The organism is Pedobacter sp. N36a (genome assembly GCF_014472395.1).
Classification (GTDB): Bacteria; Bacteroidota; Bacteroidia; order Sphingobacteriales; family Sphingobacteriaceae; genus Pedobacter.
In genome coordinates this window covers 230,687-461,372 of sequence record NZ_JACSZW010000005.1, presented here as the reverse complement: position 1 = coordinate 461,372, position 230,686 = coordinate 230,687, and the positions used below count along the sequence as shown (strand labels likewise).

Here is a 230,686-nt window from a genome sequence, read left to right as displayed (position 1 = left end):
TTGCCTTGTAAACTTAAAACGGAGGCAACATGCAAATCGAGATTCTCAGCAAGGAAGAGCTGAATAAGTTCAAGACAGAACTTATTCAGGAAATTAAACAAGCCATCAAATCAGATGATTTACAACCCAAAGAATGGCTTAGAAGTTCAGAAGTCAGAAAGCTGTTAAAGATTTCATATGGAACACTTCAAAACTTACGTATTAAAGGATTATTACGGTATGAAAAGGTAGGCGGTATATTCTATTATGCCTATACGGATATTGTTCAATTGTTGGGCGAAATTGGGAACTCATGATGGATACAGGAAAAAAACTCACCAGTTTTTTACAACTAGCAAGTAAAATCAAGCGCTTCCATCAATCACACTTTAGCCTTTATTCCGCCATACTTATGTGCTATACCAACGGATTATGCCAAAATCCATTCCGGGTATCAAGACGGGAACTGATGAAACATTCGGCTATCCAGTCATTTGCTACTTATCACAGGTGCATGAAAGACCTGGTGAATGAGGATTACATTGAATATCAGCCATCATACCATCCGCACTTGGCCAGCCAAATCACTTTGTTAAATAATAATGAGGTAGGTTATGAGGGGTAAACTCCATGAAGGTCAAGTCCTTTTCCTCTTCTGGAAAAGGAGCAAGCGGAAGTTGGGCACAGCCTCACTTTTACCTCCTATTGCTTTGCAAATGGGGTGTTAAGTATACTCCGGGTATACTTTGGTTCTTTTAAATAGTATTTATCCACGAAGATGGTATACCCTAAGGTATGCCCAGTTCTAAAAAGTCATGAAAGAAGAAAAGTTGAAGTCGATACGTTTTACAGTAGGCACTGATGAGAAAATTGAAAAGCTCTGTTTGAAATTAGGCAGGAATAAGCTCCAGTTGTTTAACCAGATGGTGGATTACTTCCTCCGTTCTGGTAAAGATCCCGCAGATACCAGCGATGAGCTATTGAAGAAAGCGCTCTCCAGAAATCATGATACCTATACCAGTTTCATTAAAGCTCAGGAAAAGCTCTTGCTGATTCCCATCAGACAGGATGTGAGCCGGATGATTAACAGTCAAGAGCAGATTGTTAAATACTTCAACGAGCAGGTTTTAAAAGTGAATAAAGAACTATTAGGCAATCAGCAAGAGATCATAAAGCATTTAACCGAAACAGCTGTGCTGATGAAGAATTTAAGGGAAGAGCAGCAAGGCCGAAGCGATCTAAAAATGAAATTCCTCTATATTTTGAACAGTTATATTAAGGCCAGAGATAGTTTCGGCTTTACCACTTCGGCAAAAGAAAAGGAAGAATTGATCCTGGATACCCAAAAACTCATTACTAAACTCTAAACCCATGCACATCAATATCACAGATAGTGAAAAAGGGAACAATAAAGGGAGTAGCGCACAGCTAGTACATTACTTGGATAAGGAGAATAGGGTGAATGAGGATTCGAAGCTTGAGTTCTGGTTTAATGGCAGTAGGGCAGACGTACCATCTTATGAGGTGAAAATGAATCTGGATGGCAATATTGCTAAGTTATGTAGGGATGATGCTAAGTTCTTTTTGATCAACATTAGTCCTAGTCAAAAAGAGATTGCCCATTTGAAAACTTTATATCCTGAACAGCAGCTAGAACGGAAGTTAAAGGCATATGCAATTAAGGTGATGGATGAATACGCCCGGAATTTTAAGCGACCTGGAATTGAAAGCCATCGGGATTTGCTTTGGTATGGGAAATTGGAGCACTACCGTTATTATGGCTTTAAGGATGCTGAGATCATTCAATGCTTAAAGAAAGTAGGTGAAGTAAAACCAGGGGAGCAATTGCACCTGCAGATTATAGTCAGCCGCAAAGATATCAGCAATAAAATTAAACTCAGTCCGATGAATAAATCCAGGGGAAGGAATTTAGAGCATTCTAAAAAGGTTGGGGAGTTCGATCGTTCTGCGTTTAAGAATTCTGGAGAAAGGGTGTTTGATCAGGCTTTTGATTTTAAACGTGGCCTAGCCGATACTTTTGAATATGCAAATGCCCAAAAGAACGGGAGTCTGGAGGTTAGACTAGCGATGGAGGGTAGATTAAGAGCTGCGGATCGGCCGAAAGAGTATGTTCGGGATAGAATTCAACTAGTCAAATCTTTCGAGTCAATACCTAAACAGAACAGTTTTTTGGATATGCTGCTAGCTAAAACAGAATACGATCCGATTTCAATGAAACTGGGAAAGAAAAAAAGAAAACGGAGAAAAGGAGAGCAGCCGGAGCATGGGCAGGGTTTATAATAATAGTTTAAATTTCAAGACATGAATACAGGAGAGGATTTGCAGTCACTACGAAAGGTCATTGATTTTACTAGGCTAATCAGTCTGTTGGTTTTGTCCATTCATTTTTACCTTTGCTGTTATTTAGTATTCCGACATTGGGGGTGGACGGCGGAGATCAGTGATCGCATCATTTCCGCTATCGCTAAAACCGGTTTATTTAGTAGTCTATTAAAGGCAAAACTGGTCAGTTTACTATTACTTGTGGTTTCTTTGTTCGGGATCAAAGGGAAAAAGCAAGAGAAGATCCAGATAGCTGCGATTGTGGTTAATTTATTGGTAGGTGGAGTTCTTTATTTTAGCAGTACACTTTGCTTTTATTTAAATATTGGCGCAGAGCTGGTCACAGTGGCATATATTAGTTTAACCACTGGTGGTTATTTGCTGATCCTTGCTGGTGGAGCCAAACTCAGTAGGGTCATTAAGGATAAGTTGCGGCCAGATATTTTCAACCTGGAGAATGAAACCTTTCCGCAGGAGGAACGGCTTTTGGAAAATGAGTATTCAGTTAACCTTCCAGCAAAATACCGGTTGAGAACTAAAATCAGAGACAGCTGGATTAATGTGATCAATCCTTTTAGGGGACTGCTGGTATCGGGTAGTCCTGGTGCGGGTAAGTCTTACTTTGTAATCCGTCACGTTATCGATCAGCATTTGAAAAAGGCTTTTTCTATGTTTATATACGATTTCAAGTTTGATGATCTCTCCAAGATTGCTTACAACAAGCTATTAAAGTATCAGCATCATTATAAAATAAAACCCAAATTTTATGTGATTAATTTTGATGATTTGAACCGTAGTCATCGTTGCAATCCCTTAGATCCTGAGGCGATGCAAGATATTACGGATGCAACTGAGGCGAGTAGGACCATTATGATGGGGCTAAACCGGGAATGGATTAAAAAACAGGGTGATTTTTTTGTCGAGAGTCCGATCAATTTTTTAACGGCAATCATTTGGTATTTGCGTAAATATGAAAATGGGAAGTATTGTACCTTACCTCATGTGATTGAGCTGATGCAAGTGGATTATGACCGGCTTTTTGCGGTGTTGCAGCAGCAGGAGGAAATCAAAGTACTGGTGAATCCTTTTATTTCTGCGTGGCAGAATAAGGCGATGGCGCAACTGGAGGGGCAAATTGCTTCAGCTAAGATTGGTCTTGCCAGATTGTGTTCACCCCAATTGTATTATGTCCTTAGCGGGAACGATTTTACTTTGGATGTAAATAATCCGGATGAGCCTAAGGTGATTTGTATGGGTAATAATCCGCAAAAGCTGCAGGTATATGGTGCAGTGCTTTCGCTGTATGTTTCCAGAATGATTAAACTAGTAAATCGAAAAGGGCACCTTAAAAGTAGTTTGGTGTTTGATGAGTTTCCGACAATTTATTTCAACAGCATGGATAGTTTGATTGCTACTGCTAGAAGTAATCAAGTGGCGACCACTTTGGCGGTGCAAGATTTTAGTCAGTTGCGGAAGGATTATGGTGCTGAGCAGGCAGATGTGATTGTGGGGATTGTAGGTAATATTATTAGCGGTCAAGTGACTGGTGATACGGCGAAACAACTGAGCGAATCCTTTGGGAAGATCATGCAGGACAGGGAGAGTAGTAGTATCAACAGTGCGGATGTTTCGATCTCCAGGTCTAAGCAATTGGATTTTGCGGTACCGGCAGCGAAGATCTCATCTCTTTCATCAGGTGAGTTTGTGGGAATGGTGGCTGATAATCCAGATCAGAAGATTAAGTTGAAGATGTTTCATGCGGAAATTCAGAATGATCATAGTGGGATTGCTGGCGAGGAGGCATTATATCGCCCAATTCCGATTGTAGAAATGGTTAGCGCTTTGGATATCAAAGAGAATTATGAAAAGATCAAAAGAGATATTGAGGAGCTAGTTGCTGAGCAGTTGATGGGGTTGGAGCCTGGAGGTGATACTCTGGGAGAGCAGGAGCAATCTGTTTCGTTATAAATTATGAACTGGCTTTGTTGGTAGATTCAGTTTTTGATATTCATTGTAAATACAAAGGTTCGCTATCTCTAGCAGGTTTTTTGAAAAAGCCAAAGAATGATCTAGGATAGGTATATGTTTTTGTGAAATAACGAACCCCTTTGTGCAACCTCATAATTTCTATTGGTTAAAAAATCAATTAACGGCACGAAGGTCGCCTGACGGTAGTCATCTGAGGTTGCTTCGCCAAAGTTGTATCCAAAAAATGGGTATCCCCTTGGGAGCCTCCACATTTTTTGGATCTCCACTTTGCCCTTGATGCCTACACCAAACGAATTGGGCACCATAATTATTTTTTTTATTAACAATTAGAAATTATGGAAACCCTGCAAATTCAAAATGACTTACTAAACATTTCCGAAATCAAAATCAGTTACCAGCCAAAATTCAAGGCGAGTGAAAGACCTCAGATCAGTTGTTCTAAACAAGGGTATGAAATCATGAAAGTCCATTGGAATGTTAATACGATTGCTTTTCAAGAAGAATTTAAGATTTTTTTATTAAACCGGAATAACCGCCTGTTAGGAGTTTATCATGTTGGGACAGGAGGGATGTCAGGGGTTTTTGTAGATGCAAAGCTAGTTTTTTGTGCGGCTTTGAAGGCGGTGGCAAGCTCTATTATTTTGTTTCATAACCATCCTTCAGGGAATTTAAAACCAAGTACAGCTGATATTCAGATCACAAATCGGTTAATTCAGATTGGAAAATTTATGGATATGCCCATCCTAGATCATATTATTATAACTCCTGATGATGGTTATTATTCTTTTGCAGATGAGGGATTGATCTAAAGTGATAACTGAGCTCGATTAATAATTTGAGAAAAAAAATGATGGACCATTTCTATGGACTAAAGCCTCATTTAATCGTAAATGATAAGGGGGGAATTCTCAACCTCGTGATTACTCAAGGTAATGTGGGCGTGTTTAATTGTTCAAAAGTTATTGATTTATTATATAAAAGGAAAGCTGTATAAAGATAAAGGTTGCCGTTCTAAAGAATTGACCAAAATCCTGTTTTGTGAAGGGACTGCCACTGATTACCAACATTAGAAACAATATGAAGACCTGTCTGATGGTTATGCTCATAAAAAGATCTGTTATTGAAACCATCAATGATGAGTTGAAGGAATATGCCTGATGGAACATTCAAGAGATCGTTCTTTTGGAAATTTTATTACCAATATCCTTTCCGGTTTAATCGACTATAGCTTCTTCCCAAAAAACAGTAATTGTATACGATACTGATTCGTCAACTTAAATTCAAAAAATTATTTTAAAATATTTTTTCGACATATTTCTTTGTTACTGTAGGAATTGCTTGGTTTTTATATATCCAGTGTTCGATTCACGTCACCAAAGTTACCTCATTTATCCGCCGAGGGAAAATGAGTATTATAGTATAGGGATATGTAATTAAATGACTTTAATCTTCATGTACTATTCCCAGAATTCATGCTAAACTTCAAAGAGAATAGATGGACAATACTTAACTGGGGTATTAAAATGAGATAGTAATCTGAGCCGAACAACTTAACAGTTAAAAAGGTAGATCGGATAAACTTATCATTCGTTTTAACCACTTTTCCTTGTCCGAGAGGAATGAAACTTATCTTTGCCATTAGTTTAAGAGGTGGTTTATTTATTAACTTGTTGAGGAGTGAGGGGGGCTATTTTTAAAGATGATCCGTGGCATTCTGGTTATATGTATATTGAATAGCAATTTTATTTTGGTAATTTTAGGGTAAATTTTTATTTTACAATAACATCATGAAAGGAGAAATCTATAAGGATTTTCAAGGAAATACTATCATCACAGCTTATGAAGATTGTATTTTTGAAAATTCAACCTTTGATTCGACTTTTGATTTTGAACAGATTTCCAAATCAAAATTCATCAATTGCGGATTTAATAAAATTAATTTTGGCAAAGAGGAATTTAAGGAATGCACATTTGAAAATACAGAATTTAGAAATTGTAGATTTATGTTTTCCAATTTGAGCAATTCTAGGTTTGTTAATTGTGTGTTTACCGACGGAAATTTTATCAGTGCAAAGTTTGTCAATTCTATTCTATTTCAAGTTGTATTTAAAAATTGTCAATTAAGGATAAAATCTTTCGAGAACGCAAGTTTGACAAATGTAGATTTTAGTAATCACAAGCTACAATCGGTTTGTTTCAATTTGGCAAGCTTTGTTAGGGTTAACTTTACAAAATCACACATTTATAATTGTCTATTTCAGAACACAAAAAGCTCAGAGTGTATATTTACAAATTCTGCTGTCTCTAACTTGGGAGAGAATTATGAGTTTTTATCTCTAATTAGCGACAATCAGCTAGAAAATGTGCTGTTTAATAAATTGGATTCTTTGCGAATCAGATTTTTCAAATTGTCTGAAAAATTAAAATTACTTAGTTCTGAAAGTAATCCAACTCTTTTGAGTGACTTCCTTTTGCAAATTCAATTGGACAAGCAGAAGAGAATAGTTTTTATGCACTTCAATAAAGACTGTCGAATAAATGAAGACTGGGAACCAGATGAAATGACAAATGCTTATTTAGAGCTAACACATGAGGTTGGAACATTAATATTTGATTTAATTGGAATATCTGATACTAAAATTCTGGAAGCGGGGATACTTAAGATAACTACTAACATTGACACGCTTGAAATCAGGGTAAATAAATTCCTGGAAGAGCGCCTTTTTCGACCATTTGTCGGAGATGATTTCGGAATTGATGAAGAGGAGCAAATAATGAGGGCGCTAAAAAACGGTGAAGGAGATGCTTTTGGTTTCTAAATTTATCTTTAGATAAGCGATAAAAAACACCTTGGTGGAAAATCAGGTGATTTTATTGGGGTTAATAAAAGTAATTTGGATTTCGCTTATTCTGAAATATTTCTTAAACTCCTGAGAATGCTGTGAAGTGTAATTAATCGGTTATGATGCATTAATATGGAATGCAGGGCCGTAAGTGTCTGTTTTCCATTCAGCATCTTCATTGTCTATTTCAATTCTAGACCTTAATATTCCTTTAGTATATCTAAGTTCTGTTAAGCTAGGACGATATTCTTTTATTGCTTTTTCTATACTTCTATCTCTTTTTTTTGTTTTAGAATCGGAATCATTATTTGAGGTCGAATACAAGTTTTGAGTATGGTCAGTATAGACCTTCACCATCTCGGCTCTTGGTAATTTACTTTTGTTGTATGGAGTTAGCTTGCCAACTGCATTTTCTTTTAAGAGTTCATTCCATATTCTTGCATCGTAGCCATTTGATGAACCGTGATGAGAAATTTTTAATAAGGAAGTTTGACGTTTTTTATTTATGACAGTTGAATTGTCAAGTATATTTGTCCATCCCTCATATTTATTTCCTGAAATTTCAAGGTCTGCTCCAAGAATTGCACTATGCTTTCCTAAATTAACTGATAACGCAACTGACTTAGCATTTGGGCCTTCCGCGATTATTTTTCCTAATGGACCAATTGAATTTATTAGTGTTGATATTTCATAATCATATGCTGTCAATGTTGCATCTGAGGGTGAAAGAGAATATATTTTAGACTCTGAATTACCATTATTTAAAGTTAATAAATTTCTGTCAGGACCAGCCCGCATGATTGGGCTTCCTCTTAGTTCATTAATTTCTAGACATTTGGCAAACTCCGTTGTAGATTGATTACTTGTAGCCTTTAATTGTTCGAGGTTAACAAATAAAAGGAATTTTTCAGTATCAGAGCAGGGTGCAAAGCATAATCTTGCACTTTCACAGATTCCAAAAAGGGTTGATAGACCTTTAATGTGATCGTTATGCCAATGTGTACAAACTAAAAGTTTAACTTGCTCTTTGACATTTACACCAATTGACTTTAGATACTCTAATGGTAAACATTGTCCATTTAGGGGATCTTTGCATGAATCAACAACAGCCCAGTTTTGGTTTCCTAAGTGGATAACAATACTTTCCCCATAACCACCGGCTGTTCCAATTAATGTTATCTCACCAATATTGTCACTAGGTAAATCAAAATCTGTTATAACCATTTAATGGACTTATTTTGTAACCTAGACTTATCAATGGCACTATCAATTTCTTCTATGGACCATTCCGGAAGTCTTTGAAATCTAATTATTGATTCCTTCTTAACAGACCCTTTGTCGTTTGCATAGCCTAAGCTCCAATAGAATACTCCTCCATATTTGACCAAGGGCTTATCATCTTTTGATACTTCTGTATTAAAAAAATCTGCATACTCAAATGTTCCACCTGAGTTTAGGTCTTCAAGTTTAGCTATAAAGCCATTTTCATTTAGTTCAATGATAGTCCCAAGCCATCTTTGTGTTAATGTATAATAGCTGTAATGTTCCTTAAAAGAAATATCACCCAGAGCCTCAAGTCGATCTTGAGATACAAATACGTTTTTACTTTGCTCCTCTTTAGCGTCAATATTTGTTGGTGCATATTCATGGTCCTCTTTCTTTAATTCATGAATGTAATAAGAGAATGTTTTGTTTATATCAACTGGCTTTCCACTCTCTGTCACTCGTCGATTTTGTATCGAATTTGATGTTACAACTGTTGGTTGGTTCATGTTAAATATCAAGATTTACTAATAGTTTCGTAACTACTTCTTTCATTCTATTACCTGAATATGAAAAATTTTCTTTAAGTATTGCTAAAATCTCTCTGTCTTGTCCAGATTGATTGACTTCTAAACCAAAATGATCATTAATATTTATTGCAACTCCATAAATAGACGAGGTTTTATCTGTAGGTTCAATTCTAATTCTATAAGAACCGGGTTTATTGTCGGATCTTTTAGCTTCAATGATTTCCAATAAAATCATTCTAGCATCATTTAAGAAATTAAAGTTTGACAAAGGAGTCAATTTATTTCCAAATTCATAATACTTTTCGGCCGATTTGAGATCACAATGCCAAATATGATTTATTCCTAAAGCTTTAATCGGTGTCTCTTTTAATGAGTTAAATATTCCTACACATAAATCCTTTACAATGTCAAAATATGGTTCTTGAGAACAATGTAGGTCAAATCTGTCTTGTCTTACCTCTATTGTAACCCAATCCAAACTAAATCTAGTGAATTCGTTATGGATAAGTTCGATTTTCACATCTTGTGCTTCTGATTCACGAATAAGGCCTTTTTGGGCAAGCCAATAAGGTTGTACAATTGCTGGATTGAAGTTCCCCACAAATGTCAAATGAATTGTTTTAATTTCAACTAAAGCTGTTAAGTCCATTTAAAGTTTAAAATCTTTATATCAAACATACTCAAATTTATTAATCTAATAATACTTGTTATTGTAAATCTTTGATAAACTACTCAATACTTCAAACATTAAACAAATAATGCGCCAACATGATAGCTCAAATCAAATTAGTTTAGAACTATTATTTGGGAGAATAGTGGGATTCGGACTAGAACCAAGTACCAATTTCGGCTGTTGTAAAGAATATTATCATAATAAATCCGTCCCACAGGTAAACTAATATGGGATTTTAAGCGACCTTGGATTTTTTTGAAAAAATTTTAGATATGGATTTCTTGACCAAGCCACCTCTTTAAAAAAATTATTTAATAGTGTACAGAATAATGTGAATTTATCGCAAATTTCACTTCATTGTAAATACCGTGACCGTCACTTTAAAATAATTGTCTGGTTCATTTCCATATTTCAATTCAGCCCGCTCTCCATAAGTATGCAGTAATCGCAACCGTATATTTTCCAGGCCAGAGTTAAATCCTGGTGGCTTCAGTCCGGTATTGATGAAGTTATGGGTATTAATTATCAATGTGTCTTTTTGGAAACTAATTGTAATCTGGGCTGGGGCTAAAGGTTCAGTGAGGTCCCCATGCTTATATATGTTTTCTGTTAAGGTTAATAGCACCAAAGGAATGAATAGCACTGTTTCGCAACTCTCGTCATATTCTAATTTGATGTTTAGTACTTGTTTTTTTCGGATTTGCCATAAATCAATCAGGTGCCTTACCTGCTCGAGCTCTTTTTCTAAAGGGATCATTGCGATACCCTGGTCGGTTTGAATGGCGTAGCGCATAATATTAGTCAGTAATATAATCGCTTTTGCTGCTGCCGGTTGAGTTTTATGCGTCTGACTATAAATAAAATTTAAGGTATTGAATAGGAAATGAGGGTTGATCTGGGCCTGTAAATAAGCATTTTTTGCATTAGAGAGCTCTATGGCAGTTTCTTTCTCTTTTAAAACTTGTTCCATGGCTTGCTTTTCAAGTTGAGTTTTTGCAGTTCGTTCCTTTAAGTAATTGTTCAGGAAATAATAACCAGAGGCAAATCCGATAAAGTAAATACCTCTCCAAAGGCTGCCAAAGACGAACCAGTTGTTGATTTTTAGGTCTTCTATTTCGATTGCGGTTGTGAAATGTGCTAAGAAATAGTCAATTTGGTAGCTTGCGAATATATAAAGTAAGATCTCTATGGTTGTTAAAACTGGGGCTCTCCATATGAATTGCTTCGGTTTTCTAAACGCGAGAGGTAAAATGAATAAGGCATGGATGTAGAAAATCCCAATGTTAAGGGCATAATGGAGCGCGTAACTAAGTACATGTCCTTTTATTCCAGTGGCCAGCCAAACGGCAAATGATTCATAAAAGATAAAAATACTCCAGGCAATTAAATGGACCTTGTAGTTAATTTGAGGACGCTTATTTGAAGTAAGAAGCTGTTTGATGTAAGTCAGGGAACCATTCATGTAATAAATTGTCTAAAATTTTTTAGAGTGGCTAATTTTCGGATATGAAGAAATTAAGCCAAATTAAATCGAAAAGAAAAACCGCATTTGTTTTTAGATCAGCAATCAAGGATGATATCTTGGTTACCGATCCAACAATTAGTAGTTTAACTATTGTATCTGGAGGATCAAGGATCTTTAAAATCTCAGATGGTATGGCAAAGCCATAACCGAATTAAATTCTTTTGGAGATCAGAGTTTTTTGATCAATGTAGCTCAGGAAATCACCTTTATATGGATTGGTCATTAGTACCTGGTACTTACCTAATTCTATGGTGTTGCCCCGAATTTGGCTGATGTAATCTGTATTAATGATATAGGATTTATGCACCCTGAAGAATCGGTCATCATCTTTTAAAACTTCTTCCATTTCCTTCATCGTCATATATATGGTATACCGCTTGTCCTTTGTTTGAAGATCTACATAATTCATCGCAGCCTGGATGTAGATAATCTCATTTTTATCTACTCTGGTTAGTTTACCTCTTTCTCCGGTTCTTAGGTAATAGGATTCATTGTCGCTCATTTTTGATACCCTGGGCTGGAAATCATTGGAAATGATTTCGTTAATGGCTTCCAGGAATTTGGAAAGCTCGATAGGTTTAAGCAAGTAATGTTTGGCCCTAAGGTCAAAAGCTTTTATCGCATAGTCCGAAAAAGCTGTGGTGAAAATGATGTTTTTCACCTTTTTTCGGATATTTTCAGCTAAATCTATTCCGGATAATTTAGGCATATCAACATCTAAAAATAGAATGTCTATAGGCTCCTGCTGTTGCAGTATAGTGGTGAGTGCCAAAATAGGATCGGTAAAAGTGGCTTGAATTTCCAGTTCTGATATTTCCTGAATATGATCTATTAAAATATCGATGGCGAATTGATCATCATCGATGATAACACATTTGATGGTAGATTTCATAAGCAAATAGTTTTCTGTAATTTAATAAAAAAATATTTGCCGTATGATTCAATCACTTGTTCAATAATCGTTTTGGGTTGCTTTATATGAATTTCTTTGAAGGTCTTTGGATAAATAATAATAAAAAACCATCTCTTTCATCCTTTGATTTGTTGAAAATAATCTATTCAGTTGCATATGAATTAGATCGGTCAGTAGTTGCGGTCGATCGATTGCTTTGTAAAGCGTTAAGATTGAAATAAAAGAGCCTTTAAGGATGTTAAATTCATTCAGTTGTAAGCCTGTCAGTTCGGGTATATCGACAGAGAAGTAGGTTTTATAATTTTTATTTAAGGCTCCAAACTCTTTTCCACTTAGGTGATGTTCGGCGGCAAGACTGTTTGAATTGCTCAGAATAAGCATTTTTAAGTCTTGTTCATTGATGAGATTTGATTCTTTGATAGTGTAGATGAACGCTGAACAGAGCCTATACTTCTCGAAAGCAGCTAAATTCAGCTTTAAAATGTAAAGTGCAAATTGACTATCCTTAAAAAAGTGCTCCTCTACGTTTCTAATGTGCTTTTCTCCATATCTATTGGTTTCTTTTTTATAGATTCTTAAACGAATATCAGATACGGTTCGGGTCTTTAGGTCCTCTTTTAATGCAAGTGATAATGCAGAAATTAAGTCATAGGCGTGTTTTTTGTTTTTGAGGTGGAGTCTTAACCTGAGATGATGCCCATTTTCTGTATACCGTATGAAAAACCATTTCTTTATTTTTCTATAATGCTTTTTTAAAAAAGTTGGGATTAGGTACTGAAGAAGGATGTCACTCCGTTGCGGATGGCAATATATTTCAAAATAAATCCATTTTCCTCCGGGAGAAATCAAAGCTGTTTTTTTTGAATGGAAATTGTAATGGGGTTTTAGATTTGGATAGAGTTCCTGGGGATGGGTGAGCGATAATTGAATTTGTCCCTGGAAATTTTTTTGTAGGCTATCCTGGATGTAATTCTTTTTGGGTGCGAATGCTTCTTCGATATATAGGGTTTTGTGTTTCTTGAGCAATTGTTGAAAGATCCTAAGGTCATTTTGTTGCTGAAGATCAAAAAAGAGCGTTTGGTCAGCCTGTGCGTATCTAAAATAGCGAGGTACTGATCTTTCTTTGAAATGGATTAGAAGAATATCAATGGGGAGCATTGGATCTCCAATTTTGTCAAGTTCAATTTTCCATTTGGCGGGACTGAGTACAATGTTCCGGTATTGAACTCTGGGGTAACTGGAACAATCCGGAATGATTCCTTGCAGGTCCAAATTTAGATCTGATTGTACACCCTGATGTTGCAGGTCACATAACAGACGGAAAACAGGAAGGTCTGACCGGTTATAATTATAAGCACTGGATATTCTAGGGATTAATCTTCTGTTAAGTTTTTTGGAACGTAGAATAAGCTCATCTTGATGCACAGACAAATAAAGATCGCTGAGTTCTAATGGGCATTGGGAAGTGTCATAATTTAGAATGCTGAGCTGGTGATGATAGATTCTTTTTCTGCGATTGATATTATCTATGTGTTTTTCAGCTGTATATGCTACATCAAAAAAAAGCACATTGGGATTAGCTTGCCCTTCGATTTTTGCTATTGATTTACAAGTTTTTTTTATTTGTTTATCCAGGAGTGTAAAACGGCCTAGCAAGGCGTTAGCCGTACAGCCGCCTATGGATTCAACATGTAGTAAATCTTCAGATACGGTCATTATCGCACTGAGTGAATTGGGGATGGAAAGTAAATCTTTACTTTCTGGTAATTTGAACTGTTCAAGTTGAATGATAGTTGGCTTATTAGTATTGGAATTGGCATACTGCCATAAGGTTTTCTTTAGGGACTCTTCTGAAGAGATGTTTTTATCCTTTAATACCGATAGCAAGCTTGAATCAGTTTCTTCAAGTGTCTGTTCTAAATTATGGTAGCCAATCCCGATTTCGGGATCTAATGCTTCCATAATTGGAATTTCTGTGTATTCAAATTTATGATAGAATTTATTAATGAAAGCGGCTAAAGCTGGATTTTTGGGATTGTTGACCAAATGTCTTAGATAGTGTATCGCTTTTGGTAATTCTTTAAAAAGCTGAATGTCTGGCCCACCTTGTCGTATCTTTCGCCCAGCTAAAATATATTTTTTTGTGCTTTTTTCTGGATGACTTTGAATACGTTTGAAATAGTCCTGACCAATGATATTGGAATGATTGCTGGTGAAAAGTAAACCAAGAGAGATTAATTCCAGAAGGTTTTCTTTCAGGTGATTGGGTTTGTATCCCTGTGACTTGAGTTTGTAAATTAATGCAGGAAGTTTTATAGGCTGCTTGCATGCACGAAGTAAAACCATTAAAGTAGAATTTCTTTTTACCTCTTTGAGACTATATATCCCATCGTTAAAGCAGAGATATCGGATTTCGCTACCTATAGCATAAGTACTGGAATTACTGACAAAAAGCAATTGATCCCACCCAGTGTCGTTTATTGGTATAGAAACTTGAACTGAATAAGCCCAGTCTGTAAACTCATGAAGTTTTTGCTGCGGCGCTAAAATAATGGGGCCATTTTGGTTTTGCTGGAAATTAAATGTTCCCACACCGGCAAAGCTCCCATATGGTGTTCCTCTGTATTTTGACCTATTGAAATATTTCCAAATGCTGCAATAAAGATTAAATGGAATTTGGTCCAGGTCTATGGCTTGCAAATCTTTTATCTGTTGATAAAAGCTAGGTGAAGCATGTTGAATGGCCGCTTTTAATGGTGCCCAGTGATCCGCTAATTCAGCTTCCAAGGAGAATTTCGGTGTTCTAAAAAGACCTTGGTTATGAATGGTTAGCTTCATTTTCTGTTTTTGTTTAAGGGAAACTAGTAGTAGTTTTTACAGACCAAAAACTAATTACATGAATAGGAGCAGGGTTTACATAAGATGCAACTGGACTTATACTAAGAGAAAGAAGGAACGCTGTTGCTTGCACTGGTGTAAGTCAAAACTGCTTACATCACGGTCTTTATTTATCAGGTGTAATAAAGACCGTGAATCCTGGCACATGGGATATATTGGACTTGAGAAATTATTGATTTATTAACCGATCATTTCAACCCGCGTTCTTTATTCCAATTCTGGATCGATACAAAAAAGGAAGTGATAGAGCTTCCTTTTTTAGTTCTGCTAGAAGAGAAGGCTTGGGATTAAATGGTCCATCAATGGAAAGGAGATTGCTATGATTTCTAATTCAGTTTTTACGTTATTGTTGGAGCGTTTAGCCTCTTTTTATCCACTAAGTGCAGGACTTGTAAATGCATTAAGGCCATTTTTGAAAGAACATGATGGCCATAAAGGGGAAATCTTATTACAGAAGGGAAAAAAAGGAGATCAAGTTTGGTTTATTTGTGAGGGGCATGCACGCGAAATTGGTGTTGATCTGGAAAATGGTAACGAAATGACCAGCTGGTTCTGGTTTAAAGAAGATTTTATTTTCGCATATCCAGGTTTCTTCAGTCAACAGCCCGCTGAATCAGCGGTGGAACTTATAGAAGAGTGTCGGCTAATTGAAATGGATTATGAGGATTTTATCATACTCCGTGATACCTTTCCAGAGGTATGGCCTTTGGTGGAGTCCATTAGGCACTATTATGATCATTTGCGCTTAACACATTTGAAGGATTTGCAATCGCTTTCAGCTAAGGTAAAATACTTGAAGTTTTATCATGAACATAAATCACTGTTTAATATTGCTCGACATAAAGACATTGCAAATTTTCTAGGAATTAAGGATGATGGCTTTAATAGATACAATTCATAATCAGTAGAAATTCATTAGGTCGGTGATCTGCCAACAATTGTGGGGCTTTCTGGTTGGTGTGGTGCTGAAATTAGATGAAGTAAATCATCTGCTATGAAATCAAAAACATTCACCGAAATCTGTGCTGCATTAATAATACTGTTATTTGCTTATACAGCAGTCAGCAAGCTTTTAGAGTATGATAAATTTATATTCCAAATGAAGCTGTCTCCTTTAAGTCTGATGGCGATTCTTGCACCTTTTTTAGCCTGGGTTGTCCCATTGTTCGAGATCATTCTAGTTGGATTCTTACTTTTTCCTAAAGTAAGAAAAGTAGGATTTATAGGATCAATTATTTTACTTACGGTATTTGAAGTATACATTTTAGGCATGCTCGTTTCGGGCCTTCATTTACCATGTACCTGCGGTGGAATTGTCAGTATGTTGAGTTGGAAAGGTCATTTGTTTTTCAATGCATTTTTTATTGCAATAGCCTATTTGGGACTAAGATTAGCACGCAAAAAGAAAATGGAACAACCATCAAAAATCGAATATTCAGCGCGTCCGGAAGCGTGAGTAGATCATAAAAGTCAATTATTCATTAAATATTAAACGTTATGAAAAGTTTAAAGTCAACTTTCCTTGCACTGGCAATAGTTGCTGGTGTTGGAGGAGCCTTCGCTACAAAAGCGGCAAACACTTCAAGCACTCTGGATCCAATGTACAGTTGGACAGGAAGTAATTCGTTTACCGGGACCATCCCGCAGGCTCAACTCCATTATGGCTGTTCAGGCAGTAAGGCTGTTTGTGCTACAGGAACGAATGTGGAAGATCCACTGGACGTTCAAACTATCAGATTTAATTAGTGAAAGGCCCCGGTTTACCAATTCCGGGGCTTTCTTTTAGAGGTCTATGATCTGTATGATGGGGTATTTTGTATTTTTAAGCTTAAACTTTAGTCCGAGGTGTTTACTTAAACAACTTGTAATATGTTGCTGTTGGGTATAAAGGGAGGGATCATCTCCAAGATCAATTTCTGCTGTAATAGGATAATTTATTTTGGTTTTGTTAAGGTATGGCTCTTTCCTTGGAGTTCTAAATGTGGCGCTAACGATCCAGTTCAGGAGATAGTCTAAAGGTACATTTGAAATGAGAAGTTTGTTGTCTATTATACCCATCCGATAGGGAGCATCTTTATCTGCTTTTTTGATTTTGTTGGATTTAACGTCATATGTGACTACCCAGCAATTACGCTTTTTCAACACTTTCCTTGTATGAATACCAAGGTTTAGTTCCAGGTCACTGATTACGTGTTTACTGAAGATTGAATCGGTCAATCGGTTTGCAGTTCTAAGCTCATAAGTATATTGATTGTTCTTTTGCCAATTAACTAAAGATTCCCCCTTATAAGTCTGAATATTCTTTTTTTCTCCCGGCCAAAAGTACCTAGAGGAATCATTGGTTATTATTTCCATTAGATAGTCATTTGATATTAGGCCTGGCATTTGGTAGGCATTATAAATCATGTCTTTAATGAGTGAGTTGAATTCGAAAAAGCGTTTCATATTTGGCCTTCCAAGTTTTCCAGGGCTAATTACCGTTCCACTCATTTCAACACCTTCTAATTTTTTCACAAAGATGGATCTGAATCCAAGTAAGGAGTCTGGAACTTGTAATGGTTTCAACTGATCAAAAGGAATTTCCTTTTTGAAGTCCATTACTTTTATCTTATCATTCAAAAAAGAAATTAGGTTAGCCTCTGTGATACTTTCACCACCTGTTATAGCCTTAACAACGCCCTGTCTATTGATCCATACATTATGAGGTAAGGCTTGATGGAAGAATAGCTGTGAAAATAGCTTATCATCTGTTATGATTTTTAGAGAAGAACCTGCGATATTCTGATGATTATCTAAAAATTTTCGTACAGTTATTTTGTCTTCATAGCTGATGGACAGTATACTAAGGCTATCCTTGTGTTTATTGGCCTGTGTGGCCAAAAATTCTAATTCCTTCACGCAGGGTTTACACCATGTTGCCCAAAAATTTATAATGAGGCCTCCCTTTTTAATTAGCATTGCTGTTGTTAAAGGGCCCTGATCTGGTTGAATCAGGAATTGTATGGGTAAATCTGGAAGGGTATCATTCAATTGGACTTCGGGATGGGATTGTGCTCTTATAGAAAAAGATAAGCTACAAATTGCAGCTAGTAAATAGATCTTTTTCAGGATCATGGTCCTTGAAATAAATTTAGTAGCCATCATTTTGTATGAGATTAGCATTGTAAGTGATTTCTTTAATTGGAATAGGCAATAGAGCAGCGGAGCTTATCCATGTTGGTTTTAGGGATGTCATTATATGCTGTAAATTTCCGGTGCGTTTTAGGTTTAAAAATCGATCTCCGTTTTCAAAGAACATTTCATGTCTGCGTTCTGTATAGATTGCCTGTAGGGTCTCATCTAATCCGATTGGGTTGATTTCTGAAAGTCCGGCTCGTTTCCTTAGGCTGTTTATATCATCTGTAGCACTATTTTGACCACTAATTTTATTTTGCCGGGCCCTTGCTTCTGCACGGATGAGATATTGTTCGGCAATACGGAGAACGATTAGATTTTCTGGATTACTGCTATTTACGGTGTTGTTTTGATATTTAAAAGGATAGCCGTATACGGTGGTCGAGTTGTTATTAATGACTGTATTTGCCTTTGTCCAGTTGATTTTTCTTAAATCTCCAGTTTCAAAAGAATTATAAAAATTATCAGTAAAAAATAGGCCGGGTATTTCGGTTGAAGTAGACGGGATCATCCCCTCAATAGCTGTGACATAACCCTTTTGGGTAGATAGTTGCAATATACTTTCTTTACTATTTGCCTTGAATACATTTACAGGACTTTCAAGCGGGGTGTAAATGTTACTATTAATTAACTCGTTTGCAAGGCTTTCAGCCATCGCCCAATTGCTCTGATATAGATATACCCTGGCAAGAAGTGCTGTGGCACAAGCCTTGTTTGCTCTGAATTTTCCTGTGCCCTGATAGCTTGAAGGAAGTTGTTCTCTGGCTTGAACTAAGTCATTTATAACTTGGGTATAAATGACACCAGAGTCTTGCTGAGGTGCTTTTCTGTTCTCATCTAAAGAAGTTGTTAATAGCAATGGAACTTTCCCGTACAAATTAACCAGAAAAAAGTAAGCATAAGCTCTTAAAAACCGGGCTTCACCTTGTATTTTAGTTTTGAATTCCCAAGTAAGTTGAGAGCTGATTGTGGTTTGTTCCAGAATCATATTGCATTGATAAATGACAGAGTATAAGTATGTCCAGTTGTTCTGATTAAATCCATCGTCTGCCGAAATCCTGCTTTGGTTCCAATTTTGGTTGTTTAGACTTACAGATTCATCAGCATAAATAGACAGGAACTGGTTGCAGACTGGATCTTGAAGATTTTCAAATTTTACATAAATGTTAAATAAAGCGGCCTTTACACCATTCGTGTCAGCAAAGACTTTGTCTGTGGTCAGTTGGTTTTTAGGGGATTCCACATCGGTTAGCTTTGAACAGGAAAAAAAAATCAAAATGGTGATGCCGATTAGGGTTTGATGGATGACAAGTTTAAAGTTCATGATTTTGTAATTTAAAATGTAAGGTTGAAACCGATGACAAGGGATTTTATAGGAGGGATGTTCCTTTGGGTTGCCGATAGGGCTCCGGATTCTGGATCCATCAGGGGATTATTATTGTTCCAGAACGTAATTAGGTTTTGCCCCCTTAAAAATAGGTTGAGCGTTTGTAACTTCATTTTTGATGTCAGCTCGGTCGGCAACCTGTAATTAATGGCTACATTTTTTAATCTTAGGTATGAAGAATCAAAATAATTTGCAGACGAGCTGGCGTAATATGAATCAAAAATGGTACTTGCCTTAGGTACATTGGTGATGTCACCAGGTTGTTGCCACCTTTCTTTTATAAAAGCATAATTATTGATTAAAAGACCAGGAGAGGACCGGAGTCCACCAGATAACATTTGCTTTGCAAACTGGAAAAATAAGTCTATTGAAAAATTGTGGTAAGTTACGGTATTGCCTAAACCACCGTAGAAATCTGGAGTGCGTTTACCTATGGTATTAAAATAATAAGGTGATTGACTAGAGAGACCATTCTGATCACCATAACTGGCGTTGCCTGTTTGATGATTTATACCTAAGAATTGATATCCATAAATTCTGGTAATGTCATAGCCAACAACCAAAGTTTGTGCATAGCCGGAATCCTCAATGTTTTGGAAACTAACTAATTTGTTTTTGGGTATAGTGAGATTAAAGGTGCTACTCCATTTGATGTTGTGGTTTTGGAGATTCACTGTTGTAAGTTCTAGTTCCCATCCTGTATTTTGAACGATTGCTGGAAGATTAGCCTGGTAGGATGCAAAACCAGTGATTACTGGTAGGTTATATTGTACCAATTGGTCTTTACTGCGGTTTCTGTAGTAGTTGAGGTTGAATAAGATTCTATTTTTCAAAAATCCTGTTTCTAAGGCAAATTCTAACTTTCGGGTGGTTTCCCAATGAAAATTTGCATTGTCGATCCGAGATGGATTCAAAGTAGAGATACCTTCATAGGTATAACCTTGGCTGGAATAGGTTGATAAGTATTGGTAGTCTGTAATTTGGTCATTTCCTGTAGTTCCATAACTTGACCTCAATTTTCCGAAACTTAAGAAGCCAAGGTGGTCTTTTAGGAATTGTTCTTCTCCAAACAGCCATGCTGCACCGATAGCACCAAAGTTTCCAAAGCGGTTTCCGTCCCCAAATTTAGATGAGCCATCACGTCTAAAAGTGAGGCTTAAAATATATTTACTGTTGAGGTTATAGGTCGCCCGTCCAAATATAGAGAGGTATTTATAATTGGTATTATTGTTGGATCTAATGTCAACTGTTGCAGCGGATGCAATGTCTTCCATCAACTCTTCATTACTATAATCACTGCTTCTTAAAAACAAATCCCTACCTGATTTTTCCTGATATGTTCCTCCCAAAAGCATACTTAGCTGGCTATTGTTAATTTTCTTTTGATAGTTAATCTGAGGTTCTACAAGGTATGCTTGGTTTGAATTTTGTCCATACTGAGTATAGTTTGTCGATCCAGGAGAAAGAGATCGCATCGGAAAAAGCTGTACCTGATTGGTGTTGATTTTACTATATCCGGTACTCAGTTTAAAGTTCAGACTATTAAACAATTCATAACTAAGGTTAATATTGGTGATGATGTTGTCCGTTTTAGCTGTAGTAGTAGCATTCATTTCTGCTAAGGGATTAGTGCCGCGCCATTGATAATTTCCTGATGTATTTATTAAAGGGAAATTGGGAGGCAATAGTAAGCCAGAACTAGCCCCCTGAAGATTTGGACTTCTATTATTGTCAAGTATAATTGAGTTTGTGAGTTGCAGTTGGAATTTTTGATCAGATGAGCGATGGTTAAGGTTAAAATGCAATCCACCTCGAGTGTATTTTGCTAAATCAGAAAGTACATTACTTTCTTGATGATAATTTACTGAAGTATTAAAAGTAGTACGTCCAGAGCCGCCTGTTAAACTTGCCTGTAAATCTGTATTTTCCGCGTTGTTTCCGAATAAATAATCCGGCCAGTTGATGTCTTGGTTTTGATCCCATAGCAAAAGGTCAGGTGCATTGGTTATCGTAGGAGTTTGATTGGTATTGGTAAAGGCTTCTCTTCTGATTTGAAGATAGTCTTGAAGGTTTAATAGTTTAGCAAGGTTCGTAGACTGGTTTATGCCTCTACTTAGGCTGATATTGGTTTTCGTTATTTCTCCACTACCTTTTTTTGTGGTAATTAAAACTACTCCATTAGTGCCCCTACTTCCATAAATTGCCGTTGCATCAGCATCTTTAAGTACACTAATACTTTCAATATCTGCAGGATTGATACTGTTTAACGGGTTAATTGCTCCTGACATATTTCCGGTTCCAATTAATGAGTTAGGATCAATTATTGAAGATTCAAAAGGAACACCATCTACTATATATAAAGGGTTTGTGCCGGCGGCAATGGAACCAGTTCCTCTAATTTGTATATTGATGTTTCCACCAGGGAGCCCATTGGTGGTTTGGACAAATACGCCAGGCATTCGTCCAGATAATGCGGAAAGAACATTGGTAACAGGCTGTTCCTCTATTTGTTTAGCCGTAATGGTAGAAACACTGCCTGTATTCAATCGTTTGGTGGTTGTACCATAACCAATGACCTGAATTTCATTTAGTGAATTTTGATCTGGTTTTAATTGTATTTCAAGGGAAACAGAGGCCTTTGTAAGTGTTATATCTTTAGGCTGATAACCGAGAAAACTTATTTGTAAGGTTACTTTTGTTGAAGGTGCAGAAATTGTAAATTTTCCATTTTTGTCCGATGATGCCATTATACTAGTTTCCTTAATTTTGATAGTAGCACCAGGAAGGGGTAGGCCATTTTCATCCTTAATTATTCCCGATATGTGATAGATGGTTTGCACTTTTGCACAAAAAAATGTGCAAAGCGTGGCCATTACGATTAATAGTATCGTTTTTTTCATGTTAAATGATTTAGATGGTTATTTAGATTTTAAAAGAATACCAGGGCGGGCAATTTGAGAAATTACTGATATCGTTTAACCGACAGAAGTATTGCCCGCCTGGAATAAGTTAGGTTTATACCGGTGCCTTTATGATCAACATCTGAATGTTGCGATAGGGGAATGGGTTAGTTTTCATATCTCATTTAAATTAGATTTTTTTAAATGAGTCTTAAAAAAGCAATACAACTGCCTTATTAAAAAAAATAAGGTTAGACTTCACTGCTTTTGCACAAGGTACCGCCAGGAACCCCTTTAACCCTGCACGAGGGTCAAAGTTGACCACAAAAGACTTAAGTGAAGCCCAACCTTAAATATATAAGATACCTCAAAGATAAAAAATATACCTTCAGGTTTGGGCAAATTCACTTGTCCTCTCGCGGTCTAAACTGGCGGTTTTTGTGCGAGACTCTTAAATATTTATACAGAAAAACGTATAAACATCTGATAACAAATATAATAAAAAAAACTAAATGATGTATGTTCATACGTCATTTAGTTTTTCTATTAGTCGGAAATTCCGCAATGGAATGGAAAGAAGAGGTGAAAATTAAATTTGGAGAACACCTATTGAGTTTATTAGAAGAGCACGGTCTTAAGAATGATTGTAAACCATCTTTAAGACAATTGGCTATAAGATCTGATCTTGAGTATAGTAATGTCCAAAGAATATCAAAGGGGCAGGTGGATTTGGCACTTACAACTATTTTTTCATTGGCGAAAGGATTAGATATTAAACCAATGATACTTTTAGATTTTTAGTATGGATTTTATTACCGAAGTTATAGGTGGAATAAAGAACTTTCCTGAAAATGATGATAAGAAAAAAGCATTGGCGATTAAAATTCTTCTGTTTTTTATTAGGTTAGATGTAAAAAATTTCAAATTTACTATTAAAGAGCTGGCAGATTTTGCTTCAGTTAATCATAATGTTTTAAATCAACCTTATGATACTTTTAATAATTCTCCTGGATATAATGAAGCCATGATAGTATTAACTAGCTTAAATGCAGATAACATTATTGATGAGAGTAAGATCTTGTCCTTGTTAGAGTCTACATTGATCATGATGATGAAGTATAATTTAATCTTTTCAAGGTCATCTATTCAAAATACAGGTGGTTCAAGCATTAGTATCAAAGCTTATCCTATTGTATCAAGTATAACTCCTTTTATCAAACCAGATGATTTTTTTGCAAGCACTTTTGAGGTAACTTTATCAGATGAGTTTTGGTTAGATTTTAAATCTAAGTCACTTTGATCAATTTTTAAGCATTTTCTGAGTTTTAGTAGTAATCTAAATACTGGTTTGATATTTTAAAAGGAGTTTTTTTGATTTATATCACACCTTAACTTTTTTCCTTTTAGTCTGCAAAGTGTTTCTCTGCTGATGCCAAGGTACGAGGCAATATTGGTCTGAGTGGTTTTTTGTTCTATTCCAGGATAGTGTTCTAACAGAAGTTTGTACCGTTCTGTGGGATTAGAGTCCCTATGTAAAATAAATCTTTCTTCGCTTTGTATTTGGTAACGTTCACTCATGACTCTTCCAATGTGATTGCCTTCCCTGGTATCTGCATAAATCGCTTGAATCTGTAACCAGCTGATAGATTGCAAGATGCAATCTTCCAATATTTCTATGTTTTCGTAAGCGGGTTTCTGGGTATAGAAACTATGTACTGAAATCATGAAATCACCCTCATTAAAAAACCATGTAGTGCATTCTTTCCCTTGTTTGTCGAGGAAATAGCACCTGGCGAAGCCCTCTTTTATAAAATAAATGCGCCTGCAGGTTTCTCCCTGGCGAAGTAAAATGGTTCTTTTTCTTATGGTCTCTTGTTGAATTTGTGCGGTAAAACGTTCTTGCAATTGCTGAGATAATGGGGTAATAAACCCCAAAGTAGTTAGCATGAAATCAATATCCATAGGAGTTACTTTCTGTAGGATCGAGATCAAACAAGCTAAACTTTAAACCAAAATATAGACTGGCGATACAACTTATATAACAGATAAACAATCAATATGTTGTGCCTGTATTCATTTTGTTTTTCTATAACTGACATTTTGTTTCGGGCACTTTTTTGCGATGGATCTTTTTTTGTTGTTTTTGTGATTTGGATCAACGTCTTGGCTTAGCGAAGCTTCTAATATTGATTTAGAAACTTAAATAATATGCTATGGAAAAATTGATCGAAAAAATGTATCAGCAAATGATGGATGATTTGAAGTCCAATGAGCAATCGCAAAGTTCTGGAAGGGAATTGTTTATTTCTAATCTTGATGTGGTGGTAAGACACCTTTCCTGTTTAAAACATTGGAGTCTTTCACAAGAGTTTAGCCCTGCACAGGAGATTTGGTTTTTTAAAACTCAAAAGCCAAGGTTCTACCGCTGGAAAATATTTTATGTGGAGTTGATTGCCATTGATAGTACAAGCCCTGTTGCAGCCAATGAGGAGCTGAAGGAATATTATATGAGCCAACTTCGCTTTATTGAGCGCTTCTTTCGTTTGCATGAATTTCATTACCAGTACTATAAGTTTAAGGCCAAGGAACTGGATCAGTTTTATTTCATTCGTGGGGCAAAGTTGGAGGGCTTGCTTAGTGCTGAACTTCCTGAGGTAGATGCCAGTTTTGGGACCAGTCAGGATTATTTGGTGTCTAAGTTTATGGCCTATGAGCTGCTTCAGCAGCATTTGGTGGAACTGGTACAATCACCTGAGAGCGTCGTTTCTGGGACTGGACTCAAGAGTCGTAAAGGAATCATTACCCGTTGGACCGGGGATAGCTGTAATTTGATTGAGCTGATTTATGGGATTCATGATACCGCCCAGGTGAATAATGGAGAGGTAGATCTCTCAGATTTAATGGATGTGTTTGAGCAATGTTTCCAGGTTAACCTCAGTCGATATTTCAGGCGTTTTACTGAGATTAAACGACGTAAAAGCATGAGTAAAACTCGGTTTTTAGATCAAATGCGTGAGGCGATTCATAAACGAATTGATGACGGGGATGCTTATCATCCCCCGCTAAAAAAACAAGATTCTCAGCAGGATTAAGCCAAGGGGGTTAACAATCGTTAGTGCTTGCTTTGGGGATTGTCAATGAAAAATTTGACGCATTTCAACCTTTGTATCAGTTCCCGGTGCAATACGGTGCCGGGATTAATTAAACTGATATGTTAGAACAATTTTCTTGGCGGGATTTTATTCTTGCGGTGGGGGTACTGGCCATGGTCTGGTACTTAGTGATAATTCTGATTTTTTACCGTGAGCAGTTGTGTGCTTTTTTATTGGGTAAGCGATTTCCAACTGGTGTTGCTCTGGGATCTGTTCTTCAGCAGCAACATAAGGGCTCAGTTGATCATGCAGATGATTTGATGGGAAAATCAAAGCTTCTAGAAGGAGTTCATGAAATGGGGATCGCTGAGCTCAGTTTTGCCGGAGCTGAAAATGATATGCTGGATCAGGTAGGTTTGGTTCCCGATCTATTGGAAGAACTGAAGCAGATTTTTAAGTGGATAGAGACCTCAGATGGAAACAAGCAAGATTTCTTTAAGCGGATGTCTGAGCTAAGGATCAGCTTTCCAAGGATCTCCTCAAATCCAAATCTCGATACCATCAATACTTGGATTACCCAGCACGCGCCTTTTCATCTCTCAAATGATGAATTGGAATCCCTTTGGGATTAAATGTCTTTGCGCTAAAATTTTTCACCTCAATTTATTTCTCATGGATTCATCTAAACTTACTTGCCACAAAAAGGTTTTTGGCAAAGCTTTACTTTTCGCTTTAGTAATTTGCTGTTGCCATCTTTTGTTTTCCTTAAATCTATTCGCTCAGGATGGAGAGGCTGGGATACGGGAAGCGACCAATAAAGTTAAAGGATACTTTGATACAGGTTGTGACTTGATGTATGCCATTGGTGCAGTCATCGGTATCATCGGGGCGGTGAAAGTATTCAATAAGTGGAATGCTGGAGAGCCGGATACCAATAAGGTGGCTGCGGCCTGGTTTGGCAGTTGTATATTTTTGGTAGTGGTAGCTACTGTGTTGAAATCCTTTTTTGGAATTTAGTATGGGCAGCGTATATACAATTAACAGAGGGGTTTCCAAGCCTATTGTCTTTAAAGGGCTAAAGGCGCAGTACATCGCTTATTTAGCGATTGGGCTGGTGCTACTGCTCATTTTATTTGCCATACTGTATATCTGCGGGGTTGGTTTGATGTTGGTTTTGCCCTTAATTCTGGGCCTTGGAGCTGGTTTGTTTTTTATGGTGTTCCGCTTGAGTCATCGGTTTGGGGAACATGGGCTTAAAAAATATTGGGCAAGGCGGAGTGTACCTCGCACTTTGAAGTTTAGAAATAGGGGGATATTTATTCGGTTGAAAGGAGGGGGAAGATGGTAGAGGCTTCCGCTATATTGCCCCTTTCTAAAGTAGAAAAGGGTTGCATCGTTTCTATGCAAGGAGATATCACGATTGGTTATCGGCTAGGACTTCCAGAGATTTTTACACTTTCAGATCAGGAGTATGAGGCTTATCACCAAAGCTGGGTAAAGGCCATTAAGCTACTACCGAAGTATAGTATTTTTCACAAGCAGGATTGGTTTACCAAGGGAAGTTTTAAAGCGGATTTTAACAATGCTGGGACTGGTTTTCTCTCTCGGTCCAGTGAACGCTTTTTTAATGAAAGGGAATGTCTGGACCATAGCTGTTACCTCTTTTTAACCAAGAAACCTCATGGGCGTAAACTTTCTTCTTCGGTGTACAGCAATATGCTGCGTAAATCTATTGTCCCTGCTCAGACCATTAATCCGGTATTGTTAAAGGATTTTTTGGACATTGCCGGCCAGCTGGAACGTATTCTTATTGACAGTGGTTTTGTGTCCTTGATTCGTTTGACTGATGATGAGTTATCTGGTACTTCAAACAAGGCGGGAGTCATCGAAAAGTATTGCTTTTTACTCGGAGATGATCAGCGGAGTATGCTTGCCGATATTCAGTTGAAACAAGGGATTAAGGTCGGTGAAAAAAGCTGCGAGCTGTACACTCTGGCTGAGGCAGCAGCATTGCCACCACTTTGTGGAAGCCGGATGAATTATGAGCAGTATAGTACTGATAGAACCAAATTCAGTATTGGCTTTGCGAGTCCTTTAGGAAGTCTTTTGAACTGTAACCATATCCTGAATCAATATGTATTTATTGAGAATAGTGAGAAGACCATCACTCGTTTGGAAGCAAAAAAACTGCGTTTGCAGTCTTTGTCAGGCTATTCCAGAGAAAATGCGGTGAGTAGGGATGCGGTTAATGACTTTTTAAATGAAGCAGTGATTCATAGCAGATTACCGGTAAAAGCTCATTTCAATGTGTTCGCCTGGTCTGATCGTGAGGCTGAGGTGGCAAATTTGAAAAACAAAGTAGGTTCGGCAATGGCTCAGATGAGCGCGGTTTGTAAGCAGGAGACCGATGGGGCAGCACAAATTTGGTTTGCTGGGCTTCCTGGGAATCAGGCTGACTTTCCGATGAACGACACCTTCGATACGTTTTTGGAACAAGCGACCTGCTTTTTTAATCTGGAAAGCAATTATCGCAGTAGCATCAGTCCTTTTGGGATCCGCCTGGGGGACCGTTTAACGGGGAGGCCGGTACATGTAGACATTTCAGATGAGCCCTGGGAAAAAGGCTGGATTACCAATCGGTCTAAGTTTATCTGTGGGCCCAGTGGGTCAGGAAAATCTTTTTTAACCAATCACCTGATTAGGTCATATTACGAGCAGGGAACTGACGTAGTGATCGTGGATATTGGCCATAGCTATAAAGGCCTTTGTGATTTGGTTGGGGGATATTATTTCACCTATACCGAAAGTGACCCCATTAAATTCAATCCTTTTTCTTTGCCTGATGGGGATGTATTGGATACCGAAAAAAAGGAGAGCATCAAAACCTTGTTGCTGGCGCTTTGGAAAAAGGATGATGAGCCCTATCGCAGGTCTGAATATGTGGCGATTTCTATGGCTTTGACGCTGTATTTTGAGCATTTGGATCAGCACCCGGATATTTTTCCATGTTTCAATAGCTTCTATGATTTTTTGAAGTCGGAATACCTTGTAGTGCTGGAAAATGGCCGGGTGAAGGAGCAAGATTTTGATATCGGGAATTTTCTGTATGTGTTAAATCCTTATTATCGAGGTGGTGAATTTGATTACCTGCTGAATGCGAGGGAGAATTTGGATTTGCTGCACAGGCGGTTCATTGTCTTTGAAATTGACGTACTAAAGGATCACCCGATTTTATTTCCGGTAGTCACTTTGATTATTATGGAATTAGTCATCAGTAAGATGCGCAAGCTAAAGGGGATTCGGAAGATTTTGCTATTAGAGGAAGTCTGGAAGTCCATTGCCAAGCCAGGGATGGCAGAGCATATTAAGTACCTGTTTAAAACCATGCGCAAATTTTTTGGGGAACCCATTGTAGTGACCCAGGAGATTGATGACATTATCAGCTCCCCGATTGTCAAAAATGCGATCATTAATAACAGCGATTGTAAGATTCTGTTGGACCAAAGTAAGTATCAAAACAAGTTTGATCAGCTCCAGGAGCTTTTAGGGCTCACTGAGAAAGATAAGTCATTGATTCTTTCGATGAACAAAGCCAATGAACCCAATCGCAAGTATAAGGAAGTCTTTATTTCTCTTGGCGGTCACAGTAAGGTATACCGTACCGAAGTTTCCCTGGAGGAATACTTAGCCTATACCACTGAGGAAAGGGAGAAGGTTCGGATTCAGGCTTATGCCAATAAATATGGAAGCATACAAAAGGGGATTTCTGTCTTAGCGGAAGAAATCAGAAGTAAGGAACGAAAAACGAGTAGCTCATCATAAATCAGGCTACAGCTAATTTATTTCAAACAAATTTCTAATCAGATGAAATTCTGGAATCCATTTAAAAGTCCATTGGGGCTGATGAAAAGTGTTAAAAATCTAATACATAAGATGATGAAAAAATACATGGTGGTTTTGCCGATCAGTACCTTGATGTTATTTGTCGCTTTGCCTACGGGGGCAAGCGCACAGGTAGCAGTTTTGGAAGTGATCAAGGCGGGGGTAAAAAAGGTTATTAAAGCGGTAGACTTAAAGATCCAACGCTTACAGAATGAAACGATTTGGTTGCAAAATGCCCAAAAGGTATTGGAGAACCAGTTGTCTAAGCTAAAGTTGGGAGAGATTGCAGACTGGACCGCACGACAAAAGGATTTGTACAGCAATTATTATCAGGAATTATGGGAGATCAAATCTGCTATCACTTATTATAAACGGATTAAAGAACTAACGACAAAGCAAATGGCCATTGTGGACGAGTACAAATGGGCTTGGAAGCTGTTCCAGCAGGATCAGCATTTTCCCCCTGAAGAGTTGAGTTATATGGAAAAGGTATATGCAGGGATTTTGGATGAGAGCATTAAAAATTTAGATCAGCTCCTTTTGGTGGTTAATTCTTTTAAGACCCAAATGAGTGACGCGGCAAGACTCGAGATCATTAATACTGCTGCGGATCAAATGGACATTAATTTTTCGGACCTGAAAAAATTCAATACCGGGAATATCCAGATGAGTTTGAGCAGGGCTAAATCCCTGGACGAGGTCGCCACTTTAAAAGAGATTTATGGTATTGCGCAATAAAGGATCCTGGATGCTGGTAGTACTGATGTTCTCTTTTTCGGCGAAGGGGCAAACCTTTGCGGAGTTTTTTAAACAGAAAAAAACGCAAAAGCTTTATCTGCTTCAGCAGATCACTGCTTTACAGGTATACGCGGGCTATGCTAAAAAGGGTTATGAAATTGTGGGATCTGGTCTTGGAGTAGTACAAAGCTTTACAGGTGGCGAATTCAGCTTACATACAGCTCTTATTTCTTCATTAAAGCAGGTAAGCCCTTCAGTTAGGGCTCATGTTAAGATAGAGGAGTTGACGGCTTTGCTACGTTCCATGGATCAGGCTTTTGATGGGATTCCTATGGGTGATTTGTCAGCAGGGAACAGGGTGTATGTCCTTGAGGTAAAGGCTCAGGTAATGGACCAGTGCCGATCGGATTTGGACGAACTAATAACGATTATGACTTCTGGAAAGTTGGAAATGAGTGATGATGAGCGGATTTTTAGAGACCAGAGGATTCGTCAATCTTTGGGAGAGAAATATGCTTTTGTCCTGGATTTCAGTAAACAGGTCTGGTTGGTGATCCAGGGAAATAAGGAGGAACAAGAATCTATTCACCATTTAAGAAAGAGCTATGAACTCAATTAAAATCTTAATTTTTGGTACTACTTTTCAAATACTGTTTTTATTTTCCGGTTTAGTGAAAGCACAGTCTACGGAAGTGCAACAATTGCTGCTGAATGTAGAAAAACTAAGTCAGCTTAAGAATATCCTCACAGATATGAAAAAAGGTTTTTCAGTCATTTCGGGTGGTTACGATGCCATTAAAAATATTTCGAAGGGTAATTTCACTTTGCATGAAGTCTTTATGGATGGTTTGCTGCTGGTCCGCCCTGAGGTTAAAAAGTATAGACGTGTTGCAGATATCATTACCTATCAAAAGAAAATTGTAACGGAGTACAAGTTGGCTTATGACCGATTTCGATCGGCCGGGAATTTTAACCTTTCTGAACTGGATTATTTCGCTAAAGTATACCAGCAGCTCTTTGACCAGAATTTAAATAACCTGGACGCACTGGTCATGGTGACGACTTCTTTGACCTTAAGAATGAGTGATGAGCAGCGGTTGCAAGCTATTGATCGGATCTTTGCGGATACAGAAGACAAACTGATGTTCTTGCGGTCTTTCAATGCACAAGCCAATCTACTCAGCGCTTACCGGGACAAGGAAAAACAGCAGATCCGCGATTCCAGAAGCTTTTACAACATTAATTAATCCTTTAAAATTATGAAATGTAAATTTTTAATGGCCACATTAACGGTGGTTATGGTCATGTTTATGCCCGGTATTTCTCGGGCACAAGGGCTAGCGGGGCAGATTGGAGGTTTGCAGTCGGTGCTGGAAAAGGTATATGCAGAAATGCTGCCCCTTTGTTCTGGGCTGATTGCTGCAGGTCGTGCAATCGCCGGGTTTGGGGCCCTATGGTACATTGCAAGTAGGGTATGGCGTCAGATGGCGTCGGCAGAAGCGATTGATTTTTATCCTTTATTACGGCCCTTTGCTCTTGGGCTGACCATCGTGCTTTTCCCTGTAGTAATAGCAGTTTTTAATGGAGTGCTTGGGTTAAGTGTTTCGGCGACGGCAGGTATGGTTAAAGATTCAGATCAGGCGATCAAAGCGCTCCTGGATCAAAAGGAACTGGAGCTGAAAAAGTCGGTAAAGTATAAGCTGTATGTAGGAGAGGATGGGAGCGGTAACCGAGAGCAGTGGTATAAATATACTCATCCAAAGAATGCGCCCCAGGACGAGGGATGGTTGGATGGGATAGGAAATGACATCAGGTTTTGGGCGGACCGACAGGATTATAAGATGAGACATTCTTTTAAACAGTTTATGTCGGAAGTTTTACAAATAGTCTATCAGTCTGCTGCTTTATGCATCAATACTTTAAGGACATTTTTCTTGATTGTACTGGCTATCCTGGGGCCACTGGTATTGGGATTTTCGGTCTACGATGGTTTACAACATACCCTAACCGTTTGGATTGCCCGGTATATCAATATCTTTTTATGGCTTCCTATTGCCAATATCTTCGGTACGATCCTGGGCAAGATTCAGCAACAAATGATCCGTTTGGATATTTCTGAGGTGGCTCAGCAGGGGGATACTTTTTTCAGCAGCACCGATATCGCTTATTTAATTTTTATGATTATTGGAATAGTGGGTTACTTCTGCGTGCCTACAGTTGCGAATTATGTGGTACATGCTGGCGGAGGGAATTCGATGTTAACCAAGGTCAATACGATGGTCAGTAGTGGTACTGGCGCTATTGGAGGAGTGGCTTCGGGAGCAGGTATAGGGATGATGCAGGATGCTTTGGGGGACGGGAAATCTTCCACTTCTCAGGGGATGGCTACAGCTATGGGTAATGATTATTTCAAAGACAAATTATCTGGTAATTCTAAAACTTAAAGGATGTTTACACAATTTAAAAACATTGATACGGCTTTTAGCCATATCAAAAGGTTCAGCATTTTTTTGATGCTGTTTTGCGCAGGGCTTTCTGGATTTGCGATTTATAAAAGCTATGAAAGGATCAAAGTAGCGGAGAACAGGATTTATATTCTAGCCAATGGAAAAGCAATAGAGGCTTTTGCGGCAGAACGTAAAGACAACATAGGGGTAGAAACCCGGGATCATGTAAAAATGTTCCACCATTATTTTTTCACCCTGGATCCAGATGAAAAGGTGATCCAGCGAAACATTGCTGGGGCTTTGAATCTGGCTGATCAGAGTGCCAAAAAGGCTTATGATAACCTGAAAGAGCAGGGATTTTACAGCAATTTAATAGCCGGCAATATTTCCCAGGAAATCCAGATAGACAGCACACAGTTGGACTTAAACCAGTATCCTTTTTATTTCCGTTGTTATGCCACACAGAAATTGACCCGTTCGAGCTCTACCGTGCTACGAAAGCTCGTCACCCAGGGTTATTTGCGTAATGTATCCCGTTCTGACAATAATCCTCATGGCTTTTTGATCTTGAAATGGGAAACGATTTCAAACCAGGACCTAATTAAACCTTAAGATGAGAAGAGCTTTTAAAAATAGGAATCCTGGCGGTTCAGCTGACCAGTTGGCTCACCGAATCGCCATGTGGGTGCTTCGGAGGCAAAGGTGCTTGGCGGATTGGTTGAATGAAAAAGTGGAAAATTTGCATATAAGAACTAAGCAATTACTGTTGATGCTGTTTTGCGGTGTTTTTGGTAGTTACCTACTGTATTTGCTGTTTTCTGCCTTTCTAAATTAATAGATCGTCGCTTCGCTCTGCTGGGAACAACAATTTAAATGAATAGAATAATGACCTGATAAGATAAAACGATGATGACTAAAAGATCAAAAGATAAACGAAAAGTATTGCTGTTCCTTCCGCTATTGGTACTGCCTTTTTTAGCCTTGGCATTTTATGCGATGGGTGGAGGTAGAAACAATAAGGAGAAAGACCAGCAGCTTGCTGCAAAAGGAATCAATACGAATTTGCCGGATGCAAGCTTTAAAAAAACTGAACCGGTAGATAAAATGGGATATTATGCACAGCTAGATCGGGACAATTCTCTAAGTGATAGCAATGGGTTGGGAGTGATGACTCATCGTTTAGGATTTGGGGAGGTTAAACACGAGGACCCTGCAGAGCAGATTAATTTAAAACTGGAGGCTTTGAATCGGGAACTGGAAAAGCCTGCGAAATTAGCCGCTGAACAGGGTAAGCCTGCTGGTGGAACAAGCCAAGCTACTTCTATCAAAAATGATGTGGACCGCTTGGAAGGGTTGATGAGGACCATGCAGGAAAATAAAGCTGAAGATCCGGAAATGCAGCAGCTCAATGGGATGTTGCAAAGCATTTTGGATATTCAGCACCCTGAACTGGTGCAGCAGCGATATAAAGAAAAGCTTGTTGCCAGTCCTGATAGTTTGTTTAGGGCAATTCCTGCGGAAATCGTAGATCAGCAAAAGGCAGTACAGGGGGCGACGATTAAACTTCGGATTTTAGATTCCATCACCTTAAATCATCAAAAGATTGCCAAAGGCCATTTTATATTTGGCACTTGCCGGATCATCAATCAGCGGCTCCTGCTGGATATCAAAAATATACGTGTAGGAACTTCTATTATTCCAGTGGATTTGTCTGTCTATGCATTGGATGGAATGCCAGGGATGTATGCTCCAGAGGCCATGGTTACCGAGAGCTTGAATGGAGGGATAGATAATGCCGCTCGAGGTATGGGCTTGTCAGGCTTTGATCAGAGTTTACCTAAACAGGTGGCTGGCGCCGGGCTGGATGCCGCAAAATCGCTACTGAGTAAGAAAATCAGACGGATTAAGGTGAAACTGAAGGCAGGGGAGCGGGTGCTACTCAAGAATAATAAGCCAGAAAAATGATTGCCTGGAGCGTATGTGAGTTTTCTTGGGCTTACTCCAAAAGGCCAGACTCATAACAACTCCTAGAGAAGGACATAAATTCAAAAAGATCAACTTTTTAAAACAGGAAAAATGAATTTAAACAATTTAGAAGCCCTTAAACTGGAAATGAAAGCTTTGGGCTTTGGTGATAAAATCACCACGTTGATGGAAGAACAAATGAGGAATAATATTTCAAATTTCACGCTGGATGAGCGGTTCTTGGGGGGGAAGAAACAAGTGGATTTGACTTTGTATTTTAAGCAGTCTAGCAATAGCGAATATTATTATATGAACCGCTTTGAGGCATATCCTCATCAGGGGGTACCCTTGGGACAGGAGCAAAAGTATCTATTGATTACTAAAGATGCAGATGGAAAAAATCAGTTTAAAAAGTTGGAAAATGTAGCGGAGGCCATCACTTTGTTTAAAAATAATACGGGCAATTGTGAACTGGCTATCGGCAAGGATATAGCGCATAAAACATCCCTAGTGATGATGGAAGAGGGGAAGGTGAATTATCTGACTAAAGATTTTCAACAGACTTTTTATGCGCCACCAATCCCTCAGACGTTTTGGGTAGATCATGGAAAGGGTTATACCGCTGAACAGGCAGTGAATTTGATGCAGGGGAGAGCAGTTTACAGGGATGACTTGCTGAGCAGGGATGGTCATCAGTATAAAGCCTGGATGGTATTAGATGTAGATAAACCAAGGGATAGGTACAATAACTTTACGATGCGGCAGTTCATGGACCCGAATTATGGGTTTGATTTGAAGAGATCTTTAAATGAGTTTAAGATTAAAGATTTAGAGGACCCCAAAAAGGCGGAGAATTTAGAGCTGTCGTTAAGGAATGGGAATCGCCCGATTGTTACTGTAGAAAAAGGCGACGAGCAGACCAAGGTATTTGTAGAAACGGCAGTGCGTTATGGCAAAATCAATTTCTTTGATTTGGATGGTAAGTCGGTAAAAAGAGAGCAGCTGCTAAAGGTACCAGCATTAAATCAGGGGTTGGTTAAAGAAAAAAGGATTGGAAAGGGAGTTGAAGAAGGAGTGGGGATCGAGAGGTAAAGAGGTGGTTGGAAGCTAGGACCTACGACATTTAAGAGGTTGTATCATCGGTGAAAAGATGATCAACCTCTTTTGTTTTTACTGAGATTAGTAGGAGCCTTTATATGAAATTTGATAAGCGAAGAGGCTAAACAGCTAATTAGTATTTCTCAGTATTGATGTTTAGATTTAAGCCGTTTAAACACAATTTATGGCAACAAACAAACATGCACAGATTCGTTATATCGCTTTAGATAAATGCTTCAGTAATTTCGGGCGTAAATTTTATATAGAGGATTTGATCATCGCTTGTAATGAAGCTATTTATGATTTTACGGGAAAGCATGAAGGGGTGAAAAAACGCCAGATATATGAGGATATCAAATATATGGAAAGTGCTCAGGGCTGGCATATTGAACTTGAACGGCCTAAAGACGGAAGAAAAACATATCATTGTTACGCAGATAAAAGTTATTCCATTAATAAAAGCCCATTAAGTACAATAGAGGTGAATCAGATTAATGAGGTTTTATTAACGCTGTCACGATTTAAAGGAATGCCACAATTTGAATGGATTGATGACATTGCCAGCCGTTTGGAAAGCATAAGTAAAATTGATGAAAATAAAATTATTGACTTTGAGCAGAACCAGTTTTTAAAAGGTTTAGAATTCATCACCCCACTGTTTAATGCGATTTATTATAAAAGAGTGCTTAGGGTTCAATATCAGTCTTTTAAAGATGAAAAAATAGTTGCTCATATTATCCACCCTTACTATTTAAAACAATATAATTTACGCTGGTTCCTATTTGGTCTCAATTCTGTGAGTAAGTATGTAAACAATTTAGCCCTAGACAGAATAGTTAATTTAACAGAAATTCCTGAAATATTTGAGCAGAACAAGACTATAGATTTTAATGAATATTTTGATGATGTAATTGGTGTAACGATACCCACTGATAAAACGATTGAAACTATTCAGATTTTGGTTCTTCATAATCTTTGGCCTTATATTAAAACAAAACCGATACACGGCTCACAGAAAAAAGTTGGAGAGAATGATCAAGGTGTATGTATTGAGCTCCAGGTGATTCCAAACTATGAACTTATTGCTTCATTATTAGCCTATGGCGAAAACATAATCATTATATCTCCTGAAAGCTTTAGGCTCAACTTTCTTGAAAAAATTCGTGCAATGGAAAAAAATTATGGTTAACTGTGCATAATCACTGCACATTAGTTACCCACATTTGTTAAATCTTACAGTTTTTTGTCGTTATTTAGGGTTGTTTGTATAATTAAAAATGTTTTTGTTCATTAGAGCAGTTTCTTTTGATCAAAAATAGTAAAGCGCTTTCCGTTAAATGATAACATCTAATTTTAATTTTCTCGAAGAAGAGTTTCCATTATTATTCAATTTGGGGCAATCGGCAGAGTATAATCTGCACCCAGATCCAGTTACTTGTTTAATGAAGTTGCGTCAGTTTGCTGAGCAGCTCACAATACTAATCTACGAGGCTGTAGGACTGGAGTTCCCTGACATGAATACTTTTCATCTTCAGGTTAAGAAGTTAACAGCCGAAGGTGTGCTACCGTCAAATATTAGTGATTTCATTGCTACAATCCGAAAAAAAGGAAATGAAGCTGTTCATGATGTAGACGGTACATTTGATGAGGCTAAAGCAGTCTTGTTCTCTTCATTCAAATTGGGAAAGTGGTTTTATGAAGCTTATTCGGTAAAAAATAGAGATTTATCTACTTTAAAATTTCATCTGCCTGGAAATACCGATAGTCGTTTGGCTCTTGCAAAATTAGAACAAGAGCACGCCGCATTACAAGGTAAACTGGATGCACTATTAAAAGAAAGAGAAGTTGGTAACATTAGCCCACAAAGGCAAAAAGAGATCGCTACTAGGACTGCCAAAGCAACTAGTAGGATGGAAATGTCCGAAGCAGAGACCCGAGAATTGATTGATGAGCAACTTCGTCAGGCAGGCTGGGAGGTAGATACCCCAAATCTCAATTTTAAGTTGAAAAGAACCATACCTAAAAAAGGCAAAAACATGGCTATTGCCGAATGGAAATGTGGATCATTATGGGCTGATTATGCACTCTTTATTGATGAACAGCTTGTTGGGTTAATTGAGGCAAAGAAGCATATCAAAAATGTAATGGCCGACTTAGGTCAGGCTATGAAATATAGCAAGGAGGTATTGCCTTTAGACGGTATTAACATGGTTACACATAATAATTGTGAAATATATCGTGTTCCCTTTATGTTTTCTACTAATGGAAGGCCATATCTGGAACAAATGAAGGAGTTGTCCGGAATTTGGTTTTGGGATGCGCGACATAAAAAAAATAGACAAAAACCCCTCGTTGCCTGGTTCAGCCCTCGGAATCTTAGTGACAAACTGGTCTTCGATGAGCTAGAAGGTGCAAAAAAACTTGAACAGACAGGTTATGAATTGCTTTCTGATCCCAAAGGATTAAATCTGCGGGAATACCAAATAGAAGCTATCAAAGCGGTTGAAGATCATATTATAAACCATCCCGAACAACCGAGAGCATTATTGGCAATGGCTACGGGTACAGGTAAAACTCGTACTATGATTGGGATGTGTTATCGACTGATTGACGCCAAACGATTTAAACGTATTCTTTTCCTTGTGGATAGGCGTATGCTCGGCTCCCAAGCCTCCGATGCTTTTAAAGAAGTGAAGATTGAGGGGTTACAGACTTTTGCTCAGATCTATGATCTTAAAGATCTGGAGTCGGCAGTGACCGATCTTGATACCAAAATTCATTTTGCGACGGTTCAAAGCATGGTTAAACGTATTTCGCTTTCAGATAATCCACCTGGAATAGGGGATTATGATTGTATTGTTGTTGATGAAGCACATCGTGGATATATCCTTGATAGAGAGATGGAGGAAGAAGAAATGGTGTTAAGAGATCAGCTCGATTTCCAAAGTAAATATAGAATGGTCTTGGATTATTTTGATGCTTATCGAATTGGGCTGACAGCGACACCAGCTATTCATACTGCGGAGATATTTGGTGATCCAATATATACCTATTCTTATAGAAGAGCAGTTGTTGAGGGGTATCTTGTAGATTTTGAACCACCAAAGGTCTTTAAGACTCGTTTGTCAGAAGGAGGCATAGTATGGGAAGCTGGTGATCCGATTCATATATATGATCCTGAAGAAAATGCAATTGTAGAAGCAGGCATCACACCTGATGAGATCAAAGTGGAAATTCAAGGTTTTAATAAAAGGGTGATCAATGAGAGTTTTAATAGAACGGTATTGAGGGAACTAATTGAAAATCATGGTATTGATCCTGAAGATAGAAAGAAGACCCTAATCTTTGCGGCAACGGACCGTCATGCCGACGAGATCATCCGAATCATGTATGAGGAATATGAAAACCTTGGAGAGACTGTAGACGCAGAAGCCATTTTGAAAATCACTGGTGTGGTTTACGATCGGGATATGTTGTTGAAAAGATTCAAAAATGAGCAATATCCGAGTATTGTTGTTACAGTCGATTTGTTAACTACGGGTATTGATGTGCCAAGTATTTCAAATCTTGTTTTTCTAAGAAGGGTTAATTCCAGGATACTTTATGATCAGATGATTGGGCGCGCTACACGCCGATGTGATGAAATTGACAAAGAAGTATTTAAAATCTACGATTGCGTGGGAGTAACAGAAATCATGGCTAAAGAAGATGTAATGAAGCCCGTTGCTCCCCTAGTGGAGAAGTCTTTTGCCCAATTGTCCGAGGAAGCTGCAATTATTAAAGATGAGTATATGCAACAGCTCAAGCTGGATCGAATTATCGCTAAATTGCAAAGGAAACTACATTCTTTAGATGATGAACAAAAAGCTCATGTTTATGAGTTGGCTGGAAAAGATGATATCCAAGATTTAATTCATCACTTAAAAGGTTTGACCGAAGTAAGTGCTTTAAATTCTGAAATGGAGACTTTAAAGCCTTTGTGGGATTATCTTGATGCACAGAATGCTTCGAAAGGTAAAGGACGAAGCTTACTTTTTAGCGCACACCAGGATGAGCTATCTGATGTTTACCATGCTTACAATAAAAATTTAAAACCTAAGGATTATATAGAATCATTTAATCAATATATCAAATCCAATATCAATGAAATTGCTGCGCTTAAGGTCATCTGCACAAAGCCAGGTAATTTGACCAGGAAAGAGCTAAAATCACTTCAGTTCCTATTAGATGAGAAAGGATATACAGGTACACGATTAAATACAGCCTATAAAGATCTGACGCAACAGGAGATTGTGGCTGATATTATCGCGCACGTGCGTACTGCGGCACTTGGAAGTGAATTGGTAAGCCACTATGATCGCATTGGAAAGGCGATGGATAAAATCCGTTCTACTCATCAATGGAGTAGTATACAATTGAAATGGTTAAAGAATATTGAAGACCAGTTGCTAAAGGAAACTATCATCACAATAGAAGATTTGGAAAAACCACCTTTTAGCAACGAGGGCGGAATTAAGCGACTAGATAGGGTATTTAAAGGTGAAACTTCATCCATTTTAGCAGAAATAAACGGATATTTGTACGCTTAGTACAATCGATTAGCGTTACTGGATCAAGTTCAGTTAGTTTGCGCCAATATAAATTATTTATATAAAAAACAGGAATACCAAATGGCTTTAGGCACACAAGAAATAGTTAATAAACTCTGGAATCTATGTAATGTTTTGCGCGACGATGGAATCACTTATCACCAATACTTAAACGAACTTACCTATATTCTGTTTCTTAAAATGGCAGAAGAAACCGGAACGGAAAGTGATCTACCAGAAGGTTATAGATGGGCAGATCTGAGTGGAAAAGAAGGGATGGAATTAGCCAAGTTCTATCGAGAGCTTCTATTACACTTAGGTACTGAAGGAAAAGGAAAAGTCCTTGAAATATACAACAATGCACAAACCAATATATCTGAACCAGCCAACCTTCGTAAGATTGTCAAATATATTGATGAACTAGACTGGTATGAAGCCCGTGAAGAGGGATTAGGTGAGATGTATGAGGGCCTGTTAGAAAAGAATGCTTCAGAAAAGAAAAGTGGTGCAGGACAGTATTTTACACCCAGGCCATTAATTAATGTAATGGTACGTTTAACGGATCCTAAAGTAGGAGAGCGGTTAAACGATCCAGCCTGCGGTACTTATGGCTTTATGATCGCTGCTCATCACTATGTAACGCAGCATAATCCTCCATTTACATTAACAGAGAAACAAAATGATTTCTTGGTTAATCAGCAATACAGCGGTTGCGAATTGGTAGGTGATACGCATCGTTTAGCCTTAATGAATGCTTTTTTGCATGGTTTAAAAGGTAACATTACACTTGGGGATTCACTAAGTAGCCTTGGCGAAAATGTGAAAAATATGGATGTTGTATTAGCTAATCCACCATTTGGAACAAAAAAAGGTGGGGAACGTCCAACTCGTACAGACTTAGTGTATTCTACCAGTAATAAACAACTTAATTTTTTACAAGGCATATACAGAAGTTTACATACTCGCGGAGGAGCTAGAGCTGCGGTTGTATTGCCCGATAATGTGTTGTTCGAAGATGGTGATGGACAGAAAATCCGTAGAGACTTAATGGATAAATGCAATTTGCATACGGTGTTGAGATTGCCAACAGGTATTTTTTATGCAGCTGGTGTAAAAACCAATGTGTTATTTTTTGAACGTGGTAAAGCAGATAAGGGTAATACCAAAGAAGTTTGGTTTTACGATATGCGTACCAATATGCCTGCTTTTGGCAAGCGAACCCCTTTTACTGAGGCTCATTTTGAAAATTTTGAAATTGCCTATAGAGCTGAAGATCGTAATTTAGTTAAGGACGAGCGTTTTAGTCGGTTGTCGATTGATGATATTCTTAGGAAAAATGCCACATTAGATCTAGGACTCATTGCCAATGATAATGTGAGTAAAAGCGCTGATCTTGGAGAACCTGTTGATATTGCTAGACAGGCTTTAGCTGAACTAAAAAGTATAACAGAGGAATTGAATAAAATAATTGAAGAGCTAGGGTAATGGGAGAGAAGGAATTATCAGAGGGGTGGGCTATAACTGAAATTTATCTTGTTGGTACTGTTGTGACAGGTAACACACCTTCCAAAAATAATTTGGAATTTTACAATGGGGAGTTTCCCTGGGTTAAACCCGGTGATATAAATAAAACTATTTATATCACCGAAACAGAAGAGACATTGTCAATTGAAGGTGCTAAAAAAGCAAGGTTATTGCCAATAGGAGCTGTGATGGTAACCTGTATTGGTAATTTAGGTAATGTTAGTATCGCTGGAAAGGAATTGGCCACGAATCAGCAAATAAATAGTATTATTTTTAATAAGTATGTTAATAGCAAATTTGGATATTATTATATTTTGACATTGAAGAAATGGTTAGTTGAAAATTCTACTTCTACTACTATTTCTATGGTCAATAAATCTAATTTTGAAAAAGCACCATTTATTTTGCCTCCTCGTGCTGAACAAAATCGTATTGTAGAAAAACTAGATTTACTGTTTGAAAATATAGGTAGAATAAAAGCAAAACTTTATGCTATACCCTTACTCCTTAAAAACTTTAGGCAAGCGGTGTTAAGCCAAGCGGTAAAGGGAAATTTAACTGAGAGGTTGAGAAAGGGTAAACAGTTCAAGGAGTGGTGTTTGGTAGATGCTGAAAATGTTTTTGAATATGTTACTAGTGGTTCTAGAGGATGGGCTCCATTTTATGATAATGTTCTAGGAAAACAGTTGTTTGTTAGAATGACTAATATGAGTTATGAATCACTGTCTCTAAATCTAAATAAAGAAAAGCTTCAATTCTTAAACCTTCCATTAGACCTTAATGAAGGTAAAAGGACATTATTAAGAAAAGGTGATATTTTAATATCAATTACTGCAGATATCGGAATGATTTCTTTTATTTCTCATGACTTACCATATGAATCATATATAAATCAACATATATGTTTAGCAAGACCTAAAGAATCGTACAATTCGCAATACATCGCGATGTATTTAATGTCTGAGTCTGGGTTAGGGCAGTTGAGGAATCTAAAAAGAGGAGTTACGAAGGCAGGACTTTCACTAGGCGACATTCGAAGTCTCAAAATTAATTTACCACCTTTGTCTGAGCAACAAGAAATTATTTTGCAGGTAGAGAGCCTTTTTGCAAAAGCCGATTTGATAGAAAAACAATATCAAGTGTTAAAGTCCCAAATAGATAATTTACCACAAGCCATCTTGTCTAAAGCTTTTATTGGTGGTTTAGTCGCTCAAAATCCTAATGATGAGCCTGCAAGTGAATTGCTCGAACGTATAAAAGAAACCCAAACCTTAAGCAAACAAATAACAAAATTAACACAAGTAGTTGCATAACAGCTTGTGTTAATTCAATATTCTCATCTCCGATAATGGTTTTGAGATAATTGATTACTATTAATTGACCTTTGCAGCTATACTGCACAGGTGTGTTTTAATATTGTATCATAAACAATATTAAATATGAAAACATCAAAATTACCTCTTCTATTAATTTTAGTAAGTTTACTCTCAAGCCTAAATGTACTTGCTCAGGATGCTATTACCTGGAGTACTCAACGTAATGGGGCTAAGGTTGCCGATACGGTAGCTCTGGAAGATTATCTTCCTGTAAAAGATAATGCTGTTTATGTAGAAGCAGTTTTAGACTTAGCGGGTACCACAAAGCAGGAGTTATTCTCCAGAGCGAAACTAGCTATACAGAAAACCTTTACCAGTAATAAAATGGGCACCTCAAATTACGATGCCGAATCTGGAATTTGTAGTGTTAATAATTTCTACGATATTTCTGATATGACGGCTTTTAGTGCTTTAGCTACTTCAAATCCGGTTACAGACAAATACTATTTTAATGCATTGCTGTCTGTAATTGTAAAAGATGGCAAATATAAAATTAAAATGGAGATACCTCAATATGCTTATGGAAAGGAAAGTAGGTATAAATCTTATACTGATTTCCAGTCGCAAAGTATTCCCATTTCAAATATTGCAAATAAACGTCAAAATGGCAAACGCCAGCGTATGCGGGTTCTTAAAACCTTAAATGATAAAATGTTATTGACTTTCAATTTTGTGAAAACGGAAATGGAAAAGAAACTGGATAACGATTTTTAGTTTTCATTTAAGCTTTGTTAGTAATACTAATGAATGTTGAAAACTTGCAAATGAATCTAAATAAAAACTAAGTATTATTAGTAATAATAAAAAGCCAAGTCACTTAGTTGAGAAAATGGTGACTTGACTCTAAATCAGAAAGTTAAATTACTTCCCGAATTCGCACTTCAAAAGTAATTATTCCTGCGTGATTTCCAAATTTTCTCGGAGGGTTAATGTGTTCCTGCCCTGTTTCAACCAGGAGAGCTAACTTATATGTATAATATGAGACAACCAATTGGTACAACTGCAAGTACAGGACAATCATGCCCTGAAAGTGGTGTATGGAGGGTTGTAGGTTCACCTACAACTACCGCACCAATTGCCAAAGGAAATACAATGCCCCCTTATGGTGGCAAGGGTGTTACTTGGCGATTAGAAGTTTACGCTTAAATTAACGGGGAGAGGAGCGAGAGCTCGCTCTCCCTTATTAAATGGAACAATTAAAGAAATTGAGATGAAGGATAATTATAGTATGAATGTAAGCTTGCAGTGTGTTACTTGTGGAAACACTGGAGCATTTGATTTTAATGAGGATAAAACGTACGTAAAGTGTACAGCTTGTAATCGTGAATATTTAAATGGTTACGCTGAACTTGTAGAATTAAATCAGGAAAACATTAATAATGTATTGGAGGAAAAGAAGAGTGAGATTGCTCAGGATTTAAAAAATGACATCCTTAAAGTCTTTAAAGGGAGTAAATATATTAAAATCAAATAAAAATGGACTGGAGTTTAATTATTTCTATTGCAGCTTTATGTTTTTCAGCAATTACTTATGTTGTTCATGATCGGAGAATAAAAAAACAGGAAGGTTTAATTAATGCTTATCAATTAGAAAAAATTGATGCTGAAAAGATAGAACAAAAGAAGGCCTTTGTAAAGGCAAATTTGATTAAGGGACATAAAGGGAATAAAATAATCAAGATATTTAATTCAGGTAAATCTGCCGCAAGAAATATTCGTTTTGAAATTCTATCTGAGGATCAGAATTTTTGGTTTTTAAATCAAGATATTTTTCCATTCGAGCTTTTAAACCCTCAAGAAAGTACTGAATTAATAATAAGCACTTCTATTGGGTCGCCTGATAAAGTAAAAATTCAGTTTATTTGGGAGGATGATAGTAGTTTGAGTAATAAATACGAACAAGTACTTACAATGTAGTTTTACTGGAGCTTCATTGAGGAAGATATGAACCGTTCTCTTGATATGAAAAACACCCTTGGTCTGATCCAGATGTTTCAGAGTGCTACACACTAGGTGAATTCGAGTACAACTAGGGTTTCTGTTTTAAGTGACTGATAATGAGTGGTGATTAGCTAAATGAAAAATAATGAAACGTAGAAAGTAGTATGTGTGTTTAAGAATAATTATAGTAAACTACTAAAATAGTGAAGCGGGAAGGATCTCCGACCCTTCCCGCTTCATCTAAATTAACGCTCTCATACATAAAGACGTTAATTAGGGCTAGATATTGTGTTACCCGATAAATTAAGTTGCTTAATACTTCTTTTTAAGGGTAGCCATATCAGTACCAACTTTAATGTCAAGTATTTTGGCGTAATGTTGTGTGGTTTGAATATTGGTGTGTCCTAGCATTTTTGAAACGCTTTCTATAGGAATCCCATTCAATAATGTAATCGTTGTGGCAAATGTATGCCTTGCAATATGGAAAGTGATCAACTTCTGTATGCCACAGAGGTTCGCGATCTCCTTTAAATAAGTGTTCATCTTCTGGTTACTTGATACAGGCATTAGCATTCCTTTATTTAAGCACATCCGATTATTATGATACTGATTTAAGAGGGTAGAGGCCGCAGGTAATAAAGGAATTCGGGAAGGCACATTAGTTTTTTGCCTTTTAATAGAGATCCATTCTTCACCATCAATGCCAGTTACAATATCACCTCTTTTTAAATTCTTAACATCTACATAGGCAAGCCCAGTAAAACAACAAAATATAAATACGTCTCTTACTTGCGTTAATCTTTCGGAAGGCAGTGGTTTATTGGCTATTTGCTTTATTTCTTCTTCATTAAGGTAAACCCGATCAACTTTTTTAATCTTGTTTTTGTAGTTTTTAAATGGATCGGTAGCCAGAAATCCGTTAGAAAGACAAATACGAATAATCTTGCCGAAGTTTTTCAAGTATTTTACTACAGAATTATTGGCGCATTTTCGGACAGATCGTAAGTAAAAATCGTATTCAGTTATGAAACTGTGGTTTACTTTTCTAATGTCTATATCACTGATGTTGTATTTCCATTGTAAAAATGCTATAGTATGATTTAAAGAGGTCCTGTAACGCTCTGCAGTGCCTTTAGAGAACTCGGACCCCACCAAGGCGTCCATCTTGTAGTTATGATCTTTAAATACGTCAATTAGGGTGCGTTGCTTTTCTGCTTTTCCCTGAAATTGATCTCGCAGTTGTTTGGCAGTGATGATATCATTCTTCTCGGTTAATTGTCGATGCGCTTCAAATACTTTGTTTTGCAAGTTGTCCAGATAAGCGTTAAAGGATTTCATTTCTTCCTTTTTGCCATTGCCTCGGCCAGAAATTGCATTCCATTGCGATGGTTCGCAACTACGACCAGTGGTAACTTCTGAACGACTACCATTCACAGTAATGCGAAGATAGATAGGAGCGACGCCATTTTGATAATTTTTTGGTTTCTTCATGTAGAAGAGCAAGCTGAAATTGGTTTTCATAATGTTAAACATTAAAATAAACAACCCGAGCCCGATTTTCGGGCTAGAGCTGCATCGCAGATAAAGTAAATAAGAATCAACGATGCAAATTTAGCCTTGCAGCGATTAGAAATCAAGATGTTTAGTGTAGCAACCTGTTTAATATCAGGTTTTTATATGCTATTCGGTGAGTCATTTGAATTTTCCAAATGACTCACCGAATCACTCACCTATAGGATGTGAATTCGTGCATATTTTGGAATACCAATAAAAACAAAAAAGCCTGCTATCGTATGATTTGCAGGCTTTTTGTTGGTTTTGATACCATTTTGGCGGAGAGTGGGGGATTCGAACCCGCGGACCCTTTGACAAGTCAACAGTTTTCAAGACTGCCGCAATCGACCACTCTGCCAACTCTCCGGCGCAAAAGTACAAATCTTTACTGGTTTTCCAAATTTAGATTCAAATATTTCAATCTTTTTTTAAAAACAGTGTTTTGATGCTTATAAAGGCCCATTCTAAGGTAGTTTTTATTCCTTCAACCTTAAATCTCCATAATATTTTAACTTGACCTACCAGGACAACCTTTCTATTTTGATCGTAATTACTTCAAACCCGACTAAAAACTTCAGTAAATTCCCTAGAAAACGAAGAGAATTACTTGTCTTATTTACCCCCTCATTATGTCATTTTTGCACTAGTACAAATTCAACTTTCCGATATAACTTTGAATTAGTAAATTTAACTTAACCACTAAATCCATGATAAACAAGCTAATTAGTCAGAGGATTACTGTAAACTTATGGTTTGACAAAAATGCAGAAGAAGCAATCAACTTCTACACCTCAATATTTAACAATTCGAGTATCAAAGGAATAACCCATTATACTAAAGAAGGTTTTGAAATACACCACATGCCGGAAGGCACTGTGATGAACATCGTATTTGAACTGGATGGGCAAGAATTCCTAGCCTTAAACGGGGGGCCTGTTTTTCAATTTAATGAAGCCGTTTCTTTTGTGGTCAACTGTTCTGATCAGGATGAAATCGACTATTACTGGAATAAGCTTGCTGCCGGGGGAGACCCGAAAGCGCAAGTCTGTGGCTGGTTAAAGGATCAGTTTGGACTTTCCTGGCAAATTGTGCCAACGATTTTATCCGAACTGCTCAAAGATAAAGATCCAGGTAAAACGAGCAGAGTAATGGCGGCAATGATGCAAATGAAAAAGATCGACCTCATTCTGCTGGAGAAAGCTTTTGCTCACCATAAATGACTTCTTCCATCTATGAATAATAGAAAAGTAATCAACCTAATTATAAACCAATAAACACAATTTTAAACCAATGAAAAGGAACAAAATAATCTTCTGGACGGCCACTAATCCTTATCTTCTTATTTGAAGGAGTAATGCCAGCATTCACTTCTCAAACTGAAATGGCAAAAGAAGGAATCCGACACTTGGGCTATCCCGCGTACTTCGGCATCGCACTTACTGTTTTTAAAGTACTGGGCGCAATTATATTGATAGTCCCTAAAGCCCCTAAGCGCATCAAGGAATGGGCTTATGCAGGCTTTGGTTTTGATTTTATATTCGCCTCAATTAGTCACTGGGCTGTGGATGGCTTCGGAATGGAGGCAATGTTCCCTTGGATCGTTTTCGCTGTTCTGGCGGTATCTTACGTCTATTATCATAAACTTTCCGATTCGAATGCGATAGGATAAAATATAGGAGCTAAAAACACCCCTTAATGAACAATGCCCAGCTTATGGGGTTCAGTCCATTAAGCCGGGCATTGTTTTATATTTTAAGAAGTATTGCGCTTTATCAAAAGCCGTCAATATTATTTCTTATTGTTCTCTAAATAAGTTTCTAAAATGTTTTTTAGATAAATCTCAGGCTTAGGCATGATGATCACAGTACCAGGCTCTTTATCTTGAGAATGCTTGATGTAATTCGCTTTGATCTTTCCCCATTCTTTTGAATAAAGCTGGATAAAAGTGTCTACAAATTGTTTATCAGTATAATCTTTTGGAAGCTTACTTAATACAACTTCAATTTTCTCTTCTTTTCTATGTAATACTGCCATGATAATTTCTTGATATTTTCTGTGGCAAAGCTATGAAACAAATCCGAGTTAAGGCTTATGATTCTTCAGGATAAGTAAAGCAAGTCCTATTTTTAGGATGAAATGGTTTTATTCGGATATAATTTTCCCGCATTGGGTTAAATTTGAACTCCAATTCATGTCATCAATAAATATAAAGGATAGTGTTTGCCAGGCTTTCCGGGCAGCTGTTCTAGCTTGTCTTTGAGTACCTTATATTCTTTTTCCAGGCATTTAAAAGCCTTCGTATTCACTGGCATACCATAGTTCTCTTTTAATTGACCCAAATAACTGCTGGCCACCTGATCAAACCTCGTTTTTACCCGCTGATACTTCTGCTGGGTTTCCTTTTCTTCCATATTTTGACCAACGCCATTCAAATTGCCCAGGTAAACGCTGTCGGATAGCATTGCTCCATCCGGCTGCCCGTTGAGCATATAAAAAACAAGGTTGCCGACTTTTCCATTTAAGTGGCCATGAGGACCGTTTGAAGCGATTGCCAGAGTTGAGAGGTTAATGATTTGTTAAAGATTGAGCGTTGCGTGATTTCATTAAGCGGAAGAGAGATGTAAAATACTGGTTATTAACCATGTTGAGTTTTAATTTTTTTAGGCCTTAAGTTTTATTTAGGAAGTGGTCTTACCTACTATTATAGGGTTATAGCTGCTGTTAAGCCCTATCAACCTCTAATAAAGATCCTCATAAAAGCCTGATAAATAAAACTTCAAAGCTTACAAGGTAAGGGCATAGCCGGTCGGCACCTGAATTGAAGTTTAGGAAGAATAGGCTGAAAGGCCAGTAGGATTTTTAAAAGTGGCTTAAATCTAAAGAACAGGGAAAGCTGATCGCTTCAGAAACGCGGGTCGTAAAAAGAATACCAGGAAATAATGCGAATGAATAGGAAGGAATCTCGAATGAAGAGCGGATACTAAAATGGAAACTGCTTAAATCAGCAGCATGGCATCATTACCTGGTTGTTTTCGTTCCCGGTTTTTCAGGATGCAAAAACTTATCTGTTTCAGCCCTCAATTCGTCTAACCGATGATTGACAAGCTCGGTCTTTTTTTTAAGCTCAGCAGTATGTGCTGCAAGATTTTTGGTGATTTCTGCACTGCTTTGTGCATTATCCTTTTTATTTGATTCATCCATGACGATTGGAATTAATACTTAAATATACTAGAAAAACTAATTCTTAATATTAAAAGCAGATTAAATTTTTCTACTTAAACCAAATAAGAATGTGATCGTTTTTCTTCTTGCATTTTTCAATTTTTCAGGGGTAATTTTTCATGGTTGCTATGCGCTTTTAAGTCGTCTATTTCTTTATTTAGGAAATAAGATAAACCAGTTCTGATCACTACCGTACCCGCTAAGATCCCCAAATCCTGAAAAGAAGGATTAACGATGGTATCTATAATGTCAGAAGCAATTAAAAACTCTAAGCCCAGCAGCAAATAATAGCCGACCTCAATTTTAATCTGAACTGTTCTTTGTAAGGAGAAACCTTTACCCAATCGATTTAATTCATTCTTTATAAAATGGTAAAGCCCAATTGCTGCTCCGTAACAGATAATTCCGATACTGATATAACTGATGATATTTGAGGTAAAGATCAGTATATCATGCATAGCCGATTACAATGAATTAGAAAACGTAATGATTTAACCCCCTGTTTATTACAGGAAGTTACGGAACTTATATCATTTTTTTAAATCCTTTTTAATTTCTTTCCTGAATTTGTAATTCCATGGGAATGTACCCATGATTTTGCCACTCAGAAGGTCAGTCCCCTGCAATTAAAGAAAAGTTTTCCTTTTATAAAGGAAGCTGCATCAGGAGTGCCAGCGGAATTCTCCAGCGCTTTATTGTATGTGAAAACTGGTGATAAAGCTCCGGTAGTGAAACGCAATACCACTTATAAAATGACTGGTGAAGAAGGAATCTGGGAATGGGATGGGAAATCTGCCTGGTATGGGAAAAATCTGGAAATTACCATCAATCCACCTCAAGGTGTGATTAGGGAGCTTTACCTGCATTTCGAAGATTGGAACAACTAATCCAGGTCTGCAAAAATAGGGGTAGATGGCCGGGAATTTATGACGGGTACCTTAGACAAAAAAGGGAAGTGGATCAAGCTTTTTGTGATGTGGGAAGATACCAACGACGGGAAACTAAAGGTGAAAATTGAGTCTATGGCTGGCAGCAACGCCATGATTTCGGAAATTGTGTTTGTAGAGCAGAAATAGTATTGCATCATGAATAGCCATATTCATATTTACATAATAGAGATAACAGGAATAAATTTCCGAAACAAATAGATTGTGGTACAGTAGTTGCTCCTTTAACATTTTAAAAATTAAGTTATACTGTAACTGATATAAGATTATGAGATTACCTATTGTACCATCCTTGTTGATCGCTGTGGCTTTATTAGGCCAGGGTTGTGTGAGTAATAAAAAATTCGCCGACCTGCAGTCTAGTTATAACCAGTTACAGGAGAAAAACCAGGGTGTGAACCAACAGCTTGCCAGTTCTACCACTCGTGTGAAAAGTTTGGAAGAACAAATCACTACGCAGCAGGAAAATGTAAAAGCATTACAAATTGCCTTAAATAAATGTTTGAATTCTAGCAGTCAGGGGAATACCAATATTTCTAAGCTAGTAGATGAGATCAATGTAGCCAATAAATATATCCAACATTTAGTTAATACTAAGAATACCAGCGATTCTCTGAACCTGGTATTGACTACCAATCTAACCCGTTCATTGAGCAGGGAAGAAATGAGTGATGTAGACATTAAGGTACTAAAAGGTGTCGTTTACATATCCCTATCGGATCAAATGTTATACAAATCAGGAAGCTATGAGATTTCTGATCAGGCGGGTGTTACCTTAAGTAAAATTGCTAAAATCATTAAAGATTACCAGAGTTATGATGTATTGATTGAGGGAAATACGGACAATGTGCCTATTTCACAAGTCAACATTCGCAACAATTGGGATTTAAGTACGTTAAGAGCTTCCTCTGTAGTTCAATCTTTGCAGAACAATTACGGTGTAATTCCTAAAAGATTAACCGCTGCAGGTAGAGGGGAATACAATCCAGTTGCCAGTAACGATACCGAAGCTGGAAGAGCTAAAAACAGACGTACAGAAATTATCATCACCCCTAAGCTGGATCAGTTTATGGAGTTGATTGGAAAAGCCCCGGAACAAGCTAAAGAATAGTTTCAGTTTGAACGATTCAACACTGAACGAAATGGTGGGTGTGGCCTGTAGAATTTACACTATACCAATTAACAACAAACGCCCTGAATATCGCATGATGAACAGGGCGCTTGTTGTTTAAAACAATGTTGGTTGTAGACTTATGGCTTCGTTTAACCTTGGTTATAGGCCGCTTCCAAATCTTTAATGATCAGCCTTTTTATGCCCATTACCGCATGCATCACCTTTGGGCCGCGTACCGGATCGCTGATCAGCTTTCCTATCTCTTTAGGAACAACCTGCCAGCTGATTCCAAACTGATCCGTTAACCAACCACAGAATACCTCCTCGCCGCCATTATCCGTTAATTTCAGTCTCTGCTGCATCTTCACACATCACCATAAATGAAATTGATGGATTTGGATCTGAAGCAGGTCCTTCATTGAGCAGCATAAAATGTTGTCCGCTCATTTCAATTTGTACCACATATGGATTGGCCATGCCATTTGTATTTAACTGGTCGCTGGATTGATGGCCAGCTGATATTTTTCTTCATCAAATTCTTTCTCACTCTTCGCTATTACCACCACGGCAATGCCATTGCCGATCAGGTTGGTGATCGATCTGGCTTCCGACATAAACCTATCTACACCCAGCAAAATAGCCACGTTTTCTATGGGCATGATGTTTAGGGAAACCAGGGTCGAACTGAGCACAATGAAACCGCTGCCGGTTACGCCGGCAGCACCTTTGGAGGTCACCATTAAAATCCCCATTGCTGCAATTTGCTCTGCGATACCCAGCTCTATTTTGAAAGCCTGGGTCAGGAAAATCAGCGCAATGGAAAGGTAGATAGAAGTCCCATCCAGGTTAAAGGAATAGCCGGTAGGAATCACCAGTCCGACGACAGATTTAGAACAGCCAAAACGCTCCATCTTTTGGATCATACTTGGCAATACCGACTCCGAAGAGGAGGTACCCAATACCACCAGGATTTCCTGACGGATATATTTCAGGTACTGCCATAGGCTGAATTTATAAAGGTAACAGATGAAATTAAGGACCACAAAAATGAATAGTATACAGGTGATGTACACCACCAGCATCACTTTTCCCATTGGGATCAATGTGGAGAGGCCATAGTTGCCTATGGTAAAAGCCATCCCTCCAAAAGCCCCGATCGGTGCCAGTTTCATCACAAATTTCATCATGTTGAAAATGATCTGAGAGAGGTTTTCAAAAGCGATGATGGTATGTCTGCCGGCCCGGCCCATTTTGCTCAGGGCAAAGCCGAAAAGAATGGCAAAAAATAAGATTTGCAGGATATCGCCTTTGGCAAAAGATTCGAAAATATTGGGCGTAATGATATGGCTTAGGAATTCCATCCAGCTCACATCGGCAGGGGCAACAGCGGCTGCAGCATTGGCAGCAGCAGGACTGCCCGGAGCTATGATTGCGGTGGCAGTGCTAGGGTGTTTAACGACTGGATTTAGTCCATCGCCAGGTCGCATTAAATTGGCGGTGACCAGACCAATAAAAATGGCTACTGTGGTAATCAATTCGAAATAAAGTAATGCTTTTCCTCCAACACGTCCCACCTTTTTCATATCGCCCATTTTGGCAATACCGAGTACAATGGTGAAGAAAATAATTGGGGCGATCAGCATGCTGATCATATTGATGAAAGTTTTACTGATGAGTTTGGCCGTATTCGCAAAGGTGGGGAAGAACATCCCTACCAGGATGCCAAAAATGATTGCAATAATCACCTGAAAAGTCAGGTGTCTGGAGATGTTCTTCATCATGTGGTAGCTGGTTTTTATATTTGGTTAAAAAAAGGCGCCGAATCCTCTAATATAGGATACCGGCACCTTAAATGGAGGTAGAATATTTTATTGACCTAAAGAAATCAGGTTAGTGAACAGGCGATAGGCACCCGGAACACCTGCAGGAAGCTGTCTGAACCAGGAAATTCCAGTGTAAACAAAATTTCCTTTTCCATATTTTGCGACCAAAATACTGCTGTTTTTAGGACTTTCTCCTGGGTCATTGATGGAGATCAATGCTTCATATTCTTTCGCCCAGTCGCTTGGGAAGTATAAACCGCGTTCTTGTACCCAGCCATCAAAATCAGCATTGGTGATTTTATTAGGCTTTTGGAAAGCGGCATGCTCAGGAAGTAATACGCGTACTTCGGCACCTTCCACGGTTACCCTATCTGTAGATAATTTCATTGGGTAGGGGCCAGGATTGGTTTTTAATCCAGCATTGGTATTGTACTGGATCAATACATTGCCTCCGTTTTTCACGTAATCCATCAGTCGGTCATGGTAGAAGTTAATGCGGTCTAAGGTGTTGTAAGCTCTGATTCCTACAATTACTGCGTCAAATTTCTCCAGGTTTTCTGAGTTCACATCTGCATCTTTCAATAAAGTCACATCGTAACCGATCTGCTGCAGGGAGCGCGGTACTTCATCACCTGCGCCAGGCAGGTAACCGATACGTTTGCCTTTCACATTCAGGTCTAGTTTTACCGCTTTTGCGAGCGCAACCGGGAACAATACCTGCTCAGGAATGTGCTGATAATTGATCACGCTGATCCCTTTATTATAGGTTTTGTTGTCCAGATTAACGATGGCCTGGATTTCTGCAATATTGGAATTGGCAGGTGGAGTGACCATAAACTTGGCCGTCTGTTCTGCTTTTTCTTTTTCGATGTCGAAAGGAACTGATGCAGGGCTCACCTTCCATCCTTCAGGAAGTTTCAGTGATACTTCACCTTTGATGTTCGCTTTACCAGCTTTCAGGAAGACATTTACTTGTTTCGCTTCCGGGCCATTGAACATGTATACGTTTTCGGCAATATTGGCGAATACCGGCGGACTCACCGACAGGGGCTGGTACAATTCGCCGTACACCAGGTCGTTGTGTTTATAAACTACAGGAACAGTAAATTTAAAGGGTTGTCCGCCGATAGTAAGGTTGACTGCTACTTCTGCAGCAGGGGTGTTTTCTGGTAAGCCAACATCGGATTGTTTTAAGATGTCAAACATCCCCAGCGTATCTGCTTTCTGCAGCCAGTAAGGCTGAGAAAAAGCCAGATCTGTCGGAACGATGAGCTGCTTTTTATACTGCTGACCTGCGGAATTTACCAGGCTGGCATTGATGGTAGAGTCATTTTTCTGATAAGGGAAATGGATAGACGTTACTTTTACGGCCACCGGAGATCTGTTGATCACTTCCGTTTTTACCTCTAGTTTTCCACCAGGCACCACTGCAAAATTACCGGCAGTGGCTTCGATATATAGTCCGGTGGCGCTGCGGATCAGTTCTTGAAGCTCTTCTAACTTCTGGTTCTTCCAGAAAGAATCCGGTAATTTCTGTAGTTCGGCTCTCGCGGTTAACAGGAGTGGGACTACTGCAGATGGATTTGCGGCGTTATAAGTAGCAATGGCTTTGGTAATGGCTTCCTGTACTTTTGCACTGTTTGGAACCCTGGTCCAGGTGGTGTTGATGTCCTCGAAAAGATCTGCTTTTGCAGCTGGGCCCATGGTGTGTTGGAAATAATCGAAATTGCTGCCACGGGTACCTGTGGAACCAAAGCCCTGGCTTTTATGCATGCTGCGGCTCTCGGCAGAGATCTCGCCATAAGATTTTCCGAGTAATGGGTTGAATACACCTACATCTACTTTTATCAGAGAGGAAGCAATCTTGTCGAATGCAGCAGGATCTTTGAAAGCCCAGGAGCTGATGTTCCATACCAGGCGTTTGGCTTGCCATGGCTGTACATATTTCAATTGTTCCGGAAAGCGTTTCGGATCGGCGGCTGCCACAAAAGCATCTTCTGCTAAAATGGAAGAGGCGCTGTGCTGGCCATGACCTGCGCGGGAATCTTTAGGGAATCTGGTGATGATCACATCCGGTTTAAAATTACGGATCACCCATACCACATCGGCAAGCAGCTTTTCACGGTCCCAGATGCTGAATACTTCTTCCGGATTTTTAGAGAAACCGAAGTCGTTGGCACGGGTAAAAAACTGGTGACCGCCATCTGTTCTTCTGGCTTGCAATAATTCCTGGGTACGGATTATACCGAGGCGTTCGCGGATTTCGGGGCCGATCAGGTTTTGTCCGCCATCTCCACGGGTAAGGGAAAGGTAGCCGGTATGGTATAATTTCTGATTGGCCAGGTAAGCAATCAGGGTGGTGTTTTCATCATCCGGATGCGCGGCAAGGTAGAGCACATTGCCTAATTTGTTGAGCTTTTTCAAGTCCTGCAGGATTTTTCCAGAGGCAGGTTTTGGTGGTTGCTGCTGCGCATTAGCGTTAATGCTCAGGCATACCGATAGCAAAGAAAGGATAAATACGGAGTTCATCTTTTTCATACGTTGTACTTTTTAACAGGTCGCCATTGTAAAGCGGGCGACCTGTGGTTTGCTGGTTATAAACTCTTTAGATTGGATTTTGGGTGTAGGTATTGTTGATGTCCAGTTCACGCTGAGGAATCAGGAAAAGCAATCTTGGTGTTTTGCCTTGTGCTTTCATCACTTCTGCGGCTTTACCAAAACGCAGTAAATCTGGCCACCTGTGGTTTTCAAAAGCGAGTTCTACGCGTCTTTCTTTGAGTAGTTTTTCGGCGAAAGTACCTGGGGTACTGCTGTCAATTCTGTTCAATCCGGCACGGAACCTTACTTCATAGATCAGGTCGTAGGCTTCGGTGCCTTCACCTAAAGCTTCTGCCAGCATTAGCAGGGCGTCCGCATAACGCAGTACCACGAAATTGTAATCCGCATCACCTTCATTATAAGCGGTAGTCGTACCATATTTGAGGATGAAACGGCCTGCATTTAATGGTCCGTTGATGGGGTTCATAGAGATGGCAAAACGCTTGTCGTTCGGCTCATAAGCAGCCTGCATTTCTGCAGTAGGTCTGTTTTTATACGCACCAGTACTTTGGATCATCAATGGAGAAAATGCATTGGTAAAGGCATTTCCGGTATTGGTACCGCCACCTTTATATTGTACTTCAAAGATGGACTCTACATTGTTTTTATTGGCAATTCCCCAAAGCTTGTCGTAGGTAGGAACTAAGGAATAACCGTAAGTTTTAACTCTTCTCAATGGCGCAACGGCAGCAGCTTTATCGCCCATGGTCAGGTAAATTTTACCCATTAATGTAGCTGCAGCTCCTTTAGTTGCTCTGCCCACATTGCTGCCGGTGTATTTTACATCCAGGAAACCTTCGGCGGTGGCCAGGTCGGCAACCAGCTGCTTATAAATCTCGCTGGCTGGCAATTGAGGGTAGGATTTACCTTCTTCAACGGTAATTTCTTTGAGCACCAATGGGATCCTTCCGAAGTTAACGGCCAGGTTATAATAGAACAGGGAGCGTAGGAATAAAGCTTCGCCTTTCACTCTGTTTTTAAGGTTTTGGTCCATCGGTACTTCTTCAATTCTGCTCAATACGATGTTACATCTGCTGATGCCGACATAGGAATCCAGGTAAGAAGAGGTGATCAATTCGGCTGTTGCCGCATTTTCATTGAAATTGTCAATGGCATTCAGGTCTGCACCCAATCCGGTATTATCGGCACCGCCATCGGTATTATCGGAACGCATTTCGTTCAGGATCCAGTAGCTTTGGTTGTATGCACCATTCATCTGCAGGGCTTTATAAGCTGCATTGACGGCAATCACCATATCGTCACTGGTTTTATAGAAGGCATTTACGTTACGCTGAGAAATCGGGTTCAGGTCGGTAAACTCTTTACCACAAGAGCTGAGTATTCCGGCAGAGATCAGGATATATATTAATTTCTTTTTCATTTTTTCTGGTTTTTAGGTTTAAGAACACTACTTAAATGAGGCATTAATACCAAAAGTGAAATTTCTTGATAACGGATAGGCGCCATAATCCTCACCCTGTACACCGCTTGAGGTAGATTGGTTATTTACCTCAGGGTTGTAGCCGATATAATCGGTTTTGGTGAATAGGTTGGTTCCAGAAGTATATACACGGAATGAAGAGAAATATTTTCCTACCCATTTGGCAGGTAGGGTGTAGGCGATGGTTACATTTCTAAGGCGGATGTAAGAGGCATCTTCTACCTGATAAGTGGAAGGTCTGTTGTTAAATCCGTGTAAATCGCCTAGCCTGTCTGCACGTGGTGTTTTACCATCTCCAGGTTGATCTGGGGAAAGCCATCTGTTTTTCAGCACCGAATAAGAGTTGGTATTGGCTTCGCCATTGGCCAGGTGTCTTCTGGTTAAGTTCAATACTTGTGAACCTTCTACACCCTGGATCAGGAAGCTCAATTCTATGCCTTTATAGCCTAGTCTGTTGGTGATACCGTAGGTGTAATCAGGCTGATAGTTGCCGATTACGGTACGGTCGTTGGCATCAATAACGCCATCACCATTCACATCTTTAAACCTGAAATCTCCAGGCGCCGGAGCTGCCGCTAATTTATCTTTAGGGGCATTGTTGATTTCTTGCTGATTTTGGTAGATACCTTCAACCACATAACCGTAATAGCTGCCGATTGGGTCGCCGATACGGGTAATGTGACGGATACCTGCACCACCAGTGCTTAGGATCGGATCGCCGGAAGCGCCTAATTTCAATACCTTATTTTTGTTGGTAGAGAAGTTCATATCTGTGCTCCAGGTGAAGCTGCCTACTAAATTCTGAGTAGAAAGGGATGCTTCAAATCCTTTGTTTTCTACTTCACCGATGTTCATCAATGGGTTAGAATTGCCATAGCCAACTACTGCGGGTACCTGAACATTGAGGAGCAGGTTTGAAGTTTTCTTGTTGTACCAATCCAGTGATGCAAAGATCCTGTTGCTCAGGAAGCTCATGTCCAGACCGATATCTACTTGTGTGTTTTTCTCCCAGGTCAGGTTTGGATTGCTAGGGGTAGAAGGGGCGATACCATTGGTCACTACATTACCAAATACATAGTTGTAAGGGCTCAATAGTCCTACAGCGGCATAGTTAGGGATCAGGAAGTTTCCTGTTTTACCCCAGCTTCCGCGTAGTTTAAAGTCGCTGATCCATTTGATGTCTTTCATAAATACTTCATCAGACATTCTCCATCCAGCAGAGAAGGAAGGGAAATAACCTACTTTATTACCTTCACCAAAACGGGAAGCACGGTCGGAACGGATGGTAGCGGTTAACAGGTAACGGTCCTTAAAGGCATAGTTTACTCTACCCAGGTAAGATACCAGCGACCATTCTTCTTCTGTTGCGGTACCACCGGTTACTTGTCCGCCGCTTACAGTTTGCACCAGGTCGTCAGGGAAGTTTTCTGCTTGTACCTGATTGTTTCTAATCTTGTCTTTCTGTGCGGTATATCCGGCAAGTGCAGAGATGCTGTGTACGCCAAATACCTTGTTGTAAGTCAGGAGGTTTTCTGACAGCCAGTTGGTTTCCAGGGAAGAGTTAGACTGTCCATAAGGCACACCTACAGTTGCTGCACGGTCAATAAATGCCTTTTCTCTGTAATATTTTCTATTGTAGTTGTTGATGTCTGTACCGATCATGAACTTGTATTTCAGGCCGTCAAGAAAGGTATATTCTGCATAGGCGCTGGCAAAGCTTCTGAACTGCGATAGGTCGTCATGAATGTATCTTACTACGGCCAGCGGATTACTGGAGGCCGTCATATTGGTACCCGTTCCATTTTCTGTGTTCAGGTGACTTTGGTTATTGGACTGGTTAATCGTACCATTTGGAAGGTAAGGGCTCACTGTTGGCGAATGTACCAGGGCGGTGTAAACTGCTCCCGGAGGATCAGCGAAATAAGGAGCGCTGGTAGATCCTTTGGCCTGATCCGTAAATGAGGGATTGACAATGGCACCGATACGCAGGTTTTTTACCGGGTCAGATTCGATATTGATGCGGAAGGTATAACGTTTAAAGCCGGTTTTATCGATGATACCACCTTGATTGAAATAGTTGCCAGAGATGTAATAACCTAGTTTTTCTGCACCGCCAGAAAGGGATAGGTTATAGGATTGGATGTTAGAGTTTTTGAACAGTACATCCTGCCAGTCTGTATCTACACCTGTTGGATTGATAAAATCATTAGGCAGGTAATAACTGGTATTGGTACTTCTGGTGTAACGTACCGAGTTCGGGTCGTTGATGCTGGCATTCGGGAAATCCTGGAGGTAGGCATTGTTTTTAGCATTCAGCACATATTCGCTGAGTTCTTTTGAGTTCATCAGGTCTACCTTGTTGGCCAGGGTCTGGATGCCAAAATAAGAGTCGAAATTTACCGAAGTAGTGCCATCTCTTTTTCCTTTTTTAGTGGTGATGATGATGACTCCGTTTGATCCTCTGGAACCATAAATGGCCGCAGCTGCAGCATCTTTTAACACTTCTACGGATTGAATATCTCCCGGGCTGATGGTTCCCAGCGGATTTGCCGGAGCAGGGCGGAAGGCTACCGTTCTTTTAGAAACATCGCCCTGAGTGGCAGATTCTACGTTTTTAGAGATCGGGAAACCATCTACTACATATAATGGTTCGTTACCTGCGGAGATGGAACCGACACCACGCACGCGAATGGTGGTTGCGGCACCAGGCTCACCACTTGGCTCTTGCACTTGTACCCCTGCGATCTGGCCTTGAATGGCATTCTCGAAGCTGGTTACGGGAATATCTTTGATGCTTTTTGCACTGATAGAAGCAATAGAACCGGTTAAGTTTCTTTTTTGCTGTGTACCGTATCCTACACCGACTACTACGATCTCGTCTAGTTTCTGCTGGTCAGGCATTAAATCGACATTGATGACTGTAGAAGAACCTATGGCTACTTCTTTGGTGATGTAACTGATGTAAGAAAATACGAGGATACCTTTTTCAGGAACGCGGATGGTATATTTCCCATTAGCATTGGTGCTGGTACTGATGTTTTTTCCTTTCAATTTAATGGAGACGCCCGGCAGTATCTCCCCATTGCTGCCATCGGCCACTTTACCAGTGATGGTCAACTCTCTATAGACTTCGCTTAGGTTATTGGCGTTTTCTGCTGGCGTCGGTTCGGTACTGCCTTTTTCCTTTGGGCTGGTCTGACGGTGATCTGCTGAAGTTTTTGAGTCTTTGAAATTGATGACATAAAACTGTTCGCTAATCTTTTTATAGTTAATATTTACTGGAGAAAGCATATTGGACAATGCCGTTTCAATGCTTTCATGCTGTGGTTTTTCTTTGGTTTGAACAAGTATATTCTCGGCAAGCTTGCTGTCGAACATAATAGATACTTTGTGTGTTTTTTCGAGTCCTTTCAATGCATCTTTGAGCGGCATCAATTGACGCATGGCCTCTGAAGGTGTGGTGGTGGCGCTCTCCGGCACGAATGCGAAGGACTGCACACGGCTAAATACCATCGATGCGCTGCCGATCACGAGGATCAGCAGCAAGTGTAGAATTTTTACCATGGTTTGGTTGGTTTAGTTGATAAAATTAGTTAGTTGACTCAGGGGGTATTCGTAACAATAAGCGTATCTCCTTTTTTAGTGAAATTGATATTAAATGTTTCTGATAATGCATGAATCAGGGTATTGATGTTGGTAGTTGGGGCAGATCCGGACAAGTTCATGTCCAGCATTTTCGGATCTTCCACCAGGATTTCCAGTCCATAAGTGTTGTGCAGGGTGTTGAGTACTTCTTTCAATGGCGTTTTATCAAACACTAGACGGTCTGTTTTCCATGACGAGTAAATCGTTGGATCCACCATCCGTTTGGTATAAGATTTTTCCTTGCTTTGGTACTCCACAAGGTCCCCAGGCTTCATTTGAATGATATTGGTTTTGTGGTCGTATCCCTCCATACGGAAGTCTATTTTTCCTGAATTCAGCACCACCCGGGTATCATGGTTTCTGGCACTGATGTTAAATTCAGTACCTAATACTTCAACGGATAGCTGATCAGGCATTCTTACAAAAAACTTTTGGTGGGAGCGCGTGTGTTTTACCGAGAAGTACGCTTCTCCATCTACCTTTACTTCCCGATCTCCATTGCCGGACCAGTTTTTACGATAGCTCAGCTGACTATTTCCATTCAAGGTTACGACAGAACTGTCGGGAAGAACGACACGTAAAGTTTGTCCATACTTGGTGAGGTGATGGATTTCTGCGTTTTGTTCTTTTAAAAACCAGACGCCGATGGTGGTTACCAGGATCAGCATTGCTGCAGCAGCGATGATCTGTTTATTGAACCAGGGCTTTAGTTTTCTTACCGGCGTTTCTTGATCGTCCAGCATGGGAGCTAGCTTTTCCCATGCTGCATCGATTCGTTCCAAGTCGTTTTTGAATGTTTTTTTAGTCATTTTGTGTGGAGATGATGTGTTGTTTTACGCTAAGACGCTGTGTTTTTGGTTTTGTACTGTATAATTGTGATTATTTTTTGATTGACTTTTGTGGTTCTTCACTTCTTAACCAGTAAAGCAGGTAAGGAACATTGTAAGCATGTGTCCAGCCGAATACCCGAAGACCGTTTCTGACATCCCATTCTGCATATTCTTTTTCTGGATCCTGAGGGAGGTGGCTCACTTTTAACAAGGTTTCGGCGAGTTGTTTTTGTGTCGCATTATTGTCGAACTTAACCGTAGTCAAATCAGTTTTTAGTACTGCTGCACGTTCCAGGGCTCTGTCCATAAAGCTTTGATCTTTACTGAACTCGTAACCGATCAGTAGGCTGTGTATAGAAGACAGGTAAGACTCCATGAAGTAGGCGATCGGCTCGTTGTCTCTTACCGAACGGGCATGGGTGATGAGTGCCTGTTTTATTTTTTCATCGCGGGTGATCCGGTAATATTTGCTGAGGCCTTGTGAGGCATATACCTGGGAATAACCGTAACGGTCTACCACCAGACTGCTATTTTGCTCAGTTCCGTTTTGCAGGTCTAACATGTGTTTGATGCGGTCTTTCAGATCGGTTAGGTAGGCTTCATCTTTGGTGGCATCGTAGACTTCGGTCATGTTCCATACAGATAGATATAGACGGCGTCCCATCAGGTCATGATCGCCCCAGATGCGTTTCACATAGGTATCTGCGGTTTGACGCGCGATTTCTAAACCTCTGTGGTCTCCGGTCAGGTAGTAATCTGCCAGCCATCCCTGTACCCATACGTGTGCGCTCAGTACTGCCGACCAATGCTGATCGCCATGTCTTTTTCCGATGCCCAGGTAGGGAGTGGTGTTATCTGGTGCTTCTTTGCTTTGCAGGTAATCGAGGACAGGGTTGGTATCTCCATGGTAAACCGGTTTCTTTGGCCAATGGATATTGTCGACATCCATGGTATGTCTGCTCATCGCCTGTGCAGCATTGTAAAACCTCGGATCACCAGTTCTCATGAATTGCATCCATAACATATAGTCCTGTGCAGGTTCGTTGTTTGCCCACATTTCCCATTTGTTATTGATATAGTAATTTTTAAAATCACCATGTTCAAACATGCCATACCATGGCGCCCAGTTTTGGTTGAAGAACATCCAGTCGAACTTATAGTCCATTCCACGCTCAAACTCAGAGAATGTGGTATTGTGAGGGGAGAAGGATCCGAAAACTTTCGACAGGGCATAGGCTTGCGGAGCGGCATGTGCTACCGGTGGATCCAGGAAATAATTCAGTGATTTTTGAATGGCAGAGGTACTCACACTGGCATCATGGAAGTAATAAACCAGTTCGCTGGTTTTAGCCAATCCTTGTGCGAAATTCCCTAATATTCCATCATCTGGTGCGTTGGTGTCCCTTGCAAAGCTCATCGGCCCTGCTTGCGGCGACCATAAATAGGCGGTAGCCAGCTGCTCCTCTGCGATGATGTTCAGTTCTTTAGGGTACTCTTCAAAGAAATGTTTGATGCCGATGGCAATGCCCCATTTTTTATCACTGATGTCCATCCAACCACTGGCTTTGGCGGTTTTTAACTGCTCCTTATTGTCGGTGGTTAAGCTGGCAGAGAAGCCTTCAATTCTTTTGGTATCCGTAGATTCCGGTACCGGAGCTACTTTGTTTGGTTTCGGGCCTGTTTGGAATAGAGAGGTCTTCTGTGTGCCATTTCCGGAGAACTCGTATACTTTTTCCGCTGGATTTTCCCACCATTTACCATCTTTATAACCCACTTTGTAGGAGATGGCACCGTTTAATTTGTAATTGAGGGAGAAGCCTGTTCCTGCAATCCGATCGTTTGGTTTAGACCAGCCTTTATCGCTGCTTTCTTCTTCTGAAAGGATGTCTTTGCTTTGCGTAGCGATCCTGGCATGTTCTCCTTTTTTGATTTCATGCTGATCCGGAACGCCGGTGTAGACAAAGGTATGCAACACTTTAACATAAGATTTTCCAGCATAGACATGGACTCTGAGCACGAATGGCGCAGGGTTGTTGTCTTTTCTGTTGTAGCGGTATTCTCCTTCGAGGCGGATGATGCCATGCAGTGGTCCGGAGCCTTTTTCGATCACGCTTCTGGTGATGATGGCTTTGGATTTATCTATTCCTGCCTGATCGAGCAGGTCGAGGAAGGAACCTCGGTCTTTCGCGCCTTCAGCGATGATGTCTGAGGCGTTAAAACCGTTTTTATCGGTGTCTAGCTGTACGGTTTCAAAGAACCCTCCATTGTCTTTCTTGATTTTGAAGTTCAATGGTCCGGTGCTGACTTCCGTATAGCTGCCCATTGGCTGCACGTTTCTGATCACTACACGATCACCTTTAAAGGATTCTCTTTTGACATCACTGCCGTATTCCAGGGTGTAATTGTCGCTGGCATCGGTAAAGAAGAATACCCAGATCCATTTGATGCTGTTGTTAACGGGCATCCAGTTGTTGACTTCTGTGATTTGGGAAGGGATTTCTTTGCCTTGTTTATTGAGCAGGCGGACATGGTCTGGAGAATACAGGGCGCCGATTGGAATGGGGATTCCCATGGTAATTGGGGCACCTTCCTGGTGTTTTTCAACTTTTAACGGGATTCGTTCTGCTGCAATTGCAGTGAATTGGACCAGGAGGAGCAAGGATAAGGTAAGGAAGGTTTGGCTTAGCTTTTTCATTGGCATATTGGTTTTTATCGGTTTTCAGCTATCCTAAGATTATTCCTTACGTTTTAAGTAATCGACAAGGCTCAGGTTGGTTTTAGCTGTGGATAGGTTTGTTTCTTGATAAGACGGGGCAGTTTTGATTTTGTACTGTATTTATTTGGTTTTTCTTATAGTCCGCGATTTATGCTGGGATTAAATGTTATTATTTATAGTGGTTATTCTATGGTAGGACTTACCTGCAGATGCTTATTGAAAAGGGTGGAAATGATCAAAGCGAAGGAAATTCCCTAAAAAGAACCCTTCGCTTTGGTAGGAATAGAATGTTCTGTTTTCTAATTAAAAAATAATGCGGCAGCTCCGAGAATGGCAATGTTTTCTGTCTCTGAAGGGGTAATCTGGATGTTCTTGATCACTGGCTGATAAGGAAAGTCCTGTAATTCTGCCCATAAGGTAGCGCGGAAAAATGGGAATGCTTTGCTTACTGATCCGCCCATCACGATCATTTCTGGATCTACGGCATAGAGTATGGTTTTTATCAGCCAGCTGAGGTGTTTCCCATATTCCTGGAAAATCTGCAAGGCAGCAAGCTCCCCACTGTCCGCTCTTTTATACATTTCTTCACCAGAACTTTGGTGGAAATGGCTGAAGAAATTGCCGCTGCAGTAGAACTCATAGTTATGCTCGAGATAGGGGATCATTCCGAATTCACCGGCACCGCAGTTACGGCCTTCATAAAGTTTGCCGTCGCAGATGATGCCTGCTGCTACACCAGTACCGAGAATGAGACCGGTCAGGTTGTTTTTTTTCTTGCCCATGCCGTAATGCCACTCTCCGGCAGCAAAGCAATTGGCATCGTTGTTCATGAGGACGGGAACCTGGAACCGATCTTCCAGAATGGCCTTTAATGGCACTGCTTTCCAGGAAGGGATATTTTGGACATCATAAACAATGCCTTCTTTGGTATCCAGAATACCAGGAACACCGATGCCAATGGCTTCTACTTTGGGGTTCATGACCTTACTAATCGAACTGATCACCTGTTTGATGACTGTGGATTCATCACTTTTGGATTGGATCCGGTCAGTGTCTATTTTAGTTATTTCCTGTCCGCTTACCAATCCAGAGCGCACGTTTGTGCCTCCAAGGTCTACGCCAACCAGCATCTTACTGTTCATCAGTTATGATTTTCTTTTTTCTAAGGGAGATCGTTTCATTTTGTACCAGTGGTTTTGCCCAAAAGCCAAGGCTTAATATATAACCGAGCATCACAAATATAAACACCATTCCGGTTTTAAGTGAGGTCATATCTCCAATCCAGCCGATAATTAATGGGAGCACTGCACCACCGCAAATTCCGGTGATGAGGATACCCGATAAAGCACCGTGGTGTTTGTCCATGGAATTGAGTGCCAGTGAAATGATGATCGACCACATCACTGAGGCGAAGAAACCAATCATAGGAAAGGCCCAGACCGCGACATTAGCAGGTCCAAATAATGCGAAAGCCAGACTGATAATGGCTGCTGCGGTAAATAGCAGCAGTACTTTTTTGCTGTCGATAAATTTCAGGAGCAGTAAACCGAGTAAGGTACCAATGGTGAGCATGCCCCAAAACCAGGATACAGCGGTTGCGCCACCGGTTTTAGGATCTATTTGATGGTAAGTGTTTAGAAATTCCGACATCCAGTTGGCCACCCCTTGTTCCAACCCTACGTAGCAGAAGATGGCCAGGAAGTAAAGCCCGACAGTTGGATTTTTGAGGAGCGCGATATTGGTTTCCATTCCGCCCACCTTCTCATCACCTTTCAATTCTACTTTGGGAATTTTTATAAAAGCAATTACAATTACCATTAGAATAGAAACGATACCGAAAATCCAGTATAGAGAGATCCATGGTAGTCCTGCCGGCACGATCGACTCGAAAAAAGTGATGATGGGACTGTAATCTCCTTCAGGCTTTCCAATATTGAGAACTAGGTAGGAATAGACCAGGGGGCTTAGGAAAGAGGCGAGGCCAAAAAAGAATTGGGCCAGGACCGAGTTGAAAGCAAAGTGTTCTTCACCTCCGGCCACACGAAGCAATGGGTTGATGGCTACCTGGAGCATGGCCATACCTGCGCCAATCAGGAAAAGGGAACACATATAGCTGAAATAGCCGGGTGTAAATACGAAAAGCATGGCGCCTAAAAAGGAAATAAAGAAGGCGGCGGACATTACCTTTTTCTCTCCGTATTTTTCAACGAGGACTCCTGAAGGAATAGACATGACGCCGTAAGCGATGAAAAAGGCAAAGGGGAGTAAGGCTACTGTGGTGAGGCTCAAAGAAAAGCTCCTGATGATATCAGGAACCAGGGGTCCAATGATGTTGGTTAGAAATGAGATGACAAAGAATGTCAGTAAAATGAGTCCTAGTACAAAGTAGTTTCTTTTCATTGGTTCATCGGTTTATGAAGATACAGACGGGGCCCAGGGAATTTTGTACTATGTTTTTCTGATAAATTTTATTAAAAGGCTATCCAGACCTGGAGGCGATGTTTTTGCGGAGTACTTTAATCCCTTCATGCACACAATTGCGGATGGCCTGATATTTTAAAGGTAGGATCTCTGCGATTTGTTTATAGGAAAGGCCCTCAAAATAATGAAGCTGCATTACCTGGCGCTGTCTTTTGGTCAGGTGTTTTAATGCCTGATGTAGGTGCAGGTTTGCTGCGGTCTGATTCTGCTGCTGGATGATGCTTTCTTCAATACTACTTTCTTCCTGAGGGTGGTCCAGTTCTGCCAGGTTAATCTCCCGCCTTGATTTTCTGATGGCTTCAAATAACAGACGGATGTACGCACGGTAGAGGTAACTTTTTAGGGAACAGATGTTTCCAAGATTATCCCTGTTTTTCCAAAGTTTTAAGAATAGATCCTGTAAACAATCTTCAGCAAGGTCAGTATCGGCAGAAGTTTTTATGCCATACTTGTAAAGCAGCATGTAGTATTTGTAATAGATCGCTTTGAAGGCGTCCTTATCGCCGGATTTGAAGCTGTCCCAAAGCTCTGATTCAGAAAATTTATCATGCATACCCCTATGTTTACAAGAATTGAACTAAACGAAAGAAATGTTAATGTATTAATAATATTTTGTAAGTTCCTACAAGGTTTTGAAAATTAGGGCAAGGGTTAGCCTTTGATAGCTAGTTATTTAAGTGTTTGTTTTTTAAGGATAATATCGTTTTACTGGTCTAAAACGATTAATTCAATTTATTTTTCATTGCTGTATTTCAGTTGAAAAAATAATTAATTGTCATCTCTATTTTACTCGAAATTGGAGTGGTTGCCATTTGACCTTTCGCGAAAATTAAGGGTATTACTGACCGATCAGAATTTTTCTGGATCGTTTTTCCAAGGGTTTGCGATCCGGATCCTGCTGTTGATTTAGATTTGTTCAGTAGGTTTATTTTGTATATAAAAACCGGAAAATGACTAAACTGACTAACCAAAATATACTGGTAAAACGAGTATTACTGACCATCATACTCAATTGCTTTTTCTTACTTTTTTTCGCCCAATTGTCCTTTGATCATTTATCGGTAACGAACGGATTGTCTCAAAGCACAGTATTGTCGATTTGTAAAGATAGCAGGGGATACCTGTGGTTTGGCACCCGGGATTGCCTGAACCGTTACGATGGGAGAAGGGTTAAAATTTACCGGACCAATCCTGATGATCCTTCCAGTATCAGCTCAGAGGATTATATTTATGCGCTGTTATCTGATAAAAAGCAAAACCTGTGGATCGGCACTCAAAGTGGATTGAACAGGTATATTCCAGAACAAGATGCCTTTGAGCGCATTCCTTTTGATCCTAAAAATCCGAATAGCATTAGCGATAAAATTATACTTTCCATGCTTGCGGACCGTAATGAAATAAGGTTTTAATTATAATGTTTAACCCCCTTAAATCTATTGATTTAAGGGGGTTTTTAGATTTTATGAAGCATGTAAATTCCCCATTAAAGGATCAGTAAAACTCTCTTTCGAATGTTCTACGTGTCCTGCAAACTGTTGGCTATAGGTTTGGTTTCCATCCGTGGTTACGGTAAAATCATACCAGCTATGGCTTGTTTTTAATTCGATTGGAATAAAGATTTCCTCCTGACTTTTATTGAGCACCGCGTTGATCGTCGGTTTTTTATAGCTATTGTCTTTTATGGCTAGTTTAATCGGGTTGCCTTTGGCCAGGCGTCTGATGTGTAACATCACATGACCATTCGGTTTACTGCCCTCTTTTTCTGCCTGATACTTTAGGGAGATGAGGATTTTAGGATCATTGGCATTCCCGATATATCTGCGGTAAAAGCCATTCGCACTATATACTTTCAGGTCGTAAGTTTGCTTGCTGAAATCGGCTAATGGCCAATGGTAATCGATGGTGTCACCTGCATCTACCGTAAAATCCCAGTTTTTATCTCCGGAATAAACGATAAAACCGGCGCCTTTTGCCTTTTCTCCAAAAAACTTAGTTCCAGCAGTAAAGTCGATTTTTAGCTGTTTGCTTGCTGGATCTAAACCTGCATGTGCATATAGCTCATACGGAATAGCATTTGCAGGTTTGATCCCTGGTTCCTGCTTTGGTAAATTAGGATTGCCTATCGGGTTTTTCAGGATTTCATCAATTGCGGCCCTATCCAGGTTTTTGAAGTTGTTGGGTAGTTTCGCAAATTGAGCCTTGTGAATCCCTTCTAAGAAAGGCATTCTTTCTACTGTTTTTGGTAAAGGGATATTTTCGCCATTGTAAGGTCTGAAAACCGAAGTTAAATCACCACAGAGACTTCTTCTCCAGGAGCTGATGTTATCTTCATGGATCTTCTGACCAGTTTTATGGGATAGGAAATGTTCCAGAAACTGAATGGAAGAAGTGTGGTCAAAGGTTTGTGAATTGACATACCCACCTCTTGACCAGGGAGAAATCACCACCATTGGTACACGGAAACCGAGACCTACAGCACTTTCTCTTTTGCTGTTTTCACCTTTGTAAATGTATTCTGCACTGCTGTCCAATGATTTGGATATTTTCCCTTTAGTTTCATCTTTCGGATTTGGCGCTACAAATGGCGGCAAGTGGTCGAAATAGCCATCATTTTCATCGTAGGTAAGGATGAAGATGGTCTTCTTCCAGACCTCCGGGTTTTTGGTCAGGATGTCCATGGCTTCGGATAGGTACCAGGCACCATACCAGGGGGCTCCAGGATGATCGGAGAAATTGCAGGGGGCCACTAGCCAGGATACGGTAGGCAGTTTGCCAGCATCCACATCCGCACGGAATTGATGCAATACATCACCTTTTGGGATTTTAGCGGTTCGTTCGGTACCATTGTCATTATAGGTATGGGTTTCCACTGTATGGAAATCCGGATCATTTCTATTGGTGACAAAGGCTCTATTATGCAGGTCTTGTTGTTCAGGGTTTAGTTTTTCCAATGGATTAAGTTCGAGAAACTCGATTTCTTTGCTGACAAAATCAAGTTTCTTCTGAAGTTTCGGATCTGCTTTTTCCTTTAGTTTACTTTCCAGCTGAGTTTTAGCTTTACGGAGATAAACCAGGTGTTCTGGATGTCTTTTTACATGGTATTGTTTAAAGAATTCCATGTCGTTATCGGTGAAGTTCGCCAGCCAGCTTTCTTCTTCATCTTCCAGGCCTACACCAACACTGAGTTCATTCTGATATATTTTCCAATCTACTTCATGTTTCGACAAGCGTTCTGGAAAAGTACTCCATGAAATGCGTTCTGAACCATCGATATACCCATTGGAATGGTGCGCAGTAGAAGTTGCATTTTGTTCTTCTCTGATTTTTCCTGTCCAGAAGAAACATCTGTTCGGACTTGTTCCGGTTAAAATAGAGCAAAAGTTATGGTCGCAAACGGTAAAAGCATCTGCCAATGAATAGTAAAAGGGAATGTCTTCGCGGTTGTAATAGCCCATGGTTAAAGGCATATCTGCATATTCCTTATTGCCGGATCTTTTCGCTTCCAGCCAGCCATCATAAAGGCCGTTGTTACGGGCATCGACCTGGTTTTCCCAAGAATGGGGCAGGGCGCTCATCCAGGTAGCCTTGGTGTCTTTAATGTTTAAGCGGAAGGGGGCATAAGTTTCTCCTTTTTTATTGCTTTGCAGCCATACCGGATACTGGTTAGGTAGGGTAATGGCTCTGGGGTTATTAAAACCCCGGACTCCTTTTAAGGTACCAAAGGCATGGTCAAAGGATCGGTTTTCCTGCATTAGAAATACCACGTGTTCTGCATCTAAATAACTGCTTCCTACGTTTGGGTTAATGGCCATTGCCTTTTGGATGGAGGCCGGTAACATTCCGGCCATACCTAGTGCGCCGGTTAGTAAGGTGGCTTTTTTAATAAAATCTCTTCTGGTTTCCATTTGGTTGTGTGTTGTAAAAAAAAGATTGATCAGTCGAAACTAATCAATCCTTTTAAAAATTCACATGTGGCAACGTTTATTTTACCCAGTACAGCAACTTGGAGCTATCTGTTCAAGTTACAATAATTGTCATTCCATTCTGTTAATACTTGAATCACTGGAAGCAGAGTAATTCCAATTTCGGTCAGTTTATATTCTACTCTAGGTGGAGATTCCGCAAAGGCTTTCCTGCAAATAATTCCATCGCGTTCCAGCTCTCGCAGCTGTATAGTCAATGTGGTTTGCGCAATGTCATCCATTCTTCTTTTCAACTCTCCAAATCTGGAAACGGAATCTTCAGCGATGATTTTTATCAGCAACATTTTCCATTTACCGCCCATGATTTTTAATGCATTTGTCACGGCACAGTTATTTGTTGAAAATTCGTCTTTTTCTTGTTTTGTAACCTCCTGGTTATGAATATTGGTATTGTTTTCCATACTAAGTATCGTTTTATTAACTACTTGCAGGTACTTACAAGTAGGCACATCTTTACGGCCAGAACAAGGTTTATTACTTTGTTTAAATGACCTAAATTATGAATAAGCAAATCATCAATGACAAGCGGATATTGTCCATTCTGTCCGCTGCAGCCTTTCTCTCCGTGCTGGACATTTTTATTGTAAATGTAGCACTTCCAACCATTAAAAAAGAGCTCCATTCCACAGATGCGGATATACAGCTGGTGATTGCCGGATATTTATTAGGCTATGCTGTGTTTTTGATTACTGGTGCCAGAGCCGGGGATTACTATGGGAGGAAAAAAGTATATGTGATTTCTATGTGCTGTTTTACCTTGGCTTCATTGCTTTGCGGGATTGCACAGACTCCGTTGCAGCTAAATATTGCCCGTTCGTTACAGGGGATAAGTGCGGCCTTTATGGTACCCCAAAGTTTAGCCTATATTCAAATGCTTTTTCCAGATCAAAGGAACAGGGCTAAGGCATTGGGTTTTTATGGTGGCGTTGCTGGAGTTGCCTCGGTTATTGGTCAATTTCTAGGAGGTTTATTGCCCGATATTCATTTTTCAAATGAACTGTTTAGTCATCTGGATGGCTGGAGATTGATTTTTCTGATCAATATCCCTCTGGGAATTGTGGCTGCTTATAGTGCTAATAGCCATTTAAAAGAGCATAAATTACTGCGAACTGGAAGTTTTGATGTATCCGGAGTTATATTGGGTAGTCTGGCACTTTTAGGTTTAATCTATCCGCTGATCCGGGGAAGGGAATTGGGCTGGCCATTATGGAGCCTGGTACTTTTAGGTAGTTCCTTCCTGCTATTGTATGGGTTTGTGAAAAATCAGCAAGCTAAAATGAAAAGAGGTGTGTGTGTCCTGATTGATTTTAGGCTGTTTCGTTATTCGGATTTTAGGATTGGTCTTTTCATTGCTTTGTTCTATTTTATCGCCCAGGATTCTTACTTTTTGATTACAGGTTTAATGCTGCAGGATGGTTTAAATATTAGTTCTTCAGAAACAGGTTTGCTATTTGTTTTTCAAGGTTTAGGATATGTATTCGGATCAGTCGGTTCGCTGGTATTGATCAGAAAGTATGGCAAAAAAGTAATTCAGCTGGCTGTGTTACTGATGATGGTATCCTTGGTTTTACATGTTTTTCTTTTTAGTGAAGCAAAGGTCGATTGGTATTTGTCTTATCCGTTATTGCTGATGTATGGTGTTGGCTGCGGAGCGGTATTGCCATCGATTATGTCTCTGGCATTGCAGCGTATTCCTGCTGACTTAGCAGGGTCGGCCTCAGGTTTATATTCTACAATTCAGCAAGCCGCCGTTGCTTTGGGTATTGGATTAACGGGTGGGATTTTCTTTTCTTTTTTATCGGAAGGAACGAGTAAGATCGATTATATAAATGCTTATATGGGGGCAACAGGGTTGAATATTTTGGCTTTGATGTGTGTGCTGTTTTTTCTTTATAGGTTTCCTGGGCTAAATGGAAAGGAGAAGATACCTGGGGTAAAATGCAAGTAATGTGGAGGTAATTTAGCTGACAAATAAATATTGTAAATTTGAGCATTAAATGTATCTTAAAAGAAAACTTGCTGTTATGAAGTCTTTCTGTTTAATGCTCTTATGCTTTGTCTTATTATACATCCCATCTTATGGTCAATACCACTATACCATCAAGGCAAAAACCTCCACTTTAAATGGGACTAAGGTTTATTTTTATTTAATGGATAATAAGAATAGGGGGGTGTTGAAGAGGGACTCGGCCATATTCAAAGATCAGCAGTTGGAATTCCGAGGGGAAGCCAGGCAAATCAGTAATTTTGCTGGTATAACGATTAAAGATAAAAGGACAGGTCCATCTAAAACTTTTGTTCTTGATTCCGGGCAGAATATGATGAACATTGAAGTCAATCCTGATCATGTTAAAGAATTGGATTTAGGCTTAAGTTCTAAAAGTAATGAGATGGAAGCCAACATGGCTCAAATGTTTCGTAGAAGCTTTGACGAAGCGATCAATATTACCGGCAAAAGAGAAGATGTGACTCCGGAGACGCAGCTAAAGATCCACATGAAAGTCAATAGGATACTAGAATCTTATCCAAATGAATATTTCAGTTTATTGGCATTGTACTATAACAGTTTTTATGGTAGAAGCATTGATTATTCAAATCACATATTATCAGTATTACGAACGTTTAATGCAGACCTTCAGCAATCTGCTTTAGGTAAACAAATTTATAATGAGCAGACTACATTGGTCAATAACTTAACAGCTGCAAAAGCAGGTCATTCTGTTTATAAGTTTAGTGTGAAAGATGCGGATGGAAAAGTATTTCAGAACAGCTCACTTTTAGGTCAGAATTACCTCATTGTTTTTTCTGCAACCTGGTGCGCCCCATGTCAACTTCAATTGCCAAAATTGAAATATTTATACAATACCTATAAGAATAAAGGTTTAAAAGTAGTTTATTTCAATGTTGATGATGATGTGCTGAGGTGGAGAAAACACATCAGCTCAAATAAACTGACCTGGATAAATGTTTCTGAGCGGTTAAAACCAGGAAAAAGTAAGATTACAAAAGCTTTTGGGGTGGGCGCTTATCCTACTAGTTTGTTAATTGATAAAACGGGTAAAATCATTTATAATTCGGATGAAACCGACCCGGGAATGGGCGAACTAGAGGCAAAGATTAAGGAATTGTAGGTTGAGAAGAATTTGTAAAAAGCTCAGACAATGTGGTCTGAGCTTTTTTTATCGTTATGATTTTGGCTTTTCCAGAATATGAATATAGGCGCCATTTTGATAAAAACTTAATTCAATCCATACTTCCGATTTTGCAGTACGAATCACATAGGTGTTCAGGTGACTCAAGGTATAATCATCTGGACCTATGATGCTGTAGGCATGATTTCCTTCTTCGTCGAGTACTTTAGGCCCAACTCTGTTAACTTCTGCTTGCGGCACTGGCGTACCAGGTAACTTAACACCTCCTAAATCTTTAACGGCTTTGTCGTACGCTCTTTGCACTATAGTCGCATTAAAGGTGCTCTCACTGCCGTTTTCATTGAGCTTGTAAATGTTTGTGCTGAAAGTTTTTCCCTCTACTGGGATCAGTTTTCCATTTACGGCAAAGTGTACGGTCTTGAGGTCACTTTTGGTGATGTCGTTGTATTTATAGTTTTCTGGTGCATTCAGGTAGGGGAAGGTACCCATGTCTTTTGTGGTTACCGGGATTGAATTGATGTCAAAGGCAAGTTTGCTGGTGTCTGCTGCTACGGTTGTGTTTTCCGCTGGTATGGTTGCTACAGTGTCGGTAATAGAGGCTGCTGTGTTTGCCTTTTTATCTCCGCCAGTGCAGGCAATTAATAGTGATGCAGGAAGTAGTATGGAGCATAAGATGCTTTGGAATAGGAGCGTGTTTTTTTTCATCTGATTGATTCGTTGGTTTTTATGGTCTTCTTTTTTGTAAAAGAACACAATTCGCGCCAAAATTTGGCTTAAGAAGAAAATTGTATTAATTATATCTTTCCAATGTTCACTATTAGAGATTTTATTCTCTATTATTTAGGATATGTTAAATTTTAGTCGTTTATTTTCTGTAAATTGTAATAAACTCGGAGGGTGTTTTCGACAAATTACAGACCTTTTAATCTAAATTTTAGCTCATGTTACAATTGTTAATTGCTCTTTTGCTGGGCTTTTCAAGCCCTAAATCTACCACGGATGAACATCGTAATGTTGTTGTTAGTGCATCGGCCTCAAATGATACAATCGGGGAAGGTGGTCAAATTCCACCAAAAAAACCTAATAAACCCGCCAAATAATTTGAATCAAAAGAAAAGGGAAATAATCCTAAGACTATTTCCCTTTATCTAAATTAACGCTCTCATATATAAAGACGCTTAAACGGAACTTATATTGTGTGCGATTGAAATTAAATCAATGGTTGTTTTTAATTCTTCATGAAAGCAACGGCATCGACTTCTACCAGCATATCGTCCAATGCCAGCCTTGGAACAGGGATTAATGTACTCGCTGGAAATTGATTATTCTTCCACGTTTTGTGCATTTCTTCTGTCCATATTGCTAGTTTTTCTTGATTATGGTCCACAATTAACACGGTAATTTTAAGGACGTCATCAGGCTTTAAATCATATTCTTTAAGCACGGTTTCTAAATTTCGCAGTGCGAATTGAACCTGGGTTCTAAAATCTTTAGAGAGGCTATGTTTTAGGTCTTCTCCACCACTTTGTCCGGATATAAATACATAGCTGCCATGATCTGGAGTACTTGTGGCGTGTGCGAATGCAAATGGAGTAGGGTCAAAAATTGTTTTTGGGTTTTTATGAATGATGTTGCTCATGTTTTTTTGAGTTTTAATGTGGTTATCCTCATTCTGTTTACAAGACGAAAATGATAATGTGAAGAGGGATAAGGTTAAGATACATTTTGTCAGGTACAAAGTGCTTTTCGGATTATTCATGATTTTTAAAGAATTGGTTTAATTGAAATAGTTGAGTGATTGCAGCCTGAGACCAGTACGCTGCGTTTTGTGCTCCCGGTCGTTCTTCATAAATATGAGGAACCTTAAATAACATTAGCTGCTCATGTAGTTTTCTGTTTTGTCCAATTAAAACATCTTCCGTTCCACAGCTAATCAGGATTTGCTGCTTAGAATTTTTCAGGTTTTCTATTTGAGAGATCGAGGTGTAGTTTTTCCAATCTTCTGGATGATCTCCTAGTATTTTTGGTACGCCATAATCCTTTCCGAAAGGCCTAAAGTCGATCACCCCACATATACTTCCAATAGCGGTAAATGTAGTTTGATGTCTGGCACCAATGTACAAGGCACCATGCCCACCCATGCTCCAGCCCATGATTGCTGTTTTTGATACGTCTGACTTGTAGTGGTTTTGCACGTAATCAACCAGTTCTTTCGCCACAAATGTTTCATATTTTGAATTTGTATGCTCACTGTCCACATACCAGCTGTCATAATTTCCATCAGGTAAAACAAAGATCATTTTCATTTCTTTGCTCAGTGCTTGTAAAGCAGGAATATCTTGGGTTAATGTTCTTTTTGGATAACCAGTATAGCCATGCAAAATGTAAACTGTAGGGATTGTTTTTCCTGTGGATGATGTTGGGCGGATCACTAATGTTTTGACCTCTTTTTTCATAGAGGGACTGTAAATGTTTAATGAGTCTACCTTCTGGGAAAAGGCTTGGAGACTGATACAAATTACAGATAGGGTAGTTAATAATATTCTCATTGCATTCTTGTTTTAATTCGTTGATGCAAAAGTATTGCTGCCCATTTTTCAAAACGTATACATATGTTGAGCGCTTCAATATATTATAAAAAATGCTGCTTCATAATTTTATGAAGCAGCATTTTGAATAGAAGTAGGATAGTATTAAAGAGAATAACGTAGTGTTAGCCCATAAGTTCTTGGATCACCAAGTACACCTGCATACAAACCAGCATTGCCTGCAGCGGCTTGTAATTGCTCGTAGTAAGTTTTATTCGTGATATTTCTTGCCCAAACAAATAGGGAGAATTTATCAGATTTAAATCCTAATCTAGCATTTAACAATGAATAAGCTTCCACATTTAACACACTGGAAGGTGTTGGGTTTGAAGAATATTCTGAACGGTAGCTGGCATCTGCTGCAATAAAAAACCTACCTGTTACGTTTGCAAAATTGCCTGGATTGCTGAATTCTGCACCTCCTGAGACATTCCATTTAGAGATACCTGGTAATCGACCTCCGGAAGCATCTTTAAAGGCGACTTGTGTAGCTACACCATTCACAAGCTCCGTATGACCGGTTTCTTCTAAGGGTAGTGGTGCATTCTCGAATTTTACATACTTGCCATCAAGATAAGCTAAAGCCGCATTTAAGGTTAGAAACCTTCCTAATTGATAATTTCCATCAACTTCTAAACCTTTTACATTCACTTTTTCAGCATTAGCGAGGTAACCTCTGTTTACACCCAATTGTGGTGATTGTACGTTGGTTTGATAGTCTTTGATATCTGTATTGAAAGCACTCACGTTCACAATTGCACCATTAAATGGCTTGGTTTTAATACCCAATTCATAATGCTGTACATATTCTGGTTTAACTACGGCCAGAGAAAGATCCGCTTCTCCAGTAGGAGTGGTAGGTAAACCACCAACATTTACACCAACTGGTTTGTAAGCAGTTGAGAACGTTCCATATGCATTTAATTTAGTGGAAGGTCGGTAAGACAAAGTGACGTTTCCAGACAAATTGTTGTTGTCTACACTAGTGTTGAACCTTTGGTTGTTATAAACAGCAGTTTTAAGTGCAAGTAATGCTGCATCTGTAGTTTGTAGACCCCCATAAGTTACTCTGTCGTAGTCCACATCTTTTTTATCGTAAGTATATCTTAAACCTGGTAAAATATGAAAGTAGTTTAGGAATTCCCAATCAGCCTGTGCAAATATGGCTGTACTTAATGATTTAATAGTTGAATTGGTTCTGATACCATAACCATCCAGTAAACCAGGAGTGGAGTATAAGGCCTGAGAGCCGGTATTGCTTGTTTGTACAAACCTCCATTGATCTTTACCTACTTCTTCTGTCTGCTCTAGTCCTTTCAAATTCTGACTAAGGGCAAATACACCAATTACACCAGTTACTTTTTCAGAGATAGTACCCGCATATCTCACTTCTTGTGAATATTGATCATGGCGAGAGTTTCCCTGAGATTTAGTTAATGCAGACAATTCAGAGAAATCTCTGTCGTTTGTAGGATTCCAATTCCAGAACCTCCAGGCGGTAGTAGAAGTCAGCGTTCCATTGCCAATCTTATAGTCTAAGTTTACAGATATACCACCAATAGACTGGTCATGCTTCCAAGGTGTATTGGTATTGATTTCTCTGGAGGTAGGATCTGCTACAGGCTGCTGGTAACCTAAATCAGAAAGAATTTTGGCATACTGACGATACGCACTTCTTTCGGTTGTCGTCACACCTGCGATTACCAATGGGTAACCAGCTGGGTGCTGGATACTCGCATCACCACTTAACAATACTTGTAATTTCTCTGAAGGTGTATAATATAACTGACCTTTAAAACCAATGTTATTCTGGCCGCTATATCTGCGTTGTTCTTTTGTATTAAAGATAGTTCCATCTCTTTGAGTTCCTGAGATGGATAATCTTGCTGCCAGATCTTTTGCTACGCCACCCGAAACCGATGCTTTTGCTTGTATAAAATTGTAATTTCCAAAGCTCAATTCAACTTTTCCGCTTGGCGTTTGAGTTGGTTTGGCTGTAGTAATGTTAAACGCTCCTGCAGTTGTATTCTTACCGAACAAGGTTCCCTGTGGGCCACGTAGTATTTCTATCTGGTCAATGTCAAGGAAATCGGTAGAGGTTGCTGCAGGACGAGCCTGATAAACTCCATCTACATAAAAGCCTACCCCTGGATCAATACCGTCATTGGTTAAGCCAAATGTTGAACCTAGTCCACGGATATTCAATGTGGTATTTCTTGCGTTTGAAGCATATAGCTGTACAGAAGGTACGAGTTCTTTTAAGCGGTTAACGTTAAAAGCCCCTGCATTTTCAGCGGCTTGTCCGCCGATTACTGTAATGGCAATTGGGACATCCTGCAGTACCTCCGAACGTCTTCTTGAGGTAACTACGATCTCATCCAATAGTTCGCTTTCGATCAGGATCAATTCAAAAGGAGCTTCCTGAAGCTTTAAAATCTGGAAATCCTGAGATTTGTAACCTATGGAGCTGATTCTAAGGTAGAATGGAAGATCCGTCTGTGCATCAATACTGAACTTACCATCTTTATCGGCAGTTGCAGAAATCTTAGTGCCTCTGATGAGCACTGTGGCATGTGGTACGGGAACGCCGTTACTACTTTTGATGACACCTGCTATTGGGTTTTGGGCGAATACAGCATTCGCCGTCAGTATCATTAAAAAGATAAGGAGTAAATGTTTTTTCATTTTGTGTTTATGTTAAATGGTTTGCTGGTTTTAAATGGCCAGAGTTCTGACGTTATTTTTGGCAGATACCCGCAATAAATAAATTGCAAAGCATGGCCATGTGGATGTTTTTAGCATCCGGTTAGGTTTAAACAATAAGTTATTTGTAAGCTTTTTAGCTTTTCCAGTGATTACTGAAAAAAATCACCATCAACAACAGTAACAGCCTAATAGAAAGTGGGTTCCTTCTTTAGCTGTTTTTCTTTGCATTTTCATAAAATGTAAGCCTGTTTTCATTGGTTTCTAGATTGTTAAGAGTTTTTTTGATAATACGAAGATAGGATTCTATTCTTATAAAAAGAATAAAATCTACAGATTTAGTAGTTTTTATTTAGCCGCGTTACCAAATCTTGATTTTTTATGGATTTGAGCTTGGTTTTGAAGGGGTTGTTGAGATTTATTTGTCGCTTTTAAAGAGTTTTTTTGAATTACTTCCTTAGACTTAACCTCAGGTTCAGTTCAAAACGTCCATTGGTATAGCCGCTAAGCGCAGACGTTTGTGTGGTATAATTGCCGCTGATCAGATATTTTTTCTGAAGTCCATACCCAGGCCAAAAGTTGCATTTTTTGTGCTGTGACACATGCCCGTAATAAGTGCTTGCTAGTTGGCAATTTCTAATTGTGCACCTGCATCCCAGATGTTATCAAAACCCTGAACACCGCGGTAGGCAACCATTGGGTTCCAGATCTATACCTTCTGCACCTTCAGTTAGCTTAAAACGGTAACTGTTGGCCGCATAAAAGGTAGTGACGTCGGTAAGTTTGATGACATCCTTTTTAAGTATGCTTTTCAAGTTAGGAATAGCAGCCTGCAAGCTGAAAGTACCGCACGTATAGGCGATACCAAAATCTCCATCCAGATCAGTTTTTCGTCATTGTATTAGCCAAAAATTGGGTTGACGTCTGACTGTTCAGGAAATCGACAGTGTGCTTTAAAGAGCTGCGGTATCTTTCCATAGTTCCCTTGCTAAATTCAATGCCTAACAATGATTCCATCTTTTTATTGTGCTCTTTGAATACTTCTAGCAAAGTTGGGCGGTCTTTATCTTTTCCAAGAAATCTGTCGCGTAGAATCTGAGCAGTAATCTCCTGGTTTTCTTTGGTGAGTTGGGAATGTGCTTCGTGGATCTTAATCTGTAAATCGTCCAGATAGAAGTTGAATGATTTAACCGATTCCTTGTAGCCTTTGGCTCTTCCTAACCTTGGATTCCATTGTAGTAATGGGTTAATGAAATACATCCTATTCGGTGAGTAGTTTAAATTACCTTCAACTACTCACCGAATGACTCACCAATTATATGTGAATTGATGCTTCATTTGGCTTTGGTCTTAAATGAAAAAACCTGCAAATCGTATGATTTGCAGGTTTTTTCGAAATCTAGTCACCTAGTAGCGGAGAGTGGGGGATTCGAACCCGCGGACCCTTTGACAAGTCAACAGTTTTCAAGACTGCCGCAATCGACCACTCTGCCAACTCTCCGGCACAAAAGTACGAACTCCAATCAATTCTACAAATTGTGATCGCTATTATTTAAAAGGATTTCTCTAATCATCTAATCCTGAGTCTTTTTATTTTTCGTGTTGCGATGATTTAATTCAATTGATCGCGTGTTTGTTCGTTTCGGTAGGCTAAAACAGTGTCTAATCCCTTATTTGGGTGTTTTCTGCTGATTGTTTATTCATGTTTCCTGATGTTGTAATTCGATACGTTTAATTATTTAAGTTGCTCATCGATATAAGTTATCGGTAATGATCTTCTTCTTTATTGTTTATAACTGTCTTTCAGGTATAGTTTTTAGTTATAAAAAAATCTAATTTGTTTTAATTAAGAAATATTTTTTTACTTATAAGGAAGTAATATTTAAACAAACCGTTCTTCTTTGATTTTTTCTGTTTTTTATCTGTATAAATAAAAATTAGTAAGAAAAATATTACATTAGTTCTGGGGGATAATATCATGTCATTGCTTATAACTTATTCTGACCCAGAATTGGTCGCATTATTAAGGTTGGGTAACAGAACCGCATACACTGAGATTTATAAAAGATATTCTGGAATTTTGTACAGTCATGCCTATTCAAAACTTCAGAATCGTGAGGAAGCGAGGGATATAATTCAGGAGTTGTTTACTGTATTTTGGCATAAAAGAGAAAATATTGCTATTGAAAACAACCTGTCTGGGTATTTATACTGTGCTTTGAGAAACCGGATTCTTAATGCCATTTATCATAAACAGGTGGAATCTACCTATTTTCTATCCATCAAAGACAATATGGAAAGATTTGAATCTCCTACTGATCATCGTTTGCGGGAGAATGTGCTGACCGTACTCATAGAAAAAGAAGTCTCTTGTTTGCCGGAAAAGATGAGAGAAGTATTTGAACTCAGTCGGAAGCATAATCTTTCCAGGAAAGAAATCGCTTCTCAACTTAACCTGTCTGAGAAAACTGTTAAAAATCAGATTAATAATGCTTTAAAGGTCCTGAGACTGAAGATGGATGGATTTTTTCTCTTTTTTTAATTTTCATCTGGGCCCTACCTTCAAGTTAAGTGTCTTGTTCTTTAATTAATCGCAATTCCCTACTATGCAGAGTACTCAATTCAAAGAACTGTTAAGAAGATACCTTGCCAATCAGTGCTCATCAGCGGAAAGAGCTTTTGTGGAAAATTGGTATAACCAGCATACCATAGAAAATTCTGCACCATTGACTGCTGCAGAATATGAGGAGGACATTGCATTCATCCATGATCATCTTGAACGATCAGAGCGCGTGCAAAGGAAATGGACGCTATGGCCTCGAATTGCAGTGGCTGCAGTTGTTTTATTTACCCTCGGGGTATCTATATATTATTATTTTCCAGGAAAGCAAAGCTCAACATATACCCATGAAAGCATCCTGGATATAAAAGCCGGTACAGATAAAGCGATGCTGACACTTGCCGATGGATCTAAAATTAGTTTATCAGATGTTAAAGCAGGAGAAATTGCCATGCAATCCGGTCTAAAGATATCTAAATCTATTGACGGTCAGTTGGTTTACTCCTCAGTTCCAGCTGGAAATACGGTAGAAATTCGAAAGTCACCGCAATTCAATACCATAGAAACACCCAGAGGGGGCAAATTTCAAATCTTATTGCCAGATGGAAGCAAGGTATGGTTGGATGCTGCATCTTCCCTAAAATATCCGGTGGAATTTGTTGGTGCTGAAAGAAAAGTAGAATTAACTGGACAGGCTTATTTTGAGGTCGCCAAAAAACATGGTAAATCATTTAAAGTGATTAGCGGAAAACAGGAACTGGAAGTGCTGGGGACTCATTTTAACATTAATGCTTATGCTAATCAACCCAACATTGTAACTACTTTATTAGAAGGAAGTGTGCGCCTGACTGTTAAAGATGCAAATACGTCTGCGCTGCTAAAGCCAGGACAGCAATCTGCATTGGAGGTAAAAGATTTCCAGATTAAACAAGTTGATGTTGAAGATGCAATTGCCTGGAAAACCGGGTTCTTTGCATTCGATAGAGATGATGTCCCTACTGTGCTGCATAAGCTGGAAAGATGGTATGATGTAGACATCAGTATTGAAGGAGAATTTGACCAGATTAAAATCGGAGGGACGATCTCCCGATCTAAAAGCCTTTCGGAAGTACTAAGGGTACTTCAGTTAACTAGAAAAATTAAATTTAAGACAGAAGGAAGGAGGATTATCGCTATGCCTTAAACTCTACTCTGAATGATTTATAAAGAAACCAGGAGCGTTGACGCGCCCCCGGGATCATATTATGGGTCATTGTCGCTAATACATTGTATTAAACAAAGTTATCAACCAAACTGATGATGATGATACCGCGAAGTTGAACTCATCATCAAACCCAAACTTACCAAATGTATGAAATTGTACGATTTTAATTCGTATAGGAATTCCTATGTGAAAAATAAAATTCTTTTAACCATGAAGCTTTCCATAGCTATGCTATTGTTGATTATGTTTCAGGTGAATGCTTCTACTTTAGCACAAAAGAAAGTTACGTTGTCGGAAAGTAACGTAACACTTGAAAAGGTCTTAAAATCAATAACCAAACAAACAGGTTATGACCTTGTATTTATTGCAACAGATATCTCTATTGCAAAACCTGTTACTATTCATGTCCGTGATGCAAGTCTGGAAGAAACATTGGACCTCTGCTTTATCAATCAGCCATTCGAATACTCGCTGGATACAAAAACACTGATTGTTCAGGAGAAACCAAAAACCAATCTGCAGACAAAAAAGAGCGTCGCTTTTTTGAGCATCTCAGGTAAGGTGCTTGATGAAACCGGACAAGGTCTTCCTGGAGCTTCTGTAAAAGAGCTGGGTGGCAGTAATGTGGCGCAGACAGATAGTAAAGGAGAATTTAAATTGAATGTTGGCGGACCAGAATCTTCAATTTCTATATCCTTTGTTGGATATGTAACCAAAACTTTAAAAGTGGGTTCTGAAAAAACCTTCAATATCAGGTTAGTGCCGAATCCAAATTTATTGAAAGATGCAGTGGTGATCGGGTACCAGACCGTTTCCCGCAGAACCTCTACCGCAGCTGTGTCTACAGTGAAGGCGAAGGACATCGAAAACCTTCCTTCACCAAGTTTTGATCAGTTGCTGCAGGGAAGAGTGGCAGGGGTGAATATCCAGAATTATTCTGGTGAACCGGGATCCAGACCAACCTTTACCGTTCGTGGAAATACGGCCATGAGCAGAACTGTAAATGCAGCAAATGCACTCAGTTAGTCCATTGTTTATTATCGATGGCGTTCCAGTCTCTTATAATGACATCTCAGGTTTTAGTGATGTGACCCAAACCAATTTTGTAGCCGGTATTAACCCTAATGATATTGAGAGTATAGATGTTTTGAAGGATGCAGCTTCTGCCTCAATTTACGGTTCAAGAGGTGCAAATGGCGTTGTAGTGATTAAAACGAAAAGGGGAAAAAATGGGGAGAAACCACAGGTAAATGCAAACTTCTATACAGGGTTGTCTACCAGAGCACGAAGTGAAGTTTACTATGTAGGTGCGGAAGAACGGAGGTACAAAATGAATTACCTGACTTCTTTAGGAAATTATCAGCAGCTAAGCACGCTTCCCCTTTTGCTAACAGATAGTTTGAACCCGGCATTTAATAACAATACCGACTGGCAAGGACTTTTCTTCCAGACCGCGAGAATTTATAACGCTGATGCCTCTGCTTTCGGAGGAAGTGAAAATGTGAATTACCGCCTAAGTGGAAATTATTATAATGAAGAGGGAATTGTAAAGTCGACCGGCTTTAAGCGTTATAATCTCGCTGCAAATATGGGGTATAAAATGTCACCAAAGTTGAATATTGACCTTTCCTTCCGCGCTTCCAGAACTGACAGATCCAGAGGAAGAGGGGTAATTCCTGATCCTAATGCCGATTATAGCAATCCGCTGCCGATCAATAGCGGCGCTTTCCCATCTTCCTTGTTTCAGCTTAGCCGAATGGATAGCCTCAATTTCATTGGCCAGTATGATCTTGCAAAAGATAAAAATATCAATGATGACATTTCCACAAGTGTAACGCTTTATTATGACATCACCCCAAAATTAAAACTGACCAGTCAGAGTTCATTGCTACTCACAAACTCAAGTCGTGATTTGTTCAGACCAAGTGCTTTAGATGCAGATGGTGTATTTTATACTTATTCCATGAATTCTAAGTACCAAAACTTTAATATGGATAATTTCTTGAGCTATAATTTGGACATCAAGGATGATCATCACCTGAATTTTCTGGTTGGTAACACCATTAACTACATTAATGTAGGCTATTCAGGAGTTGGTGGCTACGGAACAGGAAACAACTCTATTTCTACTGTCAATGGAATTAAACCCGGCAATTTTGACCTGAACTATACCAAGTCAAATAATGCCGAGGCAGGAATGCTGTCTTTTTTCGGACGTGTGAACTATGATTTTAAATCCAAATACTTACTGTCTGCTTCCATCAGAAGTGACGCTTCTTCTCGTTTCGGTAAAAACAATCGCTGGGCATATTTCCCAGCAGTTTCAGCAGGCTGGATTATCTCTGATGAAGCCTTCATGTCTAAAACGAAATCCTGGATCAATATGCTAAAGATTAGAGGTAGCTTTGGAATTAGCGGTAATCTTCCTGATAATTTCTATGCTCCTTATAACTCCTATCTGGTCGGAAAAGCAGGTTTATACGATGGAAACAATATGTATACCTATAATGGGGTAACTGTAATTAACCATGATCCGGGCACAGTTACTCAGGATAACCTGACCTGGGAAAAGGCAGTGCAAAGCAATATCGGTATTGATGCCGACTTCTTTAATAACAGATTACAAGTGGTTGCAGATGTTTATAACCGTGGTACGAAAGACATCTTCTTTAAGTTGAAAATGCCTTCTACCAGTGGTTACGATGAGGTCTTTACAAATTCAGTAGGGGTACGCAACATTGGTTTTGAATTTAATATTTCAGGTAAAGTCTTCTCTCCAGAGAAAAGTTTCCAGTGGAATCCACGCCTGATCCTATCCATGAACAGAAATCAGATCACTAAACTTCCAGATGGAAACCGTGATATTGTGATTGATTATAATGGTACAACCTATATCCTTTCAAAAGGCCGACCTATTAATGAATTCTATCAGGTGAAATCTAATGGTGTTTATGCTACACAGGGAGACGTTCCTTTTGATCCGAGAACAGGTAATCTGATCACCTACTGGGATGGATCAGTGGTAGCCGGTGCAGGTACTTATCGCTGGATCGATCAAAATGGAGATTATGATGTCTGGGATAGAAATGACCTGGTCAGAACAGGCGATCCAAATCCAAAAGTAACTGGTGGTTTCAGCAATACATTTAGTTATAAAAACTTCTCTCTAGAAGTGTTTACTTCCTTTGCCCTAGGTCGGGATGTATACAATACTTACGTGGCTTCGCTCTTGACGAATTATAAACAAATCGGTAATTTCTATGGGCAGGGCTTAATTGACCTGAGCAAACTTTCCATCTGGCGCAATCCTGGAGATGTAGCTGATTATGCGGATGTCAATCCCTATAACAGTTATTATTATCAGTTCAATACCTTTTCTTCGGCCTATATGGAAGACGGAAGTTATGCCCGTATCAAATACATTAACCTGGGTTATAGATTCAAAAATGAATGGATGAAAAGAGCAAAAATAAGCGCTTTGCAGGTATATGGCATTGTGGACAATGTGTACACGTTCCAGAAATCAAATTTACCAGATGTAGAGGCTGTAGATGCACTAGGTATCTATAACGGAAACGGCTATCCTCTACCGCGCAAGTTTACTTTAGGATTTAGGGCGACATTTTAAACACCATTAGAACCATTTGAAGATGAAAACTAAAAAATCATACGTTGTGATCAGCATGCTGTGTTTGATCGCATCCATAATCATATTACCATCCTGTAAAAAACTCTTGAATTTTTCACCTGAAGATGCGCCCTATGAAGGTTCATTCTGGAAAACTCAGGATGATGCCATCTCTGCATTGGCGGGAGTATATTCTTTGTCCAGAAAGTCGATGTTCAGAGGGGCTAACAGTCATCATATGTCGCATTTTAGCTATGGCGATCTTTCTACCAATGAATTTAACAAAGTGAATTCAGACTTTACCCTGAGCTTCCTGATAGAAGGGGATGGGTACTATGGAACAGGAATCAATATTGGCGACTTTATCGGACCGTATCTCGAAGACCTCGGTGAATGGGATTCCTATTATAAAACCATCAATATGGCCAACACGGTACTGGATAAAGTAAGTCAGATGCCGAATAATGTATTTACCTCAGATCGCAAAAACAGAATCCTTGGAGAAACTTATTTCATGAGGGCATTCAACTATTTTTACATGGTTAGAATCTGGGGCGATGTGCCATTGGTGCTTAAAAATAATGCTGACCCGGTGTCTTCTCAGAACTTAGCGCGTACTTCAGAAAAAGTAGTGCTGGATTCCGCACTTGCAGATCTGGCAAAAGCACAAAAACTGCTGAAATTTACAACCGGTGCTGACCACGCGGTGGCAGCGGATAAAGGTGCGGTCTTTGCACTGAAAGCAAATATCCTTCGCTGGCAGTACTTTCTGGGTAAAAACACGAACAGCGCCTTATTGACACAGGCAGTAGCCTCGATTGATTCCATCACCAATGCAGGTACCTATAGTTTAGTGCCAGCAACTAACTTCGATCGTTTGTTCAAAGGAAGAAGCTCCGAAGCAATTTTTGAAGTGCCGCTTAGCCTGGAGCAAAATGAATATCAGCTGGGAGATGGATTCTACTATACGACCAGTATGCAGCCTTACATTAAGGATAAATCTGATATGCGCGTAGTACTAAATCATAACTTTTTGGAAGGCATGTATTATTACGACAATGATGCGCGCTATAGCTATAATTTCGACAAAGCTAAAGTAGACAATTGGATCCTTACCAAATTTACAGGCCGTAATGGAGAAAATGTAAAGTTCAGAAATCCTGAAAACAGCACCAACCCTCTGGTCGATTGTAACATTCCAATCTTTAGACTGGGAGAACAACTACTGCTCCGTGCAGAATGTAATGATTTACTAGGCAATGCTGCTGCTGCGCTTACCGACTTGAATAAGGTGAAAAATCGTGCCGGTCTGACGGATTATGATGGCAGTAATACCGACCTCAAAACGGAGATTTTCGAAGAAACTTATCGTGAAATCGCTTTCGAAGGTCAATTATGGTATGTGATGGTTCGTAACAATCAACTGGCAGGATATACGGAAGGTCGTTTCCCTCAAAGTCGTTTTGACCAGGATGGCTGGAAATGGCCGATCTCAAGAAATATACTTCAAAAGAATCAGCTATTGGTTCAAAATAAATATTGGAATGGTAGAATTTAAGCACTTGAATATGAAAATAACACACCTGGTGTTACTCGCATTTGCAGTAGCCATGATGGTCACATCATGTAAAAAGGACAAATATATTATTGGGGGTAGCCTGCATGATGCTCATGTGGATATGAGTACTTATGATTACCTGAAAACAAATCGTTTATTTGATACACTGCTGGTACTCATTGATAAAGCAGGAATGAAGGAAGAGATTAATGGAGATGTCACCTTTTTTGCGCCAACAGATTATTCCATCAAAGCTTTATTGGTAAGAAGACAAGAGAAACTTCAGCAGGAAAATAACGATGAAAACTTAAGGTATAACTTAAGTGATCTTCCCATTCCTGAACTTAGAGATTCTCTGCGTTCTCATCTTTTCACAGGGAAAATCACACGTGAAAGCCTCAGTCTGTCCAATAAATTGTTTACCAGTAAATCCAATGAGCCGTTTTCTATCCGATTGATAGAAGGAGTGAGCCCTGGATTGGTGAGTTCTAAACCTCAATATCTGTTTTTAGTTAAGTTAAGAAATGGCCTGGATCCTGAGCCCCTTCCAGAAAATTATGCAGATGAGGACAAGGACATCGCCGATGTTGCGCAAACGTCAAATATTCAAACTACGACAGGCGTGTTACACGTGTTAAACAATACGCATAGGTTTTATTGGTAACCCAAAATTAAACATCTGATGAAGAAATATATATACATAACGATGGCCTTAGTGCTATCGGTAGTCATCTGGACAGGATGTAAAAAGATCACTGTAGGTTTTTTAAGTGATTCTGTTTATTACGTCAATAGCCCGTTCCAGGTGGAGAAGGGTAAAAATGGTTTTATTACCTCCGAACTAAAAGGAGATGGTTCGACTGCACCACTGAAAATTAAATTGCTGCAGATTAAGAAAAAAGGAACAGAACAGGTTGCTGATGAATTGTACCAGGAACAAAAGGTCTATGTCTATAAAACGGCTTTTGATCCGGAAGTGCATACCACGCTCGAATTATTAAATTCTATCAGAGAGCTGAAGTCGAAGCCGCTGTTTGAATTCCTGCCCAGCGGTCAGTTTCTTTTTACTTCTGGAACAAGTATCATCCCTACAGGTGCTGAATATACTTTTGATATAGAAGTGAGCAATGAAAGTGGTGCCAAAACATTCAAAAATATTGGAGAACTGGATTTCGTGGAATCTCAGCCTTTTTCCATCAACAGAAATACAGCAACATATCTGCTGGATGGGGGAACCGTATTTGAATCATTGCCGCCTGTAGAAATTACAGTAACCAGAACCAGTATTAATGGAACCAATGTGATCGTCAGGTATGTGGATGAAGATGGTGTGCCGTTTAGTCCTAAGGATGGGGAGCTTATTGTTCGGGGAGATCGGCCAACACTCGATTCTTATGCCAAATTCAATCCTGTATTAAAAACGAATACAGAAATGAGCTTGAATTTTGAGATCATCCCATTCCCTTACAAGCAGATCACCGGATATGGATCATTTGATATCTTCTACAGGATCCCAAGTGATTATGTAACCGTAACCAACCCTAAATCAAGTTATTCCCCAAATGCCAGATTCAACATCAATCCGGCAATTGGCTTCCAGTTAAAACAGGAAGGAAATTATGTAGTGGAAGTGAAGATCAAAGGAATAAAACACAAATAACCTCCATAATTACAATGAAAAGCCTGTGGTGAATGCCGCAGGCTTTAATTGTTTTCTATCTTTCTGTCCGATCAGGTGCAGTACCGTGTTTTTTGAACAAATTGTAGCTGGGGCGTAGGATTTTTACACTTCTTTTCGACAAGTCTACACTTGCATTCAGCTCAAAACCCACCAGAAGAATTAAGGAATTCAAATAAAGCCAGATCATCAGTACGATTAACGTACTAATAGAGCCGTAGATTTTATTGTAAGAACTAAAATTGTCGATGTAAAAGGAGAATCCCCAAATGGTCAAAAAGGCAAGGATGGTAGCCAGACAAGAACCTGGACTAAAGAACTTCCATTTCTTAACATGAGAAGGACCATATTTATAGAGTATGGAAATGGTTACAAAATAGAGAATGCCTAATAGTGCCCATCTGCTGAGCTGGATCAGGTACACCATAAAGCTCCCATGAATGTTCAGTTTCTTTAAGATGATTACACCGATGGTCATGGCAACGATGCAGATGATCACAGATAAAGCAATGGTAATGGTCAACAATACGGCAATCAAACGCTGCTTTAACCAGCTCCGGTCTTCAATAATTAAGGACGACTTATTAAAGGCCATCATTAAACTGTGCACACCATTTGTGGCAAAAAATAAGGACAGGAAGAATCCAAAAGATAGCAAACCTCCGTTCTGCTTGTTTACAATCTCGTTTAAGGTCACCTCAAAGGCTTTGTAAGCATCGGCTGGTAGAATGAGCACAATCAGTTCCATCAGTTGCTTCTGGAAGCCTATCCGTTTTGGAATAAAGGGAATGAGGGTAAATAAAAAGATGATGGCTGGAAATAGGGCCAGCATAAAGTTATACGCCAGGGAAGAGGCCTTATTGACTAAAGAATCCTTCCCGATTTCGGTGAAGAAAAAACTGGCAACAGTATAGAGAGGCAGCGGACTGAAACCAGGAAGTATACATACTTTGGTCCAATCAATAAACAAAGCGTAAATCCTGATTTTTAGCAGTTGCTTATGTACCCACTCCATCTATCAAATTTAATTAAAAAATACCTTTAACTTCTCCATGAAATCCTCAGGAGGAGAGCAAGGTTTATTCTTTGCCATATCAACAAACACTAAGGTCGTTTTGCCAATATTAATCAGCTCGCCTGCCTCATTAAATAGCTCGTACACAAAGTAAATACGTACACCTGGAAGGTCGTGTATAGTGGTTTTAATAGTGATCTCTTGGTCATAAAGCGCAGGTTTGATGTACTTGCAATTCAGCTCTAAAACAGGCATCATCACACCGCTGCTTTCCATACTGGCGTAATCCATGCCCAGGCTCCTCAGCATTTCCACCCTTGCTACTTCATAATATTCTGCGTAATTGCCGTAATATACGTAGCCCATTTGATCCGTCTCACCGTATCTTACCCTTACTTTCGTGCTGTGCGTAAACATCCTTATTTGTAAATATTACGTTTGTTCAAAGCTTCTCTATATTTTTTCGCATTGATCTCATGTTCCTGAACCGTAACCGCAAAATTATGGTAGCCAGAGAAGTCTTCTTTCGCACACATATAGATGTAATTGTTATCGTCTTTATTCAATACGGCATCAATAGCATTGATACTAGGCATCATGATCGGCCCTGGAGGCAAACCTGCATATTTGTAAGTATTGTATTTAGAAGGAACCTGTAAGAGTTTATTGGTCACCCTTTTTACCGTAAAATCATCGTTTGCAAAGATTACAGTTGGATCTGCCTGAAGCAAAATTCCCTTTTTTAACCTGTTCAAATACAATCCAGCGATGATCGGCATCTCTTTATCATATAAAGCCTCCGCATCTACGATAGAAGCCAATACAGAAACCTGAATAGGGCTTAGGTTTAATGCCGCAGCTTTACGCTTGCGGTCATCATTCCAGAACTTCACATATTCTTTCTGCATTTTTTCGAAAAACTCAATCGGCGCAATGTTCCAGTACATTTCGTAAGTATTCGGAATAAACATCGTGTAAATATTTTCTTTATTAAATCCGTACTTCTCAATTAATGCTGTAGAATCCAGTACATTGATGAAAGCTAATGAGTCAGCTTCCAGGTTTTTTGCCAGATAACCAGCAAAATCTTCTTTCTTCCTGATGTTCTGGAATTTTAATTTCACAGGATCCTGGTTACCAGCTTTCAGCATGTTTACCAAGGTTCTGTTGTTCATTCCCTTGCTCACTTTATAGCGGCCAGGTTTCAAATTCTGTGCAAGATCCATCTTTGCAGCTGCCTGACTGAAAGACCCTATATCTGTCAATATATCTTTCTTACGTATTTCCTCAAATAGGTCGTCTAAATGACTTCCCGTTCTTACATATACATATTTTTCCTTACCAGTGATGTTAGGCGCAAAAAACACTTTGTAGAATTTTAGGCCGAAATAACCACCAACTACCAATGCAACCAGCAAGCCGGCCAATATTACTTTAGTACTTTTCTTAAAGCTTTTCTCGTTTTCGTTTGACATATAATAAGGCTAATAATTATTTTTTATTGGACAAGGTAATGTTTACTGGGGTACCGATTTTAACTTTGGTTACGGAATCCGTTAAGAAAGGGTCCTGTTTTACGATCACTGCATTGGCTGTATCCGTAATTTCTCCTTCATAATACACGTTTCCTAAACTCAGCATTGCGCCATTCTTTAAGGCAAATCTCGCTTCATCCATCGTTAATCCAATTAATGAAGGGATATCAACTTCTTCATTTCCTCTTCCATCACCTAAAACTAAGTCAATCCTGGATCCTTTAGGCATGGATTCTCCAGCTTTAATTGGCTGTCCACCAAATAAAGCTTCCAATACTACGTCTCTGGCCTGATCGGATTTATAAGTCGTATCTCCGAGTTTTAGTCCGAAACTCTCAATCAAAGCTTGTGCCTGTCTCAAAGGTTTGAACTCGATGTCCGGAAATTTAACATTCGGAGCCATAGCCACATTTACAGTTAAATAAATGGTACGGTTGTCTTTTACAAAAGTATTTGCTTCAGGATCCTGGTCGATCACAATGCCCGGAGGCGAATCCATCACAAATACGGAATCTACTTCGTAACGAAGTCCTAATCCCTCTAACTTGCTTACTGCCTGTGTGAAAGATAGTCCTTTTACTGCCGGAACATTTAAGCCCTGACCATGTTTGGTGTAATATCTTAAACTAAAGAAAGCCGCCAGGATAATGATCACTACCGTAACTATCGCAGCAATGATGTTGGTTTTAAAGGATTTAGTCTTTAGGTAAGATATGAATTTGCTCATAGGGATTTTCTCTTCAATATGGTATATCGCCCAAATTTAGGCTAAAAAAATATTTTATTGGAATTAAAATGACATCTGGGCCAACTAATTTATATTTGTGCTTACAATTGACTTATTACTTTGAATAGGTTTTAACACGCTTAAAAATGAAGAAAACATTAGCATTACTAACCGGTGGGACCACAGGTGAATGGGTCATCTCGGTTAAAAGTGCCGCCACGATCGCCCAAAATCTAGATGCCGATAAGTTTGATGTTTATAAAATCATGCTCAGCCAGCAAGGTTGGTTTTATGAACCGGCAGACTCAGTGAAAATTGAAGTAGACAGAAATGACTTCTCCCTAAACATTAAAGGTCGAAAAATTACTTTTGATGGGGTTTTCATTGCCATTCATGGCTCTCCCGGTGAAGATGGTAAATTACAAGGCTATTTCGACATGCTCAACCTTCCTTATACCACTTGCGATGCGCTGACTTCTGCAATCACCATGAATAAAGGATATACCAAAGCAATTGTTCAGGGCATAGAAAATCTACATGTAGCAAAGTCTGCGCAAATTTTCAAGAATGTTGCTTACAATGTTGAGCAAATCAAAAGAGACCTTAAAATTCCTTATTTCGTTAAACCAAATAATGGCGGAAGCAGCATAGGAATGAGCAAAGTAAAACATGGTGCTGATCTGGAGAAAGCAATTGAAAAAGCTTTTAAAGAAGATGATCAGCTGCTGATTGAAGAGTTTATTTCCGGTAGAGAATTTACAGTAGGGGTAGTGAAATTGGATGGCAAACTAGTCGTGCTTCCCGCAACAGAAGTGGAAACCGCAAAAGAGTTTTTTGATTTTGAAGCCAAATACACTCCTGGAGTAGCTAAAGAAACTACGCCGGCTCCAATCAGACCAGAAACGAAAGCCAGAGTAGAGCAAATTGCCAAAGATGTGTATATGAAGTTAAACTGCAGCGGTGTGGTACGTATAGATTTTATCCTAACGGAAGATGAAGGTGATTTTTACTTCATTGAGGTCAATACCATCCCAGGACAAACCGCTACCAGCTTTATTCCTCAGCAAGTAGCTGCTGCGGGGATGAAACTAAATGATTTTTATACTAAACTCGTGAAAGAAACCATAGGTTAATCCCGATACAATAAATACAACTATAATAAAAAGGGGTCTGCGGAATATATTCCGCAGACCCCTTTTTATTATAGTTTACACCAGTCGTGAATGTCTTAGAAGCGGTATCCGATACTCAAGCCTGATCTTACTCCTGCCCAAGGGCCACTAAAATCAATTTTAGCCCCATTACCATCTACCGTAGATTTTGTGTGTACTAAAGGAAGATCATCCAGATCTGTCAAGGCTTCCCTTAATGCTTTTTGTTCATCATCATTCAATGCTTTCTTACCAGAAATACTGCCAGAAGCAGATCCGTAATTAGGACCTAAAATCCACCAATCCAGATAAATTGCTTTGCTCAGTTTCCATTGCGCACCTATAAGCACTCCTGCTGTCAGGGTACTGATACTGCCATCCATGTCAATTCTATCCTTTATTGTAGTACTGTTCGTGCCGTTGCTGAAAGTAGCTTCGTAATTATATGGAACAGCAACATTATACCTTGCATACCTTGCAAATGGTGCCACGTAAAAGCCACGGAAAACACTTTGACTTACATAATACCTAAACTCCGGTGTGATCGCGAAATTCCCGGTTTTGAAATCCTTAATGCTTTCCCAGGTTTTATCGTCATCAATCAGACTTTTGAAAGTAGAACTGAAGGGAACATGAGATTTTGGCATTATCCTGAAACCTAAAGAAACAGACATTTTTTTTCCCACAGCACGTTCATATTGGAAGGAATAAGTTTTTAAAGCTGCAGCCGCCACATTCCATTTTACCAGGTTTTTAGATTCCGTGTTTTGCTCCTCCTGATTTGTATTGGTCTGCTGGGCGAAACTATTGCTCGCTGAAAAGCTAAGCGCCGCCACACCGCAGATGAACATGGTTTTAGTAAAGGTTTCTTTCATATAAATACAATTTGTTTTGAGTGGGCTAAATTATATATTTTATGGAGTTAAACCTGTATAGTTTTCCATCTTCCCTTTTTAAATAGGATATATCCCGCAATGGCGATGCCTACTTCTGCAACAGGAATTGCAATGAATACACCGGTAGGGCCCATCTCAAAGTGTTTTGCCAATAAAAATGCCAATGGAATCTGAAATAACCAGAACCCGAAAAAGTTGACCCAGGTAGGTGTCCAGGTATCTCCAGCCCCGTTAAAAGTGCTGACCAGCACCATTCCGATACCATAAAAGATATAACCCAGGCTCATAATCTGGAGCGCATGAAGCGCAACTTCTTGTACCAATTGATCATTCGTGAAAAAAGAAATGAAATAATAACCGCCAATGAAAGTAAAGGCCATCACCAGTACCATATAGACGACAATGTATTTTGCAGTTTTCATCACCGAATCTATCGCGCGCTGCAAGTGTTTTGCCCCTAGGTTCTGACCTACCAAAGTTGCCGCCGCATTACTCATCCCCCAGGCTGGAAGCATGAAAAACATCATCAGCCTTAAAGCAGTTTGATACCCGGCAGAGCCATGATCACCACCAGTAGTGGCCACCAATTGTGCCAGGAAAATCCAGCTGCATGAAGCAATAATGAATTGGAATATACCAGGCGTAGCAATCTTTAATAAGGCCTTCATCTGCTCAAAGTGTGGCTTTAAGTAGGATAGCTGCACCTTTAAAAGTCCTCTGCCGCTGACCAGATGCCAGATTTGATAGGCAACGCCCATACTTCTTCCTATAGTGGTGGCAATGGCTGCACCAGTTAAACCAAAAGCAGGGATAGGCCCCAATCCGTTAATCAGAATAGGACACAGTATGATATTGGCAATATTCGCGATCCATAAACTTTTCATCGCTATAGCCGCATTTCCTGCACCTCTGAAAATTCCATTGATCAGGAAGAGCAATACAATGATCACACTTCCACCCATCATGATCTGTGTAAAATGCGTTCCATGAGCGGCTGTTTCTGCAGAAGCACCCATCAGCATCAGGATGTCTGCCGCATAAATTACCCCTAAGACGCTAATGATGAGGTTAAAGAAAACAGCGATCAGGATCGCCTGGACACCTGCTTTTGCTGCAGCCTCCGGGTTTTTCTCCCCGATTCTTCTCGCTACCACTGCGGTTGCAGCCATACTCATTCCGATAGCCAGAGAGTAAATAATGGTCAATACTGATTCTGTTAAACCTACAGTCTGTATCGCGTGGCTGCTATTGGGCAGGTGTCCTACAAAATATAAGTCTACCAGTGCAAATACAGATTCCATTGCCATTTCCAACATCATCGGAATGGCCAGTAAAAGCACCCCTTTACGGATACTTCCCTGTGTAAAGTCAAGTTCTTCGCCTTTTAAAGCTTGTTTTAAAAGTGATATAATTCTAGATAGCTTGCTCCTCGAAGCTGCTTGTGGTGCTGACATATAAAAAGAAAAAAAAATTAGGAAATAAACCGTTATCAGCATTGAAATGCGGATGCTTTATCGTTAATAAGGAAGGGAGTCCTTGGTTTTAGAACCTTAAACGGACGTAAAATACTATCATCGTACTACGGTTTTCTAAATTCAAATATAGTTTTTTATTGTTAAATCCTTAAATAGATAAATATTTTATACGCTGTAATCTAATTGGCTTTGGGAAATTTTCATTAATCTTTTATACGAAATCTGCATCCTAAATTCAGGTAATGGTCAGGATGGAGGGGAGCAAAGGGTATAACTATATTTAGCTGCCCGGGAATCGAATCGACTGGAGGTACAGCGAAAAGATATGCCAGTCTGTAGAGGCTTTTTTTTATGTGTTATTGATACTGGTTTCTGTTTTGGTTGAACCAAAGGTTTTGTCAGCTCCTTGAACTCCGGTATTCCTTGGTTTTTAGCCTCATTATGATTCAGGGTTTAAGGGGATTTCTAGCTAGTCTTTGCCTTCATTTCTTCTGGATCCGTTTAGCACATAAGTAGATACATTTTCGTCAGGGAAGTATAACCCATTGTTTAAGCTGCCCATAGTTTCAGTCAATTACTTTGTTTGCATTTGTAATGTACACAATGCTTTCGGGAAATAGGCTGTGTAAATAGCCGATATAAGAGGGTAGAGGCGCTAATATAAAAGGAAAGGTTTGTAAATCAGGAACTAACGAATCTGACTTTTTTTCTTTAAAGCTGTCAATTTTTCCCCAAAAAACTGAAATTTTTTCAGAAAAATCACCTTCAATACACTCATAAACCTTGTTTTTCTAATTTGGCACAGCAGTTGAAATATGCCTGGTGTATTTAATTTTTTAATTGATAGACCAAAATCTAAAAATATAAAGGAGGAAAATATATGTCACTGGTAAAATTTAATAATGGAGCAAAGAACTCTGGATTAATGAACGATTTCAATGATGTTTTCGGGTCAATATTTACCGATGCTTTATTGCCAAATCACCTGATCACTAAAATGCCTGCTGTAAACATCAGTGAGACTAATGATCAGTACCATATTGAAATGGCGGTTCCAGGTTTGAAAAAAGAAGATTTTAAAGTGAACCTGGAAGGAGATGTATTGACCATCTCTGCAGAAGTTAAAAAAGAAGATAAGCAATATAAGAAACAAGAGTTCAGCTATACTTCTTTCTTGCGTTCTTTCACCTTGCCTGATTCAGTAGATGCTGCAAGCGTTAATGCAAGCTATAAAGATGGTGTATTGGTGATTGACGTTGCTAAAAAAGAAGAAGCTAAAAACGCAGTGCGTCAGATTGAAATTAAGTAATTGGTTCTTTTAGAAAAGATTATCTAATAATTATAGCTCATCTGGCTTATTCAATTCAGCCTTCATCCTAAAAGGGGTGAAGGCTTTTTGTTTTATATACTATAAGCCAGAATCATTTCCTCAGTGACCCTACAGCCTTTTCCGGTTTTCGTATCGATCATCACATAATCAAACCAGCCATCAGAAGCGATCTTTTTAGTGCGTTTGTTTTCCATTTCGAACTGCACCCTGCAGCCTTTCTCATTGATCGTTAAAATTCCGGTGCGGATTAAGACCACATCACCTAAAATTAGCGGGCGTTTAAAATCTACATGAGCGGTGCGAACTACCCAGCCGTAGCCACTTTCGAGGAAAGACTCCATTGACATCTTGTAAAACTCCTCCATCTGGTCGTAACGTGCAGAAAGTACATAGTCGAAATACTTGCTATTGTGCACATGCTGGAACATATCTATATCATCTGGGCGTACTTTTAATTCAGTTTGAAAGATGCTGTATTCGTTCTTTTCCATGTTTTCTACGTTCTGCGTCAAAAATAAGGTTTAGATTTTGATATATATTGGTCTCCTGTGCTAAATTGAACCGATATGACAATTGTTTTTTTTGCGATTCACTAAAACTTAAACTATCTTTGCACACAATTAATTAATCCATACACACTTTAGTATCATTCAAGAAATGTATTTAAGTAAAGAAAAGAAAGCCGAAATCTTCAAAACACACGGCGAAGTAGAAACTAACACTGGTTCTGCTGAAGGTCAAGTAGCATTGTTTACTTACCGTATTGCACATTTAACTGAGCATTTAAAGAAAAATCGTAAAGATTTCTCTACTCAGTTATCTCTACAAAAATTAGTAGGTAAACGCCGTGGTATTTTGGCATATCTATTTAAAAAAGATATCAATCGTTACCGTGCTGTTATCAAAGCTTTAGGCTTAAGGGACATTATCAAACCTTTAGGTTCAACTAGAGACAGCAAATAAGCGTTATAATATCAGGAAAAGCCATTCTTAGGGATGGCTTTTTTACTTTGAATAATAAAATTAACATATATAAATCAGGTGTGTAGAAAGAGGAAAACACACCACAACACTCTTTAAATGAATGTAATAAAAAAATCGTTCGACCTGGGCGACGGAAGAATTATCGAAATTGAAACAGGAAAATTAGCAAAACAAGCTGATGGTTCTGTAGTTGTTAAAATGGGAGACACCATGTTATTGGCTACTGTAGTATCTTCAGTAGGCGCTAAAGCAGGTGTAGATTTCTTACCATTATCAGTAGATTATCAAGAGAAATATGCAGCCGCTGGCCGTATTCCTGGAGGTTTCTTACGTCGTGAAGCAAGATTATCAGATTATGAAGTTTTAATTTCTCGTTTGGTTGACCGTGCTTTACGTCCGATGTTCCCTGAAGATTACCACTCTGACACTCAGGTGATGATCTCTTTGATCTCTTCTGACAAAAATATTATGCCAGACTGTTTAGCGGGTCTAGCTGCTTCAGCTGCGCTTGCAGTTTCAGATATCCCTTTCAACGGGCCAATCTCTGAAGTACGTGTAGCTAAAATTGACGGTAAATTTATCATCAACCCTTATGTAAGTGATTTAGAACGCGCAACGATGGAATTCCTTGTTGCCGGTACTGAAAGCGATATCGTAATGGTAGAGGGTGAAGCTGATGAGATCTCAGAAGCTGACATGGTGGAAGCAATTGAGTTCGCTCATAAAGCAATCGTGATTCAGGTTCAAGCTCAAAAAGAATTAGCTGAATTAGTAGGTAAGACAGTTAAACGTACTTATTCTCATGAAAACAGCAATCCTGAATTGAGAGAATCAGTATTCGCGGCTACTTACGATAAAGTATATGCAGTTGCAAAAAGCAATACTAGTAAAGGTGAGCGTACTGACGCTTTCTCTGCTATCCTTGCTGAATTTGTAGCTACTTTAGGTGAAGACATCGATGATGTAACTTCATTCTTAGCTAAAAAATATTTCCATGATGTACAGTATGATGCAATTCGTAATCTGGTATTAGACGAAGGAATTCGTTTAGACGGTCGTGATGTTCGTACCGTACGTCCAATCTGGTCTGAAGTAAGTTACCTTCCTTCTGCTCACGGTTCTGCAGTTTTCACTCGTGGTGAAACTCAAGCATTAACTACAGTTACTTTAGGTTCTAAAGATGATGAGCAAATGATTGATGGTGCATTCATCAATGGTTACAACAAGTTCTTACTGCACTATAACTTCCCTGGATTCTCTACTGGCGAGGTTCGCCCGAACAGAGGTGCTGGTCGTCGTGAAATTGGTCATGGTAACTTGGCAATGCGTTCATTGAAGAAAGTATTACCAGGATTAGAAGAAAATCCATACACTATTCGTATCGTTTCTGATATCTTAGAATCTAACGGTTCTTCCTCTATGGCAACTGTTTGTGCTGGTACATTAGCATTAATGGATGCAGGTATTAAAATCAAAGCACCAGTATCTGGTATTGCTATGGGATTAATTACTGATGAGAAAACTGGTAAATATGCAATCCTTTCAGATATTCTAGGTGATGAAGATCATTTAGGTGATATGGACTTTAAAGTAACTGGTACTGAAAAAGGTATAGTTGCTTGTCAGATGGACTTAAAAATCAATGGTTTGAAATGGGAAGTTTTAACTAACGCCCTTAACCAAGCTAAAGATGCTCGTTTACACATCTTAAACGAAATGAAGAAAACGATTTCTGCACCACGTGAAGACTATAAAGATCACGCGCCACGTATCGTTTCTCTAACAATTGATAAAGAATTTATTGGTGCTGTAATCGGCCCAGGCGGTAAAATTATCCAGGAAATGCAACGCGAAACCGGCGCATCTATCTCTATCGAAGAAGTAGGTAACAAAGGTATCGTTGAAATTTTTGCTGATAATAAAGCGGCTATTGATGCTGCTGTAGGTCGTATCAACGCGATTGCTGCTAAACCAGACATAGGTGCTACTTATGATGGTAAAGTGAAATCTATCATGCCATTTGGTGCATTCGTAGAAATCATGCCAGGAAAAGACGGATTATTACACATCTCTGAGATCGACTGGACTCGTTTAGAAACGATGGACGGTGTGTTCAAAGAAGGTGATAGAATTCAAGTGAAACTTTTGGATATTGACAAACAAGGAAAAATGAAACTTTCTAGAAAAGCTTTATTGCCTCGTCCAGCGAAACCAGAAGGAACTGCAGAAAACACTCCTGCATAGTTTCCTCACTAATATTGAAAAACCCCGCAATCTGCGGGGTTTTTTGGTTTAAAAAGCTTTATTTCTTTATATTTACCTAAGAAATAAAACGATCCTATGAAATACCTCATCGCCCCATCTGTACTTTCTGCTGACTTTGCAAACCTTCAAAGAGATATTGAAATGATCAACTCCAGTGCCGCAGATTGGTTCCATGTGGATGTGATGGATGGCGTTTTTGTGCCCAATATCTCTTTCGGATTTCCCGTCATGGAAGCGATTAAAAAATATGCAACTAAACCATTGGATGTGCATTTGATGATCGTTAATCCTGATCAGTATATTGAGCGTTTCGCAGCAGCAGGCGCCACGGTAATCACTGTGCATTACGAAGCTTGTGTACACCTTCACCGTACCGTACAGGCGATTCATGCGGCAGGATGTAAAGCTGGTGTAGCGCTTAACCCACATACCCCTGTGGCTTTGTTAAAAGATATCCTTGCAGATTTAGACCTGGTACTGGTGATGTCGGTAAACCCTGGTTTTGGCGGTCAAAAATTCATTCCTAATACGCTGAACAAGCTGAGAGAATTGAAAGCAATGGCCTTGCAATTAAACCCTGACCTGATCATCGAAGTAGATGGTGGGGTAGGGATTCATAACCTCGAAGATTTAATAGAAGCAGGTGCTGCGGCATTTGTTGCCGGTAATGCCATCTTTTCTGCCCCTGATCCAATGGAAATGATCGCGAACATGAAAAATCTAATGTAATTTCTACAATTGCATGAAAAGCCCTCTCCCGGGCAATTAACCGTCGTTTCTACACCGGGGATGGCTTTGCTGTATTTGAGTTTTTATAGGAATGAAGAATGTGCTAATGATTTAACTGGCAGGTGTTTTAAAGCTTTAATGTTTATTAAATTTGAAAAATTAGAATCATTAAATCATATAAAATATTACATTTACAACCAATAAAACTAAACATAAAAATGAGACATAATTTCGGCGCTGGACCCTGTATCCTACCACAGGAAGTTTTCAAGCAAGCATCACAAGCAGTACTTGATTTTAAAGACGGCTTGTCTATTCTGGAGATCTCACACCGCACACCTGAATTCGAAGGTGTGGTGGAAGAGGCCGGAAAGTTGGTTAAAGAATTGTTAAATGTTCCTGCCGGTTATTCCGTTCTCTTTTTACAAGGTGGTGCGAGTTTGCAATTTGCAATGGTTCCTATGAACTTATTGCCTGAAGGCCAAACAGCCAGTTACCTGGAGACAGGAGTATGGGCAAACAAAGCGATCAAAGAGGTCGTTAATTTTGGAACTGCAAATATTGTAGCTTCTTCAAAATCATCAAACTATACTTTCGTTCCTAAAGGGTATAGCATTCCTGAAGATAGTGCTTATTTTCATTGTACTTCGAACAATACCATTTATGGAACAGAAATGTTCGAATTGCCGGAAACAAAAGTTCCTGTAGTTTGCGACATGTCTTCTGACATCATGAGCAGAGTGATCGACGTATCTCAATACGACCTGATCTATGCAGGTGCACAGAAAAATATCGGCCCTGCCGGCTTAACTGTAGTGATCGTGAAAGACGAAATCTTAGGTAAATCAGGTAGAAAGATTCCTTCCATGTTAGACTATAAAGTTCATATCGAAGGTGGTTCTATGTACAATACACCTCCAGTATTTTCTATCTACGTAGCGATGTTAAACCTTCGCTGGTTGAAATCTAAAGGCGGTGTTGCGGAAATCGAGAAAGAAAACATTGCTAAAGCAAGAGCATTATATGCAGAGATCGATAGAAACCCATTGTTTAAAGGTACCTGTGCAGTAGAAGACCGCTCAAGAATGAACGTTTGTTTCGTGATGGAGAACCCCGAATTAGAGAAACCATTCTTGAAATTTGCGGAAGAAAACGGTATAGAAGGCATCAAAGGCCATAGAAGCGTAGGTGGTTTCAGAGCATCTATGTATAACGCATTGCCGATTACCAGCGTACATACTTTAATTGAATTAATGCAGATTTTTGCAGAGAAAAACCAATAAAAATATATAATTGATGATCAAGATACTTGCCAACGATGGGATTGATCCTATCGGAAAAGCCTTATTGGAGCAAGCGGGTTTTGTAGTAGATACAGAAACCGTAGCCCAGGATAAATTAGCCGAAGCTTTACAGAGTTACGATGCAATTACGGTACGCAGTGCCACAAAAGTTCGTCAGGAACTGATAGACCAATGTCCTAACCTTAAACTGATTGGTAGAGGTGGAGTTGGTATGGATAATATTGATGTGGATTATGCCAGAAGTAAAGGCCTAGCAGTCATCAATACCCCAGCAGCATCTTCTTTATCAGTTGCAGAATTGGTATTCGCACATTTGTTTACAGGTGTTCGTTTCCTGCAGGATTCCAATAGAAAAATGCCGGTAGAAGGTGATACTAAATTCAATGCCCTTAAAAAAGCATACGCTAAAGGTGTAGAATTGAGAGGTAAAACCATCGGTATTATTGGATTCGGTAGAATTGGAAGAGAAACTGCTACGGTAGCTTTAGGCTTAGGTATGAATGTACTGGCTTATGATCTTTTCCCTTTTGAAGGAAACCTAACCTTGAATCTTCAAGGTGGTATCAAAGTGGATATTCCAGTGAAAACAGTTTCTTTAGCAGAAGTGATCAGCGACAGTGATTTTATTAGTTTGCATACGCCATTCGCAGACAAGCCTATCTTAGGTACAGCGGAGTTTGAGCAAATGAAAACAGGTGTTGGTGTGGTGAACTGCTCAAGAGGCGGTACTATTGATGAGGCCGCTTTAATTGCAGCTTTAGACAGTGGTAAAGTAGCTTTCGCAGGTTTAGATGTGTTCGACAACGAACCAACGCCAGCAGCAGCTATTCTTCAACATGCTAAAATTTCTTTAACGCCACATATTGGTGCGGCGACTAATGAAGCACAAGAACGTATTGGTGTGGAATTAGCCAACCTGATGATTGAGCATTTTAATAAATAGCTTTTAATGAGGTGCCCGATGTGTTGGGCACCTCATTTCCAATTCCTTCTATGCCAAATATAAAGCCTTTTTGCGGATTAAAACCTGCAACACACCTGCAAACCAAGGTGGTCACCCGTCCATTAGAAAACTATGGCTCAGGAGAAGCACGTTTGATCGCTTCTGAGAACAACTGTAGCTTTTTACACTTGATTAATCCCGAACTGGACAATCCTTACCTCAGAGGATCCAGACAAGAGCTGATTTTTAAGAAAATTGCAGAAAACTTCGAAGGATTTTTGGAACACCATTATCTGGAACGAGAAAAAGTGCCGGTAATATATGTGTATCAGGTAATACATGATGGGCTTTGTCAGACGGGAATATGGACGCTTACTCACATCAATGATTATCTGGAAGGCCGTATCAAAAAGCATGAATCTACGGTAGAACGGAGAGAAAACTTGTTGGCGGATTACTTGCAGCAAACTGGTTTGGATGCCAATCCGGTACTGATTACTTACCATCCCGATCCTACCATAAATCGGCTGATTAAAAAGTATACGGCATTAAAACCAGTACTTGATTTTGTGTTTGCAGATCAAACTGAACACCGGATATGGGCGATTGATGATGCTCATGATTTAGTCGAAATAGTGAAGGCTTTTGCCGCAATTCCTGCAGTTTATATTGCCGATGGTCACCATCGTGCGGCCTCAATGGCTAAAATGGGACTGCAAAAACAATCGTTAAACGCAGATAAACATACCGGAAATGAACCCTATAATTATTTTACGACGGTGTATATGAACACCGAAGAAGTAAAGGTTTTGGAATTCAACAGACTGGTCAGAGATATGGGGAAGTTGAGTAAAGGTGATTTTATGAAGACTTTAAAAGAATGTTTTGAGGTGCTTCCCGTAACAGCAGCAGTGAAACCTGCTGATCTGCACCAGATGGGGATGTATTTTGACAAACATTGGTATGTACTCCAGCCAAAACCGGATATTTACGACAGCAATAATCCGGTAGGGGTACTGGATGTCAGTATCTTGCAGGACTTTATTTTAGAGCCGATATTGGGCATTAAAGACCCGAGAACGGATGCGCGGATTACCTTTGAAGGCGGGCGGACTCCCGTTCCTGAATTGCAGGAGAAAGTGGATAATGGTTTATTTGCCATCGCGTTTACCTTATTCCCAACCTCAGTAGCCCAGGTGATTGCAGTGGCAGAAGCAGATGGCGTCATGCCACCGAAATCAACATGGGTAGAGCCGAAATTTTTAGTTGGACTGCTGACTAATTATTTCAACTAGCTGATCTTATGAGTTCAGATCAGCTGCCTAATGCGCAATCTTATTGGTTTTTAGAAATTCGTTAAATAATCTCTTTTTATAACCGAAAAAGACCATTCCCGCAATTAGTAACCCTAAAAATGCAATGACATAATAGTAAAAGGTCTTTCCTTTTTCTATGGTCGAGATTTCCTTTTTTAAATGCTCATTCTGGTCTTGCAATTTCTTGATAGACAGCATGTAATTCTGGATTCTGCTATTGGTAGTATTGGACGTGATGATCACGTTTTTTACCTCCTGGTCTTTATAATCCATCAGCACCTTAAGCTCCTTAAAAATATTGTTGTCGTTCAAGACAATTTGTCTGAGTATCTCGTTTGAATTTTTAATATCTCTCTTGGTTTGAAAGCCAAATATTCCCGTTCTGGCATCCAGACTTTGGTCATATTGTCCGAACCTTGTACTCCGTTCTGACAGCAAGGCATTAATTTTCAGTCTTTGCAGCTGATAAGCGCTCGTATCTACCCGAATGGCCGCCGCGCTGAAACTAAATCCAACAAAAAGCAGCAATAAGAAGTTTTTAATCATTTGTGTGTGTTTCTTTCTATAGTGCAAGCAAACTCCATGCCTCAGGTTTTGCGGCAAAGTGTGGTCTGATGCTGGTCCAGGTTTCCCTGAACAGGATGGAGCGCCTGTAATCCTCCAGATGATCCTCATCTTCCCATAGACTGATGGTAAAGAAGATACCGGACTCGTGCTGGTCTTGCAGCAGCTGAACGCCTTACAGCCTTTAAAAGCAGCGATTTTAGGCTGTACCGCATTAAAAGTCTGCTGAAACTCCGCAAGGAACTCTTCGTTGAATTGCATTTTGACCAGACGGGTAAGCATTTTTCGTAGGGTTAAGGATGAAACTCTATTCGGATGATATCGTTGAGGTGCAAGCCCAATAGTCCACTCGCTTTTCCTTTATTAATGGCAATTTCCAGGTGGTTGCTAATGCCAAAAAGGCATAGTTTCTCACCCTCAGGAACCTCGTTGTAATGCCAGCTGAGCTGGGTAATGGTTTCGCTTTTTCTGAAGTATAAAGTGAAGTCCCGGTTGCGCTGTATTTTGGTAAATAACTCCTTGGTAATATTGGTAATGACGTTAGAAAAAGTGTCAATATAAATGACACTTCCGCGGATGATATCACGTTCAATCACAGGGTTTAGCAGCATGCGTTCTTCTATGCTGTCGGTAGGCATGCCAATGTCTTTTAACCTGCCTCCTTTAGCCAGGTGAATGGCCGCTTTTACAAAGATATCCACTAATGGAAAATGCAGGTATTTGAGGTCCTGCATAATATTCAATTCTACAATTTCCTCCGGAATTTCTTCAAACAACAACGAAAAAATCCCATTGTCTGCACCTACAAAAAAGTGATCTCTGTATTTTAAGGCAATATATCTGGTGTTTTCACTAAAGACAGAGTCGATGCCAATCAAATGCACAGTGCCTTTAGGAAAATAAGGGTATACATTTTTTAAAACGAATGCCGCATAAGAAATATTGAAGGATGGAACTTCATGTGTCACATCAACAATGTTGGCTGTAGGCAAGATACTCAGGATACTGCCTTTCAGTGCAGCCTGATAAAAATCTTTTGAACCTAAATCTGTTGTTAATGTAATTATGGCCATTAAAAATTGAATATTTATTCTTATTCTTGCGTAAGCGGCAAATCGCCTACAAATATTCAATTTTTATATCAAAATATACACCTCTTACTAAAAAACAATATTTTGAACGAACTTAAATTAACATTAGAATCGGTAGATCCGGTACAGTTTTGGGGAACGAATAATGAGCATTACGAGCTGATTAAGAATGCGTTTCCTAAACTTAAAATGGTAGCAAGAGGGATTGAACTGAAAGTATTGGGCGATGAAAAAGAACTTAAAGTTTTTGAGCAGAAGTATATTCTTTTGTTGAACCAGCTGGAAAAACACCTCGCTTTGAGCGCCAATGATGTAGAATCTATCCTGGGCTCCAGTATGAAGAGCAGTACACCTTCGGATAAAGAAACAGAGAAGCCTGCGAACACAGGCGGCGGTGAGGTCATCGTATTTGGGACGAATGGTTTAATGGTGAAAGCCAGAACCGCGAACCAGCGGCGTATGGTAGACAGCATGGCAAAAAACGATGTTTTATTTGCAATAGGCCCCGCAGGAACCGGAAAAACGTATACCGCAGTGGCATTAGCTGTGCGGGCACTGAAAAATAAAGAAATTAAAAGGATCATCTTAACCAGACCTGCTGTTGAAGCAGGGGAGAGCCTGGGCTTCTTGCCCGGCGATCTGAAGGAAAAAGTAGACCCTTACCTTAGACCACTATATGATGCCCTGGATGATATGATTCCAGCAGAAAAACTGAAGCAATATATTGAAAATAGGACCATAGAAATTGCCCCTCTGGCATTCATGCGTGGTAGAACGCTCGATAATTGTTATGTGATTCTGGATGAGGCGCAGAACTCAACTGACCTTCAGCTGAAAATGTTCCTCACCCGGATGGGCCCTTCTGCTAAGTTTATTGTAACAGGAGATGTGACGCAGATCGACTTGCCGAAAAAGCAAATGTCTGGCCTGTTTAACGCCCTGCGTATCTTAGACGATATTCCTGGTATTGAAATTGTTTACCTGACGGGGGAAGATGTAGTGCGGCACAAACTGGTAAAAAGAATTTTACAAGCCTACGGCGATATCCAATAATTAAGAACAAATAACACAACAGCTCTTTGGCAAATACCATGACAGCAATTAAAGAAACCAATTTCAGCTTTCCACAGCAAAGCAATTTTTACAAGGGAAAAGTGCGCGACGTATACACCATCAACAACCAGTTTATGGCCATGGTGGTGACTGATAGAATATCTGCATTCGATGTAGTTTTACCCGAAGCAGTTCCTTTTAAAGGACAGGTACTCAATCAGATTGCCGCTAAATTTTTAAATGCGACCAAAGACATCGTGCAAAACTGGGTAATCGATGTACCAGATGAAATGGTGACCATCGGGCGCATATGTGAGCCCTTCAAAGTAGAAATGGTAGTGCGTGGTTACCTTGCAGGTCATGCCTGGAGAGAGTACAGCGCTGGTAAACGCAGTGTTTGCGGTGTCGCTTTACCAGAAGGACTGAAAGAAAATGATCAACTACCTCAGCCTATTATTACCCCAACTACAAAAGCTGCTGTAGGTCATGATGAAGACATCTCAAGAGAAGATATTCTGGCTAAAGGAATTGTTTCTGTGGAAGATTATACAAAATTAGAAGCTTATACTTTAGCCCTTTATGCGCGTGGTACAGAGATGGCCGCAGAGCGCGGCCTGATCCTGGTAGATACCAAGTATGAATTTGGTAAAGTAGGTACAGAGATCTTTTTGATTGATGAAATCCATACCCCGGATTCTTCCCGTTATTTCTATGCAGAAGGTTATGCGGCACGTCAGGATGCGAATGAGCCTCAAAAACAATTGTCAAAAGAATTTGTGCGTAAATGGTTAATCGAAAATGGTTTCCAGGGCAAGGACGGACAAGCAGTTCCAGTGATGACTCCAGAAATTGTAAGCTCTATTTCAGAGCGTTATATTGAGCTTTATGAACAGATTACAGGCGATACTTTCGTTAAAAACGAAGCCTCAAATGTAATTCAGCGCATTGAAGCGAATGTGACTAAATCCTTGAACCAGTTACTGGGAAATTAATTCCTAAGTATTCAAGGTTTTAAGGTTGAAGACAGCCAGCGGTTATGCCATTTTTTTTGGTGGCGTTGGCTGTCTTTTTTTGTTCAAATCGCCTTATCTGTACTTTTGTGAATGATTTATTAATAGGATTGACAGTAATAACAGATAAAATTAATTACTTTAGCAATAGAAACTAATAAATCAATATCATGAAATTTTCAGTTGATAAGCATGAAAAGTATGTGGTTTTAAAGCTTAGAGAGTCTAAGTTTACAAATGACAATACCCCTAAGTTAAAATCTGAGTTCATTTTATTGAACGCAGAAGGATACCATAACATTGTACTGGATTTATCCGCAGTTAAAGAATGTAATGATTCACAGGATTTAAGCAGCCTGCTGGTTGGCGATCGCTTATGTAAAAAAGCAAATGGATTATTTATCATCACCGGAATAAACCCTGTTCTCGCTAAAATATTAGAAATGTCTAACCTGGACCAGTCCCTGGTGATTGTATCTAAAATAGATGAGGCCACCGACCTGATTTTTATGGAAGAGATTGAGAAGGAATTGTTGGGGAGTGTAGATAAAGGTTAATGAAATTTGAGGTTACCATTTTGGGCAGCAGTTCTGCTACTCCAGTATACAATAGAAATCCCAGTGCGCAGCTTTTAAACTGTAATGAGAAGTTTTACCTGATTGACTGCGGGGAAGGAACCCAGCAGCAATTGATTCGCTTTGGTTTCAAAGCCAGTAAAATCGATGTGGTATTTATCAGCCATTTACATGGAGATCATTATTTCGGGTTAATCGGCTTGCTGTCTACGATGCACCTGAACGGAAGGATTAAGCCGATCCGCATCTATGGACCGCCAGCATTAATGGAAATTCTGGAACTCCAGTTTAAACATTCTGAAACGATCATCAGGTACCCTATAGAATTTGTACCAGTTACAGCAGATGAACCGAAGCTGATTTTCGAAAACTCAGACCTGCTCGTTTCCACCATTGTGCTCAACCATAGAATCCCTTGTACCGGATTTACTTTTACAGAGAAGAAAAGACTACGCAAGGTTGTCCTCGAGAAACTAGAGGCAGAAAACGTTCCGCTGGAATATTATCCTTTGCTAAAAAGAGGGGTAGACCTGACTTTACCTGATGGCAGAGTTCTGCTCAATCAAGATTATACCATAGATTCAGACAAGCCTAGAAAATACGCCTATTGCTCAGATACGCTGTGCGATGGCAGTTACTTTAAAGAGATTCAGGATTGTGATACGCTGTATCATGAAGCAACTTTCTTACATGAGCTGTTGGAAAGGGCCAATCAAACGCACCATACCACTGCATTACAAGCCGCTGAGACGGCAGTAAAGACCCGGGCTACTAAATTACTCATCGGACATTTCTCTTCCAGATACAAGACACTATTGCCTTTGCTGGAAGAAGCCCTGCCTGTTTTTGAAAATACGCAGCTGGCCACAGAAGGCAGTACATTTTCTGTTTAACGAATTCTATTGAATGAAAAAAGCCTTTCAGTTATATAACTGAAAGGCTTTTTTGTATTCTATGATTTATCGGTTATTTATCTTTTTTACCGCCTCCACCGAAAACGGAGAAGTGTACATAACGCTTAGGGTTTTCTTTCAAGTCGATGATCAACTTGTCTAAGTTGCTAGAAGCACTGTTTAAGTTGTCATACATTTTTGTATCATTGATCAATAATCCTAAAGTACCTTTTCCTTCGTTGATCTTTCCTACAATACTTTGTAAGTCGGCCATAGATTTATTGGCGTTGTCAATGGTTTGTTTGAAGTTCGCAGCAGCCACCTGATCAGTCACCGTGCTGATGTTGTTCAGGATCCCGTTGATCTTCTCATTGTTATTTTTAAGGTTGTTAGAAATCGCTTCTACGTTAGCCAGGATGGAGGAGATTCTAGAACCTTCAGAACCTACCAGATGGTCAACTTTCTTAGAAGTTGCTTCCAGTGAAGCAAGGGTCGCAGCAATGCTGTTAAAGCTCTTATCTACGTTTTTCTGAAAGTTAGGATTCAGGATGGAGTTCACACTAGTTAAGATCGAGTCCATTTTAGCAATGATCACTTCCGCTTTCTTTTGAACCGGCTGTACGGTTTCCAGCAGGCCTTTGGCAACATTTGCGTTTAGCGTATCTCCATCTTTAGCAAATACATTTCCTGTTCCTAAAGCCATTACAATCGCTTTACCACCTAAAAGGTCTACGCTTTCCAATCTCGCAATACTGTTGCTAGGAATTTCATATTTTCCTTTAATCTTTAAAGTCGCAATAATGGTTCCGTCTGGCTGAAGAGTCAGCTGATCCACACGACCAATCTGGTAACCATTGATCAATACAGGTTTGGAAATACCCAGACCATCTACATGAGAATATCTGGCATACAATACGGTTTCGCTGGAAAAGATGGCGTTGCCTTTTAAAAAGTTGTAGCCAATGATTAATAAGGCTATTGAAAAGGCTGCTAATATGCCTACTTTGGTTTCGTTTGCTATTTTCACGTATGTGTATTTACTTAATTTACTTCTGTTTGTTGTTTATATTTCTTTACGGCATCAAAAATCGCATTTACAATTTCCGCCTGACCACTTGCGGAGTTCATATAGTTTTCTTCTGCAGGATTAGAGATAAATCCAATCTCTGTCAATACTGCTGGCATTCCAACCCTTTGCAGGATTAAAATTCCCTGCTCTTTTACGCCTCTGTTGACTCTTTTATTTTCGTTGGTATAATTGTCCTGAATCAATCTCGCAAGCTTTAAACTCTTATCCCTAAATGTATTTTTAAACAAAGATAGTATAATAAATGTTTCAGGATCATTGGGATCGTAACCATCATAATTTTGCTTGTAGTTTTTCTCCAGCTTAATGTCGGCATTCTCTCTGATCGCAACATCCTGTTCATTAAGGCGATGCGTTCCCGCAACGAAGGTCTCCGTACCGCTGGTCCCTGTGTTTTTTACATAAGCATATTTAGGGATTTTCCTCCCATTTTTGCCTTTTGTATAACCTGATACCACCCTGCGGTCAGGCATAGAGTTACAGTGAATAGAAATGAAAATATCTGCTTTTGCATCATTTGCAATTTCAGCTCTTTTATAGAAGTCTACATCCACATCTGTTTTTCTGGTGTATAGAATTTTGATTTGTGGAAGCTCATCTTCAAACTTCTTGCCCAGTTTAAGGGCCACCTGAAGGGCTACGTTTTTTTCAACGGAGTAAGATCCTGCAGCACCGGGTTTTCCACCCCCGTGACCAGCATCTATGACTATGGTTTTAACTTTGTATCCTTGGGAAAAAGCAAACTCTGAACTTATAAATAATAAAACGGCAAATAAGAATACACTTCTTTTCAATCTCATCGGGCTTAACTCTTAATTTTTACTTGTAATCTAATTATCCTTCTATCCTGTGCTGATAGCTCTGTATTGCCTTTAACAGGCAGTTTGTAATTTCTAATTGTCCAGCTTCAGAGTTCATATAGTCCTCTTCGTCCGGGTTGCTGATAAATCCTATTTCTGTTAATATTGCGGGCATTCCTGCTCTTGCCAAAACGGCCAGACTTTTCTCCTGAACACCGCGGTTTACTCTGCCTACATTCACATATTCATCCTGTACCAGTTTCGCTAATTTTAAGCTTTGTGTACGGAAGGTGTTCTTCATCAAAGATAGAATAATATAATTCTCCGCATTATTTGGGTCAAATCCCTCATAGTTTTCTTTGTAGTTTTCCTCTAAGAAAATGGCTGCGTTTTCTCTTTTGATCACTTCATCCTGCTCAGAAATCCTACCCATGCCGGATACAAATGTTTCAACTCCACGAGTAGAAGTACTTTTTCTATACACCGTTTCTGTAATCGGAATCCGCTTTCCATTTTTCCCTTTGCGGGAGCCCGTCACCACGCTGGAGCGGATCAATGGCATGTCATTACAATGGATGGAGATAAAAAGATCCGCTTTTGCATTATTAGCAATGGCGATCCGCTCGTAAAGCGGCACAAAAACATCCGTCGAACGGGTGTAAATCACTTTTACATCTTTCATATTCGCTTCAATAGCAGCACCAAGGCGTAAAGCCGTCTTTAAGGCGACATCTTTTTCAGTCGAATAAGCACCCCTGGTAGAGCCGTCTTTTCCCCCGTGACCAGCATCTAATACGATGGTTTTTATTTTATATTCTTGCGTAAATCCTTGATAACTAGTGGTTATAGCTAGTGTCATGGAAATAAATACGATCAAAATTGCATTTGGTCTAAGCAATGGCATATTTTTCATTAATTTTGAACGTTTTGGATTAAACATTAATGCAAAAATAACATTCACACACGAATTTGAAACTTTTAAGCCACATCATTTTTTATATACGTCCTGTTTTATTGACAATTGTCAGTATTCTGGCATTAGTATCTTCTGTTTTTTCCAGTCCTCAGCAAACGATACCGAAGCTGGGTTCAGCCATACAGCCGCCCGCAAATAACAGCCCCGCAGTAAAAAGTACGCAACAAACACACCAGGATTCAGTGAACACGAGCGATAAACTCGAATACTCTGCAAAAGACTCTACCAAGGTGAATAAAAAGGACGGTACTGTTTACCTCTATGGCAGAGCAAGGGTACTTTATCAAGGTCTGGAACTGGATGCAGACTATATTACTTACAACGACAAGACTAAGAACATATTTGCCAGCGGTGTAAAAAATTCGAAAGGAAAGTATGTCGGCAGACCGATCTTTAAGATGCCCGGACAAGGGAATTCTATTGCCGACTCCTTACGCTATAATATTGAAACCGGTGCAGGAAAGATCTTCGGGGTCTTTACTGAACAGGAAGGAGGCTTCTTTTCCGGAGGGCTCGCCAAAAAACAACCAGATGATGAGATCCATAGTAAGGGACAGATTTATAGTACCTGTAATTTACCGCATCCTCACTTTGGGATTCACATTACGAAAGGTATCGTTACCGAAAAACAAATCATTACTGGTCCGGTATACTTAGAAATTGAAGATATTCCTTTACCATTGGGCTTGCCTTTCGCCTTTTTTCCCAAACCGAATAAAAAATCATCAGGTTTTATACTGCCTTCACCTGGAGAGGATTATACCCGTGGTTTTTTCCTGAGAGAGGGTGGGTATTATATTGGCTTAAATGATTATTGGGATGCAAAATTATTAGGTACGATCTATACCAGGGGTTCTTATGAGGCCAACCTGACCTCAAACTATACAAAACGGTATAAATATAATGGTAACCTGTATTTATCTTATGGGAGTAACAGGTATGGAATTGAAGGTACGCCAGGCTATAATCCTGTAAAGGATTATAGCATTAGGTGGACGCATAGTCAAAATGCCAATGCAAATCCAGGAAGTACTTTTAATGCGAATGTGGATATAAAAAGTAGGGGATACAATAAGAATACTGCCGCTGGAGGTTATTATGATGCCGTACAAATCTCTGCCAATAACATATACTCTTCAGTTGGTTATTCTAAAAGGTTGTTTGATGGTTTATTTAACCTTACCCTTGCTGGTCGGGTTGATCAGGACATCTCCAAAGGTACGGTCAATCTGATGTTACCAGATGTCAATCTGGGGATGACCCGAAATATTTATCCTTTTGCATCCAAGTATAGTACCGGTGACCAGAAGTGGTATGAAAAGATTTCTGTAGGTTATACGATGCAGGCTTCCAATTCGGTGACTACACAAGGCGATCAGTTGTTCGACAAACAAATTTTAAGTAAATTCAGAAATGGGGTGCAGCATAACATTCCTATTGCGATGAACTTCAATGTGCTGCAGCACTTTAATTTTGGTACCACTGTCAATTATGTAGAAAGATGGTATTTCCAGTCGATCAGAAAAACATACATGAAACAAACTGCTGGTGTAGATGACTTAGTTAGAATAGATACGATTCCAGGATTTAATCGGGATGGTACTTATAGTGTAGGTGGAAGTGTCACCACTAAAATTTATTCTATGGCGCAATTTAAAAATCTGGGCAAACTGAAAGCCATCAGACATGTGATGACACCTAGTATTGGCTTCAACTATACACCTAATTTTGCCGGTCCGAATTCAGGAAACTATTTGCAGGCATTTTATTCTGATAACCAAACTCCTGTATTAAATAAGGAAGGTACTCCCCTTTACTATCCTAAGCAGGAAGGCGGAATCTATGGATTTCCAACCAATGGACAAAGCGCTAATATTAGTTTTAACTTGCAGAATATCGTTGAAGCAAAAGTCTTGGTTCCTAATGACACAACTGGAAAAGGAGAAAAGAAAGTCCCTATCATCAGTAACTTAAGTCTCTCGACGAATTATAACCTTTTGGCAGATTCATTTAAGTTGTCTCCAATTAGTGTGAGTGGAAGTACGCCGTTTTCGGATAAATTTCAGGTCAACTATTCAGCAACATTAGATCCATATCAGGTTGGCAATGTGGAGCAGGTTGTAGGCGGACAAAAAATTTATAGAAGAGATATTATTAATAGTTATACCTGGGAAAGAGGACGTTTACCACGTGTCACGAGCTTTGGATTCTCCTTTGATTATAGTTTGAACCCAGAAGCATTAAAACGTAAAAATGATACTCAGCAAGACCGCAGGGAAGAAGCGATTCAAAAAGGAATGACGCCTGAACAGGCAGAGGCTTTGGCAAGAGTGAGCAGAGACCCTAATGCTTTTGTAGATTTTAACATTCCATGGAACTTTGCTTTTAGATATAGTTTTAACTACATGACCGATCGAAACGGTTTAAATAGAAGGATTTCCAATAGTTTAACTTTTAATGGTGATGCCAATATCACTCCAAAATGGAAAGTAACTTTCGATTCGGGATGGAACTTTGAAACCAATAGCTTCTCCATCACCAGGTTTGGAATTTACCGCGATTTACATTGCTGGGACATGAGTTTCAGCTGGATTCCTTTCGGAACACAGCAGATGTATTCCGTAGATATTAAAGTAAAAGCTTCGGTATTACAGGATCTGAAACTGAGTAAAAGAAAGAACTACTACACGAGATACTAAAACAATTTTTATGCTGGCAGAAATTATTACCATAGGCGATGAAATCCTTATCGGACAAATTGTGGATACGAATTCCGCCTGGATGGCCAAACAGCTGAATCAGATTGGGATGAAAGTGAAACAGATCACTTCCGTTTCCGATGATGCTGACCACATTATGGAGGCCCTCCGACTGGCAGAAAGCAGGGCTGATGTGATCCTGATGACTGGCGGATTAGGTCCAACCAAAGATGACATCACCAAGGTAACCCTCGCTAAATATTTCAATATGGGCTTCCGAAGAGATGAAGAAACCCTGAACCATGTCACAGAAATTTTTGCACGTTTAAACCGTCCGATGATTGACCTCAACAGAACGCAGGCTGATGTTCCGGAAGGTTGTACCGTGATCAAGAATAAAAACGGGACCGCACCTTGTATGTGGTTTGAACAGCATGGAAAGATCTTTGTGTCGATGCCAGGTGTTCCTTTCGAAATGATGTACCTGATGGACGATGAAATCATCCCAAGGATTAAAGCGGCTTTTAAACTGCCTGTCATTTACCATAAAACCATACTCACTTCCAATATCGGGGAATCCTTCCTCGCCATGGAAATCGAAGACATAGAAAACAGTTTGCCGCCAAATATTAAGCTGGCCTATTTGCCTAAACTCGGACAAGTGCGTTTGCGCCTGAGTACCATAGGTGAAGAAGAAGCACCGCTGAAAGCAGCCGTAGATTTTTATGCCCAGCAGATCATAGCGAGGATAAAGCATCATGTGGTTGCCGAAGAAGACATTGCCCTTGAAAAGGCGATTCTGAACTTTATGGAGCAAAGAAAATTAACCCTTTCTACTGCTGAAAGCTGTACCGGAGGCTATATTGCACACCTGATTACGCAGCATCCCGGATGCTCTTCGGTGTATGAAGGCGGAGCGGTTACCTATTCTTATGACCTCAAAATGTCCCTTCTGGGCGTTAAAGCAGAGACATTGGCTAAATATGGTGCCGTAAGTGAAGAAACTGTAAAAGAGATGGCATTAGGTGCGCTTCAAAATTTTAAAACGGACTATGCCGTAGCGGTAAGCGGGATCGCCGGACCAGATGGCGGAATGCCGGATAAGCCAGTGGGAACTGTCTGGATTGCAGTAGCTCATGCCAAAGGTGTGGTGTCTAAAGTTTTCAGCTTTGGCAACAAAAGAACACAGAATATTGAGCGCTCTGCCGCCGCCGCTTTATCAATGATTTTGAATGAACTCAGGCAACATGAGGATTAAGTGTCCGAAATACTTTACTTTTGTACCTGTTACCAATTAGAAAATAAAAAATGGCTCAATACGAATTATTGTTACCTAAAATGGGGGAGAGCGTTGCGGAAGCAACCATTATCAAATGGCTTAAACAACCAGGAGATATGATAGAATTGGACGATACGATTTTGGAAATAGCTACAGATAAGGTGGATTCTGAAGTTCCATCACCAATCGCCGGTAAGTTAGTTAAGCAGTTATTTAATGAAGATGAGGTAGTTCAGGTAGGTGCAGTCATTGCAATTATCGAAACAGACGCCAATGCAGCCGCTACACCAGCTGCAGAAGCAGTAGAAACTGTAGTGCCGCAGGAACAGGCTGAAGCAGTTTTAGCAGAAATCCCAGGTACCGAGCAGTTGTTGTCCAATGATAACGCTGAAGAGGCCCCTAAGCAAGGTTCAGATCGTTTCTATTCACCATTGGTGAAGAACATCGCCGCTCAGGAAAATATTGAATTGTCGGAGCTGGACAGCATTTCAGGAACTGGAGCAGAAGGACGATTAACAAAAGACGATCTTTTAAACTATATACAGCAAAGAACAGGTGGAGCAGCTAAGACTGAGTCAGTACTTGTAACCACAACTGCAGCTGCAGTGAGTCAGCCGGCAGCAAATACTGCAAAAGCAGCTACGGCAGTTAGTGTGAGTGGTGGTGATGAAATCATTGAGATGGACAGGATGCGCAGGCTGATTGCCGATCACATGGTGATGAGCGTGCAGAATGCACCACACGTGACCTCTTTTGTAGAAGCCGACGTAACCAATATGGTGATGTGGCGTGAAAAAGTGAAACGTAACTTTGAGAAACGTGAAAACGAAAAAATAACTTTTACACCGATCTTTATTGAAGCGGTAACCAAAGCCATCAAAGATTTCCCAATGATCAATGTTTCTGTAAATGGAACACAAATCATTAAGAAAAGAGACATTAATATTGGTATGGCAGCAGCATTGCCGAGCGGCAACCTGATTGTTCCGGTGATCAAAAATGCAGACCAGATGAACCTTTTAGGTTTAACCAAATCTGTAAATGACCTGGCTGTACGTGCACGTAATTCTAAATTGAAACCAGACGAAACTCAAGGCGGTACATTCACCCTGACCAACGTTGGTTCTTTTGGAAACGTGATGGGAACGCCCATCATCAACCAGCCTCAGGTGGCAATTTTAGCAGTGGGTGCCATTAAAAAGAAACCAGCAGTATTGGAAACAGAATATGGTGATGTGATTGCGATCCGTCACATGATGTTCCTTTCTCTTTCTTACGACCATAGGGTAGTAGATGGTTCATTAGGTGGATCATTTGTACGCCGCGTGGCAGATTACCTAGAAAACTGGGATGTCAACAGAGAAATCTAAAACTTTCGTGTAAAGACCTTAAGGAGCTTTACGTGGCTGATTGGAATATTTAATCAACGAAAAGGGCCCCGGAATTTCCGGGGCCCTTTTACGATCAAAACAAAAACTACTTTAGTTAAAAAACACTTCCTCTTCGGTCACAGTTTGAACCTGTTCTTCCGTATAGGTATACCTTCCGGTATGGGCAATAAATACCTCTTTTTGCTCCAGTAAACTACGGTTTTCCAATAATGTTTTCAAGCTGATGCTTCCGATTACATATTTGTAATCCTGACGTGAAAAGCGCTCTACGATATTTTCTACCTGTAACTGTGCTAGCGTATCCTCATTTGAGTAACGCAGATATACTTCAATGTTTACGTGATCAGTATGGATCAAACCATTTTGCTGATGGTACTTTTTATACTCATAACGATAATCATATCTTAAGGCAGCGATGTCGGAAAGTACGGCAGCACCTGTTGGGTGACCACCAGCGCCTTTACCGAAAAAGAACTGCTTGTCAGCGAAAGCTGCCTGAACAGTAACGCCATTGTATTCATTTTCTACATTGAAAAGGAAATCATCAGATTTCACAAACTTAGGGAGTACATAAGTTACCACTTGTTTGCTGCTGATTTTACGTGCGGTAGGAACCAGTTTAATCTTGAAGTTTTTCTCTTTTGCATACCTGATGTCGTCGTCATTCAGGTTTTGAATGCCGATGTTCAAAATGTCAGATGGATCGATAAACAAACCATAAGCATGTGCTGTGGCGATGGCCAGTTTGAATTTCGGATCGTAACCACCCACATCCATAATCGGATCAGTTTCCGCAAAACCAAGGTCTTGCGCTTGCTTTAAGGCCACACCATATTCCATGTTTTCATTGAAAATCTTAGACAAAATATAGTTCGAGGAACCATTAAAGATACCGCTGATACCATGCAGCAGTTCGTTGTTATAGTACTCTTCCAGGTTTCTGATGATTGGAATACTACCGCATACTGCACCTTCATACAATAAAGATACCCCATGTTTTTCCTGCAGTTCTACCAGTTCAGCAAGATGATTGGCAATCATTTTTTTATTGGCGGAAACTACATTTTTACCACTAATCAATGCACGTTTTGTAATGTGATAAGCGGCATCTGCATCATCAATCAATTCTACAATGGTATTGATTTCTTCGTTATTCAGGATTTCGTCGTGATCAGTAGTGAAAAGGTGTGCATCTAAGCTGCGTTTCTTTTCTGGATTTTTGATGGCGATTTTAATAATTTCCAGGTTGAGGTCCTGACCACGAATAATATCGTGTAATCCCTGACCTACAACTCCAAATCCAAATAATCCAATTTTAAGTTTCTTGCTCATCTAAGTACTATGCTGTTTTATGTAATTTAATTATTTTCTTGTTTGTGCTTTCTTTTAGGAAATTCCCGATCACATTGGTCAGGACATCCGTTTCAATCAGGAATCCATCATGACCATACGCAGAGTTTACACTAAAAAATTCTGCATCAGGAATGTGTTTGCTCAGGAACTGCTGTTCCGAAATCGGGAACAGCACGTCGTTTTCTATGCCGATTACTAGGGTATTGGCTTTAATAGTGGACAGCGCATCGATGATACTGCCCCGGTTTCTGCCTACATTATGACTATCCATCGCTTTGCTCAGGTACCAGTAACTATAAGCGTTGAAGCGTTTGCAAAGTTTTTCGCCCTGGTAGTTTTGGTAAGAAGAAGCGCGGAAGGATCCTGTTTTCTCATTCACGCTTTCCAATTGAGTGGCGGTATAGGCATCATAGCTTCTGTAAGATAATAAAGCAATGCTGCGTGCTGTTTTTAAGCCTTTTAATCCACCATCCGGTTTATTGGCGTAGAAAGACCTGTCGGAGCTAATCGCTAAACGCTGACTTTCATTGAAAGCGATTCCCCATGGGGAATGAACAGCGTTTGTGGCTACCAAAATTAGGTTTTGTATAGCTGTATTGTCTTCAATTGCCCATTCTACGGCTTGCTGGCCACCCAATGATCCGCCAATGAGTACTTTAATTTCTTCTATACCCAGGTGTTTGGCCAATAAGCGGTGGGCAGCCACCATATCACGGATTGTTACTTCCGGGAAAGCCAGGTAATAAGGCAATCCTGTAGTAGGATTTACACTTAATGGATTGGTGCTGCCATAATGGGAGCCCAATACATTGGCGCATACGATGAAATGCTCTTCAGGGTTAAACAGGTCATTGTTGCCAAACAATCCTTTCCACCAGTCCAGCACATCTGCATTCGCTGTCAAGGCGTGACAAGCCCAGATTACATTGTCTTTCTTGGCGTTTAATTTTCCATACGTCTGGTAAGCAAGCTCGATCTTGCGCAATTTCTTGCCATTTTCAAGTTTGAAAACTTTGGTGTGAGTATAGGTGGAAGTAGTGCTCATTGTGATGCTTTGGTAGTAAGGTTATTATTTAGCGGAGATAATGGCAAATGCCTGTTCAAAATCCGCTTTGATGTCGTCAATATGTTCGATGCCTACAGAAACGCGCAATAGGTTTGGCGTTACTCCTGCAGAAATCTGCTCTGATTCGCTCAACTGCTGGTGTGTAGTTGCAGATGGTTGGATGATCAGTGTTTTCGCATCACCTACATTCGCTACATGGCTTACTAATTTCAAGGAATCCACTAATGTGGTAGCCTGGCTTTTCTCTCCATGAAGTTCAAAAGAAAGTACGGCACCGAAACCATTCTGCAGGTATTTCTTTGCATTGGCATGGTAAGGGCTGCTTTCCAAACCTGGATAGTTTACTTTTTTCACTGCTTCATGGTTTTCTAACCAGGTGGCTAATGCCAGCGCATTGTCTACATGACGTTGCACACGAAGTGAAAGTGTTTCTAATCCCTGAATTAATTGGAAAGAGTTGAAAGGGGAGAGGGCAGGACCGAAATCTCTAAGGCCTTCTACACGGGCACGGATGGCGAACTGTATGTTGCCAAAGGGACCGCCGATGCCAAACACATCATTAAATACCAATCCATTGTATCCTTCCGAAGGTTCAGTAAATTGCTTGAATTTACCATTGCCCCAGTTGTAATTCCCACCGTCAACGATCACACCGCCAATGCTGGTTCCATGTCCGCCGATCCATTTTGTAGCCGATTGAACTACTATGTGTGCACCATGTTCCAATGGACGAAACAAATAACCTGCTGCACCGAATGTGTTGTCTACAATTAATGGAAGGCCATGTTTGTTGGCAATGGCTGAGATTTTTTCAAAGTCGGCAATACTAAAAGATGGGTTGCCAATGCTTTCTAAATAAAGCGCTTTGGTATTGGCATCAATCTTTGCTTCGAAATCTGAAGCGTCATCGCCATTCGCGAATTTCACTTCAATCCCTAAGCGCTTGAAAGCTACTTTAAACTGGTTATAAGAACCACCATATAAATGAGAAGAAGAAACGAAGTTGTCTCCGGCTTCCAGAATATTGTTTAATGCGATAAATTGTGCGGCCATTCCCGAACCTACAGCCACTGCTGCTACACCGCCTTCTAATGCAGCCACACGTTTCTCAAAAACATCTGTGGTTGGGTTCATGATTCTGGTATAGATGTTACCGAATTCTTTTAAAGCAAACAGATTTGCGCCATGTTCAGAATTCTTAAATCCATAAGAAGTAGTTTGGTAGATAGGTACAGCTCTTGAACCTGTTGTAGGATCAACTTCCTGACCTGCGTGTATCTGAAGAGTTTCGAATTTATGGTGGGTTGACATATTTTATCGTTTAAAAGGTTGAAATTTAGTTTTAGGTTTTCCATTCCTGTGGTTGAATCAGGATTGGATATAGGCGTATAGTGTACCTCAATGGAGGCCTTCCGGATGGATCAAGAATGCAAAAGGAAGATTTTTGAATTTATCGCATGCAACAGCACATACAAATTGTACGCTGTTTACTACAATAATTAAAAGAATCTGATGTAATTTTAACTGTTTTCATTGTCTTAATTTATCTCTCCAGAACGCACCATGCGAACCGGTCAGGAATTGGCACCTTCTCCATTTTGGGAGGGTTGCCAGTGGGTCAAAGAGCCTGTCTCTCGCCACTTCTTTATAAATCAAAACCCAGTTTAAGAGGGTGTTGACTTGAATAGCTTTCGCTAATAATAGTACAAATGTAAAGCTATTCACAAAATAACCAAAATATAATTCTGATTATTTTGCAAATAGTTGATTTATAGCGCTATAAAATTATGACACAAGGTAGTCGTTGCGTGATTTGAAGGATTTTTTAATCTAAAGCTTGTTTAAAATCTTCGATTAGGTCGTCTATATGTTCCAGTCCAACAGAGATCCGAATTAAATTCTGTGGTGTCTTGGTATCCGGGCCTTCCACAGATGCACGGTGTTCAATTAAGCTTTCTACGCCCCCCAGACTGGTTGCCTGAGCAAACAGTTGTACGGTATTGACTACTCGGCGTGCTTCTTCGGCGCCACCATGGACTAGAATGGATAGCATCCCTCCAAAACCACTCATCTGTTGTTTTGCGATTTCATGCTGAGGGTGTGCAGGTAAGCCAGGGTAAAATACGGCTTCCACTTTTGGATGTTTTTCCAGGTAGGTGGCCAATGCCATTCCATTTTCGCAATGACCACGCATGCGGTAAGGAAGGGTTTTTACACTTCTTAATAGTAAAAAGCAATCAAATGGGGAAGGTACTGCACCACCAATCTGCTGTATGTTCCTTACTTTTTCCCAGAATGGTGTCCTTTTGGCCGTGATTAAAGCACCACCCAGTACATCACTATGTCCACCAATATATTTGGTAGAAGAATGCATCACGATATCTGCCCCCAGCTCAATGGGCTTTTGTAAGCATGGCGAAGCAAAGGTGCTGTCGCAAGCCAGTAAAAGGTCATGGGCCTTGGCAATCTTAGAAATAGCCGCTAGGTCTGTTATCTTTAGTAATGGGTTAGAAGGTGTTTCCACCCAGATCATCACCGTGTTTTCTTTAATATAAGCTGAAATCCCTGCAATATTGGTCAGGTCTATGAAATCAATAGTTAAGGTATCTGCAAAGATCGATTGCAATTGCTTTTTGAAGCCCCAGTACATATCGTCAGGAGCGATGATATGGCTTCCTGGAGCTAAGGCCTGAAAAAGAGACATCCCTGCTGTATTTCCTGAAGAAAACGCACAGGCATCTGCACCATTTTCTAAATCTGTCAATACTTTCTCTAAAGCAGAGCGGTTCGGGTTACTGACACGGCTGTACATGTGTCCGCCAGAATAGCCACCATCTTCATCTCTAAAAAACGTTGTGGACAAATTAATAGGCGGTGTAACATCGCCAGTAGCGGATTTATATAAATTTCCGGAATGTATAGCTAAAGTTTCTGGTTTCATTTTCAGGTGGATAAATAGTTAATTGGGGAGCTGAAGCCCACAAAGCTAAAAGTAAAAAATATTCTGCTGAAGTTTTGGCAAGATTTATGTAATTGAAACAGTATTGTGACTTAATATGGTAAAAAGTGCATTTTTGTCAGCAGGTTCACAAACAATGAAAATTAAACAAATAAAAAAACAGATTGATATGAAAAGAATATTCCTGATCGCAGCCATTTTATGCAGTTCATTAATGGTATTGCAAAGTTGTTCTCCAAAAGGTGGAACAGGTACTGAAGTGGTGAAGAGAGGTGATGTTACTGGTACCTGGGTATTGAATGACATTACGTATGAAGGGATTCCTGAAGCTTCTGTTAAATCATTATTTGGTGAAGCAGCTCCAAATTGCTTTGTTGGCGGTACTTGGAGATTAACAAACAGCGGCAACGGTAGTTATAGCTTACCAGGCGGCGGCAATTGCGCAGCGAGAACACAATCTATTTATTGGTCGGCAAGTGTACCGGATCAGACTTTCCAGTTTAAGAAAATATATGAAGGCGATAAAGCTAAAAACGTAACTGAAGGTTACCGTTTAGTAATGTCCACTTCTTCAAAAGAATCATTGGTGATCAAATCACCAGTAGAATATGGCAATGCAACAGCTTATATCGTGTTACATTTCTCGAAAGCAGCAAAATAATTTTTGGTTAAATTTGGTTTAGGTAAAGGGACTCGTGGTTGGGTCCCTTTTTTTGTGCTTAAAAAAGCCTAATTTTGCGGCATTAAGGGAATACTATGATGTCAGACCTGATTATACTTTGTATAGTCTCTTTTTTTGCCGGTTTTATCGATGCGATTGTGGGTGGTGGTGGATTACTCCAAACTCCTGCCATCATGATTGTGTTACCTCAGTATTCGGTGGCTACACTTTTTGGAACCACAAAAATCCCTTCTCTTTCCGGAACTGCTTTTGCCGCCTGGAAGTACTCACAGAACGTAAAGCTAAACTGGCCGCTGCTGATTTACATTGCAATAGCTGCATTTATCGGAGCGGTATTGGGCGCACACAGCATTACGCTGATCGACAATACCATTATAAAGCCGATCGTTTTTGCCATCCTTATTATGGTTGCGGTTTATACTTATTTCAATAAAAAATTTGGTGTCCACCAGGAAAAGGAGCATACGGTGCTTCAGCAGTTGCTGATCGGATTGCTTTTTGGTTTTACCATTGGCTTTTATGATGGCTTAATCGGCCCTGGAACAGGTACATTTTTCATTCTTGCCTTCATTGCCTTAATGGGTTATGATTTCCTGCATGCCAGTGCAAGCGCAAAACTGATCAATATGGCCACCAATATCGCAGCAATCTGCTATTTTGGAAGCACCGGACACATCCTTTATGAGTTTGCCATTCCTATGGCTTTCTGCAATGTGGGCGGTTCATTTCTGGGAACCAAACTTGCCCTGCTGAGAGGCAATAAATTTATACGCATCTTTTTTTTACTAGTGGTTTTCGGGACGATCCTGAGGTTTGCCTATGATATTTTTATCAAAGCATAATTGTTGTTTATGGCGCTGAGGAAGGTTACTTTTTCGTGCCCAATTGATATTTAATGAAGAAGAATAAAGTTTTTGTGTTTGGGATTTTGATTTTCGGTCTGTTGATCGCTGTTTTCGCCTTTGGCTTGTCGACGATTAAAACCGATGTGGCAGTGAGAAGACCGGTTAATTTCCCGGCAATTGTGCAGCAAGGACCTGCGTTGACAGTAGAGGGGGTTACCCTCGGACAAAAGTTATTTGATGATGCATTGCTTTCTAAAAATGGAAAGGTAGCCTGTGCTTCCTGTCACAATCAAACTGACGGCTATGCGAGTAAAGGGATAAAAATCAACCCAGGGGTCAATGAAAATATCCATGGTACAAAGAATACGCCCGCTTTAATGAACCTGCAATGGAAGGCTTCTTTTTTCAGGGATGGAAGAGAATCGCATTTGCGTAACACGGCAATTAATGCCTTAACCAGTCCGGCAGAAATGGGAGAGACCATGCTGAATGTGGTGGCTAAACTGAATGCTTCTCCCCTATATAAGCATTACTTCAAATCGGTTTTAGGCGTAGATACGATACAGGAAAAAGATGTAACCGGAGTGATCGAACAATACCTGCTATCGCTGGTGTCTGCAAATTCACGTTATGATAAACTCGTGGTAAAACAAGAAAATACCTTTAGCCCAGCAGAACTGGGAGGCTTAAAGCTTTTCAAAGAGAAATGTGCTACTTGTCATGCGGGCGATTTGTTTACCGATGAATCTTTGAGAAATATCGGAACAAGTACCGCGAATGATCCGGTGAAAAAGTTTAAAGTTCCTTCTTTAAGAAATATCGAAGTTACTGCACCTTATTTTCATGATGGCCGTTTTGCTACTTTAGAAGAAGTGATGGTACACTATGCGACTGGTGTGCATCAGGAAAAGGATTTAGATCCCTTAATGCAGACGAATGGAAAAGCAGGAGTCCCATTAACAGATCAGGAGCAGAAAAAGGTGGTGGCCTTTTTGAAAACGCTGACTGACGAGGCTTTTATCAACAAAATGACACTTCAGTAAGTATAATCGGTCCCACTATAAAAAAAGCCATTCCTGTTAAAAGGAATGGCTTTTTGCAAAATAACCAGGATAGGAATTTCCGGGAATTAAACTTTAGGGTTCAACATTTTGTAAATGCGATCGGCAAGGTCCTCATAATGACTTTTGATCAATGTATTAGTTGTGCTTGCCTGTAATGCTTTTACATTGGTCTGTAGTTTTTTCAATTCTGAACGTACCATCAGCCTCATGTCCGAAATATTAGGATTGTAAGGAGTAATGCCCATAATTGCATAACCCGATTCTACCACCGGTTTATCTAACTTCAATAACACACCTAAACGATCTGTGTAAGACCTTTGCAATGCTCTTTTGAAAACATCTGGTGTCTCTGAATTGAATATATAACCACGTAAATCAGTCAGCAGGTTGTTCACGGTATAGGCATTCGCTCCGTTTTTCGTCTCATCATCAATCATTCTGGCGAAACCATAAGTTTCCAATAGCGAAGTTAATACCTGATTCTGCATTTCTGTAATCCTGTGGTTCACTACCCCATAATCTACTCTTGCTAAAATGGAAGGGTTTAACAGCCAGTTTGGCGTGCTGAAAACCTGTTTGTTTAAGAAAGCTACAGCTTGCTGCTGCTTCGCTTTTGGCGTATAGCTGTACACTGCACCCGGTTCGTCTACCGTTTTTACATCTTCTTGCAAGCCACTGATGTTAGCCACCACATGGTTGACGTAGCGTCTGTATTGGCGGATCACCTCGTAATATAAATCACTTACATCTTCCAGTTCTTTACCAGGTTCATACGTCCATTTTTCCAGATTCGGAAGAATTCTTTTCAGGTTTTCAATACCGTAAGTACTCGCCTTCATGGCATTGTCGCCCAGGTCTTCACTTTGTGCACGTGGATCTATAGAACCTTGTTTTCCATAAAAATACAAGGGGTCTTTAGCCTTTTTCAAAATCATGGCATCCAGCGTCTTTTTCTCTTCTTTAGAAGATTTGTCGCCAGGGAAATAAGTATAACCGAATTTAATGGCATACTGATCATAAGCACCGATTTTAGGATAAATTTCTGTTACACCATCCGCCGGCTGCGCGATATAGTTGAAACGCGCATAATCCATGATGGAAGGAGCGGTACCATATTTTGCAGTGAAGGTTTTTGAGCGTAGAGAATCTACAGGAAATGCTGCACTGGAGCCAAAGTTATGGAGTAAACCTAAGGTGTGACCTACTTCATGAGAAGACACAAATCTAACTAGCTGTCCCATTTGAGCATCACTGATTTCTGAACCTCTAGCTTGTGGATTGATCGCTGCTGTTTGTACGAAAAACCAGCTTCTCAACAGTGACATCACATTGTGATACCAGCCGATATGACTTTCCATGATCTCTCCGGATCTTGGATCTGCAATCCTCGGACCGTAAGCATTCTCAGTAGAAGAGGCAAAATAACGGATCACAGAATAGCGTGCATCCTCGGTACTAAATTCCGGATCCTGCTGAGGAGTCGGTGCTTCTTTAGCTATAATTGCATTTTTAAAACCTGCGGCTTCAAAAGCAGTATTCCAGTCGTTCACCCCCTGAATTAAGAAAGGAACCCACTTTTTAGGCGTTGCAGGGTCTATATAGTATACGATTTGTTTTTTTGGTTCTACCAGCTCACCACGGCTATAAGCCGCTTCATCTTTTGGTTCTAACTTCCATCTTTGAATGTAAGCAGTAGGGGTAACATGTTTGTCGGAAACACCAAAATCAAGCTGTCTTTCTGTGAAGTAACCCACTCTTTTGTTCTCCAGACGTGCTTTCATTGGTTCTTTAGGCAATAATAACATGGAAGTATTTAAACCAAAGGTCATCGCACCAACAGTTTTATCAGTCGGCAATTCCGGACTTCTATAAGTTTTTACCGTTTTCACTTCTATGTTGGTAGGAAAACTTTTTGCAGTATCAATGAAAGAGCGGGTATTGTCGATGCCAGCAATTTTATAGGTCTTTTTCAGGCCTTCTGGTAAAGACATTCCAGGAATATCACCGTTGTAAAAGTCGGTAACGTCGATTAAAACACCTTTGCCATTTGCACTGAAAGCTTTAATGTCAAAAGCGGCAAGAATAGGCAGTGCATTAGAGTTTTCCAATGCCTGATGTAAATCTGATGATTTATCTGCTACGAATTTAAAGTTAGGAACTCTGATGAATATTTGTTTGTCGTGCTTTTCCCAATTCCAAACTTGGTTGTTCAGCATTTCACCACCATATTGCGCTCTGGATTCTCTTAAAGCCACAGGTGTTTGTGTAAATCTGGTCACGACCAGTAGGTCTCTGCCCAATAGTGAATCCGGGATTTCAAAAAAGTATTTCTGATCTACTTTATATACATTGAACAATCCTTCATCGGCTTTCGTGCCTGCAGGGATAATTTCTGAGAACTTTTTGATGGTGCTTTTTTTTACCGCATTTTTTGAGGTGGTATCCTGTACCGCTTTTCCGGCCATGCTGCCAGGCCATTTTGTTTGCTGTGCAAAGGCGGTTCCGCCGATGAGAACAGGAAATAGGAGGAAGAAAGCAGCCCTTGTCAGGCTGCTATTCTTTTGTTTAAAGGTAGATTCGAAATTCATGAACAGATTAAATTGATATTTATGTTTCTGAGGAGCTGGATTACCAGCCCTCGTTTTGTGGTTTAAGGTTTGGATTGGTCGCGATTTCCGTTAAAGGAATTGGCTGCCAGTAGTTTTTATCGGTAAAGACTCTGCTGCCTGATTTTTTTGCTACAAAGGTTAAGCTGCCATTGGTCGCTTTGGTAATGGTGACGCCATTCACTGATTTATTAAGGATATTTGCTGCTTCCTTCCAGCGACGTAAATCGTTATAACGGGTCTGGTCTTCGAAAGCCAGCTCAATCCTGCGTTCATGGCGGATTTTTGCACGCATTTCCGGCTGAGTTAAGCCTGTTGGCAGTTCTGGCATTTTTGCTCTTTTGCGAATGTCATTGATGGCCTGATAAACAGTAGCGTCTGGTCCAATCGCTTCATTCTGTGCTTCTGCATAGTTTAAAAGTACTTCTGCATAGCGCATGATCACCCAATTGGTGCTGCTAGTTACGTTCACATCTTTGTTGTAATCGAAATCTTCAGCGATGAATTTCCGGATATAAAAGCCGGTAGGTGTAGGGTTGGACGTAGGCATGTCTTTACCTTTAGCGAAGGTTTCTACGGCTCTTCCTTTAAAGCTGGCATTGTTGTACAATACAGATTTTTCGAAACGTGGATCGCGGCCTGCATAAGGGTCGGAAGCCAGGTAACCAGATCCGCTTTCGCCGATCATCTTGCCGTTTTTCATTTCGTACTCATCAACAATTTCCTGAGTAGGGGCATTGGTGCCTTTTCCTCCATATCCTGCCGGACTATTGTTTTTATCGAAACTGTGTTGTTTCTCACCTTTCAATCCATTGTAACGGAATTCCAGGATGTCCTCTGGTTTAACCAGTACGTTTTTTTTCAGGAAAGGATCGTTATAATCTGCTTGTAAGCTATAATAAGCGGTGTTTATCACCTTTTTTGCTGCATCAGCGGCTGCCTGCCATTTGTCTAAACTATTGGCAGGATTGTTCAGCGAACTTGCTGCCCATAGTAAAACGCGGCTTCGAAAGGCCTGTGCAGCGGCACTGGTAATCCTGCCATATTCTGTACCTGGCCAGGATGCTGGTAGTTCTTCGGATGCCTGGGCTAACTCAGCAGCGATAAAGGCCATGCCATCCTGCTGGCTAGTTTTAAAAGGCTTGTCCTGAGCTTCTTCTACTGGCTGTGCTTTTAGCAATAAAGGAACTTCCTTGAAACTGCTGAACAATTGAAAGTAAACGAAGGCTCTGAAAAAACGAGCTTGTCCTAACATATCTTTTCGTTGTGCTGGGTTCAATGCCGGCGCTGTTTCTGCTCTTTCCAGGAAGTAATTGATCTTTCTGATCTGCGCATAGCTGTCTTTCCAGAGGTTCTTTTGAGGAAAAGTAGTGGCATTGAAATCGCCGGTCAGGTAGCCGGAAATCTTGCTTTCTTCGCTTCCAATTACCTGAATATCGTCTGTGATCGCGGCAGGCAGGTAAGTCGCGGTAAAGCCGCTGTTCATGAAGTTGTAAAACTCATTTACAGACAATTTAATCAGTTCCGGATCTTCCCAAAGGCTGGCTTCCGAAATCAGGTTTAAAGGCTTTCTGTCCAGGAAGTCTTTCTTGCAGGAGCTCATGCTAAGCAGGCCTGCAAGGATGATGGTGGTGGTATATTTTGAAGGTATAAAGTTCATAATTGCTGATCTTTTCGATGAATAAATTAAAGGCCTAAACGAAGACCAAAAGAGAAAATCCGTTGTGGAGGGTAAGAGTTGGCAAAGGTGCCGGACGACTCAGGGTCGAACCTCCTGTTGTTGCTGACCGTAAATAGATTCTGTCCTTGAGCAGTAACTGTTAATGAAGAAACCCCAATCTGTCTCAATACCGTTTTCGGAATGCTATAAGACAATTGTGCGGTTCTCAGCTTGATATAGTTTCCGTTTTTAACGTAAAAAGTGGAAGGATATCTGTTGGCTTCATAGTTAGATAATAGTCTTGGGTAAGCCGCATCGGTATGTTCTGGTGTCCATCTGTCCAGGTGTAACTCGTAGAAGTTAGTTAAATCTGCAGCAGGCGCATAATTGATGTACACTCCTGTAGAGGCTTGGAATAAGGCATCAGCAGAGAAGTTTTTCCATTTGAAAGCCAGTGATAAACCGTAAACCGTTGGTGGAACGATATATCTGGTTTCCACATCACGATCGGCACTGCCGCTAAACAATTCTACTACGCCATCACCGTTTAGATCCACATACCTGATGTCTCCAGGTTTACCGCTCACCGGTGTAGCTCCAGGGCTGGTCAGGTATTTTGGCCAGTTGTCTACATCCTGCTGGTCTTTGAAAATACCATCTGCTTTCAGGATTCTTGCAGCACCCACCGGGCGTCCTTCCTGACGTAATCCTGGCAATACACTCTCGTTTTCGCCATAATCTACGACTCTGCTTTTTGTGAAAGTCATGTTTAAGCGTGCAGAGAAATTGACTTGTCCGATGTTGCTTTGGTGAGATAAAGCCAGCTCATACCCGTAGTAATATTCTTTTCCAAAGTTTTCTAATGCCGGGCTCAATCCGAAGGTAGAAGGTACATCATAACCTCTGGAACGTAGGATGTCATATTTAGATTTACTATAATAATCTGCTTCGATACCCAATTTACCAGCCCATAATAAGGCATCTAAACCGATGTCAAAAGCTTTCACTTTTTCCCAAGTAATATTGGTATTTGGAACGGTTGTATTGGTGATCCTGGTCATCGGAGAGATCGCATTTCCAGTACCGAACACATAACCTGCCGGGAAAAGACTGTAGTTGTAAAAGTAAGAATACAAGGAACCGCCATCATTACCTAGTTTACCGTAAGAAGTACGGAGTTTCAACTCGTTGATGAATGGATAATTGTCCTTAATGAAATCTTCTTCGGATAAGATCCATGCTGCTGATAAGGATGGGAATAAGGCTCTTCTTTTTCCTTTTGGATAGTATGGAGAACCATCGTATCTGAAGTTGCTTTCTAAAATATATTTGCTGTTGTAATTGTAGATAAAACGGGCAACGGCACTTTGGCGTGCGTTTTCCTGTGAACTCCCAGAACTTTTCTGCGTGCTTACATCTCCAAGGAATAGCTGGTCCACACTGGCAACAGGGTAGTTACTTCTTTCTGCAATGATGTTTTCTCCTTTGAATTCATTCTGCTCATATAAAGCCAATGCAGTAATGGAATGCTTGCCAAACAGTCTTTTGTAATTCAGGGAAACCTGTACGTTTACGTTGTCATTCAGGGAAACAGTTTCACTCAATGAAGCTTTCTCTGTTGCATTTTGCTGGGTATATTCGTCCTTTAAGGGATCCAATGAATACACTGGATAAGGCACGGTAAATGCTTTGGTTAAGGAGTTGTTCTTGTCCACTGTAACTACTCCATTTGCAGAAAGACCTTTGATAAAAGGCAGCTGCTGTGTGATTCTCAATGAGCTGGTGAAGATGTTTCTGCCTACTTTATTGTAACCGGCACCTTCCAATGCATCCGCTAATGGATTGCCTGAAAATCCTGAGAAAGCATATAAGCCATTGGAAAAACGAGCTGGAGATACTGAACCTAAAACCGACATTCTGCTGAAAATGCTTTCCGCATAAACGGCAGGGTTTTTCGCATTTTCAGTGATATAATTCAAACCCACAGAAAGGCTGGTAGTTGGCGTAACATCCAGGTCAAAATTACTGACTAAACCATAACGCTTCATTCCTGAAGTGCTGATGAGTCCTTGCTGGTCGGTATAGGTTCCACTGATAAAGTACCTGGAATTAGTGCTGCCGCCGTTTAAGCTCAGGTTATGTTTTTGTACAGAGGCATAATCTTTTAGCACAGTTTTGTACCAGTCAGTATTTGGATAACGATCCGGATCTGATCCGTCCTTGAATTTCTGAATTTCTTCTGGGGTATATTTTGTTCTTGGAGAGCTTCCTTTTTCTGCTTTATCATTGTCGAACATCTCATTGTTCAAAATGGCATAGTTGTAAGAATCCAGGAATTTAGGCAATCTTGTAGACTGCTGTATCCCGAAATTACCATTGTAGTTCATGGATACTTTATTGGATTTTCCACGTTTGGTGGTAATCAGGATCACACCGTTGGCGCCTCTGGCACCATAAACAGCTGCCGAAGCATCTTTTAACACACTGATGCTTTCGATGGAATTGGGATCTAGTTTGTCCATTTCCATGCCTATAATCCCCATACCTTCTCTGGCTACTCCATCAATCACAATCAGGGCTTCACCCATTCCACGGATTTTGATGGAAGAGCGGTCGCGGTCTGGTGTACCTGAAGTACTCATGTAAGACACCAATCCGGTTACTCTGCCCATTAAAGTATTGGATACGTTTACGGCGGGTGATTGTGTCAGTTCTTCTCCTTTGATCACTCCGATAGCACCAGTTACGAGTTTCTTTTGCTGTGTACCGTATCCGATGACTACCGCTTCGCTCAATTCACTCATGCTCATCGTCATGGATACATCGATCTGCGTTCTCTTTTGGATAGCAATTTCTTCTCTTTTGAAACCTAAATAAGTGAAGATTAAAGTTTGGTTGTCTTCAGCCTGGATTTTGTAAAATCCATCAGTGTTAGTGATGGCTACCGCTTTTCCTTCTTTCACCAAAATGGTAACTCCAGGCAATGGAATCCCTTTATCATCGGTCACTTTACCCTGGATCGTGATGATATTTGCCGAGGCAACTGGTGTTCTTACAGCCGCTTCTTTCAATTTAACTACGATGATGTTTTTTTCTATCGTGTAGGTCAAGGGTTGATCTTTGAAAATCTCTGTTAACGCAGTGCTCAGAGCCGTGTTTTTCAAATCTACGTTTAATGGTTTCGACTGGCTGATGACTTCGTTATTGTAGATAAAATAATAGCCGGTTTGCTTTCTCAGGTCTTGCAAAACGGATTTTAAGCTGGTATTGCGCTTAGAAATGCTGACGCGCTGCCCGTAGGAAGCCGTACTTACCTGTATACCCAAGGTAATCAGGATAATCAATGATAGTTTCATGATAATGAATACTTTTCTTACGGTTTTTTGGCCATAAGAGGAAATGACTTTAGAATGTAGTCGTTCTTTCATAAATTTGAAATGTTTAGGTTTAAGTTGAAGGCTGTGCAATTCCAGTGAAAACTGGAAAGTTCTTTAGGGTAAGCCTGAGCATTGACCTTCCCGGCCGCGAACCGGGTTGGTTATTTTCTGACTCACCTGCGGTGGTGGTTTAAGTGGCAGGTTTCATGTGTGTATTAATTTGTGGTGGTGGTAGTTTGTTGATTTATTTTATTTTTTGAATGATTACTTTATTTTGTTCAATACCGAATTTGACGCCCCCGGTCCCTTCCAGTACGCTTAAGAATGTAGAAAGGTTACTTTCTCTCGGAATTACCCCCGTGAAATAAAGATCGGGTGCTGTACCTTTATAGACCAGCTCTACATTGTACCAACGTTCCATTTGTTTCATGACTTCATTGGTTGGGGTGTTGTTGAATACGAAAGCATCGTTCTTCCAGGCAAGCACTTCCTCTAAATCCGCTGCGCTGATTTTAGCAGGATTTTCATCAGTAGTTTTCATTTGAGCCTGTTCTCCAGGTTTTAAAACCTGGTAATTGTTGAACTTCAGACGGCCTAATTTTACACTTCCTTCTGCAAGCGTAGTACTGATCTGAGGCGCATCTTTATAAGCACTAATGTTGAATTTTGTCCCTAAGACCTCTAGAATTTGTTTGTCAGCAATCACACGGAATGGCTGATGTTTATTCTTGGCCACTTCAAAATATACTTCTCCACTAATTGTTACTTTTCTTTCTCCGGGAAGGAAATTGGTTGGAAAGCGAATGGAAGAGGCTGCATTGAGCCATACTTTAGTGCCATCAGGAAGAATAATTCGGTATTGTCCGCCTTTAGGGGTAGAAACTGTATTGTAGTTTAAAGCTTCGGCATTGCCAGAAGGGTCGTTCTTTTGTCTGTTGTAGGCCAGCTGACCATCGCTGGTATTGCTGAAGTTGATGTCTTTACGCTGAGCAAGTGCGCCGTTTTTAGCACCATCTAAAACCAGCTCCGTTCCATCAGCTAATTTTAGAATCGCTTTATTGCCACCGGGTTTTACTTCATTTTTGAAAGTAAGCTGTTCGATATGTGGGCTGGCTGGATATTGCTGGTAAAAATAAACAGCGATTCCACTGGTCAGGATCAAGGCTGCAGCAACTGCTATTTTCTGCCAGTTGAAATGGAGTTTTCTCGTTTTTAATTCGCTTGAATCTGGGGTTAATGGAGTTACAGCACTGCGCTTTGAGTCAATTTCCTGCTCGATTTTGGAGAATATGCGTTGGTATACCGCTGTCTCGTCCATGCCGGGAGCATCCGGCCATTCTACGATTTCATGTTTTGGAGAACGGTACCATCTTAGTAATTGCTCCCGTTCTTCTTTAGTACAGGTACCGTTGATGTATTTTTGAATTAATATAGGAGTATCGTCTCTTTTCATTAGTGTAGATCTGTTATTAGCGGTTTCAGGACTATGTCAAGTGTGCATCTCTTTTTAGTAATGCCAATTTTAATCGACCGTGGTTCTGGGCTAATTATAAAGGAGTACGTTGAACCCCGGCCTTACCCTTAGTAGGTAGTAAGAAAAATGATGTTTTATTTTTAAAAGTGTGTTTTTCAAAGATAGGAGCTGTTTTTTTTTAGCTATTTTAGTAGAAAAGCGCAAGCAATCAGGAGTATTCCTGAATTGTTCAGGTCTTTTCTGATGGTTTTTAAAGCTTTACTGAGGTGTGCCTCTACAGTTTTTTCGGCAATGCCCATTTCTTTGGAGATTTCGGGAATCGTTAATCCGTGCTGGCGACTGTATTTAAAGACCAGTCTGCATTTTTCTGGCAGCTGTTCTACAATGCCGTCAATGTATTCCTGCAGGAATTTGGCCTGGATCTTTTCTTCATCTAGTGCAACGAGCTCCGTTTGGTAGTTTAACAAGGCGAGTTCGGCTCTTCTTTTTTGCTGATGAATACTTTTGAATACTGAAAATTTAACGGCAGTGGCTAAGTAGTTTTCAAGAATGTTGATTTCAAGAACGGCTCTTCTGTTCCAAAGTCCGATAAATACTTCCTGAACGATTTCTTCAGACGCAGAATGGTCCTTCGTATAATTGTACGAAACTGCAAGCAGTTTCTTCCAATAACGATTGAAGAGTGCTGTAAACGCAAGGCGATTGCCAAGACGCAGCTCCTCCAGCAGTTCCTGATCAGAAAAATTATGATAACCCCCCATATATCCCGAGGCTAATGTAGCGATAAAACCATTTTATTTTATTAACGATCAGCTTTATAGACATTATTTTTACAAGCATTTGCTCGGGTATCCCGGGGAATTCTGTTTCTGATACGGTGTATATGGGGAATTTGAATGCTGCCTAGGAGAGTTCTAGGGTCGTATTTTTCCAGGGCTCAGCTTTTAAATGGATGTTCTAAAACGTTTAAAAAATAAATTACCTACTATGGCCTGCGTTATTTTTTAGTACTTGTGCTCTTTTACATAAAGCTGACAGCTAAAACCTGTTAAAAAAGCGGGTTTATGGTGATTTTATACTACTTTTGTTCGTGATAAGCGCAGCTTTCGCTGTGTCTTTTCTTATACATTTGTACCATTATCTCATAATACATGGATGCTAATTCAAAGCTGGCTATAGTTATCAACGACAATGATTTGTCTGTCGAACTTAAAGCCATAGCAAATAAAGTTCAGAACCAGGAAAGAATCACTTTCGATGAAGGCGTATATCTTTATGAAAATGCCGAATTGGGCTACCTGGGTGTGTTGGCGAACTACATCAGGGAGCAGAAACACGGTGATAAAACTTATTTTAACCGCAATTTCCATATTGAGCCGACCAATGTTTGTGTTTACGACTGCAAATTTTGTTCTTATTCCCGTTTGATTAAGCAGCGTGAAGAAGGATGGGAAATGAGCGTAGACGGAATGATGGACGTGCTTAAAAAGTACGATAATGAACCCGTAACGGAGGTTCATATTACTGGAGGTGTGGTGCCAAAGCAAAATCTGGAATTCTATAGTGATTTCTTCAGACGGGCAAAAGCACACCGTCCGGATCTGCATGTGAAAGCATTGACTCCGGTAGAGTATTATTACATCTTCAAAAAGGCGAAATTAAGCCACTATGATGGTATGAAATATTTGCAGGAAGCTGGTTTGGATTCTATGCCAGGTGGCGGTGCAGAGATTTTTCACCCGGAAGTAAGGGAAAAGATTGCACACGATAAATGTAATGCAGAGCAGTGGTTGGATATTCATGAGCAAGCACATAAGCTGGGCATGAAGACCAATGCGACCATGCTTTACGGACACATAGAGAAGTTTTGGCATCGGGTAGACCACATGGAACGCCTGCGTCAGCAGCAAGATAAATCGGGAGGTTTCCAGGCCTTCATTCCATTGAAATTCAGAAATCAGAATAACCAGATGGACAACGTGCCAGAGGTGTCAGTGATTGAAGATTTAAGGAACTATGCGATTGCAAGGATTTATCTAGACAATTTTGACCACATCAAAGCTTACTGGGCAATGATTAGCCGTCAAACTGCACAGCTTTCTCTAAACTTTGGCGTAGATGATATTGATGGTACTTTAGACGATACCACCAAAATTTACTCTATGGCAGGTGCGGAAGAACAGCATCCGGCAATGAATACGGAAGAACTGGTGAACCTGATCAAGCAGGTGAACCGTAAGCCAATAGAAAGAGATACCCTTTATAATGTAGTGACCGATTATACGGATGTTGTATTTGAAGGAGAAACGAAACCACAGTATTATAAATTGCCGGTCATCAATTAATGGATAAAGAACTATACATCATCAGACATGGTGAAACCGATTTAAACAAGCAGGGAATTGTGCAGGGAAGAGGGATCAACAGTGACCTGAATGATACCGGAAGGGCACAGGCAGCGTCATTTTATATGCTGTATAAAGATGTTCCTTTTGATAAAGTGTACACTTCTACTTTAAAACGTACGCATCAAACCCTGAAAGGGTTTATCGATGCAGGTAGGCCATGGGAGCAATTGTCCGGTCTGGATGAGCTCGCCTGGGGTGTTTGGGAAGGTAAAGCCAATGATGAACACGCAATTGCGGCTTTTAAAGGCATGATGGAAAAATGGCAGTCTGGAGATTTCGACAGTCATTTTGAAGGTGGTGAAAGCCCGAATCAAGTGAAAGCGCGTCTTCAGGAAGCATTAGATATCATAGTGAATGCGGCAAATGAGAAAACGGTGCTGGTGTGTATGCACGGTCGAGCGATGAGGCTGTTACTATGCCTGATTACCGGTAAATCTTTAAGCGAGATGACGGAATTTCCTCATCAGAATACGACGCTTTACAAAGTCGGACTGAAAGATGGCCAATTTACCATCCTGGAGTTCAATAATACCGATCATTTAAAAACATTTCCAATTGAGTAAGATTAAGATTTCCGCAGTTTCTTATACCAATACCAAGCCATTTATGTACGGTATTGAGCATTCAGAACTGATCGATAAAATAGATTTGAGTTTAGATATTCCTACAGATTGTGCCGCAAAATTGATTAACAATCAAGTGGATATTGGTCTGATTCCTGTGGCAGCCATCCCATTGGTGCCCAATGCGAACATCATTGCCGATTACTGTATTGGATCTGTAGGTGCGGTAAATTCTGTGTTTGTATTCAGTAATGTCCCTTTTCAGGAGATTAAGACTGTAAAATTAGATAGCCATTCCCGCACTTCAAATAACCTGGCGAAGGTATTGCTGAAATTCCACTGGAAACAGGAGGTTAGTTTTACTACTGATCTGGAAGCGACTACAGATGCGATGGTTTTAATTGGCGACCGTACTTTTGGTAAAAAATCCGACTATGCTTATGCCTATGATATGGGAGAGGAGTGGATGAAATTTACAGGTTTGCCTTTTGTATATGCTGCATGGGTGGCCAATAAAACAATTCCAGCATCATTTATCTCAGAATTTAATCAGGCTTTGGCTTTTGGGCTTTCTCATCGTGGAGAGTTATTGAAAGAATTACCTGAAATTGCAAATTTTGACATGGAAGATTACCTGTGTCATAAGTTAGATTTTGAGTTGACCGACAAGAAACGCGAGGCATTAACTTTGTTCTTATCGTATATAGAACAATTATAGAATTTATAGTTTTCAACAAAGCTTAAAGGTTAGCCATTCAGGTGCTATCTTTACAGTTTTGTAAATAAGATACATTTTGGCTAAAGACAAGACTAAAGAGACACCTTTAATGCAACAGTACAATGCGATTAAAGCAAAGTACCCCGGGGCGTTATTATTGTTCAGAGTAGGCGACTTCTATGAAACATTTGGTGAAGATGCTGTAAAGACCTCCCAGATTTTGGGGATTGTATTGACAAGAAGGGGAAATGGACCCGGTGGTCACATTGAACTGGCAGGATTTCCGCATCATTCTTTAGACAATTACTTGTCGAAATTGGTTAGGGCCGGACAAAGGGTTGCGATATGCGATCAGCTGGAAGATCCGAAAATGACCAAAACCATTGTAAAACGTGGGGTAACAGAACTGATTACTCCCGGTGTTGCTTATAGTGACAATATCCTGAGTCAGAAGTCTAACAATTACCTTGCTGCAGTTTATTTTGACAAAACCGGTATGGGCGTATCCTTTCTGGATATTTCTACCGGAGAGTTTTACGTGGCTCAAGGTAATGAAGAATATATTGATAAGCTTTTACAAGGCTTTAAACCCACAGAAGTTATTTTTCAAAAGAGTAAAAGGAAAGAATTCCTCGAACTTTTTGGAGATAAGTTCTATACTTTCACACTAGACGACTGGGCTTTTACCACCGATTATACGAATGAAACTTTACATAAGCATTTTGAAGTCAACTCCTTAAAAGGATTTGGGGTAGATAAGCTGTCTATCGGCACTATCGCCGCTGGGGTTATCCTTCATTATCTGAATGAGACGGAGCACAAAAATCTAAAACACGTCAGTGCGATTTCACGATTAGAGGAAGATAAATACATGTGGCTGGATCGTTTTACGATTCGAAACCTGGAATTGGTCAGCGCTAACAATGAAAATGCAGTGACGCTTTTTCAGATTTTAGATCAGACTGCTACTCCAATGGGTGCCCGATTGTTACACCGTTGGATCATCATGCCGCTTAAAGAACTGAAGCCTATTCAGGAACGTCTAGGGATGGTGGAATACCTGGTGAAAGATGAAGTTTTGGTAGAAAAATTCTTAGACCATATCAAGCAAATCGGAGATCTGGAACGCCTGATTTCTAAGGTGGGCTTATTGAAAGTTGGTCCGAGGGAATTGTGTCAGCTGAAAAAAGCATTGTACCATATTGAATCGGTCAAGGATATTGCAAACGCTTCAGAAAACCCATTTCTAATGGCGTTGGCCGCACAGCTGGATCCTTGTTTATCCATCAGGGAGAAACTGGAAAGAGAATTACAGCAAGATCCTCCAGCTTTATTGATTAAAGGAAATGTGATTGCAGATGGGGTGGATGAAGAATTAGACCGCCTGCGCAAGATCTCCTTTGGTGGAAAAGATTATTTAATAGAAATTCAAAAAAGAGAAGCAGCCATCACTGGCATCCCTTCTTTAAAAGTAGCCTTCAATAACGTTTTTGGTTATTACCTGGAGGTGACACATACGCATAAAGATAAGGTTCCTACCGAGTGGATCAGGAAACAGACACTGGTGAGTGCAGAGCGCTATATTACACCAGAGTTGAAAGAATATGAGGAGCAGATCCTTGGAGCTGAAGAGAAGATCATGCAGATCGAAATCCGCCTTTATGGAGAATTAATGCAGCTCGTAAGTGCTTTTATCAAACAAATCCAGCTGAATGCTTTTTGTATTGCGCAATTGGATGTATTGCTGTGTTTTGCGCAGCTGGCGGTAAAAAACCACTATGCCAAACCAGTCATGAATAAAGGCAAAGGCCTGGACATTAAAGGCGGTAGACATCCGGTGATTGAAAAGAGACTGCCTGTCGGTGAAGAGTACATTACCAATGATGTTTTTCTGGATAATGTCACTCAGCAGATCATCATCATTACGGGACCCAATATGTCGGGTAAATCGGCGATTTTAAGACAAACGGGGTTGATTGTATTGATGGCGCAAATGGGCTGTTTTGTTCCAGCCAAAGAAGCAACAATTGGTTTGGTAGATAAAATATTTACCAGAGTTGGGGCTTCAGACAACCTTTCTTCCGGAGAAAGTACGTTCATGGTGGAGATGAATGAGACGGCAAGTATCCTGAATAATATTTCGGAAAACAGCCTGATCTTATTGGATGAAATCGGCAGGGGCACGAGTACTTATGATGGGATATCCATTGCCTGGGCGATTGCTGAATTCCTGCATACGCATCCAACAGCTAAGCCAAAAACCTTATTTGCGACGCATTATCATGAGCTGAACGAGCTGGCAAATACCATGAGCAGAATCAAAAACTTTAACGTTTCTATAAAGGAAGTGGGTAATAAAGTGATTTTCTTGCGTAAATTGGTGCCTGGAGGCAGTGAGCATAGTTTCGGTATTCATGTAGCTAAGATGGCGGGTATGCCTCCAAAGCTGATCAACAGGGCAAATGAGATCCTGAAAAAACTGGAAATTGACCGTACTGAAGGACAAAGTATAAAAGATAGCATTAAGAAAGTCCAGAATCAGGCTTATCAGCTGCACATGTTCGCAATTGATGATCCGGTATTGGTGAAAATAAGAGATACATTAAATAACCTAGATGTGAATGTGTTAACGCCGGTCGAAGCCTTGCTTAAACTAGACGAAATACAGCGCATCATTAAACAGTAAACGATATGACCATTAATCAGACCGCTCTTAAAGGAAGATTTAAGCTGTTGCTGTTTTTAATGGTGTTGCTCGTTTTTTCTGCCTGTAGAACAAGGAAAAATACCAACGTAAATACGACTGCCGCAAGAGCTGCAGTGGTGATGTCTCAGCTGAAAAGCAAACCTTTATATCGTTTTATCAATGATTGGACGGGGGTAAGGTATCGTTTAGGTGGTTTAGACAAGCGCGGCATCGATTGCTCCGGCTTCGCTTTGCTGCTGCAAAAGAATATCTATGGCAACGAACTGCCTAGAAGATCCAGCGATCAGGCTGCCGTCATCAGGACCAAAAGTATGGGACAGCTGAAGGAAGGTGACCTGATATTTTTCTCTTTCGGCGGCAGAGCTGTAGATCATGTTGGTATTTATCTGAAAGACAATTTCTTTGTTCATGCATCTACCACTCGTGGGGTGATTGTAGATGACCTGAGCATACCCGCTTATCAAAAAGCAATGGTCAAAGCCGGATCGATCAAAAATTAACATTCCTTTGCTGATTTCTTTTCTTTAAAGCACTTAAATACGGTTTTTTTTCTTTTGTGATTGACTGTTCATGTATCGGTTTAACAATAAACAGGAACAAAAACGGAAAACTCCTGTTGTTATATTACATCAATTGTAATCATATATGACAGAGAGACACACTTATCAAACCGGAATCATAGGAAATTGCGCTTACCTCGCCCATGTTAACAAGAACACCAATATAGACTGGCTGTGTTGGCCTAGATTTGACAGCAGCTTTGTTTTTGGTGGTTTATTGGACCAGGAAAAAGGAGGCGAATTTTCGATTCTCCCGGCCGGTGAGTACTTATCAAAACAGTATTATCTGGAAAACACGAATATCATTTGTACGGAAATCAGCAATGAGGAAGGCAGTTATCGTGTAACCGATTTTGCACCGCGTTTTCATCAGTTTGAGCGCTATTTTAAACCGCTGATGCTGATCAGGAAAATAGAACCTTTAACAGGAAATCCAAGAATAAAAGTCACTTGTAAACCGGTTTGTGAATACGGTGGAAGGAAACAAAACGCAAGCAGAGGAAGTAACCATATTGAGTTTACCGGGGATACGGAGGATATGCAACTGAGTACCAATATCTCCCTGAGCTATATTGAAGATGAAAAATATTTTGCTTTGAATGAGACAAAATACCTGATCTTAACCTATGGGAATGAACTGGATGCACCCATTATCAGCACTGCAGAGCGCTTTTTATTGGAAACAAAGAAATATTGGCGCACCTGGATCAAGCACTCTACGATCGTTGGGTTTTATCAGAACTATATTATCCGTTCCGCATTGACTCTAAAAATCCATCAGTATGAAGATACAGGTGCGATTATCGCAGCCAGTACCACCAGTTTGCCAGAATCTCAGGGCAGTGGAAGAAACTGGGATTATCGCTATTGCTGGATGAGGGATACCTATTATGTGATCACCTCATTGAACCATATCGGTCATTTTGAAGAAATGGAAAGGTATTTTAATTATATCACTGACCTCTCATTTAGGGATGAAGAACGTTACCAGCCACTATTCGGTATTGCCGGAGAACGGGTGTTGACAGAACATATCGTTCCTGATTTAAAGGGATATTTAGGCAATACCCCCATCAGAATTGGGAATCAAGCTTTTGAGCACATTCAGAATGACATCTATGGGCAGGTATTGATTTCCATGCTGCCTCTTTATACCGATAGACGTTTTATCTATTCAGAAAGAAAAGATTCAGAAAAATGGCTGGACTCTCTATTGAAAAAGATTGAGCATACTATTGATGAAAAGGATGCTGGAATATGGGAATTTAGAAACCTTCCGAATACCCATTGTTACACTAATTTATTTCAATGGGCAGGGGCAAATGCAGCTTTAAAAATGGCGAAAACCATTGACGATAAGCCTTTGCAAAAGCGTGCACAGTTGTTAATTGATAAAGCAGCCCAGCATATTGAGGATTGTTATGATCCGGAACGTAAAGTATATACGCATGCGGTGGGCAGCCCTTACCTGGATTCCAGTACTTTGCAGTTAATTTTAATGAACTACCTGGATCCGAATTCGCAAAGAGCAAAGGACCATTTGAGTGCTCTAGAAGCAGAACTTAAAGGAGCAAATGGCTTGTTTTACCGATACATCCATACTGATGATTTTGGTAAGCCAAAAACGACCTTCTTAATTTGTGCGTTTTGGTATGTGGAGGCTTTGGCCTGTGTAGGAAGACTGGATGATGCGATCAGGGAATTCGAGTCTATTATTAAATATTCGAATCATTTGCTGTTATTCAGCGAGGATGTGGATGAAGTAGATGGTGGCCAATGGGGCAATTTCCCTCAGGCTTATAGTCACGTTGGCTTGATGAATGCTGCACATCGAATTGCAGTGAAGCTAGACAGACCGTCTTTTTTATAAATAGTTTTTATAAAATAAGCGCTGGCCCAATTAAAGGGCCAGCGCTTATTTTATTGGATCAGTTCTTGTAGCAATGCTCTAACTTCTCTAAAATCTTTCAGATAGTATCTTGCTGCGGAGATATTGCTGCCTACTTTAATGGTATAAGCTTCGGAAGCTAATGCTTTAAAAATATCTTCATCAGTATGGTCGTCTCCAAGGGCCAGGATAAAATCAGGGTTTTGTCCGTAAAGCCAATTTTGAGCAGCTTTTCCTTTATTGACTTCTATGTTCTTGAACTCTATGACCTTATTTCCCGGCATCATCTGCAATCCTTTGTCGGCAATGACCAAACGAAGGTGGTTGATGATTTCGTTAGCTCTGAGGGCTCCTAAGCCTTCTTCTACTTTTCGGTAATGCCAAACAAGAGAGTAACTTTTCTCTTCAATGAATGATCCTGGGGTACGGTCAGTATAGGTGTCCAGGACCAGTTTGATCTCCTGTTTCCATTTATCGGTGAGCAATGGGAGGGGTTTCCAATCGGTATGCTTGTATTTTTGCCATGCGCCATGTTCTGCAATCATATCTACATCTAAATGTCCAAACCACTGTTCTAAGGTTTGGTAATTGCGGCCGCTAATAATAATGACCTGGTTTGCAGGGTCTTTCGCTAGATTTTTTAGGATTTCATATAACTCTTCATCAGGAGAGGCTTTGTTGATATCGGCATTAAAGCCAACCAATGTTCCATCATAATCGAGGAATATATACCTGTCTTTTGCATTTTTATAATCATTACTGATTTGATTTTTAATCGATGCCACCGCGTGTTTGGTATGTAATGATTCCTGCATCGTTTTGACTTCTTTTAATTTATCCATAAAGTTTTTCACCCAAAGGTGTATGTTGAATTTGCTGACAATTGCCCGCATACTTTTCATTCTGCTCTGCTGTTCTTCTAGAGGCATATTAATGGCCTGAACGATGGCTTCTACCAAGTCGCCGATGTTGTTGGGATTTACAATCAGGGCATCGTTGAGTTCTTTTGAGGCGCCAGCCATTTCACTTAAGATTAATACGCCATCTTCATTTAGTCTGGAAGCGACATATTCCTTACTCACCAGGTTCATCCCGTCGCGCATTGGTGTCACCAGACAGATGTCGGCAGCACTATAAATAGCGGAGAGGAATTCAATGGAAAATGAGCGGTAAAAATAATGTACAGGTACCCAGTTAATGGTTCTGAATTTTGCATTGATATTGCCCACCAGCTGATCGATCTGGTCTTTTAACTCTTTATATTTTGGAACAGTATCCCTGGATGGTACTACAATCATATAGAGCGCTAGTTTTCCAATGTATTCTGGATGAGTTTGCAGTAAAAGCTCTAAGGCCTGCAGCCTTTGTAAAATGCCTTTGCTGTAATCCAGCCGATCTATAGTCAGGATGGTTTTTATATTTTTCAGGCTATTTTTTATGGAGACAGTAAATTTGGCCGCTTTAGCATCCCTGGTCAGTTGGTCAAATTTTTCATTGTCAATTCCCATGGGAAATGCTTCAACTACGACTTGTCTATTCTTGTAGTTTAGAATATTATCGGAAGGGTTGCTGGACGACAAACGGGAGGCTGCACTGATAAAGTGTCTGGCATCGTCAAAAGTATGGAAGCCTAGAAGATCTGCCCCGAGCATTCCAGCGATGATTTCTTCTCTCCAGGGAATGAGTCTGAAAATCTCGAAGGAGGGGAATGGGATGTGCTGGAAAAAACCGATAGTGACTGTTGGTAGCTCTTCCCGGATTAAATTAGGGAGTAACAGGAGTTGGTAATCTTGAATCCAGATCTTATCGCCACTAGATAGATGCTGCGTGACTACTTGCTTGAATTTCTCATTTACAATCTGATAGGAATTCCAATAAGATTGCTCGAAATTTGCATAGGTAACCAGGTAATGGAACACCGGCCATAAAATTTCATTGGAGAATCCCTCGTAATATCCATTAATGTCTTCAATGGTTAAGAAGACTGGAATGAGGTTTAATTCTGCCAGTTTCTCAGTTACTTCTGCTTGTCTTTCTTCCGGGACTTCTATGCCTGGCCAGCCAATCCAAATGTTGTTTCCTTCTTTGTAAATGGAGCCGAGGCCGGTAGCGAGGCCGCCTTCGCTGGGACTTAATTGATAAACGCCGTTTTCTTCTGTTATTTTGACCGGTAGCCGGTTGGAGATGATGATGGTTTTACTTTCTCTTATCATTATATTAAATAATAACGATTCTTGTTGCATTTTGTTTTGCTTTTTTCTACTAATGAGTATGTGTAGGCTGTTTCTGTAAGGACAAGCAGTTCTTTTTAGAGATTAAAACATAGATTTTTGAGTATTGTTTTGATAAACATAGTTTCGTTATAAATTATTTTAATTAATTACGTATCATTGTATTCAACAAAATAGAGATCGTATGAAAGAGAGCGTCAGGCCATTAGAAGCGGCAATTCCAGAAATTTTACACGCGATTCAGGAATTACATGTTTTTATTTTTAAAGGTTTTAAGGAGATGAACAGGAATTTGGTACTGGTGCATGAGCGGGTAGATCGGTTGGAACTCCAACTGGAAAAATTGGAAGATCGGGTAGATCAGTTGGAAATTCGTTTAAGTACGAAAATGGAATGTTTAGAAGTTAAGCTAAATGTGATGAAAGGAAATTCCCTCGCCAGTTTGGACACCATAGACCGGAAGATCAATCGGATGCAGGTGAATGTATCAGGGCAGCTGGAAATTATGGAAGAAAAGATGAGGCTGCTGCAAGTCAGTTTAACTGCTGGTGGTTACAGGGTATGAAGAGATTTTTGAGCACACATTAATTATCCCTAAAAAATAGGATTATCACCTATATTTGCTAATTAATCCAGCGAAAACATGATGCCTATACCAAAACAAGAAGAGTCCTTTTGGAAAAAATACAAGAAGTTTGCAACTACTGAAATCCTGATGTACCTGATTATGATCATAGGGATCGGATTAGGAATACTTATGCTCAGCTAGTGTGGTTATAACTTATAGATTACTCTGCTGTGGTCAGCCGCATTTATATCATTTATAAAAGTGCTGAAGTCCTGGTATTGCTCAGCCGGATATGTTCCGTCTTTTAGGATCATTTTCCTTTTGTAAATCAAGGTTCTTCCTTCCAGTAGAATTGTTGCGCTATAACTACCGAATGCAGAGTTGATGTGTTTATTTTTTGGCAAGGCTTCTAATTTAAAGTCCTTAGGGAGGAGATAAGTTAATTCATCTTCATCCGTATACCCTCTATTGATGTACACTTTTAAGGTTCTGTTTTTTACTTCTGGAACAACACTGGATTTATTAAACAGGTTCAGTTCCAGATAAAAAAGCTGTTGGTTTCTTGCAGCATATTTTTGGATATCGAAACTGAAAGCTGCGCTAGTACTTGGTGTATCACTTTTATCCTGGCTGATTTTAAAATCACTGAAACTGATGTGGTCTATATCGTAACTGCTTTTTAATCGTTTCAGCTGATCAGACACGGGCAGGTCAATTAAGTTGTTGTCATGGTCATATTGAGCACCACTATAGATAGTTTTAAGGCTGCCCGTTATATTTCCAAGGGTATCAATGTTAAGGCTTGCCTTTCTACGCTGCAGGTTCATTTCGGTTGTGAGCTTAGGTGTCCGCAGTATTTTACCGCCATCTGGTGTACAAGCAAAGACTGTTCTGTCCTCAGTGAAATCACCGAGAAAGCCAAAGGGGCTTTCTGAACTGGTACATTCTAACCAGACGGTATCTGTTTTTAGTGGAACCGCTAGAATGATATGGTTACCCTGGTCCATACTTGCAAAATCGAGGTCTATATCCTTTCTAGCACTACCAGCATTTACCACACAATACAAAGATGGAATGCCCACACTCTTTAACAATGTTTGCGTATAATTGACTAATGCTTTACAATCTCCATAGGCCAATTGCTGAACTTCTGCTGCGGGCATAGGCTGAAAACCGCCAATCCCTATCTGTACGCTTATGTATCTTGTTTTTTTCTGGACATACTCATAGATTTTTTTAGCTTTTTCGCGATCGTCATTGATACCACTAACCATTGCTTTGACTTCCTGAATAGTTGATTCCGGTAGCTGCTGTCTATTTTTAATCAGGTCATCATAAACCCATTTGCCTAATGCTTCCCAATTTTGGTAGCTGCCTTTGTATCCGTAATAACTGAATTGTTTTGCGGCAATCTTTATTGATGTTTTGTAGTCGTCAGGATCAGGAGCAAAGGGTTCTTTTTTCATCGCCGACTGATTACTGAGCTGCCAGGTATAGCTTTTTGTTTTTTCGGTACGGAGTACTTCCGCCTTACCTGGATAATTATTTTCTTTAATTCGGATTTCGTCTTCAGGCTTTGTTATAAAAACATATTTGTTGCTTTCTACGGATTGGTCAGGATGTGGATTAGGGTACCAATCTGGAAGGATGAGGTTTTGTTTATTTCGTAACTCATATTCATACACAATGGTATAAGGATAGCTGAATACACGGGGAACATAATACTTCAGCCGGTAATCCACATACAGGCTTCCATTGCTTACTGCGCTCTCATCGCTGAAATCACTCTGTGAAAATTTATACGTCAGCACTCCAAAAGCATTGAGCATTTGGCCTTTTATCCGCTGAATTGACGTGCTTTTATCGTAATGTAAAGCCAATTCTGCTCTAGCATCTCCATTTTTATTCCATACCGTAACCACCTTTTTAACACTGATCAGTACCTGGTCTATCCCTTTCATTTCCACAGTCGTTTCCATATCACGGATGACAGAGTTGGCATTTATTTTTAGGCTTGCTGGTATTTTATCAACGGAATAGCTGGATTGGGAAAAACTTGATATCCCTGTCAATAGCATCAAGAGGAGTAGGAGCAGCTTATTCATTATTTTGCTTTTTTAAGGATAATATCCGTTTTTTGATTTTGAATGATCTGACTGTAAAACTCTTTTAAAGAGAAGTATTCCGATGGATCATAAATTGGTTTATTGAGCTGTAAAAACTGACTAAAGCTGATGGTATGGTCTGAAAAATTGGTACTGGTCAGGTAACGTCCACCATTGTCGGGCAAGCCAATGCTCATGTCTTTTGGCTGATCTGACATGGTATAATCTTCAGGAACATTTAATATAATGGTGACACGACGCTCAGAAGCTGTACCTAAATCTACCGGGTAAGTTCTTTCACTGAGGTTGAAAGGGTTTTTGAGGATACGGTCAATGAAGAAGGGGTTGAAGAAAATTTGCGCTAAGCCATCACCATCGTAAGAATCGATCAGTAATTCATATTTTTCTACCAATGGTAAGTTAACGCTATCCACATTGCTGATCTCATGGTTGGTAATGCTAATCTTGGGCATTTTCTCATCTAGTTTCTCTACATATTCAGCAATAGTACCTGCGGATTCTATTCCTTTTCTTTTTTGGAATGCGGAGTAGCCAGTAGAATAAGTGACGAGTTGTCCTTTTATCTTTCCGTCTTTTGCTAGTGTCGCAGTTAAATTATACCGGATGTAATCTTTTTGGCCAGAACTGATGTCGTACCAGTAGGATGGCTTTTTCAAGTTAATTACCCTTCCTTGTCCATTCATACAATGTAAAGGGAGCATGCCGAAGGGCAGCAAAGGAACAGAGGCATCTAATAAATAACTTTTTTCGCCAATATTTAACTTGACGACTACGTAATTGAAATTACTGATGACCGGAAATAATTTGTTCAGCTCCCCATTATTTCGGGTAGATAAAATGAGGGCTTCCGCATCGAGGTCTGCGGCACTGAATGCGGAGATTAAAGCCAGATTAATGTCTCCGGTATTGCCAGAATGGCTTTCCAATGCTTTTTTAACCGCAGTTTCGCTGTAAATGCCTATGTACCCGTTAGATTTTATGTTTTTCGCAATGTAATTGTATATCGCCTGTGCCTTTGAAAGATCATCAGTGGTATTCTTTAGGATCTCAGGCATTAATTCTTTGAAAGCGTCTTTCTTTTTCATCTGTGCGCCAAAAGATCGATCTGAAGTCAACTCATTGTCTACATTCTTCCAGGTCTTCGTTACATTGACTTTTCCTCCTGATAACATCGCATAGTCAGACAGCTCAAAATAAATGGCAGAGATAAAATTAGTAGGGGCTGTCATGTGCTCCTCTTCTATAAATGCAGGAATATTTTCCATGGTATAGGTCATTTTAGAGCAATCGATCTGAGTCCCATTGATTCTCAGACATTCTTTACTGAGCTCAGCTTTCGTGTCTTTGAGTTTTAAAACGCCTCTAAGCACTACATTATAATTGTATAAGGCAGGTATAGAGGCAATATACTGGCTGTGTAATTTTGGAATATCGGCTTGAAAATTCCAACTTTTAAAGTTGAAAATATAAGGAATGTGTAAGGTGTAGCTGTATTCAATGATACTGCCATCCATGATATTGGGCAGCGTGAACTTGGTATTGGCGGTATACTTGCTGACTTTCTCGTTAAATACTTTTTTTGGGTCCAGCTGGCTTTGCTTAAATTGACCTTCGGTATAATTAATGGTGACTGCTTTTAGCTCGGATAACTGATCTGGCACGTCGTTGTAAATGCGCTGCGGGATGCTGATGTTCGCTTGTTCATAGCCTTGTTTATTAAATATTTTCAGGCGTACATGGTAACGGTAAGCGATCACAAGCCTGCCATCTCCAGGGCTTTGTTCCATGGAGGCTGTACCAAATTCCCGCAGGACAATGGCATTCGCATTGGAATCAATAACCGTGTTTTTCAGCTCGATTTCTTCATGCGTAATTCCGGCAAAGGAGAAGTCCTGTGCGTAAATAGGGAGTCCAGCAAGGAGCAGCAAGGCAAAGCATAAAAGGGATTTCATAAGAGCGTATCATTTGAACGACCAAGTTAAGTTACTTTAAGCTAAAAAAGAATTTTTGACGTTAATTAAGGGTAGGGCTCTTCTTTGCTATCTTAGAATCCAATTCATTGCCATGGTATTTAGTGCATTACTAAATAAGTTCAGGTTTAATGGATGATTTTTACGACTTTTGAAGAGCTACCAAAGCGTTAAGAATGGATTCTTTAGGATTCAAACCTTTAAAAATAGCAACATATACGAATGAAATTAAATTTAAACCGCCCTCTTGCTTTTTTTGATCTGGAAACTACAGGTGTTAATGTAGGTGCAGATCGCATTGTTGAAATTGCCATTTTAAAAGCGATGCCCGATGGTACGGAGCAGATCAAAACGATGCGCATTAATCCTGAGATGCCAATTCCTTTAGCTTCTTCCCTGATTCATGGGATTTATGATAAAGATATTGCCAATGAACCCGCCTTTAAAGAGGTAGCCGCTGAATTGGCTGAGTTTATTGGAGATGCGGATCTTGCAGGTTACAATTCCAACAGATTTGACATTCCGGTATTGCTGGAAGAGTTCTTAAGAGCAGGAGTAGATTTTGATATGTCTGACAGGAAATTTGTGGACGTACAGAATGTTTTTCACCAAATGGAACAACGCACCTTGCGTGCTGCATATAAGTTTTATTGCGATAAAGATATCGTGAATGCACACTCTGCTGAAGCAGATATTACCGCTACTTACCATGTATTGCTTGCACAGATTGAGCGCTATAAGGATACCGAGTTTGAAGATAAACAAGGGAATATTTCTAAGCCAGTGAAGAATGACGTAGATGCGCTGCATACTTTCACAAATATGAACAAACCGGTAGATTTTGCGGGCAGAATGGTGTTTAATGAGCAAGGGCAAGAGACTTTTAACTTCGGTAAGCATAAAGGTAAAACTGTGGAACAGGTTTTTGATACTGAGCCAAGTTATTATGCCTGGATGAGGCAAGGAGATTTTCCTTTATATACCAAGAAAAAATTAGAAGAGATCTGGGCCAGATGGAATAAGAAAAAGGAACAGCTGAAGCAGGAAAAACAGCAGCAAACGGTACTGAGTAAGCCTAAGCCAGCTGTAAATTCGGGAGCAAGCAATGTAGTTAAACCTGCAGCTTCAGCACCAGCACCGCAGCAAAAAAAGCCGAAACCAGCAGTTGAAGTTACTAACGATATGCTGGAGCAACTGAAAATGAAATTCGGTAAATAAAGAAAATCAAAAAAAAGAAGAAGAGGCTGCCCGGAAGTTCAAAAACTTTAGGCAACCTCTTTTTTGTTAAAAACAACATTTATATGATGATCAAAAGAATCTCATTTTTTATCCTTTCTTTCGGATGGTCTGTTGTCGTTTCTGCGCAGCAAAGTTTACCGCTTCCTCCGGAAATTCAGACTGCTTACACTAACGGAACCCGGGATGTTTCTGGAAAACCAGGTCCAAAATATTGGCAAAACACCGCCAATTATGATTTGAAAGTGAACTTTAACCCGGAAACCAGAGCGCTGAAAGGAGTGGTGGAAGTTGTTTATTATAACAATAGTCCGGATACTTTGAAGCAATTGTGGTTTAAACTGTACCCAAATCTTTATAAAAAAGGAGTGGAGCGAAATACTAAGTTTAACAACCGCGACTTGAATGATGGGGTGGATATTTTAGCGATCCAGGCAGATGGACATCAGCTGGATAAGAAAACAATTACTATTGATGGTACCAATATGCAGACGAGCATCGCTCCGCTGGCACCGGGAAAATCTATTAAGCTAAAAATCAGCTATCAATATGACCTAAATAAAGGTTCTCACATGCGTACCGGACAAGTAGATGAAGGTTCTCATTTTGTAGCCTATTTCTTCCCGCGTATTGCCGTGTATGATGATGTTGACGGTTGGAATAAATACCCTTATACGGGAGATGTGGAGTTTTACAATGACTTCTGCAATTTCAAGGGCGAGATTACGGTTCCGAAAAACTTTGTAGTTTGGGCAACCGGGGATTTAATGAATTCAAAACAAGTGCTCCGTAAAGAGATTGCAGCGCGTTTAGCAAAAGCGGAGAAAGAAGATGCGGTCATAGATGTGATCAATGACCAAGACTTAGCCAATAAAGCGGTTACTGCGGACCAAGCTTACAATACCTGGAAATTTGACGCAAAAAACGTGACAGATTTTGTATTTGCCACCAGTGATCATTACTTATGGAAATCAACCAGTTTGGTAGTTGATCCTAAAACAGGCAGAAGAACAAGGGTAGATGCCGCTTTTAATCCGATTCATAAAGATTATTATGAAGTCATCGATTTTGCGCGTCAGACGGTACATGCGATGAGTTATACTTTTCCAAAATGGCCTTTCCCGTATGCACACGAAACGATTTTTGATGGTTTAGACCAGATGGAATATCCAATGATGGTGAACGACAATCCGGTGGAAAAAAGACAGGATGCAATCACGCTTACCGTTCATGAAATTTTTCATACCATGTTCCCTTTTTATATGGGTATCAATGAAACCAAGTACGCCTGGATGGATGAAGGATGGGCAACCATCGGAGAATGGCTGATTGGCCCAATGATCGATACCACAATGGTGGATGAATATGGGATTGCACCTACAGGGATGACCTCCGGTACAAAAGATGATTCGCCAATTGTGACTTTAACTACTGAACTGAAAGGCTCGGGAACTTTCACTAATTCTTATCCAAAACCTGGACTGGGTTATTTATTTGTTAAAGATTATCTGGGAGATGAATTGTTTCTCAAAGCCCTGCACCATTATATTAAATTGTGGAACGGAAAGCACCCGATGCCTTATGATTTCTTCAACAGTATGAATGAAGGTTCCGGCAAAGACTTGAATTGGTTCTGGAAACGCTGGTTCTTTGAAGAAGGCGTTACCGATCTGGCTATTGCACGAGCCGATAAAGTAGCGGATGGATATGAGATCACCATTAAGAATAAAAGCAATAAACCGTTGCCAATTGATTTAAAATTCACTTATGGGGATGATACGACTGAAGATCTTCATAAAAGTATTGGCGTATGGGAAAAAGGTGATGCTCAGGTAACGATTAAACTAAAGACCGGTAAAAAGCTTAAAAAAGTAGAGCTGGGTAGTGCTCATGTGCCAGATAAAGATAAATCGGACAATATGTTAAGTCTTTAATCAGCTTAATCATAAACATTCGTCAACAAAAAAGCACCATTGAAAAATGGTGCTTTTTTGTTGAATTCTATTTTTTAGCTAAGCGTACCTTGAATGTCTTCTCTTTTTTTTGAGCATTTTAATTAGTTTTTTTTATAAAATCAATATTCCGGGTTAAGCCTCTAAATTTTGTACGCTTGACCGCAGAATTTTTAAATATCGTTTTGAATACATCCTCAGTGATGTCCATCCAATCTTCTTTTTTCATGTAGAGTAAGCGCTGATTGGCTTGGAACTGAGGTTCCGTATGAGGAGTAGAAAACCTGTTCCAAGGGCATACATCCTGACATATATCACAGCCAAACATCCAGTTTTCCATTTTGTCACTAAATGATTTCGGGATTTCGTCTCTGAGTTCTATAGTCAGGTAGGAAATACATTTTTTCGCATCAATGATAAAAGGAGATAATATGGCATCGGTAGGGCAGGCATCAATACATTTGGTACAGGTACCGCAATGGTCAGTCTGAAAAGGCTGGTCATATTCCAGGTCCAGGTCTATGATCAGTTCTGCTAAGAAAAAGAAAGAGCCACTCTTTTTATTGATCAGATTGCTATTTTTCCCGATCCAGCCGATACCCGCACGTTTTGCCCAGGCCCGATCTAAAACGGGAGCTGAATCTACAAAAGCACGACCAGACACGTCGCCGATTTCCTCCGAGATAAAATTCAGCAATTGAAAGAGCTTGTCTTTGATCACCAAATGGTAATCCATGCCATAAGCATATTTAGAAATTTTTGGTGCTTCCGGATCTTGCTGCTGACTTTCTGGATAATAGTTGAGTGTGAGGGAAATCACAGATTTGGCATCATCCACCAATAACCTTGGATCCAGCCTTTTATCGAAATGATTTTCCATATAATTCATTTCTCCATGGTGCTGTTTTTTGAGCCAATTTTCCAATCTGGGCGCTTCTTCCTCCAGAAAATCGGCTTTAGCAATGCCGCATTGCATGAAGCCAAGTCGGAGGGCTTCCGCTTTAATTAACGCACTATATCTTGCCGCATTGTTCAACATCAGGTACAAAGATAGGATTTAGCAATAAAACCTTTTAAAAGATGTGCTGTTATTAATGTATACCAATCTATGAAGACAATGGAAAATCAAAATGATCAACATGGCCAGGAGCCGCTAAAACCACATAAGCCCATAGAAACAGATTACGCGAAGCATCAGGATGATCCTGGACCTTCCCGAGAGGCAGTACATGAATATGATAAGAATGGGGCAGCAGTTGCGCTAAAATGGATTATTCCCGTATTGGTTATTGCCTTGCTGATTTACTGGCTATTTTTTAAGTAGCACCAAAACCATAATTAGTTATGGTGCTACGCTCAGTGTGATACTATTTAAGTAAACGTACTTCGTAAAGATCTTTACGTCGATCTTTCAGGATTCTTACCGTCCCAAAGTGATGTATTTCATCTAATAAGTGCAGATCCACATCCACTACTAACATCATTTCCGTATTTGGAGTAGTTTCTGCTTTCACTGCATTGGTTGGGAAAGCAAAGTCTGAAGGCGTAAATACCGCGGATTGTGCAAACTGAATGTCCATGTTATTTACTTTAGGTAAATTACCTACACAACCTGCAATAGCCACATAACATTCGTTTTCTATGGCTCTTGCCTGTGCACATCTTCTTACCCTGGTATAACCATTTTGAGTATCTGTAAGGAAAGGGACAAATAGGATCTGCATGCCCTGATCGGCATAAATCCTGCTCAGCTCCGGGAATTCCACATCATAACAGATCAGAATTCCTACTTTACCGCAATCAGTGTCGAAGACCTGAATTTTGTCTCCACCCACCATTCCGTAGTATTTCTGCTCATTTGGCGTGATGTGAATCTTTCTAAATTCATCTGTTTTTCCGCTTCTATGGCACAGATAAGTCACATTGTAGAGCTTATTGTTCTCTAATACGGGCATACTTCCAGATACTATATTTACATTATAGGATACGGCATATTCCTGCATTCGTTCTACAATTTCTTCTGTAAACTCGGCCAGTTTACGCATGGCTTCCATTTCAGGAAGATCATTGTAAGGTTCCAGTAAAGGCGTGTTAAAGAATTCGGGGAACATGATAAAGTCAGACTGGTATCCACTTACAGCATCCACAAAGAATTTCACTTGCTCATAAAATCCTTCAATATCTGGGAATAAGCGCATTTGCCATTGTACCAATCCAATTCTAATTGTCTTCGCTGAACGCGCAGAAGCATCTACACCTCTGTAATAAATATTATTCCATTCTAGAAGCGTCGCATAATCTTTAGATTCATGATCTCCGGGAAGGTAGTTTTTCAATACTTTTCTAACGTGAAAATCATTAGAAAGCTGGAAGGTAAGGGTAGGGTCGAAAATCTCTTTGGCTTTCACTTTATCAATATATTGACGAGGAGTCAAGGTATCCGCATATTGGTGGAAATTCGGAATTCTGCCACCGGCAACAATACTCTTCAGGTTTAAAGTTTCACAAAGCTCTTTTCTGGCTTCATATAGCCTACGTCCTAATCTTAGTCCACGGTATTCAGGATGTACAAAAATTTCTATGCCATATAGTACATCGCCTTCACGGTCATGTGTAGAAAAGGAATAGTCGCCGGTAATGTTTTTGTAAGTATGCTTATCCCCATATTCGTCGTAATCTACAATAATAGATAAGGAACAAGCCACTACTTTATCATCCACAGAGATACAGAGCTGACCTTCAGGGAAGAGTTTAAGCAATCTTTCGATGCTGCTTTTACTCCATATTTGTCCGCCTAATGTATCGTAGGCCTGGCTCATGGATTCCTTTAAATCATTATAGTCTGCTAAAGTTAGTTTTCTTAATTCTATGTTCATATACCTAAGTTTAGGTGATCAACACAGAAATGATGCCTAAAGCAGGTAAGCGCTTAAAATAGTTGTCCTGTATGTCCAGGAAAGTTCTTTTTTAAATGTTTATAAGCAGCTTCGGTGACTTCTCTTCCGCGTGAAGTACGCATCAGGAATCCTTCCTGAATTAAGAAAGGTTCATAAACTTCTTCTATTGTTCCTTCATCTTCACCTACGGCAGTGGCAATGGTTTTTAATCCTACCGGGCCACCTTTAAACTTGTCGATGATGGTCACCAGGATTCTATTGTCCATTTCATCCAGTCCGTGCTCATCTACGTTTAAAGCCTTTAGTGCGTATCTGGAAATGGCGGTATCAATCTGTCCATTGCCCTTGATTTGCGCGAAATCTCGGGTACGTCTGAGTAAAGCATTGGCAATACGAGGTGTTCCTCTGCTGCGGCGTGCAATCTCATACGCGCCTTCTTCTGTGATCGGAGTTTTTAGAATATCTGAAGAGCGCAGTACAATGTTGGTCAGTAGTTTAGCGTCATAATAAGCCAGGCGGGAGTTGATCCCAAACCTTGCCCTTAAAGGCGCGGTAAGTAGTCCGGAACGGGTAGTGGCACCTACTAAAGTGAAGGGGTTGAGACTGATTTGTACCGAGCGGGCATTAGGGCCGCTTTCCAGCATGATGTCGATTTTAAAATCCTCCATTGCAGAATAGAGGTATTCTTCCACCAATGGGCTCAACCTGTGAATCTCATCGATAAAAAGGATATCACCTTCGTCCAGGCCAGTTAGCAAACCGGCAAGGTCGCCAGGTTTGTCCAGTACCGGACCTGAGGTTACTTTAATTCCTACGCCCATTTCATTGGCAATGATATAGGAGAGGGTGGTTTTGCCAAGTCCCGGAGGACCATGTAATAAAACATGGTCTAAGGGTTCTCCGCGTAACTTTGCAGCCTCTACAAAGATCTTTAAGTTCTCCATGATCTTTTCCTGTCCTGTAAAGTCTTCAAATGCCTGCGGGCGCAATACTTTTTCAATATCACGTTCAATAGGGGTTAAGCTTTCAGCGTTCGGGTCCAGATTCTCGTTCATGAGGTAAAGTTAGTATAAAAGGCTTAAAATTGATATTATTTGCTAAATTTATTAGCCACAACGGCATCTTTTAGGCCATTTGAATAGTTGTAGAAGCCTTCTCCGGATTTCACTCCTTTATTCCCTGCAGTCACCATATTGACCAATAGTGGGCATGGTGCGTATTTAGGATTTCCAAAACCATCATGCAGGACGTTCAATATCGCCAGACAAACATCAAGGCCAATAAAATCTGCTAATTGAAGCGGACCCATTGGATGTGCCATTCCTAGTTTCATCACTGTATCAATTTCAGCAACTCCAGCCACACTTTCGTAGAGCGTATAGATCGCTTCATTGATCATTGGCATTAAAATACGGTTGGCTACAAAGCCAGGATAGTCGTTCACTTCCACTGGAGTTTTGGCCAGTTTAGTTGACAATTCCATTACGATCGAAGTGGTTTCATTGCTGGTCGCATATCCTCTGATCACTTCAACCAATTTCATTACTGGAACAGGGTTCATGAAATGCATGCCAATCACTCTATCGCCGCGATTGGTTACTGAAGCTATTTTAGTAATAGAAATAGAAGAAGTATTGCTGGCCAGTATCGCTGCTGGTTTGGCAAAGATGTCCAGGTCTTTAAATATTTTCAGCTTAAGGTCCAGATTTTCTGTGGCGGCTTCCACAATCAGGTCAGCATCGGCAACACCGGCCTTTATATCGGTGAAATTAATGATGTTTTTAAGCGTAGTTGCTTTGTCTGCTTCCGTAATTGTTCCTTTAGCCACCTGACGATCCAGATTCTTAGCAATCGTCGCAATAGCGCGTTCTAAAGCCTCATTATTTACATCAATTAAGTTTACCTGATAACCAAACTGCGCAAAAGTATGCGCGATTCCATTGCCCATTGTTCCTGAGCCAATCACTGCGATGTTCTTCATTTATGTTTCTTTAAGGTAATAAGTTATGGCGCTAATCTATTGATAATCCATGAACCTTCCACTAAATGGTAATTAATCCTATCGTGCAGGCGGCTTGGGCGACCTTGCCAGAATTCAATATGTGTTGGGCTTAATAAATATCCTCCCCAATGAAGCGGACGAGGGATTTCCTGGCCTTCAAACTCTTCGGTTAATTGTTTCACTTTTTCTTCTAATACTTCTCTATTTGGGATCACACTGCTTTGTGGAGAGGCTGTAGCTCCAATCTGACTGCCCTGCGGGCGAGAATGAAAATACGCGGTAGAATCTTCCGCTGCGATTTTGTTCACCAAACCGTCTATGCGTACTTGTCTTTCCAACTCTGGCCAGAAGAATACTAAAGAAGCCTGCGGGTTTTCTGCGAGGTCTTTTCCTTTATCGCTGTTGTAATTGGTAAAGAATACAAAGCCATCTTCATCGAAACCTTTGAGTAGGAGAATTCGTGCAGCAGGTTTTCCGCTGGCATTAGCCGTTGCGAGTGTCATCACATTTGGCTCAAATAATTTTGCGTCTACGGCTTCGGTAAACCATTTCTTGAATTGCAGGATGGGATTGTTTTCCACATCAGTTTCGGCCAGTTCTGCTGAGCGATATTCCTGTCTTAGGTCTTGTAGATTTTGTTTATTCAGCTCCATGTACAAAAATAGGTTTTAGTTTATTTAATATTATCGTTAAATTTCCGAAATGTTAAGTCGATTAGCGCCATCTGCAGGTAAATTATTAATCTCGGAACCATTTTTAATGGATCCTAACTTTAAACGTTCTGTAGTTTTTGTAACGGAACACCAGGAAGAGGGAACAGTTGGTTTTATTTTAAACCATAAAAGTTCTTTGCTGCTAAGTGATCTGGTGCCTGATTTTACGGGGGCTGATTTTCCGGTATACCTGGGTGGACCAGTTGCTGTAGATACGATTCATTTCATTCATCGCTGTGCTGCTCTATTGACGGAGGGGGAGGAAATTGCGAAAGGTATTTATTGGGGTGGTAATTTTGAGGCCCTAAAGGTGCTAGTGAACAGTCGCCATATTAAACCGGAAGACATTAAGTTTTTTATTGGCTATTCTGGATGGTCTGGAGAACAGCTGGAAGAAGAGATGAAAGAGAATACCTGGATGGTGTCCGACCAGTTTGATGCTGATTTGGTATTCTCTAACAATGAAGAGGAACTATGGAAGGAAGTGATCATTAACCTCGGACCTAAATACGCCCATGTCAGTAATTTTCCTCAGAATCCTAATCTGAATTAATTGAAATCGGATCTTGTGGATCCGATCAATAGTTATTAATAATTTTCAAGATCGATTGCGCTTTCCTCAATCTTTTTCTTTAAATCATCTTTATACTGCTGCATTTTTGCAGAAAGTTCTGTGTTTGCGGTCGCTAAGATCTGCACGGCTAATAAACCGGCATTCTTTGCTGCATTTAATGCTACCGTGGCTACAGGAATACCATTTGGCATTTGAAGAATAGAAAGGATAGAATCCCATCCATCAATAGAATTAGATGATTTTACCGGCACACCAATTACAGGCAGGGTCGTGATGGAAGCCACCATTCCAGGTAAATGTGCTGCACCACCTGCACCGGCGATGATTACTTTTAAACCTCTTGATGCTGCATCTTTCGCGTATTCGAACATTTTTTCCGGCGTACGGTGAGCCGACACTACGGTCATTTCAAATTGGATACCGAATTCTTTCATGATATCGGCTGCGTCTTTCATGATATGAAGGTCAGACTTGCTGCCCATTATAATACCTACTTGTATGCTCATTAGGAAATAACTTTTAGTGTTTCTTTGATGTAATTGGCTTTTTCAATTGCTTTCTCGCGGTTCTGGTCTACAATAGTGATGTGTCCCATTTTGCGGAAAGGCTTGGTATATTTTTTACCGTAAAGGTGAACGTAAACGCCTTCAATGGCCATTACTTTTTCTAATCCTTTATATTTGGCTACGCCATTGTGGTTTTTCTCTCCCAAAAGGTTGATCATAACCGCATTATTTGTAGCGCGGGTATCTCCCAGTGGAAGGTTGAAAATTGCACGTAAATGCTGGTTAAACTGAGAAACGTAGTTTCCTTCAATAGTTTGGTGACCGCTGTTGTGTGGACGAGGTGCCAATTCATTGACCAAAATTTCTCCTGATCTGGTAATGAACATTTCTACCGCTAACAAACCAGTGATGTTTAATGAAGTGGCAATGTTTTTTGCAATGATTTCTGCTCTTTCTTGAATAGATTCTGGATAAGTAGAAGGAGAAATCAGGAATTCTACCAGGTTTGCTTCGGCATTGAATTCCATTTCCACCATTGGGAAGGTCTTCATATCACCGTTAGGGTTTCTGGAAACGATGACTGCGATTTCTTTTTCGAAATCTACCAGTTCTTCAATTAAACATGGAGCATCGAAAGCGTTGTCAATGTCTGCCAGGTTGTTTATTTTCATGACTCCTTTGCCATCATAACCATCTTTACGCTGTTTAAGCATGTAAGGGAATGGAAAGTGGCTATTGCGCATGTCTTCTTTGGTATTCACCAATTGGAAAGGCGCAGTAGGGATGTTGTTTTCTTTAAAAAATTGTTTTTGAACACCTTTGTCCTGAATCAGACGGATCACTCTAGATTGTGGGTACACTAGTTTTCCTTCTTTTTCCAGTTGTTCCAGTGCCTCAATATTTACCTTTTCTATTTCAATAGTAATGATGTCTGCTTTCTTGCCGAAGTTATAAACGGTGTCGAAATCAGTGATAGAACCACATTCAAAGTAGTTTGCTAGGTGTTTACATGGAGCGTCTGTATCCGGATCTAAAATTAAAGTGGTTAAATTATAATTGATGGCTTCCTGGATCAACATCCTGCCCAATTGACCGCCACCTAATATGCCTAATTTTAAATCACTTATTTGTTTTGCCATATCGATATGAAAAAGTTATGCTTATTTTGCACAAAAATAACAATATAAACGGATTGATGGAGGCAGATGCTATAATTATTGGTGCTGGAGCATGCGGTTTAATGTGTGCGGTACAAGCTGGCTATTTGGGAAAGCGAGTAATATTGTTGGAAAAAAGCGATAAACCAGGCGCAAAGATTTTGATTTCCGGCGGGGGTAGGTGTAACTATACCAACCTGTTTGCCAGTGATGAACAGTTTATTTCTAACAACAAACATTTCTCAAAATCAGCTTTTACGCAGTGGACAGTCGAGGATACGATTAGCTTTTTTGAGACTTACGGCATCAGCGGAAAAGAGAAAACTTTAGGACAACTTTTTCCTGATGGCAAGAATGCAAAAGATATTGTAGCTGCATTTACAGAGATTTGTACTGATTTTGGTCAGCAGATTATTTGTGATGCACAGGTTACAGATATCGAACAAACGCGGATTGGTTTTTCGGTGAGCTTTGATAAAGGGAATAAGTCGAAAACTTTGAAAGCACCGAAGCTGGTGATTGCTACAGGAGGATTGCCGATTCCAAAAATGGGTGCTACAGATTTCGCCCTGCGATTTGCCAGGAAACATGGGCTAAATATCATAGAAACAGCTCCTGCCTTGGTGCCGTTGACGATTACCGGGAAAGATGAGGACTGGTATGCTGCCTTATCGGGGAACTCTGTATTCTGCGAAGTAAGCAATGACCGCATCTCTTTTGAAGAGAACATTTTGTTTACGCACTGGGGATTAAGCGGACCGGCGATCTTACAGATTTCTTCGTATTGGAGAAGAGGGGAGTCGATCAATATCGACTTGCTGCCTAAACAATCTATCTTAGAATTGATCGAGGAAGAACGGAAGTTTAATGGGAAGCTGTTGCTTTCTACCTTGCTCAACCGCTATTATCCAAAGAAATTCACTGATGCACTGGGGAAATTCCTTCCTTTAGATAAGCAGGTGGCTGCTTTGACGAAAACGGAATTGGAAACGATTCAGCAGACGATTCATCTTTTCAAAGTGAAGCCAGCAGGCGATAAGGGGTATGACAAGGCGGAAGTGATGAGGGGTGGTATTGACACAAATGAATTGTCGTCGAAAACGTTGGAATGTAAAAGTATTCCAGGTTTATATTTTGGTGGGGAATGTGTAGATGTAACCGGATGGCTTGGCGGATATAATTTCCAATGGGCCTGGGCGAATGGTTATGTGATTGCGCAAAATATTTAAAACTTACTGAAAAGGCGCCTGGCTTTAGACCAGTTGGTCGTCAATAAAGGAAATCGCAATTCGAGAATAGTTTAACAAATTTTAAAATTTCATGCCCATTAGTTCACCTAACTTAAAAGCATTTCCAATCGCTGTCGCAGCGCCATAATCTAATATTGCGCGATACTTGTTGTGGTATTTCTTGTACACATATACATCTCTTCTCCAGGCTTTATAATTGGAACTGTTCACCTGATCGATAATAGTTGAAATGTTCTGGCCATGTGCTTTCGTGGTATGCCAGATCCCACTTGGGATATACAATATTTCTCCAGCCTTTAAAGTAATGGTGGTGGGAGTGGCTTCTCTGAACCTTGGGTACTTTTCATAATCAGGATTCGAAATGTCTATTGGAGACCGTGATTCTAATAATCCCCCTTTTCCAGGATACATTAATTCTTCCTGATCCCTCGGGAATATGATCACATCTTTTTCACCATACAGCTGAATCAGCCAGGCATGAACATCATAAGCGTCTTTATGTACAGAATAATGATTTCCTGCACCGCCGATGTGTAAATCCATTCCGTTTCCTAGTTTGTTCTTCAGGATTTTGTGGTTCAGCCAATTCGGTTTTACCAAGTTCATGTCCATGGGATCCATGTATTCCAGGATTTCCGGAAGCTGGGTGAGGATGTTGAATTTAACAGGGTATGGGGCCGGATTTTCTTTGGTACTATTGGCTGTTAAATCCAGCAATTCCGATATCGTGTATTGCTTGTTGGAAAACCAAGTGGTTCGGTCCCCAAAATTTTCTCTGAAAAAGTCGGGTGTAAAAATGAGGTTGGATTTCCATACCCGGGTTGCATTTTCAAGAATAACCGGAATTCCGGGTTTTTGATACTTCTCTATGAACTCTTTGTAAGAGAGTTCTTTCCTTCTTTCAATTGTTGTCATACGTTCCCTATGTTGAGCTATTTTTTGCGCAAATATTGAAGATACCATATGTAAAAAAGGTATAAGAACAGATGCGTTAATCCCGGAGTTTAAGTTAAGTATTTTTTAGCAGAGTTAAAAAACATATTTATATATTTGTGGTCCGCTAAGGAAATGCCCGGATGGCGGAATTGGTAGACGCGCTGGTCTCAAACACCTGTGGGAAACCGTGCCGGTTCGACTCCGGCTCCGGGTACAGCAATCTTTCCCATATGGGAAAGATTATTAAAAAATATATTTATTGGAGCCTCTAGATGATATCTACAGGCTTTTTTAGTTTTTAACTGTCGCATTTTTTGGAACAGTTACCTCTTGCCTCAATTCTTCTTCCTTATATATGTTTTCGGCAGACCTTTCCATATCTAATTATTTTGCTCATTTTATTTATCATATATTCATTATCAAAAACTAAAAATACCGTTTGAATAATGAAATGAGTTCTTGATAATTGCAGAAAATCATGGTCTAAGTCTATTGATCGGAGAGGCTGTTTTATAAGTTGTATAGACTATAGGTGTGTATCTTTTTAGGTGATCAAAAAATGAGGAAATAATGAGAAATTGCGATAAATTAAACTTTGACCAGACCCATTTGGTTTTACTATAAGACATTTGCGTTATACGGGTTTTAGCAATACACCATTGAACAAAGGCCTATCATACTTGTATGCAAGAAAAATATTAATTAAATGATTGCCGATATTCTAATGGTGTCTGATTGGTCTTCATCTTAAACAATTTACTAAACGACTGAGGATATTCAAAACCCAATTGATATGCAATTTCGCTCACTGACATCTGCGTGCTTGTCAGGCGATCCTTCGATAGATCTATGATCTTATCCTGTATTAGTTGCTGGGTCGTATGCCCCGTTAGCTGCTTCAACAGGTCGCTTAAGTATCGTGTAGATATGTTAAGCTGATTAGCCAGGTAACTTGGACTCGGTAAACCTTGATTATTGTTGTTTTGAAAATGACTTTCTAGAATATTTTCAAGTCTTTCCAGAATTCCTCCCCCACTGATCTTTCTGGTAACAAATTGTCGCTTATAATACCTATTGCAGTAGGAAAGCAATACCTCGAGATTTGCAACAATTACATCCTGACTGAAGCTGTCAATTGGTAAATGATACTCCCTTTCCAACTGATGAAATATTATTTCCATTGATTTTTGTTCATCCTCCGATAGGATTAAAGCTTCATTAATCACATAATCAAAAAAACCTAGTTGCTTTATCTTTTGGCTCAATGCATATGACCTTAGAAATTCGGGGTGTATATTTACCAGCCAGCCCGATTTTGCATATTCAAAGTGTGGATCGATGATACTACTTTGCCTTGGTCCAAAACAGGATACAACGCCCTCATTGAAATCAAACAAAGTCTGCCCGTACTGGATCTTGCATGGGGAGGAGGTTTTAATCGTGATCTGATAAAAATCCAGGATTAATTTTGTTCGCTCCGGATTATTTAGCACGGGTAAATCCTCAAACTTGATAATACTAAATAAAGGATGCTTGGGACTTTCAATTCCTAATGTCTTGTGCAAATCACTCAAATTCGTAAAATTTACAGTAAAAATGTCCTTTGTCATTATATTTCTCTTTATGTTCAAAGCTACAACTTTAACCCTTTCGATAAGCGCTGGCAATATTTCGTGCGATCATCGAACTTGGCAATAGTGCCATTAGCTTGGCTCTTATTCTATTTCTGCGCCCGGAGATAGCGAAATTACGCTGCTCGTCAAGCGCTTTTATCAGTTCGACCGCCACTTGTTCAGGTGTCTGACTTGCAGCCTGACTATGATTAGATCTTAATCTTAGAGCTTTTTCACCTTCTATTCCGGCAGAAGCATTAAAGTTAGTTCTAGTAAGCCCGGGAGAGAACAGCAAAACACACACCCCTTTGGGCTTGCATTCTTCAGTAATCGCTTGGGTAAAAGACCGAACAAATGCCTTACTGGCTGCATATACAGCCATGTATGGCACAGGCATAAAGGCTGTCATGGAAGCTATATTTACCAAAGTACCGTTTCTTCTTGACTGCATTTGCGGTAAAAAAAGGTGCGTTAAGGCAACTAGTGAACTGATATTTAGTTGGATAAGATTCAATTCAGATTGCAAAGATATAGCTGTGAAGTCACCCCCCGATCCAATGCCAGCGTTATTAATCAACATTTCTACCTCAAGCCCCCTTAAGGTAACTTCTGTAAATACTCGTAAAGCAGTTTCAGGTGCAGATAAATCAGCAGCAATGTAATGGGCGCTGATGCCATGGCGCTGCATAAGCAGTTTGCACTGTTCCTGCAGTGTTTCCTCATTACGGGCTATTAACAGTAAATCATGTTTCCTTCCAGCAAGTTGATCTGCAATAGCCTTGCCTATTCCTCCGGATGCTCCAGTTATCATTGTCACTTTCATATGCTCATTTTTCATACTCAAAAGTAAAATAGGTACCCAAGGTAAAAGTATCTCAATGTCGGAACATTGTATGCGGAAATCAGATTCAGGTAAAACCAAAATGTGGTTTAATTGATGATTTATATCCCTAAAAGTTTATCAAGAAACGGTGGTTTTCTGAAACGGTGCTAAAGCTCAATCAAAATAACCAAGAATTTCGATAGCTGGAATAAAGATTAGAAAATTGTTTTTCTGATAATGTCAAGTTTTTCGGTTCAATTCAAGACCGTTCAAGGTAATTTGAAGGAAAAAAAACACCCTATTGGTCCTGATATTTATATGTCATTTTACAAAACATTTTCCTTTCAAATCATCAAAAATTGGCTCTATAAGCCCCAAAAAACGATCTAAATGTTCAAAGTAATCCGGAGTAACGGTACAGAAATTTTTCTCATATGGGAAAAATCATTAGAAAATATATTTATTTGAGCCTTTAGATGATATCTAAAGGCGTTTTTAGTTTTTGATATTAATAAGGTTGACAATCACCTTCACCATCATTTCTTTCTCATCAGATTTGCTTTCAGCTATCATTAGCGTTAGCGCAACCAATGCATTGTCTGCAATGCGTTTTGATCCATCTGGTTTATAAAGGATGCTGTTCTTGTCCAGAAACCAAACAAATAGGTAAGCAGCAATCCGTTTATTGCCATCAGAAAAGGAATGGTTTTTTACCACAAAGTATAAAAGACTAGCAGCTTTTTCCTCTACGCTCGGATATAAATCAATACCATCAAATGTTTGATATATTGTAGCAATGGAACTTTTGAAAGATTGATCTTTTTCGTTTCCAAATAACGAACTCCCACCGAATTTATCTTTGAGATCATGTATGGCTTGTTTCGCTTCGTCATAATTTATAGCAAATAATTCTTGGGCAGTTGTTCCTTCAATTGTTAATAGCTGATGATCATATTTGTCAAGGATATCAAGTGCGTATGCATAATCTGTTACTACTCTTAGTAGCCCGGTAGCTTCGTCTGTATTTAATGACTTATTTTCAAGTACATTACTTAAAAGATTTACGGTATTCTTTAAAGAGTTTAATTGATCATTTTGTTCTCGTAATCGTGATTCATTTAAAGAATAGCCTTTTACTAGATATTTTTTTAGAATTTGATTTGCCCAGATGCGGAATTGGGTGCCTTGTTTTGAATTTACTCTATATCCAACTGAAATAATGAGATCTAAATTGTAGTGAGTCACCTCTCGTTTAATATTTCTTGAACCTTCAGTTTGAACTTGTGCAAATTTTGCACAAGTTGATCTCTCATCTAATTCTTCCGTTTTATATATATTTTTAATATGTTTTACCAAAGAGGTACGATCTGTTTTGAACAGTTCAGCTAGTTGATATTGATTTAGCCATATAGTTTCATTTTCAAGCTTAACTTCGATGGAAGTAGTCCCATCTGTGGTTTGATAGATGATTATTTGATCTTTAACTGTCATATTATTAGTGATATATACGAACTTATGTATAATGAGCCAATAAAACACAGGTTTAAGGTTAAAAATAATTTTACGACTAGCTTCTTAAATTCGGCTCAGTCTTCAAGTGCATAAGTCTGCTTTTCAAGCCAAAACCATAATTGTATTAATAGCCAAATTTTTGGTTCAAAATTAGTCCTGTGCAGGTTCATTTTAGAGAATTTATTGATGCAGGCTGATGATATTTACTGTCATTTTATAAAAGCTTTTCTTTTCAAATCTTCAATTATAGGCTCAATAAGCCTTAAAAAACGATCTAAATGTTCAAAGTAATCCGGAGAAACGGTACAGCCCCTTTTTACACAAGTAACGAGGGGTTTTTTTAGTTTGAAACCAGCCTATCGCTTCAAAAAGGGGATTTTGTCGGTTCGATTTCCGGTTAGGGTATATGAAACAACCCAGCCGTACTAAGGTTGAACCAATTTTGGAAAAAAGCCCTTTAAAACAGGTTTTAGATTTTAGAGATAATATTGACAGGAACCTGCACAGAACACATCATCCAGTAGTTATAATTAAACAGGAGTTATAGGTGTATAATTTGCTCTTGCGTCTTTAAATTGACCAATGTTATTGGCAATCCACAACCAAAGTGGGGTAACCTGTTCCAATAAACCAATACCGAGATCGGTTAATGCGTATTCCACTCTTGGAGGTACTTCAGCGTAAACACTTCTGGATACCAAGCCATCCCGCTCCAATTCACGGAGGCATTTAGTTAGCATTTTCTGACTAATACCATTGACGTGGTCTTGGAGCGCAGAGAATCTCATACGTCCATCAATCCCCAAAGCGTGTACAATAAATAATGACCATTTATTTCCAACATGGTTTAGGATGTCGCTCTTCAGCGCATCGTGATCTTTGTTTAAAACCTTACAGATATCATCCCAGGCTTTTACAATCTTCTCATCGGTAATCAGTTTTTCCATGTCGTATTTTTGTTTGTATCAGATATTCAGCAGTATCTATCTCAAATTAATAGGCAAAATGAGAGCAGATTCGTCTATTTTTTTCTATCGGCCAAAAAAATCTAAGCGACAGTTCTTGACTCTATTTCAGTACAATAAAGCTGGTCAAAAATAAATTAAAAAAAATGGTAAGTATTCAGTATGTAAAATAAATATTTCTGGATAAAATTAATAGCTTAATTATCAGTATACTAACCTTTAGGTAACTTACAAACCAAAGGGTGTCTTATCTTTTCAGCGCTTTAACTATTCTAAATTTGTTCCAGCAAAAACACAGTTAGTGCAACATTTATACAGCACGTCATTTAAAAAAAAAATATTTAATAGATATGGAAAATAAAGCGATTTTAATTTTGGGAGCCGGGGAACTGGGCATGCCAGTAATCCGCAGTGTAGCTCAAGCGTCAAAAAAATACAATAATGTCAAAGTCACAGTATTGCTCCGTGGTACAACAATCGAATCCGACGATGAAGAGAAAAAAAGAAATGTAGAGGAAATCAGGTCATTAGGGGCATCTTTACTTGCCGCTGATCTCTCCGTCCCATCTTCAGATTTGATATCTATTTTCAAAAACTTCGATGTTGTCATTTCATGTACTGGATATGGTAGTGGAGCTGGTGGATTTCAATTGAAACTTGCAAATGCAGTACTTGATGCTGGAGTAAAACGTTACTTCCCATGGCAATTTGGTGTAGACTTCGACGTTATTGGTCGTGGTAGCGCACAAGACTTATTCGATGAACAGCTAGATGTACGTGAGCTTCTCAGGTCACAGAACAACACAGAATGGGTCATCATTTCAACAGGTATGTTTACCAGCTATCTTTTCGAAAAGTCTTTTGGGCTGGTAGATTTTGATAAAAAAATCGTAAATGTATTGGGTAGTCCAGATACTGCAGTAACCGTTACCACACCAGAGGATATCGGCAAACTGACCTCAGTAATATTTTTTGCAGAACCCCAGATAACAAACACTATAGTTTATATCGGTGGGGATACCATTACCTATGGACAGTTTGCTGATGTAATAGATTCATTATCTGGAGAAAAATTTGAGCGTACTGTATCCGATATTGACGAGTTGAAAAATGATTTGAAAAATGACCCGACCAATTTCGTAAAAAAATACAGATCTATTTTTGGAGATGGCCGTGGTGTGTCCTGGGAACTTGAGAAAACTTTCAATTTCCAACATTCGATTAAAACTACCTCTGCAAAACAATGGGCGGAAAATAATATTGAATGGAACAATAAAGCCAATTAGTAGAACAGATGCCTTAGATGACTGTTTTATCAGTCAGGTTTTCCACATATTGAATATACCCGAATGGTTTGATTTCCTGGGTAAAATGATAATTTTGATTTATAAATTTCACTATGCTATATTTATTTAATTCTAGCAGACGCTGTCCTGCACTTTCACTATTATTACTCTTGACATTAACGGGATTAGCTACAAGAGCACAATTGTTTAATCAGGACAGCCTGAAATTAATATCCCGGGAGTTTTCCTTTACAGAAGGGCCGGCAGTGGACAAAAAGGGGGATATTTATTTTACTGACCAGCCCAATAACAAAATCTGGAAATATAGCACTGAAGGTCATCTCTCGCTTTTTAAAGATTCAGCAGGCCGTGCAAATGGATTGTACTTTAACCGTCGCGGTCAGCTGCTGGCCTGTGCGGATGAAAAAAACGAAATCTGGTCAATAAGCAATGATGGCAAAGTTACCGTTTTGCTGTCAGATGTGGATAGAAAGAAATTGAACGGGCCCAATGACCTTTGGGCAGATAGAAAGGGTGGCATCTATTTTACAGACCCTTTTTATCCTCGTGATTACTGGACCAGAAAAAAGCCGGAAATAGCAGGGCAGAAAGTTTATTACCTGCCGCGGGGAAAAGGGAAAAAGCCAATAGTAGTGGCTGATGATCTAGCTAAACCAAACGGAATTGTAGGATCGGCCGATGGAAGATACCTGTATGTTGCAGATATTGAGCGAAATAAAACTTACAGGTATACCATTGAACCTAAGGGTAAGCTCAGCGGACAGAAGCTGGTCATCGATCAGGGATCTGATGGGATGACATTAGATAATCAGGGAAATATCTATTTGACCGGAAAAGGCGTATTTATTTATAGTCCGGCAGGTATGTTGATAGGTCATATTGAAGTAAAAGAGCCTTGGACAGCGAATGTTTGTTTTGGCGGTAAAAACCGTACTGATCTGTTTATCACTGCCTCAACTGCAATTTATAAGCTGCCGATGCGTACAAAGGGCGTAGATTGAGGCGCGTTGAAAAAAGCCGTAATACGTAAAAGACTTTAACTATTGCGGTTTCAAAAAATCTTAAATTGCTTTGCAAGCCAGGAAAGTACATTCTGCCTCGTAAGATGACAGGTAAGGGTTGTCTTGCCATGCTGCTACCTCTTCGTTGATATTCTGCATTGTTGAAATATGCCTGTTTAGGCAATGGGTTTTGGGCTCTTTCTTTTTATTGATAGAACTTGTTCAAAAAATATGCTTCAACTAAGGGATCATCCGGTTCTTCAATCAGATGGCATTCACTATGTAGAATATTTTCTTTAGATGTTTAAGGCTTTCGCTTCATCCCAGCATTCAACACACAATATTTTGTAATCACATCCCAAAAACCATTGCTCTTGTTCTGCATCATTGGTCACTTTTGTCAATTTGCCTGCGCATGCATTGCACCAAGCATCTGGTCGACCTAAATCGTCCTCGTTATATTCGTTAAACCCTACTTGAGATTGATCCAATAAGCTATGGGCTAAATGCGTGCAAAGTAATCCGACCTCTTGTTCGCCATGAATGCTACAGGTTGTTTTCTTTTTATTCATAATTTTTTTTATTAGAATTAAATTGTAATCCTCCTTTTTTTTGAATTGGTTTAGGAGATGAGAATTCAAATCTTTATAATATTTTTCATCCCTCATTTGAACCAGTATGAACAAATCGAAAACTAGTCCAAGCGAGATTGGAAAATATTGATATGAAAGGTTTTATATATAGGTGATAAATGCTTCTAGAAGCACCCAATTGGGACCAGACATTTCAGAGAATAGATTTTATTTAATGGTTTTTGTTGTTGCCAAATTTTCACAATATCTTTTCATTCAATTAACGTACATATATGAGATATTGGAAATTAATATTTTTTGGAATAGCAGTGATACTCGTTATCAGTTGGACTATATATTGTGAAATAAAATATCACTACCTAATCTCTTACGATGGGGTTATTATAGAGAGACAACAGATTCCACCTAAAAATATGCCTGATTTAGTTGTTAAAGGTACGAAAGAAATTTTTCCACTCTGGAAATGGAAAGGTATTGATTTTGACTCTGTGAAACTTGGGGATTCAATTTCTAAAAAGAAATATGAATTGAATTCTCATTATTTTAAGAAATTAGATGATGGACGGTATATCAAGATAAAACTCAAGTATTGGACACAATAATATCTTTTGAATATTCCGCACGTAAGTATTGATCTAGAAGTTTCATTTAATCCTATCGAAATACCTATGATAATTACTTGTACAGATTGTAATTTAAATCAGGTAGGAAATGATTCGAGAAGCATCCAGTAGGGGCCCGAGGGGCATATTTATCAAAATTTGAATTCTCGCCAGCAGACCGGTTCGAAATCTGGGAGGGTTACAAACCTATTCTTACATTTAAAAGCTCTACGGTTATCACTTTTATACTTTGCTTATGTTTGTTTATAAAATAACTAAACGGCAAAAATGGGATGCCTTAGCTGTTCCATTAAATCAAACTCTCGATGTATTTGTTGACTTCTGACATATAAATATCACTGTCGTTATCTTTTGTCATTTTGAAAAAGCATTCTAGATGGTTACAATCCCAGGTTACCAATCTTGATTTTCCGTTAAGTTCAATGAATTCTGAATAATCTGTTGATTTTGTAATAATGTCTTTTAAACCAGAAAATAGTAAGATTGGAGTTGATGAAGTTTTTCTGTTAGATTCCATATACCTTTGTGCTGCATCTGGAAGTAATATGTGCTTGTTTTTTATTTCCAAGATTCTGCTAACAACTAAATTAGGGTCAATAACAAAAGAATCCAATATCGCCCCATTGATAGATGCGTCGTTATTCAGAACGCTTTTTGAAATAATCGTGCCCATGGATAATCCGTATAGGACAACCTTCTTAGGTGCATAAACCTTTCTTACAAAGTGTAATACGGAACGCAAGTCTTCCGAAAATTCCTCATAATACATCATGTTTCGATTGATTTCAAAGTCAGTACTTTCCCCAAAACCTCTATAGTCATACAAGATCACATTGAATCCTGCTTTGAAAAATTCACTAGCCTGACCTAAGCAATTTGACATGTTTCCAGCATCAGAATTGGAAACAATTATGAACGGTTTATTTTCATTGTCTTGAAGGAAAATCCATGAATTGAGTTCAACCGTAGAAGTGACATTGATTTTCTTAGCCTGATATTTTAAACCGAGCTGTTCAGGTCTTACCGAATACTCACGCACAGGATTGATAGCTAACGCATGAAATGAAAGAGTTAATAAAACAATTAAAGTAGCAAGTTTTTTCATTTATTTTTTCAATTTGTTTTAGGTATATGTTTATGGTAATTGGGTGAAGTTAATCTTTCCCTAATGGACTTCAGCTTGTTATCTTCAATTATCGATGTGTTTAGCTACAGCGATGACTGTCCCAGGGTTAAAGCCTAAATTATCTTCAGCTTAGGAGATGCTAAACTGGTATTATCAACATACGGTGGATTTCTGAAGTGGTACTGAGGCACTACTAAAATAAAAAAATAATTTTGATAGCTAGAATAGAGATTAGAAAATTATTTTTCTGATAATGTCAAGCTTTTCGGTTTAATTCAAGACAGTTTAAGATAATTTGAAGGAAAAAGTTCTCGATATATCCAGATATTTTTATATCGGTTTATGAACTATTTTCCTTTTCTAAATGTTCAAAGTAATCCGGAGTAACGGTGCTTTTTTTGCTTGTAATCTATTGTTATATTTGAAAGCTTTACACGATTTAACAATTAGCCTATCTACAATAACAATAGATGAAATCAAGCCAAACATTAAAAACGGTTCTTCTTGTTTTGTTAAGTTTTGCAACTTACCATTATCTTTTTTTAAATTTTAAGCCCATAAAAATTGGACTTGATAGGATAACTCAACAAGGGCTGGTTAGTTATATTCTAACCTATTTAATAGTAGGAATTCCAATTTTCGTAGGAACATTACTCATTAACAAAACAACTCTTTTTTTTAGAAATATTGGGCTGTCATCGCATCTTTTACCAGCAGTATGGACAAGTCTGTTATTCACTGCGCCAATGTTTATAGGCGGTTTTTTCTTCTTTAAATTTAATCAACAAATTGACACTGAAAATTTAATTGCAGGAACTATCATTGCAGGCTTTATGGAAGAACTATACTTTAGAGGCTTTCTGTTTGGGCAATTGTTTAGAAAGACAAATTTTGGTTTTATACCATCCATACTTTTGGGTGCATTAATTTTCGCTTCCGGACATCTATACCAAAGTCAAATTATAAGTGAACTAATCGGAATTTTTCTAATTACTTTTTCAGGAGCTATTTTTTTGCCTGGTTGTATGTTGAATGGGATTATAATTTATGGGTTCCAATTTTTACACATACTTTAATGAACCTTTCATGGAATATATTTGAAGTTGACAGTTCGGCATTAGGTGATTTTAAAGCAAATGCTTTTAGGGGGCTAACTATTTTGACAGCAATACTGTTTACAGTGTTATATAAAAGAAAGAAAGGCCTAAAACTAACAGTTAACAGACAAACCTTAATGCTAAAAAAGGAAAACGGTATATAACAAGTTTATATCATTCAGGCTCATATACTAATTTGAATGGACCTGCCACCTTTAGAAGAATTTCCTTTTTTAATCTTTATTTTTTCAAAAAATAGATTTTTAATCCGATCAGAATTTATATAAAATCCTGTAATATTTTTTTGTTTGTCGCGAGCAAACCGAATACCACCCAAATTCCTGGCGCTACTTAAGAACATGTCTTTCTGAATAGGACTGAGACTAATGAGAGGTTGATTTTTATTGCTTGTAAATAAGCCTTTTTCATTTAGGGACAATGTATATGTTGTGTTTAATGCATTATTATAGAAGTTGCCCATAAACCCATTTAAAGCAGCAGGAGAGTGCTTGACCGGTTGGTAGGCTTGGTATACATATTCATCACTTTCACCATAAGTGTAAATCATTTTCATCGTGCTACCTTCTTTACGAAATTTTACTATGATCACATCATCACCATCTACCACCATTTGAAAAATATTTTCTGATACTGGTACTAGGGGGCTCTCGTCATTGCCGTCTAAACTTTGATATCTTAGGGTGTCATTTTTTACATAAAGCTTTCGGGCTGCCGCATTTTCATTGTCCCAATAATGGCCAGTGTAGGTTTCTAATTGCTGGGGTGTTAATTTTATGGTTTTTAGCTGATCGAAATCAATAGTTGCGGGTTCAGGAAATATCGCTCCAAGCACTTCCATAGCCATATTCATGGCAAGCCTGCCGTTGTACCTATTGTTATTGCCGAGAACAAATGAAGTGACCTTTTGATGTGGGAATATGAAAATATTACTGGCATAGCCACCCTCTAAACCATACGTCCAAAATTTTGGAACACCTCGTTCTGCGTGCTGATATTGTTGCCCATATAGCAATCTTCCTGCAGTAGGGTTATAAGTTGTGCGGTCATCATTTAAAGTAACAGGCAGATTTAGTTTTTCAATTAACTTCCTGCTGCCTATTTTTGGGTTCTCAAAATTGAGATACCAACGACTTAAATCTGCAGCTGAAGTGTAAAGATTGGTAGTGCCAACTATAGAATAGTTGATAGGATTATTCTTCAATCCGTTTTTTTCGACTTGATAGGAGGCAGCCACATTAGGTATGATCAGCTCATTGTCATCATAAAATAAGGTGTTTTTCATACCCAAAGGCTGAAAAATATGCTGCTGAGAAAAGGCTGCAAAGGTTTGCCCGGTCAGCTGTTTTATCACTTCAGTCAGTAAAATGAGTCCTGATGCGGTTTGGGAAAATCTTGTACCCGGAATATAATCCAGTTTTTTCTGCTGAAGGATTAGATTTAACGCATCTTGCTGTGTGAAAATATCTTTGCTCCTCCATCCTGCAATTTCTTTTAAGGCTAAAAAGTCAGATAATCCGCTGGACTGGCTTAACAAATGTTTAATGGTGATGGGATGTCCATAATCAGGCAACTGTGGAATATATTTATGAACATCATCAGATAGAGAAAGTTTCCCTTGTTCCTCAAGCAGCAAAATGGCAAAGGCGGTAAATTGCTTTGACATTGTGCCTATTTGAAATTTGGTGTCTACTGTGATGGGCGATTGATGATTCACATCGGCAGTTCCAAATCCTTTTAAGTACACAATTTCATCATCCTTTAACAGCCCTGCGGCCACTCCCGGTGTATGCCGAGCGTTGTCCCATTCCGAGAATACCTGATCTAAGTGCTTGGTTGTTCTTTGCTGTATGTGGGGAACAGTAGCTTCAATAAGTGCGATAATTTCATGGGTCATTTTTGAGGCAGAACTAGGGTCTTGTCCGGTTACAAATCTGCCATCAACAATCGTAAAACTGTCAAAGCCTTGATCAGAGTATACAAAATTGCCACTATTGTTTTTTATGGCCTGGTCAATCGCAAAAGGAAATGTTTTGTAGTAGGCTGCTTTCTGGTTTTCAAACTTATTTGGAAACCCGGTTATTCTTTTGTCTTTGTATAGCGATTTACCAGCATCGTCTCTTAGATAGGCTAATCCTGCCGTTCCATGACAAATGGCGGCAACTACTCCGTTCTTGTTATAAATCTTCCTGGTTATGTTTTGAATCGTTTGATCTTCTGCCACACCAAACATGGCTGCTCCGCCACCAGTATAAAGCACTGCAGCATAATCGTCCGTATGGATGTCTAATGGCTTTGAAGTATGTTTCAATTTGTCCATAAAAAATGCATCGTAAAGATATTTTTTCTGAATACTATCAGATGAATTGATATAGCCAATCGGAATTGGGCCACCCTTGGGACTGATGAAGTCAACTGTATATCCTGCTTTTGCAAATAGATGATAAGGAATCACCATCTCCTCAAAGTGATTAGCAGCAGCAATTTTACTATTGCCGTAAAACTCCTGGTTGGAGGTTACAAATAAGATTTTTTTTTGTGCATAAGCAGATGTCAGTAATGAGCTGAACAAAATGCCTATCATCATCACTTGAGCTAATTTAGTCGTCAATCTATACATAAGTGTTTTTTTTGTAAATGTATAGGGACACCTATGCCTTTTGGGTTTTCGTTCATAAAATAGGAGTATGATATTATAGAATAGAACTCAAAATTGGCAGAATGATTGTTAAATAAACCATTCTGCCATCATCCAGTTTCGCATAAATTTCTACCAAATCGTTAATTTTTTGTGTTTGGCTGAAGGCATGATGACTTATGATAAAAAGGAACAGGTTATTTAAAAAGCGCTTCATTTCTAGGGTTTGTTTAATGAAGAGACACCGGTTAATTTGATAAGTTGCAGGTAACTTAATCCCTCTGCGTTTTATTTCTCTCTCTATAATCCGATGTCTTTCTCTTACCTTTGCAAATATTCAATATTTCATACTGTGATTAATGTAAACAACATCTCCGTTTCATTTGGCGGAACCACTCTTTTTAGCGACGTCACCTTTTCGATCAACGAGAACGATAAAATTGCCCTGATGGGTAAGAATGGCGCGGGCAAGTCTACCATATTAAAGATCATTGCCAATGCGGCAAAACCTACTTCTGGTAACGTAACCGGTCCTAAGGACGCGGTAATCGCGTATTTGCCGCAGCATTTCCTGACTCAGGATCAGGTGACCGTTTTTGAAGAAACGATGAAAGCTTTTGAGGAAGTAAACCAGATGCAAAAAGAGCTTGAGGAGCTGAATGAGCAGCTGACGATTCGTACCGATTACGATAGTGATGACTACATGAAGCTGATCGAACGTGTTTCTGAACTGAGTGAGAAATTTTATTCGATCGAAGAGGTCAATTATGATGCAGAGGTAGAAAAGGTATTAAAAGGCTTGGGTTTCGAGCGTAAAGACTTTACCCGCCAAACTTCTGAGTTTTCCGGGGGATGGAGAATGCGTATTGAGCTGGCTAAAATTCTGTTAAAGAAACCTGATCTGATCTTATTGGATGAGCCTACCAACCACATGGATATCGAGAGTATCCAATGGCTGGAAGATTTTCTGATCAACTCTGCCAAGGCAGTTATGGTGATCTCCCACGACCGTGCCTTTGTAGATAACATTACCAACCGTACCATTGAGGTAACGATGGGCAGAATATACGATTACAAAGCAAAATATAGTCATTATCTACAGTTGCGTGCAGACCGTCGTGTGCACCAATTGAAAGCTTATGAGGAACAGCAGCGTTTTATCGCAGATAACCAGGAGTTTATAGACCGTTTTAGAGGGGTGTACTCGAAAACCTTGTCGGTGCAGTCGCGTGTGAAGATGCTCGAAAAGCTCGAAGTTATTGAGATCGATGAAGTGGATACTTCGGCTTTGCGCCTGAAATTCCCACCATCGCCTCGTTCAGGGCAGTATCCGGTAATCGTAGAAGAGCTCACTAAAACCTATGGCGATCATGTGGTGTTCGAAAAAGCATCGATGGTGATCAAACAGGGAGAAAAAATAGCTTTTGTTGGTAAAAACGGTGAAGGTAAGTCGACCATGATCAAAGCCATCATGGGCGAGATCGATTTTGAAGGGGAATTAAAAGTAGGTCACAATGCAAAGATTGGATACTTTGCACAAAATCAAGCTGCCTTGCTTGATGAAAATTTAACGGTATTCGAAACCATTAACCAGATTCCACTAAGCGATGGTTCGATAAAAATTAAAGACCTTTTAGGCGCCTTTATGTTCAGTGGCGATGATACCACGAAAAAAGTTAAGGTACTTTCTGGAGGAGAGAAAACCCGTTTAGCCATGATCAAGTTACTGTTAGAACCAGTAAATGTATTGATCCTCGATGAGCCAACCAACCATTTGGACATGAAGACCAAAGATATTATCAAGGACGCCCTTAAAGATTTTGATGGCACTATTATTCTGGTATCCCATGATCGGGATTTCCTGGATGGCTTGGCGGAAAAAGTATTCGAGTTTGGTAATAAGCGTGTTCGGGAGCATTTTGAGGACATCAAAGGCTTCCTGGCTTATAAAAAGATGGACAGCTTAAAAGAAATTGAACAAAACTAAAAGAGCATATACCTGCATACAGGTACTCACCGGGGTTGAACTATCAATCCCGGTTTTTTTATGCTCTGCATTTTTCAGCCCTTGTCCCAATTTTCTGGGAAATGGTCCTAAATCATCCTGCAACGACGGCTGATCTGCTTCCAGAAAGCCTCATTCTGGCAGATAACTTGTAATAAACTTTTGTATTTTTATGAGGTAAAAATTATCATGAAAATTGAAAACTTAAAACCGTTTGAGGGGCAGCATTGTGAAACGACTGCAACTGGAACTTTGCTTCGACAGCTTGATGTTGAGCTTTCTGAACCCATGCTCTTTGGTTTAGGAGAGGGACTTGGTTTCATCTTTTGGAAGATGAAATCAATGAGTTTCCCTTTTATTGGCGGGCGGGTAAAACCGGATGTCTTAACTGAGCATATCGCGAGGAATTTAAACCTCGTGCTGACCGTAAAAGAAACCTCATCAACTCAAAAGGCATGGGAAAATGTAAAAGCGCTCCTGGATAAGGGAAAAGTTGTGGGTTTAAAATTAGACTGTTTTCATCTTGAATATTTCACAAGACCATTTCATTTTGCAGGGCATTATGCGGCAATTTATGGTTATGATCATAACCATGCTTTTTTAATAGACACTAAGGCGCAAGGTGGGCAAGTAAAAACATCTTTGAAAAGTTTGGCCTTAGCAAGAGCGGAAAAGGGACCAATGGCCTCTAAAAATTTGTATTATACCTCAGACCTATCCTCAAAAAAGTTTGATCTGAAAAAAGCAATTCCTGCAGCAATCAGAAATAATGCACATCAATACCTAAATCCACCAATTACTAATATAGGCTATAAAGGAGTCTATAAAACAAGCTCCGAAATTATCAAGTGGTTCAATACCAGTAAAACCATAGAAAGTGACTTTAAGACAGTGGCCATGCTGATGGAAAAAGCAGGTACTGGCGGCGCTTTGTTTAGAAACTTATATGGTGATTTCTTAAAAGAAAGTTACGACTTGCTTCAGCTTGACCAGCTCAAGACAGGGCATGAGGCGTTTATAGATATTGCATCGCTTTGGACATTCCTCTCTGAACTGTTTGAAAAGATAGGCCAAACAAAAGATATTAAATATGTTCAAGAAGCATCGGAAATTTTAAAAATAATAGCAGCTAAGGAAAAGAGCGCAATGGAAGTATTGGCCACAATATAGCCTTTAACGCGTATGCTGAGAAATAAAATTTTAGCAGAATCAATCAGATAATTCGAGCTTTCCCAAATTATTTACATATTATTGGATTGAAAATTTAACTCATATTACTCCCGGAAGCTAATTATTAATGGAAAACTACGCTAAGCGCTCCGACTTAGAATTGTTACAGCTCCTCCAGCTTGGTGACCGTTTAGCTTATACGGAAATATTTGAAAGGTATAAGTTTATTCTGCACCATCATGCGATAAAAAAACTTCCAAATAGAGAGGAAGTGAAAGATATAGTACAGGAAGTATTTACCATGCTTTGGACAAAAAAGGAAGGTATAAATATCCATACTAATCTTTCAGGGTACCTATATACTTCTTTGAAGCATAGCATCCTGGATCATTTTTCAAGACAGAAGGTCCGTGACAAGTATGTGGATTCGATGAAGAACTTTGCCGGACAAGGAACAGTTCTGCCTGATTACCGCATCAGGGAAAAGCAATTATCCGCAGCTATAGAAGCAGAAATTAGCCTATTACCTGAAAAAATGAGAATTGTTTTTGAGCTGAGCAGAAAAACTTATCTCAGCCATAACGAGATTGCAGCACAATTAGGGATCTCTGAGAAGACAGTCAACAGGCAGATTTCTAATGCGTTAAAGATTCTTAGGTCAAGATTAGGTCTATTCGCTTACCTTGCTTTTCTGATCAGGTATTAAATAAAATAAAAAAATATTCATTTCATCTGCATGTTCGGCCGGACTTAACCGTCTTGGTATTAGATTGGGGGGAAAAAACAATCTAAAATCCATATGCGTGAAGCAGATTATGAAAAATTATTAGATCAGTATAAAGCAGGTCATTGCACAGAAGAAGAGACCGCTTTTATAGAAAGCTGGTACCTTGTTTATCAGGAGGGTAGTCTGTATGAAGATTTATCTTTAGGGGAAAGAACAGCTGATCTGGATATGGTAAGGGCTGAGCTTGGTCTTGAATATCCAAATGCTCTTGAATATCCTGAGCCAAAAAAGTTTCGCCTTTGGCCTCGACTGGTTTCTGCTGCTGCAATCTTAATCGTAGTTGGAGCAGGCCTATATTTTTACCTAGATAAAAGTAGTCCAGCTGTTCCTGTCTATGCCAATGACATTCCCTCTAAAGGAAAAAAGACCGCTACGCTAACCCTGGCAAGTGGTGAAAAAATCGAATTGTCTGATGCTAAAGTTGGTAAGCTTGCAAATCAGGCAGGGATTGAAATTTCCAAGACTAAAGACGGACAATTAATTTACGAAATAAAAGATCAGACAAATGCTGCGGCTAATAAGTGGAATACACTCTCTACAGCCAAAAGTCAGACCTATGTGATACAACTTCCTGATGGAACGAAAGTCTGGTTAAATGCAGCCTCTATATTGAAGTACCCAGCTTCATTTGCAAAATTGAAAAATAGAGCTGTGGAACTGAATGGGGAAGCCTATTTTGAGGTGGCCAAAGATCCGCTTCACCCATTTGTGGTCAAAACTGCTACACAAGAAGTAGAAGTATTGGGAACTCATTTTAATATCAACAGTTATACTGACGAAAATAGCACCAGAACTACACTCCTGGAAGGAGCGGTGAAGGTAAGTTTGGTGAATGGCATCCTTTCAAAGGTGATCAAGCCGGGTGAAGAAGTACTGAATATACAGCAGCAGCTGCAGGTAAGACCGGCAAATCTCAAAGATGCGGTTGCCTGGAAGACGGGATATTTCAGGTTCAATAATGAAAACCTGGAAAGCATCATGCGTCAGGTATCTAGGTGGTACGACGTAGATGTAGTCTATTCGGGTAACCGCAATGAACTTGCTGCCCTTACTTTCTGGGGTATTGTTTCCAAAGAAAAGAATGTTTCTGAAGTTTTAAAGATGATCGAACGGGCTGAGAAAGTGAAGTTCAGCATTAACGGCCGAACCATAACGGTCATGTCCAATTAAAATCTCCTGCCCCCTTTAATTATATAAACCTAAACCAAACCAACCACATGAAAAAGAGAAACCACCGCGACCCCTAGCCAGATTCAGATAAATCAGAAAACAGGAACGTTCGAACCGTTCCTGTTTAATCCTGATTGGCACAAAATAATGAATTAACAAATTTTATGATTACCGGATTGCCTGTAGCCTCTGAAAGCAGGGCATTTCCGGTACAGACCAACATGTCAAATGTATAAAAATTTTACAAAATATCTTTGTGCCTCTTCAGGCTATAAGGATAATTTCCTACAGTCAACAGTACCAGATTATTATCCGGCAACTGGCTATAGGTTATGGGGGATAAATACAATTCTTGTGATGAAATTAATTACGGCAATATTAATCCTGAGCCTGACTCAGGTGACTGCGGCTACTTTTGCACAGAAAATTACCATCAACAAAACCAACGCCACTATTGAAACCGTCCTTGAAGAAATAGGAAGGCAAAGCGGTTATGATGTTTTTGTTGGGGTGAAGACACTGAATAGCGCAAAATCCGTCAGCATTAATGTAAAAAATGCAGCAGTAGAAGAGGTGCTGAGACTTTGTCTGGAAGGACAGCAGCTTGACTTCTCCATTGAAAATAAGATCATTGTCATTAAGTTGAAGCAACCATCCATTCTTGATAAAGTCGCCGCAGTTTTTTCGGGTAATGAGGTATTTGGGATTGTGTTAGACAATGATAATAACCTGCTGCCGGGAGCTACGGTCACCATTAAGGGGAGTAATCGAAGTACGACCACCAATGGAATGGGACAGTTTAAGTTAAAGGATGTTCCGGAAGGTGCCATTCTGCAGATTTCTTATATGGGCTATACCACCAAAGAACTGAAGATAAATGACAATCTATTGGGGATAAAACTGGAATTGAGCAATTCTAAACTAGATGAAGTGCAGGTCATGGCTTATGGAAAAACCAACCGACGGATCTCTACTGGAAATATTGTGACCATAACCGCTAAAGAACTGGAAAAACAGCCGGTCACGAATCCTTTGCTGGCACTTTCAGGCAGAGTTCCCGGAATGATTGTGACGCAAACCAATGGTTATGCAGCTAGTCCTGTTAAAGTCGAAATCAGGGGAAGGAAAGCCATCGATTCTAGATTCGTATCTGATCCTCTGTACATCATAGACGGTGTTCCATTGAGTAATACGGAACTTAGCCCCGGGTCAAGTTATGGCAATGGTTCAGCCGGTGTTGTTCAGAATGGATTTTCTGTAACTGGTGGTCAAAGTCCGTTGTTTAACTTAAGTACCAGTAACATCGAAAGTATAGAAGTTTTGAAGGATGGTGATGCAACTGCCATATATGGTTCGAGAGGAGCAAATGGGGTAATTCTCATCACCACAAAAAAAGGAAAGCCAGGTGCAACTTCACTGTCCGTAAATGCTTCCCAAGGACTCAGTTATGTGAAACAGCGTTATAACATGCTCAATACTGAGCAATATTTACAACTCAGGAGAGATGCCTTTGCCAACGATAATATTGTGCCAACCATAGCCAATGCACCTGATTTAATGCTTTACGACCCTACACGTTATACCGACTGGCAAAAAAAGCTTTGGGGTAATTTTGGTAAAAAAACAGATGCTGCGCTTAGCCTTTCGGGCGGAGATCAGCAGACCCAATTCCTGTTGACCGGTAATTACGGCAGGACAGAAGAAGTTCTTTCCAATGGAGGGGACAATCAGAACGCTTCGATGGGCTTTAATTTAAACCACAGCGCCCTGGAACAAAAATTTAGAATAAGTGCAAATGTCCTTTATAGTTATTCTGCAGTAAAGACCATCAGTTCACCTAGTGTGGTTACTGTAGCACCCAATGCTCCTGATATTTACGCTGAGGATGGGAGCCTGAATTACAGGGGCTGGGGGAGAAGTGAAAGTGGTGGTTCTTATTTTCCTTTTGGGGGCTTAGAATCCAGCTATTTCTCTAATACGCAACTGATTAAAGGTGGGCTGAACCTGCGTTATCAGCTGGCAAGCAACCTTTCCTTATCTACCAATTTAGGCTATAACTTTACCTATAATTCCAACCGCTGGTATACGCCTGTATCCAGTCAGGATCCGGAAAATAGTCCAACTGGTACTGCGTTTTCGGGGAGTACCAATAATGCTAACTGGATTGTAGAACCCCAGTTAAATTACAATGTGAATTTATTTGGAGGGGAGTTCAGTGTATTGCTTGGAGCGAGTTTACAAAAGGACGGTACAAAAACGTCAGGAATTTATGGTCTGAATTATGAAACCGATGACTTTCTGGAAGCCATCGCGCTGGCGCCCGTCAAATTGATTTATGACAATCAAGGCTATTATAAATATGCAGCCCTATTTGGAAGATTAAGTTATAATTTGAAAGATAAATACATCCTGAATATCAACGGTAGAAGAGATGGGTCATCGCGCTTTGGTCCAGGAAAACAGTTTGGTAATTTCGGGTCTATTGGGGCAGCATGGATCTTATCAAAAGAGAATTGGATGAAAGACCAGCTCCCTGCGATGGTAAGTTTTGTTAAATTAAGAGGAAGCTATGGATTGACGGGCAGTGATGCCGTTGGTGACTATAAATATCTTACGCAGTGGGCTAGCAGTGAGTCAGATGCTGTACCACTCCCTGATTACAATGGCGTAACACCATTGGTTAGTTTACTGGCCGTAAACCCGGACTATAGATGGCAGGTGGCTAAGAAACTGGAAGTTGCCTTAAATTTAGGTTTTTGGGATGACAGGGTCAACCTTCAGATTTCCCGCTATCGCGAACGCATAGGCAATCAGCTAACGGAGTTTCCTACGCCACTCTATAGCGGCTTTAAAAGTGTGGTGGCCAATTGGCCCGCTTTACTGGAAAATAAAGGCTGGGAATTTTCAGTAGATATTGAAGCCGTAAAAACAGATGATATAAAATGGAACTTGAACTTTAACGGCGGTCGAAACACCAATATACTATCCAGTTATCCAGGGATAGAATTATCACCTTATGCCAATTCTCTTAAAGTAGGAGGATCACTGAATGCTTTGTACCTATTACATTATACAGGCATAGATCCACAAACAGGGAAATATACCTTTGAAGATTACAATAAAGACGGTAAAATTTACGTCGATAATATAGGGGCGCCAGGTACTGGTATTGATGATCGTTATATAAATATTGATTTAACGCCTAAATTTTCTGGTGGCTTTGGGACTTCTTTTAATTACAAAAACTTTAATGTAAGTGCCTTTTTTGAATATAGACAGCAAATCGGTATTAACCCAGATTACAACAGCTCAAGTTTATTGGGGAGCATGAATAACCAGTCTGCAGACGTATTTGGCAATTATTGGATGAATCCTGGTGACCAGGCGCTATATGCAAGACCAAGTACGCAAGTAGATGCCAATACCACCTACTTCTTTCTTTCAGATGGTCAATACCAGGATGCTTCTTTTTTAAGGATGAACAACCTCTCTTTTGGTTATCAATTCAATGAAAAGATTTCTAAAAAAATGGGGGCAAAATCCTTCAATCTGTATGCCAATGCACAAAATATTTTTGTGCTGAGCAAGGGAAGAGGCTTGGATCCTTCTGCACAAAATTTTGGTGCGATTCCACCACCAAAAGCCGTAGTAATTGGTATTTCTGCACAATTTTAATGTTATGAAGATGAAAAAAAATCTAAAATTATACACTGCAATCCTGATGACAGCAGCTTTAATTTCTTGTAAAGATCTGGTTAGCATTCCAGAGCCTACAGGTTCTGTCACCACAAAAAAGGTATTTACTACCGACGGGCAGGCAAATTCTGCAATGGCTGGCGTATATACCAAAATGATTAATAGAACATCTGATGGAGCGGTCGGGTTGCTCGGCTATGCTACGGGTGCCTCTACTATTTTGGCTGGCTTGTCTGCCAACGAGCTGATCACCTCCTCCACCAGTAGTGCTTATTATTTGCTGAATACGAATAGCGTACTGACAGAAAATGGCACTACAGCGATCCTCTGGGTAACCGCTTATGAAACTGTGTATGGCGCCAATGCAGTGATAGAAGGGATTGAAGCTTCAGTATCTGAAAAACTGCACGAAAATGTGAGAAAAAGACTGACTGCTGAAGCGAAATTTGTTCGTGCATTTTCTTATTTCTACCTCCTGAATTTTTTTGGTGATGTTCCTATGGCCCTGACGATAGATTTTAATAAAACGGTGAACATGAAAAGAACACCTAAAGCCGAGGTGTATGCCCAAATGATTAATGACCTTAAGGAAGCCAAAAGTCAGCTGCCAGACAACTATTCAGCTACGAGCGGAGAAAGAATTTTACCTACTAAATGGGCAGCAACGGCGTTATTAGCCAGGATTTATTTGTATACCGGAGATTATGCGAATGCTTCAGCTGAGGCTAGCGAACTGATCAGTCAGTCTACCTTATTTAAATTACCGGAAGATTTAAATAGTGTATTTCTAATCAATAGTCAGGAAGCTATTTGGCAATTGAAGCAAGCTGATCTGACCCTTAATGGAAAAGGAACACCTGAAGCCCAGACCCTATTGGCTAACAAAGCAACTATCCCAAACAGTCGTCCGGTTTTCCATTTATCAGAGGAACTGAAAAATGATTTTGAAAAGGAGGATCAGCGTAAAATAGCCTGGACCTGGAATGAAACCGCTGGAGGTAAGGAAGTTTATTACCCTTATAAATATAAAATAGGAACCTATAATAATCGCGAAGGTGTGATGACGGAGTATTATATGGTATTGAGGTTAGCTGAGCAATACCTCATTCGTGCAGAAGCACAGACACTGGCAAACCAGTCATTAGTTTCCGCAATTGCCGACCTGAATGTGATCCGCCACCGTGCTGGTCTGGATGATCTGCCTTCAACACTTTCTAAAGAAGAAGTTATCCTGGCTATTCAACAGGAAAGGAAAATAGAACTTTTCGCAGAATGGGGGAACCGGTTTCTGGACCTTAAAAGAACTGGACGTGCACATGATGTCCTTTCCGTATTACCTATTAAAATGCCTTGGAATGGAGATGGTCAGTTACTGTACCCGATCCCGAGAAATGAAATTATTGCCAACCAAAACCTGACACAGAATCCGGGTTACTAATTTTTAAAATATGGCTGTCATCCCTGGTAAAATAGGGGAGAACACCTGCAGTAAAACTGCGGAGCAGGAACCTCTTTGTCTAACGATGGCGGCTGAAACACACACATAAACTCATCAAATCCAATAAAAAACTATGGAACCAATCGTTCGTATCAGCGGGCTTTCGCACCGTTATAGTACCAGCTGGGCTATACGTGACATCAATTTCGAAATTCCAAAAAGTGGGATTGTTGGCCTTCTAGGCTCCAATGGTGCCGGTAAATCTACTACGATGAATATCCTTTGCGGGGTACTCACACCAACCACAGGAAAAGTGATCATTAATGGCATCGACCTGAGTAAGCAGCCGGAATTGGCTAAGCAGGAAATTGGCTTTTTGCCGCAAACTCCGCCATTGTACATGGACCTGACGGTGGATGAATACCTGAGGCATGCGGCGATTTTACGCTCCATAGAAAATAAACAATTAAAATCCGCATTGGATGAAGTGAAGGAACGCTGCGGTTTAACCCAGATCAGCAAAAGACTGATCAAAAATTTATCCGGTGGCTATAAACAACGGGTAGGCATCGCTCAGTCGATTGTTCATCATCCTAAATTAGTGGTGTTTGATGAGCCTACAAATGGCCTGGATCCGAACCAGATTCTAGAAGTCCGCGGACTGATTAAGGACATTGCTACAGAACGTGCTGTGATTCTTTCCACCCACATCCTCACAGAAGTACAATACCTCTGTAAAGACATCGTCATGATAGAAAGCGGAAGGATTGTCTTTGCCGATACGATGGAAGCTTTCGATAATTATATCGCACCGCACAGCATGCTGGTGGTCCTGGAAAATGCGCCTGCAGAAACCGCATTGATGGCCATAGAAGGTGTAATCAGGGTAGAATTCCTAACGGAAAAACTACTGCGCATCTATTTTAACGGCGACCGCAGTATTTCTGAAGCTGTGGTGCTGGAAAGTGCAAAACAAGGTTGGCGCTTACGGGAGCTCAATATGGAGAAAAACTCTTTAGATGAAACTTTTGCCCAACTGTCCAAAATCTCTAGATAGCTTATGAAAAAAATTATACAGATAGCCAGACTAGAGCTCAGTCTGCTATTTTATTCCCCGATTGCATGGTTGCTGATCCTGGTTTTATTTCTGCAGATGGCACTCGCATTTTTGTCGTCCATCGCCGAAATACAGTATCTCCAGGAGTTTATCCCTGTAACAGGAATCTCAGAAAGACTGTTCACGACTAAGATCGGCACAGACACGATTCCTGTAGGCATATTCCTGACCATGCTGGGCAGTTTATACTTGTATACTCCACTCATCACGATGGGGATCATCAGTCGGGAAATGAACACAGGAACCGTCAAACTGCTGTATTCTTCACCTGTAAAACTCAGTCAGGTGGTGTATGGTAAATTTCTGGCAATGATGGCTTATAACCTGTTAGTAATGGCTTTAATGAGTCTGTTTGTAATTGCAGCTGCCTCATTTGTCCAGCATTTTGATTATGCCCATGTATGGGTGGCAATGCTGGCGTCTTTCCTGTTAATGAGTGCCTATTCGGCTATTGGCATCTTTGTGTCGAGCTTAACCACCTATCAGGTGATTGCAGCAATTGGCACGTTTGCGGTACTGGCCTTCATGAACTATATCGGGAGGTTCGGACAGGGGATAGATTTCCTGCGTGACCTGACCTACAGCCTTTCGATGCCAAGTCGGGCAGAGCGAATGGTGGCAGGCTTATTGACCAGCAGGGATGTCGTTTATTATATAGTGATCTCCGGTATTTTTATTGGATTTACCATTGCCAGACTGGAGATGGCGAGGGTGTCAAAATCTATCGTCAAGCAGGTATTTAGATATGTATTCATTTTGAGTATAGGTTTGGCAGTCGCTTATATCAGCTCCCGACAACCCATGATTGCCTATTACGATGCAACGGCCACTAAGGCCAATACCATTGTCCAGCCTACTCAGGAAATATTGAAGAAAATGGGGGATGAGCCCATTGAGATCACTGCCTATATCAACGTCATGGACGATTGGTATCACTATGGGGCTCCCGAAAATCGCATCCCTGTCAATGCAATATGGGAACCTTATATGCGCTTTAAATCGAATATTAAGTTAAACTGGGTATACTATAACAGCAGCTTTGACCTCTTGGCCTTTAGAGAAAGGGTGAAGTCTTTAGAATTGGATACCGCAGATTTTCTGACACCTGAAGCCATCCGTAAACAGGTAAATCTGGATGGAGAAAACGGTCATCTGGTGATGCAGCTGAAGTATAAAGGCAAAACAACTTTCCTACGCACTTTTTTTGATGGTGATTTCTGGGCAATAGAGGCGCAAACTGCAGCAGCACTAAAAAGACTGATCCAAACGCCGCCTAAAATTGTTTTCGCGACGGATGGCTATCAGCGAAGTATGGATAAGATTGGCGATCGCGATTTCAAGCTGTTTTTTAACGATAAAACATCAAGAGAATCTTTGATTAATCAGGGATTTGATTTGGATAGCCTTTCCATAGAAAATAACGAGATCCCGAATGGCATCGCCGCATTGGTGATTGCTGACCCGAAAGTCAAGTTCAGCTCAAATGCTTTGTTAAAGCTTCAAAATTATATTGCAACTGGTGGAAACCTATTGATCACCGGAGAACCAGGTAAACAGGAAGTACTCAACCCAGTCTTCCACATGCTGGGGCTAAAAATGAAGAATGGAACACTCGTTCAGCGCAGCAGAGATTATTCTTATGGTCTGGTTACCCCAGCTTTGGGAGCAGCAGCCGTAGTGATGAACCCTGCATTAAAAAAGAAATATGAGGAAAAAGCGGTGGTATCTATGCCAGGCGCTGCCGCATTAAGTATAGAAAGCAAAGGAATCTTTAATGTCCAGCCGCTATTAATAACCGATGATAAAAAGAGCTGGATCAAAGCTGGATCTTTTGTGCTGGATTCGGCGGCCTTAACCTTTGATGCCAGGAATGGTGACCAGCGGGGAGCTTTCCCTGCCGCAATGATGCTGACCAGAAAATTGAACCAAAAAGAGCAGCGGATTATGGTTGCTGGAGATGCCGATTTTATGAGTATTAAAGAACTGACCAGAGGTAATCTGGGAACAGCAAATCATGTTTTTTTACTCCATCTTTTTAAATGGTTTTCTAATGAGGAATTCCCTGTAGATATGACCAAAATAGAGGCGAAAGACAATAAACTGGAGCTAACTGAGACTGGGTTGAGAACTGTACAAATACTTTATTATGGGGTAATTCCAGGCGCAATACTGCTGATGGGAATGATTTTGCTTGCCCGAAGAAAACGTCAATAATTATGAGCTTTATAACCGATAAACAAACGATCGATGATCTGAATATCTTCGCCAAATCGGGGAGCGATTCGATCTATCATATTTTTAATAAAACCTATACCCAGGGTGGTGCTGCGCTGCTGGAAGAGCTGTTCAGGAATCCACTCTCAGACGAGAAAGTCATCAACGAACGGGTGGCTGTACTGAGGTATTTCCAGAAAAGTAAACTGGACTTTCCTTTACAGGGGAATCGTTTTGAAGAAGCAGAAAGGTATCTTTCTAATACCGATCCTCGCAGCAGGCTGTCTAATCAAGGCTTTAGCATGGCCGATTTCAAAGCGGCCGCTGATAGTGTCACCGCGCTAATAGAAATCTTGCAGGGGCTGAAGGTATTTATGCTGGACATCCAAAGCAAAGTAACTGAGAATCCCTACGGAGCAGAACTGGTCAAGGTATTGGCTTTACTAAACTCAAGAGACCTGGAATTTATTTTTACAGACCATGGGAAGGGTAAAATTTCTTCAGGAAAAATCGTGGAGTACGACAATATTTTAAGGTTCCAGCAACGTGATCTGCTGGAAAAAATACTACAGCATATTTATCGGCTGGATGTTTACTGTTCTATCGCCAGGGTAGCTGAAGCACGTGGGTATCACTTTGCAACCGCATTAAAAAGGGATGCCAATCGCTTGCAGCTGCAGGGTGTTTACCATCCCTTGCTGCATAAACCAGTAGCCAACTCCCTGGAAATGGCACCAGACAGCAATATCGTTTTCTTGACAGGTGCCAATATGGGTGGGAAATCGACCTTTATGAAATCGCTGAGTATCGCCATGTATCTGGCACATCTGGGTTTCCCGATAGCAGCCGAAAGTATGGCGTTTTCTGTATGCGATGGGATGTATACCACTATCAATTTACCGGATAATCTGGCCATGGGTGCCAGTCATTTCTATGCAGAAGTGCTTCGGGTAAAGAAAGTAGCGGTAGCACTTGGTGCGGGTAAAAACTTATTTGTCGTATTTGATGAGCTGTTTCGTGGTACCAATGTAAAGGATGCCTACGAAGGAACCATCTCCATCATGGAAGCTTTTGCCGGAAAGCCACATTCCCTGTTTGTGATCTCCACCCATATCATGGAAGCTGGTGAAGTATTGCAGAAGAAATGCAGCAATATGATTTTCCGCTACCTGCCTACCCGGATGGAAAATGGCAAGCCCGTTTATACCTACACGCTCACAGCAGGCATTACTGACGACCGCCATGGAATGATCATCATTAACAATGAAGCTATCCTGGAATTGATCAGCCATGAAAAACAGGCAAAGAAAACACAAAGTAGTTTTACCGCAGATAAACAAACAGCAGAAGACTTAAACCTTCATGGGAAATTTAAACAGCAATCAATTTACAGCTTATTTAATCACCTGCAAACCAGAGGTGGAGAGAAGGAGCTGGAAGGTATGTTTGCCCGGCCCTTGAATACTCCCGAAGAAATCAATAGAAGAAGTTCCGTGTTTTCCTTTTTCCAGCAGCACCGTGTGATTTTTCCAGTCATCCGTTCACAGATAGAATCTATGGAGGATTACCTTTCTGGCGGTGCAGGAGCAGCCTTACCAGCAGTAGCCTGGGGAATCTTTAGCAAAAAAATTAAGCAGGTCCTTTTTCATAATGCAGAGTTACTGCAGTTACAAGCCGGACAGTCGGTCACGATAGAAGTATTACAGGCCTTTCGCGATTTCTTTAAGGAGTTGTCAGGGAAAACGCAGTCAGTAGTTTATCAAAAGGAGCTGGACATGGCGTCAAAAATTTTTCAGGACAGCAGACTTGCGGAGCTATTAAATGCGCCAGAAGGACAGCTTTCCTTGATGCAGCTGATCCGCAATGATTATGTGATCCGGCATGTGATGATCAGTCAGATGGAAAATCTCCTGAAATTAATTTATGAGCTGGATGTATTTGTTAGTGTAGCTGCAGTTGCAGCAGAGCAGAACTTTGTCTATGCAAAGGCGCTGCCAGCAGAACAGATGCTGCTGAATATGGAGGGTTTCCGCCATCCCGGATTGAAGAATGGGATCAGTAACAACTTGCATTTAACTCCTGATCGTAATGTGCTGTTTTTAACCGGGGCTAACATGGCTGGTAAATCCACTTTTATGAAATCTATGGGAATTGCGGTTTACCTGGCGCATATGGGTTTCCCAATTGCGGCAAAAAGAATGGAATTCTCAGTGAAGGACGGTTTATTCTCTTCCATCAATGTCTCAGATAATCTGGATATGGGCTATAGCCATTTTTATGCAGAAGTATTGCGTACAAAAACGGTAGCACAGGCAGTGAACGAATCCATGGACCTGTATGTGTTGTTTGATGAGCTGTTTAAAGGAACCAACGTAAAAGATGCCTACGATGCGACGCTGGCAGTGACTGAGGCTTTTGCAGCAAATAGAAATAGTTTCTTTGTGATTTCTACTCACATCATTGAAGTAGGGGAAGCCTTAGGCAAAGCCTGTCAGAATGTGCAGTTCTCTTTCTTACCAACGGTGATGAAAGATGGGCTGCCGACTTATCCATACACCCTGGCAGCTGGAATTACCAGCGACAGACAAGGGATGATCATTATTGAAAACGAAAAGATAGTCGACATCATTAAAGCAAAAGATCCCATAACCACCTCAGCTCATTTATAATGAATATGTTAGCTAAATATAAATCTATACAGCTGCTTTTTATAGCAGCATTAAGTATTCCTATAGCCTGTAAAACGCAATTGGATACTCAGGTACTGCCGCTCGATCCGCAGGTACGCACAGGTAAATTACCGAATGGTTTTACCTATTACATCCGTAAAAATAAAACCCCGGAAAAAAGGGTAACGATGTATCTTGCCGTTAAGGCAGGATCTATTCTTGAAACGGATCAGCAAAGAGGGATTGCACATTTTATAGAGCACATGAGCTTTAATGGAACGAAGCATTTCCCTAAAAAGGAGCTGTCTGAATACCTGGAGAAATCTGGTGTTCGGTTTGGTGCAGACATCAATGCCACCACACTTCCTGATGAAACGGTATATGAATTGCCGCTGCCATCAGACCATCCAGAACTGTTGAGCAATGGTTTACAGATTATGCGCGACTGGGCGCAGGATGCGAATATAGAAGCTGAAGATGTGGAACGCGAGCGACAGGTGATCCTCGAGGAAAGACGCGTTCGCCAGGGAGTTTTACAGCGGTTCCAGGAACAAAGTATTTCGCTGTATACCAACCAATCGCGGTATGGCTCCCGCTTGCCGATCGGAACAGAAGAAGTCTTGCTGAAAGTAACACCAGAAGAGATCCGCAGTTTTTATAAAGAATGGTATCGGCCAAACCTGCAAGCCATATTGGTGGTTGGGGATGTGGATGTAGATCAGATGGAGAAAGACATCAAGGCTAAATTCTCCGATCTGAAAAATCCTGAAAAAGAAAAAGAACGTACAGTTTATGCTGCAGAATTAACCGGGAAAAACCAATATATGCAATTTATAGATCCCGAAATAGGTGGTATTTCGCTGGAAATAGCCATGAAGCATAAGAGCGATACAGTGGTTACCAATGCAGATTATCGGGCTAACCTGTTAAAAAATATTTTCGCACAAATGCTTGCTGCCAGGTTCAGGCAGTTGCCTATTGTAGGGATTGCAGCCATGACAGGCGGTCTGAATTCCTTTTATGTGAACATCACTACTAAGCCGGCTGAAACAGAACCTGCCTTAAAAAGCGTCTGGCTGGAACTCCGTAAAATAGAGGAGCAGGGCTTTACAGCGCCTGAACTAGACCGCATCAAGAAAAGTTATTTACTGAAATTGTCTGAGGACCTGCAGGAAAAAGATAAAACCGCTTCGGAGGTATTGATTAAACCTTACCTGCAGCATTTTCTGACTGGCAGTGCAGCACCTGGTATTGCTAAAGCATATGAATTGACCAATGAGCTGCTTCCTGACATCAGTTTAAAGGAACTGAATGCACAAATGAAAGTTTATTTGAAAAATACGGATAGAGACATCATTGTAAAATCATCAGCAGTTAATAAAGCCTTTTTGCCGACTGAAGCAACAATAGAAAGCTGGATTGAAAATGTTTATGCGCAGAATTTGCCACCATATGTGGATGATGTATTGAGCCTACCTTTGCTCAAAAAGGAACCACAAGCTGGAAAAATCACTAATATTGAGGTTATTAAGCCTGCTGAGCTGCAAAAGATCACACTGAGCAACGGAGTAAAGGTCATCCTGAAGAAAACAGATTTTCAAAATAACCAGATCGTATTTAAAGGATTCGCTGAGGGCGGCGCTTCCTTGTCGAGTGACGCTGATTACCAAAGTGCTGTGAGTGCTGCAAATATTGTTGCTGCTGCTGGTGCAGGTAATTATGATGCTTTGCAGCTGGGGAAACTCATGGCAGGAAAGCAGCTGCAGGTACTTCCATTTATCCTCGATAATTACCAGGGGCTTAGTGGAAGTACGACTAAAGAAGACCTGCCGGCTGCGCTGGAGCTCCTATATGCTTATTTTACCGAACCGCGTAAAAGTGAAGAAGCTTATCAAATATTGGTTGGCAGGACTAGAGAAGCCTTTGCCAATAAAACGAATGATCCGAGTCAAGTCTTTGCGGATACAGTAAACCTGTTCTTGGCAAACCATCATGTACGCAGAACACCGCAGAGCATGGCTAAAATTACCTCCATTAACCTGGATAAAGCTTTAAAGTTTTATCAGGAGCGCTTCGCTGATGCTTCAGGATTTACCTTTGTTTTTGTTGGAAATATAGAGGAAAAAACCATAAAACCATTGCTGGAGAAGTATCTTGGAGGCTTACCTGCTGCAGGTCAGAAAGAAAAGGCCCGGGATTTAGGAATTAATATTCCTTCGGGTCGCCTCAGCAAAACAGTCTATAGCGGCGCCACGCAAAAAGCAAGTGCGATGATGGTTTATTCAGGGGATTTCAATTACAACTTCGAAAATACCATTCAGATGAATGCAGTTGCTGATGCACTGAATATCAGTATCAATAAGCGACTTCGGGATCAGGAAGGCGGAACTTACACGCCTAATGTGCAGCTGAGCCTGACTAAATACCTGAAAAGTAGGTTTAGTTTGTCGATCTCTTTTGATTGCGCCCCACAGAATGTGGAGCGGCTCATTGCTTCGGCTCAGGATGAAGTCAATAAAATGAAAGTTAGCGGGCCATCTTCTGAAAACCTGCAAAAGTTTAAAGCAGCACGTAAGGTTGTGCTTCAAACCGGATCAACTAACAATGATTTCTGGTTAAACTACCTCCTTGGCCAGGAGATGAATAAGGACCCACTTACAGAATTCTATGACTACGAGGCGGCATTGAATAAAATTACGGTGAAGTCTGTGCAGCAAGCTGCGGCAGCTTTTATTCAGGATAAAAATTACATCAGACTGGTCCTGTTGCCAGAAAAAAAATAACCATTTCAGATATGAAGAAAATCATACAAATAGCCAGGCTGGAACTCAGCCTGCTATTTTACTCCCCGATTGCCTGGCTGCTGATGATCATCCTCTTCGTGCAGATGAGTGTTGGTTTTACAGCAGCCATCCCCCAATTAGAAAAAGGAGGTAACTTATCCTTTTTAACCAGGGATATTTTCACCAATCCCAATGCAATCGGCATATTGAGCCGGATTTTAGATAGCTTATACCTGTATGTCCCATTAATCACCATGGGGATCATCAGCAGAGAAATCAGCAGCGGCAGTATCAAACTGCTGTATTCTTCACCGGTAAAATTAAGTCAGGTGGTTTACGGAAAATTTGCGGCGATGCTGGCATATAACCTGGTCATTATTGGGATCATGTGTTTATTTGTCCTCGCTGGAGCTGTATTCATCACTGCCTTTGATTACCCGCATATCCTGGTGGCTTTGTTTGCCGCATTTTTACTGCTGACGGCTTATGCTGCTATCGGGATTTTTGTATCCAGTTTAACCACTTACCAGGCCGTTGCCGCGATCAGTACTTTTGTACTGCTTGCCTTTATGAACTATATTGGAAAGGTAGGCCAGGAGTATGATGTGATCAGGGATTTAACGCATAGTCTTTCTATGCCGAGTAGGGCAGCACGCATGATGGCTGGTCTGCTGAACAGCCGGGATGTGATTTATTATCTGGCGATCTCCGGGATGTTCCTTGCATTTACCATCACCAAGCTAGAGCTGGAAAGGAAATCAAAATCAGTTTTGCAGCAGGTATTCAGGTATACCATGATCGTGTTAATTGGTTTAACAGTGACCTATATCAGTTCAAGGCAACCGATGATTGCGTATTATGATGCAACAGAGACCAACACAAATACCATTACCAAGGCAAGTCAGGAGATCCTGAAAAAGATGGGAGATGAGCCTATTGAGGTCAGCACTTACGTCAATGGAATGGATGGCTCTTATTGGGAGATTACTCCTACACTGCGCATTGCAAATATTTCGCGCTGGGAGCCTTATTTAAGGTTTAACCCAAATTTAAAATTGAAATGGGTTTATTATTACGACAGTATTCCCGGAATGACTGCTACACTTAAAGCGTACAATAAAACTTTTGATGAAGCTGTTGTGCAAATGGTAAAAATGCAGAAGTTAAATCTTAGGGATTTTATGAGGCCGGAACAGATCAGGAAAGAAATAGACCTGAGTGGGGAAAACGGGCGTGCCGTGATGCAGTTAAAATATAAAGGCAAGACTACTTTTCTGCGTACATTTCCACCACCGGATCAGTTGTTCTGGCCTAGAGAAGAAGAAACAGCTGCTGCATTAAAGAGGTTGATACAACCTATTCCCAAGATCGTTTTTGCGACTGATGGTTATCAGCGCGGTATAGATAAATTAGACGACAGGGATTATAAAATGCTTATTAATGATAAAACGGGCAGATATTCGATGGTCAATCAGGGTTTTGATATCGATACGATTGCGTTGGAACAGTCAGCTATTCCTGCCAATATTGCTGCCTTGGTGATTGCGGATCCGAAAGTAGCTTTTAGTGTCGCTGCAAAAGCTAAACTTCAACAATATATTGCTGAAGGCGGAAACCTAATGGTCCTTAGCGAACCTGGTAAACAGAATGTTATCAATCCGCTGCTGGAATTTCTTGGTGTTAAAATGGGGGATGGAACGCTTGTACAGCACAGTAAAGATTATTCTTATGACTTGGTTACGCCTGTATTGGCGGCGGGATCTGTGGCGATGGATCCGAAATTGCAGCCCTTTTTTCAACAAAAAGCCATTGTATCCATGCCGGGTGCCGGTACTTTAAGCTATCAAGAAGGCGGCGCTTTTGCGATTCATCCTTTATTGATCACTGATTCGCAAAGCAGCTGGATTAAAAAAGGAAAGTTTGCAGTAGATTCTGCGGCCTTGAAAGTTGACCTGAAAGCAGGAGATGAGGAAGGTTCCTTTCCAACGGCATTAATGCTGACCAGGCAGGTAAGCAGCAAAGAACAGCGCATCATCGTCGCCTCAGATGCTGATTTTTTTAGTAATGCAGAGGCAGGAAGACGCAATCTGATGACGCTGAACAGCTATTTTGCCACGAGGATTTTCAGCTGGTTCAGCTATGGGGAATTCCCTGTGGATGCAAGCCGTCCTTTTTCTAAAGATAACATGACCACACTCACTAAAAGGAGTGTAAAAATAATACAGGTATTGTATTATGGTCTTATCCCAGGAATCCTATTCCTGGCAGGAATGATGATTTTAATCCGTAGAAAACGTAAATAAATATGAACGATTTTTTAGAAAGTTTCAGCGTAGCATTTTTGCTTACTATAGCCCGTTATTTTGTCATTGCAGGTATCTTTTTTTTAGTTTTTTACCTGCTCTTTCCTAAAAGCCTGCTGCGAAATAAAATTCAAAGCAGGCTGGCCGGCAAGCTCGATTTTATCCGGGAAATGCTGCACTCTTCTATATCAAGTGCCATGCTGGCGCTTACCGCCATCATTGCTTTGTCTGATGGACTGAGGCCTTACACCTTAATCTATACTGATATTCAGGAGTATCCATTGATCTGGGTTCCGGTTAGCCTGTTGTTAAGCCTGCTGGTACATGATGCTTATTTCTACTGGATGCACCGGATCCTGCACCATAAAAGCTTGTTTAAGCTCACGCATCTGGTGCACCATAAGAGCACCAATCCTTCTCCCTGGACTTCCTATTCCTTTCATTTTCTGGAAGCCATAGCAGAAGGAGGGGTGATGATTGTGCTGGTTTTTGTGATGCCATTACATCCTTTAACGCTGGGATTGTTTGCGCTTTCCTCTTTTGTGATCAATGTATACGGTCATCTGGGCTATGAGATTATGCCGAAAGGATTCCGGGATTCTTTCCTGTTTGAGATCGTCAATACTTCCACCTTTCATAATTTCCATCATTTGAAATTCAAAGGCAATTATGGATTGTACCTAAGGGTATGGGATCGCTGGATGAAGACAGAGCATCCGGATTATGTGAAGGAATACGACAGGATTCAACAGCAGCGCTTCCCTTAAATAATGTTCCCCCCCCTAAATATCATAAATTGTACCGACCGGGATTGATTGTTCAATCTCGGTTTTTTTATGTTCATTCCAAACTTCAGCATCCTCCATTATCAAGCGAATATCAGGCAAATGGATAAAATTAAAGCATTTAGCAGGAATAAAAAACGCCTGCATTTTCTTACATCTGCAGAAAATATATTATTATTGTTACAAAAAAATGTAGGGGGATCTATGAGTCAGTCATTAGTGGTAAGCGATGATGAACTTCTGACAGCGTTTCAGTCAGGAGATCAGCAGGCTTATAGGCAAATATACGACCGCTACTGGCAGTTATTGTACCGTCATTCCTGTCACATGATGAGAAATGATGAGGAAGCAAAGGACGTGGTACAAGAGGTTTTTACGACACTGTGGACGAAGAAATCAGAGATCAAGCCACCTGTAGCGGGTTTTTTGTATACTGCCTGCAGAAACAGGATTCTCAACCAATTGAAACACCTTAAAATAGAAGCGAGGTATGCCGAGCAGCGTAAGACAGTACTGGAAAACCCTGGAGTAACTTTGCCAGACGAACTGGTCATAGAGCGTGATTTCGAAAGGCTGATCGAAGCCGGCATTCAAAGTCTCCCGCCAAAGATGCGGCAGATATTTGAGCTGAGCAGGAAGGAATTCAAAACACACCGGGAAATTTCTGAGGAGCTGAACATTTCTTCTTTGACGGTTAAGCGTCAGGTTAGTAATGCTTTGAGTATCCTGAAGAATAAACTTCATACTTTTTTAACATTTCTTTAATTTTCATCTACATCCTGGGCCATCCTGAGTTGTTATACCTACAACCAACCCTAGATACCTGCTGACCGATGGACCAATTAGACAAAAAACAAGAAGAACTACTTAAAAAATATCAACAAGGCATCTGTAGTCCTGAAGAGATTGCTGCGGTTCAGTATTTGTACAATTTGGCGGCAGCGTCTGCAGTGGATGATTCAGCTGCACAGACCGATCAGGGAATTGGAGAGGAGATCTGGAACAGACTTCCGGCTGGGAGAAAAAGCTATAAACTGAATCTATTCAAAAGAATTTCTTCGGCTGCGGCAGTACTCCTGATGGTCGGCGCTGGTTATTTTTGGTTCAGCAGCAAATCTAAGGAGGAAAAAGAGCAACAGGCTTATCATGACATCGGTCCGGGAAAAAATGCAGCCACACTTACTTTGGCCAATGGCCAAAAAATTGTACTTAGCAATGAGATGAAAGGCGAACTGGCTAATGAAGCTGGGGTAAGCATCACAAAAACTGCTGATGGACAATTGATCTATGAAATCAAAGATCAGCAAAATGGGGATTCGAAAGCTGTAAATAAGCTTTCTACCGCCAATGGCGAATCCTATCAGCTGCGTTTGCCTGATGGTACCATGGTTTGGCTGAATGCCGCTTCTTCCATTACCTATCCGGTATCCTTTTCCAACACTGCATTGCGTGAAGTGGAACTGGCAGGTGAGGCTTATTTTGAAGTCGTTAAAGACAAAAAACGCCCATTTGTGGTCAGTACCTATCATCAGCAAATTCGTGTTTTAGGTACTGAATTCAATGTAAACGCTTACTCGGATGAGCCTGAACAAAGAACTACTTTACTGGACGGCAGTATCAAATTAAGTCTGGAAAAGGGAGTGGTTGCGCGGGTGCTAAAACCGGGAGAACAAGCCGTTTCAGAAGGAAAACAGCTTCAGGTGTCTACTGTAGATGTAGACCAGGCGGTAGACTGGAAAAACGGCGATTTTATATTCCAGTCGGAACCTTTAACATCCCTGATGAGACGTGTTTCCAGGTGGTATAACGTGCAGGTAGTTTATACCAGTGGTGTAGACCAGGCAGGCACATTTACCGGAAAGGTATCCAGAAGCAAGAACATTTCTGTATTGCTGAAAGCCTTGCAGTCGGGCGGACTAAAATTTGACGTCCTTGGCAATAAGATCATCGTAAAAAATCAATCCATATAAATTCAACTTAACCAACCAAACAAATGAAAAAAAACTACAAACAAGATCCCTAAGTCTGGAAGATATAAGTTAAATGATGGCCGAAAGTGTACCACCACTTCCGGCCGGTGTTTCAGCTTATCTACTAGCCCCCGGAAAACCGGGTAATTCATAACAATTATTAATGAACTGATGTAGGTTGCCCTGAAACTTTTGAGGTACAGGCAACTAACTGATTAAACACGATGTAAATATATGATATTTTACACCAAAAGCCTATGCAGGCAAAGGACTGCTATTGCCAAAATTTCACTGCTGATGAATCCTGCTTTTAGCAGGCTCAGTGCGGTAAATCAAAATAAATGGATCATGCGAATTAAACTGATGGTCGTATTGTTAACTTCTGCTATTCTACAGGTAAGTGCGAGTACTTATGGGCAGAATGTGACGCTTAAACACGAGCGTGTGAAGTTAGCGACGGTATTGAATGAGATTAGAAAACAGAGCGGCGTTGATTTCGTATTTAGCGATAAAATCATTGCGCTGGCAAAACCTGTAACCATTAATGTGCAGAATGTAAGTCTGGAATCTGCATTAGCGGAATGTTTCAAAAACCAGCCGGTTACTTTTACGATTGACCATAGAATGGTGACGATCGTAAACAGACCGGTTGTCTCGCTGAGAATGGATCAGCTGATTATCGCAAGATTAAGTGGGGTAGTCAAAGATACAGATGGAAACCCTTTGCCAGGCGCATCGATTGCCATTAAAGGAACGACTAAGCATGTCATTACTGATGCGGATGGTAAGTTTGTAATGGATGGGGCACAGAAGGGCGACATTATTGTGGTCACTTATGTCGGTTTCGTTTCGCAGGAAGTAGTTTGGAATGGCGAGGGACAGCTGAATGTGAAGCTGGCTAGCCAGGAGCAAGGACTGGACGATGTGATTGTGGTGGCCTATGGTACTGCAAAAAAATCAACCTTTACAGGTTCTGTCGCAGTAATCAGCGGAGAAAAATTGGCCAAAGTTCCAGGTTCAAGTTTTACAGAATCTTTGCAGGGAATGGGAAGCGGTGTCAATGTAGTCAATAACGAAGGTAATCCTGGTGGGAATACCCGTATTCAGATCCGCGGGATCAGCTCTATGAGCGGGGCATCCAAACCATTATATGTATTGGACGGAATGCCTTACGACGGAGAATTGAATTCCATTTCACCGAGTGATATCGAGTCGATCTCTGTATTAAAAGATGCGGCGGCCTCTTCACTTTACGGTTCACGTGCCTCTGATGGGGTAGTGATGATCACCACAAAAAAAGGGAAATCAGACATTCCTAAAATCAATTTCCGCTCTGCCTGGGGAACTTCAGACAATGCGATTGGAAATCCGGTAAAGGCTGATCCAGCTGAGCAATTGCTGTATACCTGGGAAGGGATGTATAACGATCAGTTTTACAAATACAGAATGACGAAGGCTGATGCCGGAAACTGGGCTTCGGAAAATGTGCTGGGTAAAATATTAAAAGCAGTGACCAATTCTGCAGGAGCAAAGAGCTTTGTATCTCCTTTTAAACACATCAATGAAAACTATGTACTGCATGATGGCAATGGAAATCCTTACTTGAACCCTAACCTGCAAATGGTATGGGATCCTGCAGATTATGATGTGAATGGAGCAGTGTATTCTCGTAAACTGCGTCAGGATTATGGTTTAGATGTGAGTGGAGCCAGCAGCAACGGGAAGACAAATTACCTGATTTCAGGTTCTTACCTTGATGATAAAGGTTATGCGAGTAACCAATATTTCAAGCGCTATACCTTTAGAACAAATGTGAGCACACAGGCGACCGACTGGTTGCAGCTGGGTGGAAGTATCGCTTACAGCAGTTCAAAACAAAACACCTCAGGTTCTATGCGCGCGCAGATTTTTACCACCACCATGTCTTCGCCATGGTTAAGGAATAAAGACAATACCGATTGGGTATACTCTGAGAAAACCGGTAAAAGAATGTTCGATTATGGCTCTTATGTCAATAACTTTTTTGGTATCCATCCAATGAACAATGGCGGTGATTACTGGAACAACCCAAATGATGAAGATTTTAATAACAATCAAGCTAGCTTAGTTTCTACGAGGTTTTTTGCAAGTGTTAAACTCCCTTTTGACCTGAATTTTAAATCCAGTTTAGGGATTGATAACAGCAGCACCAAGTACTTTTTATATGGTTCAGCTGTGCATGGCTCCGGACAGCTGGCGCCTTACGGGCTTTCCGTATTGACCTCTGGTGGCAATGCAACCAGAAGCAATGCTGACAATACTTCTTTAACCTGGAACAATATATTGACCTGGAATAAAAAGATTGGTGACCATAATTTCAGCGCTTTGGCTGGACAGGAACTGTACAATAACAATTATTTGTACAACACTGCTTATGGAGAAGGGATCATGCAAATTGGGCAATATGAGTTGACTTCTACGACTAAAGGCTGGACCAATGGTTCCAGTAAAGACCGTTATGCATTGTTCTCATTCCTTGGTAAGGTAGATTATAGCTTCCAGGACAAATATTACCTGTCGTCCTCTATTAGAAGTGATGGTTCATCTCGTTTTCATCCTGACAACCGCTGGGGTTATTTCTACTCGGTAGGTGGTTCATGGAGAATGTCTAATGAAAACTTTATCAAGGATTCAGAATGGATCAATAACTTATCCCTTCGCGCCAGTTATGGTACGAACGGAAATGATAAACTGATCACCAGAAATGGAGATGGTAGTCCGGGTGGAGGTTTACTATATGCTTACGAAGGCGTGTTCGAGGATGATCCAATGTACGGAAACCCTGGATTACGTCCTTCCGCGATGGCTACTCCAGAGCTGAGGTGGGAAAGCAACAAGCTGCTGAATGTAGCGCTTGATTTCAATATCTTTAAAACCATCACCGGTACAGTAGAATATTATACCCGTAATTCATCGGGTTTGCTGTATCAAAAGCCATTGCCACTGTCTGCACAAGTAGGTTCTATCGTCGGAAAAAACACCAATCTAGGTAATATCCGAAATAGTGGTTTTGAAGTAAGTCTGGGTGCGGAGTTGATCCGTAGCAAAGATTTCGGCTGGAGAATTGATGCCAATATCTCTACCTTAAAAAATGAAGTGACCTACCTTCCTGGTGGTGCATTTACTTTTGCTAACCGTGCAGCGACCTATAAACTGGAAGAAGGCCACTCTGTTTACGACTTTTTTATGGTTAAAAATGCTGGTGTGAACCCTGATAATGGAAATATGCGTTACCTGATCAAAGATGGCGCTGGAGGCTGGAAAACTACAGAGAACTATGCTGAAGTAACCACAGCTGATTATCAATATGGCGGATCGGCATTGCCTAAAGCTTATGGATCATTTACCAATAGCTTTGACTACGCTGGATTTGACTTATCTATCATGTTCTACTACTCTCTGGGTGGAAAAATGTTTGATTATGGCTACATAGAGCGTACCGCATTGCGTGGTGGAGTAGGTGTGATTCCAGACCTGGTACAAGACAGATGGAAAAACCCTGGCGACCAGGCGATGTTCCCAAAATGGTCTAACGACAATTACGCGGATACCCGCAGGGCTTCAGATTTTTATGTGTTTAACAACAGCTATTTACGTCTTAGAAACTTAACGTTAGGCTTTACCTTGCCGAAAGAACTCAGCAAAAAACTAGGCATGACCTCTGCCCGTATTTACCTGACTGGAAATAACCTGCTGACTTTCGGATCGGCTAAAAACCGTTATTCAGATCCTGAAACAGGAGTGTTGGGAAATAATTACAACGGTAATGCAGATACGGATAATGGTGTTCAGGGTTCCAGAAGAATCTATATGGGCGGCATCCAGGTTTCATTTTAATAACAAATAGATACGACAACGATGAAAATAATATATAAAACAGTCTTATTGCTGGCAGTACCCGTTTTGATGACAAGCTTCGCCGGCTGTAAAAAATTCCTGGACACAAAGTCATCTACCGCTACCTCTGATGGGGCAGTGCTTAAAAATGTGACCCAGTTAAATATGGTGCTCACCTCAGCCTACAAAAAACTGTATTTTAACAATAACGGCGCGGATAGGGCTTATTCAGGTCTTGCAGGTTTACAGATGTACGTAGACCTTGGTGGTGCTGATATACTTAGTCACACCAATATGGGCGGTAATCAGGTCACTTCTTATACTTATGAGCCTACCAGGACGCAGATTACCGGAAATTCGGATGCGATATGGTCCATGATGTATAAAACGATCAATGAGGTGAATGCGATTATCACAGCATTGCCAACTGCAGATGGGGGGCCGGAATTGAAACAGCAGATTATGGGACAGGCAAAAGCCATCCGAGGCATCTGTTATTTCCACCTGATCCAAAACTATCAGCAAACCTATATGCTGGCTAAAAATAAACCAGGAGTGATCCTGAGGTTATCCTCTACTGATCCGGAAAGTATGCCGCGTTCTTCTGTAGAAGCCTGCTACCAACAGATTTTAGCTGACTTGAAAGAGGCAAAAGGGCTGCTGGCTAATTATGAGCGTCCGAACAAATGGACAATTGATAAAAACGTGATTTCAGGACAATTGGCCAGGGTATATCTGGTGATGAACGATTGGCCGAATGCGCTTGCGGAAGCAACAACTGCTTACAATGCTTATAGTCAGTTGATGACTCGTGATCAATACAGAAGTGGTTTTGATAAGGTAATCACTAATGGTTACCCAGAGATCATGTGGGCCATGAAATATACAGATACCGATAATATTGGCGGAAGTACCCAGTTTAACTTCTGGTATAACCAGGATGAAAGCTATGGCGAAGGTTTTACTGATGGTCCTATCTATGCCTTCCTGAGTTTCTTCGCAGATGGAAAGTACGAGCAGCTGTTTGAAAAGACAGAAGATAGGTATCAGTTCTGGAAACGTACCAAGAATGCTTCTCAGGAATGGTCTACAAAATGGGCATATAACAAGTACAAACATTATGGCGATGCGAATGGTGCGGTACAGGGAAATACCCGTCCGGAAGTTTCATTGATGAGAGGTTCTGAAATGCTTTTGATCATGGCTGAAGCTGCAGCAAATTCTGGTGGAGATGGCTTGACTTACCTAAACCGTTTGCAAAGAGCGAGAGGAGTGGTCAACGTGACTACTGCCGCTGCTGGTCCAACACTTCTGGAAGCCATTTATGTAGAAAGACGCAAGGAATTACTTTGTGAAGGGGTAACCGGTTTTTATGACTTGCTGCGCCTGCAAAAACCATTGCTTCGTTACCAGGAAACTGCCACTTATAAAGAAGGACATTATACCTGGGGTGTGAACCAATTGAATGGTTATGTAGCCTCTGCGACAAACCCTACGGGTACATTGCCTTCAAATGATTACCGCTTTATCGGTCAGATTCCACAGTTGGAAATGACCAATAATGAAGCGCTTAAACCTACTGATCAAAATCCTTTTTCAGGACAATAGTTGTCAGTTTGATAAAATAAAAACGGGGTCTGGTTTATAAACCAGACCCCGTTTTTAGGTATTGTACTTTGATGATTTATAATGAAATTAATCGCAGTTTGGAATGGTATAAGTATAGGTTTCTGCAACTCCTGTTGGGAAGCTGTAAATCATTCCTTTGCCAGTCTCAAACCAGAACTTGCCGCGTAGCTTTTCTCTGGTACCAATCTCATTCATCGAAAGACTGTCGAAAATACGACCGTTAATCATCACATATTTAATCTTCTCAGAGTTTCTGATGTCGTTCAAAGGATTAGCATCCATGATCACTAAATCCGCTAATTTTCCTGGCTCCAGAGAACCGATTTCTTTATCCATACCTAAGTATGCTGCGCCGTTTAAAGTGCCGCTTCGGATGGCTTGTAATGGCGACATACCGCCTTGTACCAACATCCACAACTCCCAATGTGCACCTAGCCCTTGAATCTGACCATGCGCACCCAGGTTTACTTTTACGCCGGTATCGGCAATTTGTTTAGTCGCCTTAGCGACTTCAATATGTCCGTAATCTCCGTATTCAGCAGTCGTTCTTCTTCTGGCGCGGGCATCAATAATGGCACGTGGGGTGAAGGCCATCAATCGCTCATTTTCCCAAACATTGGTTCTGTCGTACCAGTAGTTTTCTCCCCATTGGCTACCATAACTTACAATCAATGTTGGCGTATAGGCTACTGCAGTATTGCCCCAGAAAGAAGTGACGTCTTTATAAACCGGTGCTACAGGAATGCTGTGTTCAATTCCGGTATGACCATCTGCCACCATATTCATATTGGTAAAAAACGTAGATCCACCTTCAGGAACCACTTCCATTTTCAATTGTCGGGCGGCTTCAAGGATCTGCTGACGCTGATCTCTTCTAGGCTGATTGTAAGATTTTACTGAAAACGCACCTACTGCTTTTAACCTTTTGAGGTGAGATAGTGCATCATCAAGACTGTTGATCACAACTTTAAAATCACCATCAGCACCGTATAAAATAGAACCTGTAGAGTATAAACGAGGGCCAACCATTCTGCCTGCTTTCAGCATTTCTGCCTGGCTAAATACCATTTCTGTATTGCTGGAAGGGTCATGAGAAGAAGTCACTCCGAAAGCAAGGTTTGCCATATATGACCAATCCTGCTGCGGCGAAATACCATCAGGACTAGTTCTTAAGTGTGCATGTACATCCACAATCCCTGGCATAATCGTTTTGCCGGTCACATCAATGACTTTCGCATCCGCTGGAACGGTCATTTCCGAAGACTTACCCACAGCAATAATCTTGTTGTTTTCTACGAGAATGGTTCCTTCTTCAATTACTTCATCGCCTTTCATCGTGATGATTCTGGCCCCTGTTAAAGCAAGCAATCCATTCGGACGGTCGCTTTTCAATTTTAAGCCTAGAGGAAGCCCAACCGTATCTGGTTTTTGTGCGACCTGTACACCTGCCTCATCGAAGCTGAAGGCAGATTTGATGTCTTTGCTGAAGTATCTATCGCCCAATGTCCACAATAACTTCTGACTGTCATTGCTCCAATGGATATAGGTTCCGCCATCTTTAGTGATTTTGGTCAGTGGAATTGCTTTGTTTGTTGCAGAAAGTTCCAGGGGAGTGCCTACAGTAACCATTGGTGTCACATAAACATTAAACAGCTCTGTGAAAGCCATCCATTTTCCATCCGGACTTGGGGTAAATTGTGTGACATAAGTAGAGGTGTAATGGGTTCTCTCATTTGCACCATTCAGGTCGATACTTTTAAAAGCTTTTTTACCACCTTCATAACCCTGGAAATAAATACGGGTATCGTCTGTATTGAACTGGGGCTTGATACCATTGTCGGAGATCAAGGTTTTTGCACCGCCATTCGCCGACATGATGTAGATTCCTGTTCCTCTGCCATAAGCATATCCCAATACATCATTTCCTATTCCTTTTCTGAAAATAATGCGGTCTCCTTTATGAGAGTAAGATGGAGAATAGTAGAATCCTTTTTCGTCAGTTAAAGTGACGGTCTTTCCTGATTTCAGATCGGTTCTTTTGATTGCGCCTTTTAATTCATCGTTCCAGGTGGTGTAAATCACGTATTTTCCATCGTTACTGATTTTAGGTTCAAACTCAAAATCAATACCGTTGGTGACACGCTCTGGAGTACCATTTGGCAGGTCTTTTTTGTATAGAAATCCTGCAGCATTGAAGATCACCATTTTTCCATCTGCGGAGCTGGTCAGCTGTCTGATCATTTTGACATCAAATTCATTGCTGTATACCTGATGCGGGAAATGAAGCGCTTGCTGAACAGTTTGCTTACTGTTCACCTGGAAAGGAATGTCGTTGCTAATTAACGTAGATAGTTCGATCCTTTTGATCTTTCCTTTAGCATAAAATACGATGTTCTTATTATCTGGTGTCCAGGCAAAGTTTGGGTATACCCCAAATATAGCCCAGGTTTCCTGCTGGTCATGAGAGAGATCTTCATATACTGGCCATTCTTCGGCAGTACGTAAATTCTGTACATATAAAACCGATTTTAGGCGAACGCGTTTTACATAAGCCATCATTTTTCCATCCGGAGAGATCTGCGGACGGGCAGCACCGCCTTGCTGTGCCACAAGATTGCTGAGTTTGCCAGTCACCATATCCAATTGGCGGATCGCATAAATCATCCCATTTGGATCTTTGCTGTATTCAAAATTAGGTCCCGGAGCCATGTCTTCAGAGAAGTATAAGTACCTGCCGTTCGGGCTGATATTTGGCTCACCGGCATCTTGCTGGTCATTTTTTCTTTTGGTCAGCTGTACCCCTTCGCCACCATACATGCTGTACATCCACATTTCTCCTGCACCAAGAGAACGTGAGCCGGTGAAGTGTTTACGAGCCACCAGGTATTCACTGTTTGGCGTCCAGGTTGCATTGTTCAGCAATCGGAAAGTTTCTTTGGTGACTTGTCTTTTTCCTGAACCATCGCGGTTCATGATCCAGATATTATCAGCCCCGTTCTTATCACTGGTATAAGAAATGTATTTTCCGTTTGGACTAAAGCGTGGCTGAATGTCCCATGGTATGCCTCCACTCAGTAGGGTAGCATTTCCACCGCTGATGGGCATGCTGTAAATATCTCCCAACAGGTCAAAAACAATATCTTTACCATCGGCACTCACATCGAGGTTCATCCAGGTTCCTTCATCGGTTTCAATATGGAAGGTTTTTGTTGGGCCCTGGTATTTTTCGATGTCCCATTTCTTTTCCTGGGAAAAGGCAGACTGGAAGATGAATACCAAAGCCAATGGTAGTAAAGTTTTTTTCATCATGAAAATCGGTGTAAATAAGCCTGCAATTTAATAATATCAGTTCATTTTTATAGTTTTGATGAGTAACCTTTTTATGAGCGAAGCCGAGATACTTAAAAAATACTGGGGGTTTGACACTTTCAGACCACTCCAATCAGACATCATCAGTTCCGTTTTAAATGGCCATGACACTTTAGCGTTATTGCCAACCGGCGGAGGTAAGTCCCTTTGCTTTCAGATACCTGCATTGGCCAGGGAAGGGATTTGTATTGTCATTTCACCCCTGATTGCCTTGATGAAAGATCAGGTGGAAAACCTGAAAGCAAAAGGCATTGAGGCGGTCGCTATCTATGCAGGAATGGGAAAACGAGAAATCGATATCCTGCTCGACAACTGTATTTATGGCAAGATTAAGTTTTTATACCTATCGCCGGAAAGATTATTATCAGAAATTGTACGCATTCGTATTTCTTATATGAACGTGAATTTAATTGCGGTAGATGAAGCGCATTGTATTTCCCAATGGGGATATGATTTTCGGCCACCGTATCAACAGATCGCTGAGATCCGTGAAATTCATCCTAAAGTACCTGTTCTGGCTTTAACCGCTACTGCTACGCAGTTTGTGCGGGCAGATATTGTCGATAAGCTAAAATTTAAAGACAGCAAAATCTATGTGCAGAGTTTTGAGCGTAAGAACCTGAGCTATGTGGTGATGGATAAAGAGGATAAATACGGAAAACTGCTCGACATTGTGAAAAATGTGAAAGGGAGTGGTTTGGTGTATGTCAGGAACAGAAGAGAGACTGTTGAAGTCGCTTCTTTTTTAACCAGACATCAATTAGCGGCAGATTTTTACCATGCCGGAATTGAAAAGGCAGATCGCTTCCGTAAACAGGACGAATGGAAAAAAAATAAAATAAGGGTGATGGTGGCGACCAATGCTTTTGGCATGGGGATCGATAAGCCGGATGTGCGCTTTGTGGTACACCTGGATCTACCGGAAAGTCTGGAAGCCTATTATCAGGAAGCCGGTAGGGCAGGGCGTGATGAACAAAAAGCTTATGCGGTATTGCTGGCCAATAAATCGGACCAAGTTTCTTTAAAAGCCAAATATGCAGATCATTTTCCCAGTGTGGAAGACATCAAAAAGACTTACCATTACCTTGGAAATTACTTCCAGCTCGCCTTTGGTGCTGGAGAAGGGCTGACTTTTAATTTTGACCTTGCGGATTTCTGTAAGCGTTTTAATGTAGGCGTGATCAAGACCATGGCAGCACTGAAATTTTTAGAGCATGATGGTTACCTGACACTTTCTGAAAACATCTTTTTGCCTTCCAGGGTGTTGTTTACTGCTGCTCATGAAGACGTTTATCGTTTTCAAATAGAGAATGCAGGATATGATCCGCTGATCAAGGCGATCCTGCGGTCTTACGGCGGCGCATTTGATCAGTATGTGAGAATTGAAGAAAACGAGCTGGCTAAGAAAGTGGGGCTCTCGTATAGCACGGCAAAGAAGATGATCAGTAACCTGGAAGAACAAGGTTTATTGTCTTATTTGCCACAATCAGATCAGCCTCAGCTCCAATATATCCGCCCAAGAGTGGATTTTGTGCACATGGATATTGAGGTGAAATACATCGAGCTAAGAAAGAAAATCCAGATGGATCAGATCAATTCAGTACTGGCTTATACCGATACCAAGGAATGTAGGAGTGTGCAGCTGCTGCGTTATTTTGATGAGCCGGATGCCGATAAATGCGGTGTCTGCGATGTTTGTCTGGAAGAGAAAAAAGCCGAGGACCAGGATTTACGCTTCGACCGGATCGATTTTGAACTGGTCACTTTACTGCAAACGAAAGCACAGTCTATCGAGGATCTGGTAACCGGGATCAAAACCGGTAATGAACATGATCGATTAGGACGGATCCGTGAATTGCTGGATGCCGGAAAAATTAAAACAGATGGTAAAAACTATTATTTGTAAATTGCAATAAAATTATCCCCTATGAAGAAATTACAACTTATCGCTTTTGCTATTCCTGTGTTTTTAGCAGGATGTACTACAAAATGTATTGAAGATTCAGGAATCCAGATCACTAAGGTAGTGGAACTGAAAAGTTACGATAAAATTAAGGTGAGCGGTACGATTAAATTGGTTTTGACGCAGGACAGTACGTATAATGTGAAGATCCAGGCGGATTCTAATATAGTACCATTGATCAGATCAAGGGTGAGTGGGAGTGAATTGGAACTTAAATTAGAGAACGGAAAGTACTGCGGAACAGACTCTGTGGTGATTTACGCTGGAATTGGTGAGCTCAAAGATTTGGAAACCAATGGTATGGTGCGTGTGTTTGGAACGGGACCTATCTATGTGAAAGATCTGGACCTTGATTTACAAGGCAGTTCTGATGTGAATTTGAACCTCAATGCGAGTAAGCTGACTTCGAAAATTGATGGTATCGGAAAACTAACTTTGACCGGACAAACGGGAACTCATGTGCTGAAAACAAGCGGCAATTCAAAACTGGAAGCTTTTGATTTTGTAGCTGGTGTATATGACATCAATATTGATGGTACCGGAAAAGCCAATATCAATGTACTGAACGACTTAAAAGTAAAGACTTCTGGTGCAAGTGAGATTTATTATAAAGGGAATCCAAAAAATGTAAGCGAGAAAAAATCCGGAGCAGCGAAACTGGAGAAAGTTAATTAGCCTGATGGTTGTTTTTTAGCTATTTTAGCGGCCTTATTTGATACATGGAACAAAAAAACGACAAAAAAGTCATCCGGTCATGGGCTTTTTTTGATTGGGCAAATTCTGCTTATAATTTAGTCATTACTTCAACAATTTTTCCTGCTTATTATACGATCATCACCACTACTGCCGAGCATGGCGATCAGGTAAAGTTTTTCGGATATACTTTTACGAATACAGCTTTATCTAATTATGCACTTTCAGTTGCCTATTTAGTGATGGTGATTTTAATGCCCTTGCTTTCCGCTACTGCGGATTATCGAGGAAACAAGAAAATATTCATGAAGATCTTTACCTATATCGGCGGTTTTGCCTGTATGGGTTTGTTTTTCTTTAAACTGGAAAGCCTGGAATTGGGCATTATCCTTTTTGCTATTGCGGCCATGGGCTATGTTGGCGGGGTGCTGTTTAACAATTCCTACCTTCCGGAAATTGCGACTAAGGATCAGCAGGATCGGGTGAGTGCCCAAGGTTTTGCCTATGGTTATGTAGGGAGTGTGATTCTGCAGGTCATTTGTTTTGTATTTGTACTAAAACCAGAACTTTTTGGCATTACTGATGGTTCTTTACCGGCAAGGCTGTCCTTTTTACTGGTAGGGATTTGGTGGGTCGCTTTTGCACAGATACCTTTTCGTAAACTGCCGGCTGGAAGTCCGAATTATACGGCTTTAAATAAGAGCCTGGTGCATAATGGCTTTGGAGAACTGCGCAAAGTCTGGCAGCAATTAAAGCAGATGAATTTTTTAAAACACTATTTGATTGCTTTTTTCTTTTACTCGATGGGTGTGCAGACGGTGATGCTGGCGGCGGCCGGTTTTGGAGAGAAAACCTTGCATTTGGGAACTTCTAAATTAATTGCTGTAATTTTAATCATACAGCTAGTGGCCATCTGGGGTGCCATGTGGATGTCGAGGTTTGCCAAAAAGATTGGCAATATCAATGTGCTGATTCTGGTTGTTATCGTATGGGTAGGGGCTTGCGTTGCTGCTTATTACACGACTAATGAATTTGAATTTTATGGCTTAGCAGCAGTAGTTGGCCTGATTATGGGTGGGATTCAGTCATTATCGAGGTCTACGTACGCTAAGTTCTTACCTGAAAATACACCAGATACCGCTTCCTTTTTCAGTTTCTATGATGTAACAGAAAAACTGGCGGTTGTGATTGGTCTTTTTAGTTTTGCTTATATTGAGGAACAAACTGGCAGCATCAGAAATTCTGTGCTGGCATTGGTCTCCTTTTTTGTAATAGGTTTGATATTTTTGCTGCTGTTAAAAAAGGCAGAACCAAAATTGGTTAAAGGTTAACCATGATAGATTTTAATAAGAATTAGATACCCATGAAGATAGAATTGTTTGTTCCTTGTTTTGTTGATCAGTTATATCCTGAGACTGCATTTAATACGATAAAGCTATTGGAGAAAGCGGGTTGTGAGGTGTTTTATAATTCCGCGCAAACTTGCTGCGGTCAGCCGGCCTATAACTCCGGATATTGGGAGCAGGCTAAAGAAACAGGGACGAAGTTTTTAAGTGATTTTTCCGGTACAGATTATATTGTGGCACCTTCTGCATCCTGCGTTGGCATGGTGAAGAGTGGCTATAGCGACCTGTTTACCAATACCAATCTCCATAATAAATGCCGCAGCATTCAGCAGCATGTGTATGAGCTTTCTGATTTCCTGGTGAACGTGTTAAAAAGAGATTATTTTGGCGCGGAACTGGATGGAAAAGCGGTTTACCATGATTCCTGCAGTGGATTGAGAGAGTGTAAGATTAAAGAAGAGCCACGTCAGCTATTGTCTAAAGTCCATGGATTAGAGATGGTAGAAATGAAGGATACAGATATGTGCTGCGGATTTGGCGGTACGTTTTCTGTGAAGTTTGATGCGATTTCTTCGGCTATGGCGGAGCAAAAAGTAAATAATGCCCTGGAAATGGGCGCTGAATATGTGATCTCCACCGATTTATCCTGTCTGATGCACTTGCAGGGATATATCGATAAAAATAGCATTCCATTGAAAACGATGCATTTGGCGGATGTTTTGGCGAATGGCTGGTTAGAAAGTACAGAATATTAATTTTCAGTATCAGAGAAGGATAAAAAGACGAGAAAGTGGTCGGGTAGTGTTCGGGAAGAGATCGGCCTTATAATAGGGTTCGGAGAGGGTTCGGTTAGGGTTCGCGTAGGGTTGCCTTAGTCTTTGCTATCCGAACCCTAACCGAACCCCCTCCTGCAGCTACAGAAATGCAGGTCTCTTCCCGAGTACATCCTGACTGCCTGATGACTCCTATCGTAATTTATAAAAATGATTGCTTGAACAAGGCTGGATTTTCGGACTTGAATTGTTATATTTGTGCCAGTGGCAGTTGAAAAAAACGGTCATGATTTAGGTAATATTTTATTACACGTAGAATAAGAGTTGTCTAAATTGTTTAAAATCAATTAATTAACTTAAATCATAGTTGTAGATGATTAACATTACACTGCCTGATGGTTCTAGCCGTCAGTATGAAAAGGGTATAACAGCCCATCAAATTGCACTCTCTATTTCAGAGGGATTAGCGCGCAACGTATTAGCTGCGGAAGTAAACGGTGAAATTTGGGATTCTTCCAGAGCAATTGAAAGCGATTCAACGGTAAAGTTGCTGACCTGGAATGATGCGGCTGGTAAGGCTACATTCTGGCATTCTTCTGCCCACCTTATGGCGGAAGCCTTAGAGGCTTTATATCCGGGTACAAAATTCGGTATTGGTCCTGCTATTGAAACTGGATTCTACTATGATGTAGATTTCGGCGACAGGGAATTTTCTTCGGATGATTTCAAAGCGATTGAGGCGAAGATGATTGAGCTGGCTAAGCAAAAACAAGTTTTTGTAAGGGAGCGCGTTTCTAAAGCGGATGCGATTAAATATTTTACAGAAAAAGGTGATGAGTACAAGCTAGACCTGTTAGAAGGACTGGAAGATGGAAAGATCACATTCTATAACCAAGGTGAGTTTACGGACCTTTGTCGTGGGCCGCACATTCCAAATACCGGTTTTGTTAAAGCGGTAAAATTGATGAATGTTGCAGGTGCTTACTGGCGCGGTGATGAAACTAAAAAACAGTTAACCCGTATTTATGGGGTAACTTTCCCTAAAGCGTCTGAGCTGACTGAGTATCTTCACATGATTGAAGAGGCGAAGAAAAGAGATCACCGTAAGCTGGGTAAGGAATTGGAATTGTTTGCTTTCTCTGAGAAAGTAGGTATGGGATTACCATTGTGGCTGCCAAAAGGTGCTGCTTTGCGTGAGCGTCTGGTTCAGTTTTTAACAAAAGCACAGGCAAAATCAGGATATGAGCAGGTAGTTACACCTCATATTGGCCATAAGAATTTATACATTACTTCTGGTCATTACGAGAAGTATGGTAAAGATGCTTTTCAACCGATTAAAACCCCACAAGAAGGGGAGGAGTTTTTCCTTAAACCGATGAACTGCCCTCACCATTGTGAGATTTATAAAGTAAAACCTCGTTCTTACAAGGACCTTCCTTTGCGTTTTGCAGAGTTTGGAACGGTATATCGTTACGAACAAAGTGGAGAGCTTCATGGCTTAACCAGGGTTCGTGGCTTTACTCAGGATGATGCGCATTTGTTTTGTCGCCCGGATCAGGTAAAAGAAGAATTCAAAAAAGTAATTGACCTGGTATTGTATGTGTTTAAATCTCTTGGGTTTAACGATTATGTGGCACAAATTTCTTTGAGAGATCCTGAGAACAGAACGAAGTACATTGGTTCTGATGAAAATTGGGCTTTGGCTGAATCGGCGATCATCGAGGCTGCTGCGGAAAAAGAATTACCTACTGTAGTAGAATACGGCGAGGCTGCTTTCTATGGTCCGAAGTTAGACTTTATGGTAAAAGATGCACTGGGCAGAAAATGGCAGTTGGGAACGATCCAGGTAGATTATAACTTACCTGAGCGTTTTGAATTGGAATACACAGGTAGTGATAACTTAAAGCACCGTCCGGTGATGATCCATAGGGCTCCATTCGGTTCTTTAGAGCGTTTTATCGCGGTATTGATCGAACACTGCGCTGGTAATTTCCCATTATGGCTTTCTCCGGAGCAATTTATTATCCTTCCGATCTCAGAAAAGTATGAAGATTATGCAAAAAAAGTTTCAGATGAGCTAAATAATTCCGATATTCGCGGTTTGATTGACTTCCGGGACGAGAAAATTGGAAGAAAAATCAGAGACGCTGAGGTTAAAAAAATCCCTTATATGCTGATCATTGGAGAGAAGGAAATGGCGGAAGGAAAGGTTTCAGTAAGGAAACACGGCACAGGAGATTTAGGTGAAATGACTCAGCAAGAGTTTAGTGAATTATTAATTAAAGAAATAACAATTTAAATAGTATATAAATTTGGCATTAGGCAGACCAGGATTTAACAGGGGACCACGTCCTCCTTTTAAGAAAAAAGAAGCAGAACATAATATTAATCAGTTTATCAGAGCTCAGGAGGTTAGATTAGCTGGAGATAATGTTGAACCGGGGATCTATCCTTTGGCAAAAGCTTTAGCCCTTGCCGACGAATTGGAATTGGATCTTGTTGAGATTTCTCCAAATGCAGTGCCTCCGGTATGTCGGATCATTGATTACAGTAAGTTTGTTTACGAGCAGAAGAAAAAACAGAAGGAGATTAAAGCAAACGCAAAACAGACTGTCATTAAGGAGATCCGTTTTGGTCCTAACACAAATGATCACGATTTTCAATTTAAGTTGAAACACGCAATTAGTTTCCTTGAAAACGGAGAAAAAGTTAGGGCTTATGTACACTTTAAAGGTAGAGCGATTGTTTACAAAGAGCAGGGAGAGATCTTGTTGCTTAAGTTTGCACAGGCGCTTGAAGATATCGGTAAAGTGGAGTTATTACCTAAGTTAGAGGGCAAGCGTATGTTTTTAACGTTAGCTCCAAAAGTTGCTAAGAAATAAATAAATTACATATTAATAAACACAGGTTATGCCAAAAATGAAAACCAATTCCAGTGCTAAAAAGCGTTTTAAGCTTACTGGAACAGGTAAAATTGCAAGGAAGAATGCCTACAAAAGCCACATCTTAACTAAGATGTCGACTAAACGTAAGCGTAATTTGGGTCACACTTCAATGGTGTCCGCAGCTGATATGGGCAACGTTAAGCGTATGCTTGCTATCGGTAAATAATTAAATTTTTAACCAGGTACCCGGTAGTAAGTTTGCTGTAATACGCAACACCGTTTATCAAAAAACAACACACTATGCCACGTTCGGTAAACGCAGTAGCTTCGAGAAGAAGAAGGAAAAAAGTCCTAAATATGGCCAAAGGCTATTGGGGATCAAGAAGTAAGGTTTTCACAATCGCTAAAAACACGGTAGAAAAAGGTTTGCAATATGCATACCGTGACCGTAAAGTTAAGAAAAGAGAATTCCGTGGATTATGGATTCAACGTATCAACGCTGGAGCTCGTCAACATGGTATTTCTTACTCTCAATTGATCGGTAAATTAGCGACTGCAAACATCGGTTTAAACCGTAAAGTTTTAGCTGATTTAGCAATGAACCATCCAGCAGCTTTCAAAGCAGTTATTGATGCAGTAAAATAGATCTAACGATCATTTTAATCATAAAAAAAGGGAGCTTCCAGCTCCCTTTTTTATTGGCTTCTATTTTGAAAGCTGGATGAATTTCCCGGCTTCCGCAATGGACTTCTTGTCCAGACGAGCTAATTTTGGGATATTCCCGAGTATTGGAATGCCAGTATAGTTGGCGATATAGCTTTCAGATTCTTTATTGGCTTCGCCATTGAAGATGATGCCCTGCACCTGAATATTTCTTGATTTCAACACCTCCAGGCTGAGTAGGGTATGGTTGATGCTGCCCAGGTAATTCTGGGAAACAATGATCAGCTTTGCATTTAACACTGGGATGAGGTCTAATATCAATTCTTTCTCATTAATCGGTACCATTAGTCCGCCAGCACCTTCAATGATGAGCTGGTTTTTGGTTGCAGGCAGTTTCAGGTCTTGAGTTTTGATTTCAATGCCGTCCAATCTGGCAGATAAATGCGGTGATAGGGGCTGACTTAACCTATATTGCTCAGGATGGATCACTGTTTTTGTATTGCTGATCAGATCTTTGATAGATAAGCTGTCACTTTGCTCTAAATCTCCGGATTGTATGGGTTTCCAGTAATCTGATGCAAGTTTTTGGGTCAGGATGGCGCTAACGATCGTTTTTCCGATGCCGGTACCGATTCCTGTAATGAAATACGTATTGTTCATATTATTTTAATAAAACCAATGATTGGATCAAGGCGTTAATTTCTTCTTCTGTATTGTAGGTATGCAGACAAATCCTTAACCTTTCTGTTCCAATAGGAACGGTGGGGCTTACAATTGCACGGATGTCAAATCCTTTCTGCTGCAAGCTTGCTGCTGCGTTTTTAGCGGAAGTGTTGCTCTGGTAGCGAATGGTTTGAATGGTGCTTTGGCTGGTCAGTCCCCGATAGCCTGCTGATTTCAGGGCATCGCTGTATTGCTGGATGGTTTGCTGGATCCATGGCGTATGGTCTGCTGAAGCCAGCAGCTGATAGGCGCAGTTGATGCTCGCGATGCTGTGGAGTGGCGCAGCGGTCGTATAAATAAAGGACCTGGCATAATTGAGCAGGTATTCCCTTAATGGGGCATTTCCTAAAACAATTGCCCCGTGACAGCCGAGTGCTTTTCCAAAGGTCACCACACGTGCAAATACTTCTTTTTCCAAGCCGAGTTCCTGCACTCGTCCCTTTCCGTAAATTCCGAATATACCTAGGGCATGCGCTTCATCTACGATCAGATTGGCATCATATTTCTTACAGCAAGCATTGATTTCTTGTAGCGGGGCAAGGTCGCCGTCCATCGAATAGACGCTTTCTACCAGGACATAAATGTTTCCGGTGGCTAGTTTTAGTTTGGCCTCCAGGGCTTCTATATTATTGTGCTTAAAGGTGTATCTGTTGGCGTGACTGAGCCGCGCACCATCAATCAGACTGGCATGGATCAGTTCATCAGCTATGATGGTATCTCCCCGCTGTGCCAGGCTGGAAATCAAACCAACATTGGCATCATAGCCGGAGTTAAAGATCAATCCACTTTCCGCCTGGTGAAAATTTGAGATAAAAGCTTCGGTTTCCTCTGTATAGGCGTGGTTACCGCTGAGTAATCTCGAGCCACCAGAGCCAATAGCCGAATGAGGGATTTGGCTGAGGGTATCGGCGATATTTTGCTGCAGTTCTGCTGATCTGGAAAAGCCCAGATAATCGTTTGAGCAAAAGTCGATGGGATGGGGATTGCTGGATAATTTTCTCAATGATCCTTTTTCCTTTCTATCCTGTAACTTGTGTAGTATAAACTGCCAGGTCTTATTCATTGCTCCAAAAATAAAGAAAGCAGGAGGAACCTGCTTTCTTTATTTTTAATTTATGCCTAGGTTTTGTTCTTTTTAACGCTTTTTTAGTTTTTATTGAGCTGAGAGATTGATTTCTGCATTTGTGCCATCATGCTGCTCAAGGTTTCAATACTTGGTTCTGGTGTTGGATCTGGAAGGGTAGAAGAGATAAAGGCTTTTGCTTTCCATATTTCCAGAATGTCATCTGACGAAATGGTATAAGGATCGTATAGCTTATTGTCGGAAACGAGCTTCAATTCTTTGTTCTCTTTGAATTTGTTACCCGCTCTTTTATAAACTACGCCTTCATTTTTACTGATGACAATATAAGTTTCTCCTATTTTAACATCATTCCAATTGTCCAGGTATTCGGCAAGGATGATACTGCCGGATTGGATAGGCAGCATGGAATCTCCCAAAATTTCGAAAGCCCTGAATGTACCTTGTTTTAAGAAGGGCAGGGGCAGTTGAAACTTCGGTAAGTCTTTGATGTATTCTGGGTCAGAGAATCCGTTCAGGTAGCCCGCACTTGCTTTTACCGGGACCATTTCGATGTTCTCTTTGTCGTCTTTATCTACCGAAATACTGAGTATTCTTAGGTTTGAACCCTGGCTTTTTAGCTTAGGTTTCCAGCTATCGCTGATACTTTCATTGATAAACTCATCAATTGTGAGGTCAAAGAATTCTGCTATTTTTTTTAGCAAATCGTATTTTGGTTCTGCGCGGTCTTCTTCGTAGGCACCAATAAGAGATCTCTTAATCCCCATAGCATCAGCGAATTGTTGCTGTGTGAGGCCTTTTTTCTTTCTTAGATACTTTAGGTTAGGGGAGATATTTGACATAAAATAAAAGTTTAGTATTTATTTGTTTTTACTAATATAGTTAGTATTATTGTACCAATAAAGTTAGTAATTATAATTCGAATACCAAATAGGTATACTAACTTAATTAGTTTGTATCATTTAAACCTACAGTCATGAAGAAATTTGTATATATCGTAACCGATAGAAACCGCAAGAGTTTACATGTTGGAATGAGCGCTGATTTAATTAAAACGCTTGATTTTTATAAGCAGATGCCGAATCTGTTTTTTGATTGCGGGCAGCAGCTCACCAGATTGGTATATTTTGAAGAATTCAAGACTGAGGCCCAGGCACTGGGAAGGTTTAAGGTGATCAGTCGTTTTACAAGGATGCAGAAGGAACGGATGGTGAGGTCTTGTAATCCAAATTGGATTGACCTGACGATAGGTCTGGATTTTGAGCATATCCTCAGTAGTAAGCCATTGTTGAATCAGGTGGCGCTGCCGTTTAACATCATGTCTTAGCATGCTATGGTGTGCTCATGAATGCTGGGGATGCGGCTAGGGAATGTGGTGGTATTGAATTACAAAATCCCATTTATATAAAATGTCCTATAAAATATGCCGGTGTGCTGGCTATATTTTATAGGACATTGTTTAAATACGGAAGGGTATAGGACCGCTTTACTTAGCTGGCTTGTTTTTTTCCTGTTCTTTCTTTATACGCTCTTTCTCTTTTTCTTCTTCACGTTCTTTCTTTCTCTGTTCTCTTCTTTCTTTTCTGGTTAAAGGAACCTCAGTGGCAGATGGTTTTACCGGTTCTGGAGTCTTTTTATCCTCCGTTTTGATGATGTCTTCTTCTTTTAATACCGGCTGCTGATCATCCATTGCGGGTGCATCAAAATTAGTGGAATCTACCGCTAAACTATCTGTAGTCGCGGTATCTACTTTAATTCTCGGACTCGGACAATCAATTGTTCTGGTAATTTTTACTTTAGCTTTCGGGAATGGGCCGTAGGTATATCCTGTACTAGGATCATGATATACTTTTTCCATGAACTTCGCAAAAATTGGTAAGGCTGTTCTTGAACCTTCTCCGTTTGCACCGTTGTTAAAGTGAGCGGTACGTTCATCACATCCTACCCAAACACCAGTGACCAGGTCTTTAGTAACGCCCATATACCAGGCATCTACATAGTCAGAAGAAGTCCCGGTTTTTCCACCGATCTGATTTCCTTTTTTCCAAAGATCCCATTCCCAAAGTGCTTGAGATGTTCCTCCTGGTTCCTCCATACCTCCACGAAGCATGTATAACATCAGCCATGCAATCTCTTCAGAAAGCACTCTTTTTGTTTTCGCTTTAAAGTCTTCAATGATATTGTCGTCCTGATCGGTAATTTTCTCCACTAAGATAGGATCTGTTCTTACTCCTTCATTGAGGAAAGTACTGTAGGCCCTTACCATTTCAAATACGGAAACGTCATTTGGGCCAAGGCTCACAGATGGTACGGCTTGCAGCGGACTTTCAATACCACATTCTTTAGCCCATTTCACCACATTATCTGCACCTACTGCTTCGGTCACTTGTGCAGTAATGGTATTTACGGATTTTGCCATAGCCCAGCGCAGAGACATTTCTCTGTAGCTATAGTTCCAATCTGCATTTTTTGGCTCCCAATACTCTGTTTTACCTTTTTCCTGGTATGTGATTTTTACAGGTTTATCGGTGAATTTGTCGCAAGGACTCATTCCTGATTCCAATGCAGCCAGGTAAGCGAAAGGTTTGAAGGTTGATCCTGCCTGTCTTTTACTTTGGTTTACGTGATCGTATTTGAAAAATTTATGGTCGATACCGCCCACCCAAACTTTGATCTTTCCACTGAATGGATCCATGGTCATCATTCCGGCATTCATGATCTTTCCGTAGTAGCGTATGGAATCCATGGTAGAGAATAAGGTATCACGATCGCCTTTCCAGGTAAAGATTTTCATCTTCTTCTTTTTATTGAAGTAGGCTTTAACAGAATCCGGACTGTTGCTGTATTTCTTTTCTAATAAGGCATAGATAGGCAGTTTGCGCATGGCGCGATCAGGATAGTCTACTTTCTTCTTTTCAGAATCCTGCCAAGGGTCTTCATTACCCCAAACGCTATAGAATCTTTTCTGAATGATCTTCATTTGATCGGCTACGGCTTCCTCTGCATATTTTTGCAGCTTTGAATCGATGGTGGTATAAATCTTTAAGCCATCCTCGTAAAGGTCGTAATCATTTTCGTCTGCCCATTTTTCAAGGTACTTGTCGACTGCCGCACGTAAATAAGAATCTCCGTCGCCTCCTTCTTCAATGCTACCTTCTTTAAGTTTGATTGGTGTATTCTTAAAAGTGTCTAATTGTGGTTTAGTGATGTAATTGTACTTGTTCATCTGAGCGAGAACCACATTTCTACGTTCCAGGGCCTTATCTGGATTTCTCAAAGGGTTGTAAATCGATGTTCCCTTTAGCATTCCTACCAGTAATGCAGATTCTGGTACCTGAAGTTCATTTGGGCCTTTATCGAAATATACTCGGGAGGCCGTTTTTATGCCGAAAGCATTATTGCCAAAGGAGACCGTATTGAGGTACATCGTGATGATGTCATTTTTAGAATAATTGGATTCCAGTTTTACGGCAGTCATCCATTCCTTTAACTTGGAAACAATGGTGCGAACTACAGGGATGTGTTTAATGACACCTTGTGATTTGTTGTATCTGGTGCGGTAAAGGTTTTTTGCCAGCTGCTGTGTAATGGTACTTGCCCCACGTTTGTCGCCGGTAGCTGTAGAAATACCACTGGACAGCAGGGAACGGAAATCTATGCCCATGTGGCTATAAAAACGAACGTCTTCGGTAGCGATTAGCGCTTCAATAACGCTGGGTGAGATCTCTTTAAAGCTAACCGGTGTACGGTTTTCCTTGTAATAGCGGCCGATCAGTTTCCCATCAGCGGTATAAAGTTCAGAGCCTACACTTTGAGTGGGCGCTTTGATGTCTTTATAAGATGGGGAGTAGCCAAATAGCCATAAGAAGTTGAGCTGCAGGGCGCAGAAGAATATGATGATGCAATATAGGAATATGCTGATGTAGCGAATATACTTATTGCGGATTTCTTTAAACATGGACGTAAAGATGAAAAAAAAACGTAAAATAGTTCGTGTTAAATTTTGTTAAAACTTGTAACGCAAATTAACATAAAAAAATTGCGAATGCACTTATTTGTTGTTCAAAAGGCCTTCTTATGTGTTTCGTCTATAAAAAGTGCCTTAACGTAGTCAAATAGCGTATAGACAATTTACGTCTAAAAATTCTATCTGCACTATCTTAAGGTTAAATTGATTATGGAGATTATTTGATGTTTTAATTAGATAATTATTTTGTTTATTGTGCTATTCTTGTTATATTAGTTTACGTTACCAATGTGGGTCATAATTGAGGTATACTATTATAATATAGATCCCTCCAGGAGTAACTATTGAGAGGCAATTGTTTGTCGGCCAACCATCAATATCTATTCAGTCAATTTTTAAAACTATCTAATTTTTCAATCTGATCTTTATCAGTATCGTACTGATTGATCGGTTTGCTGTATGCTATTTACTTTAAATTTCAATTACTCGCCAATACCCAATTTTGGCATCCTTTAAGGAATTACCTTTTGGATCGCTTTAGAATTGAGGGTCATTTTTAACCTGATTATCACTAGAATAAATAACCTTAAAATTGTCAGTTATGTATAAAAATATGATAATACCTACAATTCCAACTAAATCGATGAATACTTATAAAAAAAGGATAAAACTTATGTGCTTCTCAGCTATTAAAATGTTAAATGGCTGTTACAGTGTACTTTGTGGCGATTTTTTTATCGAAATAATTACATTTATCAAAAACTCTGGTGATTTGAAATCCTTACCTGCCGAAAATAGGGCGTATCCTCATATTTAGAGCTATAAAAGTGTAAAAAATATATAATTATTATAAGGCTCAAACTTGATATTTTTAGGTTGGAATATATGAGATCAATTGCTGACTATAAAGACTATTCGGACGCTCATCTTGTTGATTTACTGAGGGCAGATGACCATTCGGCTTTTAATGAAATGCTAAAAAGGTATAGTGCTATCTTAATCAACTTTACTTATCGGAGGGTAACGGATCTGCCACTGGCAGAAGATCTGGTGAATGATGTGTGGGTTGATTTATGGGCGAAGCGTAGTCAATATGCTTACGCGAATGGCTTCGAGCCTTTTATCTTCGCAGCGATGAGGAACAGGGTTTTGCTGCATTTTAGAAGAGGAAAGATTTCTCAGCGTTATATTGACCACTTTAAAGCTACCTATTGTGAGGAACATGAGTCCTCAGATTTACTGGTTCGATCAAATGAACTCTCCGCACTGATAGAAAAGGAAATTGCTGCGCTTCCGATTAAAATGCGGGAAGTTTTTGAATTGAGCAGAAAGACGGCTATGAGCCGTAAAGAGATTGCGGAATATCTGAAAGTTCCTGAAAATACGGTGAAAACAAATATGCATAGGGCCTTAAAAACCTTAAAAACTAAGCTGGGGCCAGTCATGGTGTTTGTTTTTCTGATCTAATTGACAGCTACTTAACATTTTTTTAAATATTTATTGAACCCTAAGTTGACAATAGTGTACTGTAGTTGTGTAAGGCATGAAAAGGAATGTAGTTCAATTGATAAACTAATTCTGGTCGTGTAAAAGAATATAGACTACGATAAAACCTATCAAATAGATCAGAAATGGAAAAGCTAAACATAGCGGACTTACTGGAAAAATATAATGAAGGTAATTGCAGCCCCGAAGAATTAGCTTTTGTTGAAAATTTACTCCTGGAGCAGGATCCAACAGCAATTGAGCTGACGGATAAAGAATTGCAGGCTGCAGAAGAACGCAGCATTCTTAGAGGACAAGAAATACCTGCGGTAATCACCAGGAAAATGAACAGGCCTTTAGTCACTTTTTTAATTGCGGCTTCGATAGCACTTGTATGTGGCGTGTGGACTATTTTCTCTGTAAAGAAGAGTACTCCAGATCACTATGTAGCGGATATTAATCCAGGTGGTAATAAAGCGCTTTTGACTCTTGAAAGTGGAAAAAAGATTCCATTAAGTGAGACAAAAACAGGTGTTGTAATTGATGCGTCGAGATTGACCTATAATGATGGAACATTGATTCACCATGAAGCATCGAAAACATTTACAATTTCAACGCCGCGTGGTGGAACATACCAGGTACGTTTGCCAGATGGATCTATGGTATGGCTAAATGCGGCTTCAAGTTTAACTTACAGGACGGCTTTAAAAGAAGATGGGGGGATCCGTCGTGTAAGGCTTACTGGAGAGGCTTATTTTGAAGTAGCAAAAGATAAAGAACATCCATTTGTGGTCAGCACGGATGAACAGCATGTAACTGTTTTAGGGACCCATTTCAATATTAATAGCTATAGAGATGAAGGTTCCGTGAAAACCACGCTTTTTGAAGGGAGTGTTCGTGTCGCAACTATATCGAGCACTGGAAATCCTATGCGAGAAAGTACAAAGATCCTTAAGCCGGGAATGCAGGCCATTAACTCTGGGAATGTCATTGAGATCGCACCTGCAGATGCTGATTTGGCGATATCCTGGAAGAACGGTGAGTTTGCCTTTAAGAATGAGTCGCTGGAAGAGATCATGAAAAAAGTATCCAGATGGTATGATGTGGAAGTTGTTTTTGAAGATCCGAAAGTAAAAAGAAAAATATTTGGAGGTTCTATCTCCAAGTTTGAAAAAGTATCAAAAGTGCTCGGTATGCTGGAGCTTACCGGAGATGTGAAATTTAAAATTGATGATAATAAGATCCTAGTTACCCAATAACGTTCCAATCTGGTTAACGCTCTCATTTTTGTTTCAACTGTTCCGCAACTTGGTACAGGAGGACTATATAATTAACCGAATTACCTCAACCTAAACCTGACTGAAATTATGAGCCGTGTGATAAGAAATTCAACATAAATCCCCCCAGGGACTAGGCAGAAAAGGCCAGGAGTGCTCGATACACATCCTGGCCAAATGCCGGAAATTACAGATAATAGAGTGACTATCAACTTAAAATCAGACAAGCAAACTTAGGAAATTTTAGCTCATGAGCAAAATTATGATTTCGCCTAGCCCTAAGTCTTGTCGTACCAGATGAAATGGACAGAATATGCTATAAACCCGACAAACTTAAATGTTCTGTCTTTAAAATCCTGCGGATAATGCGCCTAACCACCGTTATACTTATCGCCACGCTTATGCAAGTCAGCGCTTCAGGCTTCAGCCAAAAGAACGTGACTTATGTGAAGAAAAAAACCAATCTATGGGATCTTTTTGTAGCCATTAAGGCACAAACGGGCTATAAAGTTTTATGGTCAGACGAGGTGATCAAAATATCCGAAGCTATAGAAGCCAATTTTAAAAATGCAAGTATTGAGGAGGTGATGGAGAAAGTTCTTATTGGAAAACCATTAACCTATGTAGTACAAGACGAAATGATCGTGATTAGGAGAGAAGAGCCTTCCTTTCGGGAATCTGTTGTTAGGAATACTGCTCCAATTGATGTTTCTGGCCGTGTGCTTGATGAGCGTAATTTACCATTGGTGGGGGCGACTGTAAAAGTCAAAGGAAGCTCCAGGACTGTATTGACAAATAATAAAGGGGAGTTTATCTTGAAAAATGTGGATGATAAAGCGGTTTTGGTCATATCATTTTTGGGGTTCGAAACTATAGAAATAAAGGCTGCAGACGCTTCTAATTCCATTAAACTACTAGCGGGTAGTGATAAGCTGGATGAAGTACAAATTGTAAGTACAGGATATCAGAATGTACAAAAGGATAGAGCTACAGGTTCATTTACGGTAGTAGATAATAAGTTACTAAATAGAGCGGTTGGTCCAGATTTACTCAGTAGATTAAAAGGAGTGACTAATGGATTGTTAATAGATCCTCTTGTTGGAAATCCAACAGGTATTAGTGTTAGAGGAAGAAGCACGATATTTTCTAATACGAAGCCGCTTATTGTTATTGATAATTTTCCTTATGAGGGTGACCTTAATTCTATCAATCCAAATGATATCGAGAACGTGACCGTATTGAAGGATGCATCTGCAGCTTCGATTTGGGGTGTTAGGGCTGGAAATGGAGTGATTGTGATTACCACAAAGAAAGGACGTTTTAATAAAAAGCCAGAGGTTACTTTAAATTCTAATATAACCTTAACTGATAAACCAAATTTATATTATGAACCTCAATTGAGCTCTGCTGAATGGATAGACATTGAAAAGTTTTTATTCTCAGAGGGTAAATACACTGCAGCGCTTCGAGATAATTGGTCATTCATTACTCCTGTAATTGAATTGCTCGCAAAAAAAACACCAGAAAATGCAGCATCAATAGATGCTCAGATTGAGGCTTTAAAACAATATGACATAAGAGATCAAAAGGATAAGTATTTCTATCGTAGAGGGATGCAACAACAATATTTTTTGAATTTAAATGGTGGTGGAACTAATAATAGTTATAATTATTCTATTGGCTATGATCGTAATGATCCCATTGATGTAGGGAAATCTAGCAGAAGGTATACTGCCAGAGGAGCTAATACTTATGGTTTTTTTAATAATAGATTACAAGTAACTACCGAATTTGTGTTAAACCGATCAACGTCTCTGAATGATTTTGGAAATGGGTTCTATGCATATACCCCATATGAGCAAATTGCTACTCCTGATGGAATTCCTTTGCCTGTTTCCGATGG

General features: G+C 40.0%; 188 protein-coding genes, 3 tRNA genes, 1 pseudogene and 1 riboswitch (1 of these 193 only partly in view). Of the genes and pseudogenes, 114 read left to right on the top strand and 78 right to left on the bottom strand.

The genetic code is table 11. The annotated features are described in order from the left end of the window. The first annotated feature begins 29 nt into the window (after positions 1-29). From H9X96_RS13010 to H9X96_RS12975, 8 genes are all read left to right on the top strand, one after another. Complete coding sequence (locus tag H9X96_RS13010; RefSeq protein ID WP_187666688.1) at positions 30-296, top strand: helix-turn-helix domain-containing protein; 267 nt, start codon at positions 30-32, stop codon at positions 294-296. Between the two features lie 498 nt (positions 297-794). Next, complete coding sequence (locus H9X96_RS13005; protein ID WP_187666687.1) at positions 795-1,346, top strand: BfmA/BtgA family mobilization protein; 552 nt, start codon at positions 795-797, stop codon at positions 1,344-1,346. Positions 1,347-1,350: 4 nt separating this feature from the next. Then, positions 1,351-2,280: a DUF5712 family protein gene (locus H9X96_RS13000; protein WP_187666686.1), complete on the top strand. Its 930-nt coding sequence runs from the start codon at positions 1,351-1,353 to the stop codon at positions 2,278-2,280. Positions 2,281-2,301: 21 nt separating this feature from the next. Continuing rightward, a complete protein-coding gene (mobC, locus tag H9X96_RS12995) occupies positions 2,302-4,290 on the top strand; it encodes a conjugal transfer protein MobC (RefSeq protein ID WP_187666685.1) in 1,989 nt (662 codons plus the stop codon). Between the two features lie 356 nt (positions 4,291-4,646). Continuing rightward, positions 4,647-5,120: a RadC family protein gene (locus H9X96_RS12990; protein WP_187666684.1), complete on the top strand. Its 474-nt coding sequence runs from the start codon at positions 4,647-4,649 to the stop codon at positions 5,118-5,120. A 26-nt stretch (positions 5,121-5,146) separates the two neighbouring features. Continuing rightward, a complete protein-coding gene (locus H9X96_RS23100) occupies positions 5,147-5,305 on the top strand; it encodes a transposase (RefSeq protein WP_370576735.1) in 159 nt (52 codons plus the stop codon). A 44-nt stretch (positions 5,306-5,349) separates the two neighbouring features. Continuing rightward, positions 5,350-5,469 carry a transposase gene (locus H9X96_RS23095; RefSeq protein ID WP_187666682.1) on the top strand — a complete coding sequence of 40 codons (120 nt, stop codon included), beginning with the start codon at positions 5,350-5,352 and terminating at the stop codon, positions 5,467-5,469. Positions 5,470-6,098: 629 nt separating this feature from the next. Continuing rightward, the gene (locus tag H9X96_RS12975) at positions 6,099-7,130 is read left to right on the top strand and encodes a pentapeptide repeat-containing protein (RefSeq protein WP_187666681.1); all 1,032 of its coding nucleotides are present in this window, start codon (positions 6,099-6,101) and stop codon (positions 7,128-7,130) included. 141 nt (positions 7,131-7,271) lie between these two features. On the opposite strand, the gene H9X96_RS12970 is transcribed toward H9X96_RS12975, so the two are convergent. The 4 genes from H9X96_RS12970 to H9X96_RS12955 form a co-directional block, all read right to left on the bottom strand. Continuing rightward, a complete protein-coding gene (locus H9X96_RS12970) occupies positions 7,272-8,378 on the bottom strand; it encodes a hypothetical protein (RefSeq protein WP_187666680.1) in 1,107 nt (368 codons plus the stop codon). Continuing rightward, positions 8,369-8,926 carry a hypothetical protein gene (locus H9X96_RS12965; RefSeq protein ID WP_187666679.1) on the bottom strand — a complete coding sequence of 186 codons (558 nt, stop codon included), beginning with the start codon at positions 8,924-8,926 and terminating at the stop codon, positions 8,369-8,371. Before H9X96_RS12965 ends, H9X96_RS12970 begins: the two co-directional genes overlap by 10 nt. A gap of 1 nt (position 8,927) precedes the next feature. Further along, the gene (locus tag H9X96_RS12960) at positions 8,928-9,596 is read right to left on the bottom strand and encodes a hypothetical protein (RefSeq protein WP_187666678.1); all 669 of its coding nucleotides are present in this window, start codon (positions 9,594-9,596) and stop codon (positions 8,928-8,930) included. Between the two features lie 373 nt (positions 9,597-9,969). Next, on the bottom strand, positions 9,970-11,082 hold the full coding sequence (locus tag H9X96_RS12955; RefSeq protein ID WP_187666677.1) for a sensor histidine kinase: 1,113 nt from the start codon (positions 11,080-11,082) through the stop codon (positions 9,970-9,972). Between the two features lie 44 nt (positions 11,083-11,126). Here H9X96_RS12955 and H9X96_RS12950 point away from each other — a divergent pair, with 44 nt between their 5' ends. After that, a complete protein-coding gene (locus H9X96_RS12950) occupies positions 11,127-11,291 on the top strand; it encodes a hypothetical protein (protein WP_187666676.1) in 165 nt (54 codons plus the stop codon). Positions 11,292-11,296: 5 nt separating this feature from the next. Here H9X96_RS12950 and H9X96_RS12945 read toward each other — a convergent pair whose 3' ends face one another. Together H9X96_RS12945 and H9X96_RS12940 are read right to left on the bottom strand one after the other, a co-directional pair. Then, positions 11,297-12,037, bottom strand: a complete 741-nt coding sequence (locus H9X96_RS12945) for a LytTR family DNA-binding domain-containing protein (RefSeq protein WP_187666675.1) — start codon at positions 12,035-12,037, stop codon at positions 11,297-11,299. Between the two features lie 60 nt (positions 12,038-12,097). After that, positions 12,098-14,896: a lantibiotic dehydratase gene (locus H9X96_RS12940; protein ID WP_187666674.1), complete on the bottom strand. Its 2,799-nt coding sequence runs from the start codon at positions 14,894-14,896 to the stop codon at positions 12,098-12,100. Between the two features lie 379 nt (positions 14,897-15,275). On the opposite strand from H9X96_RS12940, the gene H9X96_RS12935 reads away from it, so the two are divergent. The 3 genes from H9X96_RS12935 (at position 15,276) to H9X96_RS12925 (ending at position 16,702) form a co-directional block, all read left to right on the top strand. Beyond that, entirely contained in the window at positions 15,276-15,857 is a 582-nt protein-coding gene (locus H9X96_RS12935; RefSeq protein WP_187666673.1) for a Crp/Fnr family transcriptional regulator, read from the top strand. Positions 15,858-15,950: 93 nt separating this feature from the next. Further along, entirely contained in the window at positions 15,951-16,412 is a 462-nt protein-coding gene (locus H9X96_RS12930; protein WP_187666672.1) for a MauE/DoxX family redox-associated membrane protein, read from the top strand. A 41-nt stretch (positions 16,413-16,453) separates the two neighbouring features. Continuing rightward, positions 16,454-16,702 (top strand): DUF6520 family protein, encoded by a 249-nt coding sequence (locus H9X96_RS12925; protein WP_187666671.1) that lies wholly within the window; start codon positions 16,454-16,456, stop codon positions 16,700-16,702. A 36-nt stretch (positions 16,703-16,738) separates the two neighbouring features. Here the strand turns inward: H9X96_RS12925 and H9X96_RS12920 are convergent, their stop codons facing one another. The 3 genes from H9X96_RS12920 to H9X96_RS12910 are packed head-to-tail and all read right to left on the bottom strand — an operon-like array spanning position 16,739 to position 22,417. Then, complete coding sequence (locus tag H9X96_RS12920) at positions 16,739-18,100, bottom strand: TlpA disulfide reductase family protein (protein WP_187666670.1); 1,362 nt, start codon at positions 18,098-18,100, stop codon at positions 16,739-16,741. Continuing rightward, the gene (locus H9X96_RS12915) at positions 18,087-19,454 is read right to left on the bottom strand and encodes a RagB/SusD family nutrient uptake outer membrane protein (protein ID WP_187666669.1); all 1,368 of its coding nucleotides are present in this window, start codon (positions 19,452-19,454) and stop codon (positions 18,087-18,089) included. Before H9X96_RS12915 ends, H9X96_RS12920 begins: the two co-directional genes overlap by 14 nt. Positions 19,455-19,465: 11 nt before the next feature. Then, positions 19,466-22,417 (bottom strand): SusC/RagA family TonB-linked outer membrane protein, encoded by a 2,952-nt coding sequence (locus H9X96_RS12910; RefSeq protein WP_187666668.1) that lies wholly within the window; start codon positions 22,415-22,417, stop codon positions 19,466-19,468. 519 nt (positions 22,418-22,936) lie between these two features. On the opposite strand from H9X96_RS12910, the gene H9X96_RS12905 reads away from it, so the two are divergent. Next, positions 22,937-23,218: a helix-turn-helix domain-containing protein gene (locus H9X96_RS12905; RefSeq protein WP_222943900.1), complete on the top strand. Its 282-nt coding sequence runs from the start codon at positions 22,937-22,939 to the stop codon at positions 23,216-23,218. A gap of 1 nt (position 23,219) precedes the next feature. Continuing rightward, the gene (locus tag H9X96_RS12900) at positions 23,220-23,717 is read left to right on the top strand and encodes a hypothetical protein (RefSeq protein ID WP_187666667.1); all 498 of its coding nucleotides are present in this window, start codon (positions 23,220-23,222) and stop codon (positions 23,715-23,717) included. 56 nt (positions 23,718-23,773) lie between these two features. Here H9X96_RS12900 and H9X96_RS12895 read toward each other — a convergent pair whose 3' ends face one another. Beyond that, positions 23,774-24,409: a Crp/Fnr family transcriptional regulator gene (locus tag H9X96_RS12895; protein WP_187666666.1), complete on the bottom strand. Its 636-nt coding sequence runs from the start codon at positions 24,407-24,409 to the stop codon at positions 23,774-23,776. 221 nt (positions 24,410-24,630) lie between these two features. On the opposite strand from H9X96_RS12895, the gene H9X96_RS12890 reads away from it, so the two are divergent. The 20 genes from H9X96_RS12890 (at position 24,631) to H9X96_RS12795 (ending at position 45,045) form a co-directional block, all read left to right on the top strand. Next, positions 24,631-25,509, top strand: a complete 879-nt coding sequence (locus tag H9X96_RS12890; protein ID WP_187666665.1) for an RteC domain-containing protein — start codon at positions 24,631-24,633, stop codon at positions 25,507-25,509. Positions 25,510-25,628: 119 nt separating this feature from the next. Then, on the top strand, positions 25,629-26,141 hold the full coding sequence (locus H9X96_RS12885) for a hypothetical protein (protein ID WP_187666664.1): 513 nt from the start codon (positions 25,629-25,631) through the stop codon (positions 26,139-26,141). A 40-nt stretch (positions 26,142-26,181) separates the two neighbouring features. Continuing rightward, positions 26,182-26,526: a DUF4134 domain-containing protein gene (locus H9X96_RS12880; protein WP_187666663.1), complete on the top strand. Its 345-nt coding sequence runs from the start codon at positions 26,182-26,184 to the stop codon at positions 26,524-26,526. Between the two features lies 1 nt (position 26,527). After that, complete coding sequence (locus H9X96_RS12875; RefSeq protein WP_187666662.1) at positions 26,528-26,857, top strand: DUF4133 domain-containing protein; 330 nt, start codon at positions 26,528-26,530, stop codon at positions 26,855-26,857. Beyond that, positions 26,851-29,331, top strand: a complete 2,481-nt coding sequence (locus tag H9X96_RS12870) for a TraG family conjugative transposon ATPase (RefSeq protein WP_187666661.1) — start codon at positions 26,851-26,853, stop codon at positions 29,329-29,331. The genes H9X96_RS12875 and H9X96_RS12870 overlap by 7 nt, the downstream gene beginning before the upstream one ends. A gap of 111 nt (positions 29,332-29,442) precedes the next feature. After that, positions 29,443-30,129: a conjugal transfer protein TraI gene (locus tag H9X96_RS12865; RefSeq protein WP_255431104.1), complete on the top strand. Its 687-nt coding sequence runs from the start codon at positions 29,443-29,445 to the stop codon at positions 30,127-30,129. Next, positions 30,113-30,748 (top strand): hypothetical protein, encoded by a 636-nt coding sequence (locus H9X96_RS12860; protein ID WP_187666660.1) that lies wholly within the window; start codon positions 30,113-30,115, stop codon positions 30,746-30,748. Before H9X96_RS12865 ends, H9X96_RS12860 begins: the two co-directional genes overlap by 17 nt. Then, complete coding sequence (locus H9X96_RS12855) at positions 30,735-31,376, top strand: TerB family tellurite resistance protein (RefSeq protein WP_187666659.1); 642 nt, start codon at positions 30,735-30,737, stop codon at positions 31,374-31,376. The genes H9X96_RS12860 and H9X96_RS12855 overlap by 14 nt, the downstream gene beginning before the upstream one ends. 12 nt (positions 31,377-31,388) lie before the next feature. Next, on the top strand, positions 31,389-32,573 hold the full coding sequence (gene traJ / locus H9X96_RS12850; protein ID WP_187666658.1) for a conjugative transposon protein TraJ: 1,185 nt from the start codon (positions 31,389-31,391) through the stop codon (positions 32,571-32,573). Positions 32,574-32,576: 3 nt separating this feature from the next. Next, positions 32,577-33,188, top strand: coding sequence for a conjugative transposon protein TraK (traK, locus tag H9X96_RS12845; protein ID WP_187666657.1), 612 nt, complete (start codon positions 32,577-32,579; stop codon positions 33,186-33,188). Between the two features lie 294 nt (positions 33,189-33,482). Continuing rightward, positions 33,483-34,541 carry a conjugative transposon protein TraM gene (traM, locus tag H9X96_RS12840; protein WP_187666656.1) on the top strand — a complete coding sequence of 353 codons (1,059 nt, stop codon included), beginning with the start codon at positions 33,483-33,485 and terminating at the stop codon, positions 34,539-34,541. Positions 34,542-34,652: 111 nt separating this feature from the next. Beyond that, the gene (locus tag H9X96_RS12835) at positions 34,653-35,633 is read left to right on the top strand and encodes a hypothetical protein (RefSeq protein ID WP_187666655.1); all 981 of its coding nucleotides are present in this window, start codon (positions 34,653-34,655) and stop codon (positions 35,631-35,633) included. A gap of 190 nt (positions 35,634-35,823) precedes the next feature. After that, complete coding sequence (locus H9X96_RS12830; RefSeq protein ID WP_187666654.1) at positions 35,824-36,828, top strand: YafY family protein; 1,005 nt, start codon at positions 35,824-35,826, stop codon at positions 36,826-36,828. Positions 36,829-36,976: 148 nt separating this feature from the next. After that, a complete protein-coding gene (gene hsdR, locus H9X96_RS12825) occupies positions 36,977-40,228 on the top strand; it encodes a type I restriction-modification system endonuclease (protein ID WP_187666653.1) in 3,252 nt (1,083 codons plus the stop codon). A gap of 81 nt (positions 40,229-40,309) precedes the next feature. After that, positions 40,310-41,713, top strand: coding sequence for an N-6 DNA methylase (locus tag H9X96_RS12820; RefSeq protein ID WP_187666652.1), 1,404 nt, complete (start codon positions 40,310-40,312; stop codon positions 41,711-41,713). Further along, positions 41,713-43,065: a restriction endonuclease subunit S gene (locus H9X96_RS12815; protein WP_187666651.1), complete on the top strand. Its 1,353-nt coding sequence runs from the start codon at positions 41,713-41,715 to the stop codon at positions 43,063-43,065. Before H9X96_RS12820 ends, H9X96_RS12815 begins: the two co-directional genes overlap by 1 nt. A gap of 126 nt (positions 43,066-43,191) precedes the next feature. Next, on the top strand, positions 43,192-43,842 hold the full coding sequence (locus H9X96_RS12810; RefSeq protein ID WP_187666650.1) for a DUF4468 domain-containing protein: 651 nt from the start codon (positions 43,192-43,194) through the stop codon (positions 43,840-43,842). A gap of 264 nt (positions 43,843-44,106) precedes the next feature. After that, the gene (locus H9X96_RS12805) at positions 44,107-44,274 is read left to right on the top strand and encodes a hypothetical protein (RefSeq protein ID WP_187666649.1); all 168 of its coding nucleotides are present in this window, start codon (positions 44,107-44,109) and stop codon (positions 44,272-44,274) included. A gap of 64 nt (positions 44,275-44,338) precedes the next feature. After that, positions 44,339-44,602, top strand: coding sequence for a hypothetical protein (locus tag H9X96_RS12800; protein WP_187666648.1), 264 nt, complete (start codon positions 44,339-44,341; stop codon positions 44,600-44,602). Positions 44,603-44,604: 2 nt separating this feature from the next. Continuing rightward, the gene (locus H9X96_RS12795) at positions 44,605-45,045 is read left to right on the top strand and encodes a hypothetical protein (RefSeq protein ID WP_187666647.1); all 441 of its coding nucleotides are present in this window, start codon (positions 44,605-44,607) and stop codon (positions 45,043-45,045) included. Between the two features lie 336 nt (positions 45,046-45,381). Here H9X96_RS12795 and H9X96_RS12790 read toward each other — a convergent pair whose 3' ends face one another. Beyond that, entirely contained in the window at positions 45,382-46,590 is a 1,209-nt protein-coding gene (locus H9X96_RS12790; RefSeq protein ID WP_187666646.1) for a site-specific integrase, read from the bottom strand. Between the two features lie 309 nt (positions 46,591-46,899). Further along, positions 46,900-46,989, bottom strand: a tRNA-Ser gene (locus H9X96_RS12785). A gap of 341 nt (positions 46,990-47,330) precedes the next feature. Between H9X96_RS12785 and H9X96_RS12780 the strand changes: the two genes are divergently transcribed. Both H9X96_RS12780 and H9X96_RS12775 read left to right on the top strand, forming a co-directional pair. Further along, a complete protein-coding gene (locus H9X96_RS12780) occupies positions 47,331-47,843 on the top strand; it encodes a VOC family protein (protein WP_187666645.1) in 513 nt (170 codons plus the stop codon). A 134-nt stretch (positions 47,844-47,977) separates the two neighbouring features. Further along, a complete protein-coding gene (locus H9X96_RS12775; protein WP_255431103.1) occupies positions 47,978-48,292 on the top strand; it encodes a DoxX family protein in 315 nt (104 codons plus the stop codon). A 119-nt stretch (positions 48,293-48,411) separates the two neighbouring features. On the opposite strand, the gene H9X96_RS12770 is transcribed toward H9X96_RS12775, so the two are convergent. The 4 genes from H9X96_RS12770 to H9X96_RS12755 form a co-directional block, all read right to left on the bottom strand. Further along, a complete protein-coding gene (locus H9X96_RS12770) occupies positions 48,412-48,657 on the bottom strand; it encodes a hypothetical protein (RefSeq protein WP_187666644.1) in 246 nt (81 codons plus the stop codon). A 155-nt stretch (positions 48,658-48,812) separates the two neighbouring features. Further along, entirely contained in the window at positions 48,813-49,112 is a 300-nt protein-coding gene (locus H9X96_RS12765; protein WP_187666643.1) for a hypothetical protein, read from the bottom strand. A 529-nt stretch (positions 49,113-49,641) separates the two neighbouring features. Next, the gene (locus H9X96_RS12760) at positions 49,642-49,824 is read right to left on the bottom strand and encodes a hypothetical protein (RefSeq protein ID WP_187666642.1); all 183 of its coding nucleotides are present in this window, start codon (positions 49,822-49,824) and stop codon (positions 49,642-49,644) included. Between the two features lie 116 nt (positions 49,825-49,940). Beyond that, positions 49,941-50,303 carry a DUF1622 domain-containing protein gene (locus tag H9X96_RS12755; RefSeq protein ID WP_187666641.1) on the bottom strand — a complete coding sequence of 121 codons (363 nt, stop codon included), beginning with the start codon at positions 50,301-50,303 and terminating at the stop codon, positions 49,941-49,943. 210 nt (positions 50,304-50,513) lie between these two features. Here H9X96_RS12755 and H9X96_RS12750 point away from each other — a divergent pair, with 210 nt between their 5' ends. The 3 genes from H9X96_RS12750 to H9X96_RS12740 all read left to right on the top strand — a co-directional run bounded on the left by H9X96_RS12750 (position 50,514) and on the right by H9X96_RS12740 (position 51,903). Continuing rightward, a complete protein-coding gene (locus H9X96_RS12750; protein ID WP_187666640.1) occupies positions 50,514-50,732 on the top strand; it encodes a hypothetical protein in 219 nt (72 codons plus the stop codon). Positions 50,733-50,771: 39 nt separating this feature from the next. After that, on the top strand, positions 50,772-50,921 hold the full coding sequence (locus tag H9X96_RS12745; protein ID WP_187666639.1) for a hypothetical protein: 150 nt from the start codon (positions 50,772-50,774) through the stop codon (positions 50,919-50,921). A gap of 139 nt (positions 50,922-51,060) precedes the next feature. Beyond that, positions 51,061-51,903 (top strand): flagellar motor protein MotB, encoded by an 843-nt coding sequence (locus H9X96_RS12740; protein ID WP_187666638.1) that lies wholly within the window; start codon positions 51,061-51,063, stop codon positions 51,901-51,903. A 152-nt stretch (positions 51,904-52,055) separates the two neighbouring features. Here H9X96_RS12740 and H9X96_RS12735 read toward each other — a convergent pair. The 10 genes and pseudogenes from H9X96_RS12735 to H9X96_RS12690 all read right to left on the bottom strand — a co-directional run bounded on the left by H9X96_RS12735 (position 52,056) and on the right by H9X96_RS12690 (position 67,993). Beyond that, a pseudogene (locus H9X96_RS12735) lies at positions 52,056-52,353 on the bottom strand (VOC family protein). A gap of 41 nt (positions 52,354-52,394) precedes the next feature. Continuing rightward, positions 52,395-53,687, bottom strand: a complete 1,293-nt coding sequence (dctA, locus tag H9X96_RS12730) for a C4-dicarboxylate transporter DctA (protein WP_187666637.1) — start codon at positions 53,685-53,687, stop codon at positions 52,395-52,397. Positions 53,688-53,774: 87 nt separating this feature from the next. Beyond that, entirely contained in the window at positions 53,775-56,267 is a 2,493-nt protein-coding gene (locus H9X96_RS12725) for a PIG-L family deacetylase (RefSeq protein WP_187666636.1), read from the bottom strand. Positions 56,268-56,334: 67 nt separating this feature from the next. Further along, positions 56,335-57,708 carry a RagB/SusD family nutrient uptake outer membrane protein gene (locus H9X96_RS12720; protein WP_187666635.1) on the bottom strand — a complete coding sequence of 458 codons (1,374 nt, stop codon included), beginning with the start codon at positions 57,706-57,708 and terminating at the stop codon, positions 56,335-56,337. 27 nt (positions 57,709-57,735) lie between these two features. Further along, entirely contained in the window at positions 57,736-61,332 is a 3,597-nt protein-coding gene (locus H9X96_RS12715) for a TonB-dependent receptor (protein ID WP_187666634.1), read from the bottom strand. A gap of 38 nt (positions 61,333-61,370) precedes the next feature. Next, the gene (locus H9X96_RS12710; RefSeq protein ID WP_187666633.1) at positions 61,371-62,222 is read right to left on the bottom strand and encodes a FecR family protein; all 852 of its coding nucleotides are present in this window, start codon (positions 62,220-62,222) and stop codon (positions 61,371-61,373) included. A 70-nt stretch (positions 62,223-62,292) separates the two neighbouring features. Next, entirely contained in the window at positions 62,293-64,938 is a 2,646-nt protein-coding gene (locus tag H9X96_RS12705) for a hypothetical protein (RefSeq protein WP_222943899.1), read from the bottom strand. 320 nt (positions 64,939-65,258) lie between these two features. Beyond that, the gene (locus H9X96_RS12700) at positions 65,259-66,101 is read right to left on the bottom strand and encodes an ROK family protein (protein WP_187666632.1); all 843 of its coding nucleotides are present in this window, start codon (positions 66,099-66,101) and stop codon (positions 65,259-65,261) included. Then, positions 66,091-67,359, bottom strand: a complete 1,269-nt coding sequence (locus tag H9X96_RS12695; RefSeq protein WP_187666631.1) for an MFS transporter — start codon at positions 67,357-67,359, stop codon at positions 66,091-66,093. The genes H9X96_RS12700 and H9X96_RS12695 overlap by 11 nt, the downstream gene beginning before the upstream one ends. A 79-nt stretch (positions 67,360-67,438) precedes the next feature. Then, the gene (locus H9X96_RS12690) at positions 67,439-67,993 is read right to left on the bottom strand and encodes an RNA polymerase sigma factor (RefSeq protein WP_187666630.1); all 555 of its coding nucleotides are present in this window, start codon (positions 67,991-67,993) and stop codon (positions 67,439-67,441) included. Between the two features lie 397 nt (positions 67,994-68,390). Here H9X96_RS12690 and H9X96_RS12685 point away from each other — a divergent pair, with 397 nt between their 5' ends. Beyond that, positions 68,391-68,849 (top strand): two-component regulator propeller domain-containing protein, encoded by a 459-nt coding sequence (locus H9X96_RS12685; protein ID WP_255431101.1) that lies wholly within the window; start codon positions 68,391-68,393, stop codon positions 68,847-68,849. A gap of 51 nt (positions 68,850-68,900) precedes the next feature. On the opposite strand, the gene H9X96_RS12680 is transcribed toward H9X96_RS12685, so the two are convergent. Then, complete coding sequence (locus H9X96_RS12680) at positions 68,901-71,345, bottom strand: phosphocholine-specific phospholipase C (RefSeq protein ID WP_187666629.1); 2,445 nt, start codon at positions 71,343-71,345, stop codon at positions 68,901-68,903. A gap of 104 nt (positions 71,346-71,449) precedes the next feature. Further along, positions 71,450-71,824 carry a helix-turn-helix domain-containing protein gene (locus H9X96_RS12675; RefSeq protein WP_187666628.1) on the bottom strand — a complete coding sequence of 125 codons (375 nt, stop codon included), beginning with the start codon at positions 71,822-71,824 and terminating at the stop codon, positions 71,450-71,452. Positions 71,825-71,922: 98 nt separating this feature from the next. Between H9X96_RS12675 and H9X96_RS12670 the strand changes: the two genes are divergently transcribed. Both H9X96_RS12670 and H9X96_RS12665 read left to right on the top strand, forming a co-directional pair. Further along, on the top strand, positions 71,923-73,371 hold the full coding sequence (locus tag H9X96_RS12670) for an MFS transporter (protein WP_187666627.1): 1,449 nt from the start codon (positions 71,923-71,925) through the stop codon (positions 73,369-73,371). Positions 73,372-73,447: 76 nt separating this feature from the next. Next, positions 73,448-74,554: a TlpA disulfide reductase family protein gene (locus H9X96_RS12665; RefSeq protein WP_187666626.1), complete on the top strand. Its 1,107-nt coding sequence runs from the start codon at positions 73,448-73,450 to the stop codon at positions 74,552-74,554. A gap of 54 nt (positions 74,555-74,608) precedes the next feature. Here H9X96_RS12665 and H9X96_RS12660 read toward each other — a convergent pair whose 3' ends face one another. Further along, positions 74,609-75,280 carry a hypothetical protein gene (locus H9X96_RS12660; protein WP_187666625.1) on the bottom strand — a complete coding sequence of 224 codons (672 nt, stop codon included), beginning with the start codon at positions 75,278-75,280 and terminating at the stop codon, positions 74,609-74,611. 236 nt (positions 75,281-75,516) lie between these two features. Here H9X96_RS12660 and H9X96_RS12655 point away from each other — a divergent pair, with 236 nt between their 5' ends. Then, on the top strand, positions 75,517-75,675 hold the full coding sequence (locus H9X96_RS12655; RefSeq protein WP_187666624.1) for a hypothetical protein: 159 nt from the start codon (positions 75,517-75,519) through the stop codon (positions 75,673-75,675). 128 nt (positions 75,676-75,803) lie between these two features. Here H9X96_RS12655 and H9X96_RS12650 read toward each other — a convergent pair whose 3' ends face one another. The 5 genes from H9X96_RS12650 to H9X96_RS12630 all read right to left on the bottom strand — a co-directional run bounded on the left by H9X96_RS12650 (position 75,804) and on the right by H9X96_RS12630 (position 81,367). Beyond that, complete coding sequence (locus H9X96_RS12650; protein WP_187666623.1) at positions 75,804-76,214, bottom strand: RidA family protein; 411 nt, start codon at positions 76,212-76,214, stop codon at positions 75,804-75,806. A gap of 112 nt (positions 76,215-76,326) precedes the next feature. Next, on the bottom strand, positions 76,327-77,031 hold the full coding sequence (locus H9X96_RS12645; RefSeq protein ID WP_187666622.1) for an alpha/beta hydrolase family protein: 705 nt from the start codon (positions 77,029-77,031) through the stop codon (positions 76,327-76,329). A 237-nt stretch (positions 77,032-77,268) separates the two neighbouring features. Next, positions 77,269-79,848: a TonB-dependent receptor gene (locus H9X96_RS12640; protein ID WP_187666621.1), complete on the bottom strand. Its 2,580-nt coding sequence runs from the start codon at positions 79,846-79,848 to the stop codon at positions 77,269-77,271. A gap of 900 nt (positions 79,849-80,748) precedes the next feature. Next, positions 80,749-81,126 (bottom strand): hypothetical protein, encoded by a 378-nt coding sequence (locus H9X96_RS12635; RefSeq protein ID WP_187666620.1) that lies wholly within the window; start codon positions 81,124-81,126, stop codon positions 80,749-80,751. Between the two features lie 154 nt (positions 81,127-81,280). Next, positions 81,281-81,367: transfer RNA gene (locus H9X96_RS12630), tRNA-Ser, on the bottom strand. Positions 81,368-81,844: 477 nt separating this feature from the next. Here H9X96_RS12630 and H9X96_RS12625 point away from each other — a divergent pair. From H9X96_RS12625 to H9X96_RS12595, 7 genes are all read left to right on the top strand, one after another. Beyond that, positions 81,845-82,408, top strand: a complete 564-nt coding sequence (locus tag H9X96_RS12625) for an RNA polymerase sigma factor (RefSeq protein WP_187666619.1) — start codon at positions 81,845-81,847, stop codon at positions 82,406-82,408. A gap of 64 nt (positions 82,409-82,472) precedes the next feature. Continuing rightward, positions 82,473-83,609, top strand: coding sequence for a FecR family protein (locus H9X96_RS12620; protein ID WP_187666618.1), 1,137 nt, complete (start codon positions 82,473-82,475; stop codon positions 83,607-83,609). Between the two features lie 231 nt (positions 83,610-83,840). Beyond that, positions 83,841-84,656: a carboxypeptidase-like regulatory domain-containing protein gene (locus H9X96_RS12615; RefSeq protein WP_187666617.1), complete on the top strand. Its 816-nt coding sequence runs from the start codon at positions 83,841-83,843 to the stop codon at positions 84,654-84,656. Beyond that, entirely contained in the window at positions 84,643-87,258 is a 2,616-nt protein-coding gene (locus tag H9X96_RS12610) for a SusC/RagA family TonB-linked outer membrane protein (protein ID WP_187666616.1), read from the top strand. Before H9X96_RS12615 ends, H9X96_RS12610 begins: the two co-directional genes overlap by 14 nt. A 106-nt stretch (positions 87,259-87,364) precedes the next feature. Continuing rightward, the gene (locus H9X96_RS12605; RefSeq protein WP_187666615.1) at positions 87,365-88,816 is read left to right on the top strand and encodes a RagB/SusD family nutrient uptake outer membrane protein; all 1,452 of its coding nucleotides are present in this window, start codon (positions 87,365-87,367) and stop codon (positions 88,814-88,816) included. 10 nt (positions 88,817-88,826) lie between these two features. Then, positions 88,827-89,480: a fasciclin domain-containing protein gene (locus H9X96_RS12600; RefSeq protein ID WP_187666614.1), complete on the top strand. Its 654-nt coding sequence runs from the start codon at positions 88,827-88,829 to the stop codon at positions 89,478-89,480. An 18-nt stretch (positions 89,481-89,498) separates the two neighbouring features. Continuing rightward, positions 89,499-90,476, top strand: a complete 978-nt coding sequence (locus H9X96_RS12595; RefSeq protein WP_187666613.1) for a DUF5007 domain-containing protein — start codon at positions 89,499-89,501, stop codon at positions 90,474-90,476. 55 nt (positions 90,477-90,531) lie between these two features. Here H9X96_RS12595 and H9X96_RS12590 read toward each other — a convergent pair whose 3' ends face one another. From H9X96_RS12590 to H9X96_RS12575, 4 genes are read right to left on the bottom strand one after another with little or no spacing between them, the layout of a single operon-like run. Beyond that, positions 90,532-91,509, bottom strand: a complete 978-nt coding sequence (locus tag H9X96_RS12590) for a YihY/virulence factor BrkB family protein (protein ID WP_187666612.1) — start codon at positions 91,507-91,509, stop codon at positions 90,532-90,534. 9 nt (positions 91,510-91,518) lie between these two features. Beyond that, positions 91,519-91,926, bottom strand: a complete 408-nt coding sequence (locus tag H9X96_RS12585) for a thioesterase family protein (RefSeq protein WP_187666611.1) — start codon at positions 91,924-91,926, stop codon at positions 91,519-91,521. Positions 91,927-91,928: 2 nt separating this feature from the next. Continuing rightward, the gene (mltG, locus tag H9X96_RS12580; protein ID WP_187666610.1) at positions 91,929-92,984 is read right to left on the bottom strand and encodes an endolytic transglycosylase MltG; all 1,056 of its coding nucleotides are present in this window, start codon (positions 92,982-92,984) and stop codon (positions 91,929-91,931) included. A gap of 16 nt (positions 92,985-93,000) precedes the next feature. Next, positions 93,001-93,771 (bottom strand): PASTA domain-containing protein, encoded by a 771-nt coding sequence (locus H9X96_RS12575; protein ID WP_187666609.1) that lies wholly within the window; start codon positions 93,769-93,771, stop codon positions 93,001-93,003. Between the two features lie 146 nt (positions 93,772-93,917). On the opposite strand from H9X96_RS12575, the gene H9X96_RS12570 reads away from it, so the two are divergent. Further along, positions 93,918-94,904, top strand: coding sequence for a D-alanine--D-alanine ligase (locus tag H9X96_RS12570; protein WP_187666608.1), 987 nt, complete (start codon positions 93,918-93,920; stop codon positions 94,902-94,904). Positions 94,905-94,999: 95 nt separating this feature from the next. Here H9X96_RS12570 and H9X96_RS12565 read toward each other — a convergent pair whose 3' ends face one another. Then, entirely contained in the window at positions 95,000-95,797 is a 798-nt protein-coding gene (locus H9X96_RS12565; RefSeq protein WP_255431100.1) for a DUF3575 domain-containing protein, read from the bottom strand. Positions 95,798-95,844: 47 nt separating this feature from the next. Then, a complete protein-coding gene (locus H9X96_RS12560) occupies positions 95,845-97,272 on the bottom strand; it encodes an MATE family efflux transporter (RefSeq protein ID WP_187666607.1) in 1,428 nt (475 codons plus the stop codon). Positions 97,273-98,173: 901 nt separating this feature from the next. Here H9X96_RS12560 and H9X96_RS12555 point away from each other — a divergent pair. After that, a complete protein-coding gene (locus H9X96_RS12555; RefSeq protein WP_187666606.1) occupies positions 98,174-98,602 on the top strand; it encodes an Hsp20/alpha crystallin family protein in 429 nt (142 codons plus the stop codon). A 92-nt stretch (positions 98,603-98,694) separates the two neighbouring features. Here the strand turns inward: H9X96_RS12555 and H9X96_RS12550 are convergent, their stop codons facing one another. Then, positions 98,695-99,114 (bottom strand): thioesterase family protein, encoded by a 420-nt coding sequence (locus tag H9X96_RS12550; RefSeq protein ID WP_187666605.1) that lies wholly within the window; start codon positions 99,112-99,114, stop codon positions 98,695-98,697. Positions 99,115-99,280: 166 nt separating this feature from the next. On the opposite strand from H9X96_RS12550, the gene rpsO reads away from it, so the two are divergent. The 6 genes from rpsO (at position 99,281) to H9X96_RS12520 (ending at position 106,143) form a co-directional block, all read left to right on the top strand. Beyond that, positions 99,281-99,586: a 30S ribosomal protein S15 gene (gene rpsO, locus H9X96_RS12545; protein ID WP_062547894.1), complete on the top strand. Its 306-nt coding sequence runs from the start codon at positions 99,281-99,283 to the stop codon at positions 99,584-99,586. Between the two features lie 117 nt (positions 99,587-99,703). After that, complete coding sequence (gene pnp / locus H9X96_RS12540; protein ID WP_187666604.1) at positions 99,704-101,851, top strand: polyribonucleotide nucleotidyltransferase; 2,148 nt, start codon at positions 99,704-99,706, stop codon at positions 101,849-101,851. Between the two features lie 96 nt (positions 101,852-101,947). Further along, positions 101,948-102,601, top strand: a complete 654-nt coding sequence (gene rpe, locus H9X96_RS12535) for a ribulose-phosphate 3-epimerase (protein WP_187666603.1) — start codon at positions 101,948-101,950, stop codon at positions 102,599-102,601. A 218-nt stretch (positions 102,602-102,819) separates the two neighbouring features. Beyond that, the gene (gene serC / locus H9X96_RS12530) at positions 102,820-103,884 is read left to right on the top strand and encodes a 3-phosphoserine/phosphohydroxythreonine transaminase (protein ID WP_187666602.1); all 1,065 of its coding nucleotides are present in this window, start codon (positions 102,820-102,822) and stop codon (positions 103,882-103,884) included. Between the two features lie 13 nt (positions 103,885-103,897). Continuing rightward, complete coding sequence (locus tag H9X96_RS12525) at positions 103,898-104,848, top strand: D-2-hydroxyacid dehydrogenase (protein ID WP_187666601.1); 951 nt, start codon at positions 103,898-103,900, stop codon at positions 104,846-104,848. Between the two features lie 50 nt (positions 104,849-104,898). Further along, positions 104,899-106,143 (top strand): DUF1015 domain-containing protein, encoded by a 1,245-nt coding sequence (locus H9X96_RS12520; protein WP_187666600.1) that lies wholly within the window; start codon positions 104,899-104,901, stop codon positions 106,141-106,143. A gap of 583 nt (positions 106,144-106,726) precedes the next feature. On the opposite strand, the gene H9X96_RS23090 is transcribed toward H9X96_RS12520, so the two are convergent. Beyond that, on the bottom strand, positions 106,727-106,855 hold the full coding sequence (locus tag H9X96_RS23090; protein WP_370576737.1) for a hypothetical protein: 129 nt from the start codon (positions 106,853-106,855) through the stop codon (positions 106,727-106,729). Positions 106,856-107,021: 166 nt separating this feature from the next. Continuing rightward, the gene (locus H9X96_RS12505) at positions 107,022-107,801 is read right to left on the bottom strand and encodes an S-adenosyl-l-methionine hydroxide adenosyltransferase family protein (protein WP_187666598.1); all 780 of its coding nucleotides are present in this window, start codon (positions 107,799-107,801) and stop codon (positions 107,022-107,024) included. 102 nt (positions 107,802-107,903) lie between these two features. Here H9X96_RS12505 and H9X96_RS12500 point away from each other — a divergent pair, with 102 nt between their 5' ends. From H9X96_RS12500 to H9X96_RS12485, 4 genes are all read left to right on the top strand, one after another. After that, positions 107,904-108,872, top strand: a complete 969-nt coding sequence (locus H9X96_RS12500; RefSeq protein WP_187666597.1) for a PhoH family protein — start codon at positions 107,904-107,906, stop codon at positions 108,870-108,872. Between the two features lie 38 nt (positions 108,873-108,910). Further along, positions 108,911-109,864, top strand: a complete 954-nt coding sequence (locus H9X96_RS12495; RefSeq protein WP_187666596.1) for a phosphoribosylaminoimidazolesuccinocarboxamide synthase — start codon at positions 108,911-108,913, stop codon at positions 109,862-109,864. A gap of 188 nt (positions 109,865-110,052) precedes the next feature. Then, positions 110,053-110,439: an STAS domain-containing protein gene (locus tag H9X96_RS12490; RefSeq protein ID WP_187666595.1), complete on the top strand. Its 387-nt coding sequence runs from the start codon at positions 110,053-110,055 to the stop codon at positions 110,437-110,439. Then, complete coding sequence (locus H9X96_RS12485; protein ID WP_187666594.1) at positions 110,439-111,350, top strand: ribonuclease Z; 912 nt, start codon at positions 110,439-110,441, stop codon at positions 111,348-111,350. The genes H9X96_RS12490 and H9X96_RS12485 overlap by 1 nt, the downstream gene beginning before the upstream one ends. A gap of 73 nt (positions 111,351-111,423) precedes the next feature. On the opposite strand, the gene H9X96_RS12480 is transcribed toward H9X96_RS12485, so the two are convergent. From H9X96_RS12480 to H9X96_RS12470, 3 genes are read right to left on the bottom strand one after another with little or no spacing between them, the layout of a single operon-like run. Beyond that, positions 111,424-112,377 (bottom strand): MlaD family protein, encoded by a 954-nt coding sequence (locus tag H9X96_RS12480; protein ID WP_187666593.1) that lies wholly within the window; start codon positions 112,375-112,377, stop codon positions 111,424-111,426. A gap of 14 nt (positions 112,378-112,391) precedes the next feature. Then, positions 112,392-113,237: an N-acetylmuramoyl-L-alanine amidase gene (locus H9X96_RS12475; RefSeq protein ID WP_187666592.1), complete on the bottom strand. Its 846-nt coding sequence runs from the start codon at positions 113,235-113,237 to the stop codon at positions 112,392-112,394. 34 nt (positions 113,238-113,271) lie between these two features. Then, positions 113,272-114,150: an N-acetylmuramoyl-L-alanine amidase gene (locus H9X96_RS12470; RefSeq protein WP_370576734.1), complete on the bottom strand. Its 879-nt coding sequence runs from the start codon at positions 114,148-114,150 to the stop codon at positions 113,272-113,274. A 56-nt stretch (positions 114,151-114,206) separates the two neighbouring features. Between H9X96_RS12470 and H9X96_RS12465 the strand changes: the two genes are divergently transcribed. The 3 genes from H9X96_RS12465 to H9X96_RS12455 are packed head-to-tail and all read left to right on the top strand — an operon-like array spanning position 114,207 to position 119,561. Then, positions 114,207-116,912, top strand: a complete 2,706-nt coding sequence (locus H9X96_RS12465) for a putative LPS assembly protein LptD (protein ID WP_187666590.1) — start codon at positions 114,207-114,209, stop codon at positions 116,910-116,912. Between the two features lie 10 nt (positions 116,913-116,922). Beyond that, the gene (locus H9X96_RS12460; protein WP_187666589.1) at positions 116,923-118,170 is read left to right on the top strand and encodes a competence/damage-inducible protein A; all 1,248 of its coding nucleotides are present in this window, start codon (positions 116,923-116,925) and stop codon (positions 118,168-118,170) included. A 50-nt stretch (positions 118,171-118,220) separates the two neighbouring features. Further along, entirely contained in the window at positions 118,221-119,561 is a 1,341-nt protein-coding gene (locus H9X96_RS12455) for a dihydrolipoamide acetyltransferase family protein (RefSeq protein WP_187666588.1), read from the top strand. 111 nt (positions 119,562-119,672) lie between these two features. Here the strand turns inward: H9X96_RS12455 and H9X96_RS12450 are convergent, their stop codons facing one another. The 4 genes from H9X96_RS12450 to H9X96_RS12435 form a co-directional block, all read right to left on the bottom strand. Beyond that, entirely contained in the window at positions 119,673-120,914 is a 1,242-nt protein-coding gene (locus H9X96_RS12450; protein WP_187666587.1) for a homoserine dehydrogenase, read from the bottom strand. A gap of 7 nt (positions 120,915-120,921) precedes the next feature. Continuing rightward, entirely contained in the window at positions 120,922-121,980 is a 1,059-nt protein-coding gene (metX, locus tag H9X96_RS12445; RefSeq protein ID WP_187666586.1) for a homoserine O-acetyltransferase, read from the bottom strand. A gap of 24 nt (positions 121,981-122,004) precedes the next feature. After that, positions 122,005-123,312, bottom strand: a complete 1,308-nt coding sequence (locus H9X96_RS12440) for an O-acetylhomoserine aminocarboxypropyltransferase/cysteine synthase family protein (protein WP_187666585.1) — start codon at positions 123,310-123,312, stop codon at positions 122,005-122,007. A 229-nt stretch (positions 123,313-123,541) separates the two neighbouring features. Further along, positions 123,542-123,655: riboswitch (SAM riboswitch) on the bottom strand. A 171-nt stretch (positions 123,656-123,826) separates the two neighbouring features. Then, positions 123,827-124,942 carry a PLP-dependent aspartate aminotransferase family protein gene (locus H9X96_RS12435; protein ID WP_187666584.1) on the bottom strand — a complete coding sequence of 372 codons (1,116 nt, stop codon included), beginning with the start codon at positions 124,940-124,942 and terminating at the stop codon, positions 123,827-123,829. Positions 124,943-125,129: 187 nt separating this feature from the next. On the opposite strand from H9X96_RS12435, the gene H9X96_RS12430 reads away from it, so the two are divergent. The 3 genes from H9X96_RS12430 (at position 125,130) to H9X96_RS12420 (ending at position 127,530) form a co-directional block, all read left to right on the top strand. Beyond that, positions 125,130-125,621: a lipocalin family protein gene (locus H9X96_RS12430; protein WP_187666583.1), complete on the top strand. Its 492-nt coding sequence runs from the start codon at positions 125,130-125,132 to the stop codon at positions 125,619-125,621. 95 nt (positions 125,622-125,716) lie between these two features. Further along, positions 125,717-126,484, top strand: a complete 768-nt coding sequence (locus tag H9X96_RS12425) for a TSUP family transporter (RefSeq protein WP_187666582.1) — start codon at positions 125,717-125,719, stop codon at positions 126,482-126,484. 53 nt (positions 126,485-126,537) lie between these two features. Next, positions 126,538-127,530, top strand: a complete 993-nt coding sequence (locus tag H9X96_RS12420) for a cytochrome-c peroxidase (RefSeq protein ID WP_187666581.1) — start codon at positions 126,538-126,540, stop codon at positions 127,528-127,530. 86 nt (positions 127,531-127,616) lie between these two features. Here the strand turns inward: H9X96_RS12420 and H9X96_RS12415 are convergent, their stop codons facing one another. The 5 genes from H9X96_RS12415 to H9X96_RS12395 all read right to left on the bottom strand — a co-directional run bounded on the left by H9X96_RS12415 (position 127,617) and on the right by H9X96_RS12395 (position 137,429). After that, entirely contained in the window at positions 127,617-130,139 is a 2,523-nt protein-coding gene (locus tag H9X96_RS12415) for a zinc-dependent metalloprotease (RefSeq protein ID WP_187666580.1), read from the bottom strand. 40 nt (positions 130,140-130,179) lie between these two features. Continuing rightward, positions 130,180-131,817 carry a RagB/SusD family nutrient uptake outer membrane protein gene (locus H9X96_RS12410; RefSeq protein ID WP_187666579.1) on the bottom strand — a complete coding sequence of 546 codons (1,638 nt, stop codon included), beginning with the start codon at positions 131,815-131,817 and terminating at the stop codon, positions 130,180-130,182. Between the two features lie 26 nt (positions 131,818-131,843). Then, complete coding sequence (locus H9X96_RS12405) at positions 131,844-135,245, bottom strand: TonB-dependent receptor (RefSeq protein ID WP_187666578.1); 3,402 nt, start codon at positions 135,243-135,245, stop codon at positions 131,844-131,846. A 193-nt stretch (positions 135,246-135,438) separates the two neighbouring features. Continuing rightward, positions 135,439-136,647: a FecR family protein gene (locus H9X96_RS12400; RefSeq protein WP_187666577.1), complete on the bottom strand. Its 1,209-nt coding sequence runs from the start codon at positions 136,645-136,647 to the stop codon at positions 135,439-135,441. 203 nt (positions 136,648-136,850) lie between these two features. Further along, positions 136,851-137,429 (bottom strand): RNA polymerase sigma-70 factor, encoded by a 579-nt coding sequence (locus H9X96_RS12395; RefSeq protein ID WP_187666576.1) that lies wholly within the window; start codon positions 137,427-137,429, stop codon positions 136,851-136,853. 390 nt (positions 137,430-137,819) lie between these two features. Between H9X96_RS12395 and mqnE the strand changes: the two genes are divergently transcribed. From mqnE to H9X96_RS12365, 6 genes are all read left to right on the top strand, one after another. Then, positions 137,820-139,013 carry an aminofutalosine synthase MqnE gene (mqnE, locus tag H9X96_RS12390; protein WP_187666575.1) on the top strand — a complete coding sequence of 398 codons (1,194 nt, stop codon included), beginning with the start codon at positions 137,820-137,822 and terminating at the stop codon, positions 139,011-139,013. Continuing rightward, positions 139,013-139,639, top strand: a complete 627-nt coding sequence (locus H9X96_RS12385; RefSeq protein WP_187666574.1) for a histidine phosphatase family protein — start codon at positions 139,013-139,015, stop codon at positions 139,637-139,639. The genes mqnE and H9X96_RS12385 overlap by 1 nt, the downstream gene beginning before the upstream one ends. After that, entirely contained in the window at positions 139,632-140,357 is a 726-nt protein-coding gene (locus tag H9X96_RS12380) for a menaquinone biosynthetic enzyme MqnA/MqnD family protein (RefSeq protein ID WP_187666573.1), read from the top strand. Before H9X96_RS12385 ends, H9X96_RS12380 begins: the two co-directional genes overlap by 8 nt. A gap of 76 nt (positions 140,358-140,433) precedes the next feature. After that, the gene (gene mutS, locus H9X96_RS12375; RefSeq protein WP_222943898.1) at positions 140,434-143,043 is read left to right on the top strand and encodes a DNA mismatch repair protein MutS; all 2,610 of its coding nucleotides are present in this window, start codon (positions 140,434-140,436) and stop codon (positions 143,041-143,043) included. 5 nt (positions 143,044-143,048) lie between these two features. Further along, positions 143,049-143,564, top strand: coding sequence for a C40 family peptidase (locus H9X96_RS12370; protein ID WP_187666572.1), 516 nt, complete (start codon positions 143,049-143,051; stop codon positions 143,562-143,564). A gap of 145 nt (positions 143,565-143,709) precedes the next feature. After that, positions 143,710-145,494: a glycoside hydrolase family 15 protein gene (locus H9X96_RS12365; protein ID WP_187666571.1), complete on the top strand. Its 1,785-nt coding sequence runs from the start codon at positions 143,710-143,712 to the stop codon at positions 145,492-145,494. A 50-nt stretch (positions 145,495-145,544) separates the two neighbouring features. Here H9X96_RS12365 and H9X96_RS12360 read toward each other — a convergent pair whose 3' ends face one another. Then, positions 145,545-147,725, bottom strand: coding sequence for a bifunctional alpha,alpha-trehalose-phosphate synthase (UDP-forming)/trehalose-phosphatase (locus tag H9X96_RS12360; protein ID WP_187666570.1), 2,181 nt, complete (start codon positions 147,723-147,725; stop codon positions 145,545-145,547). A gap of 202 nt (positions 147,726-147,927) precedes the next feature. Between H9X96_RS12360 and H9X96_RS12355 the strand changes: the two genes are divergently transcribed. Together H9X96_RS12355 and H9X96_RS22910 are read left to right on the top strand one after the other, a co-directional pair. Continuing rightward, on the top strand, positions 147,928-148,308 hold the full coding sequence (locus tag H9X96_RS12355; protein ID WP_187666569.1) for a hypothetical protein: 381 nt from the start codon (positions 147,928-147,930) through the stop codon (positions 148,306-148,308). Between the two features lie 78 nt (positions 148,309-148,386). Then, on the top strand, positions 148,387-148,512 hold the full coding sequence (locus H9X96_RS22910; protein WP_255431098.1) for a hypothetical protein: 126 nt from the start codon (positions 148,387-148,389) through the stop codon (positions 148,510-148,512). A 5-nt stretch (positions 148,513-148,517) separates the two neighbouring features. Here H9X96_RS22910 and H9X96_RS12350 read toward each other — a convergent pair whose 3' ends face one another. Continuing rightward, positions 148,518-150,416 carry a DUF3857 domain-containing protein gene (locus H9X96_RS12350; protein ID WP_187666568.1) on the bottom strand — a complete coding sequence of 633 codons (1,899 nt, stop codon included), beginning with the start codon at positions 150,414-150,416 and terminating at the stop codon, positions 148,518-148,520. Continuing rightward, complete coding sequence (locus tag H9X96_RS12345) at positions 150,416-152,389, bottom strand: DUF3857 domain-containing protein (protein ID WP_187666567.1); 1,974 nt, start codon at positions 152,387-152,389, stop codon at positions 150,416-150,418. Before H9X96_RS12345 ends, H9X96_RS12350 begins: the two co-directional genes overlap by 1 nt. 240 nt (positions 152,390-152,629) lie before the next feature. Between H9X96_RS12345 and H9X96_RS12340 the strand changes: the two genes are divergently transcribed. Together H9X96_RS12340 and H9X96_RS12335 are read left to right on the top strand one after the other, a co-directional pair. Then, positions 152,630-153,625, top strand: coding sequence for a 3'-5' exonuclease (locus H9X96_RS12340; RefSeq protein WP_187666566.1), 996 nt, complete (start codon positions 152,630-152,632; stop codon positions 153,623-153,625). Between the two features lie 83 nt (positions 153,626-153,708). Then, positions 153,709-155,577 carry a M1 family metallopeptidase gene (locus tag H9X96_RS12335; RefSeq protein ID WP_187666565.1) on the top strand — a complete coding sequence of 623 codons (1,869 nt, stop codon included), beginning with the start codon at positions 153,709-153,711 and terminating at the stop codon, positions 155,575-155,577. Positions 155,578-155,695: 118 nt separating this feature from the next. On the opposite strand, the gene queG is transcribed toward H9X96_RS12335, so the two are convergent. Then, positions 155,696-156,634 carry a tRNA epoxyqueuosine(34) reductase QueG gene (gene queG / locus H9X96_RS12330; protein WP_187666564.1) on the bottom strand — a complete coding sequence of 313 codons (939 nt, stop codon included), beginning with the start codon at positions 156,632-156,634 and terminating at the stop codon, positions 155,696-155,698. 78 nt (positions 156,635-156,712) lie between these two features. Between queG and H9X96_RS12325 the strand changes: the two genes are divergently transcribed. Continuing rightward, on the top strand, positions 156,713-156,919 hold the full coding sequence (locus tag H9X96_RS12325) for a hypothetical protein (protein ID WP_187666563.1): 207 nt from the start codon (positions 156,713-156,715) through the stop codon (positions 156,917-156,919). A gap of 43 nt (positions 156,920-156,962) precedes the next feature. On the opposite strand, the gene H9X96_RS12320 is transcribed toward H9X96_RS12325, so the two are convergent. Genes H9X96_RS12320 through pdxH form a run of 4 tightly spaced genes read right to left on the bottom strand, consistent with a single transcriptional unit; the run spans position 156,963 to position 161,147 of the window. After that, a complete protein-coding gene (locus H9X96_RS12320) occupies positions 156,963-158,471 on the bottom strand; it encodes a carbon-nitrogen hydrolase family protein (protein ID WP_187666562.1) in 1,509 nt (502 codons plus the stop codon). Between the two features lie 53 nt (positions 158,472-158,524). Beyond that, positions 158,525-159,547 (bottom strand): Holliday junction branch migration DNA helicase RuvB, encoded by a 1,023-nt coding sequence (gene ruvB / locus H9X96_RS12315; RefSeq protein WP_187666561.1) that lies wholly within the window; start codon positions 159,545-159,547, stop codon positions 158,525-158,527. Between the two features lie 35 nt (positions 159,548-159,582). Then, positions 159,583-160,473 (bottom strand): 3-hydroxybutyryl-CoA dehydrogenase, encoded by an 891-nt coding sequence (locus tag H9X96_RS12310; RefSeq protein ID WP_187666560.1) that lies wholly within the window; start codon positions 160,471-160,473, stop codon positions 159,583-159,585. 23 nt (positions 160,474-160,496) lie between these two features. After that, positions 160,497-161,147 (bottom strand): pyridoxamine 5'-phosphate oxidase, encoded by a 651-nt coding sequence (pdxH, locus tag H9X96_RS12305; RefSeq protein WP_187666559.1) that lies wholly within the window; start codon positions 161,145-161,147, stop codon positions 160,497-160,499. A gap of 49 nt (positions 161,148-161,196) precedes the next feature. Here pdxH and H9X96_RS12300 point away from each other — a divergent pair, with 49 nt between their 5' ends. Beyond that, the gene (locus H9X96_RS12300; protein WP_187666558.1) at positions 161,197-161,760 is read left to right on the top strand and encodes a YqgE/AlgH family protein; all 564 of its coding nucleotides are present in this window, start codon (positions 161,197-161,199) and stop codon (positions 161,758-161,760) included. Positions 161,761-161,795: 35 nt separating this feature from the next. Here the strand turns inward: H9X96_RS12300 and purE are convergent, their stop codons facing one another. Both purE and H9X96_RS12290 read right to left on the bottom strand, forming a co-directional pair. Then, positions 161,796-162,287: a 5-(carboxyamino)imidazole ribonucleotide mutase gene (purE, locus tag H9X96_RS12295; protein ID WP_187666557.1), complete on the bottom strand. Its 492-nt coding sequence runs from the start codon at positions 162,285-162,287 to the stop codon at positions 161,796-161,798. Further along, on the bottom strand, positions 162,287-163,426 hold the full coding sequence (locus H9X96_RS12290) for a 5-(carboxyamino)imidazole ribonucleotide synthase (RefSeq protein ID WP_187666556.1): 1,140 nt from the start codon (positions 163,424-163,426) through the stop codon (positions 162,287-162,289). Before H9X96_RS12290 ends, purE begins: the two co-directional genes overlap by 1 nt. A 17-nt stretch (positions 163,427-163,443) precedes the next feature. Between H9X96_RS12290 and H9X96_RS12285 the strand changes: the two genes are divergently transcribed. Then, a complete protein-coding gene (locus tag H9X96_RS12285) occupies positions 163,444-164,673 on the top strand; it encodes an aminoacetone oxidase family FAD-binding enzyme (RefSeq protein ID WP_255431097.1) in 1,230 nt (409 codons plus the stop codon). A gap of 81 nt (positions 164,674-164,754) precedes the next feature. On the opposite strand, the gene H9X96_RS12280 is transcribed toward H9X96_RS12285, so the two are convergent. Then, positions 164,755-165,609 carry a cupin-like domain-containing protein gene (locus H9X96_RS12280; protein WP_187666555.1) on the bottom strand — a complete coding sequence of 285 codons (855 nt, stop codon included), beginning with the start codon at positions 165,607-165,609 and terminating at the stop codon, positions 164,755-164,757. A gap of 155 nt (positions 165,610-165,764) precedes the next feature. Here H9X96_RS12280 and H9X96_RS12275 point away from each other — a divergent pair. Next, positions 165,765-165,844 (top strand) — tRNA-Leu (locus H9X96_RS12275). Positions 165,845-166,328: 484 nt separating this feature from the next. On the opposite strand, the gene H9X96_RS12270 is transcribed toward H9X96_RS12275, so the two are convergent. The 4 genes from H9X96_RS12270 to H9X96_RS12255 all read right to left on the bottom strand — a co-directional run bounded on the left by H9X96_RS12270 (position 166,329) and on the right by H9X96_RS12255 (position 170,525). After that, entirely contained in the window at positions 166,329-167,240 is a 912-nt protein-coding gene (locus H9X96_RS12270; RefSeq protein ID WP_187666554.1) for an AraC family transcriptional regulator, read from the bottom strand. A 31-nt stretch (positions 167,241-167,271) separates the two neighbouring features. Next, entirely contained in the window at positions 167,272-168,081 is an 810-nt protein-coding gene (locus tag H9X96_RS12265) for an SDR family oxidoreductase (RefSeq protein ID WP_187666553.1), read from the bottom strand. A 480-nt stretch (positions 168,082-168,561) separates the two neighbouring features. Continuing rightward, on the bottom strand, positions 168,562-169,557 hold the full coding sequence (gene rhuM, locus H9X96_RS12260; protein ID WP_187666552.1) for a RhuM family protein: 996 nt from the start codon (positions 169,555-169,557) through the stop codon (positions 168,562-168,564). Between the two features lie 551 nt (positions 169,558-170,108). Continuing rightward, positions 170,109-170,525 (bottom strand): helix-turn-helix domain-containing protein, encoded by a 417-nt coding sequence (locus tag H9X96_RS12255; protein WP_187666551.1) that lies wholly within the window; start codon positions 170,523-170,525, stop codon positions 170,109-170,111. A gap of 368 nt (positions 170,526-170,893) precedes the next feature. Between H9X96_RS12255 and H9X96_RS12250 the strand changes: the two genes are divergently transcribed. Beyond that, complete coding sequence (locus H9X96_RS12250; protein WP_187666550.1) at positions 170,894-171,829, top strand: aromatic alcohol reductase; 936 nt, start codon at positions 170,894-170,896, stop codon at positions 171,827-171,829. Between the two features lie 113 nt (positions 171,830-171,942). Beyond that, positions 171,943-172,851, top strand: a complete 909-nt coding sequence (locus tag H9X96_RS12245) for an SMP-30/gluconolactonase/LRE family protein (protein WP_187666549.1) — start codon at positions 171,943-171,945, stop codon at positions 172,849-172,851. Positions 172,852-173,147: 296 nt separating this feature from the next. Here the strand turns inward: H9X96_RS12245 and H9X96_RS12240 are convergent, their stop codons facing one another. Beyond that, on the bottom strand, positions 173,148-173,423 hold the full coding sequence (locus H9X96_RS12240; RefSeq protein WP_187666548.1) for a hypothetical protein: 276 nt from the start codon (positions 173,421-173,423) through the stop codon (positions 173,148-173,150). A 293-nt stretch (positions 173,424-173,716) separates the two neighbouring features. Here H9X96_RS12240 and H9X96_RS12235 point away from each other — a divergent pair, with 293 nt between their 5' ends. Then, positions 173,717-174,046, top strand: coding sequence for a hypothetical protein (locus H9X96_RS12235; RefSeq protein ID WP_187666547.1), 330 nt, complete (start codon positions 173,717-173,719; stop codon positions 174,044-174,046). Positions 174,047-174,356: 310 nt separating this feature from the next. Here the strand turns inward: H9X96_RS12235 and H9X96_RS12230 are convergent, their stop codons facing one another. Then, positions 174,357-175,172, bottom strand: a complete 816-nt coding sequence (locus H9X96_RS12230; RefSeq protein WP_187666546.1) for an alpha/beta hydrolase — start codon at positions 175,170-175,172, stop codon at positions 174,357-174,359. Positions 175,173-175,663: 491 nt separating this feature from the next. Between H9X96_RS12230 and H9X96_RS12225 the strand changes: the two genes are divergently transcribed. Next, a complete protein-coding gene (locus H9X96_RS12225) occupies positions 175,664-176,269 on the top strand; it encodes a CPBP family intramembrane glutamic endopeptidase (protein WP_187666545.1) in 606 nt (201 codons plus the stop codon). Between the two features lie 205 nt (positions 176,270-176,474). On the opposite strand, the gene H9X96_RS12220 is transcribed toward H9X96_RS12225, so the two are convergent. Continuing rightward, a complete protein-coding gene (locus H9X96_RS12220) occupies positions 176,475-178,928 on the bottom strand; it encodes a serine hydrolase (protein WP_187666544.1) in 2,454 nt (817 codons plus the stop codon). A 370-nt stretch (positions 178,929-179,298) separates the two neighbouring features. On the opposite strand from H9X96_RS12220, the gene H9X96_RS12215 reads away from it, so the two are divergent. The 16 genes from H9X96_RS12215 (at position 179,299) to H9X96_RS12140 (ending at position 208,537) form a co-directional block, all read left to right on the top strand. After that, positions 179,299-180,933: an ABC-F family ATP-binding cassette domain-containing protein gene (locus H9X96_RS12215; RefSeq protein ID WP_187666543.1), complete on the top strand. Its 1,635-nt coding sequence runs from the start codon at positions 179,299-179,301 to the stop codon at positions 180,931-180,933. A gap of 207 nt (positions 180,934-181,140) precedes the next feature. Beyond that, positions 181,141-182,121, top strand: a complete 981-nt coding sequence (locus H9X96_RS12210) for a BtrH N-terminal domain-containing protein (RefSeq protein WP_187666542.1) — start codon at positions 181,141-181,143, stop codon at positions 182,119-182,121. Between the two features lie 127 nt (positions 182,122-182,248). Beyond that, positions 182,249-182,827 carry an RNA polymerase sigma factor gene (locus tag H9X96_RS12205; RefSeq protein ID WP_187666541.1) on the top strand — a complete coding sequence of 193 codons (579 nt, stop codon included), beginning with the start codon at positions 182,249-182,251 and terminating at the stop codon, positions 182,825-182,827. Positions 182,828-182,920: 93 nt separating this feature from the next. Then, a complete protein-coding gene (locus H9X96_RS12200; protein ID WP_187666540.1) occupies positions 182,921-184,078 on the top strand; it encodes a FecR family protein in 1,158 nt (385 codons plus the stop codon). 357 nt (positions 184,079-184,435) lie between these two features. Then, a complete protein-coding gene (locus H9X96_RS12195; protein ID WP_255431106.1) occupies positions 184,436-187,753 on the top strand; it encodes a SusC/RagA family TonB-linked outer membrane protein in 3,318 nt (1,105 codons plus the stop codon). Between the two features lie 10 nt (positions 187,754-187,763). Then, a complete protein-coding gene (locus H9X96_RS12190) occupies positions 187,764-189,212 on the top strand; it encodes a RagB/SusD family nutrient uptake outer membrane protein (RefSeq protein WP_187666538.1) in 1,449 nt (482 codons plus the stop codon). 133 nt (positions 189,213-189,345) lie between these two features. Continuing rightward, entirely contained in the window at positions 189,346-190,269 is a 924-nt protein-coding gene (locus H9X96_RS12185; RefSeq protein WP_187666537.1) for an ABC transporter ATP-binding protein, read from the top strand. Between the two features lie 3 nt (positions 190,270-190,272). Beyond that, the gene (locus H9X96_RS12180; protein ID WP_187666536.1) at positions 190,273-192,543 is read left to right on the top strand and encodes a Gldg family protein; all 2,271 of its coding nucleotides are present in this window, start codon (positions 190,273-190,275) and stop codon (positions 192,541-192,543) included. Between the two features lie 2 nt (positions 192,544-192,545). Then, positions 192,546-195,212 (top strand): hypothetical protein, encoded by a 2,667-nt coding sequence (locus H9X96_RS22905; RefSeq protein WP_255431096.1) that lies wholly within the window; start codon positions 192,546-192,548, stop codon positions 195,210-195,212. Positions 195,213-195,217: 5 nt separating this feature from the next. Then, a complete protein-coding gene (locus H9X96_RS12170; RefSeq protein ID WP_187666535.1) occupies positions 195,218-197,995 on the top strand; it encodes a pitrilysin family protein in 2,778 nt (925 codons plus the stop codon). Between the two features lie 11 nt (positions 197,996-198,006). After that, positions 198,007-200,298 (top strand): Gldg family protein, encoded by a 2,292-nt coding sequence (locus tag H9X96_RS12165; protein ID WP_187666534.1) that lies wholly within the window; start codon positions 198,007-198,009, stop codon positions 200,296-200,298. 2 nt (positions 200,299-200,300) lie between these two features. Continuing rightward, the gene (locus H9X96_RS12160; protein ID WP_255431095.1) at positions 200,301-201,065 is read left to right on the top strand and encodes a sterol desaturase family protein; all 765 of its coding nucleotides are present in this window, start codon (positions 200,301-200,303) and stop codon (positions 201,063-201,065) included. A 222-nt stretch (positions 201,066-201,287) separates the two neighbouring features. Next, positions 201,288-201,848, top strand: coding sequence for an RNA polymerase sigma-70 factor (locus H9X96_RS12155; RefSeq protein WP_187666533.1), 561 nt, complete (start codon positions 201,288-201,290; stop codon positions 201,846-201,848). Positions 201,849-201,916: 68 nt separating this feature from the next. Further along, complete coding sequence (locus tag H9X96_RS12150; RefSeq protein ID WP_187666532.1) at positions 201,917-203,053, top strand: FecR family protein; 1,137 nt, start codon at positions 201,917-201,919, stop codon at positions 203,051-203,053. Between the two features lie 297 nt (positions 203,054-203,350). After that, positions 203,351-206,929 carry a SusC/RagA family TonB-linked outer membrane protein gene (locus H9X96_RS12145; RefSeq protein WP_222943896.1) on the top strand — a complete coding sequence of 1,193 codons (3,579 nt, stop codon included), beginning with the start codon at positions 203,351-203,353 and terminating at the stop codon, positions 206,927-206,929. A gap of 21 nt (positions 206,930-206,950) precedes the next feature. Beyond that, on the top strand, positions 206,951-208,537 hold the full coding sequence (locus H9X96_RS12140; RefSeq protein ID WP_187666531.1) for a RagB/SusD family nutrient uptake outer membrane protein: 1,587 nt from the start codon (positions 206,951-206,953) through the stop codon (positions 208,535-208,537). Positions 208,538-208,624: 87 nt separating this feature from the next. Here the strand turns inward: H9X96_RS12140 and H9X96_RS12135 are convergent, their stop codons facing one another. Beyond that, positions 208,625-211,864 (bottom strand): amidohydrolase family protein, encoded by a 3,240-nt coding sequence (locus H9X96_RS12135; RefSeq protein WP_187666707.1) that lies wholly within the window; start codon positions 211,862-211,864, stop codon positions 208,625-208,627. A gap of 76 nt (positions 211,865-211,940) precedes the next feature. On the opposite strand from H9X96_RS12135, the gene H9X96_RS12130 reads away from it, so the two are divergent. The 8 genes from H9X96_RS12130 to rplT all read left to right on the top strand — a co-directional run bounded on the left by H9X96_RS12130 (position 211,941) and on the right by rplT (position 220,232). Continuing rightward, a complete protein-coding gene (locus tag H9X96_RS12130) occupies positions 211,941-213,833 on the top strand; it encodes a RecQ family ATP-dependent DNA helicase (protein WP_187666530.1) in 1,893 nt (630 codons plus the stop codon). A 21-nt stretch (positions 213,834-213,854) separates the two neighbouring features. Continuing rightward, on the top strand, positions 213,855-214,565 hold the full coding sequence (locus tag H9X96_RS12125; protein ID WP_187666529.1) for a head GIN domain-containing protein: 711 nt from the start codon (positions 213,855-213,857) through the stop codon (positions 214,563-214,565). 44 nt (positions 214,566-214,609) lie between these two features. Beyond that, positions 214,610-215,914 (top strand): MFS transporter, encoded by a 1,305-nt coding sequence (locus tag H9X96_RS12120; protein WP_187666528.1) that lies wholly within the window; start codon positions 214,610-214,612, stop codon positions 215,912-215,914. A 32-nt stretch (positions 215,915-215,946) separates the two neighbouring features. Next, positions 215,947-216,684: a (Fe-S)-binding protein gene (locus tag H9X96_RS12115; RefSeq protein ID WP_187666527.1), complete on the top strand. Its 738-nt coding sequence runs from the start codon at positions 215,947-215,949 to the stop codon at positions 216,682-216,684. Between the two features lie 391 nt (positions 216,685-217,075). Beyond that, positions 217,076-219,001, top strand: coding sequence for a threonine--tRNA ligase (gene thrS, locus H9X96_RS12110; RefSeq protein ID WP_187666526.1), 1,926 nt, complete (start codon positions 217,076-217,078; stop codon positions 218,999-219,001). Between the two features lie 13 nt (positions 219,002-219,014). After that, positions 219,015-219,584: a translation initiation factor IF-3 gene (gene infC, locus H9X96_RS12105; protein ID WP_015807729.1), complete on the top strand. Its 570-nt coding sequence runs from the start codon at positions 219,015-219,017 to the stop codon at positions 219,582-219,584. Positions 219,585-219,612: 28 nt separating this feature from the next. Continuing rightward, positions 219,613-219,813 carry a 50S ribosomal protein L35 gene (gene rpmI / locus H9X96_RS12100; protein ID WP_062547998.1) on the top strand — a complete coding sequence of 67 codons (201 nt, stop codon included), beginning with the start codon at positions 219,613-219,615 and terminating at the stop codon, positions 219,811-219,813. Positions 219,814-219,887: 74 nt separating this feature from the next. Beyond that, positions 219,888-220,232 (top strand): 50S ribosomal protein L20, encoded by a 345-nt coding sequence (gene rplT, locus H9X96_RS12095; protein ID WP_062547999.1) that lies wholly within the window; start codon positions 219,888-219,890, stop codon positions 220,230-220,232. Between the two features lie 60 nt (positions 220,233-220,292). On the opposite strand, the gene bioD is transcribed toward rplT, so the two are convergent. The 3 genes from bioD to H9X96_RS12080 form a co-directional block, all read right to left on the bottom strand. Further along, on the bottom strand, positions 220,293-220,910 hold the full coding sequence (gene bioD, locus H9X96_RS12090; RefSeq protein ID WP_187666525.1) for a dethiobiotin synthase: 618 nt from the start codon (positions 220,908-220,910) through the stop codon (positions 220,293-220,295). A 1-nt stretch (position 220,911) separates the two neighbouring features. Further along, positions 220,912-222,036: an 8-amino-7-oxononanoate synthase gene (locus H9X96_RS12085; RefSeq protein WP_187666524.1), complete on the bottom strand. Its 1,125-nt coding sequence runs from the start codon at positions 222,034-222,036 to the stop codon at positions 220,912-220,914. Positions 222,037-222,119: 83 nt separating this feature from the next. Further along, positions 222,120-222,896: a LexA family transcriptional regulator gene (locus H9X96_RS12080; protein WP_062548002.1), complete on the bottom strand. Its 777-nt coding sequence runs from the start codon at positions 222,894-222,896 to the stop codon at positions 222,120-222,122. A gap of 134 nt (positions 222,897-223,030) precedes the next feature. Here H9X96_RS12080 and H9X96_RS12075 point away from each other — a divergent pair, with 134 nt between their 5' ends. Further along, positions 223,031-223,381 (top strand): GIY-YIG nuclease family protein, encoded by a 351-nt coding sequence (locus tag H9X96_RS12075; protein ID WP_187666523.1) that lies wholly within the window; start codon positions 223,031-223,033, stop codon positions 223,379-223,381. Between the two features lie 159 nt (positions 223,382-223,540). On the opposite strand, the gene H9X96_RS12070 is transcribed toward H9X96_RS12075, so the two are convergent. Continuing rightward, on the bottom strand, positions 223,541-226,012 hold the full coding sequence (locus H9X96_RS12070) for a penicillin-binding protein 1A (RefSeq protein ID WP_187666522.1): 2,472 nt from the start codon (positions 226,010-226,012) through the stop codon (positions 223,541-223,543). Between the two features lie 894 nt (positions 226,013-226,906). On the opposite strand from H9X96_RS12070, the gene H9X96_RS12065 reads away from it, so the two are divergent. The 3 genes from H9X96_RS12065 to H9X96_RS12055 form a co-directional block, all read left to right on the top strand. Further along, complete coding sequence (locus H9X96_RS12065) at positions 226,907-227,488, top strand: RNA polymerase sigma factor (RefSeq protein ID WP_187666521.1); 582 nt, start codon at positions 226,907-226,909, stop codon at positions 227,486-227,488. A 164-nt stretch (positions 227,489-227,652) separates the two neighbouring features. Next, the gene (locus H9X96_RS12060; protein WP_187666520.1) at positions 227,653-228,765 is read left to right on the top strand and encodes a FecR family protein; all 1,113 of its coding nucleotides are present in this window, start codon (positions 227,653-227,655) and stop codon (positions 228,763-228,765) included. Positions 228,766-229,148: 383 nt separating this feature from the next. Continuing rightward, positions 229,149-230,686, top strand: the beginning of a protein-coding gene (locus H9X96_RS12055) for a SusC/RagA family TonB-linked outer membrane protein (protein ID WP_187666519.1). Its footprint extends 1,900 nt past the window's final position; 1,538 of the gene's 3,438 nt are visible here — the first part of the coding sequence; the start codon lies at positions 229,149-229,151; its stop codon lies off the right edge, out of view.

Coding starts and splice junctions, on each gene's coding strand:
- H9X96_RS12640 (WP_187666621.1), bottom strand. CDS start 79,848: ATGAAAAAACATTTACTCCTTATCTTTTTAATGATACTGACGGCGAAT.
- H9X96_RS12955 (WP_187666677.1), bottom strand. CDS start 11,082: ATGAATGGTTCCCTGACTTACATCAAACAGCTTCTTACTTCAAATAAG.
- H9X96_RS12180 (WP_187666536.1), top strand. CDS start 190,273: ATGAAAAAAATTATACAGATAGCCAGACTAGAGCTCAGTCTGCTATTT.
- H9X96_RS12060 (WP_187666520.1), top strand. CDS start 227,653: ATGGAAAAGCTAAACATAGCGGACTTACTGGAAAAATATAATGAAGGT.
- H9X96_RS12355 (WP_187666569.1), top strand. CDS start 147,928: ATGAAAGAGAGCGTCAGGCCATTAGAAGCGGCAATTCCAGAAATTTTA.
- H9X96_RS12230 (WP_187666546.1), bottom strand. CDS start 175,172: ATGAAAAAACTTGCTACTTTAATTGTTTTATTAACTCTTTCATTTCAT.
- H9X96_RS12700 (WP_187666632.1), bottom strand. CDS start 66,101: ATGAACAGTAAGATGCTGGTTGGCGTAGACCTTGGAGGCACAAACGTG.
- H9X96_RS12600 (WP_187666614.1), top strand. CDS start 88,827: ATGAAAATAACACACCTGGTGTTACTCGCATTTGCAGTAGCCATGATG.
- H9X96_RS12160 (WP_255431095.1), top strand. CDS start 200,301: ATGAACGATTTTTTAGAAAGTTTCAGCGTAGCATTTTTGCTTACTATA.
- H9X96_RS12820 (WP_187666652.1), top strand. CDS start 40,310: ATGGCTTTAGGCACACAAGAAATAGTTAATAAACTCTGGAATCTATGT.
- H9X96_RS12665 (WP_187666626.1), top strand. CDS start 73,448: ATGAAGTCTTTCTGTTTAATGCTCTTATGCTTTGTCTTATTATACATC.
- serC (WP_187666602.1), top strand. CDS start 102,820: ATGAGACATAATTTCGGCGCTGGACCCTGTATCCTACCACAGGAAGTT.
- H9X96_RS12340 (WP_187666566.1), top strand. CDS start 152,630: ATGAAATTAAATTTAAACCGCCCTCTTGCTTTTTTTGATCTGGAAACT.
- H9X96_RS12585 (WP_187666611.1), bottom strand. CDS start 91,926: ATGTTTACGCACAGCACGAAAGTAAGGGTAAGATACGGTGAGACGGAT.
- H9X96_RS12320 (WP_187666562.1), bottom strand. CDS start 158,471: ATGAACATAGAATTAAGAAAACTAACTTTAGCAGACTATAATGATTTA.
- H9X96_RS12900 (WP_187666667.1), top strand. CDS start 23,220: ATGGATTTTATTACCGAAGTTATAGGTGGAATAAAGAACTTTCCTGAA.
- H9X96_RS12075 (WP_187666523.1), top strand. CDS start 223,031: ATGAAGAAATTTGTATATATCGTAACCGATAGAAACCGCAAGAGTTTA.
- H9X96_RS12555 (WP_187666606.1), top strand. CDS start 98,174: ATGTCACTGGTAAAATTTAATAATGGAGCAAAGAACTCTGGATTAATG.
- mobC (WP_187666685.1), top strand. CDS start 2,302: ATGAATACAGGAGAGGATTTGCAGTCACTACGAAAGGTCATTGATTTT.
- H9X96_RS12770 (WP_187666644.1), bottom strand. CDS start 48,657: ATGGCAGTATTACATAGAAAAGAAGAGAAAATTGAAGTTGTATTAAGT.
- H9X96_RS12950 (WP_187666676.1), top strand. CDS start 11,127: ATGAAGAAATTAAGCCAAATTAAATCGAAAAGAAAAACCGCATTTGTT.
- H9X96_RS12345 (WP_187666567.1), bottom strand. CDS start 152,389: ATGAAATCCCTTTTATGCTTTGCCTTGCTGCTCCTTGCTGGACTCCCT.
- H9X96_RS12140 (WP_187666531.1), top strand. CDS start 206,951: ATGAAAATAATATATAAAACAGTCTTATTGCTGGCAGTACCCGTTTTG.
- H9X96_RS12220 (WP_187666544.1), bottom strand. CDS start 178,928: ATGTATAGATTGACGACTAAATTAGCTCAAGTGATGATGATAGGCATT.
- H9X96_RS12925 (WP_187666671.1), top strand. CDS start 16,454: ATGAAAAGTTTAAAGTCAACTTTCCTTGCACTGGCAATAGTTGCTGGT.
- H9X96_RS12195 (WP_255431106.1), top strand. CDS start 184,436: ATGAAATTAATTACGGCAATATTAATCCTGAGCCTGACTCAGGTGACT.
- H9X96_RS12935 (WP_187666673.1), top strand. CDS start 15,276: ATGATTTCTAATTCAGTTTTTACGTTATTGTTGGAGCGTTTAGCCTCT.
- hsdR (WP_187666653.1), top strand. CDS start 36,977: ATGATAACATCTAATTTTAATTTTCTCGAAGAAGAGTTTCCATTATTA.
- H9X96_RS12415 (WP_187666580.1), bottom strand. CDS start 130,139: ATGAATTTCGAATCTACCTTTAAACAAAAGAATAGCAGCCTGACAAGG.
- H9X96_RS12765 (WP_187666643.1), bottom strand. CDS start 49,112: ATGCTCAACGGGCAGCCGGATGGAGCAATGCTATCCGACAGCGTTTAC.
- H9X96_RS12245 (WP_187666549.1), top strand. CDS start 171,943: ATGCTATATTTATTTAATTCTAGCAGACGCTGTCCTGCACTTTCACTA.
- H9X96_RS12780 (WP_187666645.1), top strand. CDS start 47,331: ATGATAAACAAGCTAATTAGTCAGAGGATTACTGTAAACTTATGGTTT.
- H9X96_RS12860 (WP_187666660.1), top strand. CDS start 30,113: ATGGTATTGCGCAATAAAGGATCCTGGATGCTGGTAGTACTGATGTTC.
- H9X96_RS12525 (WP_187666601.1), top strand. CDS start 103,898: ATGATCAAGATACTTGCCAACGATGGGATTGATCCTATCGGAAAAGCC.
- H9X96_RS12205 (WP_187666541.1), top strand. CDS start 182,249: ATGGAAAACTACGCTAAGCGCTCCGACTTAGAATTGTTACAGCTCCTC.
- H9X96_RS12475 (WP_187666592.1), bottom strand. CDS start 113,237: ATGAGATTGAAAAGAAGTGTATTCTTATTTGCCGTTTTATTATTTATA.
- H9X96_RS12430 (WP_187666583.1), top strand. CDS start 125,130: ATGAAAAGAATATTCCTGATCGCAGCCATTTTATGCAGTTCATTAATG.
- rpmI (WP_062547998.1), top strand. CDS start 219,613: ATGCCAAAAATGAAAACCAATTCCAGTGCTAAAAAGCGTTTTAAGCTT.
- H9X96_RS12710 (WP_187666633.1), bottom strand. CDS start 62,222: ATGACTAAAAAAACATTCAAAAACGACTTGGAACGAATCGATGCAGCA.
- H9X96_RS12065 (WP_187666521.1), top strand. CDS start 226,907: ATGAGATCAATTGCTGACTATAAAGACTATTCGGACGCTCATCTTGTT.
- H9X96_RS12420 (WP_187666581.1), top strand. CDS start 126,538: ATGAAGAAGAATAAAGTTTTTGTGTTTGGGATTTTGATTTTCGGTCTG.
- H9X96_RS12670 (WP_187666627.1), top strand. CDS start 71,923: ATGAATAAGCAAATCATCAATGACAAGCGGATATTGTCCATTCTGTCC.
- metX (WP_187666586.1), bottom strand. CDS start 121,980: ATGAGCACTACTTCCACCTATACTCACACCAAAGTTTTCAAACTTGAA.
- H9X96_RS12805 (WP_187666649.1), top strand. CDS start 44,107: ATGAGACAACCAATTGGTACAACTGCAAGTACAGGACAATCATGCCCT.
- H9X96_RS12450 (WP_187666587.1), bottom strand. CDS start 120,914: ATGAGCAAGAAACTTAAAATTGGATTATTTGGATTTGGAGTTGTAGGT.
- H9X96_RS12790 (WP_187666646.1), bottom strand. CDS start 46,590: ATGAAAACCAATTTCAGCTTGCTCTTCTACATGAAGAAACCAAAAAAT.
- traK (WP_187666657.1), top strand. CDS start 32,577: ATGTTTACACAATTTAAAAACATTGATACGGCTTTTAGCCATATCAAA.
- H9X96_RS12815 (WP_187666651.1), top strand. CDS start 41,713: ATGGGAGAGAAGGAATTATCAGAGGGGTGGGCTATAACTGAAATTTAT.
- H9X96_RS12240 (WP_187666548.1), bottom strand. CDS start 173,423: ATGAATAAAAAGAAAACAACCTGTAGCATTCATGGCGAACAAGAGGTC.
- H9X96_RS12325 (WP_187666563.1), top strand. CDS start 156,713: ATGGAAAATCAAAATGATCAACATGGCCAGGAGCCGCTAAAACCACAT.
- H9X96_RS12490 (WP_187666595.1), top strand. CDS start 110,053: ATGAAATTTTCAGTTGATAAGCATGAAAAGTATGTGGTTTTAAAGCTT.
- H9X96_RS12190 (WP_187666538.1), top strand. CDS start 187,764: ATGAAAAAAAATCTAAAATTATACACTGCAATCCTGATGACAGCAGCT.
- H9X96_RS12265 (WP_187666553.1), bottom strand. CDS start 168,081: ATGAAAAATGAGCATATGAAAGTGACAATGATAACTGGAGCATCCGGA.
- H9X96_RS12655 (WP_187666624.1), top strand. CDS start 75,517: ATGTTACAATTGTTAATTGCTCTTTTGCTGGGCTTTTCAAGCCCTAAA.
- H9X96_RS13000 (WP_187666686.1), top strand. CDS start 1,351: ATGCACATCAATATCACAGATAGTGAAAAAGGGAACAATAAAGGGAGT.
- H9X96_RS12360 (WP_187666570.1), bottom strand. CDS start 147,725: ATGATAAGAGAAAGTAAAACCATCATCATCTCCAACCGGCTACCGGTC.
- H9X96_RS12755 (WP_187666641.1), bottom strand. CDS start 50,303: ATGCATGATATACTGATCTTTACCTCAAATATCATCAGTTATATCAGT.
- H9X96_RS12460 (WP_187666589.1), top strand. CDS start 116,923: ATGCTGGCAGAAATTATTACCATAGGCGATGAAATCCTTATCGGACAA.
- H9X96_RS12385 (WP_187666574.1), top strand. CDS start 139,013: ATGGATAAAGAACTATACATCATCAGACATGGTGAAACCGATTTAAAC.
- pnp (WP_187666604.1), top strand. CDS start 99,704: ATGAATGTAATAAAAAAATCGTTCGACCTGGGCGACGGAAGAATTATC.
- H9X96_RS12870 (WP_187666661.1), top strand. CDS start 26,851: ATGGTAGAGGCTTCCGCTATATTGCCCCTTTCTAAAGTAGAAAAGGGT.
- traJ (WP_187666658.1), top strand. CDS start 31,389: ATGAAATGTAAATTTTTAATGGCCACATTAACGGTGGTTATGGTCATG.
- H9X96_RS12830 (WP_187666654.1), top strand. CDS start 35,824: ATGGCAACAAACAAACATGCACAGATTCGTTATATCGCTTTAGATAAA.
- H9X96_RS12960 (WP_187666678.1), bottom strand. CDS start 9,596: ATGGACTTAACAGCTTTAGTTGAAATTAAAACAATTCATTTGACATTT.
- H9X96_RS12965 (WP_187666679.1), bottom strand. CDS start 8,926: ATGAACCAACCAACAGTTGTAACATCAAATTCGATACAAAATCGACGA.
- H9X96_RS12685 (WP_255431101.1), top strand. CDS start 68,391: ATGACTAAACTGACTAACCAAAATATACTGGTAAAACGAGTATTACTG.
- rpsO (WP_062547894.1), top strand. CDS start 99,281: ATGTATTTAAGTAAAGAAAAGAAAGCCGAAATCTTCAAAACACACGGC.
- H9X96_RS12940 (WP_187666674.1), bottom strand. CDS start 14,896: ATGAAGCTAACCATTCATAACCAAGGTCTTTTTAGAACACCGAAATTC.
- H9X96_RS12150 (WP_187666532.1), top strand. CDS start 201,917: ATGGACCAATTAGACAAAAAACAAGAAGAACTACTTAAAAAATATCAA.
- traM (WP_187666656.1), top strand. CDS start 33,483: ATGATGACTAAAAGATCAAAAGATAAACGAAAAGTATTGCTGTTCCTT.
- H9X96_RS12560 (WP_187666607.1), bottom strand. CDS start 97,272: ATGTCAGCACCACAAGCAGCTTCGAGGAGCAAGCTATCTAGAATTATA.
- H9X96_RS12910 (WP_187666668.1), bottom strand. CDS start 22,417: ATGAAAAAAACGATACTATTAATCGTAATGGCCACGCTTTGCACATTT.
- H9X96_RS12610 (WP_187666616.1), top strand. CDS start 84,643: ATGCACTCAGTTAGTCCATTGTTTATTATCGATGGCGTTCCAGTCTCT.
- mltG (WP_187666610.1), bottom strand. CDS start 92,984: ATGTCAAACGAAAACGAGAAAAGCTTTAAGAAAAGTACTAAAGTAATA.
- H9X96_RS12310 (WP_187666560.1), bottom strand. CDS start 160,473: ATGAAGAACATCGCAGTGATTGGCTCAGGAACAATGGGCAATGGAATC.
- H9X96_RS12425 (WP_187666582.1), top strand. CDS start 125,717: ATGATGTCAGACCTGATTATACTTTGTATAGTCTCTTTTTTTGCCGGT.
- purE (WP_187666557.1), bottom strand. CDS start 162,287: ATGAGCATACAAGTAGGTATTATAATGGGCAGCAAGTCTGACCTTCAT.
- H9X96_RS12185 (WP_187666537.1), top strand. CDS start 189,346: ATGGAACCAATCGTTCGTATCAGCGGGCTTTCGCACCGTTATAGTACC.
- H9X96_RS12085 (WP_187666524.1), bottom strand. CDS start 222,036: ATGAATAAGACCTGGCAGTTTATACTACACAAGTTACAGGATAGAAAG.
- H9X96_RS12795 (WP_187666647.1), top strand. CDS start 44,605: ATGGACTGGAGTTTAATTATTTCTATTGCAGCTTTATGTTTTTCAGCA.
- H9X96_RS12435 (WP_187666584.1), bottom strand. CDS start 124,942: ATGAAACCAGAAACTTTAGCTATACATTCCGGAAATTTATATAAATCC.
- H9X96_RS12615 (WP_187666617.1), top strand. CDS start 83,841: ATGAAGCTTTCCATAGCTATGCTATTGTTGATTATGTTTCAGGTGAAT.
- H9X96_RS12165 (WP_187666534.1), top strand. CDS start 198,007: ATGAAGAAAATCATACAAATAGCCAGGCTGGAACTCAGCCTGCTATTT.
- H9X96_RS12395 (WP_187666576.1), bottom strand. CDS start 137,429: ATGGGGGGTTATCATAATTTTTCTGATCAGGAACTGCTGGAGGAGCTG.
- H9X96_RS12125 (WP_187666529.1), top strand. CDS start 213,855: ATGAAGAAATTACAACTTATCGCTTTTGCTATTCCTGTGTTTTTAGCA.
- H9X96_RS12705 (WP_222943899.1), bottom strand. CDS start 64,938: ATGAAAAAGCTAAGCCAAACCTTCCTTACCTTATCCTTGCTCCTCCTG.
- H9X96_RS12855 (WP_187666659.1), top strand. CDS start 30,735: ATGAACTCAATTAAAATCTTAATTTTTGGTACTACTTTTCAAATACTG.
- H9X96_RS12565 (WP_255431100.1), bottom strand. CDS start 95,797: ATGAAAGAAACCTTTACTAAAACCATGTTCATCTGCGGTGTGGCGGCG.
- H9X96_RS12575 (WP_187666609.1), bottom strand. CDS start 93,771: ATGAGCAAATTCATATCTTACCTAAAGACTAAATCCTTTAAAACCAAC.
- H9X96_RS12495 (WP_187666596.1), top strand. CDS start 108,911: ATGACAGCAATTAAAGAAACCAATTTCAGCTTTCCACAGCAAAGCAAT.
- H9X96_RS12440 (WP_187666585.1), bottom strand. CDS start 123,312: ATGTCAACCCACCATAAATTCGAAACTCTTCAGATACACGCAGGTCAG.
- H9X96_RS12400 (WP_187666577.1), bottom strand. CDS start 136,647: ATGAAAAGAGACGATACTCCTATATTAATTCAAAAATACATCAACGGT.
- mqnE (WP_187666575.1), top strand. CDS start 137,820: ATGGATGCTAATTCAAAGCTGGCTATAGTTATCAACGACAATGATTTG.
- H9X96_RS12300 (WP_187666558.1), top strand. CDS start 161,197: ATGTTAAGTCGATTAGCGCCATCTGCAGGTAAATTATTAATCTCGGAA.
- H9X96_RS12720 (WP_187666635.1), bottom strand. CDS start 57,708: ATGAAAAAGAAATTAATATATATCCTGATCTCTGCCGGAATACTCAGC.
- H9X96_RS12235 (WP_187666547.1), top strand. CDS start 173,717: ATGAGATATTGGAAATTAATATTTTTTGGAATAGCAGTGATACTCGTT.
- H9X96_RS12145 (WP_222943896.1), top strand. CDS start 203,351: ATGAATCCTGCTTTTAGCAGGCTCAGTGCGGTAAATCAAAATAAATGG.
- H9X96_RS12155 (WP_187666533.1), top strand. CDS start 201,288: ATGAGTCAGTCATTAGTGGTAAGCGATGATGAACTTCTGACAGCGTTT.
- H9X96_RS12715 (WP_187666634.1), bottom strand. CDS start 61,332: ATGGTAAAAATTCTACACTTGCTGCTGATCCTCGTGATCGGCAGCGCA.
- H9X96_RS12695 (WP_187666631.1), bottom strand. CDS start 67,359: ATGAAAAGAAACTACTTTGTACTAGGACTCATTTTACTGACATTCTTT.
- H9X96_RS12930 (WP_187666672.1), top strand. CDS start 15,951: ATGAAATCAAAAACATTCACCGAAATCTGTGCTGCATTAATAATACTG.
- H9X96_RS12370 (WP_187666572.1), top strand. CDS start 143,049: ATGACCATTAATCAGACCGCTCTTAAAGGAAGATTTAAGCTGTTGCTG.
- H9X96_RS12810 (WP_187666650.1), top strand. CDS start 43,192: ATGAAAACATCAAAATTACCTCTTCTATTAATTTTAGTAAGTTTACTC.
- H9X96_RS12675 (WP_187666628.1), bottom strand. CDS start 71,824: ATGGAAAACAATACCAATATTCATAACCAGGAGGTTACAAAACAAGAA.
- H9X96_RS12120 (WP_187666528.1), top strand. CDS start 214,610: ATGGAACAAAAAAACGACAAAAAAGTCATCCGGTCATGGGCTTTTTTT.
- H9X96_RS13005 (WP_187666687.1), top strand. CDS start 795: ATGAAAGAAGAAAAGTTGAAGTCGATACGTTTTACAGTAGGCACTGAT.
- H9X96_RS12885 (WP_187666664.1), top strand. CDS start 25,629: ATGTTAGAACAATTTTCTTGGCGGGATTTTATTCTTGCGGTGGGGGTA.
- H9X96_RS22910 (WP_255431098.1), top strand. CDS start 148,387: ATGATGCCTATACCAAAACAAGAAGAGTCCTTTTGGAAAAAATACAAG.
- H9X96_RS12595 (WP_187666613.1), top strand. CDS start 89,499: ATGAAGAAATATATATACATAACGATGGCCTTAGTGCTATCGGTAGTC.
- H9X96_RS12970 (WP_187666680.1), bottom strand. CDS start 8,378: ATGGTTATAACAGATTTTGATTTACCTAGTGACAATATTGGTGAGATA.
- H9X96_RS12620 (WP_187666618.1), top strand. CDS start 82,473: ATGCAGAGTACTCAATTCAAAGAACTGTTAAGAAGATACCTTGCCAAT.
- H9X96_RS12335 (WP_187666565.1), top strand. CDS start 153,709: ATGATGATCAAAAGAATCTCATTTTTTATCCTTTCTTTCGGATGGTCT.
- H9X96_RS12865 (WP_255431104.1), top strand. CDS start 29,443: ATGATGAAAAAATACATGGTGGTTTTGCCGATCAGTACCTTGATGTTA.
- ruvB (WP_187666561.1), bottom strand. CDS start 159,547: ATGAACGAGAATCTGGACCCGAACGCTGAAAGCTTAACCCCTATTGAA.
- H9X96_RS12890 (WP_187666665.1), top strand. CDS start 24,631: ATGGAAAAATTGATCGAAAAAATGTATCAGCAAATGATGGATGATTTG.
- H9X96_RS12365 (WP_187666571.1), top strand. CDS start 143,710: ATGACAGAGAGACACACTTATCAAACCGGAATCATAGGAAATTGCGCT.
- H9X96_RS12130 (WP_187666530.1), top strand. CDS start 211,941: ATGAGCGAAGCCGAGATACTTAAAAAATACTGGGGGTTTGACACTTTC.
- H9X96_RS12285 (WP_255431097.1), top strand. CDS start 163,444: ATGCTTATTTTGCACAAAAATAACAATATAAACGGATTGATGGAGGCA.
- dctA (WP_187666637.1), bottom strand. CDS start 53,687: ATGATGAAGAACATCTCCAGACACCTGACTTTTCAGGTGATTATTGCA.
- H9X96_RS12875 (WP_187666662.1), top strand. CDS start 26,528: ATGGGCAGCGTATATACAATTAACAGAGGGGTTTCCAAGCCTATTGTC.
- H9X96_RS22905 (WP_255431096.1), top strand. CDS start 192,546: ATGAGCTTTATAACCGATAAACAAACGATCGATGATCTGAATATCTTC.
- H9X96_RS12250 (WP_187666550.1), top strand. CDS start 170,894: ATGGAAAATAAAGCGATTTTAATTTTGGGAGCCGGGGAACTGGGCATG.
- H9X96_RS12470 (WP_370576734.1), bottom strand. CDS start 114,150: ATGAAAAATATGCCATTGCTTAGACCAAATGCAATTTTGATCGTATTT.
- H9X96_RS12080 (WP_062548002.1), bottom strand. CDS start 222,896: ATGTCAAATATCTCCCCTAACCTAAAGTATCTAAGAAAGAAAAAAGGC.
- H9X96_RS12660 (WP_187666625.1), bottom strand. CDS start 75,280: ATGAAAAAAAACACGCTCCTATTCCAAAGCATCTTATGCTCCATACTA.
- H9X96_RS12255 (WP_187666551.1), bottom strand. CDS start 170,525: ATGGAAAAACTGATTACCGATGAGAAGATTGTAAAAGCCTGGGATGAT.
- H9X96_RS12800 (WP_187666648.1), top strand. CDS start 44,339: ATGAAGGATAATTATAGTATGAATGTAAGCTTGCAGTGTGTTACTTGT.
- H9X96_RS12520 (WP_187666600.1), top strand. CDS start 104,899: ATGCCAAATATAAAGCCTTTTTGCGGATTAAAACCTGCAACACACCTG.
- H9X96_RS12455 (WP_187666588.1), top strand. CDS start 118,221: ATGGCTCAATACGAATTATTGTTACCTAAAATGGGGGAGAGCGTTGCG.
- H9X96_RS12550 (WP_187666605.1), bottom strand. CDS start 99,114: ATGGAAAAGAACGAATACAGCATCTTTCAAACTGAATTAAAAGTACGC.
- H9X96_RS12745 (WP_187666639.1), top strand. CDS start 50,772: ATGACGGGTACCTTAGACAAAAAAGGGAAGTGGATCAAGCTTTTTGTG.
- H9X96_RS12915 (WP_187666669.1), bottom strand. CDS start 19,454: ATGAACTTTAAACTTGTCATCCATCAAACCCTAATCGGCATCACCATT.
- H9X96_RS12350 (WP_187666568.1), bottom strand. CDS start 150,416: ATGAATAAGCTGCTCCTACTCCTCTTGATGCTATTGACAGGGATATCA.
- H9X96_RS12405 (WP_187666578.1), bottom strand. CDS start 135,245: ATGAAAGAACGACTACATTCTAAAGTCATTTCCTCTTATGGCCAAAAA.
- queG (WP_187666564.1), bottom strand. CDS start 156,634: ATGTTGAACAATGCGGCAAGATATAGTGCGTTAATTAAAGCGGAAGCC.
- H9X96_RS12570 (WP_187666608.1), top strand. CDS start 93,918: ATGAAGAAAACATTAGCATTACTAACCGGTGGGACCACAGGTGAATGG.
- H9X96_RS12645 (WP_187666622.1), bottom strand. CDS start 77,031: ATGAAAAAAGAGGTCAAAACATTAGTGATCCGCCCAACATCATCCACA.
- H9X96_RS12210 (WP_187666542.1), top strand. CDS start 181,141: ATGAAAATTGAAAACTTAAAACCGTTTGAGGGGCAGCATTGTGAAACG.
- pdxH (WP_187666559.1), bottom strand. CDS start 161,147: ATGGAGCTGAATAAACAAAATCTACAAGACCTAAGACAGGAATATCGC.
- H9X96_RS12880 (WP_187666663.1), top strand. CDS start 26,182: ATGGATTCATCTAAACTTACTTGCCACAAAAAGGTTTTTGGCAAAGCT.
- H9X96_RS12225 (WP_187666545.1), top strand. CDS start 175,664: ATGAAATCAAGCCAAACATTAAAAACGGTTCTTCTTGTTTTGTTAAGT.
- H9X96_RS12505 (WP_187666598.1), bottom strand. CDS start 107,801: ATGGCCATAATTACATTAACAACAGATTTAGGTTCAAAAGATTTTTAT.
- thrS (WP_187666526.1), top strand. CDS start 217,076: ATGATTAACATTACACTGCCTGATGGTTCTAGCCGTCAGTATGAAAAG.
- H9X96_RS12625 (WP_187666619.1), top strand. CDS start 81,845: ATGTCATTGCTTATAACTTATTCTGACCCAGAATTGGTCGCATTATTA.
- H9X96_RS12590 (WP_187666612.1), bottom strand. CDS start 91,509: ATGGAGTGGGTACATAAGCAACTGCTAAAAATCAGGATTTACGCTTTG.
- H9X96_RS12975 (WP_187666681.1), top strand. CDS start 6,099: ATGAAAGGAGAAATCTATAAGGATTTTCAAGGAAATACTATCATCACA.
- H9X96_RS12990 (WP_187666684.1), top strand. CDS start 4,647: ATGGAAACCCTGCAAATTCAAAATGACTTACTAAACATTTCCGAAATC.
- H9X96_RS12680 (WP_187666629.1), bottom strand. CDS start 71,345: ATGGAAACCAGAAGAGATTTTATTAAAAAAGCCACCTTACTAACCGGC.
- H9X96_RS12835 (WP_187666655.1), top strand. CDS start 34,653: ATGAATTTAAACAATTTAGAAGCCCTTAAACTGGAAATGAAAGCTTTG.
- H9X96_RS12905 (WP_222943900.1), top strand. CDS start 22,937: ATGTTCATACGTCATTTAGTTTTTCTATTAGTCGGAAATTCCGCAATG.
- H9X96_RS13010 (WP_187666688.1), top strand. CDS start 30: ATGCAAATCGAGATTCTCAGCAAGGAAGAGCTGAATAAGTTCAAGACA.
- H9X96_RS12635 (WP_187666620.1), bottom strand. CDS start 81,126: ATGTATTTCATTAACCCATTACTACAATGGAATCCAAGGTTAGGAAGA.
- H9X96_RS12290 (WP_187666556.1), bottom strand. CDS start 163,426: ATGGCAAAACAAATAAGTGATTTAAAATTAGGCATATTAGGTGGCGGT.
- H9X96_RS12725 (WP_187666636.1), bottom strand. CDS start 56,267: ATGAAAAAGATGAACTCCGTATTTATCCTTTCTTTGCTATCGGTATGC.
- H9X96_RS12775 (WP_255431103.1), top strand. CDS start 47,978: ATGCCAGCATTCACTTCTCAAACTGAAATGGCAAAAGAAGGAATCCGA.
- H9X96_RS12070 (WP_187666522.1), bottom strand. CDS start 226,012: ATGTTTAAAGAAATCCGCAATAAGTATATTCGCTACATCAGCATATTC.
- H9X96_RS12115 (WP_187666527.1), top strand. CDS start 215,947: ATGAAGATAGAATTGTTTGTTCCTTGTTTTGTTGATCAGTTATATCCT.
- bioD (WP_187666525.1), bottom strand. CDS start 220,910: ATGAACAATACGTATTTCATTACAGGAATCGGTACCGGCATCGGAAAA.
- H9X96_RS12740 (WP_187666638.1), top strand. CDS start 51,061: ATGAGATTACCTATTGTACCATCCTTGTTGATCGCTGTGGCTTTATTA.
- H9X96_RS12920 (WP_187666670.1), bottom strand. CDS start 18,100: ATGATGGCTACTAAATTTATTTCAAGGACCATGATCCTGAAAAAGATC.
- H9X96_RS12270 (WP_187666554.1), bottom strand. CDS start 167,240: ATGACAAAGGACATTTTTACTGTAAATTTTACGAATTTGAGTGATTTG.
- H9X96_RS12690 (WP_187666630.1), bottom strand. CDS start 67,993: ATGCATGATAAATTTTCTGAATCAGAGCTTTGGGACAGCTTCAAATCC.
- H9X96_RS12945 (WP_187666675.1), bottom strand. CDS start 12,037: ATGAAATCTACCATCAAATGTGTTATCATCGATGATGATCAATTCGCC.
- H9X96_RS12170 (WP_187666535.1), top strand. CDS start 195,218: ATGTTAGCTAAATATAAATCTATACAGCTGCTTTTTATAGCAGCATTA.
- H9X96_RS12760 (WP_187666642.1), bottom strand. CDS start 49,824: ATGGATGAATCAAATAAAAAGGATAATGCACAAAGCAGTGCAGAAATC.
- H9X96_RS12485 (WP_187666594.1), top strand. CDS start 110,439: ATGAAATTTGAGGTTACCATTTTGGGCAGCAGTTCTGCTACTCCAGTA.
- H9X96_RS12280 (WP_187666555.1), bottom strand. CDS start 165,609: ATGACAACAATTGAAAGAAGGAAAGAACTCTCTTACAAAGAGTTCATA.
- rhuM (WP_187666552.1), bottom strand. CDS start 169,557: ATGACAGTTAAAGATCAAATAATCATCTATCAAACCACAGATGGGACT.
- H9X96_RS12200 (WP_187666540.1), top strand. CDS start 182,921: ATGCGTGAAGCAGATTATGAAAAATTATTAGATCAGTATAAAGCAGGT.
- rpe (WP_187666603.1), top strand. CDS start 101,948: ATGAAATACCTCATCGCCCCATCTGTACTTTCTGCTGACTTTGCAAAC.
- rplT (WP_062547999.1), top strand. CDS start 219,888: ATGCCACGTTCGGTAAACGCAGTAGCTTCGAGAAGAAGAAGGAAAAAA.
- H9X96_RS12650 (WP_187666623.1), bottom strand. CDS start 76,214: ATGAGCAACATCATTCATAAAAACCCAAAAACAATTTTTGACCCTACT.
- H9X96_RS12135 (WP_187666707.1), bottom strand. CDS start 211,864: ATGAAAAAAACTTTACTACCATTGGCTTTGGTATTCATCTTCCAGTCT.
- H9X96_RS12410 (WP_187666579.1), bottom strand. CDS start 131,817: ATGAACTTTATACCTTCAAAATATACCACCACCATCATCCTTGCAGGC.